Below are 179966 nucleotides of genomic sequence, written 5' to 3' on the forward strand. Positions count from 1 at the left end.
TTTGATAAGCCCTTGTCGGACTAGATGTCGACAGGGGCTTTTCTTATTTATTGAGAGGTAATTTAGATAGATGGTATTAATAGAGTCACAGCCTGTTATTTCTAATAATAAATCCTTCTGTTTATGAGGGAAGCTATACGAGTAATTTATAGTAGAGTCATTCGTAGAAGCATGCATAGAAGCAGGAGGGGTAGGAATATGGACCAAACCAATAAAACAGGCTTGAAGAGCAGAGAAACATTTCTGGAAACGGAACGTCTTCAATTCTCCATCTGGAGCGAGGAGGACCGACCCTTGGCTTCTGCACTTTGGGGGGATCCCGAGGTGGCAAAGTGGATTAGCAGCAAGGGTTTTATGAGCGAGGATGAGATCGAAGCCAGACTCGCGCAGGAAATGGAACGGCAGCGGGAGATGGAGGTGCAGTACTGGCCACTTTTTGATAAGGAAACAGGTGTGTTCGTAGGGTGCTGCGGATTACGTCCTTATGCACCAGAGGAGAAAATCTATGAATTCGGTGTCCACCTGACCAGAGATCACTGGGGGAAAGGGTATGCACTCGAAGCGGGGAAGGCTGTTATCCGCTATGCATTTGAGCAATTGGGTGTTCATGCACTCTTCGCAGGACATCATCCAGAGAATGGTGTATCCAAACGGCTGCTACAGAAGCTGGGGTTTACTTATAAGAAAGATGAATTTTACGAGCTGACAGGCAAGATGCATCCGTCTTACTTATTGTCGGAATCAGACATGAAGTAGTTGTACCTATACGGCGTTGTTCTGTTTTTCATTGTTTTTTTATGCGATTTTCAGCTTCTATTAAGGTAGAGGGGGTAAGATATTTCTTGTAAACCCCTTCTCGTGTTAGATAGATGTGTGACTAGCCCTGCCGGAATCCGGCAGGGTATTTTTTTGTTGTGGTTTTATAATAGGCTAAATCAAATATAAACAAAAATAAATAAAGATTAAATGTGGTTTTTTTATTGACTGGTAAAGATAAACAAAGGTATAATGAATGTGAAAAAAGGAACTTACTATGTACGTGAATCGTATCGATCGACATTTTCCAAATAAGGAGAGAATGATCATGAACGTGACCCTTAGAAACGAAGCGACACAAGCACCGGGATGGAATATTCCCTTTATCCGTGAGATGGCAGAGATTACGCAGCATATGTGGAAAAATGGTTGGGATGAGCGCAACGGAGGGAATGTCAGTTATCTGCTGGAGGAAGAAGAAGTGGCAAGATACATTGATGTCCATCAGGTTATAAGGCGGATTAAACCCGCTTTTTCGGTACATGAACTGGCAGGCAAATATGTGATCGTAACCGCATCGGGCAAATATTTCAAAAATGTACTTGCGGATCCGGAGAGCAATCTGGGCTTGCTGCGTGTCTCGAATGATGGAGCAGAACTGGAAGTCCTCTGGGGATTGAAGAACGGGGCGAATCCAACGAGTGAGCTACCTACGCATTTTATGAGCCATATTGAGCGTCTGAAAGTGGACCCGAACCACCGGGTGGTCATGCATAACCATGCCACTAACGTGCTGGCGATGACGTTTATCCACGAACTGGATGAAGTGAAATTCACGAAAACCCTATGGCAGATGTGTACGGAATGTGTGGTCGTTTTCCCGGACGGCGTTGGCATCATCCCGTGGATGGTACCTGGATCGAATGAAATCGGCCGTGAGACGGCGGAGAAAATGAAGGAAGTTCATGCGGTCATCTGGCCACAGCACGGGATCTTCGGGACAGGAACAACCATCGATGAGGCCTTCGGTCTCATTGAGACGATTGAGAAAGCAGCTCAGGTTTACATGTTGGTTGCGGGCCATGAGATTCAGCAGCGAATTACGGACGAACAGCTGACCACGTTGGCTCAGGCGTTCGGGGTTACCCCGCGTGCAGGTATACTGAATTCAAAAATTAGCGGATAGACCAGGTGAGATTGCGATTCACATGGAAAGGACGGCTCTCAAGAAACACCTAAGAAGCTTCTAATTGGTGAGAAAAGTATTAGGAGAACATCTAAATTAATGCAATTGACAACCGTCCTAAATCTTGGTAAAGTTCTATAAAACCGCATAATGCATTCTGGGAATGTTACCGATATGGGCATAACCTGAGCTGGCTTGTTTACGCTATATGTGTAGACAGGCTGGTTCGGGTTTTTTTGTTGCCCTGGATCGGAGACGTGGTTGTAAATTACTTAATGGAATTGAAAGGAGAGTTCGGTATGAGCAATTTCAAATTTCCCGAAAACTTTTTGTGGGGTGGTGCCATTGCCGCCAATCAGGCCGAAGGGGCTTACTTAGAGGATGGCAAAGGGCTGAGCATCGTGGACCTCCTGCCTTCCGGAGAGAATCGCAGAAGCATCATGAAGGGGAACGTACCGGGATTTAAGCCACAGGAAGGAGAATTTTATCCTTCACATGAAGCAATTGATTTTTACCACCGTTATCCAGAGGATATCGCGCTATTTGCTGAAATGGGATTCAAGGCACTCCGGGTTTCCATTGCATGGGCACGCATTTTTCCGAGTGGGGAAGAGTCGACGGCAAACGAAGCTGGGTTGCGGTTTTACGACCATCTTTTTGATGAAATGCTTAAGCACGGAATTGAACCGGTTGTAACACTTGCCCACTTCGATGTACCGGTCAACCTGATTGAGAAGTACGGGAGCTGGAGAAACCGCAAGCTGGTGAATTTGTTCGAAACCTATGCCAAGACCGTATTTACGCGTTACAAGGATAAGGTTAAATATTGGATGACATTCAACGAAATCAACATGCTGTTGCATTTGCCGTTTCTGGGTGCCGGTTTGGCTTTCAAGGAAGGGGATAATGTAAAAGAAATTCAGTATCAAGCAGCTCATCATCAGCTGGTCGCAAGCGCATTAGCAGTTAAGGCCTGCCATGAAATCATTCCTGGGGCCATGATTGGCTGCATGCTTGCAGCGGGCAGCTTCTATCCGTATACCTGCAATCCAGACGATGTGTTCCAGGGTATGGAGAAGGACCGGGAGTCTTACTTCTTCATCGACGTGCAGTCGCGGGGAGCATATCCCGGCTATGCGAAACGCTTCTTTAAGGATCATGGTCTGAACATCGTGATGGAACCAGGGGATGCTGACATTCTGAGAAATCATACCGTAGATTATATCGGATTTAGCTATTATTCCAGCCGAACAACAAGTACTGATCCGGAAGTGGTCAAAAACATGACCAGCGGTAATGTATTCGGATCAGTCGCCAATCCTTATTTGGAGAAATCCGATTGGGGATGGACTATCGATCCGAAGGGATTCCGCATAACGGCCAATCAACTGCATGATCGCTATCAAAAACCACTCTTCGTGGTCGAAAATGGTCTTGGGGCCAACGACGAAGTTGCGCCAAATGGAGAAATTCACGATGACTATCGCATTGATTACCTGAAGCGGCATGTTGCCGAGATGGGTGAAGCGCTGCAGGATGGCGTTGAAATTATCGGTTACACTAGCTGGGGGCCAATCGATATCGTGAGCGCATCGTCCGGCGAGATGAAAAAGCGCTACGGTTATATCTACGTAGATCGCGACAACACAGGTCATGGTGAATTGAAGCGAATCAAGAAAAAAAGTTTTCATTGGTATAAGAAAGTAATTGCATCCGGAGGTACGGATTTGGAGGCTTAAGACAATAGCTTGTTAATTCGGAAGGTTCACCTCGGCTGGTGGATCTTCTGAGTATCAGGGTTCCTGTGAAAGCGTTGACATATATGTAAGTTCGCGATATACTTTACGCAATTATATCGTTTTGGGATTGTTACTACATATAATGTAGGCAAAACCTAAGCATGCAAAATTAGGCGTCGGTTTATTTGTCGTTCGTACCGGTTAGTTACGCTCTCAAGGGCGTTAACTGCCTTAGGCAAAAAGCTGTACGTCTTCCGAGAATAACGTTTCAGGACGTTTTTCCGTTTTGTGATGCTTCAGGTTTTTTTTGCATCTCCAAAACGCGATAGGTTGTAGTTACGAGTGGATCGTGAATGGGGGATGGAAGTGAAAATAGCCAAGGTCATTAACAACAATGTAATCAGCACATATCAGACAGACGGGGCTGAGCTTGTCGTGATGGGACGAGGAATTGCCTTCAAGAAGAAACCGGGAGATAAAGTAGACGAGACCCGCATCCAGAAGGTATTTGCCCTTAAGAATAAGCAGACTTCTGATAATTTCAAAATGCTGCTGCGTGAAGTTCCGATCGAACTGATCGAAATTGTCGAAGAGGTCATCACCCATGCTAAGGATAACATGGGGAGAAGCCTGAATGAAAATATTTACGTGTCCTTGACGGATCATATTCATTTTGCAATCGAACGATATCGCGAAGGTGTTGATATCAAAAATGTGATGCTATGGGAGATCAAGCAGCTCTATAAGTCTGAATTTATTCTAGGATTGAACACGCTGGAACAGATCAAATCCAGGCTTGGATACGAGCTTCCCGAAGATGAGGCTGCCTTCATCGCGCTGCATATCGTGAATGCAGAAATGAATGAAGAAGTTGTGACCACGATGAACATGACCAAATTCATTCAGCAAATCATCAACATTGCGAAATATCATTTCAAGATGGAATTTGACGAGGAATCCCTTAGCTATTTTCGGTTCATCACCCATCTGAAGTTCTTCTCGCAGCGGGTATTAAATGGAACGCACTATAACAACAACTATGACCATATCTACGACATGATTAAAGAGAAACATCAAGAAGCAGCGGCCTGCACGGAAAAAATCCAAATGTTTGTCAAAAAGGAATACGATCACGACCTGACAAACGAGGAAAAACTGTATCTGACGGTGCACATTGAAAGAGTAGTTAATCGTTAATAAATAAATGTTGACAAAAATGGTTTTATAAATATATTATGTGATTAACAGGAAGAACATATGATTTAACTGGGATTGTTACTGGTTATGCAGGCAAAACCTAAGCCATGAAAAGGATGCATCGATTGTGCACCTTTCTTCAAGGCTTAGGTTTTTTGTGTGCAAAAAATCAAAGACCTGTCGTCAAAAAACATGGGGGTGCAGAATATGAGTCATGAAAAGCTGGCTAAAGATATCGTTCAGCTGGTCGGTGGGGAGAAAAATGTCGTTTCCCTGGTGCATTGCGCAACGCGCTTGCGGTTTGTATTAAAAGACGACGCTAAAGCCGACAAGAGCAAGTTGGAAAAATTGGATGGTATCATTGCCGTAAAGGAGAACGGTGGACAGTTCCAGGTTGTCGTTGGCAACACGGTACCCGAGGTATACAGTGCTATCGGAAAAGTGAGCAACATTTTGGATGATTCCTCACCCAAGGAAAAACCGGGTAAATCCGTCAAAGGTATTGGCGGCATTATCGACGTGATTTCAAGCATCTTTGCTCCACTTTTGGGTGTTATGGCTGGAGCTGGTATTTTGAAGGGACTTCTGCTGATCGCCAGCAATGCAGGCTGGCTTGTAACAACGGACACAACCTATATTATCCTTTATGCTGCTGCAGATAGTCTGTTCTACTTCCTGCCGATGCTGTTAGCGGTTACAACCGCGCGAAAATTTCAGGGGAATATTTTCGTTGCGCTGACCATTGCGGGCGCATTAATATATCCGACCATTATTACGTTGAAAAATGAAGGTACACCAACCGATTTCTTTGGCATTCCGGTAATTATGATGAGTTATTCATCGACTGTTATTCCCATCATCATATCGGTTATCGTGATGAGTTTGTTGGAGAAATGGTTCAGTAAAGTTATCCACCAGAGCGTCAAGAATTTCATTACGCCGCTGTTGCTCTTAGTCATCATGGTTCCGCTGACACTAATTGCATTTGGACCATTCGGTGTATATGTAGGTAATGCCATCGCTTCAGCTCTGGTTGCCGCATTTGGCTTCAGTCCTTTGCTTGCGGGAGCCGTTATGGGTGCGGGCTGGCAATTGTTCGTCATTTTCGGGGTGCACTGGGGCTTGGTGCCAATCTTCATCAACAACGTCGCAGTGCACGGCCGTGATGGCATTAAGCCTGCCACAACAGCTTCGGTATTCGCTCAGACGGGAGCTGCATTTGGAGTCATGCTTAGAACGAAGAACAAAAAGCTGAGAACCCTTGCAGGGTCCTCCACGCTGACGGCTTTGTTCGGGATCACTGAACCGGCGATCTATGGGGTTACGCTTCCGCTGAAACGCCCATTTATCGCAGGTCTTATCGGAGGTGCGATCGGAGGCGCAATTATCGGCCAAGCGGGGACCCAGGCTTTCGCATCTGGTGCGCCGGGGTTGCTGACCCTGCCGATCTTCTACGGCCCAGGCGGTCAAGGTTTCCCGGGATTAATTATCGGAATTGTCGTTTCCTTTATCGTGTCGGCAGTATTAACATATATTATGGGCTTTGAAGATCCGGTGAGTGAAGAAGAGAAAAAGGACGGTACAGCCGAGAAAACCGTTCAATTGGCACCCTCGACGCAGGCAGCAGACCAACTGGTGCTTAGCCCGATCCAAGGCAAAATCGTTGATCTGACCGAAGTTCCGGACCCGGCCTTTTCCTCCGGGGCTATGGGTCAAGGCATTGCCATTGAGCCAAGTGTAGGAAGAGTGGTTGCTCCGTTTGATGGTACGGTTACTGTGGCCTTCAAGAAAAAACACGCACTGGCTGTCGTATCCGACAGCGGTGCGGAAATATTAGTTCATGTCGGTGTGGACACCGTCAAATTGGATGGGCAGCATTTTGTCTCGCATATCAAGGAAGGCGATCGGGTGAATGCTGGAGATCTGCTGCTAGAGTTCGACATTACCCAAATCAAGGCTGCCGGATATGCTACGGTAACACCGATTATTGTAACGAACTCTGCTAATTACCAGCAAGTGCTGCCGGTTAAAGCAGATGGAGAGGTTAATGCCCAAGATTCGCTGCTGAGCCTTCACGGTTCAAAGTAGACTGCAAAAAACTTCACTTTTCAAACCATTATTTTTAGTGAGGGACGGTTTTTGAATTTTGTATCCACTGCTGTAAGTTACTTCATAAATACATGCATTCAACTTCTATAAAATGAATGGCCTTTGGTTCTATGAACCGAGGGCCATTTCTTATTTTTCGGCTAACAAACGTCATTTTGGTTCAAAAAAGTTCAAAACACTGATAAAGAACTGCTTTGTTATCCATTATTGAATCGTAGGATGCATTATCACGCGCTGGCGATTTTCGGGTGAAATGACGTATTGTCAGGGAGCTTTGGATTTTGCATAATAACAATGCTTCACAGATGAGAGATGGAAGGAAGTAATGATCATGCTTGGCAAAATGAAGAGAATCTTAATCGGCAGACCGATGAAATCGGCTGAACTGGATGCAGAAAAGTTGGGGAAATGGAAGGCACTCGCCATCCTGTCCTCCGATGCGCTATCCTCTGTAGCCTATGGAACGGAACAGATTTTGCTGGTGCTCGTAGCGGCCGGATTTGCCGCGTTGTGGTATTCTGTGCCCATTTCCATCGCCGTACTCGGATTACTCGTCATTTTAATTTTTTCCTACCGTCAGACGATATTTGCTTATCCTACAGGTGGCGGTGCGTATATCGTAGCCAAGGATAATCTGGGGACAACATCCAGCCTGATTGCTGGAGGATCACTGCTGGTCGATTATATTTTAACGGTTGCTGTAAGTTCATCTGCAGGGACAGATGCCATCACATCGGCTTTTCCGGTACTTCATGATTACAGCGTAGTGATTGCATTAATAATGATTGTTTTTTTGACGATTATGAATTTGCGGGGGGTTACGGAATCGGCTTCCGTACTGGCCATTCCGATCTACCTGTTCATCTTTTCAATTGCGGTTTTGATTATATCGGGCGGCATTAAGTTTCTGACAGGCGGCATGGAAGCAGCCGCGCCTGAATTCGGAACAAGTCTGTCTCATGTGAGTATATTTCTGCTGCTGAAGGCATTCAGCTCCGGCTGTTCCGCTCTGACCGGTGTGGAGGCCGTCAGTAATGCCATTCCAAATTTCAAGCAGCCTGCTGAGAAAAATGCAGCTGGCACGCTGATGCTCATGGGATGTATTCTCGGGGTTATGTTTATCGGGATCACGTTGCTCGCCTTCGGTTACGGAGTGAAGCCGGATCCCCATGCTACGGTGATTTCACAGATTGCCGAAGCAACCTTCGGCAGAGGATGGATGTATTTTATCATTCAAGGTGTGACGGCACTCATCTTGTTCCTGGCAGCGAATACGGCGTATTCCGCATTCCCGCTGCTGTCCTTCATGATGGCCAAGGACAAATATATGCCTCATATGTTTATGGTTAGGGGAGACCGGCTGGGCTTCTCGAACGGTATTATTTTCCTGAGTGTCATGTCCGCCTTGCTTGTTGTTGGGTTCAAAGGGAATACGGAAAGCCTGATCCCGCTCTACGCGGTGGGTGTGTTTATCCCATTCACCCTGTCACAGCTAGGCATGATGATACGCTGGATCAAGGTTAAACCGTCCGGCTGGCAGATGAAGCTGCTGGTGAATACAATCGGTATGCTGACCACTCTGTCGATCACCTTGATCTTTATTTTCACCAAGTTCACGCAAACGTGGGTCATCTTTATCTTTTTGCCGCTCGTTGTATATGTCTTCATGCGTATTCACCGCCATTACTGCAATATCGCAGATGAGCTGCGCATTGATATTAAGCTTGATAAGCCAGCGCAAAAAGGCAATACGATTGTCATTCCGGTAGCTGGTATTACGCGGGTGGTCATGAACACGATCAGTTATGCGCAGACGATGTCGGATCATGTGGTGGCCTTGTATATCGGATTCGATGATGAGTCCATCCGCAAGATGGAGCAGAAGTGGGAGGAATGGAACCCGGGTGTGCGACTGGTTGTTATCAAATCGAGATACCGCAGCATTATGGGCCCGCTGAAGAAATTCATCGATACCGTGGAGTGGAAAACGGCTGAGACTGACCATATCACGATTTTGATTCCGCAATTCATCACCAAGCATTGGTGGCAAAATGTACTGCATAACCAAACCAGCTTCATGATCCGGGCCTATCTGATTAATTATAAAGACGTGATTGTGACGACGGTACCGTATCATCTTAATCGATAGAGCTGTGCCACTGCCTTTTGAGCAGTCGCGCCTTATCTGAATTCTACCGATTACTTAGCCTTTTCCATCCTATTGCTATTAGCCAATGATCTTAACTAAATCAACAAGTTCATTTGGACATATTGTAGATTATTGTAAAAAAAGGATGAGGATATTACGGCAACCCCGTTTATATTTCGTTTACACAATGAACCGCAGCAATATCCCGGAATGGGGATTGCTGCGGTTTTTTCGTTCGTTTATAAGCCTCCAACCTGTCTATCTGAATGTTCGCTCATATGGTAAAGTCCCTTGTCCACGATTAACGTGAAGTTGATTCTGAGTGAATCTTGCTGTGACATTAGACTTTTACACTAGATAACGTGGTGTTGATGAAGCATAAGTTACATTCACACACCTAATGCATAGACCAAGGGGGAAGAAAATCCGATGAGTGAGCTTGATAACCGGATCAGCTTGCCCGCCGCCAGACGGCGCGTATCCGATACCAAAGAGCGCCGGACAGCTTCGCTGCGAGTACAGCGGATGCGGGAAAATCTGCTGGCCTATGGTTTCCTGGCACCATCGCTGCTTTTGTTTGCAGTGTTTCTGTTTTACCCGATGTTCAAGTCTGTTTATCTGAGCTTGCACTCCACTGATCCAACCGGCCAAATCGCGGCTTACGTGGGACTGGACAACTTCAAGGCCGTGTTTCAGTCGGGGCTGTTTTTGCAGGGCATGAAAGTAACGCTGCTGTTTGTCCTGTTCACGGTACCAACCGGTATACTGGCTGCCCTGATTCTGGCCGCACTGACTCACAACCGTTTCAAGGGCATGCGCTTGTTCCAGTTTGTGTTCTCTCTGCCTGTTGTATTATCGGTTGGTTCATCGGCCGTCATTTGGAAGTTCCTGTTCCACCCGACTCTGGGCATGTTGAATTATTTGCTTAGCAAGGTGGGCGTCGATCCAATCCCCTGGCTGACCAGTCCGGATTGGGCGCTAGTCTCCATCTCCATCATGACGATCTGGATGAATCTCGGATTCAATTACATTATCTTGTCCAGCGGATTGCAGGGCATCCCGGATGAGATTTATGAAAGTGCGAAGATTGATGGTGCAGGACCTCTGCTTACATTTCGCAAAATCTCCATGCCACTGCTTTCACCGACCCTGTTTTTTGTCACAGTTGTATCGATCATCGGGGCTTTTCAGTCGTTTGGACAGATTAACATATTAACCCGTGGGGGCCCAATGGACAGTACCAATGTATTCGTCTATTCCATCTATCAGGAAGCCTTCGTGAATTTCCGCTTCGGAACGGGAAGTGCACAGGCACTCATCCTCTTCGCGGTCATTATGCTGCTAACCCTGATTCAGTTCAAGTGGGTGGAAAGGAAAGTGCATTACCAATGAAGACACCGTGGACGAAATCGCTATTGTATATATTGCTTACCATCTGTGCGGCGCTAGTGCTGTATCCGGTGCTGTATACCTTTTTCATGGCCGTCATGACGCCTGAGGATGCCAGTGCCTATCCGCCGCATATCATTCCGAAGTCGATTGATTTATCCAACTTCACCGAGGTATTTGATATCGTACCAATTGGCTCGTTCATCGGAAATACATTCCTGGTTGCAGGTCTGACGATGCTTGGACAGCTGATAACAGCGAGTATGGCTGCGTATGCTTTTGCCAAAATGCAGTTTAAAGGGAAGAACATCATTTTCAGCATGTTCGTCGCAACGATGATGATCCCGTGGGAGGTCACCATGATTCCCAATTATCTAACCATCCGCAGTTGGGGATGGCTGGATAGTTACCAAGGGCTCACCGTGCCATTTCTGGCCACGGCATTTGGCACATTCCTGTTAAGACAGTTCTTTATGCAGCTGCCGAAGGAGCTGTTCGAGGCGGCAAAGATCGATGGGTGCGGGCATATCCGCTATTTTGTATCACATGTTCTGCCGTTATCCCGTCCTGCATTAGGAACGCTTGCAATCTATTCATTCCTGAATATGTACAACTCCTATCTGTGGCCACTGCTTGTAACCAACACGCCAGAGATGAGAACGGTACAGATCGGGATTTCGATGCTGGAGTTCCAGGAATCCACGGCGTGGAACCTGGTATTTGCCGGAACGGCACTAGTTATCCTGCCTTCGCTGTTGCTGCTTGTTTTCGGGTTGAAACAGCTTGTCCGGGGTATGGCCGCAGGCGCACTGAAGGGCTAGTTAAGTTTTGTGAATTCAGGTTGGCGGGTTTTGTTACCCAGGAGCGAATAAATAAGGCGCACTCTTAAGATCATTTATTGAGAAACTGCGAAAGTAGTGGAGGGGACGAAGTCGATTCTGAAGAAGCGAAGCGTTTGCGTTTAGCACCGGATTAACCCTATAAAGAGTGGAATAAAAGAATCCGGGGATAACAGCAATCAGAAGAACGATTCGTGACCGCAACGGCCACCTTGCAGAATTCCCAAGATTGATTTTTGAAATGAGCCACAAAAAAAGGAGAGAGATTATGCGTTTGAAAAAAAGAGGCACATTTGCATTGATGTTGGCTGCACTCATGTTGATTATATCCGCCTGCGGCGGCAAAACAGAGACAAGCAGTCCGGTAAGTGGAGCTCAAGCGGATGCGGCAGCTGCTGAGCCGACTCAACTGACGTGGTGGCATTCCATGTCTGGAGCAGGGGAGAAAGCCATTAACCAGCTCGCTTCCGATTTCAATGCAAGTCATCCAGATATTCAGGTAAAAGCAATCTATCAAGGGAAATACGATGAGAGTTTAAACAAGCTGAAAGCATCCATGGGATCGGACAGCGGTCCGGACATCATCCAGGTATACGAGATCGGCAGCAAGTTTATGATCGATTCGGGCATGATCACACCAGTACAGAATTTTATCGACAAAGACAAGTTCGACCTGTCCCAACTGGAGCCGAATATCATCCGTTATTATACGATTGATGGCAAACTGAACGCCATGCCTTTTAACACCTCGAACCCGATTCTGTACTACAACAAGGATATGTTTAAGGCAGCAGGTCTTGATCCAGAGAATCCGCCGAAGACTTATGAAGAGTTTGAACAAGCAGCGAAAGCGCTGGCGAAAGACGGCAAGCCGGGTGCATCCATGGCGATCTACGGCTGGTTCATGGAGCAGTTCTTCGCAAACCAGAATGCAGATTATGTAAACAATGGTAACGGAAGAGATGGTGCTGCGACGGAATCTCTCTTGAATTCCGAAGCGGGTGTGAAGACGCTGACATGGTGGAAAAAGATGATTGATGAGAAGACACTCTCCAATCTGGGGCGCAGCACAGATGATACAACGGCGGCATTTACCGCAGAGCAAATCGGTATGACACTGGATTCTACTGCTGGATTACGCAAAATTGTAGAAGGTGCTGGTGGCAAGTTTGAACTGGGGACAGGCTTCCTGCCTCGTCCGGCAGATGCCAAAGAAGGCGGCGTGGTTGTAGGTGGCGCAAGCTTGTACATCATGAACAACAAGTCGGAAGCACAGCAGCAAGCTGCTTGGGAATTCATCAAGTACTTGGCGACACCTGAAGTACAAGCCAACTGGAGTGTTGCGACAGGATACTTCCCAATTACGACAGCAGCCTACGAACAGCAAGTATTAAAGGATAATATGGCGAAGTACCCGCAATTCCAGACAGCAGTCGACCAATTGCACGCTTCTGCTGATTCGACAGCAACATCCGGGGCTGTAATGGGCGTATTCCCGGAAGCTCGACAACTTGTCGAAGGAGCGATTGAGACCGTACTGAACGGACAAGGTACACCGCAAGAAGCACTCGATGCAGCTGCGAAACAAATTACAGACAAGATTGCCCAGTATAACAGTACAGTGAAGAAATAAGAAAAAGTGTAGTAATCGAACGGGATCATCCGTTAGGTACAGTATCGAAGTTTTATATAACAACACAGCGTATGCGGCGCTCTTGATGGAACGTCGCATCGTTTTGCTGTGTCTAAAAGCATGATCAAGATTCGGGTAAACACTTCTTTTTAAATTTAAATGTTATCAGTTTATGTCGAGAAAAATATTTGATTGAAACTGTATGTGATAATACCTAACTTAAAATAGTCAAATGCGCATGGTTTAATGATTATTTAGAGTCATAAAGTCACGTTTTTCATTAAAACGTGGTCCTATAATTGATTTTAAAACACTATTTATTAAATTTGTGTAAAGTATGTGTACTAATTTATATCAAACGACGAGAATATGGTTTACATCATAAAGGAGTTCAGTTATCTTATATTTGAACCAATGTACAAGCTCTTTGAACAAATGATTGCAAATTCGAAACATGGGGGTAGGAAAAGGATGCATAGTAAGCAAATAAGGAGTTGGCTCAGATTATTCTTAGCCATGGTGCTGCTGATCACAGGGGCTATTCCGGCTGGGTTATTTAACAGCAAGGCAGCTGCTGCGGACGAGCCATTGACAGTTGCCCAGGCACAGGCTAAAAATTCTGACAAATCAATAGCAACTGTTGAGGGGTATGTTGTTGGTTACTACAACAGTGGGTCTTCTATCCAGTTAAGTCCTCCGTTTACTTCAGACACTAATTTTGCATTGGCAGATCGCCCTGATGAAACGGATTTAAGCAAAATGATGCCAGTTCAAGTCCCAACCAATGCTCCTCGTAGCACTTTTGGTTTACAAAGTAATACTGCTTTGTATCATTCCAAAGTTCGTATCAATAGCGCTTCACTTGAAACCTATTTTACGGTTAATGGAATTAAAAGCACCTCTTCAACCACCTTCCAACTGATTGATGAGACGCCTGAAACCAAGGTGGCAAACGTCACCGCGAATCCCTCCTCTGGTAATGTTCCATCTGGAACAAAGGTTACTCTTGCCACCACTACTGTTGGTGCCGCAGTTTACTACAAGCAAAACGGCGACACCGACTATCTCCCATACACCGTACCCATTACAGTAAATGATGCAACTTATATTGAAACCTATGCAGCAAAAGACGGTCTGGAAAATAGTGATGTTACCAATTTCGAATATGCGATCGTGGATAATACTCCAATCTCCATCTCCAGTGCCCGGAACCAATCGGAGAACACCCCGGTTACCGTTCAAGGGATTGTGACCTACCGGGAAGAGTCTGGAGGCATGGCCAACCTGTATATTCAGGACGAGAATGCCGGAATCGTCGTTCGTGGAACGGATTCCACAGTAGAGCCAGGAGACCGTATTGAAGTGTATGGCCCACTCACTATTTATAACGGTTTGCTTCAGATAGAGAAAGACAAGGCCGGGTTCCCAGGCGGTTACATCAAAATTCTGGACAAAAATCAAGAAATTCCAGCTCCGATTACTCTGACATCCAAAGACTTCATGCCGGCTGAGGGCGGAGGCAAGGGTGCAGGCGGTATTTTTGAGGGGATGCTTGTCGAAGTGAATGAAGTCACAGTGACAAGAAGCAGCAGTTCTACCTTCTATGCGACAGATGCCGATGGTGCAGAGATCACGATCTATGCGAAGAATAGTCCAACGGCACTGGCAGCAGGCAAAACATACGAAAAAGTGACAGGCGTCATGACGTATCACACCAGCTATGGCCTTGAGCTGATTCCACGTACAGCAGCAGATGTTGTCGAAAATCTGCTCTCCGTAACAGCCAGTGCTCCGTCCGGTGGTATTGTCAAAGGGTCAACCGTGACCTTATCCTCACCAATAGCAGGAGCGGAAATTTATTATACAGTTGATGGCACAGATCCATCCCAAATGTCTACACTTTATAGTGGCGCGATTACAGTAAACGAAGATACGGTTGTTAAAGCGATCGCCGTGTCAGGCGGAAACACAAGTGATGTATATACCTTTACGTACACCGCTCTTCAGGAACTGGACAATCTGAGAATTCACGATATACAAGGAGCATCTCATAAGTCCCTGTATGATGGTCTGGCGGTCCAAAATGTTGAAGGTATCGTGACTCATGTTGTCAATGCAAGTTCGTTCTATATGCAGGAGATTCCTGGCATGGAAGATGACGACATCAAAACATCTGAGGGTATCCTTATTTATAAATCCACTCATGGCATGGCGGTAGGCAGCAAAGTCAGCGTATCCGGTCAAGTGAAGGAATATGCGACAGCAACGACCGAACTGGCGACAACCGAAATTGTGGCTACAACGATTACGATTGAAGGTGAAAATCAGACGCTGCCTGAACCGGTTTTCCTTGGGAAGAATGGCCGCATGATACCTACCGTAATTGATTCGGATCAGTTTGGTGAGTTTAATCCGGATGTGGATGCAATCGACTTTTACGAGAGTTTGGAAGGCATGAGAGTACAGCTTGATCAAGCCACGATTATCGGTCCGTATTCCAGTGAACCAGGACTGGCAGTCGTAGTAGATAATGGTGAAAACAATCCGTTACGAACGCCTGCAGGAGGCGTCATTCTGACTGGAGATGGGGAGGAACCATTCGAGAGCTCCCTGAATCCACAGCGGCTGTTTATCAATAAAAAGCCTTCTCAGGCCGTTAAAACGGGGGACAAGCTCGCGGATTCTGTCAAAGGTGTGATGACTTACGCTAATGGCAATTATAAGGTAGCTCCGGAAGGGAATTTGCCGGCAATTATTTCGAGTGACCTTAAACAGGCAACATCGGTAATTGAGCAAGCTGATGATAAACTGACAATTGCAACCTTCAACGTAGAGAATTTCAGTCAGAAGGATGCTGCAAGAGCAGTGGAAATCGGTAGTATTGTGGTCAACAACCTCAAGAATCCGGATATTATTGGCATCATGGAAGTACAGGATAACGATGGGGCAACCGACAGCGGAACCACTGCTGCGGATGCGAGCTTCCAGACATTAATTGATGCAATTGCTAGTAATGGTGGTCCTACTTATAAGTACACGGATATTGCTCCGATAAACAATCTGGATGGCGGGGCTCCGGGTGCCAACATTCGTGTAGGCTTCCTGTATAACGAGGCGCGTGTTTCCTTGAAACAAGGGACTAAGGGAGAGGCTACAACAGCAATCCAAGTGGAATCGGATGGAACGCTGTCCCTGAATCCAGGGCGTATTGATCCAACAAACGATGCATTTGCAAGCTCACGTAAACCTCTTGCAGCTGAGTTCGAATTTAATGGAGAACGAGTAGTCGTGATTGCGAATCATCTGAATTCCAAAGGTGGCGATCTGAAGCCTTATGGTAGTATTCAGCCTGCGACACGAAGCAGTGAAATTCAGCGTGCCAGACAGGCAACGGCAGTGAATGGTTTTGTGAAAGAACTCTTAGATAAAGATCCTGACGTAAATGTAGCTGTGCTTGGGGATTTTAATGACTTCCAGTTCTCCAAGACTTTGAATATTATCGAAGGCAATGAACTGGACAATCTGGTGAATAAGCTGCCAGAAAATAAACGCTATTCCTACATCTATGACGGTAATTCACAAACACTGGATCACATTTTGGTGAGCAAAAATCTGTCTGAAACGGCAGCCATTGAAGTGGTGCATGTGAATGCGGATTTTGAAACAGCTGATGGACGCGTCAGTGACCATGATCCACTGCTTGCACAATTGAGCATTGGCAGCAGTGAAGAAGAGGGCGACTTCAACCTTCGTGTATTGCACACCAACGACACGCATGCGCACTTGGATAACATTCCGCGCCGGGTAACAGCTATCAAAGAAACACGCAACGATAACACCTTGGTGCTGGATGCAGGGGACGTATTTTCTGGAACCTTGTATTTCAATCTCTTCAATGGTCAAGCGGATCTGGAATTCATGAACATGATCGGATACGACGCAATGACCTTTGGTAACCATGAGTTCGATAAAGGCACAGGCGTGCTCAAGGAATTCATTGAGAAAGCAGAGTTCCCATTCGTAAGTGCCAATATCGACTTTACGAAGGATACCAACCTGGGCAGCTTATACAAAGATACCATCGGACAACCAGCTGAGAATGCTGAGATCTATCCGGCTATCATTACGGAAGTGGACGGCGAGAAGGTTGGAATCTTCGGCTTAACGACTACAGATACCGTATCCCTGTCCTCACCGGGAGATGATCTGAAGTTCGAGAATTACATTGCAAGTGCACAAGCGACAGTTGCCATGCTGGAGCAAGAGGGCATTAACAAAATTATCGGATTGACTCACCTGGGATACTCGGAAGACCTGAAGCTGGCAGAAGCCGTGGAAGGCATCGACATTGTAGTGGGTGGTCACTCCCATACGATTCTAAGCGAGCCAGTTGTGGTCGAAGCTCATGCTGAACCGATTCTGGTTGTCCAAACGGGAGAATATGATGTGTCCCTGGGCCAACTGGATGTCACGTTCGATGCAGAGGGTGTGTTAAAAACATGGAACGGCAAATTGCTGAGCCTCGATGCGAAAGATTCAACAGGTAACTATGTATACAAAGATGACCCGGCAGCAAAAGAAAAGCTGGCAGAATATGCACCACTGCTGGAAGATTTCAAGAAAGAAGTCATCGGTAAAACGAACGTATTCCTCGATGGAGAACGTGGTAAGGTACGTAAGCAGGAAACCAACCTGGGTAACCTGATGACAGATGGTATGCTGGAAAAAGTGAAATCCATCGTTAAGGAAAACGATGTGAAGGGATATGTGGCCATCCAAAACGGCGGCGGTATCCGGGCATCGTTCCAGGAAGGTGACATTACGTTGGGTGATCTGCTCACCGTTATGCCATTCGGTAACAATCTGTCTGCACTGAAAATGACAGGTGATGAAATTACAGCTGCTCTCGAAAATGGTGTGAGTGGTGTGGAAACAGGAGAAGGACGCTTCCCGCAAGTGTCGGGCATGCGCTTCTACTATGATTCCACCAAACCGGGCGAGAAAATTGATTCAACGACCAATACCGTGACGCAAGAAGGTCAACGTGTAGTGAAAGTGCAAATCAAGAATGCGGATGGTACGTACACGGATATCGATCCAAACGGATATTACATCGTGGCAACGAACTCCTTTATGGCGAATGGGGGAGACTTCTACCGCTCCATGAGGGTAGCGAAGGATGCCAACCGATTCTACGAACTCAACTTGGTAGACTATGAGGTCTTCCATGAGCATCTGGATCGAGTGGGTGTAGTCAATCAGACAACAGAAGGACGCAGTACGGATCTGAAAGGATCTCCGCTTCCTGGTGACGGAAATGGAAGCAATCCTGGGAATGGCGGTGGCAACAATGGCAGCAATCCGGGCAGTGGCAATAGTGGTGGAGGCACAACGACACCAACAACACCGGTAACGCCAACCAATCCGACCACTCCAACGACACCAACAACGCCATCCGTTCCGGGTAATGGAAATGGCGGAACGACAACACCGAATCCGGGCGTCATTCTGAAGGATATCGGTAATCACTGGGCAGCTGCTGCAATTGAGCAGGCCATTTCCCGGGGAATTGTAAACGGATATGCAGACGGTAGTTTCCGTCCTAATGCTTCGGCTACACGTGCTGAATTTGCAGTCATGCTTGCAAGAGCATTCGAGCTTCCAGCCAGCAGCAAGGCGTTAACGTTCAAGGATGCTGGACAAATCCCGGCATGGGCACAATCGTTTATAGCTCAGGCGGTTGAGCAAGGCATTATCAGTGGATACACCGATGAGACATTCCGTGCATCAGGCAAAGTATCACGTGTGGAAATGACAGTCATGCTGGTAAGAGCGCTGGGACTTCCGATCGAATCCAATGCAACGTTAAGCTTCACAGATGCAAATCAAGTTCCGGCATGGGCAGTTCCATACATTGCAGCAGCTTATGAAGCCGGATTGATTAAGGGCACAGGCAATAACAGGTTTAATCCGCTTGGGAATGCAACCCGTGCAGAAGTGGTGACGCTGCTGATGTCGGCAAGTGAGCTAAACTAGAATCTGTATTAAAGAAATGATGCATCGCAAGCAGAACAAGTCAGGTCAGGTCAGGTTTGTTCAAATCCCTACAAATCACAAAAGAGTTTAACTTCTAGCACTTGATTAAACGGCTTGCAGATCATAATCTGCAAGCCGTTTTTTACTATTTAATTACTGTTCATTTTCACCATCAGCGAGTATAGTAAACAGGATTATATTGGAAGGGGTGATGATATGGAGGATCAACCGATCTTGCTCGCATTGGTTGCCATAATCGCGGGGATTTTCAGCATGTTGGGCGGTATGAAAAATTGGGATTGGTTCATGAGTACCTTTCAGGCAGGACTTTTCGTGAAAACGATTGGACGACAGGCAGCAAGGGTAGTCTATGGCATTTTGGGTATAGTACTCATTACAATTGGTGTGTTATTGTTACTTATCGGATAAGGTAGTAGTTCAGTTCAAAGTATACCTACATAGCTCCATTAGAAGTACATCTCAAATGAGATCTAGCTTTAACGAAAACAGTTTGCTCGAATTCCAGAAAAAAGCAGCATATAAAAAAGACCACCGAAAAATTCGGTGGTCTTTTTTCCAAATTGAGGTTGATTCAACTCGATCTGGTTTAATTATCTTTTAAATCGTTAATGGAATTGATGTCCATGTAGGCTGGTACAACCAGACCTGTTTTGGCACCGTCCATATTCGGACCCAGATCATCGATCTGATCCTTATACTTGTTGTAATAATCTGATGAAGTAAGTGGCAACCATGCGGCTGGCGTAGCATCTACATCACCGTTGGCGATGCCCGTCCACATTGGACCGATTTCAACTTGAAGGGAAGTTACATTGTAACCGAGTTTTTCCTTCAGAACATACTCCAGCAAGTTGGTACTTGCAATTTCGGAGTCCCAGGCCACATAACTTAGTTTGATGGATTCGCCATTCACTGGAGTCAGACCTTTGGTCCACTCAGCCACTTGGTCACTATGCTTCTCTGCATAAGCAGCAGCAGCTTGCTGAGCGTCTTCTCCATTTTGAATAGCGATCATCATTTCACCCATCTCTTCAGTTGTCCAAGAGAAGCGATCCAGGAATTCATAAGCGACAGGTTTGTCTTCCTTTAACCCTTTACGGGCAATCGTATGAATCTGTTCGGCTTCACCGTAGACACCTTCCGGATCCTCCAGGTATTTCAGGTCGTATGCGTTGAACATCCAATGTGGTGTCCAGCCAGTAACGATAACCGGTTCCTTATTCTTAACAGCTTTATCCAGCGTAGCTGTCATTGCGGCTCCTGAACCTTCAACCAGTTTCCAGTTGGACAGACCGTATTTCTCAATGGCACTTGCTGTGGATCTCATAATGCCTGCACCTGGATCGATACCGATGATCTGATGGTTCACTTCATCGCCTACATTGGCATTAGCCGTTGGCGCGGAGGAAGCAGCACCGGTTTCCAGATCTTCAATCGAATTCACGTCCGTCATGTATGAAGGAACCACGAGACCGGTACGTACACCTGTCATGTTGGCTCCGAGATCATCCACCTGGTCTTTGTAACGTTCCCAGTAGTCAGCGTGCGTGAGTGGCAGCCAAGCTGCTGGAGAAGCATCTACGTCGCCTGAGGCAACACCCGTCCACATCGGTCCGGCTTCTACTTGCAGAGCATTAACTTTATAACCCAGTTTGTTTTCCATCACATATTTCAGCAGGTTGGTACTTGCGATTTCGGAATCCCAAGCCACATAGCTAAGTTTGAATGCATCACCGTTCACTGGAGTCAGACCTTTGGTCCACTCAGCAATCTGATCCGCATGTTTCTCAGCATATGCTTTAGCTGCTTCTTCCGGGGATGTGCCATCCTGAATAGCAGTCATCATTTCACCCATTTGATCCGACGTCCATTGGAAACGGGACAGGAATTCGTAAGCAACAGGGTGATCTTCTTTCAGACCTTTACGGGCGATGGTATGAATTTCTTCCGCATCACCGAAGGATTTCTCAGGGTCTTCCAGATATTTCAGATCATATTTGTTGAACATCCAGTGCGGTGTCCAACCTGTAATAATAATTGGTTCCTCATTTTTGATCGCTTTGTCCAGCGTAGCCGTCATGGCTGCACCAGAGCCTTCAATAAGAGTCCAGTCAGTCAGTTTATAGTCTTCGATCGCTTTGGCAGCAGATTTCATGATCCCTGCACCTGGGTCAATACCAATGATCTGGTAATTGACTTCTTCACCTACAGCATTGGCTGCTGTGTTGTTACCGCCGGCAGAAGTAGTCCCGCCCGTAAAGTATTGGGAGAAACCGGCAACCAGCACGACAAGTGTAGCTGCTGCGGTAATCCAAGCTTTCTGTTTAGAAGATACACGAGAGGTCTTTTTCCGACCAGGCATAAACAGATTTTGCGTGAAACGGTCGAGTACAATCGCGAGTACCACGACAGCAAGACCTGCTTCGAAACCTTTACCAATTTGAAGCTGTGTTACCGCACGATATACTTCCGCACCAATACCCTGTGCACCGATCATGGATGCAATGACAACCATGGACAGCGACAGCATAATCGTTTGGTTGATCCCCGACATCACGGTAGGCAAGGCGAGTGGAAGCTGTACCTTGAACAGCTTTTGCATGGATGTTGAACCAAACGCATCAGCAGCTTCAACCAGTTCGCCGGAAACCTGTTTGATCCCCAGATGAGTCAGGCGAATGGTTGGCGGAATCGCGAAGATAACTGATGCGATAACACCTGGAACGACACCGAGACTAAAGAAGGTTACGGCTGGCAGCAAGTAGACAAATGCAGGCATTGTCTGCATGAAGTCAAGCAGCGGTGTAATAATGCGTGCTGCAGTTTTGCTGTATGCCAGCCAGATTCCGACTGGAACACCAATCAGGATGGAGATCAATCCAGATGTAATAACCAGACCGAGTGTGTCCATAGATTGGGACCAGTATCCCAAGTTATCCACGAGCAAGAATCCGATAACCGTAAATAGTGTCAATGGGAGGCGACCCACGAGGAACGCTAGAACACCCAGTATCGCAATGAACAGGAGCGGATGGGGCAACATAAACAGCCCGGAGAAGAATCCGACTACTTCCTGAATAACAACAGAGATTACATTAAACAATCCGGAGAGCGAGGAACTCATCCAGTCAACGATGGATTCAATCCACGATGCTAGTGGTATTTTGGGAATCATTCACAAGTTCCTCCTTTACTGCAACTTCACCGCTAAGCGCACCCAGCAGGGCACCGCGGACGATAACACCTTGCAGACGGCCATTCTCACCAACAACTGCGAGAGGCACATGGGCTGAACTTACCATTTCGAACAATTCATGAATCAGGGTCTCAGGCGCCACAGTCGGCCCGTCCGTGATCAGAATGTCATTCAATACTTTATTTTCACGCATCGCACGGGTCGCATCTTCTGCTGTAATGACACCAAGCAATTTTTTCGAACGGTCAATGACAAACAGGTTGGAAATACCACGTTCGCGCATTAATTCGAGGGCAACACGAGGACCACGGTCAAGCGTAATTGTTTCAGGGCGCCTCATAACATGTGATGCGGTGAGGACTTTGGACAAATCCACGTCTTCGACGAAGCGGGCCACATAAGAGTTGGCCGGTTGAATCATAATTTCTTCCGGAGTACCGATCTGCACGACAGCGCCGTCCTTCATGAGGGCAATACGATCACCGATGCGCAGCGCTTCGTCCAAGTCATGGGTAATGAAAATAATCGTCTTTTTCATTTTATCCTGAAGCTCAATCAGTTCATCCTGCATATCCCGGCGGATCAGTGGATCTAGTGCACTGAACGCTTCATCCATTAAAAGTACTTCCGGGTCATTGGCAAGCGCACGAGCCAAGCCGACACGCTGCTGCATACCACCACTCAGTTCATCTGGCATCTTATCTTCCCAGCCTTTGAGACCGACCAGTTCAAGTGAGGTTTTCGCTTTTTCTCGTCGAACAGCTTTGTCCACCTTTTGGACTTCAAGTCCATACTCCACATTATCAAGAACGGTACGGTGCGGGAACAACGCAAATTTTTGGAATACCATGCTGATTGTTTTCCGGCGTACTTCGCGCAATTGTTCTTTGTTCATTTTACGTAGATCCTTGCCATGAACGAGAATTTCACCGGATGTTGGTTCAATCAGTCGATTGAACATTCGAACCAGTGTGGATTTACCACTTCCTGAAAGTCCCATGATGACAAAAATCTCACCTTGCTTAATTTCCATGTTGACCCGGTTGACACCAACCGTTATCTGTTTTTCTTTGGCCAACTTTTCTTTTCCCCAACCTTGCTCCAGTAATTGCAGACCTTGCTCGGTTTGGGGGCCAAACAGTTTACTTACATTTTTTACTTCAAGTATGGTCATGTTTTCACCCCTTCTGATGTGTTGTGCACTTCGAACGGCTTTCAGCATCCACAAGCCCATACACTTGTGCGCCCAGCCACGAAATCCGGTAATTGTTGCTTCGCTTCCCGTCTTTCTGGGTAACGTTTTGTATTGTATCAATACTTAACCAGTATATCAACTGAATAAACAGTACATAATGTTTGTACAGTAAAAACTGTACAAAGTTTTCCGTCCGAATGCTCTGTTTTACTCCTTATTCTGCCTAATGAGGCAGCTTTACATTTGATATTGCTTTTCCTACAATAGACAATGAGCTAATTTAAGCTGTTTTTTGGTTAAAGATAGTCGTAGGCAGATGCAACCTGGTAAGGTTCCATTTTTCATACATTGGGTGAACGAAAGCCCTCTGGCATATAGGATGTCCGGCCGGATGCTTTCCCATGTAAGCAGGATCTTGTATGGTTGCAATTATTTGTGCCAAGACTGGGAATGTTCAGAATGGAGGTTGCAAGCATGGGCTTGGACCATTTACAAGAAGAACAGCAGGCAACCGTTCTTAGAATCCGTAAACGCGTCATTGAAGCTATCGGACGTAATATGGATCTATACGGCGTTACGCTGTCCACGGGACACTTATATGGATTGCTTTTTTTTGCAGACAAACCAATGACCCTTGACGATATGGGCCGGGAAATGGAAATGAGCAAAACGAGCATGAGTACCGGCGTACGTACACTGCTGGATCTGAAGATGGTAAATAAGGTATGGAGCAAGGGCTCTCGGAAAGACCTATATGAAGTGGAGTATGACTGGCATCAGACGTTTACGGATTATTTTGCAATTAAATGGAGAAAAGCGGTGGAGAGTAACCTTCAGGTGCTGCGCAAGTCCGTTGAGGAGCTGAATCGTTTGATTAAAGACCTGGACGAGCAAGCAGATGCCGAACTTCTTCACATTCTAAAGGTAGACAAAAATAAAGTGTTGCAAGCGGAAGCATATTACAAATGGTTGGACCGACTGATCGACACCATGGAAGATGAAGAAATCTATAAGCTGGTTCCGCGGGAAGAGATTCAAGATAACTCTTAAGCAGAACCCAAAAGGCGCTCTCCTATTTGGAGGCGCCTTTTTGCTGTGTATTTATAATGAAGAAAAAAATCAGGTTTCGTTCCTAATGCATTAGAATTGCCCGATCAGTCCGGCATGAGAGAGGGCCGCATGCTGCTCTGCGATGTGTATAAGTTCATCCATAATCCGGTGACGTCCCGAAGGTGTCCAGCTCATCATCAGCCAACTTGAAATATCATGTACATTGCCACCAAGTACAGCAGGCGAACGATTCCATGAAGACGTCTGTTTTAACCGCCGCAGCAATTTTTCGCTGGCAGGATGCATGGAGAGACGATGGATGAACAAGTGATCCGTATCCAGCAAAGGGATGCGTTCAGCAGGGTAATCGACCCACTGGTGTTCTGGCGGAGCAATCTGTGCAGGTTGCAGCCCCAATTCGGTATACAACAAATGACTCAGGGGATGATTGATCGTACCCTGCAGCCTGATCATTGGAGGCTTAACCTCTACAAGTGTAACCCGTTCATGGTCAAAAAACTGTTGCAGACGTTTACCAACATCCAGCGTTCTAAATTCAAGCTGTTTGAAATGATCCAAGGCTTGTTTTTCCCGTCCAACCAGCTCGGCAATACGGGAATGAATTTGTTTCCAGTCCTGAACAGGCTCAAGGAGGACGGTTGGCGCAATACTTTTCAGTTTATCGTGATAGGGTTCATGGTGTGTGTCGGCAATAATCAGATCAGGCTTCGATTGGCGAAGCTTGTTGAATTGCAATGTGAGCTTATGCTGGTGTTCGTTCTCGCTCAGTTCCTGATCTGTGAATCCGTTTAGCGTCGCAATCGCTTCTAGCCCCAGGGAAAACAAGTTATGTTCCAGGCCCAGAACGGAAGCCGTTGCTATTCGTAATTGTTCTCTCTTCATATATATACTGGGTGAGATACCGACAGCTTGTTTAAATTTGCGATTAAAATAATACTCATTGCCATAACCTACAGATTCAGCGATATCCTTGATTGAACATCGATCCTGCTGCAATTGTTGTTTGGCTTCTTCAATCCGCAGTCGATTCAGGTAATCTGTTGGTGACATGTCCTTGGCCTTCTTGAAGCTGCGGGAGTATGAGCTCGGAGTCAGGCCAGCGATCTTGGCCAGCTGGTCCATACTTATGCCTTCACCCATGAATCGGTGCATATACATAATGCTTCGTTCCAGGGCAGGGTCAACCTTCTCATGATTGGCTTCTAGACGATTCTCAGAAATGTACTGCAACAACTCGTGGAGCTGAGTGTGTATATTAATAAAATGCTCCTGCTGAACGCCCTGATAGGCTGTATATAATTGTTCCATGCGCGCGACCATCTGCTGCTCATGACGAACAGGCATAGGACCCGTTGACCATTGGAAGGGGAGGCAGGGATTAGAAGTCATCTTCCATTCACCACGCACTTGCTTCAACTGGACTGTGTTCATCGATAGGAGAATGCATTCCGTAATACCGGAGCGGGAGGCAGCCTCAATCGTGGTCCCCTTTTCCAGTACAAATAGTTGATGGGCGCGGGCTTTATGTAATTGATCATTAAGAACCAGGACACCTTCTCCTTGCAAAACAAGACACAGCATAGGCCGGGAAACCGTCTTGCCATGCACACGGAAATTCTCCCCACGGCGTACACGGCACATGGAAGAGAGGAGTGGTAGAGTTGACGTTTCAGAAATGAAGGGAAGCTGTTCATTCATACGGACCATCCTTTTGTCTCATTTTCTTAATGATAACAATTATCATTCTCATATGGAAGACGTTTTTCAAAAATAGTTGTGAACATATAAAAAAGAGGATACCGGGAGCCGCAGGGCTGCAAGGTAATCCTCTTTATTTAATAAGAAATTTAGTTTGGTGTTACCAACAGAATGTCGTCCAGGAATACTTCACTTAACACTTTATTACCTGAGCCATTCGCCTGGATATGATACAAACGATAGAGGTCTTTCGCGTTAATGTAGAAGATGCCTGGTACGTCATCTCTGAAATGGAAGGTGTCCCATTCATCCCCGACCAGTTTGGTTACTTTGAGTGTCGAACTTACAGCGTAGAGGCCATTGTCGCCAGAAATGTAGGCAAGTGTTGCTGTGCCATTGGTCAGCTGATCCCCAACGTAATTGACGTTAGTCAAATTTAGATTGGTCGTTTTGGTGACCTTGCTGCCAGATACGGTTTTTGCGTACGCTTTTTTGTCTGCATCAACGATAACTGCCTTGTCTGTGCCAAGTGCACTTACTTCTCGGATGCTTTTGCTATGAAGCTGGAATGTCTTGCCTGAAGTTGTAAGGGCAAAAGCTTTGCCTGTTGCGTAGTTGTAATCCTTGCTGCTGTCCAGGCTGATTCCTTTGTTATACACGTAAAACGAGCTGCTCCAGCCCCCGGAATATACTGCATTTACGTCCAGCTTGGCTTTTGGATTCACAGCACTTGCCTTGCCTGTACTGTAGTTCACGGTATACATGACCACAGCATTGGTGGAGTAGTAGGTTTCATAAGGATTGGTGTTAACCATCAGTTGCAGTTTGTTTTTTGCCGAATTCATAAAATAAGTGCTTTCCACTGCGCCTTCGGCAATCCGTTGTACAGTTCCGCTGCCATTTGTAGCTTTGGAGACGATCCAGGTATTGCCGTTAACGAGCGCGTTGTAATAAACGCGGCCCTTAATGACAGCGAGCAGCGGGAATTCCGTATCTGCTTTGTCCGCGATCTTTTTAACGGAAGTTGGCTCACCATCACCACTCGCACGATAGATTGAACCTTTCGCATCCATGTAATAAATGAATCCGTTATCCGTATCGTAACGCAGAACGTCGGTTGCAAACGTCTCGGCGGTATCGCGCGATCCGTCATTGGGGACCCGAAGCAGTGTTGTGGAAGTTTCAGTTGAAGTGTAGAAGAGGTGAGAACCTGCCGCTACAAGGTCCACACCCTGAAAATCAAGTAAAACTTCTGTCGTATTGCTGCCATCCCCGGATACTTTGTACAATACACCGTCCGAATCGTAATACACAGTAGATTGATTAAGGGAAGCTGCCTGTGCTGCATTACCTCCACCCAATATTGCTGCAGTGATCAGTGTAAACAACAGAAAAGTACTGATCTTGCGCTGCATGCCTGTAAACCATTTGCTCATGTCTCCATCGACACCCTTCATCCATATGTATGTAGTTCGTTTCTTAATTTATATCGGTAAACTAGGGAAAAATTGTTATATCTGAGCTGCCCGATGCGCACAGTTTGAAATTGAATTTCACGCTATCCCAAGCCTTGAATCCATTTTCGAATGTTGCTGCCATTCCTTTTCCAAAGCATTCACCACGAGTCTGCTGCATGATAACATTGCGCTTAACCAAAGTAGAGGAGTGATTTCATATGTTGAAGATCGCTATTATTGGATTTGGAAATGCGGTAGTAAATTATCATCTGCCTTATCTGGAGAGAAGAGAGCAGATCCAGGTGAAGACAATCTACCGACGTGAGGAAGACCGGCTGGGTGACACGGAGCGAGAGGGCTACTACCCTGAAATTACGTTTACTACAGTCCTTAACGATATACTGCATGATCCAGATATCGAACTGATTGTTGTTGCGACTCATGTGGACAGTCATGTTGAATACGCCAAATTGGCATTGGAACATGGCAAACATGTTTTGGTCGAGAAGCCGTTTGCCTCAACTTCGGCTGAAGCCAAGGAGATTTTTGAACTGGCGGAACGTAAACATCTTATCGCGATGGCGAACCAGAACCGCAGGTATGATGGGGACTTTCTTACTTTGAAAAAAGTGATCGAGAGCGGCAAGCTGGGCAATATTGTGGAGATCCAGTCCCACTATGATTATTTTCATCCGCAGTACAGTCGCAAAGGGTTTGGGTTGCTGCATGGTTTGGCGGTGCATACCATTGATCAGTTAATATCGTTATACGGTGAAGCAGACCGGATTGATTATGATGTCCGAAGTCTGGTGGCGCCTGGGGAATCGGATGACTATATCGATATAGATTTCCGGTACGGCCGGATGAAAGCAACCATTAAGTGCAGCTTGCTTGTCAAGATCGAACATCCAAAATTTATCATACACGGAGACCGGGGCAGTTTTGTGAAGTACAGCAGTGGTCATCAATCGAAGAATGGAGCCGGACCAACATCCTTATCCTTTGATATTGAACCTGAAACGAATTGGGGGATACTGAGTTATGTGGACGAGAAAGGGGAGTCCCATACGGAGAACGTACCGTCTGAAGTGACGGACTATGGCATTTTATATGAGAAATTGTTTGAGGCTATCCGTCATCACGGTGAGAAGCCCGTCAAGGATCATGAGGTTTTATATGTACTGGATATTTTGCATGATGGAGTTGAAGCCGCGAAAAAGGCCAGATGATTGGATATAAAGAAGAGGAGCGAAACAACGATGAATATAGCTGCGATTGGGACAGGATTTATTGTGGATGCCATTTTATCGGCAATTGAAGAAGTGTATGGAGTGAAATGTACAGCCATTTACTCCCGGAAAAGGGAAACAGCAGAGCCGCTTGCAGACAAATATGGAGTGCAGACTATCTACACGAATCTGAACGAACTCTATACTGACCCAAATGTGGACTTTATTTACATCGCATCACCCAACAGCATGCATTATGAGCAGGCCTATCAGGCGCTTCAGCATGGTAAACATGTCGTCTGTGAGAAACCATTCACATCAACGGCATGGGAAGCCCAAACGCTGATTAAACTGGCCCGGGATAAAAATCTGTTTCTGTTTGAGGCGATCTCAAACATCCATCTCCCTAACTACAACAAGGTGGAGGAACAGCTTTCCAAACTGGGGAATATCCGGTTCATTCAGTGCAATTATAGCCAGTACTCGAGTAGATACAATCAGCTGCTTGCCGGGGAGACACCAAATGTATTTAACCCCGAATTCTCTGGTGGTGCGCTGATGGATATCAACATATACAACCTTCATTTTGTCATGAAAATGTTTGGCAGCCCGAAAACCGTATCCTATACGGCCAACCGACACATCAATGGAATTGATACATCAGGGGTGGTGGTTCTGAAGTATCCCGAGTTTATTGCGGAGTGTGTAGGATGTAAGGACACAACCAGCATGAATTTTGTCTTGATCCAGGGGGAGAAGGGATATATTCAAGTTGTAGGAGGAGCTAACGGGTGCCAGGAAATCAAGATCCAGATTGGGCAGGAACCCCTGGAGATGATCAACGTGCAGGCACAGTCAAACTGGCTTTATTACGAATGGGAAGCCTTTAGAAATATCTACATCAATAAGGATTACACGAAATGTTATGAGCTCCTGAGCCACAGTCAATCTGTGATGAACATATTGGCAGAAGCGCGCAAGGATGCGGGGATTGTATTTGCTGCCGATCGGGTTTAATAGCTGTCACGAATGCTGCTCATGTACAAGATATCGAAGATATAAAGTACAGAAACCATGGAGGACATCTTGGAAAGCCTCATTTGTTCATTGTAGCCATAGCTGAGCAGGGTTTCGGTAGATTGTCTGGACAAGCTGGAATGGTTATTACCCGTGATCGCAATGACGTTCATGTTTTTCCCGTTCAGAATTTTGGCGACATCAACCATCGACTGATTCTCCCCGGTATGTGAGATGACGAAGGAAAGTGTGGATACATTAGGGTTCATCGTGTTCAGATAATGCATATTTCCACTGTTGTGCGCGATAGCGGAGATGCCCAGTTCATTCCACTTGGTGCAGGCCTGCTGTGCAAGATAGTAGTTCATATCACTGCCGTAGATATCAATCCGGCCGGATTCCTTCACCCAATTTGCGATTCGCTGCAACACAGAAACGTTCAGCAGACGGCGTGTTTCCTCCAATGCCTGATGATAAAGGTAAGGTACGGAATCCATTGCGGAACGTACATCCTCCAGTTCGATAAAGGGATGATTCGCAGGTGGAAGCGTGGCAGGAGCACGCTGATAATCGAGGGCAAGCTTTAATTGAAAGTCTGGGTACCCATGGGTACCCAGCTTTTTGCATAAACGGACAATGGTTGATGAGCTTGTATAGGTGGCTTGAGCCAGTTCATAAGCCGTAGATTCAAAAACAACTTCAGGATTGTTCAGAATGTGGTCCACAATATGCTTCTCCTGTGCCGTTAATTGCTGTGCATATTTCATTTTCTGAAGCAGACTGTATTCCATCAGTCGTTCCATTCCTTTCTTCGGTCATCCCCAAGTGCATGTCTCACTATCATAACCTGTCGTTTTTGTTTTCTCAATCCTGCCGCCATCTGAATGGATACACTCTTGCTGTCATCATGATCAGATCTGACTCTCAGCCAGCTGCTGGCGACTATTCCAGAGGGAAACCAGACGAAGCAGGACCAGGCTGATGAGCAGAAGCGCAGCTCCAATCAGCAGCAGCAATACCGGGCTGATAAGCAGCATTCCGCTTGCCTGACCAGCAATTAGTGCAAGCAGAGGAATAACGATAAGTCCTCCCAGCTGATAAGCTTCCTGAAATCCACGAACTTTGGCCGAGATCAACACATTGAGCAGGATGACCATAAGACTGCATGACGGAACCACCCAAAGCACAAGAATGATCCAATTCCAGTTCGGGAACATCATGGCTCCGAACATGGGGTACATCAGAATATTGGCAATGATCCCATAGATGAGAAAGGTAATCCAGGACAGTATTATGGAAGGTATAAGAGCAGCCAGTACTTTGCCTTTAAACAGGGTATCCATGCTGATGGGTGTGAAGAGAAGTCCTTCGAGCGTCTTGCGTTCCTTCTCCCCCGCGAAGCTGTTCGCTGTCAGAATGCTTGAGGCCATCACCGGAATGATCAGAAACAGCGGTGCGAACATGTATAAGGCCAGATAATAGACAATGCGATGGTTGTCTGTAGCCATGGAGGCCAGTTCCGGAATCTGTCCTGAGCTGCTTAAGATATCGAGACTGTCGAGCAGGAATCCGAGATTTCCAATGGAACGAAGTTCAACTCGGGAAGCCACCCATATGAGTATGGCGGGCATGGTAACCCCGATAATGAGCGGAACGATAAGCATGGGGAGCCATAGCTGAATGCTGGCTGTGATGGCCCGAATATCTTTACGTACCAGTGCTTTTATCGCTTGACGATTATTCATGATGGTGTGCCTCCCTGATGGCAAAATAGATGCTTTCCAGATCACTGCCGATTAGGCGAGCCTGATAGACTTGTCCGTTCGTGGTTAAATGTTTGAGCAGCATGGGGATTTCCTCACGGGACTGGAGCTGGAAAATCGCCTTGTCCGCCGAGAGGATCTCCGGATTAAACTCAGCAGCCGCACTCCATCCATCAGCCAGGACGGCCTCTACCTCAAGCCGTGGCGCAGTGAGATAACGATGTATAATCTCCTGCTCCGAGCCTTCTTCAACCTTGCTTCCCTTTTCCATGAAAATATATCGATCACATACGGCTGAGAGTTGGGACAGGACGTGCGAAGAGACCAGAATGGTCATGTTCTCCTCACGGTTCATCCGGCGAATGATCCGGAGTACCATCTGAATCCCATCGGGGTCCAGACCATTTGTCGGCTCATCCAGAAATAGAATGGACGGGCGATGAAGCAGAACTCGGGCAAGGCCGAGCCGTTTCTTCATGCCTGTGCTGTAGGTGCCCACTTTGCGGTGCTGATACTCCTGTAATTCGAACAGCTCTACCAGCTCGTCAATTCGTTTGGATTGCTGCTGTACACCAAAGGCATCTGCGAAGAAAACGAGATTGTCGCGTCCGCTCATATTTTCATACAGTCCACTTTGTTCCGTGAGTGTGCCGCACATGGCCAGTACCTTCTCTGCATGGTTGGAGGGGTCCAATCCGTTAATCGTTACGGATCCGCTTGTTGCCCCAAGGACACCGTTCATAATGCGGATCAGGGTTGTTTTGCCCGAGCCGTTGGGGCCAATTAATCCGGTAACGCTGCCTTGTTCAATCGTGAAGCTTACATCACGCAGGGCCTGGTGCTCCACAAATTGTTTGGATATGCTGCGAACTTCAATCATATGCCTTCACCATCCGTTCTCTATTTGAAGATGATACGTCTATCAGGACAATATCGTTCAAATGGATTGTAAAAAATATTATTCGGTCCAAAGTCCCACGGAGAAAAGGGCATTTACGCCCTAAAGTCCGAAAAAATCGGGTCTCAGGTTTGTTTTCTCATTCTCTTGTTCATTGTATTGTGGTAAAAAGGATGCAATATCCCGTTTCATTGCCATCCATAATGAGGTAATAAAAGGGAAGGCCTTATACATATGATGTATGCCTGAATATTCATCTAACGCCGGTCTTGGTTACCACCAGGGCCGGCTTGGCGTGGTCGTTTGGCAGTTTCAGGTGTGAAATGCCAATGTCTTAGATTTACATATTTGAAAATTTATAATTCGTCTAACACATCGTATGTACACATATGAAGTCGAAATTGTGTGTGTGTTGGACCAGGAAGGTGAGCAAAAATGGCAGCATCCAATGAGTATCGTTTTCAGGTCAATCTGAGTGGCATGATTCAGATCTTATCGAATCATCTCTATAGCAGTCCCAAAGTTTTCTTGCGTGAGCTGATGCAGAACGCGACCGATGCCATTACAGCACGAAGTGAGGCAGAGCCCGGATTTCAAGGCGAAGTGCGCGTAGAGCTGACAGGCACAGGTGAGCAGTTAACGATGATGGTGGAGGATAACGGCATCGGCTTAACCGAAGCTGATATTCACGAATTTCTGGCGATGATCGGACAATCCTCGAAGCGTGGGCAGCAAGCCCTGCTGGATGGAGAGACTTCTTTTATCGGACGATTCGGGATCGGGCTGTTGTCCTGCTTCATGGTGAGCAATGAGATCGTCATGCTGACCCAATCCGCGAAGGGAGGACCTTCAATGGAATGGCGCGGCAAGCCGGATGGAACCTATACCATTCGCCAGCTTGAGACCCAATTATCTCCGGGAACCAAAGTGTATTTGCGCTGTACGCCGGATGCCGCCCAATATTTTGAACCGGAATATGTGAAGGAAGCTTTGTTCTATTATGGGGCCTTGTTACCTTATCCCGTGACGCTGCAGAGCGAAGGTGTACAGGACATCGTCAATGCCGATTCGCCTGTGTGGCTTACGCAGCCGGAACTTGCCAAAGGGCGCAAAGCGGAGGTGCTTGCATTTGGTGGGCGCCTGCTTGGAGAGACATTTGAAGATTTCATTCCACTGACGACAGCTTCCGGGCGTACCGGAGGGATTGCATTTGTGCTTCCACATGCCGTCAATCTGAATGCCAAGCGTTCTCACCGGGTGTATTTGAAGCGGATGCTGATCTCGGAGAAGGCAGAGAATATTTTGCCGGATTGGGCCTTCTTTGTGAAATGTCTGATCTGGACCGATGAGCTTCAACCAACGGCTTCGCGTGAACATTTTTATGAAAATGAAAAGCTGGAGGAAGTACGCTCCGAACTTGGCGATGCCCTTCGTCAAGGACTGTCCGATATGGCGGAGAACCAGACAGAGCGCCTGAAGAAGCTGATACGTCTGCATGCACTCTCCATGAAGGCACTGGCTGTGCAGGATCAGGATTTTTACGCAATGATCTATCGCTGGCTGCCATTTGAGAGCACACGGGGCCACCGGGAGCTGGGGGAGTTAATGGCTGAAGGAGAGACGTTATACTTCACAGCGACGGTGGATGAGTATCGCCAGATTCACCATGTCGCGTCTGCCCAATCCCTGCTCGTTATTAATGGCGGATACATCTATGACAACGAATTGATGGCGACACTGCCACTTGCGGTACCAAATGTGCATACAGAGCGACTGCAGCCGGATCAGGTTTCGCTTAGCTTCACGGATGTTCCTCCAGCCCAGCGCAATGATTATTATGATGCGCTGCGTCTGGCGGATTCGGCACTTCAGCGCTTTCGCTGCCGTGCCGAGGTGAAGGGGTTCAAACCGGAAGACCTGCCTGTACTGTTCACGCTATCGCAGGAATCTTCTACGCTTCGTGCATTGGAAAAGGCGAGTGAGGAGAGCACAGAACTGTTCTCTTCCGTACTGGGCTCGTTATCCGCTGGCATCAGCTCTGCTGGCTACTCCACCTTGTATCTGAATGTAAATAATCCAATCATTCAGCGCGTGTTAACGACACCAGATGCCCAAATGACGCCGATCGCCATTGAGATGCTCTATGTGAATGCGCTGATGATGGGCCACTATGCCATGAACCGGCAGGAGCTTGAGGTGCTGAATCAAGGCATCGTTCGTTTTATTGATTGGGGTTTACGCGCAAATACGGATCGTAAGGGGGATGTCTGATGAATACAGAGATGGATTTCGAGGAATTGATGGACGAGGCCTATGGCTTGCCTAACGGTACAGCGAAACTGGGTATGCTTGAAGAAGCAGCCCGAGTGGCCGACGTAAATGGCATGGAGGAAGAGGCATACGAAGCTCGATCCGAGATTGTGGAAACAGCCACGTTCTGTGGATATCCCATGAAAGCACTTATCGCTTTTTCCTGGCAGCTCGGCAAGTTTGATCAGCAGCCTGAGCGCTATGACGAAGAGACATTAATGTGGTCGTACAAATGGATCCTGGGCGAACTCTCCAGTTTCCCCGAGGTCTCTCGCGATAAGATGATGGAGCTGCTGGAGGACTTTGGGCGACGTTTCAAATCCTTTGGCTACAGTGAGCGTTCATACTGGTATTACCGTTTCCGCTTATTCATGGATCTTGGTGACCTGGAGGAAGCAGGAAGCAGTTATGCCAAGTTCAAAATAATGGACCGTGACTTTATGAGTGATTGTGAAGCTTGCGAACAGGATGAAATCATGCGTTACTGGATTCTAATGGGAGATGATGAGCAGGTTCTGGAGGCGGCCAAGCCGATCTTGAAGGGTCGTATGAGCTGCGCTGAAATTCCGCACCTGACGTTATCCGAAGTCCTGATGCCGCTATATCGTCTTGGACGGATTGAGGAAGCGAACAAGCATCAGCAGAAGGGTTACCGGATGATCAAGGGCCAAAATGATTTTGTACAGAGCTTCGCAGAACAAATGGATTATCTGGCACGAACCAACCCGTCGAAGGGCATTGATGTGTTGGAAGAAAGTCTGGTACTGGCCGCCCATCATGAAGATCCTTTTGCTAAAATGATGTTCTACGCCAGAGCAGCTCAGCTGCTGCGCCGCTGGGCAGAGGAATCGCCAGGGTACCGATTGCGCCTTCCTGCTTCTTTCCCGTATGAAGGAGACCCTGGAGACTTTGGCGCATTGGCTGATTATTTTGAGGGTTATGCTAAGGCTGCTGCTGAGAAATACGATCAACGGAATGGCAATCATCATGTCTCTTCGTTGCTCGCCAACGTGTAACATAACAGGGTAAAAAAACAGGCTTGTTCGAAGAAGGTTATCCTCCTTCCGAACAAGCCTGTTGGACGTGTCTGGAATTAAGTTACTACACTTTGGTCATTTAAGGTGTTTCCTCCGGATTGGCAGATGAAGGCTGATCCTCATCAGCCTCATCCACATTGGAGGCTTCTGGTTGAGGCTGTTGAGCCATAAGTTCAGCTACAATCTTATCCGTTGGTTGAGTAAACAATTGATACATAATGGCAGCCTCTTCTTGACGAATAAGCGGTTTGCGGGCAAGAACATCCACAGAACCATCCTTCAGTACCTTCACTTCCGGACCATGAATGCCGAGTTTAACCATCATCTGGATTGCGGGTACAGCCCACTCATCCGCATGTCCGGCAAGCTTCACATCCTGGAACAGCTCATTTGGATACTGCAGCTGCAGCGATCTCCAGATCATGACCATGGCTTCCTGACGGGTAATGACTTGATCCGGCTTGAATTGTTTGGAATCCGCACCCGTGATCATGCCGACTTCATAACCGAGCTGGATGTAGCCTGCTGCAGGGTGACTGGTCCAATCGCTATCCGCAGGCGGTGTTGTTTGGCTTGGTTTGAGACCGCTCATTTTTAGTACATTCTCTATGAATTCCGCACGTGTAACGGCCGACTTGGGCTGGAATGCTTCGGTTGCATCGTTGTCATAATGACCGAGCGACTGTAATCCATAGATGGCCTCGGCATAAGGGCTATCCGGACGAACGTCCCGGAATCCCTGAGGCTGCTGCCCTTTTTTCTCATATCCCAGCGGATTGAGGTAGGGCTCTTTCATATAGATTGTTCCATCTGCTTGTTCCTTAAAGGCTGTGAATTGACCCGTTAACTCATCCTTGAACAGATTCTCATCCACCTGAATCAGGGTACGTGGGCCCAGGAAGGCATCTGAAATGCTCAATTTACCGGGTTCTGTGCCACCGTTTTTGAGAGAACTGACAATCGTGCTAAGTCTTAGGTCAGCATAGAGTCCGGCGAAGCGTTCCAGTTCATTGGTGGATTGAGGCGTAAAGTCCTTGATTACGACCGGCTCCGCATATTGCGGGAAGAAGGTCTGGATGAAAGCCGGGTAGAACAGATTACGAAGAGCTCCCGACTGATTGTACGTAAGGAAGACGCCTGTATTTTGCTCCGGAATAAGGAAGAGATAAGAGCTGAAACCGATCAGGTCGCCTGCCTTGGTAATAATTGCGGGACTGCTTCCCGCACCAGGCAGCTGAAATGCTGCTTCAAATCCATACGTTGTGTCCGGGAGTACCGGATGAATGGAAGAGCGATACTGCTCCATGCTTTTGACGGTGGATTCCTTCAGTATACGCTCGTTATCTTTCACACCATCATTCAGAAAAGCAATCATGAAGTTCCCGATATCCTCGGCCGTTGACAACATGCCTCCTTGAGGCATCGGTGTTGGAGAGAGGGTGTACAGATCGAGCGGATTATGTACCGCATCATACGCTGTCGCGAGCTGATCCTTGAACTTGTCGTTCAACACGAAACTGCTGTTATCCATACCGAGTGGTTTGAAAATGTGCTGCTGCATGTACGTCTCAAATGGTTCACCGCTGACATTCTCCACAATCATGCCGAGCAGCAGGAATGAGAAGTTGTCGTACATATAGGCACTGCCAGGCTCTCTGACGACAGGAGGCATGTGCTGCTGTGCATAGTCCTCCATGGAGACTGTTTTGTCGAAGTCGGCGTGAATATCTTCCTGCTGCGGATCGCGAATCTCGAATCCGGTAGTGTGCGTAAGCAGGTTTTCCACAGTGACAGGTTTGTCAAAAGGGTTATCAAACTCAAGTCCCTTCACATACGTTTGAAAATCGGCTTGCAGATCTACCTTCCCCTGCTCCACCAATTGCATGACGGCTGCTGCCGTAAATGTTTTGGAGACGGAGGCTACGCGAAAAGCCGTACTTTTCGGATCGACAGGCGTTTTGCTCTCCTGATCGGCATAGCCGTAGCCTTTCTCTGCCAGGACTTTGCCATCCTTGACGACAACAACGGAAGCACCGACATATTGTGCCTTGGCTTCAGCCGAATCAAAAAACGTGTCCAGAAATGCCTCTGCTGATTCAGAGGTTAGAGCCTTGGTTTGTCCTTTTTCATTGACCTGAGGTGATGAGGTTTCCGCATGAACCGCTGGTGCCCAGAGACTTAACGACAGGACGAAAGCCATGAATGCACCCGTTAGCGAGGTGACTCTGAAGCGGCTCCTTCGATTGGATAAATGCATGTAAACACTCCCTTGCTCAAATTTTGGCAATAAAGCATGTTCACTGTGTATTACTTCCAATCGGCTCAATAGGTTTCATGATTAGTTAGATTACGAAACTTAAAAGGTTTCTTAACGGTAAGGAGCTTATGAGGCATCCGCACATCGCAGGGACTCGCTCAGTTCAGCTGACGGCCTGAGTGATTGGCGGAAAAATACAAGAGCAAAGGCCCCAATGATGACATACAGGCTGGCCATGGCATATGAAGGCAGCATTGCTCCGATCATTAGCCCCAAACTGCCCAGCAGGGCAGCGACATTATAACTCATGCCATCTGCAGCCATATATGCTGCTCGATTCGAATCGGGGATCATCCCGGCAAGAAGCACCTGACGAACTGGAGAATACATCAATTCGCCAATCGTCAGCAGGACGGCAGAGCCGATTAGGAGTAAGGCCCAGTTGCTAAATGCAAGTACAGCGAATCCGGCGGTGTAGAGACACATGCCAACCGTCATGATGGATCTGGATTGGAACCGTGCCATCCATTTGGAGAATGGGATAGCAATCAAGGCAACCAGGACCGTGTTGATCGCCAAGATTAGACTGAACATCTGCAGACCCGGAATGTTCCAGTGGAACAGCTGGGCACTGAACTCACTTTTCAGACGGACAGCAATGTATTTATCCAGTTGGAATTCGAGAGAGACGGCCAGAACCGAGGCGGTGAAGAAGACCATGAATTTTCTGTCCCTGAGTACACTTCCATAGGTCTTTAGCATATTTCTTCTGACTGGCGCGATGGTCTGAACCGAGCCCGTTTTTGCTGTTCTTTCCATGGTTTCCTGAATGAAAAACAACAAAATGAACAAGGTTACCAAGCTCTCCATGCACACCAGACTGAACAGAATGAATCGGAAGGAATCGAATAACAATCCGCCCATCAGTGCGCCAAATGTAATGGCTACATTGGTCGTCCAATACTGTAATCCATATACATAATGTCGTTCATGTTCACTGCTTACGTCCACGATCATCGCACCTGCGATTGGAACAGTGATACCGGAGCTTAGACTGCTAAGAAAAAACATGATGCAGGTCACTTCTACCGAGTTCAGCCAGGGCGAATTCGCTGCAGCCAGCCAGAACAAGGCGAATACTTGCACACATTGAGCGATGACCATCATTTTTTTGCGTCCAATTCGATCCGACCAGTATCCTGCGCCCAGACCAGCGATCATAGAGGATACAATGTTGACCGTAAGCAGCACACCAGCCCAGCCAGCTCCCATCTGGACACTCAGATAAATGGCCATGAACGGAATGATTGATTTCTGGGTCAAATCTGTAAAAAAGTCAGTGATGATACGAATTTTAATGTTGCGGTGCAAATCAGCATATTTCATCGGTTGCATTTCTTCCTTCCTGGATTGTCATGTAGATGTTACTGAGTATAATGGAGGAAAACCTGAAGAAAAACTGTAGAAGCGGATGAATGAATTTCGTATTTTAGCAGAGTGGGAAGGTAGGGAATGTCGTGGAAGTAGCTGACCATTATATTCAATTGCGTATGGCGTTTCCGAACGTTCAAGATGATGAAGAATGGCCAACGACGATTGGAGAGCTGGCACAGCATTTGTGCTGCACGATGCGTAACATGAATTTGATTATGAACAAGTTTATGGATAACGATTGGATTCATTGGAGCCCGAGGCGTGGTAGAGGGAAGAAGTCCTTGCTGGTCTTTCAGGCACCGCTGCTTGATGTAGCCCGTGAACGTTTTGATCGCCTGCTGCAGGGCAACAGGCTCGAAGAAGCCTATCAGCTGGCCGCGAGTCTGCCTTTTTCGTTACGGGAAATGTTAATGCAGGGTTTGCAGGAACAGTTTGGTCTTCGTTCAGACCAGGGTACCATGGGAAGGATGGATATCCTGCGGATCCCACAGAACTTTCCGTTTGAGACCTTGGATCCTACCCGGGCTGCCATGTGGGGAGAAGTGGGCATTGTCGCAGAGGTATTCGATCGCCTGGTACGCTATAATGCTGAGCGTCGCATCTGTGAGCCAAGTCTTGCCGTGGCGTGGGAGAGCAGCCTTGAAGGAACAGAATGGACGTTTTATCTGCACAAAGGTGTTCTATTTCATCATGGCCGAATCCTGGATGCAGAGGATGTGAAGTTCACATTTGAACGAATCCTTGAGGATACCGACAATCCCTGCCGGCTGCTGTTTGGCACCATTGCGAAGATCGAGACATTTGATGAGCTGACGGTACGTTTTGCGTTATCTAGTTCAAACTTCATGTTCCCGGATCTGATGAGCAGCATGTATGCGTCGATTTTGCCGCGGGATGTGGAGTTCGACCGAATGCATCCTGTTGGAACGGGCCCTTATCGTTTAACAAAGAATCACCCCAGACTGCTGGTTTTGGATGTATTCCCTTCCTATTTCAGAGGACGTGCCTACATTGATCGAGTTGAGGTGTGGCAGCTCCCGCAGTCCGCACTCGTAGAGTCGGTGATCAAGCAGGATTTGTTCCCGGATGGAGCGCCTCATGCGGTACAGCATGAAGTTCAGGGCGGAGTATATATGACGTTTAATATGCGAAAACAAGGTCCACAGCAGGATCTGTATTTCCGCCAGGCTGTACAGCAGCTGTTGAATCAACAGGAGATGATGGATGCGTTCCGGGATACGCGTAATCAGCCTGCATACAGCCTGGTTCGGGATAATGATGGGGATACGAGGGAAGTAGGGATGGGCAGCTTGCCTATACGAGAGAAACGAACGAGGGCACTGGATTTCATCACGGATTCCTCATTGGCCTTAGCGGAAGAACTGCTTAAGCGAAGCAGCTACGCGGGCCAGACGCTGCGGTTATGGGTAGAGGATGGGCAGAAAATGGAGACGGACATGCTCTGGTTTGTACAACGCTGTGAACGGATCGGACTGCATATCGATATCGTTCCAGGTGATCCCGTAAGTGCGGTGTACCATGATGAATTCAGGTCATGTGATCTCGTGTATACGGGGGAAGTGTTCGATGATCATGTCATGCTGAGCCTGTTCATCATGTTTACCTTTCAGAATACATTGTTCCTGGTTGCCATGGATGATGATCGGAAAAAGGAGTTAGACATGGAATGCAGGCGCATCGTAGGAATTCGGGAAGGTGGTGAACGAATGGCAGCGCTACTGGGGTTAGAGGCCAAACTGATCGAGGAGGCGCTGCTGCTACCCGCCTATCGTTTCAGGGAGGAGCATGCCCATCATGCCTCACTTCGTGATTACAATGTGGTAGGATATGGGATGCCTGATCTGCGCCGTCTGTGGGTGAAACGCAAACCGGGCGCTGATCATAAGGAAGCAAGTTATCCGGCTTACATCCCGCTGTGGTAAGTGATACACAGCGGGATGAGCCTTGTAGTGAGCAGCTATGCTTCGCTTTTCTTCATAAACTCAATAGGTTTCGCACCCGGTTCCATCAAGAAAGGAATGGAAATGGAACGGGCGTTATTTTCCTGATCGACCTGGAAAGTAAACGTGATTTTGAGTCCAAATAAAACAAGCAGGACGGAAAAGGTATCATTGCCTGTGTATTCCATGGGCATTTCAATCTCGTTGAATATCGCTTGTAAGCCGTCATCATTCATTTGAATGGACAATTCTCCGTATCCGGCATGAACATAGGTACCTGCGTAGGTAATTAGAGGTCGCTCAAGGGGCATAATTTTTGTATCATCTTGTGCATCATCCGTTTTTTCCTCAGCATCGTTCACTGGTGTTGCCGCGGGATCCAACGTTTCAGGCGCATCCGTAACTGCAGATTCCGCTGATTCCTCGCCACTCATCAATTTGGCCATCTTTTGGCTCCAATCCACAGGTTCCTTTTCTAGCAAACGGTCCATGATGTGAAATGTAATGGTATAGGGGATTATGCTTCCATGGGTATTGCAGAGCACTACGATCCCGATCTCTTCCTCTGGTAGAAAGGCAACCTGTGAACTAAAGCCATCAATGGCACCGCCATGATGGATCAGCTGATGGCCGCGATAAGGTTCGATGAACCAACCCAGTCCGTAAGTGCTGACAGGCATCTCTGGACCATGAAACGGAGAATCACATGGCATTTGCGGACTGTGCAATACTTCCATTTGTTCCTTGGAGACGAGTTGCTGTCCATCATGCTGCCCCTGATTCAATTGCAAGCGTAACCAGGCTATCATGTCTTCCAGATTGCTATTCATGGAGCCTGCCGGACCGATTGCATCAATGTTTCGATAAGGAATTCGTACATTTTTGCCGTCTTTTTCCATATATGGAACAGCGAAATCAGGCTGGAGCTGCATTTCCTCCACAGAGAACAAACTGGATGTCATCCCTAGCGGCTCAAACAGGTGATCCTGAACGAAGCTCTCCCAGGTTGTTTCCTTCAGCTTTCCGACGAGAAAGCCCGCAGTCATGTACATCAAGTTTTGATATTGCCACTTATTTCTGAAATCCTCATTCGGCTCAAGATACTGTATAGCATCTACGAGCTCTTCCCTGGTTCGTGAAGAGTTGTACCATACCATTTCATGCCTGGGGAGTCCGGAGCGATGACATAACATATCACGAATGGTCAGGCGTTCCGTAGCCACAGGGTCGAACATTTTAAAATCATCCATATATGTTTTAACAGGCGTATCCCAGTTCAGCAGTTCCTGATCGACTAACAGGGCAGCAGTTGTTGCCGTAAAAGCTTTTGTACTGGACCCGATGGCAAAGAGAGTGCTTGGTGTTACTTCGAGTTTGGATTCCAGGTCGCGATACCCATAGCCTTTTTGCCAAATGACCTCATTCTTGTGAATTACAGCGACCGCGGCGCCAACACCCTTCCAGGTTTGCAGCTGTTCAGCTACAAATTCATCCAGTCCGTCCAGTAATGAGCGATGTTTTGTGGTAGTCATTATGATCCCTCCAATAAAAATATGAAGTGAGTTCAAACCAAGAAATAAAAACTCGTATGTAGCTGTCAATTAAGAAGTTGTTCCTTATCAACTATGCCTTTTCTGGATAAAGTTAACATCGGACCCGAGACTGATTTACCTGAAATCACTTGTCCTAACAAGGGAATAGAAAGCTTGTCAAACCAGTCCGCATAAATCGAACAAGTCCCTCATAGACATGTACTAATCAAGTAGGGGTTCTGCTGTACGCACAATCCTGAAGTGAAAACATTGTGCTAAAGGGGATGATGTCATGCGCCGAATATCATGGATGCTTGCCATGGTATTGGTCTTATCGGCCTTACTTGCCGCCTGCGGGAAGAAGGATGCGGCAGCCGTGGTCAAAGATCTGAACGAAGTCGTAGGAGAGATGGAGAGTTACCAGGGAGCAGGTGTGATGACACTGCATACCGGAGATACGCCGCAGCAGTATAAGGTCGAGGTGTGGCATCAGAAGCCTTCATATTATCGAATTGCGCTTACCAATGCCAAAAAGGATGTCACCCAGATTGTACTCCGGAACGATGAGGGCGTATTCGTCCTGACGCCAAGCCAGAACAAAAGCTTCCGGTTCCAAAGCAACTGGCCGGATAACCAGGGTCAAGTTTATCTCTATGAGACACTGATTCGCAGCATCACAGGTGATACAACACGTCAGTTCGCAGATGAGAAGGAGAGCTACGTATTTGATGTAGCTGCCAATTATAATACGCACGCACTGGTCAGACAGAAGATTTGGCTGAACAAAAGTGATTATGCACCCAAACAGGTGGAGGTCTCAGACTCCAATGCAAACGTCGTCGTAGATGTTAAATTTGACAGCTTCAAGTTCGGTGCCGAATTCGGCAAAGATGCTTTTGATATGCAGCGCAACATGACAGCAGGCACAGAAGGAAATAGTGGAACAGACACAACGAATCCGGCCGAGCAGGCAGGAGAAAATGGCACCAAGGAGCCAGCAAGCTCCGAGACTGCTCCAGGTCAAGAACCGACTACAGGTTCTGCTGAAGGGGTCACCGATGGACAAACCGGTGTGAGCGAAAACCCGGAACAACAGGGAGCTCAGGACCCGGCGAGTGGTGAACCAGGCACAGAGGAGCCTACCATGACTGAACCGGAAGGAGCCGGCAGTTTTGGCGTGATCGAACCGACATACGCTCCGGAAGGCGTCAAGCTGAAGGATGATCAAATTGTGGAGGAATCCGGCGATTACTCGGTTATGCTCCGCTACGAAGGAACGTATAACTATACGATCTTCGAAGCCAGACCGCAGGATAGAGCTGTATCACTAGCACCATCTCGCGTAGTGGATCTTGGATTCACTTTGGGAATGATTAGTGGAGACGCATTACAGACGTTAACATGGATGACCGATGGAATTGAATACAGAATCACGAGCGCGGATCTGCCGGAGAGTGAAATGGTTCAGATTGCAACATCGATGCAGGAGCAGTCAGGTAAATGATGTAATAGGTATAGTCGTTAGGGCATTAGGAATGCTAAGGAGCATCGGGGACTTGTTCTCCGGTGCTTTTTGATGTACACAGTTAGGTTGCCGCAGCATATGATGGAGAGGAAAAGCAGGACGTTTCGTAATGGGTATTGCTTGAGAAATGAACAGTGAAATGGGCAGGTTGACCCAATAAATACAAAACACGCTTATATGCGGGATGAACCGGGTAAGTAATCGGTATAGGCAGAGAGAGATGGCGTGAGGCTGCATTTTGGACTCATGTCCGTATCGCTTATCAGCCTGTTTCTTCATCCGCTTCCGGCCTCGACATTATGCTGGGCACACTTTTTGAGTCGCCGTTCTTCTGCTCATTTGACAGTCACATGCTTGAGCATTACGATGGAGTCTGATATGTGAGCCGGATTAAGATGACTAGAGAAGGTGACAGAACGTGCAAGGACAATATCGGCCGACCCAAGCGGAGATCAACTTGGATCATTTGAGTAGCAACGTAGACGCTTTCCGCGCGGTTCTGCCCCAAGGCATGAAGTTTCTAGCTTGTGTCAAGGCGAACGCTTATGGACATGGAGCTGTGGAGACGGCCAGAGAACTGGAACGAATCGGAGTGGATTATCTGAGTGTCGCTTTTCTGGACGAAGCGCTTGAACTGCGACAAAACGGAATCAAGGCTCCGATCTTGGTATTGGGTTATACACCGCCTGAGGGTATTGCTATAGCCAGGGAACAAGATGTGACCATAACGCTGTTCAGCAGGGAAGTGCTTGAAGCGATTCGTGATCTGGATACAGGATCGTCTCAGAACCAATTGAAGGTTCACATCAAAATTGATAGTGGTATGGGACGCCTGGGTCTGCTGCCCGGCGATGAAGCTATTGCTTTCATCCAGGAAACAGCAGCAATGGAACAGGTCCTGCTCGAAGGCATGTTCACTCATTATGCCAAGGCGGATGAAGAAGACAAGACCTATACACTGGAGCAGTATCGACGGTTTCAAAGCGTGGTTGAAGCGCTGCGGGATCAGGGATGTGTCATCCCGATTATACATACGGCGAACAGTGCAGCTGCCATTGATACACCGGAATTATCCTACAATATGGTACGAGTGGGTATCAGTCTCTATGGGCTGTACCCTTCGGCCGAGGTGAATCATCAGGTAGTGAAACTGGTCCCGGTATTGACACTGAAGACGAAAGCGGTTCTGGTCAAAACGCTGCCGCCTCATTGGGGGGTCAGCTACGGAACCCGTTATGTGACACAAGGGAACGAACGAATTGCGACCCTGCCTATCGGCTATGCAGACGGATTTTCAAGAATGCTGACAGGTAAAGCTCAAGTGCTTGTACGTGGCCGCCGCGTTCCCGTCGTCGGTACGATCTGCATGGATCAGTGTATGGTGTCGCTGCAATCTTTCGCTGAAGAGGCGGAAGAAATTCAAGCCGGCGAAGAGGTTGTCCTCATCGGTCACCAATCTGATGGTGTGATTACCGCAGATGAAGTGGCCTCCCAGCTTGGTACGATTGCCTATGAGGTGATCTGCATGATGGCTCATCGGATTCCGCGAATCTATTTCCGGAACGGTGTCGAAGTCGCCAAGGTTAATCCTCTTTTGACATCCTGACTGGCAAACTGGACGCTATTACCAATAAACTTTTTTTCGGAACGGAAGGAAAAGTGTCGGAGCATCTCGAATGTTGTTATATTGACGAGGATGAAAAATCCTGAAAAGAGATGTTTGGTCTGTACGAATATTGCCCCCCATGTTTATAATGGAGTACAGCATACTTGATATACTCGGGGCATATATATTCCTTTGTATAAAAGTTCTGGAAAAACGTAATACTGGTTCACAATGGCGAAAGGTTTGTGGGGGTGGAAGATAGGTGGCCAACTTGCAGAACACCAAGCGGATTATGATCAGTTTGCCTGATCATCTCCTGCAGGAAGTGGATGGCATCGTAGCGCTGGAGAATTCCAACCGCAGCGAATTGATTAGGCAGGCCATGAAGCTGTATTTGACCGAACGGAAGAAACGTTACATCCGTGAGTCCATGCAGCGCGGGTACATGGAGATGGCAAAAATTAATCTGACCATGGCATCCGAGGCCTTTCACGCGGAGGAAGATGCGGACAGCACTCTGGACCGCTTAGTTAGCGGGGTGTAGACATTGATCGTAAAACGCGGTGACGTTTTTTTTGCGGATCTTTCTCCCGTTGTCGGTTCGGAGCAAGGTGGAGTCAGGCCGGTGCTGGTCATCCAGAATGACATCGGTAACCGGTTCAGTCCAACGTGTATCGTGGCGGCTATTACCGCCCAGATTCAGAAGGCAAAGCTGCCGACGCATGTCGAGATTGATGCTGCGGCTCATGGCTTTGACCGGGACTCTGTGATTTTGCTCGAACAAATACGGACGATTGACAAACAAAGACTGACTGACAAGATTACCCATCTGGACGAGGAGACCATGAAATTGGTCAATGAGGCGTTGCAGATCAGTCTAGGTTTGATCGATTTTTAGGTTGCATGGCACCGGGTTTGGGCTGCCAGCAATCCGCCCGTAGCGGGATGTTCCTTGCGGGGAACACACAATTACAGACAACATTTCAGAGGAGCGTATCGCGGCCCAAGGGCTGCGGTGCGCTCTTTTGTCTGAACAAAAATGAAAGCGTAGAACATTGGCGTGCTTTTCGCTATAATGGAACCTGAGAAACCGTTTACGTCAAAGATGTATATAGAGGTGGAGGAGACATATGAGCATTTATATCCATGAAGAGAAACTACAATTTCATTTACAAACTCGCAAGGCAAGTTACGTATTCCAGGTGCTTCCTTCGGGATATTTGGTACATCTGTATTATGGCAAAAAATTACGCAATTCAGATCTGAGCTGGCTCCATGTTCGGACGGAACGCGCTTCCTTCAGCCCGAATCCGGTACCTGAGGACCGGACGATCTCATTTGATACACTTCCATTGGAGCTGCCTGTTTATGGAACAAGTGATTTCCGTAACCCGGCCGTACAGCTTCAACTGGAGAATGGTTCAAGTGTCTCGGAATTCACGTATGTTGGTCATCGGTTGGAGAGAGGCAAACCTGCTCTTCAAGGGTTGCCAGCGACTTATGTAGAAGCTGCAGATGGAGCTGATACGCTCGTAATTGAAATGGAGGATCGCGTGGCAGGAGTCCGCATCGAGCTCTCCTACACAGCCTATTCGTCCTTTAATGCAATTACGCGCTCGATGCGTATCATTAATGAGAGCGCTACCTCGGTGAATGTGGCTCGTGCACTAAGCACATCTGTAGATTTCCCGCATGCTGATTATGAACTGCTGCAGCTGTCAGGTGCATGGACGCGGGAACGCGATATTGTTCGTCGCCCACTGGCTTCTGGCTTGCAGGGCGTGGAAAGCCGCCGTGGTTCAAGCAGCCATCAACAAAACCCGTTTATCGCGTTGATGACGCCAGGTACGGATGAAGATCAGGGAGAAGTGTACGGCTTCAGTCTCGTATACAGCGGAAGTTTCACAGCGCAAGCAGAAGTGGATCAGTTCCACACCACGCGTGTATCTCTCGGTATTAACCCGTTTGAGTTCAGCTGGAAGCTGGAATCCGGAGAAGCTTTCCAAACACCTGAGACGGTCATGGTCTATTCGGATGCAGGACTGGACGGCATGTCCCAGTCTTATCACGAACTTTATCGCGAACGACTTGCTCGCGGCAAATTCCGCAATGCAGAGCGTCCTGTATTGGTGAACAACTGGGAAGCGACGTATTTTGGTTTTAATGCAGACAAGATTGAACAGATTGCGCGTGCAGGGAAGCAGCTCGGCATCGAGCTGTTTGTATTGGATGACGGCTGGTTCGGACATCGTGACAGTGACAACTCCTCGCTGGGTGACTGGATTGTGGACAAGAACAAGCTGCCTCAAGGTCTGGATGACCTGGCGAACCGGGTAACTGCACTCGACATGCAGTTTGGATTGTGGTTCGAGCCAGAGATGATCTCGCCGGATAGTGAATTGTATCGCAAGCATCCGGACTGGTGCCTGCATGTCCCTGACCGTCGCCGGACAGAGGGCAGACAGCAGTTGGTGCTGGATTTCTCCCGCCAAGACGTTCGGGATGAAATCGTACGTATGCTGAGCGACGTATTGGGCTCTGCGCCGATTTCGTATGTGAAATGGGACATGAACCGGAATATGACGGAGATCGGCTCTGCACAGCTGCCTGCGGACAGACAGCGTGAGACAGCTCATCGCTATATGCTTGGATTGTATGAGGTGATGGAACGGATTACGTCTTCCTTCCCTAATATTTTGTTTGAAAGCTGCTCAGGTGGTGGCGGTCGTTTCGATCCGGGTATGCTGTATTACATGCCGCAAACGTGGACAAGCGACAACACGGATGCTGTATCCCGTCTGCGCATCCAATACGGAACAAGTCTCGTGTATCCGGTAAGTTCCATGGGATCACATATCTCGGCCGTACCGAATCATCAGGTTAACCGCATTACGTCGCTGGAGATTCGCGGGCATGTTGCCATGTCGGGCAACTTTGGCTACGAGCTTGACCTGACACGTTTCACCGAGGAAGAGAATGCGATTGTGAAGGCTCAAGTGGAGCTGTACAAGGAGATTCGGGGCACCATTCAGTATGGCACGTTCCGTCGTCTGCTCAGTCCGTTTGAGGGTAACGAAACGGCATGGATGTTTATCGCACCCGATGGAAGCGAAGCAGTAGTATTTTATTTCCGCGTGTTGTCCGAGCCCAATGCTCCTCTCCAACGTCTGAAGTTGAAGGGGTTGGATCCTGACGCCGATTACCGCCTGAAGGGCGGCACCGAGACGTACACGGGCGATGCATTGATGTATGGCGGAATTTCCGTAGGTCGTGCCACAGGAGATTATTTGAGCGAGATGTTCCGTTTCGAACGGGTATAGGTAATCCTGCGTTTAATGCAGTGCTTTTCGGGGAAGACCGGAATACGTCGGGGTGACGTTTTTCGGTCTTTTCTTATGAGTTACGCGAAGCGATGAACCATAAAAACTCACTGTAAGAACTTGTAACCGGTAGGAATGCTGGAAAACTGAACGGAATTTTGTGATAATATAGGGAAGAGCAATCTGCATGAGTGCAGATTCGATACTGTGATTACAGCAGCATAGCTGCCCTGAACATGCTTAATCTGAAACGATTCAGGAAGGAAAGAGGGATTTATTTGTCTGAACAGGGAACGGTTCTGGAACCCAATGAAGAAACAATAAAGGCGGAACGCCAGGAAAGAATCATCAAACAGGTAGCCAAGGAACTGTCACTGGCCTTGAAGCAGGTGCGCACGACGTCAGAGCTTCTGGAAGAAGGCAATACGATTCCATTTATCGCCCGCTACCGTAAAGAAATGACTGGAGAGCTGGATGAGAACCAGCTGCGACTGATTGAGGAACGTCTCGTATATCTGCGTAACCTTGAGGATCGCAAAGTGGAAGTCATCCGTATTATAGAAGAACAAGGTAAATTGACGGGAGAACTGAAAAAGTCCATTACCCAGGCTGTGAAGCTGCAGGAGGTCGAGGATCTGTATCGTCCTTATCGCCAGAAGCGCAAAACGCGTGCCAGCGTAGCCAAGGAAAAAGGTCTTGAACCCTTAGCTGTATGGATATGGAGTCAACCGAAACAGGGGAATGTGCTCGAAGAAGCTGCGCGTTACATCAATGCAGAGCTTGGAGTGGACGATGCAGAAGCAGCCCTTCAGGGAGCCAAAGACATTCTTGCCGAGAACATCGCTGATGATGCTGCCATTCGTGCGTGGATTCGTCGCTATACGCTGGATCATGGCATGTTGACTTCGGAAGCGAAGGATGCGGAGCAGGAATCGGTCTATGAGAACTACTATGATTATCGTGAATTGGCCAAAAAGATGCCTCCGCACCGGATTCTCGCCATTAACCGCGGAGAGCGCGAGAGCATTCTGAAAGTAGGTCTGGAGGTTCCGCCTGAACCGGCCCATCGTCATATGGAAGGTCAGATCATCAAGGGTGCATCTGCAGTGCAGGATGTATTGCGCGCTGTCATTGAAGATGCCTACAAACGTCTGATTGCACCTTCCATTGAGCGCGAAGTCCGGGCAGAACTGACGGAAAAGGGAGAGACCCAGGCAATCTCCGTGTTTTCCGCCAATCTACGTAACCTGCTGCTTCAGCCGCCGATTCATGGCAAACGTGTGCTTGGTGTCGACCCTGCTTATCGTACGGGCTGCAAACTGGCTGTAGTGGATGATACGGGCAAACTGCTGGAAGTCGCTGTTACGTACCCGACGCCACCTCACAACAAAAAGCGCGAAGCAGCCGAGGTATTCCACCGGATGATCAAGCAGTATGACATCGGACTGATCGTTATCGGTAATGGTACAGCTTCCCGTGAAACGGAACAGTTTGTAGCCGAGATCATTCAGGAAAATGGCGATGAGAGCCTTGTGTACCTCATCGTTAATGAAGCAGGAGCAAGTGTGTATTCCGCTTCCAAGCTGGCGCAGGAGGAATTCCCTGATCTGGACGTAGCCGAACGCAGTGCAGCTTCCATTGCCCGTCGTGTACAGGATCCACTGGCTGAACTGGTGAAAATTGATCCAAAGGCCATTGGTGTAGGGCAATACCAGCATGACGTTTCTCAAAAGATTCTGGAGGAAAGTCTGAAAGCGGTCGTGGAATCTGCGGTTAACCATGTAGGCGTGGATGTGAATACGGCTTCGCCATCGTTGCTGTCCTATGTGGCCGGCGTGAATGCGACGATTGCCAAAAACATTGTGAAGTACCGCGAGGAAAACGGACGCTTTACGAACCGTCGTCAACTGCAGAAGGTACCGCGTCTGGGTGCTAAAACCTATGAACAATGCGTAGGTTTCATGCGCATTGGTGAAGGTGAGAATCCACTGGATCGTACACCGATTCACCCGGAATCCTACAAGGTCGTCGATCAGTTGTTCAAAGAACTTCAGGTGGAGCTGGACAAGTTGGGCAGCAAGGAGTTGTCCGTGCTTCTATCCGAACAGCAGCCTGAACAACTGGCTGTGAAACTGGACGTGGGTGTGCCTACACTGCGCGACATTCTCGACAGCTTACAGCGTCCGGGACGTGACCCTCGGGAAGAAATGCCGCTCCCTATTTTCCGTACGGATGTCCTTAAAATTGAGGATCTGGTTGAAGGCATGGAACTCCAAGGTACCGTTCGCAACGTAATTGATTTTGGTGCCTTCGTCGATATCGGGATCAAGAGTGATGGACTTGTCCATATTTCACAGCTGAGCAATGGTTACGTCAAGCATCCGATGGATGTTGTTTCTGTCGGTGATAATGTAACGGTATGGGTGATGAATGTGGATACCAAAAAGGGCCGGGTCGGCCTGACCATGAAAAAGCCTGCTTCGAAGCAGACTTCCTAGTCCCAAGATCCGAGAACAGCCTTCCCAGTTGCGGGAAGGCTGTTTGTTGTCGGCTCGAATGGGGGTGTCGACCGTTCCATATTCTTCGAATGAGTTAATGTAGGAAGAGAGAATGGGCTGTATACATGAAGAGTGTGGTTAGATTCTAGAGTTCACGATCCGCGCTGCGCGGTGTGCCATTAGCAGGTTTATTCCGGTAAAAGAACCAGCATTCGTTCAGCAGCTTGATCTGTCTGCTGTCTTTCTTGTGAAATGCACGCATCAGTTGATTGCAAAGCCATTGAGGCAAAGGGATCTCCTCCTCTTGCATAATTCATCTGTACGTTAGCATATGTGGCAATAGCCTGGACTGTGCGAATTAAGCCGCGCGGAACGTGTAAAAAACAGTGTCTGGCTTGTCAACCGACCTGTCGATTCAGATAAAATAAAAAGCGCAAATCCGGTTACGGAAATGCGCTTACAGGTTAGGATGTGCACTTTTAGAAAACGATAAATGAATCAGAGTGTTTCCATTTCTTCTTCGTACCATTGTTCCAGCTGGGCTTGAAGGGCTCGAATTTCGGTGAGTAAGGAAATCAAGGGATAATGCGTCTCGCGCAGTTTGGCGAAACTATGCTCAAGCGCATTGATGTAATCCAGCCCTCCGGTGATACTGAGCTGCTCGTTCAGAAGATCAAGGTCGTCACATTCAGCGATGGCCCAGGGCAGTACAGGTACATCCGCTGCAGTAAGTTTATCAATCTCTTTGTGCAGACGCAGGTTGAGTGCACTGAGTTGATAGGCGTAATCAGCGGGCATTTCAACAAACTCTAATTGCTGTTCCTGCTGCAGGATGACATAACGCATTGTAGGCATAACGTGTAATAATCTCCCCTCATACATTCTACTTGACAGTGTAGCCTACGAAACGGTTAAAATTCAAGTATTATACCGAAAAAAGGAACGGTCCAAGGGGTGAGAAAGGAGGGGAAACCGGGTGGATAATGCTGAGCTGCAGCAGTGGATTGAGCAGGTATCGCTGGATCATTTCGGAGTTCCGTTTACCCACGAGGCCTTGTTTAATCGACGTCTGACGACAACCGGCGGCCGATATATGCTGAAGAGTCACCGAATTGAGATTAATCCACATCAGCTAGAGGCGTACGGGCGGGATGAGGTCGAGAAAATTATAAAGCACGAATTGTGCCACTACCATCTGCATATTCGCGGACGTGGCTATCGCCACAGGGACCCGGAATTCAAGGCTCTTCTGCAAAAGGTAGGCGGTTCGAGGTTCTGTCAGTCCCTTCCGGATGGCAAGGGCAGGAAGCCGCAGCCTTATCGGTACAAGCTGGTATGCAAGAGCTGTGGAACGGAATATCTGCGTAAACGAAAAATGGATCCCAAACGTTTCAGATGCGGCCGGTGCGCCGGTAAGTTGGCTCTTCAAACCATCTCTAACGAGTAGTGTTCATCCTAGTGGATATAACCGGCTTGAAGAGGGGATGCAATATACCTGTATGAGCTGTATTTTCTCCCTTTTTTACAGTTAGCAAGAAAGTATAGTTAAGATGTTGACTTGGCTTATTAATCATGATAAATTATGTTTATTCGAGATTATTCCCTGATAGCTCAGTTGGTAGAGCACTCGACTGTTAATCGAGTTGTCACAGGTTCGAGTCCTGTTCGGGGAGCCATTTCTTGGAGAGATACCCAAGTGGCTATAAGGGGACCCTCTGCTAAGGGGTTAGACTGCGTAAGCGGTGCGAGGGTTCGAATCCCTCTCTCTCCGTTTTGATTATACTTCTCCGCAAAGAGATTAGAACCTTAAAGGTTCGTCGGAGCATAGTCTTCGATAGCGATACGTCGCAGTCTCGAACGAAGTGAGAGTATCCCTCTCTCTCCGTATTGAATACACGAATAGAATCCCCTTCACATGAACCGTTGATCGGTTTGTTGTGAAGGGGATTTTTTGGTGTAGATCTTTCTTGGATGAGATCTGCAACGTAACCTGCCTACAGCGAGATTCCCAAAACCTCGTATAAACCCTTCTTGCCAGCATCGGTAACTTCAACAGAGCGGCTGCCAGGCTTCTTCCGGGTCCACTCGAGCTGCGAAAGTCTGCGTTCCAATTGTTCGCCCAGCAGTCCGGATATGTGGTGACGCCGTTCGCTCCAGTCCAGACATTTGCGGGCAATGGCACGTCTTGATCCCGGTTTAACCTGAAGATCAATTCCGAATGATGTAAACCATTGTCTTCCTTTCTCCGTAATGTGATAATCCTTGGCCTGATCTGCTTCCGGCTCCAGTAGATATTCCTCCCGCAACAATGCATCGCACAGTGCAATCCCAAGCTTACCAGCAAGGTGTCCGTAACAGGTACGAGCAAAGCTAAGATGCTGGAGCTGATTAGACTGTTTGAGCGATCTCACCTGAACAGGAGGGGCGATACTGCCCATCGTTTCAATCAGAAAGGCAATCTCCTGGCCAGCCAATCGGAAGTAGCGATGCCTTCCTTGCCGTTCTACAACTAGCAGCCCGCCGTCCACAAGTTTAGCAAGGTGGTTACTCGCAGTCTGGGGTGTTACACCAGCCATATAGGCAAGCTCGCCTGCAGGCAGGGCCTGTCCACCCAGTAGTGCTTCGAGAAAGACAGCGCGACTCGGATCGGCAATCAATGACGCGATAACAGATATATTTGGATATGCATTCATACTTCGATGATACTTGAACTGTTGGCGTATTACAATTGGGACAGGCCACCGCAGAGTTCAAACTTGTATTGAGGGGCCAAGTATGTGAGACAGGAGATGGAGCAAACCGATGAATTTCGAAAACGCGAGTAAACGATCTGCTGAGGAGGTAGTAACGGACCAGCATGAGACGATTAACCCAAGCATTTTATACTATGGCACACCCGTACTTCTCTTGAGCACCTTGAACGAGGATGGGTCAACGAACCTGTCGCCATTGTCCTCTTCCTGGGCGTTGGGGGATTGTCTTGTTCTTGGTTTGGGTATCCAGGGAAAAGCCTATGAGAACTTAAAAAGACATCCTGAATGTGTCGTGAATTTGCCGGATGCGTCCATGTGGAGAGCTGTCGAATCTCTGGGGCGTTATACGGGTACATATCCAGTTCCTGAGGAGAAAAGACAGATGGGTTATCAATTTTGTTCGGAGAAATTTGAAGCAGCCGGGTTAACCACTCAGGATTCGCTTCGGGTTAAACCTCAGAGAATAGCCGAGTGTCCGCTTCAGATTGAGGCATCTGTACAGCATATCCGCACGCCGGAGCATACGCCTTTTATGGCCGTAGTCGAAGTGAAATCGCTGGAGGTACATGCACATAAGAAGCTTATATCTGGACTGAATAAAATTAATCCGGCAAAGTGGAGCCCTTTAATCTATAATTTCCGCCATTATTACGGATTAGGAGAGCGAAAAGGGGAGAACTTCCGCGCTGAATAGGGATCGGTATAAACAGAAAGGATAGAAACAGACTATCTTTATAAGAGGGTTATACAGGAAAGTAAAGTGGAGGCCTTATAGGTCTCTTTTTTTGTGCCAACTGAAATAGAAGGAAGTTGCTGTATGGATTATTTATTGAACAGGGAATGGGTAAATAGTAAAGAAGGATACATGTAAGCATATACATAAGCGTATTGCATCAATCCAGTAAGTGGTGATCTATCTGCAAAATGCTGACATAAGAGAGGTGGCTTGAGAATGGAAATGGAATATTTGATGCGAGTTCTCATAGCAGGGATCTGCGGGGTCCTTATCGGGTATGAACGCAAAAACCGGATGAAAGAAGCGGGAATACGCACTCATTTTGTGGTCGCTGTTGGTGCAGCGTTAATGATGATTGTCTCAAAGTATGGATTTCAGGATCAGGCAGGCTGGGCTAATCTGTCGCTTGATCCTTCCCGGATTGCAGCACAGGTGGTTAGCGGTGTAGGGTTTATTGGGGCCGGAATGATCTTTACGCAGCGCCATACCGTCCGGGGATTGACGACAGCCGCTGGCATCTGGGCAACGGCAGGCATGGGACTGGCAGTGGGTGCTGGACTCTACTGGACGGGAGCAGGTGTAACCCTGCTAATCGTGCTCGCACAGATGCTGCTGCATCGGCCGACACGCTGGCTGGTTTCCGCGAGAACAGAAACGTTAACCATTCGTCTGGAGCAGGAAGCAGACAGCCTGAAAGCCATATTGGCACTGCTGGGGCAGGAGAAGATTTCGGTCATCGGATTCAGGACGGAACAACAAACAAGCACAGGCTCGGCTCAGGAGACTGTGCTTGAATTCACCGTTCAGATGCCCGGGTCCTTCCGGGGAGAACAGTTGATTGTACTGCTACAGGACGTGCCGCATGTTAGATCCGTCGAGTTAAAGTGAGAGCTCGTGCGATTTCCTGACAGGATCGAATTTATTGACCGCCTTCAGCAACGATTTCGGGCCGGGAGATCGGTTTGCCGTCCAGTACAGAGTGAATGGCATGGGCTACACCGTGTTCCACATTGGTCAATGTTATAGCTTTGGCAAGGGCTTGAATCTCCGGTTCACCATTGCCCATGGCGATGCCGAGTCCGGCCATTTTCAACATGGAAACATCATTGAAATTGTCGCCGATAGCTGCCGTATCTTCCATGGAGACATTGAGATGGGCTGCCAGTTTAGTGAGAGCATTGCCTTTGGACACATCGGGATGCTGCATTTCGAAATTGTGTTCAGAGGATACCACCATTGCGACATCCGATCTGGAGGCAAAGTAGGCTCTTCCTTTCTGCAATTGATCCGGGTCAAGTGAGAAAGCCATAATGTTGTAAATGTAAGCTTCTGCAGGAATCTCCTGATGGGATTGAACACGATGGTAGTCTTTCTTGTCATAATGCTTCTTAACGGCGCGAATCAGGCGTTCAACGTCCTCACCAGGACTTGTACCCAGGATTCGGTCCATCTCGGCAAGCATCGTATCATGGCTGCTGATTGGGGCGTATATTCCCTGCTGAGTGGAAGCTTCATAATAGCACTCATGATCTTCGAGCCACTCCATGACAGATGCTGCTGTCTCACGTTCAAGCGGAAGATGATACAGACGGTTCCCGTCAGCATCATGAATCGTGGCTCCATTGGACCCAATGACTGGAGTGTTAATCCCGCCTTCTTGGCAAATGCCGACAACGTCCGAATAGACGCGACCCGTTGCAATCGTAACTTTCAACCCTTCTTGCTGGGCCCGGTGAATGGCTGCTGCATTTTCCGGGCTAATCTGGCTGTCTCTGTTTAGAAGTGTTCCATCCAAATCCGTAGCAAATAATTTCATCACCTTACAACTCCTTATCTTCTGTTGGTTCAGGAATGAGAATCTCAACCTGTTGTTCATTCAAAAAGTTACGCCATTCGTCTGATGGCCATTGGTCGGTAATCAGTACATCAATCAGTGACCAGTCGGCAAAACGGTACCCGTAACGTTTATCAAATTTGGAATGATCTGCGAGCACCAAGACCTCTTTGGCCGCCTGCATCATTTTTTGCTTAATCTTGCCTTCTTCTTCGGAAGCGCTGAATCCATCCATCGTAATCCCGCCAATACCGATAAAGGCTTTATCCACGTAATAATGGGAGAGTGTTTCGATCACAGATGCGCCGTAAACATAACGTTGTTCCTTGTCGACTTTGCCGCCAAGTAAACGAATATGGACAGCCGAGTGATTGGAGAGAAGATCTGCGGAATGAATGGAATTGGTGATGACTGTACATGATTTTCCATTCAGATGCTCAGCACAAGCCTGCACCGTCGTGGAAGAATCCAGAATGATGTTTTCGCCTTGGCGGACCATGGCGGCAGCGAGTTTGCCTATAGCTCTTTTTTCTTCTGAAACATGGAGCAGGCGATCCTTGTATGAGATATATTCACGGGGAGGAGAGGGGAGGATGGCGCCGCCCCGTGTTCGGATAATGGCGTCCTGTTCTTCCAGCTTAATCAGATCCCTTCGAGCCGTGTCCCGCGAGACGTCAAAAAGGGTAACGATCTCGTCTGCCGAGATCCGGTTATGTTTGCGAAGATGTTCGATAATGAGCTGCATTCGTTCTTCCTGAAACAAGCATGCCGCCTCCTTGCTAATGAGTGACCATGATACTGATAACCTAATTATAAGTATTTGCAATTTAGTTTGCAATATTTTAAGTGAACATAAGTTTTTATAAGTGTTTTGATATTATTTTAACAGGATGTAAGGATTCTGATGACATTGATATGAAATTCCAATCTCTCAGATGGTATATACCAGTTAAACGAGCTTATTATCTTGAAAATGATCTTTAAAAAAGCGTTAGATAAAAAATAAAAAAGTGTTGCACTATTTTTATATGGTGTGGTATACTCATTCTTGTCGCCAAGAAAGACAACTTGTTAACAAGGCCCGTTGGTCAAGGGGTTAAGACACCTCCCTTTCACGGAGGTAACAGGGGTTCGAATCCCCTACGGGTCATATCTTCACCACCTTTTTAATAAGGAAACCTCGCAAGTCATTGTTCTTAAACCAAGAGATGATATGGCACATCGGTGAAGTTACAGCAAGAGCCATTAGCTCAGTTGGTAGAGCACCTGACTTTTAATCAGGGTGTCGAAGGTTCGAGCCCTTCATGGCTCACCATTTATACATTTGAATATGCGGTCGTGGTGGAATGGCAGACACGCTATCTTGAGGGGGTAGTGGGTGTATACCCGTGGAGGTTCGAGTCCTCTCGACCGCATTACATGTAAACGTTAGGGAAATAGACTCTCGTGGATATCCATGAGAGTCTATTTTTATTTTTTTCATATATCTATGTGAAAACTGCTCATGGATGAAGAAGGGCTGAGGATTGATATCTGTTGTGGTATAATTGTCTATATAATGTTGCCGGAGAATTACGTTATGGTGCAAGATATGGATTTTAGATATTATGGTTGGAAGGCGGTCCTGTATGCAGTCGATATATGAGCGAATTGAACACCTGATTGCCGAGCGAGGGATGACAAAGAAAGCATTCTGTCAACAACTGAAGATCAGCACCGGGAATCTGGGTGATTGGAAACGTGGAAAGTCAATTCCAAGCACGAATAAACTGATTGAGATCGCTGCGTTTTTTGATGTGAGTCTGGACTGGCTCATGATTGGACGTCCATCCAAGGAAGCGATGGTACGGGAAAACGGGAGGATTATTTTTTTGGCGTGTTGCGGCAATTGGATTGCCAGGAGAGTGAATTATCGACCGAAGAGCAGTCTTTTATCAGCGAATATATTGAATTTACCCGTTATCGCAAGTCCAAGGAAAGCAGAAATGCTGCTGACTTTCGTTATAAGGAAGATGATAAATCCGAAACGGATGAATCGATCTAATGCAAAACCTCTGAACCAACCCGGATGATTTCCGGAAATGTTCAGAGGTTTTTTTGTATTCATGTGAGATGGCTGTAGTCGTCTTCATCTTTGGCTTCATGAAATTATGATGTGCAGTTTATTTGCGGAACGTAAGATTCTCGTTGCCTAACAGCTGCGGTCGAATGGTGTTCCAAATGTGCAGGCATTGTTCCTGTAGTTCCCAGGCAGCCATGCCGAGCAAACGGACGCCGATCCCTCCGCTCGCGAGCAGGCTTGCACCAGCGAGCATTCGGCCATCCGGAGGCAATGCAGACCTGATGCTTTCCAGTTCCGCTGTCCCCAGCCCAGGAGCGATCATCCACAGGGCCGCAGTATGGGTGAAATCCAGCAATGCAGCTGATTTTTGCGGATCATCGCGTCCGGGTTCCATTCCGAATCGGTCCCACACAGCAAGCTGGTCCCCTTGCCATATTTCGGTTGAATTTCGATACTTGCTAAACTCAAAAGCCTCACCCCGGTGAATTCGTCCGGCTGACCAGACATCTGCATAAGCGAGAATTGCCTGTTCCTCCAGCTGGAAGGTGGCGGTAAGCGAAGAAGAACTGCCTTTGAATGGGATCACGCATTCCGGGAAGTATTCAAGCACAGCGCCTTTCCTGATCTGGAAGTGATGGTTGACCGACGAGGGAAGTGAAGGCGTAGGATGAAGTCGTGTCGCTGATGTACTGCTCAACATCACATGGGTGCCTTCGCCCAAATGCCACTCGGAATGATAATGATCGCCGTTAAGAACACCGGGAGAGACGTCAGAGGTGTAGAGGCATAACCCATTGCTGTTTCCCGCTGGGCGAAAGGAGCGACTGAACCGGAGAGGTGCGCTGTAATAACGATCCGTCATGATCGTACGTCCCTCTTGAAGGGCAAATGTAGCTCGAAGCTCGCTGCGTCGTATCACCGCTCCTTCAGCACGAATGCCCAACTTCGTTTCGGCTCCTTCCGATACGGGAGATGAATTAATGGCTGTGGGCTGAGCCGTGGTCATGGCTGTGTGAATGGAGATGCGCAGCGGCAGCATCGTCATCCATGTATTGGTGCTCAAGCCAGTGAATGATCTCGGATACACCTTCACCGCTCATGAGATTCGACATCACATATGGGCGACCTTCGCGTACCCGCTCGGTATCATTCTTCATCACCTGCAAACTTGCGCCAACATAAGGTGCAAGGTCTGTTTTGTTGATCAGCAGCAGGTCTGAGCGGGTAATACCTGGACCGCCTTTGCGAGGCAGTTTTTCCCCTTGGGCAACGTCAATGATGTAGATGAACACATCGGCAAGTTCCGGGCTGAATGCAGCAGAGAGGTTATCGCCGCCGCTTTCAATGAAGATTAATTGCAGATCAGGAAAACGCTCAACCAATTCGTCTACGGCTTCAAAATTCATTGAGGCATCTTCACGAATGGCTGTGTGCGGGCATCCGCCTGTCTCCACGCCAATAATGCGTTCAGGTGCAAGAGCGTTTTGGCGCAGCAGGATTTCGGCATCTTCCTTGGTATAAATATCGTTCGTGATGACGGCCAGACTATAGCGAGTACGCAGCGCCTTCGACAGCTTCTCCACAAGGGCAGTTTTGCCGGAGCCTACCGGCCCTCCAATACCAATTCGCATTGGTCTGCTGCGATCAAATGCCTTACGTTCCCACTCCGGATGATGCGTATGATTAGCTCCTCCACACATAACAAATTCCTCCTTGGATTATCGGCTTATTTTAAAAGTACGTCTTAGCTTATAAATAGGGTTATTATGACATGAACAGCCGGGCAGGCAAGCTTTCGTGCCGCATGGCGTAGATTTCCTGGGCAATACTGAAACTGTGCATATCTTCGGGGTCGTCATCCCGAATTCGAATCCATTCGGAGTCGATATCATCGAGCAGTTTCTGAATGAGCATCTGTGCCTCGGTTTGCCCGATCGGCAGGAGGCGCAGCGCACTGTTTACGTATGCATTAACTGAGGTATACAAATGACCGGTGACCGCTTCGTCCAGTCCGATTTCCAACTGATAATTGATATATCCGTGAATGGTCGTGATCCCGCAATAGGCACCATGCGCCTGCACAGCTTCATCAATAAGCGAGAAGTCCATCCAAGGATAGAGAGAACGGGCAAGTTTCAGCAGTCGCTTCCCCATCTTATGGCCGCTTTCCCTGATCTCCCGGGGGGTTCGCTGGGCGTGTACCCGCTTATCATAGAGAGCGAGTAGAGCGGAGTCTTGTTCCTCCATTGCTTGGTAAACGCCTTTGATAGCAAGTCCATCGAGCCGAATCAGGCTGGAATGAAGCTGGCTGCGAATGAATTGTTCGAGTTCGGTGATTGTTCGAATGGTGCCGTCATGCGTATATGCTTCCAGACCGAAAGAGTGGGAGAACCCGCCGATGGGCAGGGCCGAGTCGAGCAGCTGAACATATCGAAGCAGCTTCGTACCACTTTGCATCATGCCAAGCGTCCTTTCTTTGCTTCTGTCTTGTTTCCCTTCCAACCAAAATCTAAACTGAAAATAATTTAAGAATACAGGTTGGACATGATACTACACGATAACGAAGAGGGCAGTACGAACCTGAAGAAGTGAAACGCTCGCCTTTATCACAAGATGTCAAAACATGAAGTAGCGCTGCGCCATTGGCAGCTCATCCGCAGGTTCGCAGGTAAGCAGTACCCCATCGGCTCGAACCTCGTACGTCTCAGGGTCCACTTCAATGTGAGGTGTCACATCGTTGTGGATCATATCCTTTTTGCTCACCGAGCGGCAGCCTTTGACAGGTTCCACGCGTTTGTTTAATCCGAGTGTCTCCTTGATGCCTGCATCAGCAGCAGCTTGGGATACGAAAGTAATGGACCCTTTCGCGATAGCTCCACCGTATGACCCGAACATCGGTCTGCCGAACACGGGCTGAGGCGTCGGGATGGAGGCGTTCGGATCACCCATCTGAGCGAAGGTGATCATACCGCCTTTGATCACCATTTCGGGCTTGACCCCAAAATAGGCTGGATTCCAGACGATCAGATCCGCTAGCTTGCCCACTTCCACAGAACCGACGATATGGCTGATGCCATGAGCGATGGCAGGATTAATCGTATATTTGGCGACATATCTTTTGATGCGGTCATTGTCGGAAGGGGAATCAGATTTCAATTCCAGCTTGCCGCGCTGTTTTTTCATTTTGTCTGCAGTCTGCCAGGTGCGGATAATGACTTCGCCAACCCGGCCCATGGCCTGGGAGTCGGAGCTGATAATGCTGAACACACCAAGATCGTGCAGAATGTCTTCTGCTGCAATGGTCTCTGGGCGAATCCGGGAATCGGCAAAAGCAACATCCTCCGGAATTGCCGGATCCAAATGATGGCATACCATCAACATGTCAAGATGTTCTTCAACTGTATTACGTGTATAAGGACGCGTGGGATTGGTTGAAGAAGGAATCACATACGATTCACCGGCAGCACGGATAATGTCTGGTGCGTGTCCGCCGCCTGCACCTTCCGTATGATACGTGTGAATCGTGCGGCCGTTAATGGCGGCAAGGGTATTCTCCAGAAAACCAGTCTCATTCAGGGTATCGGTATGAATGGCCACCTGAATATCATGCTCTCCGGCAGCAGTCAGGCACGCGTCAATGGCACTTGGGGTTGTCCCCCAATCCTCGTGCAATTTCAAGCCGATGACACCAGCTTCGATCTGTTCAATGAGTGGAGCAGCGGTTGAACTATTGCCCTTACCCAGATAACCAATATTCATAGGAAAGGCTTCAGCGGACTCCAGCATGCGATGAATATGCCAGGCTCCAGGTGTGCAGGTGGTTGCTTTGGTACCTGTCGCTGGTCCTGTACCTCCACCGATCATGGTAGTTACTCCGGAAGACAGGGCAGTTTGAATCTGCTGAGGACAAATGAAATGAATGTGTGTATCGATTCCGCCTGCAGTGACAATCATGCCTTCGCCGGCGATGATCTCGGTGGAAGCGCCAATCACAAGGAGTGGATCGACTCCGTCCATCGTATCCGGATTACCGGATTTGCCAATCGCACAGATGATTCCGTCACGGATACCAATATCTGCTTTTACAATTCCCCAATGATCGATAATGATTGCGTTCGTAATAACGGTATCCGGCGTGCCGTGGCTGCGAAGAGCGGTAGCAGACTGGCCCATGCCGTCCCGAATGACTTTCCCGCCTCCGAATTTGCTCTCATCCCCGTATACTGCGTAATCATGCTCGATTTCTGCCCAGAGCTCCGTATCTGCCAGTCTTACGGCATCCCCGGTTGTTGGGCCGAACATGGAAGCGTATTGTTCACGAGACATGCGTTTCATGCTGGATCTCCTCCATCCTGTGATGGCGTGGGGGCGAAAGCCTTCAGGAAGGCTTCGAGCTTCTGCGGGTCTGGAGGCTGGTCTGCCGATCCTTCCGTTAATCCGTTAAATCCATAAATCTGCCGTTTGCCGCCAAAAGTGGTGAGTTCAACCGGCTTTTCTTCCCCGGGTTCGAAACGAACGGCGGTGCCCGCAGGGATGTGCAAACGATGTCCGAACGCTGCGGTGCGGTCGAAGTCCAGAGCGGCATTTACTTCATAGAAGTGAACATGAGAACCGACCTGCACGGGGCGATCACCGCGGTTCAAGACAATTAATCGTATCGTTTGGCGATCGGGATGACAGACAATCTCATCCGGTTTCAATTGATATTCGCCTGGAATCATGGCATTCTCCTGCCTTTCTCAGCGTATGGGTTCATGCACGGTAACCAACTTGGTCCCGTCAGGGAATGTAGCTTCCACCTGTACCTCGGGAATCATGTCGGGGACTCCCTCCATACAATCATCCCGTGTAAGGATTGTACCGCCATATCTCATCAAATCCGCTACGCTCATTCCATCCCGCGCTCGTTCCATGAGCTCGGAGGTTAACAAAGCGATGGCTTCGGGAACATTTAGCTTCAATCCGCGTCCTCTGCGTTCGCGGGCGAGATTGGCGGCTACGGTAATCAGCAGTTTTTCTTTTTCCTGCTCCGTCCAGTGCAAGGGCCATCCGACCTTTCCCATAAAAGTATATATCTTCATGAATCATATTATATGTTAAATATACTCACACAGGGTGACCCTTTGTCAATAAGGTTTGAAACATATTAGCAGCATGCATGAAACAAGTAGGCGTAAAATAAAATTATGTAAGCATTATTGACATGAAGAGTTGGAGCCTCCATAATTTGGATCAACGAACATTTCGGAGTTAAATGACCTTAATGTTCGTCAATAGACTAAAAAAAGGGAGTGTAGGCTATTGAAGAAGAGGTCGGTCAGATTATGGGGAATTTTGCTTGGGGCGGTCATTGCTTTGACGGGGTGTGTGGAAGGTGGAACGCCACCTGAAACTTCGAATTCCGGTGGAACAGGGGAAGTTGCTGCGTCCGATGAGACGATCAAGGTAGGCATTCTTCATTCCTTGAGTGGCACGATGGCAATAAGCGAGGTGTCTGTCAAGGATGCCGAGATGCTTGCGATTGAAGAGATCAATGCAGCTGGTGGTGTCCTTGGCAAACAGATTGAGCCTGTCATTGAAGATGGGGCCTCGGATTGGCCGACTTTTGCGGAAAAGGCCGGAAAGCTGCTTCAGCAGGATAAGGTGGCCGCTGTTTTTGGCGGATGGACCTCGGCGAGTCGAAAGGCGATGCTCCCAGTGTTCGAGCAGAATAAAGGGCTTTTATTTTATCCGGTGCAGTATGAAGGACTGGAGTCATCTCCCAACATTTTTTATACAGGTGCAACAACGAACCAACAAATTGTTCCTTCCGTAACCTGGTTGCTGGAGAATAGGGGCAAAACATTTTATCTCCTTGGTTCGGACTATGTTTTCCCGAAAACGGCCAATCAGGTGATCAAGGCTCAATTGGCAGCTGAAGGCGGAGAAGTGGTTGGCGAGGAGTACACACCGCTGGGCCATACCGATTACAGTACAATTATAAGCAAAATCAAAGCTGCGAAGCCGGATGTGGTGTATAACACGCTTAACGGGGACAGTAATGTAGCCTTTTTCAAGCAGCTGAAGGATGCTGGCATCACCTCGGAACAGATGACGACGCTGTCGGTCAGTGTGGCGGAAGAGGAAATTCGGGGCATTGGTGCAGATGTGCTGAAAGGGCACCTGGCTTCTTGGAACTATTATCAGACAACAGATACTCCAGAGAACAAGACATTTGTTGAGAAATATAAAGAAAAATATGGTGCTGACCGGGTGACGGCTGACCCGATTGAGGCGGGTTACGTAGCAGTGTACCTCTGGAAGGCAGCTGTTGAAAAAGCGGGATCAACCGATGTAGAGAAGGTCAGAGAAGCGGCAAAAGGATTGGAATTTGATGCTCCCGAGGGGAAAGTAACCGTGGACGGAGAGAATCAGCATATTTACAAAACCGTCCGGATCGGAGAAGTGCAGGAAGATGGTCAATTTAAGGAATTGTGGAACTCCGGTTCTCCTGTCAAGCCTGATCCTTATTTGAAAACCTACGAATGGGGAGCTTCTCTAAGCAATCAATAAGCAAGTCCTTCATGTCCAAACTTCTGAGATTACGGATGAGGGTGGGACAGCGCACCCTCGTACAATATTACGATAAAGCGTTGATGCGTAGTCTTGGTGACGTGTTTGAATCGGAAAGAGGCTTTTAGCATGTGAAAGGGTGATCGGGATGGATATGTTTGTTTTGCAAATGTTCAATGGCCTTAGCATCAGCTCGATCCTGTTATTGATTGCGCTGGGGCTCGCAGTAACGTTTGGTCTCATGAATGTCATCAACATGGCTCACGGTGAGCTGATTATGATTGGTGCATATGCAACGTATGTGACTCAAAATCTGTTCATTTCATATGCTCCGGCAGCGTGGTTCGAAGTTTATTTTATCGTAGCATTGCCGATCGCGTTTGGTGTAGCGGCACTTATCGGCTGGCTGCTTGAAGTAATTTTGATCCGGCATTTATACGGTAGACCCCTGGACAGTTTGCTGGCTACATGGGGAGTTGGAATGATGCTGCAGCAGCTGGCGCGTACCATTTTCGGGGCGCCGAATGTGGGTGTATCCAGTCCGTCTTGGCTTAATGGAGGTCTTGCGATCTCTGACGGTATCGTATTTCCGTATAAACGGATTTTTATCATCGCACTTGTCGCGGTTGTTCTACTGTGTATGTATCTGTACATATACCGCACTTCTTCCGGACGACGGATGCGCGCTGTTATGCAGAATCGGAGCATGGCGGGCTGTCTCGGGATTTCCACCAGACGGGTAGATGGCATGACCTTTGCCATTGGTTCAGGAATCGCGGGTATCGCGGGTTGTGCTCTGACACTCATTGGGCCGATTGGCCCTTCGCTGGGAACCTATTATATTGTAGATGCATTTATGGTTGTCGTTCTTGGCGGGGTTGGCAAACTGGTAGGAACGGTATGCGGAGCGCTCGGGATTGGCATGTTTAATACGTTGTTTGAAACCTACACATCTGCCTCCATCGGCAAAGTGCTGGTGTTCGTATGTATCGTTGCTTTTCTGCAGTGGAAGCCGCGGGGGCTGGTTGCCATGCGAACCCGCAGTCTCGACTAACACGAAGAAGGGGGTTATATGATGTCAGCACTTCTGAAGTCAGGCAGTTTAAAAACGAGAATCATCTGGGCGGTCGTACTCATCCTGATGTGTCTTGCTCCGCTAATCTCTACCGAGTTTCGGCTTAGCTTGCTCGCTAAGTTCCTGGCGCTGGCTATTCTGGCCATCGGACTGGATCTGATCTGGGGCTACGGCGGGGTTCTGAGTCTGGGGCATGGGGTGTTCTTTGGTCTGGGTGGTTACGCCATGGCCATGTATCTGAAACTGCAGGCGAGCGGCACATCCCTGCCTGATTTCATGGGGTGGAGCGGCTTGTCAGGTCTTCCGTGGTTTTGGGAACCATTTCGTTCATTTCCGGTGGCGTTAATTCTGGGTATTGCCCTTCCGGCTTTGCTGGCATTTGTACTGGGGTGGTTTACGTTTCGTAACCGGATTACCGGTGTGTATTTTACGATTTTAACGCAAGCTCTTGTGTTAATCACGGTTACCTTGTTTATCGGCAAACAGGAGTGGACCGGAGGGACTAATGGTATAACCGGTTATAACTCTATTTTTGGTTTCACGCTGCATTCTGCAGGAACAACAATTGTGCTCTACTATATTACACTTGCCATTTTGGTACTCACGTACCTGCTCTGCAGAAGAATGGTGAATAGTCGGTTTGGCCAAGTGCTTGAAGCTTCGCGGGATGGAGAAAACCGGGTGCGTTTCCTTGGTTATGATCCGGCGGGTTATAAAACGTTGACGTTTGCCCTTTCCGGGGCTCTTGCAGGAATAGCGGGTATGCTGTTTGTTCTTCAGGTCGGGATTATCTCGCCGTCCATGATGGGGATTGTTCCATCCATTGAAATGGTGTTATGGGTTGCATTAGGTGGTCGCGGCACGCTCATTGGGGCTGTGATCGGGGCAGTGGTTCTGAATGCGGCCAAAACCGGGATAAGTGAGGCGTACCCTGAAGGCTGGTTGTTCGTTCTCGGCGGACTGTTTGTAACGGTGGTGTTGTTCATGCCTCACGGGCTCGTTGGAGTCTATCAAAATGTCGTTCGATTGCTGAAGCGGAGAGGAGAGGTTGTGCATGTCCCTGTCAGTAAGGAAAAACCTGAAGTCTACTGAAGCTTCACCTGTATTGATCGCTGAGAGTATTACCGTAGCTTTTGGTGGTTTCGTTGCAGTTAATGGCATGAACCTGAAACTGCATGAGCATGATTTGCATTTTCTGATTGGCCCCAATGGTGCGGGGAAAACGACAATGCTGGATGTCATTTGCGGAAAAACCAAACCCCTCTCCGGCACGGTGCGGCTGGAAGATGGCACAGAGCTGACACGTCTGAAGGAGCATCAGATCGTCCGGAAGGGTGTAGGACGCAAATTCCAGGCTCCGTCCATCTTCGGAGGCCTTACCGTACAGGAGAATTTGGCCTTGGCGGCGGAAAATCAGCGTTCACCTCTTCGGACTCTTGGTATTCCGCGGTTTGGGAAAATCAACACAGCAATGGAACAGGTCATAGAGCAAATTGGACTGCAAGACCGCGTGTATACACGAGCAGGAGCGCTTTCTCACGGCGAGAAGCAGTGGCTGGAAATTGGCATGCTGCTGCTTCAGGAACCGCGCGTGTTGCTGCTGGACGAACCGGTTGCCGGGATGACGGACGAGGAAACGCATAAAACAGGCAGGTTGTTACAGGGGATAGGGCGTGAACGTTCGGTCGTGGTTGTGGAGCATGATATGGAGTTTGTCCGTGAGTACGCGGCGAAAGTGACCGTGATGCATGAAGGGAAGCTGTTGAAGGAAGGTACCATGGCTGAGGTGCAGGAAGATCCTAGGGTGGCCGAAGTCTACTTGGGAAAAAGGAGAGATGACCATGCTGTCGCTGCAACGAATTGAATCCGGCTACGGGGAAAGCAATGTGCTGCGTGGTGTTAATCTGGATGTCCTGCCTGGACAGGTGGTCTGCCTAATGGGCCGAAATGGTGTCGGCAAAACGACGCTGATGAAAACGTTGATGGGCCTGCTCAAAACGAGGAAGGGGGCCATCCACTGGAAAGGGCAGGATATATCCGCTATGGAACCTGCCAAACGTGCCAAGGCAGGCATTGGATATGTTCCTCAGGGTCGTGAGATTTTCCCCCAGCTCACGGTAAAGGAAAATCTGCTGCTCGGTCTGGAGACATCTGCGCCTGGGGTGAAGACGTTTCCTGAAGATGTACTCGCGATGTTTCCAGTCCTTGCGACCATGTATGGACGACAGGGCGGTGATCTGAGTGGTGGCCAGCAGCAGCAGCTTGCCTTCGCACGAGCGCTTGCCTCAAGGCCCGGACTATTGTTGTTGGATGAACCGACGGAAGGTATACAACCTTCCATTGTCGAGGATATTCGGCAGGTCATTCTGCAAATCAAGGCGAAGGGCGACATTTCGGTGCTGCTCGTCGAGCAGAGCATTGATTTTGTACGTGGGGCTGCGGATTTTATCTATGTCATGGACAAGGGAGCAATTGCGCTGCAGGGATCGCCGGAGGAATTGGATATGTCTCAATTTGAACACCACCTTTCCGTATAGGAGAGGTGGTTATTTTTTGCTTTTTTTACTTTGCTCAAGAGCGTTTATCCAAAATGTTGGAGTACTTCGGGTATAGTCTGCGGATACAGTCTGGACAGATGTCGTGTGTAAATTCTGCGTGGGTATGTCTCTCCAAATAACCTTCGACTGAATTCCAGACGTCCTGCTCGTCCTTAATCTGTTTGCAGACGGCGCAAATGGGAAGCAAGCCGCGTAGTGTCCGCACTTCGGATAGAGCAAGCTTCAATTGCTGTTCAATTCGCTTCTGTTCCGTAATGTCTGTATGCGAGATCAAAGCTAGTCCCATGGGAGAAGGAGGATCCGTCTGATTCAAGGGGGTAAGCTCCAGCTTGAACCATCGAAGGTCCAGGTTCGCAGACTCTACAGATATGTCATATGTATGGCAGTGAACAAAGGGATGTTGAATCTTCTCTAACTTCTGAATAATCGATGAATTCTCCGTTTCCTCTTCCTGGGCTGCCCATATCTGCAGCAACTGAAGATAATGAAACGTTTCGCAAGAAGATCGGTGGGCGTCAGTTTTTTTATATTTCGAGAGATGCAATCGCCCGAGTCCGTTCTGCCATGCGGTATTGCAGCTGCGGATTCTCCAGTCGCGGTCGACGATGATGAGTTGATGACGTAGGGATTGAAAGGATAACCTTTCAAGGTCAGTTGTAAAGAAGCTCATGAATAGGCCCTCCTTGGCAATCAGTTAAAAGATCGGGACGGCAAGGTAATGGCGGTGTCATCGTAGTTCATCCGAAATTTGCAAAATGTCTGCCACCTGGTTTCGGAAACGGGTGGCTTTTCGTGTGCCATGGATGAGATTGGATAAACGATACGGCGGGATGTCGTGCTTCTCGCAGAACGTTTTCTGGTCCATCTGTAGCTCCGTTAAGCGGCGTTTAATGGCCCATCCGAACGGAGTCACGGGTTTCTTTTTGTTCAAAAGGGTTCACCCCTCATAGAAGTATTTCAACCCGCCTTCGGCTGTGTATAATAGAGGGAGATGCGAGCTGTTCATTACATTATATACGTATTTACGTCATGTAACAATTATAAACGATGAAAAATAGTGTATTTATATTAAATAATGACGTAATAACGTGATGTTCTATAGGCATACGTGAAAAAGCACGTCAGCAAGGAGGTTGCTGCGTGCTTTTTCGTTTGGGGAAATATGAGGGGAGCTTGGAGGCGGTAAGATTAGGCGCGATAAGCATGCAGCCCTGCGCCAAGCATGTGGAAGCTGGGGAACAACGATTTCATGGACATTGAGGTTGGCTGTGCCGGTCCATCCGCAGCGGAGGCGCTAACGGTATTCCATTCATGCTCCAGGTCTGCGGCCAGGCGAACCAGCAATTCCTGGGTTGTTTCGTTATGCATGGGGAGGACTTTGGAAGCTTCGGTTATGCATGCATTCATGGCTGAGTGCAAGTAACCCATTACCGCTTCCTCGACGGGGATATCGAGGTAGTGGTTGATCCAGGCGTGAACAGTAGAGAGGCAGCCTACAGACTCGTATTTGGCAAGGGTGTGTTCGAGCTGGCTGAATTCTATCCAGGGGTGGAGAGCCCGGGCCAGCTTGATCAGTCTTTTGCCCATGGCAGCGGCTTGCTCCCTTTGATCAGAAGGAGTCCGCTGAACGTGAACCAACTTGTCAATGAGAGCTGTTCGCCATGTGTCATTATGATCCGTTGCGCTGTAGATACCTTTAATCGCCATGCCCTCAAGTCGAACGATACTGGGATGCAGCTGGCAGCGCATGAAGGATTCCAGATCATCGGCATTTCGGATGCTGCCTTCAGCAATGTGTACATCCATACCAAATGAATGGGTAAAACCTCCGACATGAATGGAGGAATCAAGCAGTTTGACATAATCGAGCAGCTTATTCCCACGGTTCACGGTCTTTCGCCTCCTATGTTCGTGAAATGTTATGTTATATAACATTAATATTGATTTCTGAATCCTTTTATGTTTAAAATCCGAATTATATGATATATATAATCACATAAACATCCGTATTTTGTCAATGATTTCTTATTTTAAGTTTCAATTATATTATAACGTTACATAATATGATTGATATAAGTTAGAAGTCCGAAAATTATGTTAGGTATATGATATGTTTGTTGTGAAGAGCTAAAATTAAAAATGAAGATGTATAAAAGAATTGAAATTTAATGTATGCAGCAGTTAAAAGATCATGACGATAAAAACCGATATTTGGAGGAAAAACACAGGTGCAAAGTAGTTTTAATAAAAGTGCTTTACTTTTATATTGAGATCCTGTATAATCAATTTTGTTGCCGATTATTTACGACATGCGGTCGTGGTGGAATGGCAGACACGCTATCTTGAGGGGGTAGTGGGCGTATGCCCGTGGAGGTTCGAGTCCTCTCGACCGCATCATATTGTACGACAAGAAGAGGTTTTCCGAATATGGAAAACCTCTTTTTTGCGTTTGGAGAAACATAAAAAAAGGCCATTCACACAGAACCGGACTTTCTGTGGTTCCCTGTTGATTATGGCCTCTCCATGTTGATCTATTTCAGCAGTTTCTCAATATCAGCCTCAATTTGGTCAGGAGTCGTTTTTGGAGCATAACGCTTCACGACCCGTCCGTTCTGATCAACAAGGAATTTGGTGAAGTTCCACTTGATGGCTTTGGATCCGAGCAGTCCCGGTGCCTCTGTTGTCAGGTGCTGGAATAGAGGGTGAGCGCTTGAACCATTAACATCAATTTTCTCAAACATAGGAAAGCTTACACCGTAATTCATCTGGCAGAACTCAGCAATATCGTCGGAAGATCCTTTTTCCTGAGCGAATTGGTTACTTGGGAAGCCCAGTACTTCAAACTGCCGGTCTTTGAATTTGTTATAGAGTTCCTGTAAGCCTTCAAATTGCGGGGTCAGACCACATTTGCTCGCCGTATTTACAATTAGCAGCACCTTGTTGCGATAATCGGACATCTCGACTTCCTGGCCCCGAAGGGTATTGACTTTGTAGTCATAAACGGACATGATCAGTCGCCTCCATATCGTATAATGGGTTAATGATTCCTATAGTTATATTATATTGCTTACAATTAGATAATGCAAAACTAATTAAATGAATTCCTATGTTTACTTACAGATATCTAAAATTACAACCGTTTTTCATAAGGACGAGAATTAGCGAGATTCACAGAGATGGATGGAGAATGGATCGGTTGTAAGCGATATCATTGATATGTAATGCCTTAAATTCGTCCATTCGGTGATCTGACCGGACTTTACACTAACATGTCGCGGGTGTATGATTCATATCGTAATTTCTAATTCAATTAAACTTAACATGAACAACGAAACAAACGATAATATCGCTCTGGTCAATACATGAAACAGGAACGATGTTTTAATCGCTGAGTTTCCATTCATTCATGGGTGGGAAACGGGGGAACCAATCGGATTGGCTGTCATTGCAGCTAATCCATGGGGTGAATTTTTCGGTGCAAGCCGGAAATAGGGCGACTCTCGCGCCCGAATCCGTCAGCTAACCTCGTAAGCGTTAAAGGGAGAGGCAACAAGCCGTACGCATATTCATGGCGTTTTCGTCATGGGTTATTCAAGAAGCGTTCGGGAGGCCTTGGTCCCCCACGCTTCTTTTTTGTTGTCTTTTCACGCCAAGGGAGGAACGAATGATGGATAATGAGATGATTTTAGTAACAGCACCGAATGAAGCAGGCCGCAAGTTTATCAAGCTGTTGATGTACAAAAAAATGCCGTTTGCCGTTCTGACCAACAGTGCAGGGGAAGAACGGAAGCTCCGCAGAATCGGAGTGGAGAACGTCATTCGCATGAATACAGCTGAAGCTCAGAAGTGGTTTCTACCGCAGTCGAGCGTAGGCAACGTTTTTATCTTCGAGAACAGTTTGAACCTGACCTGCCGCTATTTGCAGATCTGCCGTTCCTGGACCTCCAAATCACTATGTGTGATTACGGAACAGAGTCACCCCAAAGGCATTTACCGAGGGATGGGAGCTGACCGCATTGTGTATTCCCTTAATGGAGAAGTTGGCTTCTTGCTTAATGGTTAATGTGATAGCTGCCGATTGATCCGGTGTAAGGTGCCTGTTATAATTGAACTTGTGGAAAAACGGAATTCTGAGGAGACTCATGCATGATGGTGGGTCTTCTTTTTTATTTGAGCATTAATGTACATTGCTGATTTAGAGATTGCGTTCATGGCTAACAAGGAGGAATAGGCGTGCCGGATGTACGGGGGTTAAAATGGTTGTTCTTTGATGTAGGAGATACGCTGGTGGACGAATGGGAGCCGGTAGATGATATTATAGGGCAGTTTGTAAAAGAAGCCTGCTTGCTTGGATATCCGGTGAAAATAGAGGAAGTGCGAGAGATATTTGCCTCCTGTTACCGAAATTATGAGCAGTGGCCCATGAGGGTAGCCATTCGAACGCTAATCAGCGATGAACGTCACAGGGAGCAGATCCAGGAGAAGTTGAAGTTCCGGAAGGAACTGGAGAAGCCCTTCGCTTCTGCTGACGCGGTGTTGAAGGAATTGTCACACCATTATCGAATCGGGATCATCGCCAATCAGAGTCCAGGGACAGAGGGGCGTCTGGAGAGCTACGGTCTGCGGAGGTACGTGGATGTACTGGCTTGCTCGGCAGAAGAAGGCGTATCGAAGCCGGATCCGGAACTCTATGCGGTGGCTTTGAAGCAGGCGGGATGTGAACCCCAGGAAGCAGTCATGATTGGGGATCGGATTGATAACGATATCATTCCTGCCAAGAAGCTGGGGATGCGAACGATTCGGATTTTGCAGGGCTATGGACGATTTCAGCCTGAGCTTGAGGGCCAAGAGCGTGCAGACTGGACCATCGAAGCCTTGGAGCAGCTTATTCCACTGCTTGTGCCTTCAGAGGGTTAGTGGAAAAAATTTAAAAGAGATGACTTTCGCGTCATTAAATAAAGGACAAGGCAAGTGCACGGCAAGCTAAAAGGCTGATTCCCTTAAGTATAATACTTAAAGGAATCAGCCTTTTTTTAATGAATCTCTGGTAAGAGGAAAACTGCTTTACAGCATATCCAGATTAAAACAGCATGATGGTCTGGAAGATCAGATAGACGTTCAGAACCACAATTACGGCAGCGATGATCCAAGAGATGACTTTGAGCCACAGTTTGTTGGCGAATGCGCCCATGCTTTTCTTGTCACTCGTAAACATCACAAGTGGAATGACGGCAAAAGGCAGCTGCAAGGATAGAATCACCTGGCTCAAAATCAGCAGTTCTTCCGTTCCGTGTTCGCCGGCGATAGCCGTCACAATAACGGCAGGGATGATTGCAATTAATCGGGTCACGAGCCGGCGAAGCCAAGCCGGAATCCGAATGTTCAGGAAACCTTCCATGACAATCTGCCCGGACAGTGTACCTGTAAGTGTAGAGTTCTGGCCTGAGGCCAGCAGAGCGACACCAAACAGAATACTTGCAATGGTTGTGCCCAGCAGAGGTGTGAGCAAGTGATAAGCATCTGCAATCTCAGCGACCTGCGTCATGCCTGCGCTGTGGAATACAGCGGCTGACACAATGAGTATGGCAGCGTTGATAAACAGGGCCAGGGTCAAAGCGATAGTTGAATCCATGGTGGAGTAACGGATGGCTTCCCTTTTCCCCTGAGTTGTCTGTTCGATCTGCCGGGTCTGCACAATGGAAGAATGCAAGTACAGATTGTGCGGCATAACCGTTGCTCCAATGATTCCGATGGCAATATATAGCATCGCAGGATTCTGTAGTATCTCGGCACTTGGTACAAAGCCTGTGAGTACCCCGCCCATGTCCGGTTTGGCAAGAAACAGGTCAATCCCGAAGCAGAGGGCGATGGTTGCCATCAGCACGATGACCAGTGTTTCCAGAGCGCGGAAGCCTTTATTTTGCAGCAAAAGGATAATCAGAACATCCACAGCTGTAATAATGACGCCGTATAACATCGGGATGTTGAACAGAAGCTTCAGTGCAATGGCTGAACCGATAACCTCAGCCAGATCTGTTGCGGCAATGGCCAGTTCGCACAGAGCCCAGAGCATAATGACAACCGGCATACTGAACCGTTCGCGGCAAGCTTGGGCCAGATCCCGTCCGGTTACAATACCAAGCTTGCCTGCAAGTGACTGTAATACGACGGCCATCAGGTTTGAGATTAAAATAACGGATAATAGCGTATAACCGAACTGGGAACCCCCGGCGATATCTGTTGCCCAGTTACCCGGGTCCATATAGCCAACAGCGACCAGATAACCTGGGCCGACAAAGGCGAGGAATTTTTTCCACCAGGCGGCATTCTTCGGAACCTTCATGGAGCCGTGTGCTTCCCCGAGGGAGGGAGCCATGCCTGCTGCGGCTAATTGCTCAGCCGAAGGAGAGCTGAATGGATTTTTTTTACTCATAATGTTCACCTGACTTTTTATAATAATCGTATTGATGCTCCGTATGATGAAGACCTGGGTTATTCACTTTTATATGTCTGAAAATATATGTCGTTACTTACATTGTACTCATTCAATAATTTTTGTCTAGTGCAACTTTTATGTAGATGGACAAAACGAGAAGTGAATGGGACCTCGCCCTTAGTGTATTACCCAAATTCAGAAAATGTACCTTAATATCATAAATAGTGTTATGTGGATGGAGGGCTGATGCATGAAAATGACAAAGATGCAAAAGCTGATTAAGTAACCCAAATCCGTTTCAAAATAAGTCAGAAGTTTAAATTGAATTGTAGGCAGCAAAAATATTGATGTAAAAGGAGAGATTCTAATGGAAGCTTTATATACAGCAACTGCGACAGTCAAAGGTGGACGTACAGGTTCGGTAACTTCATCGGATGGAGTCCTTAAACATGATCTGAAAATGCCAAAAGAGCTGGGTGGATCCGGCGGTGAAGGTACGAACCCTGAGCAGCTCTTTGCAGCAGGATACGGTGCATGTTACGAAAGTGCTCTTGCCAACGTGGCACGTAAAGCCGGCGTTAAACTGGAAGATGTGACTGTAACGAGTAATGTATCCATTGGGAAAGACCCTGCGGATGACGGATTCCAGTTGTCGGTCCGGCTGGATGTAAGCATGCCGGGTGTGGATCATAGTCAGGCCGAGGATCTGGCTCGCAAAGCACATGATTTTTGCCCTTATTCCAAAGCGACTCGCGGGAATATTGATGTCGTACTGAACGTGGTATAAACCGAATCTTGCTGAAATAAAGGGAGAAATAAATGAAGCAGGCTATCCTGGATACCTGTTGTTTGGTACAAGCCCTGCTGGCTAACGGCAGGGTTTTGTATTTAAAATCATAAGACATGCAGGAGATTGAAGGTCAAATCGCGTACTCTTTTACATAATTATACTCTTGCTTCATGCCAGGCATCTGAAAAAGGGGGAATGCAAATGAGTATTGAAGAGATGATTGAGCGAAGGTTTGTATGTACGAAATGCCGGGGAACAGATTGCAACATCAAGGAAGTATCCATGTCCGGGGCTGGTCTTAGCAAAATGTTCGACATTCAGCATAATCACTATTTGTTCGTAGCCTGTTCCTCATGTGGTTATGTGGAAGTATTCGACCCCGATGTACTAAAAGGCAAAAAGCAGGGTCAGGTAGGCACGATATTGGATATTTTGTTCGGCGGATAGTGTGGCATAACTTGGTGGGTATGGAATCAATTCAAAATAAGCTGGGAGGTTCGTGCTCCCTGAGTTGACATCGAACTAAAATTTCTTTAATATGACTTAGTACTGAGAAGTGTCATGCAGGGAATATGCAGGAAACAAATTTGAATTGACAGGTGATATCCATGTCTTATAGACCAAGTATTGCAGAATTACAAGTAGCTAGTAAAAACGAAAAAGACGGATTGTATGAATTTACAATGAAGCTGGTAGATGGCACGCAATGCCGTGTATTCTACTCCAAATCTCCGGAATGGAAGATGACAGCGATCAGCCGTCTGCAGAAGACGCCTTGTCCCGTATGCCGCAAAGATTTCATTTGCAAATGCATGGACCAGTGGGCAGGAGATCTGCATCAACAAATGATTGAAGATCAGTGGATGGAAAGGGCAATTGCTGAGTAATTGCCCAAACAGATACGAGCGTAGGCTTTAGAGCCTGCGCTCTTTTTCTATTCTATTCCTTTGAGTCGTATAAATTTTGGGGATAGCCGAACGTGAAGGTGAAAAGTGGGTAAGTTAATCTAACAGCATAAATGAGGAGGCTTCAATTATGACATCAATTCGAGCGGATGAGCATGAGGGACACCCAATTGTACTCGTGGACGGGGTTTGTCACTTTTGCCAAGGATTAACCAAATGGATTATCAAACGTGATCCGGAAGGGAAATATCATTTTGCATCGCTCCAATCTGATGTAGCCAAGGACTTGCTGAAGAAAGGAAATCTTTCTACAGACAGCATGGATACGTTTGTACTTATCGAAGAGGGCCGTTACTATACACGTTCGACAGCTGCACTGCGGCTGGCCAAAGGTCTGAAATTTCCGTATCCATTATTATATGTCTTTATTATTGTGCCCAAATTCATTCGAAATGCCGTGTATAACTGGGTAGCCCGTAATCGTTACCGGTGGTTTGGCAAGGACGAAGCGTGTATGCTGCCGACACCTGAGATCAAGAATCGGTTTTTGTAAATCGTACTAGAGCAACGCATGTACCACAAACATGATTAATAAAGGAAACATTTGGGTAATGAATACGGATCACATCTATTTTGGGAGGACAAACAGTTGAAGAAGTGGACGACATTCATTATCGGGGCATTATTAGCAGTAAGCCTGACAGCATGCGGTGACGATGCGGATAACAGCACTGCAACGCCGCCGGCTGGCAACGAAGCGACAAACGAGGGGAATACACCTGCAAAGCAGGAAACACAGATCCCTACACTGGAAGAATTGATTACCAAAACGAATGAAGCAGCCAAGGAAATGAAAAGCTTCTCGAGCGATGCAACCATTGATCAGAATTTGAAGCTGGAGGCGGGCGAACAGTCACAGGATCAGCAGGTAAAAACAACAATGAAGATGGATATCATCAAGGATCCAATGATGATCTATCAAGAGATGAACATGGAAATGTCCGGGCAGGAAGCACAAAACGTGAAGCAGTACATTACTTCCGATGCCATCTATTCGCAGGTGGGAGATCAATGGGTTAAAATTCCTGATGATCAAACGAAGCAGCTGATTGAGCAAATGCAATCAAGCCTGAACCCCGAAGAAGAACTGGACCAATTCAATAAAATTGCGGAAGATACCAAGATCACCGAAGAGGGCGACAATTATGTCATTACTGCAGACGTATCGGGTGATAACGTGAAGGAATTGGCTCAATCCGTCATGGAGCAGAATGGAACGGACGCCCAGACACAAGCGATGCTTGAACAGATGAATATTACAAGTATGCAAATGAAATATATGGTGAACAAGGAGACGTATCTTCCGGTTGGTACCGACGTGAATATGGTGATGGAGATGGAGCAGGAAGGCCAGAAAATCACCATGGACATGAAGATGACCAGCACCTTCTCCAACCATAACCAGGTAGAAGAGATTGAGATTCCACAGGAAGCATTGGACAGCGCGAAGTAGGGAGAGATCAAGCTTGCTACAAGCAAAAACATCCCTTTTTGAATCCATGCAACGTGGTTCTATTTGAAAACATCTTTGATTCAAGTTTGTGTGAACCCAGAGAGGTTACCTGCTTGGATCGAAGGTGTTTTTCTCTTTTCTACAACTGGTCAGGAAGCACAAAGGTATAGTATAGTCGTGTAAAACGATTAAATTATGTTGATGTCTTATTAATTGGAAGGAGAATTACGCAATGATTGAATATGCTCATATACATCATGTTAGCCTGGCAGTGCGTGATCTGGATGTTGCCAAACAATTTTATACCGGACTGTTAGGTATGCAGGAAATTGAACGTCCGCCTTTCCGCTCTACAGGCACATGGTATGCGATTGGCAGTCAGCAGCTGCATCTGCTCCAGCATCCGGAAGGACATACACTGCGTGAGGCGGGAATTGATACGACGGATGGTCACTTTGCCATCTGGGTGAAAAGTCACAACGAAACGATAGCCTGGCTGGAAAAGCAGGGGATTGAGTATGAAGCAAGACCGGATAGTGTTGCAGGATTCGCACAGATCTTCATTCTTGACCCGGATCGTAACATTATTGAATTTGATGCACCTTATCAATCATAAGAATGGAAGCATCAGATTGTTAATTGTATAAATCTCTTGCTCGTCCAGAAATTGTATGCTATATTATCCATACATTCATAGCACGTGACGGAAGCACCGTCCATAATCTTGCATAATACATGCGGATCATGGTCGGTGTTTTTTTGTGCTTTTCTACAGGGAGGGAGGAGAAATTGATCGTGCTGAAGGCGGTACTTGCTTCAAAAGACAAGGAATATGTCAGTGCCTGGCTTGATTTTGTTCAGGGGAGTTCATTTGGTGCTGCAATGCGATTTACCGCCTTTTCACAGTGGGAATCGTTTCAGGAGTATATGCATGAACATGAAGGAAAGGAACTTCCAGATCTGGTTATTGCAGAACCTGAGTTTCTGAATCCCTGGCTGGAAAGTATGGGTGAAGGTCCGGGTGTGCCTTGGTTGCTTCTCAGTGAAGGTCATGAGGAGGTGGCGGAAGATAAGCGCTTAATGAAATATCAACCTCTGCCTGCATTGTTGGATACCGTTCTGAATACAAGTCGGCAGCCTCGTCGCAAAAAGGTGCACCGTCCAGGACAGCAAACCCTTTCCCTTGGAGTGGTGTCAGCTTCGGGAGGAAGCGGCAAGACAGCAGTGGCACTGCATATGGCAAAGCAGCTCGGACTGGCAGGCTACGCCGTGCTCTATCTTAATCTGGAGACGCTGGATAGCGTGCTGCCATTCCTGGAGAAGGGATTATCCCGAAGTGTACAGCGTGTTCCGGATGCCGAAACCGGGCTGTCCCGACTGCTGTATGATCTCAAGGTCGGGAGGAAGGAATCGGGCAAGCACGGGCAGGTGACTACGCAGGCTCCCTCCAAGGGAATAGATGGTTACGTGCTTCGTCATGATGGACTGAAGGCAGACGTGTTCTGGCCATTATCCAACCGGAAGGAACTGCTGCAGATGTCGTGTGAAGATACGACGGGGCTCGTTCATTATTTGTCTACTTCCGGGCAATATGACGTGCTGATTCTGGATGGAGACTCCGGTTGGGACGAACGCAGTCGAGGCATTTTGAAAGCGGCAGATGACTTGGTATGGCTGGTTGAAGATGACCTGTCTGCCATGCACCGCTGGGGCCAATGGCTGGCGCATGCTGAGCGGACTGAGCCTGACTTGGTTGAACGTGTACTGGATCGTGCCCGCTTTGTGGTAAACAAATACCGAGACAGCATAGTCAATGCCGTTCCACGACCTGAGCTGAAGCTGGATGCAGTGCTGCCGTATATCCCTTCCTGGAAGCAGCTTCACCAGGAGGAAGTACTGCTAAGCTCTCCCATATTTCAGCGTGAGGTAAAAAGGCTGTGTGCCATGCTTGTACAGGACGGAGAGGATGATCTGAAGCAGACGGGGCGCCTCCATAAGGGAGAGGGGTGGGCATGATGAGTGATGCATCCCATAGAGTTTTGGACCGGGAAGAACAATTTCAGAACATGCGCCGCGAAGTCAGGGCAGGCCTTGACTTAACGTCTTCAGCCGGGGACAAGGAACTGTGGCAGGGGATTGAGCGCAAGGTGTTATCTGATCCGGAACTGGATGACCTGACATCTGGAGAAAGACATGCGCTGGTGCAGAGGCTGTTTGATTCGTTTCGCGGGTTGGACATTCTTCAACCCCTGGTGGATCATCCTGACATTACGGAGATTATGATTAATAGTCACCGGGAGATCTTTGTCGAGCAGGAAGGGGAAGTTAGCCAAATTCAGCTCGAATTCGAATCCAGAGAACGGCTGGAGGATATTATCCAGATGATCGTCTCTGGGGTGAACCGGATCGTGAATGAGTCTTCTCCCATTGTGGATGCGCGGCTCAAGGACGGTTCGCGGGTCAATATTGTGCTGCCGCCGATTGCGCTAAAAGGTCCCACCATGACGATTCGGAAGTTCCCAAGTGAACCGATGACCATGCCGGACCTGATTGGAAAAGGTGCCTTGCATGAGGAAGCGGCAGAGCTGCTGCAGCAGTTGGTGCGCAGCAAATTCAATATCTTCATCGGGGGCGGGACCGGGTCAGGGAAAACGACCTTTCTGAATGCATTATCACAGTTTATTCCTCCGGATGAACGGATTATTACGATTGAAGATTCCGCCGAGCTGCAGATTGTCACGGTGCCGAATCTGGTGTCGCTGGAGACGCGGAACGCCAATACCGAGGGCAAGGGTGAAATCTCCATCCGGGATCTGATCAAGTCTTCACTACGGATGAGACCCAACCGGATTGTAATCGGAGAGGTGCGTGGGGCAGAGGCGCTTGATATGCTGCAGGCCATGAATACCGGTCATGACGGTTCGTTATCTACAGGGCATGCCAATAACATCTCGGACATGATCAGCAGATTGGAGACAATGGTACTCAGCGGGGCAGAGCTTCCTATTTCGGTTGTGCGGCAGCAGATCAGCTCAGCAATTGATATCTTCGTTCATCTATCACGGCTGAGAGACCGTTCAAGGCGAGTGACGGAAATCAGTGAAGTCATTGGCATGAAGGACGGGGAGGTACTGCTGAATCCGCTCTTTCGTTTCCAGGAGCGGGATGAAAGGGAAGGCAAGATCATTGGAGGGTTGGTACAGGTCGGAAAGTTGAAGCGGATTGAGAAAATCCAAATGGCCGGGCTTGGAGAGTGGCTGAGTGAATACATAGGTCGGTACCACAAGGAATTAGAAGATTCGGATAACAAGGTAAATTGAAGCGGTTAGAAGGTGATTAGGTTGGGTGAGTCCAGGCAGGTGTTAACGGATTATACCGTATACACGCTATCCGGTAGACAACGAACCGTCTGCATGTTGATTAGTGGACTGCTATTTTTCGGTGTCGGTATTTTGTTCTATCACCACTGGCTGGCAGGGGTGATCTTGGCTGCGGGATGCATATGGGTGCCAAAGCACTGGACAAAGGTACTGCTGGAACGAAGAAGAATGACACTGAGTTTACATTTTAAACAAGCGTTATACGCGTTATCCTCCGCACTGGCTGCGGGGAAATCCGTGGAAAATGGATTTAAGGAATCGGTAGAAGATCTGCGAATGCTCAATCCTGAAGCGGATACCGATCTCATTCGGGAGTTCACTATTTTGCGGACAAGAATGGAATATGGTCAACCGATTGAGGAGGCGCTGCAGGACTTTTCTGACCGGGCTGGCATCGAGGATATAACGAATTTCGCAGATGTATTCATCACGTGCAAGCGGACGGGTGGAGACCTGGTCGAGGTGGTTCGCCGAACCTCTGCTGTGATTGGCGAGAAGCTGGACATCCAGCAGGATATCATGGTCGCTGTGGCACAGAAAAGGTTTGAGTCCAAGGCAATGTTTGCCGCGCCTTTTATTTTTCTTATTTTTTTGAATTTGACGGCCAAGGATTTCATGGAACCACTGTATAGCGGTATGGGATATCTGATCTCCAGCGTGGCTTTGGTAGTGCTCGCCTGCTGTTATCTGTGGATTACACGCATTATGGATATCAAAGTATAAGGAGCTGATTCGATGCTGCTTCCCGTTATATTCGGAGGGGTGCTCGGAGCAGGCTGGCTGGTGCTGGATCGAACGCGAGGACATACCTACCGCCATCTGCGCAAACTTCATATGGAAGGCTTACGTCTGAAAAAACTGCATGGACCCTTTCTGTTTTTACTGGACAGATATGAGGTAGGCCGAAGATTGCCTGTGCTGATGTACCGCATGCAGCATGCCATCCAGAAAATGCACGGCATACAGCACAGCGGAGAGAAAACGATGCTTTATAGTGCTGAAATGCTGACGTATGCCTGGCTGATGCTACTTGTGGGCTGTCTGTTATCACTCGTTGGCGATATCGGAAATGGAGGTCTGTTAGGCGGGCTTGCCCTCGCGGTTGCACTGCCTTTTGCACTCTATAAAGATCTTCATACCAAGGTACAGCGAAGAGACCAGGATATTCTTATGGAGCTGCCCGAGCTGTTAAACCGGATTGTCCTGCTTGTAGGGGCAGGGGAAACCGTACAAAGGGCTATCGTTCACTGTGTTGCAAGTCAGGGAGAGCGAGACCATCCACTCTACAACGAGCTGCGGAAGACGGTCGGTGATTGGAATAATGGATACTCTTTTCAACAGTCGTTTGAACAGTTCAGCCGCCGCTGTGGTGTGCAGGAAGTTACGATTTTTACGACGACAGTCCTGCTGAATTTCCGCCGTGGGGGAGGTGACTTTGTACTCGCGCTGCGGGATCTGTCCCATGTGTTGTGGGAGAAACGCAAGGCTGTCAGTCGGGCGAAGGGAGAACAGGCATCTTCCAAACTGGTGTTTCCGATGGTTCTGATCTTTTTTACGATTGTGGTTATGATCGGAGCACCTGCTTTTATGATGATGAATATGTAGGAGGAATGGAAATGCAGGAGATATTGAAAAGCAAAGCAAGTACATTTTGGAACGAAGAGGACGGTCTGGGTACGCTGGAGCTAATTCTGATTATTGGCGTCATCATTATTATTGCCTTGATTTTCAAAGATCAAATTAAAACCTTGGTAACTCGTTTACTTGGTCAAGTTAGCAAAAAGAGTGATGAATTCTTTGAGTAAACGATTCAAAAGGGAAGATGGAAGCTTCACGATCGAGGCTTCCCTGGTCTTCCCGGTCGTGCTGTTTATTCTCGTGCTAATTCTGTTTTTCACGATGTACATGTATCAAAAAACCTTTTTGAACCAGCATGCCTATGCAGCATCGGAACGAGCCGCCTACAGTTGGGATAACAGTCACAAGCAGGCCATGACAGGTGAAGTAGCGGCAGGTGAGCATGACAATCTCTACTGGAGATTAACGGATGACCGATTGCTCGGAGCTCTGTTTGGCTGGGCTGGCGCGGATAACCAGATTAGTGTTCCCGTGCCTGCTAGTGAAGGCGGGAGTCTGACTGAACAGAAGCTATCCCAAGCCGTTCAGAACATGCCAGGTGGGATGCGTGGAACGATCGAGTATCAGAACTCCTTGATACAGCGAAAAGTTACGACCAAGCTGGAGCAGGTTATTTCTTTGCCTCTTCCTTCTTTTTTGTTTGATTCGGGTGACCGTGTTCTGACGCAAGGTTCATCAGCGGTTGTCGAGCCGGCGGAATTTATCCGAACGGTGGATCTGGTCCGTTATTATGCTGCCAAATTCAAAGGGAAAGGCGGCGAGGCAACCGGTACAGCAGCTGAAGCAGGACAGGTCCTGCAGCATTTTGGAAAAACCAAAAAGTAGAGAGAGGAGGAGAGCAGCGCTGTTCAGAAAAAAAGACGGTGAATCAGGTGCTGTGACCCTGTTCTTGATCTTAATCCTTGCGGGAATCTATATGTTTGTCGCGGTATTCATCGATTATGCCCGAATAGCCGCCTTCAAAGTTCAGTCAGAACGCATGGCTCATGCAGCGTTGAGATCGGTGATGTCTGCATACGACACTTCACTCCGGGGGTATGGCTTGTTTGGTTATGGAGATAGCAGTGGTGAAGCCATTATGGCTAAGGTACTGAATGATAGTGTGAAGCCATCGGCTGTGAAGGACGGATTCCCCATTCTGGATATACAGTGGGATACAAGCACCCTGAGCATGGAGCGGGAATTGGGCAGGTATGATATTTTCAATCGCCAGATTCAGGAGGATATGAAATATCGGGCTCCGGTTGATTTTACGTTAGAGGTGGTCAATCGCTTCAAGCCGATGTCGGAGGAAATGAAAGAAGCCGCGCATACCGTAGACTTGCTCAAGAAATTACAGAAGCTATATGACAAGCGTGAGGAATTGCTTGATGAGGCGATAGCCCATCAGACCGATTCGGCTAATAAAATGAAAGATCTCCCTGCTCTGATCATGAGTCCTCCTTCACCTGCCATTTACGATGAAATGATGGAAGAAACCCCGGAGACTGCTGCCGAGATCGCAGCACGTTATACAGATTATCTAAGCAAAAAACAAGCAGACGAAGGACAGCCATTCAACCAGCAGCAGTATATCCTGGAGCTGGCTCGTTATCGGACAGGTGTTGGTAATGTGGTTACCGGTATAAGTATGGTTCTGCAGCCGGCACAACAGGCGCATCAGATGAAGCTCGAGGCAGCCCAGACTCTAATTGATGAAGCGCGTAATCTTAACGAGGAAATGAAGCGGGTTATCGCTGAAGGGGAGAACCGTTCCCAGAATGCGAGTTATGAAAAAGTCGGGAATTCAAACCTCCCTGGGCAGAGTCCACCATCTACCGGATCAGGCAGCGAAGCCAAAGATACACGTTCACTTGCCTCTGAGTTGGTGAGAGCCGATTCATTGTTTGATAAGTTAAAAGAACATATCCGCTCCCAAACCTCAGACTTTAATCAGGTTAGAAAAGACAGCCTTGAGCTGAATACACAGCTTCGCAATGTGACGGGTCAGAGCGGTGTGCCTGTGAAGCCTGCTGTGAGACAGGCAAGTCAGGTCACAGAACGATACATGGACTCTTATGTACGAAGTGGTGCCTCCAATGTCATTCTTCAGAGCAAACAGCTGCTTGAGGAAGGTCGGGGATCTGATGCGCAGCGTAAGGCCAACGACAAGGAGTCCAAGGCAAAATTAAAGGACATAAAGCGCATATTGTCACAGATCGAAAATGGACATTCCGGATCAACGGAAGCATTCAAGCAGTTGGAGCAATATTATAATGCCAACATTGCATTTAACCAGGCTAGCCAGGAGGAGGCCAAAAAGGCGGAAATTGCAGGCGATCCTTACGATTCAGGCGGTGACGCCATGAATGGAATGGACAGTTTATTTGGCGGGATGTCTGGCCTGCTGGATAGTCTAGGGGATGAATTATTCCAGAATGAATACGCACTCGCTTATTTCAATTCGATGGATTTTGGACAGCTGCTCGATTGGACTGAGGGGAGCGGGGATTCGAGTGAGGTCTTCAAACTGGAGAATCAGGAGCTGGAATATATCATTTACGGGTTTCACAATTCTTCAGGCAACATTGCGGCTGCATATGCAGAAATATTTGGTATGCGTTTGGCGATTCGAACCGCAGAAGGATTAATTGAGAACAGTAAACTAGGTAATCCCCTTCTGGTGTTATCGGCTGCAATTTTATACGGGATTACTCACGCCATAGCGGATATGGTGAAGCTCTCCAAAGAGGGCAGTGTGGAGTTGTCCAAATATATCAAGGTTAAGCTTACATATAGGGACCATCTAAGACTATTCCTTTTAATGCACAGTAACAATGAACGTAAAATGTCCAGAATGCTGGCATTGATTCGGCTGAATACGGGCGTTAATCCCGATGAAAAACAAACGTATGCATCAGGGAACATACGCAGCAGTGTGAAGTTATGGTTTTTGCCAGGGGTGATCAAAAGTATAGGTGCAGTTATGGGGAATGCAGACCAGGTTGAAGATGGGCGATTATTCATAGACCGGAGGACGGATTATTCCTATTGAATCAAGCCGTACCTTTTCAGGTGGAGGGATTATGGAGAAGCAGGAGCTAGACCAAAAAGAATATGCGCGATGGCTGCTTCGATTAACACGGTTGCGCAGAATGGAACAATTGAAATCTCTGCCGAAGCAGGCAAGCTCCTCGAAAAAGGAACAGGGAAGCATTGTATTGGAAGCTTCGCTCGTTCTGCCTGTGTTTCTGTTCTTTGTCATGTTCCTTGTCTACATCGTACAAATGACACTGATCTCGACAGCCCTGCAAAGTACAGCGGGTGAAGCCGTAAAGCAGCTCTCCACCAAGATCTATCCAGTTTCGCTTGTCTTCACTCCATCGGATTCCGCTGGTGGTGGAGAGAAGGGAAGCGGTTGGGGCATACCAGAGTTGTCTTTAACGGAATGGGCTGAAGAGTATGCCTCGGCTCTGCCGGATCCGCTAAGCAATTGGGTGCGTGCGGCTGCAGCCAGTGGGGAGCAACCTTTGCAGGAGATTAAGACTTCGGTTATGGAGACTGTACTTGATCCAGCTGTAAAACCCTTGCTCCAACCTTTTATAGATCCGGAATTGCTGGATATGGAGCGTATACATGTTAACGGGATATCTGTGCCGGATCTCAAGAACAAAACAAATCCGTATTTCAGGCTGGAGCTCAGTTACGAACTGCCGATTAAAGTGCCTTTCCTCGGCAAACCATTACGGATTCAGGCTGCTGCCGCTGAGCGCGTATGGATCGGAGATACGGGAGAAGGTTCTAATAGTAATGAGGGCGATGGAGACGCTGCAAGTTCAATAACCGTGTTATCCAAGCCAGAGCCTGCTTACATAGGGAATAATGCAACAATCAAGGTTCAGGTGGAACCAGGGGCCACTGCAAACCTGACGATATTTTATAAGTCGGGAGAAAGTACAGCGAAACATATTGGCTGGGCTACACCGGATGAGAATGGCGTGATTGAGTGGAACTGGTTTGTAGGTACTCGAACGACGGAAGGGACCTGGACATTTGTAGTGGAAACTGCGGATGGCAGTAAGACAACAACTGAGTTTAATGTAGCATCGAGAAAATAGTGATATGGATAGAGGAGTGATGGGGGTGGAATGGTTCATTGCAGCCTGTGGCCTATACGTGGTGACTGCCTTTGTAACCGATGTGCGGTCCATGAAAATTCCGAATCTGCTGACCTTGCCTGTAACCGTTCTAGGTGTGCTGGCCCATGGGATATGGGATGGATGGGAAGGCTTGATCTTCTCTGCCGCGGGGTTCGCAGCCTGTTTTGGCATTTTGTTGGTGATGTACGCGATCGGAGCAGTAGGAGCTGGAGATGTAAAACTGTTTGGCGGGATTGGAGCATGGACGGGTATTTCTTTTGGAATTCACGTTGTTGTGTATTCCGTTCTATATGCCGGGGCAATTGGCTTAATTATTCTGTTGTTCCGAAGGGATTCAGCCAAACGGATTCGTAACATGGCCGGTGGGCTTGCAGGCTTTTTCATGCTCGGTTCACTCAAACTGGTCAGCAAGGAGAAAACGCTCAAGTTCCCGTTCATGCTGGCTGTATTGCCAGGCTTTATCAGTGCCTATGTTTATATGATTTCATAGATTGATACAAGAAAAGAAAGTAGAAGTTGAATTTACACCGGAAAGAGAGGATTGGCATGTATGGATTAACGAAAGATTTTATACGGAACGGCGGAGCATTTATGGTTCTGGAAAAAGCCGAAGGATTACGGATGGACGAATTAAGCCGTGTACAGACGGGGATGATGTCCGCCAATGATATTCCACGCCTGCTTCCGCTCCACATTCGTGAGATGGATCGCAACGTTACTCTTCAATATGATATTTCCGGGTACAAAATGTTATCCCAGTTCCTAAAGGCAGGCAAAATTAAACTGCGTGTGCTGTACGGTCTATTGTTTCAACTCGCAGACACCTTCACGGAATGCCGTCAATACATGCTCGAACCCCGTAAGCTGATGCTGCAGGAAGAGAGCATATTTGTAAAAGGTTCACTGGAACAAGGTGAGCTGGGCATGGTTTATGTACCGATTCAGGATTCTGTGGTTGTGGATCCGACTCCGGCGCAATTCCGTGAACTGGTCATCCGGCTGATGGCTCATGTGCAGGAGTTGCAGGGTGAAGGCATTCAGCGGGTTCTGCAGCTATGTGATGACGAACGGTGGGATGTTGGACAGCTGCGGGAATTGTTACTGGAACTCTACGCGGATGAACAAGCAGGGCCCGGTAGCTCAACATTTTTGTCTTCCCGTGTCAACGAACCTAGGGAGAATGGGACTGTGAACGAACGTTCTGCTTATGTTGAATCTGAACCTGAGTTTGCACAATTGCCACGTTTACATAGACAACATGCCCGATCGAAGCATGACCAAGACAAAATGCGGCCTGATACGTACTCCAATTCTCGTCAACAGCCGGATCAAGTATTGGAACAGGAAGGGTCGAACAGTAACAAGTTAAGTCCAAACTTCCTGAGCACACGTCCTTCTAGAGAAGGCTCATCTCCTTTTGCAGACAGGACCGATCCAGTGGTGAACAAATCTAACGAAATTACATTTGATGAGAACATGGAAATGGAACAAAAGACTGGAACGTCGAAAGTGACGTATATTATTCTTATTTGCATGGTCGGTATAGCCCTGGTATGGAGATTCGCTTATATGGAGCAGCCCGGGCAGACACCTATGATAATATCCATCGTTCTAAGTGTCGCCTTACTTGCGGTTGCAGGCTGGGCCTGGATTAGCAAAGGGAAATTCGGCATAACCAAAGCGGCAGGTCTCAGAAGGATTGATCAAGCTTCATTTCTTAATTTAGGTCATAAGCGAACTAAAAATGAAGAGGAAGCAGAGGAATTATATCAGGAGAGCTGGCGCTGGAACCAATCAGAGTCCAAGACTAACAATGACCCACCTGCACCGGGGTATGCCAGTATTGCCAGTACAACTCTGAATTCGCGCTTTCAACGATTACATACCGAACCAGAATCAGAACCAGAATCATCAATCATGATCCAACAGCAGTTCGATCATATTACTGCTCCAACGTCTGAGCTGATTCGGACTGAATCTGGAACGGAGGCAACAGTAAATCTGCAAAGTATGACTGGGGAACCAGCAAAGGGCGTCGGTCCAGTAACGCCATCCTTTTATCTGGAACGCCGATTAGGGGCAAGTAACCGGAATGAGCGGATGGATGTGCAGGGAGCTTCTTTTGTTATCGGCCGATCGGCAGAGATGGTTCAATGGGTGGATTCAACAACCGGTGTGTCCCGTGCTCATGTGGAATTGAGCAGGAACAAATCGGGCTATGTCATTAAGGATCTGGGTTCTGTGAATGGCACCTTACTGCAGGGTAAGCCTCTTGCACCCTACAAAGAATATCCACTGGAAGACGGGGATACCTTTATGCTGGCAGAATCCGTCTATACCTACCGTTCAGTCGGATAATCCGCGATGCTTCAAATCTTCCAGGGCATCGGTTAAGGTTGGGAATGTGAATTGGAACCCGTAATCCAGAGCCTTCTGCGGAATGACACGCTGCCCCTGGAGCAATACAACAGAGAGTTCTCCGACCACTGCTTTAATCAGGAAACCGGGGACCGGGAACCAATGAGGACGATGATAGACCTTGCCAACTGTGCGCCCAAACTCGTCATTGGTCACGGGATTCGGAGCGGATGCGTTCACCGGACCCGAGATTTCCTTATTATGTATCGTAAAATCAATAAGCCTTACAATATCCAATATGTGTATCCAGGTCGTCCACTGTTTGCCACTGCCAATTTTGCCGCCTACACCAAGCATATATGGCAGCTTCATTAACGGAAAGGCTCCTCTTTTATGACCAAGTACGAGGCTGACACGAATTTTGACAAGTCTCACATCTTGGATTGCATCTGCAGCAATCTCCCATTGTTCGGCAACCCGGGACGGAAAGTTCATTGATTTTTGCGGGGAACTTTCATCAAATGTCTCCGACAGAGAGGTTCCGTAAATAGCCATGGCGGATGCCTGCACGACAACTTCCGGTTTATGTTCAAGTTTAGACAGCAGCCGGGCTACCTTGGATACTGTCGTTACTCTCGATTCCACAATTTCCAGCTTGGCCTTGGTCGTCCAGCGCTGATTCAGCGTTTCCCCGGCAAGGTTAACCAGGGCATCCAAACCTTCCAGTAGATGAGGTCTTTCTTCAAGCTGTTCCCAAGATATATATGTAAGGCGTTCACCGGGATCATGAAGATCAGGCAGTTTGCGCGTGATAATCTGAACCTGATGACCTGCTTGCAGCCAGTAATCTACGAGTGCACTTCCCACAAATCCTGTTCCTCCACATATGGCAATTTTCATGCTTCAGCCCTCCTGTATTGTGAATTTCATATATGGCGGATCAACAAACAGCCCCGGCGGTAAGCAATGCCTGTCTGCGAATGACTTACCTGATGGAGCTTGTGTGTTGGAGATGAGTATGCGATTCCGTCCACAATGGAAACTTCTTTTATTTATTCATCAGATGTTTATAAGGCGAGTAATCAATTTGGTTTTTCTCCAAAAATTTGACCAAAAACTTATTATCACGCTTCGGTGTGGCTATAATGTATCCTTTAATGCAGTGATCTCGAGACACCTCGGTTGCCTTGTTTTCAACAGCAATTTTACCAATCTCTGCTGCAATGGAATGTTTGGCGATATCGCGAAACGGACCGGGCACAGGCTCTACGAGTTGATCCAGAAAAGCCTTGGCCTCATCCGTCCACAAGTGGCGGCTTGTTTCGACCCAATAATTTTGCCAATCCAGTTTGGATTTGCCGTCCGCTTTTGGGAGCACTTTCAAAAACTTGCGCATCATAAAAAATCCACCGATACACATGCTGCCAAGCAAAAGAAATGTCCAGAATGCGATCGTATTCATAAACCAATTGCTGGGGGAACTGCTGACTAACGTCATAGCGTAGGAGCCGAAAATCATTGCGGAGTCACCTCGGTTCATTGATTTTCACGGAAAGACGGATTCCGCCCACCATGTTCCAAATTAGCTGTAAAAAATAGCCTGTAACCCGAATTATAGCGCATTTCTAGATTTATTTCGATAATCGCGTTAGAATAAGGGATAATTCAGAAAAAGGGGGATCAATGATGCTGAAAATCGGCTCCCACGTGTCCTTTTCGGACAAGGGATTATTGAGTGCAACGAAGGAAGCGTCCTCGTACGGTTCCAGTTCGTTTATGATATATACGGGTGCACCGCAGAATACGCGCCGCAAGCCTATTGAGTCCATGTATATCGAGGAAGGCAAGCTTGCCATGCAAGAGGGCGGGATGGAAGATATTGTTGTCCATGCGCCATACATTATTAACCTTGGTTCCTACAAAGAAAACACGTATGAACTGGCTGTAAGCTTCCTTCAGGAAGAAATTCGCCGCACGCATGCCATTGGTGTCAAAAATATTGTGCTGCATCCCGGCGCCTTTACGGATAAGGATGCTCATTATGGTATTGGACGAATTGCCGAAGGGCTCAATGAAGTGCTCGACGGTGTCAAAGAGACCGATGTAAAGATTGCTCTAGAAACAATGGCTGGAAAAGGGACCGAAATGGGTCGCAGCTTCGAAGAGATCGCACAGATCATGGAGAAGGTTACGCACAACGAACGTCTCGCCGTATGTATGGATACATGCCATATTCATGATGCAGGCTATGATATCGTGAATGATCTGGATGGTGTGCTTGAGCAGTTTGATCGCACGGTAGGGCTTGACCGCATTACCGTAATGCATATTAATGATAGTAAGAATGCTGTAGGTGCACGTAAGGACCGTCATACACCGATTGGTTCCGGCTGGATTGGTTTTGAAGCGATTAACCGCATCGTTCATCACGAGGCGCTTCAAGGACGTCCGTTTATTCTGGAGACACCTTGGATCGGGAAGGAAGCCAAGACACAACGCCCAATGTACGAGGTGGAAATTGCATTGCTTCGTGGAGATGTGAGTGGCCGGTTTGGTCCGGAATTCTTGACAGAGGTGGAGCAGCTGCAGCACTTCTTCCAAGGGAAAGAGATTGACTCGCGTTCCTATATTCTCGACGTTTGGACGCTGCTCAAGAATGATGCAAAAGCCAAAAAGGCTGATCCGCGTGAACCGCTGGAGCGATTGTATGATCTGGTAGCGGAAGCAGCGTTGTTCCCGCATTTGAATGAAGAGCAACTGAATCATCGTTTGATCGCCTGGCTTGCAGGAAAAGAACTGCTGGTCACGGCTTAATTGAAGGAGGAAGAATAGCCCGATGGAGATTCATGCAAAACAAGCACGTCCTGATTCCAAAAACCGCGCCGATCGGGCGCGGATGCTTATTTCCTGTCCGGATGGTCCAGGAATTGTAGCTGCCGTATCGCATTTCCTGCACCAGCATGGTGCAAACATCGTTCAGTCTGACCAGTACACCATGGACCCGGCTGGCGGCATGTTTTTCATGCGTATTGAATTCGATCTTCCGGAACTGACAGCGAGTCTCGCCAAGCTGGAAGCTGATTTTGCGGAAGTGGCGGAGCGCTTCAAGATGGAATGGTCTCTCTCTGCGGTAAGCCGCAAGAAGAAACTCGCTATCTTTGTATCCAAGGAAGATCACTGTCTGGTTGAATTGCTGTGGCAATGGCAGGCCGGAGACCTTGATGCTGATATTGCTCTCGTGGTAAGCAATCATTTGGATATGAAGGATTACGTGGAATCATTCGGCATTCCTTATCATCATATACCGGTAACGGCTGATACGAAAAAAGAAGCAGAGCAGCGTCAGCTGGACGTCATCGGTAACGATATTGATGTCATTATTCTTGCGCGTTATATGCAGATTATCTCTCCAATGTTCATCGAACATTACCGCAACCGGATTATTAATATCCACCATTCCTTCCTTCCGGCATTTGTGGGTGGCAAACCGTATGCACAGGCGTACAATCGTGGTGTTAAAATTATCGGAGCAACAGCACATTATGTGACCGAAGAACTGGACGGCGGGCCGATTATCGAGCAGGACGTTCAGCGTGTAAGCCATGGAGATGACGTGACCGAATTGAAACGGATCGGACGTACCATTGAGCGCGTTGTACTTGCACGTGCGGTGAAATGGCATGTTGAAGACCGGATTCTGGTTCACGAAAACAAAACCGTTGTATTTTAGCTTGATGCTTTAATACTGTGCAAGGTTGATTCGGGACCATATGAATCGGCCTTGATAAGAAAGGCGACTTCCTATTTGTGAGCTGAATGGGAATCGCCTTTTTGTCGTTTCCATATCCGTCCGCAGACGCCAAGGAAAATACCAAATAGAAGGTGTCCGATGATCCAAAGCGATATGGCCTTGAAATCCGTTAAGCCTGGAACTCGTACAGATAACAGAGAGAGCGGAATGTACAGCAGGGAAGAGAATGCACCGAGCAAAACGCCTTTAACCAAGGGGAAATCGGAACGTTGAATCCACCAGAAGTAGAAGAGGCCGATGATTACAGAAACAAGAAGATGAAGCGTAAATTCGAACCATTCAGGCAAAATGGGCGGAAGCCAGGGCACAAAATCAACATTCAGCAGCAGGGTATACACCTTTTCACCCGTGTAAGCCTGAACCACTTTAAGGAAAAAACCAAGAAATAAACCGGTGATGATGCCTGTTAACGTCCCTGCAATCCAGGGTAATGGATAATTTGACGACTTTGGCTGTATATGTGGTCCTGGCATGCGGCAAGCCTCCTTTCTTTCTGAGAGTAACACAGCCCTAGGGATTTCGAATCAGAAACATGAATGATACCCTATGAAAAAAACTTAGGACTGTAAAAAGTGTATGGTTTTCCGGTTAAAGGTTATACTTCATCCGATGGATTAGCGAGGCTTGCCAAGCCGGACATGGGCTTAGATGCTCTACCCAACACCTTTTATTCTGCGCCGGAATAAACCCGCCTCACCCACAAACAACCGAATTTTCCGGAACTTCTAAAAGAAGGTTATGGAAAAGCTTCACGCCAAGTGATACAATACAAAAGTGAATAAGTCAAAATGAAACATTCAAGCGGATTCACTTATTGTTATATACGGTTTGCTTGTATGATGAGAGGGATTCGCTTGCGCACCCGACTTATCTAAAGACATGAGGAGGACAAACCATGACTGACAAGAACGAAGCGATTCAAAAGGATGAGAACAACACAATCGACAACCTGTCGATTACAACTGTACGTACTCTGGCAATTGATGCAATCGAGAAAGCAAAATCGGGACACCCAGGAATGCCTATGGGCTCCGCTCCAATGGGGTACCAACTTTTTGCAAAAACGATGACACATAACCCGGACCACCCAACTTGGGTTAACCGGGACCGTTTTGTGCTGTCTGCAGGACATGGTTCCATGTTGCTGTACAGTTTGCTGCACCTGAGCGGCTACGATCTTCCTATGGAAGAATTGAAACAATTCCGCCAATGGGGAAGCAAAACTCCGGGTCACCCGGAATTCGGACATACTGCAGGTGTTGATGCTACGACTGGACCACTGGGTCAAGGTATTGCAATGGCTGTAGGTATGGCTATGGCTGAAGCACAACTGGGCGCGACATACAACAAGGATAAATTCAATGTAATCGACCACTACACTTATGCAATTTGTGGTGACGGTGACCTCATGGAAGGCGTATCCCACGAAGCAGCTTCCCTTGCTGGACGTCTGCACCTGGGTAAACTGATCATGTTGTTCGATTCCAACGACATCACGCTTGATGGTGAGTTGAACCTGTCTTCTTCCGAAAGCATCGCAAAACGCTTCGAAGCTTATGGCTGGCAAGTGCTGCGCGTAGAAGATGGTAACGATCTGCCTGCAATCGAAAAAGCAATTCAAGAAGGACAAGCAGATACACTGCGTCCTACACTGATCGAAGTGAAAACTGTTATCGGTTATGGTAGCCCGAACAAACAAGGTAAAGGCGGCCACGGCGGTACTCACGGTTCCCCACTGGGTGCTGACGAAGCGAAACTGACCAAAGAATTTTACAAATGGGTTTACGAGGAAGATTTCCACGTACCAGCTGAAGTTCGCGATCACTTTGCTCAAGTCAAAGATCGTGGTATCTCCGCAAACAAAGCTTGGGACGAGAAATTCGCCGAGTACAAAAAAGCATTCCCTGAGCTGGCAGCTCAGTTCGAAACAGCAATCAACGGTGACCTTCCAGAAGGTTGGGACCGCGATCTGCCTAAATATGCTGCAACAGACAAAGCTCTTTCCACTCGTGTTGCTTCCGGTAACGCACTGAACGGTTTGGCGCATAACGTGCCTCATCTGACTGGTGGATCTGCTGACTTGGAAAGCTCCACAATGACACACCTGAACAACATTGCAAACTTTGCTCCAGAAGATTACTCTGGCCGCAACATCTACTTCGGTATCCGTGAATTCGGTATGGCTGGTGCAATGAATGGTATGGCACTGCACAGCGGTGTGAAAGTATTCGGTGGTACATTCTTCGTGTTCACTGACTACCTGCGTCCGGCTGTTCGTCTGGCGTCCCTGATGGGTCTGCCTGTGACATACGTCCTGACTCACGACAGTATCGCTGTTGGTGAAGATGGTCCTACACACGAACCAATTGAGCAACTCGCGTCCCTGCGTATCATTCCTAACCTGACGGTTATTCGTCCGGCTGACGGTAATGAGACATCTGCTGCATGGGCTTATGCGCTTGAGAACAAGAGCAACCCAGTTGCACTCGTACTCACTCGTCAAAACCTGCCGATCCTGGAAGGAACAGTAGAAGGTTCCCGTGAGAACGTTAAACGCGGCGCTTATGTTGTTTCCGATGCAAAAGACGGCAAAGCTGTAGCACAAATCATCGCTACAGGTTCCGAAGTGCAACTGGCTGTCAAAGCTCAAGCTGCACTGGCTGAACAAGGTATCCAAGTTCGTGTAATCAGCATGCCGAGCTGGGATCTGTTCGAGAAACAGGACAAAGCTTACAAAGAATCCGTCTTGCTTCCAGATGTAAAAGCTCGTTTGGCCATTGAAATGGCTTATCCAATGGGCTGGGAGAAATATGTTGGCGATCAAGGCGACATTCTCGGAATCAGCACATTCGGTGCTTCCGCGCCTGGCGACCGTGTTATCGAAGAGTATGGCTTCACAGTTGATAACGTGGTTAGCCGCGTAAAAGCATTGCTGTAATAGCTTGATAAACGCTGCTAAGAATCGAACAGACTCATTTGTTCGGTTCGTAGCAGTAAAGTTATTTCCGGCAGAGTAAGGATGAGAATTCATCCTGATCTGTTTTGCCTTTTGTTTTCATTAACTTCAGGGGGAGCGGGTACGCATGTCACAGTTTGATCAAGTCAGTGTAGTAAAAGAGGCCAACATTTATTATGATGGCCAGGTAACCAGCAGAACGGTTATTTTGGGGGATGGCAGCAAAGTGACTCTGGGCATCATGCTCCCAGGCAGCTATGAGTTCGGTACAGATTCCCGTGAAATCATGGAGATTCTGTCCGGCGATCTGAGAGTACTGCTTCCCGGAGAAGAAGATTGGCAAGAGATTCAAGGTCAAGCTACGTTCCACGTGCCTGCCGAATCCAAATTCAAACTGGAGATACGCAGCGTTACCGACTACTGCTGCTCGTACCCGGCGGAATAATACAAGAAGGGTAGCCAAAACCCGCAATCAGCGGGTTTGGTTTACCCTTTTTGCTTCTTGAATTTGAAGTGACAAAGTTCAAGCTGCAAGCTTGTCAGCCCCGTGGATTTGAAGTATCCTTATGCTAAGTTGTTTGAATGGAAAACGGAAAAATAAGCTACCGATATCAGGAGGTTTTTAGATCATGGCAAAAAAAGTGAAGTTTGATTACAGCACTGCCTTGCAATTTGTAAACCAGCATGAAGTGGACTATTTCGCTGAACCGATTCGTCTGGCTCACGAGCAGCTTCACAACGGAACAGGAACCGGATCCGATTACCTGGGCTGGATTGACCTGCCAACCGCTTACGACAAGGAAGAATTCTCCCGCATTCAAAAAGCGGCTGCCAAAATCCAAAGTGATTCCGAAGTACTGATTGTTATCGGTATCGGTGGTTCATACCTGGGTGCACGCGCAGCGATTGAGATGCTGACACACTCTTTCTATAACAACCTGCCAAAAGATAAACGCAAAACGCCTGAAATCTATTTCGCAGGAAACAATATCAGCTCCACCTATGTAACTCATTTGCTGGATCTGGTTGAAGGCAAAGACTTTTCCGTGAACGTTATCTCCAAATCCGGTACGACAACCGAGCCAGCCATTGCTTTCCGTATCTTCCGTGCAGCACTGGAGAAAAAATACGGTAAAGAAGAAGCACGCAAACGTATCTATGCTACAACAGACAAAGAGCGCGGCGCACTGAAAAAACTGGCGAACGAAGAAGGCTACGAGTCTTTCGTTATTCCGGATGATGTTGGTGGACGTTACTCGGTACTGACAGCAGTAGGCTTGCTGCCAATTGCTACAGCTGGCATTAACATCGAAGAAATGATGCAAGGTGCGGCTGACGCATCCAAAGAATACAGCAACCCGAATGTAGCTGAGAATGAAGCGTATCAATATGCTGCTGTTCGTAACGCACTGTACCGCAAAGGTAAAGGAACAGAAATCCTCGTAAACTACGAGCCATCCCTGCACTTTGTATCCGAGTGGTGGAAACAGCTTTATGGAGAGAGTGAAGGTAAAGATTACAAAGGAATCTATCCTGCATCTGTTGATTTCTCCACGGACTTGCACTCCATGGGTCAATTCATCCAGGAAGGAAGCCGGAACATTTTCGAAACCGTCATTCAGGTAGCTGAAGTATCCGAGCATATTTCGATCGAAGCTGATCCGGATGACCTCGATGGTCTGAACTTCCTTGAAGGCAAAACAATGGACTTCGTCAACAAAAAAGCGTTCCAAGGCACGCTGCTTGCACATACAGATGGCCAAGTTCCAAACCTGATTGTGAATATTCCGGATATGTCTCCATATTCTTTCGGATATCTGGTATACTTCTTTGAAAAAGCATGCGGCATCAGCGGATATCTGCTGGGCGTCAACCCGTTTGACCAACCAGGAGTAGAAGCTTACAAGAAAAATATGTTCGCATTGCTGGGCAAACCAGGCTTTGAAGAAGAGAAAGCAGCGCTTGAAGCGAGACTTTCTGAATAATTCATGGTTTGACTCATATAGTTAAATAAGGCATGTGTAATGACACCCGGGTTTCATTGTGAGGTAAAATGCAGTGATCCCCGGATGTTTAAACCAAGGCAGTTCATCCGCGTCCGCGCGGGGAACTGCTTTCTTGTAAAATGGATTAAATCGGAAAGTTGGATTGAAATGCTTGAACGTTATCGCACGGTTCGAGGACCGGGCAATCTGGAAATTGTCATCAAGAAGTCGCGTTTCATCGGTCATATTATGCCAGTTACAACGGAAGAAGAAGCAGTTGCTTTTATTGATGAAATCAAGAAGAAACACTGGAATGCCACTCATAACTGTTCCGCTTACATGATAGGGGAAAGAGATGAGATCCAGAAGCAATCCGATGACGGGGAACCAAGCGGAACTGCTGGGAAACCCATTCTTGAAGTCATCAAAAATCAGCAACTGAAAAATGTGGCTATTGTGGTTACACGGTATTTTGGGGGAATCATGCTTGGGGCTGGCGGTTTAATCCGTGCATATACGGATGGCGCTGTAGCGGCTATTGAAGCTGGAGAGGCTATAACCAAAGTGCTTCATCGTGAAGTGTTTGTGGAACTGGATTATACGTGGCTGGGAAAAGTGGAAAATGAATTAAGAAGCCGGGAAGTCCGTACGGGTGAAACTGGATTCACCGATAAGGTTACGTTGACTTGTCTTCCGCCGGATAGTGAAACCGAGGCATTTATCGCCTGGATCACGGATTTGACGCAAGGGCAATCCCGGATCACGGAGGGACAGCGGCTTTATTTTATTGAAGGGGAATAAAATATATGGCTAGAAGAGCAGTCGAACAAGAGTTGTCGAGGGAGCGGATCCTGGAGGCGGCGAGACATCTTTTTATTACCAAAGGATACCGCGCCATTTCGATGCGAAGCATCGGCCAGCATCTGGGCTATAGTCATGGGTCGCTGTATTATCATTTCAAGGAAAAGGCAGAATTGTTCTATGCCATTGTGGTAGAAGATTTCAATCATCTGGGACATTTGCTGCTGCAAGCCATGGTCAGGCCTGTCGTGGGCGGTATGAGCAAGGTAGAGCATATCATGCTCGAATTCATTCGTTTTGGTCTGGAGAATCCGTATCAGTACGAGATTATGTTCATGATTCGGGATGAGGAGCTGTTATCCTATTGTCGTACGGAGCAGGGAAGATGCTTCGAATTGTTTGCTTCCATTGTCAGGCAGTACATGAACGAGGAAGGCTGTACGGATGAGGATATCCAATGTGTGCCACGCACACTGTTTTTGTCCATGCACGGATTTATATCGTATTATATTCAGGATCGTGTAACGTTTGCTGAGATTGAATCGTCGGCATTATCTCATGTCAAAGTACTATGCCGCAATCTATAACACCAGCCTGGCGTCCTATAAAAGGCGCTATTGTCGCACTCCTATACTTCAGGGCGGTGAATTGTCATAACATTAATTCTTTATAACGTTGTCTCGCGAAAGTTTATTAGCGCGAAAGACCAAGACAGGCGGATCGTCAGCCCTAAATCAGGGTTGTCCGCCTGTTTGCGTTTGGCTGAATTAGCCTTCCATGATCTTGATAAAATATTCCCGCTCACGAGGGCCGTCGAATTCGCTGAAATAAATCCCCTGCCATCTGCCGAGTAATAATCGGCCTTCATGAATGATCACCGTTTGAGATGGACCGGTTGTGATTGATTTGAGGTGAGAAGCGGTATTCCCCTCAGCATGTCGATATTGAGGATGTTCCCAAGGATACACTTCGTTCAGACGAAGCAGCACATCATGTTTAACATCCGGGTCGGCATTTTCATTAATCGCAATACCTGCTGTGGTATGGGGACAATAGACAAGGACAGTTCCGTTTTGTACACCGCTATTACGGACAACCTGCTCTACTTCTCTTGTGATATCCTTGATTTCATCCCGTCTGGAGGTCGATATTTTTTTCGTATATAACATCTGGCAGCACTCCTTATCCTCGTAAATTCTCTTCTAGATTGTACCTTAACCACTCCAATTCAAACAAACCACATTTCACGGGTAAAATGGTTAACAAATCATCTGCTAAACGCCTAAATTATATACAATAAAAACATTGACGGTTAGCACTGCAAACTGGTAAAGTATCAGATAAGCAAAAAACCAAGTAGACTAATGGGAATAATGTTAAAGTGATATAATCCAACTTAGAAAAATGAATGTACCAAAGCAGGGAGACTGCCGACCGGATATGGAGCCGGAGGCTGGGAGGGAATGCAGCAATGAATACCGTTCTTCGTCACAAGGGATGGACTTGGGGATTCCGCAGTACTGTATTGCTATATTTTATTGTACTCATCGTTCTTCCAATTATCGGTGTGTACGTCAATTCCTTCTCTGAAGGATGGAGCAATTTCGCCGAGAGCATCATGGATCCAATCGCGTGGAAAGCCGTATTGCTGACCGTTCGACTGGCTGTTGTCGCCACACTGATTAACGTGGTACTGGGCACCATGATTGCCTGGGTACTCACGCGTTATCGTTTCTTTGGGAGATCGTTTCTCAACAGTCTCGTAGATCTGCCCTTTGCACTTCCTACTGCAGTTGGCGGATTAATGATTATGCTGCTGCTTGGACCGGTCAGTGCTGTAGGCAAGCTGGCTGAAACCATGGGAATTGAAATCGTGTTTCATCAGCCTGCGATCGTCATTGCGATGACCTTTGTTACGTTCCCATTCGTGATTCGTGCGGTGCAGCCGCTGCTGGAGGAGATCGACCCTTCTGAGGAAGAGGCCTCCTATACCATGGGTGCATCGAAGGCACGTACGTTCAGGCAGGTTATTCTGCCTTCTATGGCTCCAGGCATGATTAGCGGTGGTATGCTTGCTTTCTCCAGAGCACTTGCAGAGTTTGGAGCAGTTGTGCTGGTGGCGGGTAACATCCCGGGCAGAACACTGACGGCTTCCGTATTTATTTACGGCGAGATTGAAAGTGACAATCCTACGGGTGCAGCTGCTGTATCCGTGCTGCTCCTCACGCTCTCTTTCCTGATCCTCTGGCTGATTAATCTGGTGCAGATGCGGGGGAGAAGACGATGAGACGGCTATTAATCGGACTGACATTTGCGGTATTTATTGTGCTTCTGATAATTCCTTTGGGACGCATTTTGCTCGGAGCATTTGAAGACGGTGCAGGAGGCTTCCTGGATGGGCTGATGCGCCCTGAGGCGCTGCATGCCTTGATGATGACCGGGCTTGTGGTTCTGGTCGTCACGCTGTTAAATACATTGTTTGGCATTATGATGGCCATTTACCTCGTTCGCGCCGGATGGCTTAGTGATCGCATCAAAGGATTGCTGAACAGCATTGTAGACCTGCCTTATGCGGTGTCCCCCGTCATTGGCGGATTGATGATTGTATTGCTGCTCGGCCCGAACAGCATTATGGGTGGCTTTTTTGAAGGAATCGGCTTCAATGTAGTCTACGCCTTCCCGGGTATGGTCATTGCAACGCTGTTTGTCACATTCCCGCTGATGGTCAGGGAGGTCATGCCGGTCCTGCAGGAACTCGGTTCGCAGCAGGAAGAGGCGGCGTCAACGCTTGGCGCGTATGGGTGGAGAACGTTCTGGAGTGTCACCTGGCCTTCCATCCGCTGGGCTGTCGTATACGGGCTTGTACTTACCGTGGCACGATCGCTTGGAGAGTTCGGTGCAGTGCTGGTGGTGTCGGGCAATATTATGAACAAAACGCAGACGGCAACAACGCTAGTTTATCAGGATGTTGAGAATTTTAATGTCTCTGCCGCAAATGGTGTGGCATTGGTACTGGTTACCTTCTCCGTTGGGCTGCTGCTCATGATGGAATGGGCCAAGAAGCGAAAGGAAGTGCATTGATATGCATGTGGAAGTCCGTGATCTGAACAAACATTTCGGTCAATTTCATGCGGTAAAAGATGTCTCGTTCGATATTGCCAAAGGCCATCTGATCGGTCTGCTAGGGCCCAGTGGAGGAGGCAAAACGTCTATTCTGCGCATGCTCGCCGGTCTGGAAAACCCGGACTCCGGAGAGATTCGCTTTCACGGCAAGGTTGTGAATCATCTGCCTCCACAGGAGCGGGGAATCGGGTTCGTTTTTCAGAACTATGCCTTGTTCAAACACATGACGGTTTTTGATAATATCGCTTTTGGACTTAAGGTCAAAAAGACACCCAAAGCACAGATTCGCGATCGGGTCATGGAACTTGTTGAGCTGACCGGGCTAAAAGGTTTTGAACAGCGTTATCCGCATCAACTGTCCGGTGGACAGCGTCAGCGTGTCGCATTCGCCAGAGCTTTGGCTCCTGAGCCGCAGCTGCTGCTGCTGGATGAGCCTTTTGCCGCCATCGATGCCAAGATTCGCCAAGAGCTGCGTTCATGGTTGAGAGAGCTGATTGAGCGTGTCGGCATTACCTCGATATTTGTAACACATGACCAGGATGAAGCGATCGAAGTTGCAGATGAAATCATGATTATCAGTCAAGGCCGTTTAGAGCAAAAAGGAACACCGTGGGATATCTACAAAAATCCGCAGACTCCATTTGTGGCAACCTTTATTGGTGAATCCACCGTTGTGGAGGATGCCTCGCAGCTTAAAGGCTTCGAACATGCGGTAGAAGGAGATCAAACGCGTGCCTTAATCAGGCCTGAGTATATCGAGATTGGTCTGAAAAACGAATTCTCCATGCTGTCAGCTACAGAAAAGGGCACGGTGAAGCATCTTCACTTCCGCGGAAGTGAGTGGATGGTGGAAGTCGAGGTACAGGGCCACAAGCTGATCACCTATCGTTCACTTGAGAAAACGACACTGGAGATTGGTCAACAGATTCGTGTGCTTGTACACCGGGCTTATCTGTTTAATGATACGGATAGCTGGGTTGTCGAGAATCGTTTGAAGGAAGATCCAATGCCGGTCATGATCTAAAATGCACTCGAAAGAGAGGCTGCCCCATGCAGACGATGAAGAAGAAAAGAACCCCCTTATACGCTGCCCTTATGCTTCTGGTCGTCTGCATGACCGTAGGCTGCAGCAATCAGGAAGCGGAAGGCGAACAGAACGAACCCTCTGCAGCTGAACAATCCAATACGCTTGTCATTGGTGCATACAGTGTAGCCAAAGATGCTGTTGGAGAGCTGCTGCCCAAGTTCAAGGAGGAATGGAAAGCAAAAACCGGACAGACGGTCAATTTCCAGGAGTCCTATGAAGCCTCAGGCACTCAAGCAAGGGCCATTGTTGGCGGATTCGAGGCTGATGTGGCACTGCTCGCCATGGAAAGTGACATCGATAAACTGGTCAAAGCCGACCTCGTGACCTCCGATTGGAAACAAACGCCGAATGATGGCATGATTACACGTTCGATTGTTGTTCTTGGAACAAGGGATGGCAACCCACTGGGGATTCGTGATTTTGAGGATTTGACCAAGCCGGGAGTGAAGGTGCTGTACCCCAATCCCAAAACGTCAGGCGGAGCCCAGTGGGATATCAATGCGATCTACGGGGCTGGGCTGAAGATGTCGGAAGAAAAGGGCCAGAAGGACCCTGCCGCTGCCAAAGCGTTTCTGGAGAAGGTGCATGAAAATGTCGAGTCGCTGGATAAGAGCGGCCGATCTTCCATGGCAGCCTTTGAATATGGCGTCGGCGATGTCATCGTGACTTATGAGAATGAATTGCTTGCCCGAATAGCCCAGGGTGTTAAATACGATATCGTTGTACCGAAGAATACCATTCTGATTGAAAATCCGGCGGTAGTGGTGGATAAATATGCGGATAAACATGGGAATCGGGAGTTGGCAGAGGCCTTTGTGGACTACCTGCGAACTCCGGAGGCTCAGCGGATATTTGCCAAGCATGGTTTTCGTTCGGTAGATCCGAATGTATTTGCCGAGACTGAATCCTCGTTTCCAACTCCTGAAGGTCTGTTTGATATCCATTACCTTGGTGGCTGGGACGAAGTGCGCAGTACGCTATATTCCAAACGCGGAGTCTGGTATCAGGTGCTGGCAGGACTATAAAAGAACTACAAACAAAGACCTTCGATTTGCTGGAGTCAGCGAATTGGAGGTTTTTTGCATTGTTGGACAATAAAGCGATTTAAATAAAATCCGATAGGTTAAGTTGGAAAAAGTCATTGCTTTTTGTCGAATCCTTGCTATACTAGCTAACAGAAGATAAATTACAGCGAGGGGAAATATCATAATGAAATCTAAAAAAATGTGGCTGTCATTGATGCTGGTTCTGGTTGTTGCAATCATGAGTGCATGCGGCAGCAGTGGTGATGGAGCAAATACTTCTTCTAATAACGAGGAAAGTACTGCTTCGACAGATAATGGACAGCCGAAGGATGGCGGAAGCATTATTATTGCAGTACAGGATGATCCCAAAGTGATGAATCCGATCTACGCGGGAGACCGTGTAACGTTGACGATTGACCAGTCCTTATATGCTCCACTATTTAACGTGAATGATGGCAAAAAGACATATGTGCTCGCCGAAAGTGACAGCTTCTCGGATGATCACCTGACGTATACATTGAAGCTTAAGGATGGACTGAAATGGCATGACGGACAGCCGCTGACGGCGGATGATATCGTGTTTACCATGGACAGCATTCTCGATGAGAAGCAGCATAGCTCGTCTCGCAGCCAATATGTTTTTGATGGCAAACCGGTGAAAGTAACGAAAGTGGACGATCTCACCGTGGAATTCCAACTGCCGGAAGTATCAGCAGCTTTTGAAGGCGCACTGGTTTCCTTCTCCCCAATCCCGAAACACATTTTTGAAGGCGAATCGGATATTGAGAAAAGCGACAAAAACAACAACCCGATTGGTTCCGGTCCGTTCAAATTCAAGGAATACCGCCCAGGTGAATATGTGACACTGGAACGTTTTGACGATTACTTTGCAGGCAAAGCTCACTTGGATAGCGTGACTTACCGTGTAGCCAAAGACCCGAATGCAGCGAACCTGGCTCTGCAAAATGGCGAGATTCAAATGCGTATGGTCGATACACAGGATTACAACAAATTGAATGATACAGGCAAATTCAACATGCTGACTTATCCGGAAGGTCGCCTGCAGTACATGGTGTTCAACCTGAACGTACCTTCCATGCAAAAGAAAGAAGTGCGTCAAGCGATTGCTTATGCTTTGGATAAAAATGAATTGATCACAGCTTCGTATTCCTCGGCTGATTTTGCTGAACCGGCTGCGTCAATTTTGACACCGGACACGCTGTATCAAACCGACGATGTGGAGAAGTATGACTACAACCTCGAGAAAGCCAAGCAGCTGCTGGCCGATGCAGGCGTAAGCAATCTGAAATTGCGCCTGGCTTACACAAATACAAACAAACCACAAACAAGCCAAGCCTTGTACATTCAGCAAAAGCTGAAAGATGTGGGTATTGAAGTGGAATTGCTGCCGATGGACGGAACAGCTTACGGTAACCGTACGTTGGATATGAACAATACAGACTTTGAACTGTCCTTTGGCGGATACATCATGGGTTATGAGCCGGATGCTTACAAATCCCTCTTCCTGAGCGATGCAGCATATAACTACTCCCACTACAAAAACGCTGATTTCGACAAGCTGTGGAGTGATGCAGCGGTTGAGATTGATGAAGCAAAACGTGGAGAGCTGTACAAACAAATTCAACAAACCGTAGCAAACGAAATGACCGTGTATCCAATTGCATACACAAAAGCTGTGGTAGCAGTGGACAATACGTACGGCGGTGTTGAGGATGCCAATCCGAAACCGGTAGTTATGCTGGAAGACCTGTCCAAAATCTATAAAAAATAAGTAACAAGCCAATAACGCCGGCCGCGAGGCCGGCGTTGATTCGGAGGTGCCCGTGTGAATAACTATATTGTCCGAAGGATCGTACAGGCGATCCCGCTTTTGTTTGTTATCTCCATCGTTTCCTTTACCTTGATCAAGCTGGCGCCGGGCGATCCGGTGCTTTCCTTTGTTACTCCCAATATGGGAGCAGAGGATGTGGAACGTATTCGGCAAAATCTTGGACTGGACCAGCCCATGTATGTGCAATACGTGGTGTGGCTCAAAAATGTTCTGACAGGTGACCTCGGCTATTCACTGGTCAATCACCGCCCGGTTGCCGAATTAATTGTTGAACGTCTTCCCGCTACGTTTGGATTGATGGGAGCGTCGCTATTATTATCATTACTTATTTCGATTCCGCTGAGCATGATTGCGGGTTCGCGCCAGAACAGTTTGTTTGATCGTGGTCTCAGTCTTCTTTCCTACATTGGAATTTCCATTCCGAGCTTCTGGTTCGGCATGATGCTGATTTATTTCTTCGCCGTACAGCTGCACTGGCTGCCCAGCATGGGCATGCGGACCGTCGGAGTCGATTCGGCGTGGGATATTATCAAACACGGTATTCTGCCATGTACCGTACTGACCTTCATGAATGTGTCGGTGTACATGCGTTATATTCGCTCAAATACGATCAGTCAGCTGGAAGAGGACTACGTTCAGATTCAGTATGCTTATGGAGCTACCCGAGGGACGGTACTGCTTCGCCATGTGCTCAAAAATGTATTGCTTCCGGTCATTACCATTCTCGGGATGTCTTTGCCGGAGCTGATTGCCGGAGCGTTTATTACGGAATCTGTATTCTCGTGGCCAGGGATGGGTTCACTGGGAATCTCAGCCGTGCATGGTCTGGATTATCCGATTATTATGGGCATTACGATGATTTCCTCTGTGCTGCTGGTGGTCGGTAACCTGGTAGCCGATATTCTATATGGCGTGGTAGATCCACGAATTAAGACAACGGGGTGAGACAACATGAATTCAATGCGCTGGCGTAACTTACGGACGCAGTTCAGGCATCAGAAACTGGGCATTGCGGCTGTCATTATATTGGGCATATTTGTGCTCGCATCCCTGTTTGCGTTTTTATCCCCGCATGATCCCAATGAGATCGTGGTCATGGAGCGATTGCAGCAGCCGAGTGCGGATCACTGGTTCGGGACGGATGATTATGGACGAGATTATTTGGCTCGTGCGCTGTACGGAGGCCGTGTTTCTCTTGCGGTAGGTTTCTTGTCTATGGCCATCGCAGTTATTGTCGGTACACTCGTCGGCACGGTGAGTGGTTATTTTGGAGGCTGGGTGGATAACACGTTGATGCGTATTGTGGACGTACTAATGTCCATTCCGTCATTCTTCCTAATGTTGATCCTGAACGCATACCTCAAACCGGGAATTGGCACGATTATCGTCATTATTGGGGTGTTAAGCTGGATGAACATTGCCCGGATTGTGAGGGCGGAAGCCATGTCGGTGAAGCAGCGGGAGTATGTTCTGTATGCGCGGGTATCGGGGCAGAAGCCCTTCCGCATCATTATGAAACACATCATCCCCAACATTATGCCGACCATTATCGTAGCCGCAACCATTAATATTGCAGGAGCTATTCTTATGGAATCGTCCCTAAGCTTTCTCGGCCTGGGAGTCAAACAGCCGAATTCCTCCTGGGGCAGCATGCTGAATGATGCACAGGGCTTCATCAGTGAAGCGCCGTATATGGCCATTTTCCCTGGATTATTCATTTTGCTGACAGTACTATCCTTCAACTTTCTGGGTGATGTATTCCGTGTAGCCTTTGAACCTAAAGCAAACAAAAAATAGATAATATTAACAAAATATAGGTTAACTAAGCATTTTACACGAGAACGGAGAAGACAGAAATAACCTGAAGAAACGAAGTGTTCGCCTAAAAGCTTTCCGAAGGAAAGCTACACCGGAAGCATACGCTATCACTGGATTTTCCCTTTTCGAGAAGGGGACCAAAAAAATCTGGGGATAACAGCGATCGGAAGGTTGTTCTGTCTTAGGAGTGGTTAGTGTAATATTCTTTGGTTGAACTTACACAGCGGGGTGAATACAACAATGACAGATTTATTATCGGTCAAAGAACTGAAAACGTCCTTTGCCACCCGTGAAGGAGAGGTGCAATCCGTACGGGGGGTAAGCTTTACCCTAAATGAGGGCGAAGTAGTTGGACTCGTTGGTGAATCGGGCAGCGGCAAAAGTGTAACAGCCCGTTCACTGATCAGGCTCATCCAGTCGCCGGGGCGGATTACGGATGGACAGATTTTGTTTCGAGGAGAAGATCTGCTGAACAAATCGGACAGTGAGATGCGCAAAATTCGGGGCAACCGGATCTCCATGATATTTCAGGATCCGATGACCTCGCTTAATCCTGTAGTCCGTGTGGGCAAACAGATGATTGAAGTTATTCGCCGTCACCGGAAAATGGACAAGTCCGCGGCTCGCAAGGAAGCCATCGAGCTGCTGCGCCAGGTAGGTATTCCTTCACCAGAGGAACGCATCGACCAATATCCGCATGAATTCAGCGGCGGGATGCGCCAACGTGTGATGATTGCCATGGCTTTATCCTGCAAGCCCGAGCTGCTCATTGCCGATGAACCAACGACGGCACTTGATGTGACGATCCAGGCGCAAATTTTGCAGCTGATGCAGGAGCTGAAGGAATCCACACAGACATCTATTTTAATGATTACGCATGACCTTGGTGTCGTCGCGCAGGTCTGTACACGAGTGATCGTGATGTATGGTGGATTGATTATGGAAGAAGGGCCGGTGGAACGCATATTTGCCCATCCCCAGCACCCCTATACGCAGGGACTGCTACGTTCCATTCCGAAGCCGGGTGAAGAAGGGGGGCGACAACGGCTCGCCACGATTGAAGGCACACCGCCGAACCTGCTGCACCCGCCAACGGGATGTCCGTTTATGGAACGTTGTCCACATGCGATGGAAGTCTGCAAGCAGAGACCTGAGTATACTGAAACAGCACCGGGCCATCGCGCATCATGTTGGCTGCTGAATGACGAAGCTCGAGACCAACACCAGGCACAACTCGGAACACGTACAGAGGAGGTGGAGAAATGAGTTCAATAACAGATCAGCGTGAAGTGCTGCTGGACGTGCGTGGACTGAAAAAATATTTCCCCGTGCGTGGAAGAAACAAGGGCCAGGAAGTCGTTAAGGCTGTCGATAACGTTAGCTTCCATATTCATAAGGGGGAGACGTTCGGACTCGTGGGTGAGTCCGGCTGCGGCAAATCAACAACTGGACGCAGCATCGTAAGACTCTACGATGTGACGGATGGAAGTATTCTGTTTGGCGGACAGGACGTTGCCAAGATGAATGAAAGACAGCTGAAGCCGTTTCGCAAGCGGATGCAGACGATTTTTCAGGACCCGTATTCTTCCCTGAATCCAGGCATGAATGTCTTGCAGATCATCAGTGAACCAATGGAGATTCATAACTATGGTTCGAAAGCAGAAATGAAGGGGAGAGCGTATGACCTGATGAACCGCGTAGGCCTGAAGCCGGAACATGCCGAACGTTATCCGCATGAGTTCAGCGGTGGACAACGTCAGCGGATCAGCATTGCTCGGGCTCTGTCGGTCAATCCGGAGTTTATACTGTGTGATGAGCCGTTGTCTGCGCTGGATGTATCCGTTCAGGCACAGGTGGTCAACATGCTTGAAGACCTGCAGGCAGAGATGGGTCTGACCTATTTGTTCATTGCGCATGACTTGTCGATGGTACGTCACATCTCCAACCGGATCGGGGTAATGTACCGAGGGAAATTGGTTGAGGTGGCTCCAACCGAAGAATTGTACCGCAATCCGGTACATCCGTATACCCAAGCCTTGTTGGCCGCAATACCCGTTCCGGATCCAAGCGTTCGCAACGAGATGCCACCCATCTATAGCGGGGACACGGACCCATCAGCACGTCGCGGGGATGAAGAACCAGAATGGATGGAAGTGTCGCCGGGACACTTTGTATCCGGATATCGGGACAGGATATAATTGGGTTATAATTCTAGCATCCGAATGGATAAACAGGAAGGTGAGAGATGATGAGTACAGAGATCAAATTATCCCAAAGTACGGCCATTCGCCTGGAACAGGCCCGTGGCAAAGGCATGCCTGAGGACCAAATACTACAGGCTATCAAGGCCAAGGACGTGGCTGCTTTTGATGCGGTTTCCGAAGAGCACTACAGGTATGATGACTTTATCTCGTATGCAGATGAGCATGGTGAAAATTTGGTGGCAGCCGTTCAAGAGGGCTACCGGATGACATTTAATACCCGGGGCGGTCTGGGTATCTGGATCGAGAAGGCATTTGGTTTGCAGCCGGAGCGTGATTTCACGGTTGGTGAGGGCGTAGTAACCGGTCTGAAGTTGAAGCCGGAGCAGGCAGAAGTGCTGGCGAAGCGCCTTGCATCAAATTGGGTCATTACGGATTCGAGAGATGTGCCCGAGGGTCAGGAATTGACCTTGAAATTGCGTGCATTGGTCTAGGCGACAAGTAGGCCGAATAGAAGTTACATACGCTGACTACATGTAGTCAGAGAACTGGCTTTCCCTAGTGCAGGATTAGAACTGCATAGGGAGAGCTTTTTTTTGCAAAAGCAGGGGGCAAGGATATACAATTTAGGAAACAGAACTTCTTAGAAAGTACAGCATCGGATAGAGAGGGGATCACGGTATTGAATCAGCTAACATTTCTGGGAACCGGGGATGCTATGGGCGTACCGCGTGTATACTGTGATTGCGCAGTCTGCACGGAGGCCCGCCTGACCGGGATCAACCAGCGTAAACGTTCTTCTGTTCTGATCCATTCAGATGGCGCAGCCGAACCGTTTATGATTGACTGCGGACCAGACTGGAGATCACAGATGGAGGATCAGGGATTGCGTATGGTTCATACATTATTGGTGACACATGCGCATTTTGACCATATTGGAGGTTTGCCGGAATGGGCGGATGCCTGCCGCTGGCTGGGGGTTAAGGGCAGCTTGTACGCACCGCGCGAAGTAATCACAACCATTCAGGGGCAATTTCCTTGGCTAAGCCGGCACATGAACTTTCTGGAAACGGATGATGATATCCAGCTTGGCGGTTGGAACGTGCACTCTTGGAAGGTCTGCCATGGTAAAAACGGTTATTCCTACGCGTATCGGCTTGAGCGGGAAGGGTACAGCTGGGCGTATTGTTCGGATGCCATCGATCTGAAGGAAGCAGAGAAGAAGCCGCTGCACGGGCTGGATCTGCTGGTGCTCGGAACGAGCTTTGTCCATGAGCTTGCGGAATTCTCCACACGTTCCGTATACGATATGCGTGAGGCGCAGGAACTGCTGCGGGAACTGAAACCGGGGCGCACCTATTTTACCCATATGTCTCATGACGTGGATGTACAGCAAAACTACGATTTGAATCCAGGTATTACGCTGGCAGCTACAGGCATGAAGGTACCTTTGGGCAGCGTTTAAGTTAGAACCTAGTTGGCATATAAAAAAATAAATACAGAAGAGCGTATCCTTTACCGGAGGTTCTTCGTTTACATAGTGTAAGACCATAAGAGCAAGTCATCGAAAAGCATGACATGAAGCAAGATCAATCAGGAACCAACAAAGGGGGGCCCCAAACATGGCCTTTGTGAAGTCCGTGGATTGCAGAATCAACAGACCACATGATCATCGTAACCCATTCAAACCATATACCCAGACTGGTCATCAAGCTGAATACAGCGTGGGACAGATGATGGAAAGTATGCTGCCAGATCTGATGAGCAGTCTCTACGCATATTGTCTGTCTCTGACTGGTTCAACCTGGGAGGCCGAGGATCTGGTTCAGGATACCTGCGTGAAAATGCTGGCTTCTTCGGCTATGCAGTCCTGTGGTACAAAGCAAGAGATGAACTGGGAAGCCTATCTGATCCGGATTGCGCGCAACACATGGATTGACGTCATACGGAAGCGAGAGAAGCTCGCTTGTAAATTGGATAGCCTAAAACCATTTATGCAAGAATGTGCGGAAGAGGAGCGATTCGAAGAGATCGAGTCTGCTGTTCAGATCCTTGTCCATGAGCTGCCGCCATGGCAGCGAGCGATATATGTATTACGTGACTTAATGGGTTACACGACGGCAGAGACTGCGGAGATGCTGGATACATCGGAAGGAGCGGTCAAAGCCGCGCTGAATCGCGCCAGATCTGCTCTGGAACGCGTCAGACGAAGCCGCCTGGAAACAGAAGGCGAAGAAGCGAGTGGCGCAGATGAAGATTCAGTGAGCGCAGAGCAGCTGCGAAGCTATTTGATGGCTTTTCGCAGTGGAGATGCGGCGCGTCTGATTGATCTGTGCCTGAATCGTACGGATGATCCGGTGGCCGTGGCAGGAACGATTCTGCAGCAGTCTTTGCCGTCTTCATCAACGCAGCCAATGATGTGTGGGTATTCCAATTCCGGCATGACTTCAATGATGTATGGAGGAGGATACACCGGGCTTATGGTTGCGTAAACCGGGAGGCGACAGGCATGAACCATGTACCTTATGTAGTTGAACAGACAACCCGCGGTGAGCGGAGCTATGATATTTATTCACGTTTGCTGAAAGATCGAATCATTATGGTGTCCGGGGAGATTGAGGATCAGATGGCAAATGCCATTGTGGCCCAGCTTCTGTTTCTGACCGCAGAGGACCCCGAAAAGGATATCCAGATGTACATCAACAGTCCGGGTGGATCTGTTACAGCCGGATTTTCAATCTATGACACGATGCAATTTGTGAAGCCGGATATTTCAACGATCTGCACTGGCATGGCCGCGAGTTTCGGTACGATTCTGCTGGTAGGGGGAACCAAAGGAAAACGGCTCGCTCTGCCGAACAGTGAGATTATGATCCATCAACCCCATGGGGGTACGCGCGGGCAGGCATCGGATATGCTGATTCATGCCAATCGGATCATTCAGCACCGTCAGCGGCTCAACGAGCTGTTAGCGAACCATACAGGGCAACCGCTGGAGCGCATTGAGAAAGATTCGGATCGCGATTATTTCCTGACCGCAGCGGAAGCGGTGGAATATGGCCTGGTGGATAAAGTAATATCCAGAACGGATTAAGCAAGTAGCCCTATAATGTACACCTTAAAAACATCTCAAGAGCCTGGAAGGTCATTTGATCTTCCGGGCTCTTTGGTTCGTTTACTGTAATTCCATTGTGGATGTCAGTTAATCAGTGGAAACATACGGGAGCTAATTCATCCTTTTAACAAGTTCCATGAGTCGGTTCATCCCTTCGCGAATCTGCTGTTCGTGTGTATAGGAGAAGGACAAACGCAGCTTGCGACTGGCAGAAGCATCAGAAGGATCAAATACTGTTCCGGGGACAAAGGCGACGGAATGTTCCATGCACTGGTGAAGCAACCGTCCTGTATCGCTGCCTTCCGGAAGCTCCGCCCAGATGTTGAGCCCGCCCTCAGGCCGGGTCCAATTCCAATCTGTTTCTTGCAGACATTTTTCCATGACTTCCATCCGTAATTGTATGGCGGTGCGCAGCTTCGACAGGTGCTGATGCATGCGCGGAGATTGAAAGTAACGGAGAAACAGCTTCTGATTCAGAAGGGGAGTTCCGTTATCAGCCAATGCTTTCACCGCCTGCAGTCCTGGCATAAACCGGGGACGGCACATTATTGCCGCAATACGCAGACCCGGCGCGACATATTTGCTGTAGCTGCGAATGTAGAGCGTATGTCCTGTCGTATCGTACGTAAAAATTGGCGCAGGAGGCTTCTCCTTAAAATAAATATCGTACGTGCTGTCATCTTCAACGAGAAAACATCCATATTGTTCGGCAAGTTCGGGAAGCTGTTTCCGCTGTTCGGTTGGGATATTCATGCCGGTCGGATTCTGAAAGGTTGGCGTCATGTAAAAAACGCGGGGCTTCTCCGTCTTCATCAGATGCTCAATCTGTTCCAGATCATAACCCTCCGGGTGTATATCCGTGAAGATCAGGCGTGCACCCTGTTTGCGGAAAATTTCCATGGCAGGGCCGTAGGTCGGCCTTTCCATCAGGACACGGTCCCCCGGTCTGACCAGACTTCGGGAGATCAGATCAATGGCCTGCTGCGCTCCTGTGGTAATAAGTACTTCTTCTGCTGAGATATAAAATCGTTCTTTCAGTGTCAGATGGCTTGCCAGCGCACTACGCAGTTCCACATCACCCTGAATGGTTGAATATGTGCCGAGCAGCCGGGGATACTGATCCAGCAAATCCCGCATGAGTTCCCCCCAGTAACGGTTGGGCAGCAGGGCGGGATCAATCAGTGACTTGGAAAATTGATATTCCGCTTCAAGAGATTGCACGCGCGCGAGTGAGTCCCAGTGCAGCCAGGCGGATACAGCAGGGTCATCTGCCTGGTCCGCTACAGGCGAAGGATCAGCAGGGCTGACATAATAACCGGACTTGTCCTTAACGTACACATTCCCGCGTTCCTTCAGTTCCTGATAGGCTTTGAACACCGTAAGCCGATGTACACCGAGCTGCTCGGACAGGCTTCGCACCGAAGGGAGCTTTTCATGTTCGGCCCACTCTCCCGCCTCAATACGCACCACGAGATAATGAACCACCTGTTCATATAGTTTAAGGCTGTTATCTGTCATCAACATGGCTTTGCCCACCCGACTCACGCTCCTTTTGGACTCTATTGTAACAGGAAATGAGCGGATTCTGTTCTGTTTTCGTCATTCTGTTCTGTAGACAGTGCTATATGATGGAGAACAGATAAAGGAGGGGCTAGCATGGTTGCAGCAGCATTTACAGTAATGTGTCTTATTTTTGGAACAACGTTCCTGGCGATTAAAATTGGGGTCGAGGCAGGCATGCCGCCTTTTCTATCGGCCGGATTACGTTTTATCATTGCAGGTGCATTGATGTTTGCATGGATGTGGATGAAAGGGAAGGTAAGTCTGTCCCTGCTGTGGAGAAAAGAAATGCTCCTGACCGGAGCTGGGCTGACCTTTGGTACGTTTGCCACTTTATATTGGGCAGAGCAATATGTCAGCTCAGGCGTTGGGGCTATTTTATCAGCTACCGGGCCGTTGATGATTATGGTGATGCAAACTGCTCTGTTGCGGCAGAAAACCTCTGCTCGCATGATTGCAGGCTGCCTGATCGGTTTCGGGGGCGTTGTGCTTGTCGTTTTACCCGGTGTATCCATTGGCGGGAGTTCACTGTGGTTGTGGGGGTGTATCGCCGTACTTGTGGGAGAAGTATGCTATTCGGCAGGCGCACTGTACTCCAAGAAGGTGATCAACCAGTTCAAGGAAGCAAGTCCCGTAGCGATTAATGCCGTACAGATGATGTATGGAGGCTTGCTGTTATCCGGGCTCTCGGCGGTGACGGAATCGTGGAGCACTTCTGGACTGGTCTGGGCTCCGGCGATCTTGTCCCTGATCTACTTGACGGTGATTGGTTCAATGGTAGGGCATAGCCTGTTCTACTGGATCATGTCGCGTACCAACCCGCTGTTCCCGGCAACCTGGCTGTACATTTCTCCTCCGATTGCGGTCGGTCTTGGAGCGGTTGTCTATGGTGAACATGTAAGCTGGATCACCTGGATCGGTGTGGTGCTTGTGGTATCCGGCTTGCTGGCGATGAATGAGAACGTGATGAGCTGGCTGAAGAGAGGTAAACGAGCCAATTCATTGGTGCAAACTTCCAAACCTGTGGTAAAATAGGTGTTACCTTTTTTACAAGGAATGAGGTGATGAATCATGTTGAACAAACAAAGACTCGGTGCAATATTTCTGTTCGCGGGAATTATCCTTTATGGCATTATTCATATTGCGACCATTATGCATTTTCCATCCGTAACGGTCTGGACCAGCACGTGGGGGCATTATTTTGAAGCTTTGTCCGAAACGGGTGGTTGGGTTGGATTCGTTATGGCTCTGCTTTTGTTTGTTACAGGGCTCGTACTCCTGCTGACGGTTCTCATGGGTTCCTTTTCCAAAGGGAAAATGATGCAGGAGATCAGGGAACGTGACCGTAAGTTTGATGAGCAGTACGGAAGCAACATACGAGGTTCATATGACGGCCAAGATCGATAAAAGCAGGTAAAAGGGGAGAGTAGCATGATCAAATTTTACGCAACGATCTGTTCGGCATTTACTCTCTCGCTCCTTGCTAACTGGGTGGATCGCTATCCAATCCGGTGATACAACCAAAACAAAAACAGCCTCTGGTTCAGCGAGTTTATTCGCTGCCCAGGGCTGTTTTTTTTACCATATGATTAGCGTTATCGCATTACTAAGCGTTCAGCACAAATTTCTCAATGACCTGCTTCACGCCGTCTTCGTTGTTGCTTGCCGTAATGTAATCTGCCAGTTCTTTGAGAGCAGGGATCGCATTGCCCATAGCCACGCCAAGGCCGGCAACCTCCAGCATTTCATGGTCATTCCAGGAATCACCGATCGCAATGCATTCGCTCAATTGGTGACCAAAGTGATCCGCCAGGAATGTAAGGGCATGGCCTTTGGTACCTTCGCGATGCATGATCTCGAGGAAGTATGGTTTGGACTTGGTGATATGGACTTCTGGTCCAAGCAATTCACGCAGGTCAACGGCCACTTTATCCAGATAGTCTGGCTCATCGATGATAAGCAATTTTGGTGTTTGTTGTTCAATAACTTTGATGAAGTCCGGCTCGATATGGTACTGGGTACCATTCAGCTTCGCATAATCACGCAGTTTGTCGTTCTCTTCGCGAGCATACAGCTTGTCATCAATGTACGTTTGAAGATGGAGATTGTTCTCCAGGCAGTAGTCGTACAATTTGCGGGAAGCTTCTTGCGGTACATAGCGCTCATAGAGTACTTTCTCGTCCAGCAGGTTTTTGACCAAAGCGCCTTGATACGTAATGATTGGCACGTTTAATCCCGTTTGGCGAGCAAGTGCTTGTGCAGAAGCATAGGCACGTCCTGTTGCCAGGGTAACAACCACACCATGAGCAACCGCTTGCTCCAATGCCGATTGTGTTGCAGGGGTTACTTCCTTGTTGTCGTTGATGAGGGTATCATCGATGTCGATTGCCATCAGTTTGTAAGCCATTTGAGTTTCTCTCCTTTTATCTGTATCTATAATCACGAACGAATGGATCCATAATTACACCAGATCACTCCAAACGCAGAATCATCTTTCGATCACTGTTATCCCTAGATTTCTTTGAGTCCCTTATGTAAAGGGGAAAATCCAGGGATAAAGGCGAACGCTTTGCTTCTCCAGATTGATTCTGCTTTTTCCGTTAAAGTGTAATAAAGGAATTCGTTCTAAAACTATACTTACATCTAAATCTATTCTTCAAGGAAAACGAGGCCAATAAAGTCCTCCAGCTCCAGGTTACCGAAGTAGTGTTTCACATCAAGGCCTTCAAGTGCCGTACGTACCTCGGATTCCTCATAACGCTTGCCGCGCAGCATATTTTCGATATCAGCTACATCGCCTACACCGAAGAAGTCACCAAAGATTTTGATATCCTCGATTCGTCCATCCTTGATGTTCATGCGCAGATCGATAATGCCGACAGGGAATTTGCGGGTATGCTTCACATTGCTCTCCGGAGACAATCCATAGTTCCAGTCCCAGTTGCTGTAACGCTCAGCGGAGATTTCCTTGATCTTGTCCCAATCCTTCTCCGTGAGTTCATATTGGGGAACATCCTGCGGCTCCATACGGAAGATGTGGCGTAACAGCTCGTCCCGGAATTGTTCGATGGTCAGGTTGCTGTCAATCAGATCCCGAATGTTGGCGACCCGGCTGCGTACGGATTTGGTGCTCTTGGATTTGAATTTCTCGGGATTAACATTCAGGGATGCCTGAACATGATCCAGATTAAGGTCAAACATGAGCGTTCCGTGACTGAACATGCGTCCGCGGGTGGAGAATTGGGCATTACCCGAGATTTTCTTTTCCCCGACTTGCAGATCGTTGCGTCCGGTCAGCTCGGCATTCACACCAAGCTCCTGCAGAGCTTCCACGACAGGTTGGGTGAACTTGCGGAAATTGTGGAAGGATTGTCCGTCATCCTTGGTAATAAAACTGAAATTGAGGTTGCCCAAATCATGGTAGACTGCTCCGCCTCCGGAGAGACGACGTACAACCTGTACACCGTTATCCTGAACATATTCGATGTTGATCTCTTCGATGGTATTCTGGTGTTTTCCAATAATGATGGAAGGGCGGTTAATGTAAAACAGCAGATAGCTGTCATCCATCGGCAGATGCTTCAAAATGTACTCCTCAATCGCGAGGTTTACAGAAGGATCTGTAATGCCCTGGTTATCAACAAACAGCATGGTCATTCCTCCATTAATGTATGTGAGGGACGATGATCCCTTATGTAGTGTTGCGCCTGCGAATCAAAATTCCTCTTCTATTGTAATCGAATTGTCGATTGGACACAAAGGAATTGAAGCAGGGAATGGATGGTGTAGGCAAATCAGGATTGACCCGTGACAGTTACGCCATCCATAATAAAAATGACATGCAGAAAGGATGACGGACAAAAATGAGCGGTATCATTGAAGTTTTTGGACATGGTGGTGACGTGGAGACTGCTGCGTCAAGATTTGGCGGGAGTCCTGAGGATTTCCTTGATTTTAGTGCAAACATTAACCCTCTGGGTCCGCCCAAGGATGTTCTGAAGGCGTTGGAGCAAGGGATGCGGGCGATACTTCGTTATCCTGATCCTGCACATCGGACATTGAAATCCTTGCTTGGCGAGCGCCTTGGCCTGTCAGAGGAATATATATCTATAGGGAATGGAGCTGCGGAAAGCATGGCTCTGATCCTGCTCGGACTCTCTCCCCGGAAGGTGGGCACAGTGGAACCGGGGTTCTCGGAGTATCGTTCATTGTCCAAGCAATTTGGGGCAGAAATGCATCATGTTCTGGGGCAGGAGGAGCTCGAATGGCGAGCAGCTCCCGAAGATATCGAGAGGCTGATGGAACAGGTGGACTTGCTGTTTCTTGGACAGCCGAACAATCCCAATGGAGTACAGTATCCGGTTGAAGTATTGCAGCGGCTGGCCCGTCATGCCGAGAAGACAGATACTGTCCTGGTGATTGATGAGGCATTTATGGATTTCATTCCTGAAACGCAGCGACAATCCCTGGCTTCCCGATTACAGGATTACCCACAGGTGATCATCATTCGCTCGATGACCAAATTTTATGCCATTCCGGGTCTTCGGCTTGGCTATGCGATTGGACACCCGGATCTGATTCGTGCCATGACGGAGAAACAGGTAACCTGGAGTGTCAACGGACTGGCACTGATTGCAGGAGAAGCCTGTCTAGGCAGCGGGAAAGCTTTTGAACGGGAGACGTTGGAACAGGTGGCGCTTGAACGAGAGAAACTGGCATCCGGCCTGGAGGCCTGTGGATGCGAAGTAACACGCGGGGAAGCGAACTTCTTGCTGGCACGTGTGCCGCGGCCATGGACTGCGGCAACCATACAAGCGGCTCTGGGGGAGCGGGGAATTCTGATCCGAAGCTGCGCCATGTACCCTGGACTTGGGGAAAGACATATCCGACTGGCAGTGAAGGACGCGAAGTCGAATCTTCGTCTGGTGAACGAAATGAGAAGTGTGAGCGGACAAACGAATCCGGTGCCAACGGTCGGGGGGGCGGAGTAATGGCATTGCCATTCTTACAGTACTTTACCCATGCAATTGCAGAGCAAAATGAATATACTTCTTCTGCATGGCCCGGGTTAACCATCAGCGCACATGAACGCCATATTCGAGCATCGATCCCTAACCGGGTAAACGCCATTTCGAGTGCCGTGTACGGCGGGAGGATGATCGAGCTGGATCGCATATTCAATATTTACGTAGACAGGCATTATCGTTGTGACGACCCGCCGCGTGATATTGCAGACCTCCTGAGGGGGTGGGAGGAACGCACAACAGCATGTGCCGGATTGCTGACAGCGGTTAAGCTTGAGTACACATCGGTTCAGGAAGTTGTGGGCGATGAAGCAGGGATCTTGTGCTGTACGACAGCAGGTGTATCCAATGCTGCGCGTGCAGGCTCCGCAAGAACCGTGTTTGATGCTGCAGGGAACATAACTAGCCCAGAGGGAATAGCAGCAGAGTCACCCTACACTCCCGGTACAATTAATATCATGTTATGGATCAACGGCCGCATGACGCCCGGAGCCATGGTCAATGCCATTCAGACAGCAGTGGAAGCCAAAGCGGCAGCGCTCTCGGATTGCGGTGTAATGGATGCGGAAAATGGACTGACTGCAACGGGAACGACGACGGATGCCATTGTGCTGGCCACGAGTCAGGTGGAGGGGAAACCACTGATCTCTTACGCAGGTACAGCCACAGTGATTGGGGCAGGAATTGGACGTGTCGTCTATGATGCCGTTACCGAAAGTTTGCAAGCTGGACAGGCGTGGAAAGAGAGGAATAGCAAGCGATGATATCTCTGAGTAAGTGGGCGGACTGGCCCATCTGGGCAGGAATGACAGGGGCATGGATTATTTTAGCAGCATACATACTGGATCGCCTCATTGGAGATCCACGCTGGATCCCCCACCCGGTGATCGGCATGGGCAAAGGAATTTCTGCACTGGAGCGGACCATCAGAAAACGAGTGAGCAGCGATCAGGGGCTTAAACGGGCAGGGCTGCTTTTTCCGATAGTCATTGCGGGTGGTTCATTGGTGCTTACTTGGGGAGTGTTGTACATCCTTGGACTTGTTCACCCGGTGATTGCCGTTATCGCTGAAGTGGTACTGATTGCCACCACCATTGCTTCCAAAGGACTGAAGGATGCAGGCATGGAAGTGTATCGTCATCTGAGAGAGAGGGATTGGCCTGCGGCTAGACGTTCACTGGGCATGATCGTGGGGCGGGATACAGCGCATCTGGATGAACCGGAAGTGGTAAGGGGAACCGTGGAGACTGTAGCCGAAAACATCGTGGATGCCATCGTTTCCCCGCTGTTCTATGCCCTGATTGGCGGTGCCCCGCTTGCGATGGCCTATCGGGCCGTCAATACGCTGGATTCCATGGTTGGTTATAAAAATGAAAAATATTTGCATCTCGGCTGGGCCTCTGCTCGTCTCGATGATTGGGCGAACTGGATTCCGGCGCGGCTTACCGCCTTGCTGCTCATTACGGGTGCATGGTTCATGAGATTGAGCGCAAAAGGTGCTGCACGCATGGTTCGCCGGGATGCCAGATTGCACCCCAGCCCGAACAGCGGATTCCCGGAGTCGGCCGTTGCAGGAGCGCTGGGTATCAGGCTTGGCGGGCATAACGTCTACCATGGCGTGGCTTCTTTTCGAGCCTATATGGGCGATCAGACACGGCTGATGGAAGCAGAGGATATCGTGCGGACCACGCGTTTGATGTTCTGGTCGGCGGGAGCTTTTGTGCTGTTATGCTGGTTGGTAACGTTCGGCATTTGGACAGCAGGAGGTGCGTTGTTATGGAAGTAGAATCCGGGAAGCGTGGAACTGGAACGCGGGAGATCGTGTTTATCCGTCATGGGACAACTTCTTGGAATGTGGAAAAGAGATACCTCGGACATACCGATATCGGTCTCCTGCCGGATGCAGAGCGGGAACTGGCGCCGCTTCGCCAGTCCATTCGCGGGATCACATGGGATGCGCTGTATTGCAGTGATCTGCTGCGCTGCCGGCAGACCGTGGAACGAATTGCTCCGGTACAAGCAGGACAAGTACAGTATGATCCGCGCTTGCGTGAGATTGATTTTGGGCAATGGGAAGGGATGACTTACAATGAGCTCAAGGACAATCCGCTCTACCGGAATTGGATTGATGCACCGCAGGATGTGACGCCACCGGGCGGCGAGCCTTGGCAGGCATTTGCTGCGAGGATCGACTCCTTCGTGAAGGAGTGCCTTGTGTCCGGTTCGTCAGAGGAACATTCCGAAGAAAATCATGTTCCTGCGATTGCCGTAGTTACCCATGGCGGTGTCATTCGGTATGCTATGTCACGTCTCATACCGGAACTGGGATTCTGGGATACACAGGTCATTCCGGGGCAAGCAATTAAGGTTCGGCTTGAAAAAAGCGGAAATAGCTGGGTTTCAAGCAGGGTGTCTTTTCCGTGAATCGGGTTGTAAGGATGTGCAATATAACCTATAATCACAACAGAAGTGTGACTTCAGCATGAATACATATCTCGTTATGCGCTTAAGCGCTGATGGATAGGGCATGCTCACTTGAATGGTTACAATATCAGCGACCACGGGTCCCTTGTGCGAGCAAGAAGAGCTCATCGAGTTAATCAAACGATGAACGGCACAATGGGTGAAATAGGGAAGCCGGTGTGAATCCGGCACGGTCCCGCCACTGTAAATCAGGACGAGCAGTCCTGTAAGTCAGGTTACCTGCCCTGGACGTACAAACCGGTGTTCCTTCGAGGAAAGGACAGCGTTTCGGGCAATTCTATGTGCATGAACAGCGGGTACGCTGTAGATGTGCAGATCGCCATATGCGAGACGTCATCCCTGATCCTGACGTAAGGATCGGGGATTTTTTTGTTCATATAGGATGAACCTGTAAGCTTTACACTAGACCACTACGATTGCAGTACCATCTTCCGATCGCTGTTATCCCCAGATTTCTTTGATCCCCTTATCAAAAGGGGAAATCTGGTGATAAATGCGAACACTTCGTTTCTTCAGATCGGTTCTGCACTCTCCGTTAACGTGTAAACGCTGCAGTTCAAACCTTATATAGGAACACCAAAGTATGGGGAGTAGGAGTTTGAGCATGTTGCAAGAAATAGTACAAATAGAGAAGGGGAGAATGAACAGAATGAACATCAAGAATTGGAAAGGCATGGCGTCCCTGCTGACAGCAGCGATGCTTACACTGGCTTTGGCCGGATGTGGAAACACAACAACGAGCGAGGGAACAGGTACGTCTACGCAGCAGCCGGCACAGGAGCAATCCCAAGGCCAGGAGCAGACGGATCTCAAAACACAATATCCACTTATGGTAACTGATGCGACAGGTGAATCCTTCACGTTTGAGAAAGCGCCTGCCAAAATCGTATCCGTGTCTCCGGCAGAAACCGAGTCATTGTTCGCCCTTGGACTGGACGAGCAGATCGTAGGGGTATCCGACTATGATGATTATCCGGAAGCTGCAACAACCAAACCGAAAATGGGCGGTGTGTCGAAGCCCAATGAAGAATCAATCATCGCAGCTGAAGCAGACATCGTATTTACAGGGATCTCCATGAGCGAAGAAGCTGTGACCAAGCTGCGCGAACTGGGTATCACCATTTTCAAAACGGATCCAAAATCGATAGACGATGTCATGAACAACATCGAAACGTTCGGAAAAATCACGGATCATCAGGAGCAGGCACAGGAGCTCATCACGAAAATGAAACAGGACGTGGCGGACGTAACCGAAGCGGTTAAGGCTGTGAAGTCGGAAGATCAGAAAAAGGTATATGTTGAATTCTCCCCGGGTTGGACTGTGGGTAAAGGTGAATTCATGGATGAACTGATCACCGTAGCCGGTGGAATCAACGTTGCTTCCGACCTCGTGGGCTGGAATGAAATTAACGAAGAGAATATTATTGCTTCCAATCCGGATGTCATTCTGTACGCCAATGATGTTATTGATGAGAACTCCAAAACACTGGATCAGATCATCAAAGAGCGCAGCGGCTGGGATCAAATTACGGCGGTGAAAAACGATGCAGTCATTGGCCTGGATGCCAACCTGCTGAGCCGTCCGGGCCCACGTGTAACGGAAGGTTTGAAAGCTGTTGCCAAAGCGATCTATCCTGACCTGTTCCAATGAGTAAAAAGCTGGCAGTGTACGGAACAGCCGGAATTCTGCTGCTTGTGCTGACTGTGCTGATCTGTACGGGCATCGGTTCAGTGGCTCTGCCTGTCCGTGACATTGCAGGCATTCTGCTTCATCACATGCCATGGATCGGAGACTGGATCACGCCCGACTGGAGTACGGCAGCCGAGCAAATTATATGGAAGGTCAGGTTCCCGCGGGTGCTGCTTGCTGTACTCGTGGGTGCATCGCTGGCCATCGCCGGAGCGGGCTTCCAGGGGGTTCTTCGTAACCCGCTGGCAGATCCGTTTACGCTTGGCGTATCGTCTGGCGCATCGGTGGGCGCTGCTTTTCTGATCTTCTTCGGATTGCAGTATGCACTGATCGGAATCTGGACCTTGCCGCTCGTTGCGTTTCTGACGGGCGTGCTCACATTATGGTTTGTACTCGCCCTGGCTCGTGAAGGGCGCAAAATACCGACACACAGCCTGATTCTGGCTGGCGTGGTGATGCAAAGTTTTCTGGGAGCGGTGGTCTCCTTCCTGTCGACCATGTCGAAACAGACGATTAACGAAATTATATACTGGACGATGGGAAGTCTGGCTCTGCGTGGGTGGTCGTATACGGCCATCCTTTTCCCGTATTTTATACTGGGTCTGATTTTCCTCTGGAGCCGTGCCCGTTCCTTGAATGTTCTTGCACTGGGGGAACGGCAGGCTGCACATATCGGTGTCCAGGTGGATGGGTTGAAGCTATCCGTCCTTGCCGTAGGAACACTGCTCACCGCCGGGGCCGTCTCGGTTTCGGGTGTCATTGGATTCGTAGGTCTTGTCATCCCGCACATTCTTCGGCTGATCGTTGGGCCTGATTATCGTTTGCTGGTTCCTTTGTCCGCGATTGGCGGGGCCATCTTCATGGTATGGGCCGATACGATTGCACGCTCCCTGCTGGCCCCGACCGAAATTCCGCTTGGTGTGGTGACGGCCTTTGTCGGGGCACCTTTCTTCGCGTATCTGCTGCATCGGAATAAAAAGCTGCGAAAAGGGGTGATGCCATGAGTACAAGTATGAGTACAAACATGGGTACAAGCGTTACCCCAAACGATCCGCTGATTGAAGTTGCGGGGGCAGGCAAAATGTATGGAGAGCACCGGGCACTGCATAACGTGGACTGGCGTGTCACAGAAGGCGAATGGTGGGGTGTCGTCGGTCCAAACGGAAGCGGAAAATCAACGCTGCTCCAGCTCATTGCAGGAACCGAACAGCCTGGCGCAGGCAGCATTCGGATTGCAGGGCGGGAGATTACCTCATACACTCGCAAAGACCTGTCCCGCATGATTGCGGTATTGCAGCAAGATGGCCTGCCTGCCATCTCGTATCCTGTCCGGGATGTGGTGGAGATGGGACGTTATCCTTATCAGAATTGGTTAGGCAGGGAATCGGCGGATGGAGCGGCCGTGGTGGACCGGGTACTGGAAGAACTGGGTCTAACCGAAATGGCCGACAGGCCGCTCGATGCACTCAGTGGAGGGCAGAGGCAGCGGGTTGCGCTCGCCAAAGTCATGGCCCAGGAGCCCAAATTATTACTGCTGGATGAGCCAACCACCTTTCTTGATATCCGATATCAATTGCAATTCATGGAGCTACTATCTTCCTGGCGGCAAAAAAACAAGATTACCATTGTCGCTGTGCTGCACGATCTGAACCTCGCTGCGCAATTCTGCGATCAGATTCTCGCTCTGCGCGAGGGCATGTGCGTAAGCAGTGGAACACCACATTCGCTGATGACGGAAGAGAACATTCGGGATATCTTCCGGGTGAACCCGGCCATGGTGAATCATCCCGATACTGGATTGCCGCAATTGTTGCTGCGGCGAGAACACGAGTGAACGAAAAGCGGGGCGACCCTATATTTTGATGAAGGAAGTGCTGGCGGTATGAATAATGAACAGACGTTGGAACAGTTAATCGATCGGATCGTGGGTCCTAATGAAGAAGTGGCGGCAGAAGCCTCGGCACATGTGGATTCATTAACGAAACCGCCCGGCAGTCTGGGCAAACTGGAACAGCTGGTTATTCGACTTGCGGGGATAACCGGCGAGGCTCGGCCTTGTCTGGATCGCAGGGCCGTCATTGTTATGGCTGCCGATCACGGCGTCGTTGCCGAAGGAATCAGTGCGTTCCCGGCAGAGGTAACGCCGCAGATGGTTCATAATTTTCTGGCAGGAGGAGCGGCCGTCAACGTTCTGGCGCGTCATGCAGGGGCAGATGTCATCTGTGTGGACATTGGCGTGAATGCCGATCTGGAACACCCGGACCTGGTCTCCCGCAAAGTACGCAAAGGTACAGCCAACATGGCGCAGGGCCCAGCCATGAGCCGTGATGAAGCGATCCAGGCGATTCTTGTCGGAGCCGAGGTTGTGGCTGCTGAAGTCGCCAAGGGAACTCAATTATTTGTCACCGGTGAAATGGGTATCGGAAATACTACAGCGAGTGCCGCAGTCATGTGTGCTTTAACCGGAACAGCACCCGCATCTGCGGTTGGTCGGGGAACAGGGATGGATGACGCAGGTTTACAGCGCAAAGCTGCTGTAGTCAGCCGGGCGCTTAGTGTGAATGCACCGGATGCAGACGATGCCCTGGATGTGCTTGGCAAAGTGGGCGGATTGGAAATTGCCGGACTGACAGGTGTCATCCTCGCAGCGGCAGCTCATGGCTGTCCTGTTGTGGTGGATGGGTTTATCTCCACTGCAGCGGCACTGATTGCGAGACAGCTTGCCCCGGTCAGTGTGGAATATATGATTGCTTCGCATACATCGCATGAAAGTGGACATGCTGCGCTTCTGCACGAACTTGCCCTCAAACCGATGCTGGATCTGGACATGCGGCTGGGTGAGGGAACAGGTGGTGTGCTCAGTCTTCATCTAATCGATGCGGCTTGCCGTATTCTGAATGAGATGGCCACATTTGCAAGCGCTGGTGTATCGGGAAGCTCGAATGAGAATGAGCGCGCGGATGAGTCATCGACAGCTGCTTCGCCAGTTCGGGGAGAGGTATCTCCATGAGCGTACTTGTAACGGGCGGGGCAAGGAGCGGCAAAAGCTCCTTCGCCGAGCGTCTCTGCATGCAGCGTTCCTCCGAGGCCTGGTATGTCGCAACCGCACAGGCGTATGATGACGAGATGCGTGAACGGATACGTCTGCATCAGAATCAGCGGGATGAAGTTGGGTACCTGTGGCATACCGTGGAGGAACCCTTGGCATTGCCAGAACTCATCACAAAAATGGGAGAATCGCATACAGGAACGTCAGCTCCGACCATTTTGGTGGATTGCCTGACGCTCTGGTTGACCAACGTCCTGCTTACCCATGAGCAAGAGCCTGAGCAGGTTGTTCTGGATCATATGAATGCGCTGGTAACCGCTATCGAGTCCTATCCCGGGCTGCTAGTCCTGGTTACGAATGAAGTGGGGGACGGCATCGTACCGGAGTATGCGCTTGGCAGAAGATATCGGGATTTGGCGGGCATATTAAATCAGCGGGTCGCTGCCATCTGCCGCGAAGTATTTCTGGTAACGGTAGGGATTGCTATGGAGCTGAAGAGCAAGGAGTATCGCTTATGAGCCATGACGGTAACAACATCCAGCATAATGGTGAGGAAATGACCAGTGAAGACCACCTGAATCAGGTAAACGAGGGGCCGGCTCAGGGTGCGGAGTATGTAAACAGACTGGATCAAAAACATGCGGCTGCGGCCGCTTTTCAATTTTTGTCCCGTTTCCCCGTGAAAATGCAGATTGACTTCGTTCCGCCACTGCTGCGGGAAAGCGTAGTGTATTATCCGCTGGTCGGTGCGGCCATTGGTTTAAGTGTCTGGATTGGTGGCGCGCTTACAGGTGCACTGCTGCCATCGTTCCCAGCGGCTGTATTGACCCTGACCCTTTGGGTATGGCTTACGGGGGGACTCCATCTGGATGGCTGGATGGACACAGCGGATGGCCTGCTCAGCTATCGTACCCGTGAGCGAATGCTGGAAATTATGAAAGACAGCCGCGTTGGAGCCATGGGCGTGATTGCCTGCGTACTGCTGCTCATGATGAAAGCAGCCTTAATTGCTGATTTTATCGCACATGGAAACTGGCTGTATGGAGCGCTGCTGATTCTGCCCATGATCTGGAGCCGCTGGTTCATGGTGTATGCCATTTCGGCTTGGCCGAATGCCAGGGGAGACGATGGACTTGCTGTCCTGTTCAAGGGCCTTGGGGAACGGAAGGAAGTCCAGAGGGCACGAAGCGCTGCGGTTGGACTAACCATCCTGGCGGCTGTCATTACACTTGCCGCGGTGTGGATCTTTCAGCCTGGCAGCAGCATGGTAGAAATGCTGGCGATGGATAGGGGCCTTGGGACATTACCTTGGTGGCTATATCCTATTGCAGCTGCCATTTTGGTACCACTGGCGGCATATCTTATCGGCAAGTTCGTTGCCGGACGCATCAGTGAGAGGTTAGGCGGACTTACTGGAGATACATATGGTGCGATGAATGAGCTGCTGGAAGCCGCTCTGTTGACGGTGTTAAGTCTGCTGCAGGGATTATTTTTGATATAGGGAACGAACGGAAATGAGTAATGTGGAGCATAACGCGGAGAGCTGAGGTGATTGGAACGTGCAGAATACCCCTGTAGGACAAGCGGCGGTATTGATGCTGCAAGGTACGGCATCGGATGTGGGGAAGAGTGTTATTACAACGGCATTATGCCGGATATTCAAGCAGGATGGCTTCAGACCGGCCCCGTTTAAATCACAAAACATGGCGCTCAACTCCTATGTAACCGAAGATGGCAAGGAGATTGGCAGAGCCCAGGGAGCGCAGGCAGAAGCTTGCGGTATTGAAGCAACAACGGATATGAACCCGATATTGATCAAGCCCGTGCGGGATATGCACTCGCAGATCGTGGTGCACGGTGTACCTTTTGCCCAGATGAGTGCTTCGGATTATCGTCAGCATTTCCTGCCGGAAGCGAAGCAGACAGTCATGGATGCGCTGAATCGGCTGCGCGAAACCTATGATATTGTACTGATGGAAGGCGCAGGCAGTCCGGCCGAGATTAACTTGAAGGATCGGGACATTGTCAATATGAATCTGGCAGGCTGGGCGGATTCGCCAGTCATTCTGATCTCGGACATTGATCGCGGAGGCGTGTTTGCTTCCATTGTAGGTACACTTGAGCTGTTGGAGCCGCATGAGGTCCAGCGTGTAAAAGGATTTATCATTAACAAATTCCGGGGGGATCTGTCCCTGCTGCAGCCTGGACTCGACTGGCTCGAAGAGCGGACGGGCATTCCGGTATTGGGCGTACTGCCTTACATAAGAGATATACAGATTGAAGCTGAGGATTCCGTGGTGCTGGACTCCATGCGTCATGGCAAATCAGGGGAACGGGAGCTGGATCTTGCCGTTATTCGTTACCCGCGCATTTCCAACTTTACGGACTTTGACTCGCTGTCCCGTGAACCGGATGTCAATGTACGATATGTGACTTCCCCGGAAGAACTGGGCCAGCCGGATGCCATTTTGCTTCCTGGTACGAAGGATACGATTGGTGATCTGGCATTCCTGAGAGAATCGGGTCTCGAGCAAGCTATCGCGAGTCGGACTGAACGTGATCACGTACAGCTTGTGGGCATATGCGGTGGATATCAGATGCTGGGCCAGCATTTAAAAGATCCGTTTGCAGTGGAAGCGAATCAGATTCAGGAGGCACGGGGTCTGGGATGGCTACCGCTGTCGACCACTTTTCTGGAACATAAACAGACCGTTAGAGCTTCAGGGCGTGTGCTGCAGCGGCATCCGATTCGTCTATATGGGGATCAAGATTCAGTTGATTCCATGCCTGTGAATGGGTACGAGATTCATATGGGCGTGACCGAGTGCCATGATGCGAAGCAAGTGAGTGCGCTGTTTGAGATTGCTCATCCAGGTGGTCAGCCTTTTCAGGAAGGCTGGGGGAGCCCGGATGGCAAAGTATGGGGAACGTACTTGCATGGTTTGTTTGAAAGTGACCAGTTCCGCCGCTCCTGGCTTAATGGCCTTCGGCAAGGGAAAGGACTCACTCCGCTTCAGGAAACCTATAGTGCTCATGAACGCAAGGAGATGGAGTTCGACCGGGTAGCGGAATCTCTGCGCTCAGCCCTGGACATGAAACGTGTATACGAAATTATGGGAATCCAGTACCGAGATCCCGCTTCAAACGTTAAGGATTGAATAGCAAGCTGATGTATGATCAGCAATTTATAACCTATTCATAAAAAACACCCCCATGTGTATTGGCAGTACCCGGAAACGGGCTGCTGTTACGCATGGGGGTATTTGCGTGTCTGTGGTTTAATTGTGGTTCACGTAAGGGAATGATGGTTTAATGTTATACCTGGATTGTTATTTTAGTTAATTTTGAATTTCTTCATCGCAGACTGAAGTTCCATGGCCTGTTCATGCAGATGACGAACCGTACCCGAGTGGGAATCCATCTCACTGAGCTGATGCTCGGCGGTAGAAGCAATCTGCTGCATGCTCTCGCGTGATCTGGATGTAATCTGTGCTGTCTCTTCAACGGATGCACTAACTTCCTCTGCGCCTGCGGAGACTTCCTCTGTGGAAGCAGAGACGGTCTGGATGGTCAGGTTGACGTTCTGGATCAGTTCGTTCAGCTGCTGGAAGGCCGTTCCCGCTTGTTGAACGACATGGGTTCCAGACCCGATTTCCTGGGTTACCCGGTTCATGGCACTCACCGAACGTTCCGCATCCTCGCGAATGGTTCCGAGATAATCGGCGATTTCCTCCGTGGCTGTTTTGGACTGTTCCGCCAGCTTGCGGACTTCACCTGCTACGACAGCGAATCCCCGGCCATGCTCTCCGGCACGTGCTGCTTCAATGGAAGCATTAAGGGATAACATGTTGATCTGTTTCGTAATTTCAAAAATGGATGTAACAATCGTGCCGATCGCTACGGAACGTTCATTCATCGTCTCCACGTAACGCAGTGACTCGTTTGCCGTCTGGCCGACACGTTCCATTTGCTGCACAGCATCCTGTGCGAGACGGTTACCGTTGACGGCTTCATTTGCAGCTTCACCAATCTGCTCCGATACTTCAGCAGCAGAAGAGGCGATATGCATGATGCCCTGCGTAATTTCTTCCATGGCTCTCGCATTCTCGGCAGCGCTTGAAGCAATGGTCACACTGCCTTTTTCGGCATCTTCCGCAGAGCGGCTGGATTTTTTGACCATACCGGACATGGACTCCACCCGTCTTAACAGGTCATCGGAGCCCTGAACCACTTCATTGGAGGTAGACAGTGCACGGCTGATCATTTCCTTCAAATTGTGGGTCATCGTTTGGAAGCTTGCGGCGAGCTGAGCAATTTCATCTTTGCCCTTGATTTGCAGCTGGGCGGTAAGGTCACCTTGGGAAATTTGTTTGCTGTGTTGTACGAGCTGAATGATTGGTTTGGTTACTCTTTTGATCATGCTGGCTGAGATCAGCCAACCGAGCACGAAGACGAGTGCTGTGATACCCAGGCATAACCAGAAGATCTGAACGTTTTTATCCTGAATGAACTGGGCATCCATACTTACTGCCATGATCATATTGCTGCCCGCAATCGGAATAAAGGCTGCTTTATGTACGCCGAAGGAATCGGAATAAACGTCACTGATAACCATTTCTTTGCTTTCTACTGCCGTATTCATCGCGGATTGCACGCTGATTTCATCTCCGGCTTTCATTTCTGAGGCTGCGTTAGCAATGACAACCGATGCTTTGCCTTCCTGGATGGATACAACGTAGGATGCATCTAAGTTATGTTCTTTTGCTTTTTCAGCTAGATAGGATTCAACCGTCAGAGCGGCACCTTCAGAACCCGCACCGCCACTCTGCACCTGCAAAATCTTGGAGGAGGAGACGTTCTTATATATATCCTGGATGGACGTGTTCAGGACCTTGTCGAACTGTGGAAGCACATAGCTCTGCATAATATTCATGGATACAGCATAGAAACTGATACTAAACAACAGGGAAGCGACCAGTAGAACGAGGAACAGCGTGCCTCTAATTTTGCCGGCAACCGTACGATTACGAAACATAGGATCATCCTTTCACGTCATGTTCATTAACATTTGTCGCTTTTCCGTATCGTAAGACTATATACCAACGAAAAAAGGCCTAATTTTCACGTTGAGAAAACTTGGGAATAAGCGGATATACCTATATTACAAAATTAACCGGGGGTTGAATAGAAGAATTTTCATTAAACGGTGAATTTTTTTCAGAAATTCTTGAATGTATTACATGCATATTACATAATATCAATTAATACCTACCAGAATAGTTTGATATATGATATATTGTTCAATGTCGCATAAAGCGAATAGAAAAAAACCGTTCAATCGGTATGCACATTCTGAGGAGGATTTACAAGATGGATACTTTTCTAGTCATTCTGAACGTAGTGATTATGCTCGTTCTTCTAGGCGTCCTGTATTGGATGCAAAAGAAACATATTTCCTTTACCAAGCGTGTATTCGCGGGTTTGGGAATCGGGGTTGTGTATGGCGTCATTCTTCAACTGATATACTCGTCTAATTCTGACATTGTTACCAAGTCTGTTGACTGGTTTAATCTTGTCGGTTCAGGATATGTTAAATTGCTGCAGATGGTCGTGATTCCTCTCATCATGGTTTCCATTATTTCGGCCATCATGAATTTGAAAGGCAAGCAAAACCTCGGCAAAATGAGCTTCTCGATCATTGCGATTCTGCTCATTACGACGGCTATTGCGGCAAGTGTAAGTATCGTAACAAGTCTGAGCTTCAACCTGACTTCCATTGAAATTGAAGGCGGGGACAGAGAGCTCGCGCAGGGGCAGAAGATGGAGGAACGTCTTGTTGATGTACAGGATCAAACGATTCCGCAGCAGGTTCTGGAATTCATTCCTTCCAATCCATTTGCAGATATGACCGGTGAACGCCGCACATCTACTCTTGCTGTTGTTATCTTCTCGGCATTTATCGGTGTGGCAGTACTTGGACTGGATCGCAAGAAACCACAGCAGGCGGAAACGTTCCGAGGCATGGTGAATGCGGTATATGCTGTAGTCATGCGGATCGTAACGCTGGTGCTCAGGCTGACTCCATACGGGATTCTAGCGCTCATTACGAAAGTAACGGCCACCACGAATCCGGATGAAATCCTGAAACTCATCAAATTCGTCATTGCTTCCTACGTTGCCTTGATTGTGATGTTTATCATCCACCTGATTATTATCGCGCTGTTCGGCTTCAATCCGTTGACGTATGTGAAAAAGGTTCTGCCAACCCTGGTATTTGCCTTCACATCCCGTTCAAGTGCAGCTGCAATCCCGCTTAACGTGGAGACACAGACGAAGAAATTGGGCGTATCCGAAGGTATTGCGAATCTCTCGGCAAGCTTCGGGGCTACCATTGGTCAAAACGGCTGCGCCGGAATCTATCCGGCCATGCTGGCGGTGATGATTGCTCCTACGGTCGGTATCGACCCGATGAGCTGGGACTTCATCATTACGCTGATCCTGGTTGTCGTGATCAGTTCATTCGGCGTAGCCGGTGTAGGCGGCGGGGCAACCTTCGCTTCCCTGATCGTATTGTCCACGATGAATCTGCCAGTCGCACTCGCAGGCTTGCTGATCTCGGTTGAGCCGCTGATCGACATGGGTCGTACGGCACTGAACGTGAACGATTCAATGACCGCAGGTCTTGTATCCAGTAAAATTCTGAAAGAGAATGATCAGGATACCTTCAATGATCAAAGCCGTGATCTGGATTCCGCTGTTCAAGCTTAATCCGGACTCCATAACTTGGATGGCTTATGCGCAGCAATAAGTCAAAATTAGCCGTTCTACGGGTTACCCGTAGGGCGGCTTTTTTACATAATCGCAGATTGTCGTTATTTAGTGCTGTTCAATGGATGGGAAATGTGATAGAGTATTCATGTTTTGGCCCAGGCCAGACCGCGGTTCGTAACCATCCCGCGTAATCAAAACTAGGAAGGCAGTGTATGTATTTATGTTTAATTTGGGTTGGGGAGCACTTTTTGTTCTCGTAACATATGGTTTTTTCCTATTGTGTTACCGTCTGTTCGGTAAAAAGGGCCTGTATGCCTGGATTGGTGTGGCTACGGTTATAGCCAATATTCAGGTGACCAAAACGATAGATATTATGGGAATTGTACTGACGCTTGGCAATACGATGTATGTCAGCATGTACCTGACCAGTGACCTTCTCAATGAGAAGTATGGATCGGGTGAAGCGCGGAAGGCTGTATGGTTCGGATTCTTCACGTTAATCATGACGACGGTACTGATGCAGATGGTCATCTTCTTCGAACCGGCACCGACGGACTTTGCGCAAGAGTCGATGGAAACCTTGTTTGGTCTGCTGCCACGTCTGGCACTCGGAAGTCTGACAGCGTATTTCATCAGCCAGTTCCTGGACGTGCGGCTGTTCAGTATGCTGCGCAAGGTTGCACCTGGACGCAATCAGTTGTGGATTCGTACAAACGGCAGCTCGATCGTCAGTTCCTTTGTGGATACACTGGTATTCTGCACGATTGCATTTGCGTTTATCTATCCATGGGATGTCTGGCTCGAAATCTTCCTGACAACGTACATTATCAAATTCGTGTTGACCGCGGTAGGTACGCCGTTTATATATGCAGCGCGTAATTTTAAAATTAAGGATGAAGTCTAATCCGATCTCGTCTACATCCATATTCATTCGAGTATGGTTGTTAGCAACGTAACAAGTCTTATAACGAGAATAACCCGCAAGCCATATGGATATGGTTTCGCGGGTTATTTTTAATTGCATATCTTAGAGGTTAGTCTGTCAGGATCTGCAGTTCTTTTGGATAGGAAGTCAGCACTTCAACTCCGGTATCTGTGACAAGAACATCGTCCTCAATTCGTACTCCGCCTGCAGGGGTATAGATGCCTGGTTCAATCGTGAATACGGTGCCTTCCTGCAGAAGATCCATATTCTGTCCATGCAGGGAAGGATACTCGTGCACATCAATTCCCAGACCGTGTCCAACACGGTGCATAAATCGTTCGCCGTATCCGGCATCTTCCGTCACCTGACGTGCTGCACGGTCGATATCGGCACAGGCCACGCCTGGCTTAACTGCAAGAATGGCAGCTTCGTTTGCGGCAAGCACGGTATTGTAGATGGTTTTCAGTTCAGGAGAAATGTCACCAAAAGCAAATGTACGCGTAATATCAGATGCATACCCTGCAGCGTATACGCCCATATCAAACATCAGCAAGTCGCCATGCTGCAGCTTGCGTTCACCCGGTGTACCATGCGGCAGACCTGTCTTGGGTCCGGTAAGCACCATGGTATCGAAGGAGGGACCATCTGCACCCAGTTTCTTCATCTGATATTCCATTTCAGCGACCAGTTCAATCTCAGTTACGCCTGAGCGTACATGGGACAGTCCCAGGCGCAGGGTTTCTTCAATAAGATGAATGGCATGACGGATGCGGGCAACTTCGTCCGGTGTCTTCTTGACGCGCAGTGTACGGAGCAGAGGACCGACATCCTCGAACTTGACTGCACCAAGGGCAGCGGTCAGCTGCTCGTAACGCGCAACGGTGACGTATTCTTTTTCAAGGCCCATCCGGCCGAGGCGTCCCTGATAACGTTCGAATAATGCATAGGGATTATCGGTATCGGTATGAGTTGCGATATGGGTTACCGAGGAGGCAGCTGCAGCAGCTTCAGCGTCCAGGGCAGGCACAATCAGTAAAGGTTCCTCGCCACGGGCGAGAACAAGACCGAGAAAACGTTCATGCGGGTTGCTTGCAAAACCAGTTAAATAGTAGATATGTTTCGGATCTGTAATCAGCATGGCGTCCAATCCTTGTGCAGACAGATCAGCTTCCAGACGGGATAAAGGGCTTTGGTTCATATGTGTATAGCTCCACCTTTCAGTTCTTTCTATCCTTCTATTATAGAAGAATAATGAAAAATGCCAAAGGGGAGTGACTGAAGGGCCTTATTTATTATGGTCAATTTTCCGTTTAGGCGAACAGAGAGAGGGGTAAATACAGGGCGAAACGACGTTGAGGATGGTTGACTGCTAACGGTACAAATAACGGTACAAATACAGATACCGGTAGAGATACCGATTGAGGACAGAGATAGAGGATAGTGATAGAGGACAGATACGGAGAATAAATATCCTTGAACATATCGCAGCAGCATTTGGTAGATTCGAACTACACTAATTCAATAGAAGGAGATGAGATGATGAATAACCGAGTAAGTGTTCCACTATACGCTTCGCTGTTAAGTATGGCCCTGCTGACGGCCTGTGCTTCAGGCGATCCTTCCACAGAATCGCAGCAGGTGTCTCAAGGTCAAGGCACAGGTCAGGGAGAGACAGCAAATGGAGGCAATGACAAGGCGAGTACCGGGGAAGAAGGAACACAGGAGAATACGGTTATCCCATATCAGGCTTCGGTCCTGGCCACTGGACTAAACGCACCATGGGAATTGGTAAGCGTGCCAGACGGACGAATGTTTGTTACGGAGCGTCCTGGAACGATACGGGTCATTAAGGATGGAGAATTGCAAACCGAACCACTTATTGCGTTTGAGGCTCCGTTCAATGAAGAGGGAGAAGGGGGCTTGCTCGGTCTGGCTGCAGATCCGGACTTTGAGAATAACGGTTATCTCTACGCCTACCATTCCTACCTTGAAGGGGACGAGATCGCAAATCGGGTATTGCGCTTGAAGGTGAATGGAGATCAAGCCGTGATCGACAAGGAACTGCTGGGTAACATCCCTGGCGGGGCCAATCATAATGGAGGCCGCATTAAGATTGGTCCGGACAACATGCTCTACATTACAACCGGTGAACGTTATGAACCGGAACTCGCACAGGACCAGAACAGCTTGGGTGGCAAAATATTGCGGATTGGTCTCGACGGATCGATCCCTGCAGATAACCCGTGGCCGAATTCCCCTGTATACAGCATGGGACACCGCAATGCCCAGGGTCTTGCATGGAATCCGGATAATAAGTACCTCTATGCTACCGAGCACGGTCAGCGTAACTACGATGAGATTAACCGGATTGAAGCAGGGGAGAACTATGGCTGGCCTGAAGTTGAAGGCGATGAGGATGACAATGGTACCTACCGGGCTCCGCTCACTCATAGTGGTGACGATACATGGGCACCATCGGGTATTGCTTTTATAGAGGAAGGACCGTGGGCGGGTTCACTGCTTGCGGCTAACCTGAGAGGCGAGCAATTGCTGCATATTACCCTGTCCGAGGATGGTACACAAGTGGAGAAGGTGGAGCCCATTTTTGAAGATGAGTGGGGACGCATTCGTAACGTGACTGCCGGAGAAGACGGGAAGTTGTACATTCTGACGAACAATCGGGACGGAAGAGGAACTTCGAGGGATGGGGACGACCACATCATTGTACTAACACCGGAGAATTGAGCTCCTGAATCCGGGTTCCATTACTAGTATCGGAGCTCAAGCATGCTTCTAATAGAACCCGGTTCCTGTTCGTTAAAATAGAAAAAGGGGCGTCCCGCCAAGTTCATGACTTTGGGACAGCCCCTTGATTGCTTTATATATGGAAGCACATAGCAGATGGATACTGCCAATTAATCCGTGCTTTCTGCAAGTTTGGCGATATGCGCGCTTGGTTCATTTGTGTATTCGCCGCCATGGTAACAGAGCACTTTGTTCAGTTTCAGGCCGGTCAGTCTTTTCAAACTTCTCAGCGCTTCAGGCATGTCCGGTGTTGCAGGCGGTGCAGGTCCGACCAGTTCATCATCCACAACACGCAGTTCGTCGGCAGCCAGCAGGAATTCCGATTCACGGAAGTACAGGCAGATATGCCCCGGGGTATGTCCAGGTGTATGGATGACCTGAATTCCGCCTTGAAGCGGCAGCATGTCCCCATCTTCCAATACTCTGCTGATCTCGATCTCAGGCAGCTGGGAGAGAAGCTGATCGGCCTGGGCAAGCACAGGTGCGGGAAGCATGGCTCTACGTTCAGGTGTGAACTTGATCAACGGCTTTTCACCTTTAATATAGGGAACCTCATCTGCATGTGCCCAGACCTCAAGTCCGGGTATTGCATCCAGAAGAGCACCCAGATTACCGATATGGTCAATGTCCTGATGTGTCAAAATGATGCGTTTGACATCAGCCAGCTGTACGCCTTCCTGCTCCAGTGCAGACTCTAGACCTGCGAATTGGCCGATCATGCCGGTGTCCACGAGGGTGATGCCGTCCTCATCGCGCAGCATGACGGGGTAAATCGGGTTGTCTCCCGAAGGCGTGGGTATGCTGAGATGCAGCACGGTAAAATCTGTCTTTTGATTAGTCATAGGTATCCGGATCAAGTCCGGTCCACCTCCTTTTTGGATGTTATAGTTTGCGTTTATTCTGGACGAAGATATTTTAAGTGTTTTCTGTACTTCTGGATCGTATCCAGCATCGCTTCAAAGGTTTGTTCAGCCTGCATGCCTTCCTTGACGATGGAGTCAAAGGAGAAGTTCTCATGAATGAGCTTGTTCCTCGCTTGGAAGACCTGACTAAGAGCCTGTTCCATGTTTTCTTTCCCAGGTTTCAGGGCGATCTGTTGTTTATTTAATTCGGCCTGTATGATCTCCATATTGGACCGTGCACGGTAAGCAGGAGTTTTCATCAGCTCGGTCGAATTAAACTTTTTTTGATAGATGCTCTGATATAGCTGTTTTAACATGTGTTCAAGAATGGAGCAGCATTCAATGACAAGGGATGCATATCTTCGATGTTTACGTTGATCCCATTGCGGTGAATCGAGTTCCTGTCCCATATGATGATACTCTTGTTCCAGAACTGCGATTTCAAGCTTTGCTTCTTTTTTGATTTTTTTAAAATCGTCTTTGGTCAGCATACCTGTCCTCCCATGGAAACCAAGATGTGATAACTTCATTATCTCATATTGTTACTCGGAGTGCCTCTTTTCCGTGGGAGGCAGGATTCTATCCGTTCATCCAATCATTGAACCCCGGTTCAGAAGGGAATTATTCGATGTCCATGAAAACAGCCATTGTAACCGGAGCAAATTCCGGCATGGGGCTAGCAACCACCATTCAACTTGCAAAGCAAGGCTATAGGGTGATTATGGCCTGCCGCAGCGAGAAGCGCGGACAGCAGGCTCTGCAAGAGGCCTTGCGTGAGTCAGGCTCTACTGCGATTGAGCTAATCCTGTGTGATTTGGGTTCCACCCAGAGCATCCGCCATTTTGCCCGCTCCTTCCGCGAACGCTACAGTACGCTTGACGTTTTGGTGAATAACGCCGGCGTGGTCATGCTGAAAAGACAGGAGACCTCGGATGGTTTTGAGCAGAGCATCGGCATTAACCATCTGGGACATTTTCTGCTCACATTGCTCTTGATCCAGCCTTTGCAGGCTGCAGAGCAGGGACGAGTCGTGAATGTTTCTTCCGGTGCGTACAAAGCAGGCAAGATTCACTTCGACGATCCGCATCTGCTGAAGGGCTATAACCCGATTAAGAGCTATGCCCAGTCCAAGCTGGCCAACGTACTGTTCACCCGTGCGCTGTCCCGCAAAGTGGCGAATAGCCGAGTCACGGTGAATTGTCTGCATCCGGGTGCAGTTGGAACAAGCATCGGCGTGGATCGTAATACCGGTTTTGGTACACGTATCATGGCCTTTATCGGCAAGCTTCCCTTTTTCCTGTCTCCCGAGGAGGGGGCACAAACGGCGATTTATTTGGCCACCAGCCCGGAAGTAGCAGAAATTACAGGACGCTACTTCTATCAAAAGAAAGAGCAGAAGCTCAAAGCACATGCCGTCGATGATGCTGTGACTGAACGTTTCTGGACATGGAGCGAACAGCAGGTCGGGCTGAAGCCTAATGAAAAATGGTGATGAGTCCAAGCTGAGGTGCAGAACCGGTTCTTCATCTCAGTAAATGATCAAAGGTGATCATAGTACACTCATCTGTTTATATCATCTGCGTTAACTCGCTATGATAGACATTTTAGGCTTTTGCTTGCACAGCTTGCTGTACTTCCTGGATGAATGCTTCAATGCTCTGAACGCCTTGATCTCCCTGACCGTATGCGCGGACAGAGGCAGACAGGGCGTTTTTCTCATTTTCCCCCAGCACCAGCGAGTAAGGCACTTTTTCCATCTGAGCTTCACGAATTTTGTACCCCAGCTTCTCGCTGCGCAGATCCGTTTCAACCCGAATGCCTGCTGCTCGCAATTGACTCTGTACCTGCAGCGCATAATCCGCATAGTGATCGGATACCGGGAGCAGCTTCACCTGAACCGGAGCGAGCCATAGTGGAAACGCACCCGCATAATGCTCAGTCAGAATACCAATGAAGCGATCAATGGAGCCATAAATGGCACGATGGATCACGACCGGACGGTGTTTCAGGCTGTCTTCGCCAACATAAGTGAGGTCGAATTTCTCCGGCATTTGAAAATCAAGCTGAATTGTTCCGCACTGCCAGCTGCGTTTCAGCGCATCGAGAATATGGAAGTCAATCTTCGGTCCATAAAAGGCTCCGTCTCCTTCATTGATGCGGTATTTCACGCCGCGCCGATCCAGTACATTTTGCAGCGCACGTTCTGCCTGATCCCATAGCTCTTCCGACCCCATCGAGTCTGCGGGACGAGTGGATAGCTCAATTGTGTATTCAAAACCAAAAATATCGTACATGCGTCCGATCAGGGATATCGCCTGGTTGATCTCTTCCTCAATCTGTTCCGGCATGACATAGAGATGGGCATCATCCTGACAAAATGTCCGTACCCGCATCATGCCGTTCAGTGCACCCGAGAATTCATGACGGTGAACCTGGCCGAATTCCATCATGCGAATGGGAAGCTCGCGATAGGAATGAAGACTATTTTTGAAAATCAGCATATGCCCAGGGCAGTTCATCGGCTTCAGTGCAAACGTAGCGTCATCCACTTCTGAGAAATACATATTGTCCTTATAGTGCTCCCAATGCCCTGATTGCTCCCACAGACGATTGTTCATCATCAGCGGAGTTCGAACCTCTTGATACCCTTCCTGCAGCTGCAGCTCACGTGAGAATTGCTCCAGCTCTGTACGGATCGTCATGCCTTTCGGGAGATAGAAGGGCATCCCCGGCGCTTCCTCCGAGAACATGAACAGACCCAGCTCTTTGCCGAGCTTGCGATGATCCCGCTTCTTGGCTTCCTCCAGTATGTGCAGGTGATCGTCCAGCTGGGCTTTGCTTGGAAAGGCAGTGCCGTAGATTCGCTGCAGCATTTTGTTGTTCGAATCGCCCCGCCAGTAAGCCCCTGCCACATTCAGCAGCTTGAAGGCTTTGATCCGGCCAGTGGACGGAAGATGCGGACCCCGGCACAGATCAAAAAATTCCCCTTGATCATAGATTGAAAGCTCCGCATCCTGCGGCAAATCATGGATCAGTTCAAGCTTATACGGATCCTGAATCTCTTCGAACAACAGAAGGGCTTCCTCACGGCCAACCACCCGCCGGCTGATCTTCTCATTCTCCTGTACAATCTTGTTCATTTCCCGCTCAATGGCAGCCAGATCACTGATGGACAAGGCATGTTCCAGATCCACATCGTAATAAAAGCCATCTTCAATGACGGGGCCAATCCCCAGTTTGACTTGTTCCGCACCGTAGATACGCTTGAGTGCCTGGGCGAGGACATGCGCAGTAGTATGACGATAACGATACAGTCCTTCCTCGCTGTCCAGTGTAACAATGACGAGTTCGCAGTCCTGTTCAAGCTTCATGTTCAGATCGACGTTAACACCGTCCACAATGCCTCCGATGGCCTGTTTACCCAAGCTAGTACTGATGGACGAAGCTACTTCTCCGACACTTATGCCTGCCTCGTACGAACGAACTGCTCCACCTTGAAGGCGAATCTCAATGGGGTTTCCTTGTTGATTACTCATGCAAACCACTCTCCAATGTTTGAAATGGAAGCGCAAAAAACACCCGTCCCGGAAAAGGGACGAGTGCGCTCAGCTCGTGGTTCCACCCTAATTTGGTTATGATATCCCCTGCATCGGCCAGCCGCCGCAAAACAGGAAACATCATAACCCTCATTGGGATCCGTTATCGGGGATCAGGCGGTGAACTCTACTGACAACCGGACGGTACTTCCATCGAAAGTCCGCCAAGCTGAGGTTCGAGGCCACGGCTGCAGAGGGGTAATTCCGCTCCGTTCGCTGAAGAAGGTTTCACCAATCCCCTCTCTCTCTGGGCAGCACGCAAACGAAATCATGTCTCTGGTCATCGCCAATATGCAAAGTTATTGTCAGTTCATTTGAATTGAAATGAACTTGAAATCCATATCAATATATTGGAACAGGTGTTATTGAGTGTCGATTATATAGACTGAAAATCAAAAGGTCAAGCGGAGTTTTATTTCGCTTCATCCGAATGACGATCCCATATCAAACGTATGGTGGTTCCCTGATCCGGATGGGATTGAACCTCGATTCGGCCTTTCATGGCCTCAATCAGCCCTTTGGTTACCGCCATGCCGAGGCCTGATCCGACATCGGATGTCGCCGTATCCGTGCCGCGATAATATCGTTCGAACAGCCTCCATACCGTCTCCTGATCCATTCCACGGCCATCATCGGCAAATTGAATGAGGAAGTCACCGGTCTGCTCACCTGGCTCAACACGAACGGTCAGCTTCGTCTCTGGTGGATTGTGCAGCAGGGCGTTGGCGGTGAGATTATCGACAATTCGTTCGAAGGACGGGATATGTACATAACCCTGCACCGCGACTGTGGCAGGTTGGAATGTAATACGGCCTTCTCCATAAGCCGGGTTACGCTCGGCACGATGTATAAGATCCTGAAGTAGCGCATTTACGTCTGTTTGTTCAATAGGGGGTTGGTATCCACCGCTGCGCAGCCGGTATGTCATGGACAGGTCGTTCACCAGCCGGTCCATGTACATGGATTTATCCAGCATGATGCCTGCAAATTCCCGTATTTCTTCGGAGGTCCAGTTGTATTTCTCAGCTTCCAGCATGTGCGCATATCCCTGGATGGAGGACAGGGGTGTCTTCAGATCATGAGTTATCCCAGCAATCCACTCCTCGCGCAGAGAGTCGGTCTGTCTGCGGAGTTCTTCATCACGTTTCAGTGTGCTCGACAACGACTGGATAGAGTGCAGCACTTCCGCATATACCCGATATTTTTGACGCCATTTTCCGTTATGCTTCTGGCTGCGTGGCTTGCCCCGGGTGCCAGCCGGCTCTTCGTAGTGTCCACGTTCAAGCCGCTGCAGCCATTGAAGCATATGCAGCATGGGATAACCGAAGCGATTGGCATACCAGAATGCAAGCAGCACAAGCAGGATGATGATGGATACCAGAAGTGCAGCCAGGGCAGGACCAAAAATAAAACCGAAGGGATTCTCGTTCATGCCTGCCGGACTGCTCGCAAGAGGAACACTCAGCATCCAGGTCAATTGATCCTGTTCATCATAGATGGTTACCGTGGTTATTCCGTACCTGGTGGGGTATCGTGTGCGCAAAATCAGGTCCTGAATGCTGTAGCTGTCAGGTGTGCCAAGTGCAGGTTTGTTGAAAGAAGTAAGGACATGTCCCTGCTCATCCAAAATCTCAAGATAGGCATCCGCCGAGCGAAGGATGTCCTGCTGCTCGGAGGGCAGTACAAGCTTGCCGTTGGCATAACTTCCATCGGTGTAGACTTGATCCAAAATCGTTACCGCCTGATTGCTCTCCCCGTACAGCAGGGTGAAGTTGATCCCCTTTCTTTCCCGAATGAGCAGATAGAGCTGGTAGGGAAAGGGCTTTTTCCCCTCCCAATAGGATAGAAGTTGTCCGGGTTTATAGTGATTCGGGACATCGGAAGGGGTGTGAAAAGCATCCACCACACGGCCTTGCTCATCCAGAACCTGAAGCCAGCCGTTGTTCTCCTCCACACGCTTTAGCAGTGCGGGATCATATTGTACGGTACCGTCCGGCAAAATCTCTGCGGTACTGATCAGCTGTTCGAGCCCGACAGAGGCAAAATCGTCAACAAGGCTGGCTTCATTCAACTGTTGGATGACCCAATATGCGATACTGCCACCGAGAACCAGGATCAGAATTACAGCACCCGCAAGCAGGCCAATGAATCGTGTCATCAATCTGCGGCGTATGCTCATCTTCGGAGCTCCGCCTCGGGCTGAACGAGCTTATATCCCAAACCACGGACATTCACCAGCAGTTCAGGGCTGGAGGGATCGGCTTCAATACGCTCACGAATTCGGTGAATATGAACCATGACGGTGTTGTCATCACGGATGGCCTCCGAATCCCATACCCGCTCATACAATTCGGATTTGGTGAAGATTCGATTGGGATGTTTGCAGAAAAAGAGCAGCAGCTGATACACCAGAGCCGGACACCCTACCAGCTGACCTTCGACCCTGAGTTCACCGGCGTGCTCGTTCAACTGAAAGCGTCCGTAATCATATATCCCTTTCTGCGGGGAAGGGGATGATGGATTTGCGTCATAATTCGGAAGCAGCCTGCCTGATTCTGTCTGTCTGGGCAAATACCGCTTCAGCAGTGATTTCATCCGTGCGACCACTTCAAGTGGATTAAACGGTTTAACAACATAATCGTCTCCCCCAACCGCGAAGCCGGTCAACTTGTCATAATCGGTTGTTTTGGCGGTTAAAAAGAGAATCGGTGCATCGGTCAATTGGCGCAGAAAAGGACAAATTTCCAGCCCGCTTCTGCCTGGCAGCATGACGTCCAGCACGATACAGTGATAGGTCTTGTTCTCACATGCAGCAATAGCATCTTCACCTGTGGTTACCGTGTCAATATCCACGAATTGCTCCTTGAGCAGAACCGTTTTTAACATATGTAAAATCGCCTGTTCATCATCAACAAGCAGGATTGAAACGTTATCCATGACGTAAGAGATCCTCCTGATTTTTATGTATATATTAGTGGTTCCTTATGTTCATCTGCGTTGGTCTATCTAATCTATCATACCATTCATAAGGGCCGTGGAGCGTGTTTGTAACCTTAACAGAATCTTAATTATGAAGCAGCAGCCTGCCTCAAAGTTATGATAGACGTAAGAGGAGGTTAGACGGAGGATAAGATTGGTTTTGTACACTGGATTGGAAAGATATTGTTCTACAGAAGGGGTGCAGGGAAGTGAATAGAATTCATATGGGAAGCAAGCGGCGGGCTAAAATGTTCATTCAAAAGGAACGGATGAAAGCAGGTTATGATGTGCAAAAAGACTTACGGAGAAGTCATAAGAGCTGGAAGCTGCTTGCCGCAGCACTTGGTGCGTGTGTGCTCTTGTCAGCCTGCGGCACTACAGAATCATCTGACCAGAGGGAACGGCCATCAGCAGAACAGGCATCTAGTGATGCACCGGCAGCAGAAAACACCAATAAGGAAGAGACGAACTCAGCAAAGGAGGACGCGATGATTACGCCTGAACATTTCATAGATACATTGATGAACGGTTCGAAGGAGGACATTTATAATCAAATGAGCCCGGAACTTCAGGACACGATATCGCTGGAAGAGTTTAAGACGTCTGTGGACAGCTTCACGGAGGGGGTCACTTCCTGGGAACAGGTTACGAAAGTCAAAATGAACAACCTGATGGAGCATTCCTGGAAGGATCAGACGGGGACCAGAGGAATACAAGCCTATTTTGCCGAGGATTATCAGATTGACGGGCTGTTGATCCAGCCACTTGAAACGTATGAGGAGACGGACAAGGCATTTACCAAGACCGAATTTCAGTTTCCTATGAAGGGGGAATGGTTCGTGTTCTGGGGAGGAAATGATGTGATGTCCAATTATCATTATGCGCATGAAACGCAGCGTTACGCAGTGGACATTATTCGCACGAAGGAAGATTCAAGTTATCAAGGGGAGGCCGCTGTGAATGAAAACTATTATGCTTTTGGTGAGCCGCTCTATGCAGCTGCAGATGGGACGGTTGTTGAAGTCAAAAATGACATTCCGGATAACACGCCAGGCGTGATGAATGCTGAAGAGCCGGCAGGGAATGTTGTCGTCATCGATCATGGAAATGGGGAATACAGCGTCACTGCACATCTCAAGGAAGGGAGTGCAGCCGTAAAAATGGGGGATAAAGTCAAGCAGGGAGATCTCATCGGGCAGCTTGGTAATTCCGGTAACTCCAGTGAGGCGCATCTGCATTTTCAAGTCTCAGACGGACCTGATCTGTTCACTTCCCGTTCGATTCAGATCCGCTGGGCAGATCAGAGCCAGGTACTGACACGTGGGAACACGTTCCAGGGCCTTCCTGAATAAATGGGTGTATTTGTTAGTCGGAGAGGTGGAAGGGGTTCATCTCGATTAAAACGTGGAACATATATTATCGTAATTCTAGATTAAAACATAGAGCTATAATTTAAGTAGGCAGCCGGCTAATTCGCCGGCTGCCTTTACGTTAAGCTAAAGGGCAGAGTATCTTAAATCATTCTCTGGAATCCGATCGCAATTACTGTTGATACAAAGCATAGTAAACAATAGAAAACGGAAAACCATCCTCTTCATTCACTTATTTGTCGAAGGAGGTCATGGTATATATGAACGTTTACAGAGGTATTGTGTGGTTCGTTAATGGAGTATGCAATCGTTTTGACGACAATATGTGGAGATGCCAAGACTCATTCACATAGTTGTTGAATACCTTTAACCCACACAAATTTGATTGACAGGGTATCTGAAATATTAGTGGTAGGATCACCGTCTACGAGAATAATATCAGCTCGCGCACCTTCAATAATACGGCCACGATCGTGAAGACCAAAGCAGCGGGCTGGTTTTGCAGTAGCTGACTGAAGGGCTTCCACCGGACTGAACCCCGCCTTTACCAGCAATTGCATTTCATGATGGACACTGGCTCCATGTGCAAGACCACCAAGGTTGGGAACGGGAACCGGGGCGACATCTGTCCCTACAAGAATATCAACACCGGCATGGTGAAGATCCATCACATTCTTGAAGCTATTCTCCATATTGCCTTGCGGGAACGTATTAAAACTGGAGTTTAAAATATCGATCCAATCCGGACTTAATTTAGAATGAACACGCGGATCATTTGCCAATTCCGAAGCCGGATTTCCGAGGATCGATGAGTTCAACACCAAGCACGGCGTTACATAAGCGTTTGCATCTGCTATGGATTTCACTAACTCGGACGTATTCTCGGGTCTGTCGATAAACAAGTGACCTAAACCGTCGACTCCTAAATTGATGGCTTCTTGCGATGAATGAGCCGTCAAAACGTGGGCGATGACCAACTTATCAAACTTGTGGGCTTCTTTTACAGCTGTTCTTAGAATCTCATCGCTTAGTACAGGCAGGCCAGGTGCACCCATGACGGTTCCTTCTTCAATCATGATCTTAATATAGTCAGCACCATTCTCTACTTGGGTGTGCACATGTCTAATCGCTTCATTCAACGTTGTAACCTGCGGTATCTCTTCATGATCGTGAGCATATGCGGCCAACATTGCTTCTCGGTCTTCCTCCGATAACTTCTCTAATTCTTTTAATATGAATTCTGGAATTTCATCTCCACCTGGCAGCAATTCATCCGGGTGTCCACCAGGAGCAGTGATCGCTGTACCAGCAGAGCGGACGTCTGCGATGTCATTCAGATTTTTTAACTGAATTTCGCGCCCTCTTTGGGTAAAATCGCCGTTCATTTCAAGTTCTGTTGTCACGCCGAATTTTATGGCATCTCTTAGTCCGCCGATTGAGGTGTGCACATGTGCATCAATAAGACCAGGCATCAGAGTCGCATTCTCTCCATCAATAATCGTTGCATCGGAAGGAATGTCTCCTCCCACTGATATAATGGACTCTCCCTTAATGACAATATGTCTAGGTGTTATCAATTGATCTCCATCAAAGATACGTACATTTATAATCGCTATAAATTGTTCTAACACATTATCTTGAATGACCTTCTCCATGTGAGTCCCTCCAAATGTTTGTTGTTTAACAATTAGAATGTTAACTGTTAGTTTTCTAACTGTCAACAAACTAATTTTAATTTGACAAGAATATGGGATCACAGTATAGTTTGATTACTTACAATTAGATTCCTAACAATGGTAGGGAGGACAATTATGAAATCCCCAAAGGATACACCTTATCTGGATTTGTTCCAGATTATTGGTCTTAAGTTAAAGAAGAGAGCAGACGAAAGTATAAAAGAGCTGGGATTAAACGCTCAACAAGGGAAAGTAATCGACTATATTTATCAGAACCAAGATAATCATATTATTCAAAAGGACCTTGCAGATCGGTTCCATTTACGTGGGGCTAGCATTACTAGCATGCTTCAGGGTCTAGAGCAAAAAGGGTATATCGAGCGCAGAATTCCCGCCAATAATGAACGACAAAAAAATATATATGTCTTGCCCAAGTCAATTGAACTGATTGAAGACTTTCAAGATTCGTTCCAAAGAGTGGAGGAAGATATCGTTCAAGTTCTTACCGAGGAGGAAAAGCAAACCTTAAAGGAAATGCTGATCAAAATTAATGAACGCTTGTGATAGAAAGAGAAGTCTCATTGATGAAACTCTCAGAGAAATTCATAAGGGCAACAATGCAGTTCATTATCGTAGACCAACCTAAAAATCGTTACTCTATGAAATGATGATGTAACGGTTTTTTTTGTTGACAGAAGAGGACTTATAGTACCATACAAAGTCGCTAATTTAGCGGCTTTCTTGTCGTATCGGTACAAATTCATGTCCGAGTCGGGAGATAAATATATTCCGATTACCTAAATTTACAATTTTCAATTTCAAATACGAGTCAGATCTTTGAAAGGGCAAGTGAATTAGATTTGGAATTGTGCCCGCTAGAGCTGGGCCCTCACCTAAGACTAGCGTACCTAGATCAGCCTGAAGGTAACACGGGAAATCCTACACAGCAACATAGAGCTCCAGTAGGCTCGATCACAATAGCATCGGAGATACTAGCTGAAGACGAAGATTTTCCAAAAGGGTTTTATCTTAGACGAATTAACGGCGTATTGTGGTTACGTGGGTACTGCGCTGATCATCTACACGTTTGGAATCCGGATGATCATTTTATCTTTAGTCAAACCAACAAGACCTTCCAGGATTGAAGGTGTCCAAATCTATTCACAGTTATACTATTAAGCGAACAGGAAGAGAAACACAGCGAGCAGAAGTTGCCTGCGTTTATTGGTTGATTGGAAAAATAAGAGAAGGGTTGGGAAATAGAGATGACAGCAGTATTTTCACACAAGCCCGAAGGATACGAATGTCCATTTTGCTGCATTTGGGGTATCGAGCGACCTGATCAGGGAACAAAACAAAAAGATATCATCTATCAGAACGAAAAGGTAACGGCATTTATAGCGGGCAAATGGTGGCCAAACAATAAAGGACATGTTCTTGTGGTGCCCAATCAACATTTCGAGAACCTCTATGAACTGCCTGCAGAGTATGCCGTTGAGATTCACCGCGCGGCTCAGATTACAGCAATTGCGATGAAAAGTACATATGGATGTGATGGGATATCTACAAGGCAGCATAATGAACCAGCCGGCAATCAAGATGTGTGGCATTATCATCTCCATGTTTACCCTAGATATATGAATGATCAACTTTATTTGTCGAAGGGTTCACAGTCCGATCCAGAAGAGCGCTCTTTCTATGCTGACAAGTTGCGTTCTTGGATAAAGGAAAATATCTAAGTCAATTTGAACATTACTTTCATGAAGATGCCCACCAAAATGACAGGAGCAGTTCATGCAAAAGAACCTGAGAGGGACGAAGAGGTCTCGTACTCTCAGGCTCTTTTCTCTTAATATGGTCAGCATTCAATGGTTATGAATTGAGAACATCCGCGTATTCAGGGATGCGGTCGAAACGTCCCTTGGCAAACGGGCACAAAGGTAAAATCTTAATACCGTTTTCCCGCGCGTATTCCACCATAGCTTTGAGCAGCTTGTCGCCAAGCCCTTGTCCCCGGTAAGCATTTTCAACCAAAGTGTGATCAATAATGTACAGCTCCGGACTTGAGATTACATACGTCATTACCGCAGCAATGTCGCCATTATCTTGAATAATAAATCTTTTATTAGCAGGTTCATGTTCTACATGATGCATGTTCATCCCTCTTTCCTTGTTGAATATTCATCGTCCAGACGTTTATACGTCAGTGCTCCGCTTGGACATGTGTCAATATGCCGGGCAATGGCCTCTGAAGTATCGCCATCGGGATTAACCCAAGGACGTTTGCTCAAATCAAACACAGCAGGGAGGCCCTTTACGCAAATACCGGAATGAATGCAAACCTCAGAATCAAACATGACTTCGATATCTTTACCGTAGTACAACTTCTGTTTACTCATCGTTCATTCACATCTTTCACTTTTGAGTTTGTTTATAGACAAGATTCATACTACGAAAGCGAAGCTTCTGAACCGACATGCCATTGGCAACCGTGGCCAGCTGTTTGGCTTGGCTCTCGATGTCCGAATTATAATGAGGAAATATGGATAAGTCAACGTGACGAATCTCCTAATGTTTTGGTGCATTCGTGGTGATGGGTTGTTTTCATTCGTCTAACAGGCAGATAAAATGAACCCTTTCAGGAATATCCGTTTATACTTATGTAATATCCAGATTCATCGCACAAAACGATATAGAAAGTGGGAAACAACATTTATGATTCCATTAGTATATGACCAGATTAACCTTTGGGGAAAAGATGATGAATTTTTCCTTGCATTGCTAAAGAGATTGAAAGTGGAGTCTATAGCTGATTTAGGCTGTGGAACAGGAAGGTGGACTACACATCTTGCTCAAAACGGATATACAATCACAGCAATTGATCCCCATGAAGAAGCGATTAAACTGGCGAGAAGTAAGGATGATTCAGGACATGTGAACTGGATTGTAGGAGACAGCTCCAATTTACAAACCAATACGTATGACGCGGTTATTATGACAGCCAATGTTGCACAGGTATTTCTTACAGATGATAGTTGGAAACAAGTGATCTCAGACGTATTCCGATCCCTTAAAGTTGGCGGTCACTTTATTTTTGATACAAGAAATCCTCTGGTAAAAGTGTGGGAAGAGTGGGAGAAGGATATGAGTCCTGATGTAGCTAAAGACAGGCTAAGTGGAGACCCTCTTGAAATCTATACAGAATATGAGGGGTTTGAGCAAGATGTTTATACGTTCTATGAAACTGTGAAAAATACAAAAACAAATGAAGTCCTCGTTCATGAAAAAATGCAGATACGATTTCGAAAGCAAGAAGAATTGGATGAGTCACTGAAACAGGCCAGTTTTTCTAAAATTGAAACATATGGGGATTGGGAATTTAAATACGCAAATTCTGAAAGTCGATCTTTTATTTTTCATTGTGTAAAATAGAGTTATTGAAAAGCACAATAATAGTGATCGCTAAAAAAGGATAGCGCCTTTTATACGACAAAAGCAGCAGATCATCACGATCGGCTACTTTTGTCATTTTTACCATGTATGATCAAATTATAATTTAATGGTGATATGAATATTTTCTTCCTAATATTATACAATAAATGGTTCTAATTCTGATATAATGGATGCTTCATGATTTAGATGCTGAAAGCAATGAAAGATGAGCATGAGTAGGTGAAAAAAGGAGGGCAACGCAAAAATGGATTTAACATTTGGAAACGTTACGATACTTATTCCCCCTTTACACATCACGATTATTGTAGTAGTTATTATTTTCTTATTAGTAAGGTGGAGCAAACAATTAGAAACAAGACGTTTTACGGTATTCTTTTACTTTTTATTCAGTACTACCATTACTCCAATTTACTCTAGTTATACAGCAAAAGGTTCCTTTCAGCTATGGATTCCTATAGGATTTATAATCATGTTCCTTTATTTATTTGGCGGTAGAAGAAATCATCCAGCTAAAGTGAAAGCAAGCATTTTGGGGTTTTCGATAGCAATATACCAGCTTATTCTTAAATATGTCGGATAGATTCTGAACTCAATATTACCAAGAAGCTTTATGCTATCAACATGGAGTATCTCCCCAGCCCAGCAGCTATACTTAGTTACTCTAGCGCCTCGAAATCCGGACATTGCTCTTAGCGTAAATACGTCTTTCATTCAATTCGGTTTTGCACTGGGATCTGCTGTAGGTGGTCTCGTCATTCGAAGTACGTCTGTCCTGTATCTGAACTGGTTGGGGTTTGCCGCTGTCGGCACAGCTTTACTTTTGGCCATCGTACTGTTTAATAAAGAACGAAGCAGTAGTAAGGCTAAAATTCCAACGGAAAAACAGAAGATGAATATTCAGTAGGATTAAACGAACGTGATAATGTTAGCAATAAGAACAAGAAAGCAGCCAATCCATATGATTGGCTGCTTTTATTAAACTGACGGGCAGGTTGGCTAAACGACTGTGGGATTGATCTGATATGGTGTATTGGTGAGTATTTACTTCGCAGGAGGGTGTACATCAGTTGGAACGAGACAGATGTATTTTTCTCCACGGAGTCTTTCCTTGAGCTCACTTTTTGCCTTTTCAATGATTGAGGGATTTAGCATGGCTTCAATGGCGGTGGATGCCATTGTTTTTGCGGCAAGCAGCATTCCTTTATGTGCATAACTTGTTTTGCCTTGTGCGACGGTTAGCCACGTATGCTTTGGAGTTCCGAAAGCCAAAGTGGAGATCAGACATTGTGCAGTAGGAACATTCCAGCTTACATCCCCAACATCCGTTGATGAAGTGGTGAATCTCAAGTTTTCGCCGGAATAGGGGACAATGAACCCTGCAAGTGGCCGTTCAGCCAATATGCTTCCGAGTTGTGGGCCGACCAGGTAAGTGGATTCTTTTTTGGTTTGTTCCGGTATACATTGATAAAACGACTTGGCCATGCTAATTTCCTCTTCGTTATATTTGGGTACTCCCAATGCGGATAAATTTTGATGCATTAGAGATTCAAGTGTATTATTGGGAATGATATTGGCGCATGCGCCTTCAAATACGTATTCCATTTGTGTCCCGGTCATTAGCGCAGCACCTTCAGCAATGCGGACCAGTCTATTAAAAAGTTCTTGTACCTGTGTGATTTGAGGTGCTCGAACCAGATAGGTGACCTCAGCTTCTGCCTGTACGACATTGGGTGAAATCCCTCCGGCGTTGGTAATGGCATAATGAAGCCTGGCCTGGTCTACCATGTGCTCGCGCATGTAGTTAGCTCCAACGTTCATGAGTTCTACCGCATCCAGCGCGCTTCGTCCCAGATGGGGGAATGCACCAGCATGTGCACTGATTCCTTTAAAATTAAACGTTGCGTGTACGACTGCATTCGTGCTTCCGTGTGGAACCACATTTAAGATATGTGGGTGCCAGGATAGTGCGGCATCGACATCTCTGAAATATCCCTCCCGAACCAAAAAAGCTTTTCCATAACCGCTTTCCTCCGCTGGACAGCCAAAATAATGAACAGTTCCTTTCACTTCAGGATGACTTTGAAGATACTCTTTCACTGCTACGGCTGCCGCCAAAGAGCCAACACCGAGAAGGTTATGACCACAGCCATGTCCATTCTCCCCCTCAATAACAGGACTGTGTCCAAAAACCCCAGCTTCTTGGCTCAGTTCGGCCAAGGCGTCAAATTCGCCAAGGAAGGCGATAACCGGGTTACCTGAACCGAAGGATGCCATAAATCCTGTAGTGAGTCCTGCGATTCCGCTTTGAATAGAGAACCCTTCAGACTTTAGAGCGTTCATAAGGACCGCCGAAGATTGATTTTCATTAAAGCCGATTTCAGCGAAAGACCAGATCTGGTCGCTAAGAGATGTGTAAAGTTCACTTTTTTCTTCCACGGAATTTGATACAAATAAATTAATATCCATTACGAATCACACCTTTATATTAGTTTTTGTTTAATGTCGATGTTCACATTGTTGTTGTTGGTGTTGGTATGTTGGCTTCTTCCAATTTTGATGAAGTATTCGTCTTGGTAAACAAAAGAGTAATCGCACAGATAACTGCAAAAATGACAAGCGTACCAAAGGCTATAGTAAACGAGCCTCCGCTAGCGTCAACGATAAATCCGATGAGCATGGGGGTAATAAATCCAGCCAGCTGAGCTCCTGTATTGATAAATCCGTTTGCGGTAGCAATGATGGAGGTGGGTAACGTTTTAAGAGGTTTGGTCATGACTAACATAGCAATGTAACCTGCGAGGACGGTTACGATGGACACATGCGTAATAAATAAGGCAACACTACTTGCTGTGCTCATGAAATACAGGAATATAGCAACGAGGATAGCAAATACGAATGCAAATAACCGGTCTTTTCCTGCAGGAATGCGATCAATGATATATCCACTCACAAGCATTGAGACGATACCGACAATCGCTGGAATTGTGGCGATCATTCCCATCTCTACGATCTCTAATCCTCTGACTTGAACCATATACGTTGGCATCCACGACTTTAATCCCCAGTTGATGGCATAAATACAAAAGTTGCAGATGAACAGATTCCAAATCATAGGCATGCGAATAATCGTCTTTAATGAAGCTTTGGGTTTAGGGGCAGCAGCAGCACCTGGGGCATTGTGAGAGGGGATCTGGCCAGGCTCTTTCAAGAAGAAAAACATCAGGACGGTTACGAGGATTCCAACTGCACCAGTGATGTAAAAGAAGCTGCGCCAACCAATCGTCACAAGGGCAATTCCGGCAAGTACAGGCGTAATGATGCCCATGAATTTGGCTGCAGACAACATGATAGACATTGCCCGGGCTCTTTGAGTGACAGGAAAGTTTACAGCAATAGCTTTTGAACCCGAAGGGTAAAAGCTCCCTTCACCAATTCCGAATAAAAACCGGAATACAACTAGAGAGAGTAGGGACCAGGCACTGCCGGTAAAAAAGGTGAATACTGACCATGAGAATACTGCGATCAAAATAACTTTGCGATAGCCGAACCGGTCAGCCAATTTTCCTCCAGGGATCTGCATAAGCGCATATCCCAGAAAAAAGCTGCTGAGAATAATCCCTTGACTGGAAGCACTGAACCCCATATCTTGCCCTATGGCAACAATGGCATAGTTAATTGCGAATCGGTCCAAGTTACCCAGACACCAGCCTACAAACAATAATGCTAAAATGACATACCTGTACTTTTTCTCTTGCATCAGCTTGTTCAACGTGTTACCTTCTTTCTCATATAGTGTAATGACACTGTTAATAAATTTATGATACAAGAGTGATATTTCTACCTCAATGTGGATTTTTGTGTTTGTTTTATTGAAATAGTGTTAAAAGCTACATTGACTAAGGGGGTACTAGATTTGTTCAGTGTATTGAATGCGTCCTCCAGTGCTATCCTAGAGGGTTGTGAGTGTGAGGTATGGATAAGTGGAAATTGGTCGAAATGGGAGCTAATAGATTCAAGGGGGAATACACATGGCTTGGCTCCGATTTATAACAACAATGTTAGGCTAACTGAACCGATGTGTATGCAAGAATCAAAGAAGTCTGTGTTAGTATTTCTTCCATATGAGGAAGATGTGTGTGTGGCCTTGCGAATCTATAAGCCATTAATCGTTTCTCGGCAGGAAATGCTGCAGTTAGTCTCTATGTGCTACCCTTGTTATACAGAATATATTGCTTCCAAATATAAGCGGGCTATGGACCAAATGATGAATAGTATTCAGGATGTGACGCAGCAACTGAACTGGAACGTATTGATTGGCCGCATCTTGCAAAGCGCACTATCTGTTATCCCTTATGATTGTGTAGGCGTTTTGTGGAGATATGATCGGTATCTTGGGCAACTGGTATCCGAAGCCAGGACTGGCGAGATGGGTAAAGAAATTGTCAAAATGAGAATCAAGCCCGGTGAAGGCATTGTCGGCAATACGTTCTTGAGGGGGACCTCTAGATTATATAATTCGTGGTCCATCGTTCTTAGTGATACGAGTACAATGACACCCATGAACAAGCAATACCTACATGAGTCATTTAATTTCAGTGATATTCGTTCAATCATCTCCGTTCCCATCTTAATTAACGGGCAAGTAGAATGTGTCCTAATCGTTTACCAAAAGGGTCAGATTCCTCTTTTCACAGACTTCGATCTGAAGCTCCTGCAGAGTTTCGCTAACCAGGTATCCATCGTAATGAGCAATGTCAAACTCTATGAGGATTTGAGACATCAGTACGAACTGTTGAAGAAACGTGACGAAATTCATGCAGCACTGATGCATCACTTTCTACAGAACAAAGGTATATCCGTTATCGTGCGGGAACTGTCGCGCATTACGGGTGAGGGTGTTATTTTAGTTGATTTTATTGATAATCAGTGGACCCCTAAGGATGGAAAGGAGAAGGTAGGCTGGACTATTGAGCAGCTCCAGGAATTGTTTCACTCCTGCGGTACAACGAATTATATAACGCGTAGAGAGAAGAGTCACAATGATCATATTCAGTATCTGTATCCTGTTGTATCGTCGCACCAATGTTTGGGTTATCTAATTGTGCCTGGAACGAAAGGGCTCGCCCCTATCCAGTTGGTTGCGCTGGAGCAGGGTGTTTCCGTCTTGGCCTTAGAGCTGATGCGTAAGCAATCCATGGTAGAATCCAATTTTAATAAATCGCTTCAGTTCTTCAATGAGCTCAAGCATGAATTTAATACGAACACCTATAGGAGCAAACTCCAACAAATGGGCTTAAGTTTCGATACATCGTTAATGGTCGCCCTTTTGGAATTTACAGCATCTAAGAATCTTTACGCAGTTAACATATTAACCGTGCAGCTGGTTTCCTTACTGCGTGATGCACTATCCTCGAGTATTCTCCTTCTTGCTTTTGGGGACGACAATAGAGTCACTTTATTGCTGAATGTACCCCGACAGGGTGATGTAGTTGAAATCCAAGGAAAACTAAGAGAACGTATTAACAGATGGTGTTTGGCAAGTAAAACCGAACTTTTTGGGGGGATGGGTTCTGCGAGAACCGGCATAGATGCTATTAACCTAAGCTATCAGGAAGCGGAAAAAGCACTAATTTACCAAAAGAATCGAAGCGAAGCCAGCATCATTAGTTATACGGATATTGGAGTCAACCGACTATTCATTCAACAGCCCATTAATGAGCTTGAAGATTTTATATCAGAGGTATTCCGGCCCCTGAAAGTGTTACGCGGACAAGCTTCTAATCTGGAGGAAACGCTGGCTGTTTACATGAGATCCGGAATGTCGGCGAGTCGTGCTGCGGACAAGCTTCACATTCATATTAATACAATGTATCAGCGTTTAAGCAAAATAGAGGAGATATTGAATATATCGTTTGCCAATCATGAACATCTTCTGCAAATGCAGCTCGCATGTTATTTAAAGGAGTCTTTTCCCAGCATATCAATGGAACAAGATAAATTTGAATGAATGCTCAACAGAAGTGTGAGAATCATTGCAAAGGATATTTTTGCATTTGAATAAGGAAGATATTGAATTCATAGAAATCCATCGTATGAGGAAAGGAATCTATAAACGCCTTGGACCATCATTTGCGGCAATTTGGCCATGTAGTTTAATAGCGAAGTAAGTTAGAACATATAAAGAAGTGGATCACCCATCTGTAGGGTATCCACTTCTTTTTTGTATTCAACGACTTGCTCAGAGAACACCATCAGGCGCATTTCAACTCGACTAGGGTATTTCTCCATTTTATTTTTTTACAAGAGTCGGCTCGGCTGGCATGATTCCAGGTGTCGACTCCCTGATAATGGGGGCAGTCACAATATGCGAGACCTGATAAGGCTGTTCGGGGTTGTCGATTCGGGATAACAGCATTTCGGCAGCCTTAATCCCCATCTCGCTGCTGTAAATATGAACCGTCGTTAACGGAGGTTCAATAATTCTTGATTCAGGTGCGTTATCGAATCCACATACCACAATATCCTGTGGAACCGTTACCTCTCTTAATTTAAAAGCTCTGATTAGATCCACCGCAATGAAGTCATTGGCACACACATATGCGGAAGGAAATGACTCCAGTGCAGCAACTCGCTCCCTTATCCAACCAGGTTTGGAAAAGTACAGCTTATCATTGTCTGTAATGCAGTGGGATACATCGACCTGCAATCCCGATTCCAACATCGCCCGGTGATATCCAGTCCATCGTTCGTTGAAGCTTTTACAGTGATTGTAATCTCCTGCGAATCCGATACTTTTGTAGCCGCTATCAATTAATTTTTTGGTTAACTGATAAGTGCTATGTTCATTCTCCATAAGAAGCAGATCAGCATGAAAATCCGGATAACAGATGTTGGCTGCACAATCGATAAAGACCGTAGGAATTCCGAGCTCTGTGATGAGGCGGGTATATTCCAGGTTGAATAACTCGATGCAGATGATGCCGTCCACTTTGGAAATATCAAAATTGTTAGGTAGGGTAAGGGCTTCTTCATCAACTTCACGAACGATATGAATGGACAGATTATAGCCCTCGGCACTAATTCTTTTCTCCAAACCGCTAATTAGCAGCGATCCAAAATGAGACGTATTAGGCAGGTTCTCTGTTAACAGGGCGATATTGCCCGGCGTTCTGCTAAGAACATGCTCACTTTCCATATAAGCAAATTGTTTATATCTTAACTCGATGGCTTTCTTAATCACCCGACTCCGTGTTTCTTCCGGAATGTTTCCGCTATCATTTAGAGCTTTGGAAGCCGTATTTCGGGAGATACCCAAAGCATCTGCGATATCCTGTATCGTAACTTTCTCTTTTGCCATGTCGTGCCTCACCTCTATTGGTCAATTGATCGTCCCAAGTGTTTTCTAAGTCAAATGTATAATATATCGAAGTAAATAGCAATTGTAAATTTACAAATGCACAATTAATAATTTATTTTGTCAATTTCGAACTTCGCATTCTTAATTCATTCGTCATTTAAGTTTACATCTACATAGCCAATGCAGAATCTTTTGTTATAGGATGAAATCCGTTATATTACGGGCTTTTTTTGGATATTTATTCCGTTAAACGTACAATTAGAAAAGAGTTATGCATAAAAAAATGAAGCAAATGCACAACTATTTTTCACATTTTGTATTGACTAAATGATACTCATCCTGATAAATTGTAAAATATCAAATAAGCAATTGTAAATATTGAAAGCCCTTACTATGAGCAATTGTAAACTTTAATAATGAACGGGGGTCGTGTGTTGGATAACACAGTAAACACCAATAAGAGGATGGGGAAAGGCCTCAAAGAGAGGAGTTCCATTTTTCATCCGTTACAGCAGCTCAAAAAGAATTATTTCCTGTATGTATTGCTTGCGCCAGCTCTAATCCTGACACTGATCTTCAAATACATTCCGATGTATGGAGCCATCATCGCATTCAAAGATTTCAGTCCGATCAAGGGGATTATGGGCAGCGATTGGGTAGGATTGAAACATTTCGAGAAGTTTTTGGCTTCTCCCAATTTCGACATCATATTCATGAATACGCTTAAGCTCAGCTTTTTTGGATTGATATTCAGTTTCCCGGTGCCGATTTTGCTGGCACTCATGCTGAATCAGGTACGCAAAGCTGGAGTGAAAAAGAATATTCAATTGTTTCTGTATGCACCCAATTTCATATCGGTTGTCGTTGTTGTGGGCATGCTGTTCATTTTCTTATCCCCAACAGGGCCAGTGAACCAATTGGCCACATGGATTACTGGACAGCCGATCATGTTTATGTCCGAACCTGAATATTTCCGCTGGATCTACATCTTGTCCGATATTTGGACCGGAGCAGGCTGGGCCTCGATCATTTACGTTGCAGCTCTAGCCAATGTCGATCCAGAGCTTCACAATGCAGCCAATCTGGATGGAGCCAATCTTCTTCAGCGTATTCGCCACATCGACCTTCCGACCATTCGTCCGATTATGGCCATTGTGTTTATCCTTGCAGCTGGGGGAATTATGTCCATCGGATTCGAAAAGGCATACCTGATGCAAACATCCATGAACCTGCCGTCATCCGAGATTATTGCCACCTATGTTTACAAGGTCGGATTGCAGTCCGGCGATTACGCCTATTCTGCGGCCGTAGGATTGTTTAACTCTGTCATTAACGTCATCCTGCTCGTTACCGTGAATCTGATTGTGAAGAAATTAAACGAAGGCGAAGGCCTTTATTAGAAAGGAGTATCACTCATGACTATCAAACCGACGGGGCTGGATCGTCTGATCCTCGCACTGAACGCCATCTTTCTCACCTGTGCTGTACTGGTTGTGGTCGTTCCTCTCATTTATATTGTTATCGCTTCCTTTATGGATCCAACCGTACTGCTTAATCAGGGACTGTCCTTCAATGTATCCGACTGGAGTCTGGATGGTTATCAGATGATTCTGTCCAATCCGGCCATGATTCGAGGCTTCGCGAATGCAGTGCTATACTCGGTTTCGTTTACCTTTGTGACCGTGGCGGTTTCTATCTGTGCAGGTTATGCCTTGTCTGAGGAAAGGCTGGCGGGAAGAGGATTTTTCATGGTTCTGTTTATCATTACGATGTTCTTCGGTGGCGGCCTCATTCCGACTTATCTGCTTGTGCGTAATCTCGGCATGCTGGATACCATATGGGCGATCATCATTCCCGGAGCGGTTAACGTGTGGAACATCATTCTCTCCAGAACTTTTTTCAAAGGTGTACCACGGGAACTGAAAGAAGCTGCGAACGTGGACGGTGCTTCCGATATGAAGATTTTCTTTCAGATTGTCATTCCGCTATCCAAACCGATCATTTTTGTCCTTGCGTTGTACGCGTTCGTTGGGCAGTGGAATTCTTATTTTGATGCCATGATTTATTTGGATAATCCCAATCTTCATCCCTTACAGCTCGTTCTGCGTTCCATTCTGATCCAGAACCAGGCTGCACCGGGCATGATCAGTGATCAGCTTGCCATGGCGGAGCTCAAACGGTTATCCGAGATGATTAAGTATTCTGCCATCGTCATTTCAAGTCTACCGCTGATTATCATGTATCCGTTCTTTCAAAAGTACTTCGAAAAGGGTGTCATGGTAGGTTCACTCAAATAGTGAACAGCCTGAGATATCTTAAGCCAGATCCAACAATATAAAGTGGAGGTCACGTCATGAAAAAAGTGAAAAAGTCCAAAAGAGGCATTACATCGGTATCCCTTTCCATGTTGTCTGCTGTACTTCTGCTCACAGCCTGTGGTGGAGGAGGGGGCGGCGGCGCAGCCAGTGAAGCCCAGTCTCCCGACGGGAAAGTGACACTGAATTTTATCACACAGAGCTCGCCGCTGGCTCCGGCCGATCCGAACGAGAAACTGATTAACAAGCGACTTGAGGAAAAGACCAATGTGCATATCAACTGGAAGAACTACACGAGTGATGTGTTTGCCGAAAAAAGAAATCTGGCGGTAGCCAGCGGGGATTTACCCGATGCCATTTTTGACGCAGGTTACGGAGATTATGATCTCCTGAAACTGGCCAAGGATGGGGCTATCATTCCGCTCGAAGACTTGATCGAACAATACATGCCCAATCTACAAAAGGTGCTGGAGGAAGCTCCGGAATACAAGAGCATGATCACGGCACCGGATGGACATATTTACTCTTTCCCATGGATCGAGGAACTGGGAAGCGGCAAGCAGCGGATACAAGCGGTGGATAATCTGCCATGGATCAATGTGGAATGGCTGAATAAACTCGGACTGAAGATGCCGACGACGACCGAGGAATTGAAGGAAGTGCTAATCGCCTTCAAAACGCAAGATCCCAATGGAAATGGAAAAGCGGATGAAATTCCGTTGTCGTTCATTAACAAGCCGGGCGGAGAAGATCTGACATTTCTCTTTGCCGCATTCGGACTTGGGGAGAACTGGGACCATACCGTGGTAACGAACGAGGGTAAGGTCGTCTTTACGGCAGCGGATGAAGGTTATAAGGAAGCTGTGAAATATATCCATGAGCTTGTCCAGGAAGGTCTTGTGGATGTGGAAGCCTATCAGCAGGACTGGAATACGTATCTGGCCAAAGGCAAGGACCATAAGTACGGCATGTATTTCACTTGGGATAAGGCCAACATTACGGGAATGAATGACACGTATGATGTTTTGCCTCCGCTTGCCGGTCCGGATGGAGAGAGAAATGTTACGAGAACCAATGGGATCGGACTGGACAGAGGACGTATGGTTATCACGAGCAGCAATAAAAATCTGGAATCCACAGCGAAGTGGGTAGACCAGCTGTACGATCCGCTCCAATCGATCCAAAACAACTGGGGAACGTACGGGGATGAAACGCAGCAAAATATTTTTGGATTTGATGAAGCCAAGGGTATGCTGAAGCATCTGCCATTAGAAGGGGCTGCGCCTGTCGAACTTAGACAAAAAACGAGCATTGCCGGACCGCTGGCGATTCTCGACAGTTACTACGACAAATACACGACTAAACCAGAAGATGCTGCATGGCGCATGGAGCTTCTGGATCGGGTCATGGTTCCACATATGAAAGCGGAAAACGTCTATCCAAGCGTATTTTTCTCCATTGATGAGCTCGACCGACTGTCCACCATTGAAACCGACCTGTTCGCTTATGTACTGCGCATGCGCACGGAATGGTATCAAAACGGGAAAATCGAGCAGGAATGGGATGCCTATTTGAAAGAGCTGGATCGTCTTGGACTGCAGGAATGGCTTCAGATTAAACAAGCGGGATATGACCGCAATACGAAATAAAAAAACTATGTATTTCAAAGGAGAGAACCTACATGTCTACGATTTCAACAACCGATTACCGAGGTGCTTATCATTTCTCGCCGAACGAGAAGTGGATGAATGATCCCAATGGCATGGTATTTTTCAAAGGGGAGTATCACTTGTTCTATCAGCATCATCCGTTTGGCACAACATGGGGACCGATGCATTGGGGGCACGCCGTGACGAAGGATCTGTTCACCTGGGAAGAGCTTCCTGTGGCTATGGCGCCGGATGAACACGGCATGATCTTTTCAGGAAGTGCTGTAGTGGATTGGAATAATACTTCCGGCTTCTTTGATGAGGAACCAGGACTGGTGGCGATATTCACGCATCATCTGGAAGTGGCGAACGATCAACCGATTCAGCGGCAGAGCATTGCGTACAGCAAGGACAATGGCCGCACGTGGAACAAATATGAGGGGAATCCGGTACTGGAGCATGAGTCTTATGTCGATTTCCGTGATCCCAAGGTGTTCTGGCATGAGCAGAGCAAGGAATGGGTGATGATCATTGCCTGTGGTCAGACGGTATGCTTGTACCGTTCTCCCAATCTGAAAGATTGGACACTCGGCAGTGAATTCGGCACAGGCATCGGTTCACATGACGGCGTGTGGGAATGTCCTGATCTCTTCCCGCTGGCGGTGGATGGGGACCATGGGCATGAAAAATGGGTCATGCTTGTCAGTATCGGTGCAGATCCTGCGTTCAAGGAAGGCTCGCGAACGCAGTACTTTATCGGAGATTTTGATGGGTCGACGTTTGTTCCGGATGAAGCTTCCCACACCGTTCGCTGGCTTGACCATGGCCGGGACAACTACGCAGGAGTCAGTTGGTCCGACATTCCGGCTGAAGACGGCAGACGCCTGTTTATGGGCTGGATGAGCAACTGGATGTATGCCAACCAAACGCCAACCGAAGGTTATCGTGGCGCGATGACGATTGCTCGGGAGCTTACTTTGGAAACGATAGACGGTAAAGTCACATTGGTTCAGCGTCCGGCCCGTGAGATGGAGCAAGCCCGGAAACCGATATTGACCCTGCACAACGTTTCTGTCCAAGAGGCGAGGAAACATCTTAGCACGCTGCAGCTGGTGAGCTATGAAGTCGATGCGCAATGGGAATCGGAGCAATCCGTTCAATTTACCTTGAGAAGCAGCGCCAGTCATCAAACGCTCGTTGGTGTAGACGCGAATCAGCGTGAGGTGTACGTTGATCGCAGTCGATCAGGCATCGTTGATTTCCATGAACATTTCCTGGGACGTCACACAGCAAGTGTTCAGGGCGGGGTTCAACATTTGCGTATCTATGTGGATTCTTCTTCGGTTGAGGTATTTGCGAGTAACGGTCAGGCCGTTATTACTGACCTGATCTATCCGGATGTAGATGCTGCGCGAATTACGGTTGATGCCGATCAGGAAGACATGGTCTTCTCTGCTCTTCATATCTACGAATTGTCTCCCGTTAAGGTGGAAGCCCATGAGAAATAAAGAGAAGGAGGGCAGGTAGATGCGTATAGGTGCCATTGAAGCGGGCGGAACGAAGTTTGTATGCGGAATAGGCAACGAACAAGGACATATGGAGGAATGGTGCAGTTTTCCGACGGAGCATCCCGAGATTACACTCGCCAAGGTGAGTGACTATTTCAGAGATAAAGGGGTGGTGGCTATCGGCATTGGTTCCTTTGGTCCGATCGATCTGAAGCCGGATAGCCCTACTTATGGTTGCATTACCACAACTCCGAAGTCCGAATGGGAAAACTGCAATGTGGTGGGAATCTTGAAGCGTGAATTCCCTGTTCCCTTCGGGTGGGATACGGATGTGAATGCTGCTGCTCTGGGGGAAGTCACATGGGGAGCTGCGCAGGGCTTGGACAACTGTGTGTATTATACGATTGGCACAGGTGTTGGCGTTGGACTTATTGCTGGAGGAAAAAGAGTACACGGATTGCTGCATCCAGAGGGTGGACACATCCGAACGAGGCGGCATCCGCAGGATCACTTTGCCGGCTTATGCAAGTATCATGGGGATTGCCTGGAGGGACTGGCTGCAGGGCCAGCCATCGAAGCCCGCTGGCAGAGACCTGGCAGCGAGCTACCGACGGACCACCTGGCATGGGAGATCGAATCCTTTTATATTGCGGAATCGATTACGACGTCCATCCTGCTGCATTCACCACAGAAGATCATTTTGGGCGGTGGAGTCATGCAGCAAATGCATCTGTTTCCCATGATTCGGGAACAGGTTGTACACAATCTCCATGGTTATGTGAACGTGTCTGAATTGCTGCAGCACATCGACCAATATATTGTTCCACCAGGATTGGGACAACACGCGGGTTTATACGGTGCACTTGCCTTGGGCATTGAAGCACTTAACCAAGTCAAGACTGATTCATCGGTATCATTGTAATCCACATGTTCGGGAAAGGACGGAGCAAATCGCTTAAAAGACTGATTCAGTTGTTTAAGGGAATGCACTGTCCTTTCTTTTTTTCTATATCACGCAGAGAAATGAGGGATGTTCATGAGATTCATTTTAAGGTCCATTAGCTGCGTCTTGTTATCTTGTGTCCTTGGTTTCACTTCTGTGGAAGCGCATTCAATGACTTCCCATCTGGATAAGGTGACGATGAAGCAGAGTACGGCATCATCCAAGAGTCCAGAATCTCAAACTCAACATACGGAGGCGGTTCCGATGAAAATGGACGTGTCCAGGGCAGCAACGAATTTGTCCGGTTGGACATTGCATGGTAAAGGCAATTTTGAAGATACAAATGAAGGACTTCATTTGATTTCCGAAGAGAAGGAGAATGTGACCGTATTATCGGACACGCGGGCCGATGATTTTATATATGAAGCGGATCTGTTAATCCAGGATATGAATGCAGATGCCAGCCTTGTTTTCCGTTCCAATGATACGGGGTGGTCTTCCTATATGCTGCAAGTGGTTCCTCAGGCTGGTCTGATCCGACTAAGAGATGCCAGTGGTAGGTCAGGTACATTATTGGAAGAGTACTCGGTATCCGTGGAGACTGGCGGAATTTATCATTTGAAAGTAAAAGCGGTTGGTGAGAGGCTGCAGGTGTATTGGGATGGCGGGTACGACCCGGTGATTGATGTGAAAGACAGTGCGTATGTATCAGGGAAACTGGGGCTCCATGTGTGGGACGGATCAGGCTTATTCCAAAATGTGAAGATCAGTACCATGGGTGGAAATCTAGGTAACCCCGTTCACCGTGAAGGAGAATGGCAGCCGGATCTACAGGGATATCGGGGCAAAGGAAATGCGCAAGAGGAAACGCGGATCATATACGAGAAAACAGCAGGGGATTTTGTATTTGAGGGAGATATATCTTTGGCCGATACGAGCTTCGCAGCTCTACTATTCAGGTCGAATGCAGACGGGACAAAGGGATACAAAGCAGCTCTTAGTAGAGAAGGGGAAGAGGTTCGGGTACAGCTGCAAAAGGTGGATGGAACGATTCTTGCGAATTCGGATCGTACATACCCAAGTCAACCGGCAGCAAAGCACCATATCGAAGTGGTTGCCTCCGGTCGCCTGATTCAGGTGTATGTGGATGGATATGCAGCACCGGCGGTGGAGGTCATGGATTCTAGTTATGCCGAGGGATATGCCGGACTTGAAGTCGAACAGGGTGTCGCCTATTTTCAAGATACGTACATCACGGAAAATTCGATGTATTATACGGAAAAATACCGTCCCCAATATCATTACTCTCCGATTCGAGGGTCCGCAAGTGATCCGAACGGATTGGTTTATTACGAGGGGGAGTATCATTTGTTTCACCAGGACGGAGGGACATGGGCCCATGCAGTCAGTACGGATCTTGTGAAATGGAAGCGTTTACCCATTGCGCTACCATGGAATGATCTGGGTCATGTATGGTCGGGATCAGCGATTGCGGATCTGAACAACGCATCCGGCCTGTTCTCGGATTCCGGTGGCAAAGGTCTGATTGCATACTATACGTCGTACCATCCAGGTAAGCCTGGTGGCAATCAGCGTATTGGTCTCGCATATAGTACGGATCAAGGCCGGAATTGGCAATACGCTGAAGACCATCCGATTGTGATCGAGAACCCTGGCCAAAATGGCGAAGACCCGGGGAGTTGGGACTTTAGGGATCCGAAGGTCGTTCGGGATGAAGAGCACAACCGCTGGATTATGGTGGTATCTGGAGGGGATCATATCCGGTTTTTTACCTCAACGAATCTGCTTGATTGGACATTAACCGATAACTTCGGATATGGGGAATACATTCGCGGAGGGGTATGGGAGTGTCCCGACCTGATTCAGCTGCCTGTAGAGGGGACGAATGAGCGTAAGTGGGTGCTTATGATCAGTACCGGAGCCAATACGAAGACGCAAGGATCGGATGCGGAATACTTTGTAGGCGAGCTGACAGCGGAGGGGGAATTCCTGAACGACCATCCGGCCGGGAAAGTGCTGAAGACGGACTTCGGCAAGGAATTCTATGCGTCGATGTCATTTGCGAATATGCCGGATCAGCGGAAAGTGATGCTTGCGTGGATGACGAACTGGGATTATCCATTTGATTTCCCGACGAACCCTTGGAAAGGGCAATTGACCATTCCGAGAGAAGTTTCTCTCCGAACAACAGATGAGGGTGTACGTCTGGTACAAAAGCCTGTTATCGAACTGGAGACACTCCGGCAAAACCTGTACAGTGCAGAGCAGGTGGTGGTCGGGCCACGATCGCAGAATGTGCTCAAAGGTCTGAGTGCAGGTGCATACGAGATTGAAGCAGAAGTGGAAATTCCGGCAGACAGTCCCGTTACTGAGTTTGGCTTTCACCTGCGTCAAAGGGAAGGACAAAAAACGACCGTGGGCTACAAGACGGAGAAAGAGACGATGTTCGTGGATCGCACCGCTTCGGGAGACGTGAGTTTCTCGGGCTTATTTACCAAAGTTCACGAAGCTGCGCTACAACCTGAGAACGGGAGGATCAAGCTGCGAATATTTGTCGATGAAGCTTCTGTTGAAGTGTTTGGCAATGATGGCAGAATGGTTTTCTCGGATGTAATCTTTCCGGATCCGGCTGGAAGGTCGATGGCGTTCTACAGCCTTGGTGGAGATGTGAAAGTGATCTCAATGAATGTATATGCCTTGGATAATATCTGGAGAAAAGGCATGTCCTCCCCTCCGAAGATTATTGCAGATACGCAGAGAAGAGTAACGAATGTGGGTCATACCGAAACCCTCTATGCCTCGACTGAGGGCGGACCAGGAAAAGGTGCCCAACCGCTGAAATGGACCGTGAGTAACCCTAAAGTGGTGAAAATCGTTGATTCTGGCAAAACACATGCTGCGATTCGTGCTGTAGGCAAGGGGGAAGCTTGGGTGACAGCTTCCATGGCTAACGGCAAAGCTTCTGCCAAAATCCCGATTACGGTAACGGATGGCGTATTCCACACGAATTTATCCGGCTGGCAAAAGGATCGACCGTCTGCGCAGTGGTTTGTTTCGGACCATGGCATACAGGGCAGTGACCGCAGTGATTCACAGTATATCGCGCAAGAGACTGCGGGAGACTTCCGATATGAGGCTGACTTGCAGCTGGATGCTGATGGAGGAGCGGGTTCCATTCTGTTTCGGGTAAGCGAGGATGGACGAAGTGGTTATTATCTGAATGTTGATCCCAACCTGAAGGCGATTCGCCTGTTTTATAAAGTGGATGGAAAGTTCGAGAATCGGCAGGTACTTGCCCGCATTCCAAAATTCATTTGGGGTGATCAGTCTTACCATATCCAGATTCAGGCGAAGGGAACTCGTATTCAGGTGGATCTGGACGGTGAACGGATCATGGATGTTCAGGATGGCACGTTTGCCGAGGGACATTTCGGTGTTCATACGTTTGGAGGCAGTGCGTCTTTCCAGCATGTGAATGCATATGACATGAAAAAAGCAGTTCTGGAGACCGTGATCATTCGCAGTGCAGAACTTCCTGTGGCCCTACAAGCGATGCAATCCCAAGCAGGTGAGGTTGTGAATGTTGGTACCGAAAAGGATGGTGAAGAATCAAGTTATACTTGGATACTTGTGCCTACCGGTGATGATTCCGGTTCTTACTCCATCCGTACCGTCAGCGGGGTGTCATTGGATTGGGATGTCGGTCAGAATCGTATTCAACTCTATCCATATCTCGGGTATCCCAATCAACGCTGGAACTTTTCAAAAAAAGATGATGGGACGGTAACCATCACAAGTGTGCACAACGGTAATGCACTCCGTATATCGGAAGATGGAACCAAGCTGGTGATGGATCAAGTCAATCCTGAAGATGAATATCAAAAATGGACTTTGGAAAACAAAGTGCAATAACCGTTGAATTATGAAAGAGGACTACACGTGAAGTGTGGTCCTCTAACTGATTTTTTCAATACTCACAACTGTTCTAATAGGTGGCGAGGATTCTTGTTGGTTAAAGTCAGCAGTGATTTTTACTCTTTCCCCTACTTCAATTGATTCATAGTTTTCTTTATCTACAAAATAATACGAAGCTTCCTGGTCTTGTGCTAGTTCTATAAAATCCTCAAGAGTACCATTCTTCAAATCTTCCTTACGTATATTTTGAAGAACAAGAAATTTGTACTTGTCATTTTCGTCTGTTTTAAATACTACAGTACCTTCATAAATTGGATAATTCTCTTTCTCGTCCCGGTCAGAACAGCCGGGAAGTACAAGCAAACTAATTAAGATGAACAGTATTATTCTTTTCATAATGAACCTCCCATGTACACTATTTTTTGGGTTGGCTGCTCATCAAGCAAAGTACAGAGCGTTTTGGTTGAGATTCTACAATCTATAAGTCTTCTAACCCACTTTGAATACAAATCAACACTAATATGATTTAGGACAAATAACGAGGCGATAAATACACGATAATCCCTCCCCTTGGTTTCCAGTGTTAAAGTTCATGTTAGCATGGAATCTAACACTGATAATTAAGGCTTTTTGATATGCTTCCAAAGAAAGGTCAACATTTTAAATCGGATAAGAACTTGTACGGATAAACGTAAAGGATTAGAACATGATTCGAATGCTGATTAATTGTATATTTAATCTAGTTCGCTAGCTAGTTCATTAAGCTGATGGCAGGATGGTTTAATAAATACATGTTATAATCTGGATATTCAAATGTTTAAGAATACAACAATTCATTTGTAAATCCCCAGGGAAAGGGAATGGGCAGCAACGAAATGAATGATAACAAACATCCTGTTCAAGATTTTCGATTTATTTTAACCTTGCTAGTGGTTACGTTATGTTGTTTAGGTGTTGCGATGTATTTACGTATCAAATCAGATACGAATATGTATCAATTCTTAACCTGGGATATGTTCCTGGCATGGATACCATATATCATCTCATCATGCATTAGATACATATTCAATAAGAAATTAACGAAAATGAGTCTGATCTGGATGGTGCCGATGAGTGCGGGTTGGCTATTTTTTTTGCCTAATTCGGCATACCTTTTTACTGAAATCCTGCATTCATTCAGATATTTCAATGCTCAAGAAGGAACACAATTTTGGAGCAATATTGATTTTTGGTATAACCTCACCCTAACGTTTGCCGTAGCCATACTAGGCTTACTTCTCTCGACCTGCTCGATCATTCAAATACATGGTGTGTTAAACAAGTTATTTAATAAGTACATTAACATGATGGTTATAGGCGTTATTTTACTGTTGAGTAGTTTGGGTGTATACATTGGGAGATTTAATCGGTGGAATTCATGGGATGTATTGTCCAGGCCTTGGCAAATTGTTATGGATATAGTGCATGATCTTGTTGCAAGGAACAACATGATTATTGAATTTGTGGCCATTGTATTTTTAATACAAATATTTGCATACGTTATTGTATCCTTGTTGACTGCAAGGTCTAGGAAAGAATGAATATTGCAGGAACAGTTTGTCTTTTGGCAACTGCTCTTTTTCTTTAAGCTAACAGGCAGTATATATTAAATATATGGTAGTATGACATCGAAAATTAGTTGTCTTGGGTGTCACCTTTATGTCAAGAGAGGAGTCCTGTTATGGATAGCAAGGAAATAAGGGATATAATCGAAAATTATCTTGAAGCATACAATTCATATGAAATTGAAAGAATGGTTGAACTTTTGCATAAGGACATAATATTCAGAAATATTTCCAATGGAGAAACGACAATAGAAACCAGAGGAATACAAGCATTTAGGGAGTTGGCAGAACAGTCGGCAACGATGTTCTCTAGACGTCGCCAGACAATTACCGATTACAATGTTATAAGGGTTGACAACGTAGAGGTTGAAATCCATTACGAGGGTATCTTAGCTGTCGATTTACCAAATGGATTAAAGAGTGGGGATAAGCTGGAGTTAAAAGGTAACTCAACGTTTAAGATGAGGGAAGGAAAGCTCTCGTTAATTGAAGATTACAGTTGAGCCACGTTCATTAAGCTAACGGGCAGGTCAGTTGAATTTAACAAGGGCATAATATTAAAATCACCTCAGGATCATTGGGTATAACTCGGAAGCTTTTCAGGTAGGGTATGAATGTGGATCAACTCGCGAATTCTTACTGTCTATCCCATGGCAGCATGAAGAAGATTGTTTATAAAACGCAGGCATAACAAAAGGCTCGTGTTGGATAAAACCAACACGGGCCTTTTGTTATGTAAAAAATGAATATATAAATACTCTGCCTATAAAGGATGCGATATTCACCTTATACTGATGCTAGGAAAGAATTATGGTATCAGTACTATCGTTGATTGAGAGTATCGGAATCGGAGGAGTTGCAAAATGGATTGCGTTAATCATGAATTAAATAAGTTAAATGTTACCGCTAGACTATGCGGTATGGAGGAGAAGTTCATTATCAATAATATTTATCCTCTTTATCTGCATGATTTGTCTGAAGTATGGGAACACAAAGTCAATCGTTATGGGGTGTTTGAGAATGATGATACCCGAACTTTGATTGAACAGAATCGCGTGTTTGATATTTGGTGGGAACACCCGAACATATTATTCCCTTATCTTATCACAGTGGATGATATACCTGCGGGGCTTGCTTTTGTGGCTACTTCCCCTTTCATACCATGTCCTCACTATATCGATTATTACATGAATGAGTTCTTCCTATTACGTAATTATCGAGGAAAGGGTGTTGGAGAAGAAGCGGTGCGACAAATTATTGGAAAGATGCCAGGGCAATGGGAATTGCAAACAAATCCCACCGAACGAAACGAACGTGCGAAACGTTTCTGGCGTAGAACACTTTACACATGTACCAACGGGAAATACTCCGAAGAACTTGGTCATCATCCTGAAGATGGAGAAAAGCTAGTCTTTCGCTTCAGCACGAGTTCTGAAAAAGTGAGTAATTAGAGAGGTTGTTCCTTTAGGTTTAGTAATAAACAAGGTTATTCGATATTCGTTGAACTAAAGGGTAGATTACACATATTTTTGAGTAGGCAACCACAGCCTGCTCTTTCTATTGAACTAACGGAAAAACGTTAAAGTAATAGAACTAAGAAAGCAGCCGGTCAAAGTGATCAGCTGCTTTTGTTCAACTAACGGGCAGGTTAGCAGAAAGGCATGATAAAATAAAGTTTGAAGATATTTACAACTAAGGGGTGAATGTATGACGCTAGTTCGTTTGGCCACATTGGAGGATATACCGCAGCTTGTTCAAATGCGTTGGGACTTTTCAGAAGAGGAACGTATGGATACTGCGGTTACATTTGAGGAATTTAATCAGGTTTGTACTGAGTTCTTAGTGAAAGCAATTAAAAGCGGAGATTGGTATATTTGGATTGCAGAAATTGAAGGGATGCTTGTCTCACATATGTATCTTCAATTAATACATAAAGTTCCGCGGCCAGGGAAATCTCCAGATCCTTATTACGGCTACGTTACAAATGTTTATACTCGCCCTGTTTTCAGGAACCAAGGTATTGGTTCAAAAATTCATAAAGCTATGGAAAAATGGTCAAAAGAGAATGAGGTGGAGTTTCTTATACTTTGGCCAAGTAGCGACAGCGTAAATTTTTATTCAAGAAGTGGCTTTTCTCGATGTGAAGAAGCTATGGAAAAGCACTGGGATTGAACGATAGGTAAGGATTAACCTTTAAAACTAACGGGAAACGTTAGCGTAATAAAACTAATAAAGCAGCCGGTCAAAGTGATCAGCTGCTTTTGTTCAATTAACGGGCAGATTAGTATAAAAGATTATCTTAACGTTCAGGATTACCTGTAATAAGTACATCTTTGTGCTATATAATTAATTTTTAAAATCGACTTGAATTCTCCAAGGAAACTTAATTGTGCACAAATTGTTGCGATATGAAAATGTAGTGAAACTATACTTCTGTTATGAGGAGGGATCAGATGGATTGGCTGATGAGGATGAATCGAGCATTGGATTACATTGAATTGAATCTAACTGGAAAGATCGAATTGAAGGAAGTTGCTAAATGTGCTTGTTGTTCTTCACATCAGTTCCAGAGAATGTTCTCATTCATTACAGATGTGTCTCTTGCGGAATATATAAGGAGAAGAAGGCTTACTCTCGCTGCAATTGAATTGCAGAATAGTGATCTGAGAGTAGTTGATATTGCGATAAAGTATGGTTATGAGTCTCCAGTTTCATTCGCAAGGGCTTTTCAATTATTACATGGTGTTAATCCAGCAATGGCCCGAGAAGAAGGGACCTCCCTCAAAGCCTTTCCTCGACTTTCCTTCCTTATTTCAATTAAAGGGGAAAAGGCTATGAACTATCGTATTGAGACAAAAGAATCCTTTCAAGTGTTCGGTATTGAAAAAGTATTTCAACAAAACGGAGCAGATACTCCAGCAGAATTTTGGAAGCAATGCCATGCTAACGGCGAGGTTGAAAGGCTGGCGGACAATGCTGGAGACCTACCAACCTTTTTAAATCAGAACTATCATAAAATACATGCTGTTTGTAGCTACAAAAAAACAGATGAGGATCATTTTCCTTATATGCTGTCCGCATTCAAAGGGGATTCAAGTAAAACTGAGGGTTACACGAGTATAACCATACCAGCTCAAACCTGGGCGATTTTTTCCTCTGATCCGTTCACATGGGATAAATTTGATGAAACAATTGAGACATTATATAAACGGTTCTTCTCCGAATGGCTTCCTACTGCTGGATACGAACAGGTCGATGGGTTGGAATTTGAAATTACAGGAGCTAAAGACGGGCTTAATTTTGTTGAGCTATGGTTTGCGGTAAGAAAAATACATGAGTTGTGATTGTTTCAGAAAGCTTCCTCTTTGAATATAGTTAAAACAGATAGAGCAGTTTGCAATTGGCAACTGCTCTATTCCTCGTTAAACTAACGGGAAACGTTAGCTTTAAAAAAGAATTAATGTGATCAACTGCGGTTTACATCTAGGGGATGATGATAGGGATCGCTGCAGAAATGCTAACGATCCTTTTTTGTATACCTTTATGGAGTGAAATTCTTTTATTAGATCCTCATAACTTAACAGCAACTTTTAGCGTTCTCTATTTGAGAATTACAGAGGTAAAAATAGGTTAACGGCAAGAATTGAGCCGCAGGTAGATACGTTATAATGGTTTCAAAAGCACCACTCGGCAGAAGAAAACGAACAACCGGCTCCTGCAAATCCCAAAAAATCAAAAGTAGAGGTGGGCGGGATGAAGTTATATTTCCGGTTATAATTTTGGAGGTATTCAGATGAATAAAGCAATCAAACGTATTTTTGCTACTTCAATTACTGCTGCAAGTATCTTTGGTGTGGCATCTTCCGCATTTGCTAAAGAAGTATATTTATCAACACCATCACCAGTGTTGATCAAGCAACCTGGAAATGAAACAGGGGTTCCTTACGCTTCTGATAAGCCATGGTCCATAAATTTTGATGGGAGTAGAACAAGTGATTCAAAAATGCTTGTAATTTCAGATGATATACCTTGGCTTAAAGTGAAAATGAAAAATTCAGGAACAACAAAAATGATAGTTACTATCACACAACACTCTCCTCAGGGAAAAGTATGGGGAAGTATTACTATTGCCCCTGGAGAATCTGATAACCTATGGGGTAAGATGCCTTTCGCAAGCACATTTTATGTTAACTTCACATCGACGGGCACTTTAAAAGGTGCATCATCTACCCGAATTGCTTCTACGTATGAGGAATTAGGTCTTTAATGTACCATACCTAAAAGGCACTCTGATAAAAAACAGATTCTTTATTACGGCAATTACTTTGTAAAAACCGATTCTTAGAAAATTCATCAAAGATAGTAGTCTGTCTGCATACTAGGCCTCTTTCTTTCTATACAACAATAGTAAAAAAATTACTATAGGCTTTATAAATATGATTGGAGTCTGTCTCTAAAGAGCTGTACTTAGCAGACAGACAAAAAAAGATATAAAGTTATACATTTTAGGGCAGTAGCGAACGGAAAAATTATATTAGACTGTGACCTCGTTAAGCTAACGGGCAGGTTAGTTTAACTCAATAATTGTTTGTGTTGTATTATCTAGGTAAGGAGAGGACGATTTGAAGGTTTTTAAGCTAATTAAACATCCTAAGGTTAAATTGTTGGCAGCGGTGGAAGAGGAATCTCATCCAATAAATAGTTCATTTGAAGGTGGATCAAAATTAGAAGGTTGGACAAAAATTGATGTAGAGACTCTTTATAAAAGAGTTTATAGCGATTTCCCTCATTATGTTATTGGTCAACCCGTTGTTTCAGAGCGAGTTAAGCTTATGATGGAGAAAGATCGCATACTGCTAAACAAAGTAGAGTTTCTGCCATTATGTAATGAAGATAAAAATATATTTATGATAAATGTTACGAATGTACTGGATTGTGTGGATTATCATCGTTCAGATATTCGTAGATTTAAAGATGGATCGTGGATGAGTTTCGAAAATTTGGTGTTTGATAAAGCTAAAATACCTGAAAATACATATATTTTTAAAATTAAGGAAACAGCTGCCGTGGAAGTATTTATTACAGATAAGTTTAAAGACTGGGTGGAGAAAAATAAGCTGAAAGGATTGGATTTTTCAGTAGTATATGATCTCGAGAAGACAGAGGGAGAAGAGCTGAAACAACGAATAGCATATGAATCTGTCTTGGAACAAATTGAGCAGAATAAGGAAGAAGAATTTAGCTACGATGAAGCTCGCGAACTGATAAGCAAAGGTTATTCTATGGCAAGTGGTGCTTACAAAATGCAGTTGGATGACCAGGGGCGATTCTGGTTGGGGGATTTAACCAAAGCGTTAATGTACCAGTGGATCATGCCTGTGTATATCCCTCCAGTGTTACTTTTGCAGAAGTGGCACAAGATAGAACCCTCTAATATTGAAGAGTAATAGAAATCAGCAGCTGATTTATGAGATCGGCTGCTTTTTTCAACTAACGGGCAGGTTAGTTGAATTGAAGTCTACGTATAGGCTCACTTGGAAGTAACGTAAAGAAACAAGGGGCAGACTGCCTTGTCGGCAGCTGCCCCTTGTCTCTTTACCTTTTGCTAATTCCAAATCTAACGATGGCTTTTCGGTGTTCCTTGTGCTCCGTTCGAAACAGTTTCCCATGTCTCCCAAGTGGCTAAACGATCTGCATAGACTCCGCGTACCAAAGGCAAGACACCAGCGCCGACAGCAAAGCGCAGAGGTGGCTCCTCGGCGTCAATGATTCGAAGAATCGCATCGGCCGTCGCATTCGGATCGCCTCGTTCCTCTGTCGATAAACGAAGGGACACCCTATCTCGAAGTTCAGCGTAGACCTCCAATCCCTGTGATGTCTTCATGGAAAGGGGGCTTCCAAAGTCAGTTGCAAAGGCGCCCGGCTCGAGCAACGTGACCTTAATGCCGAAGCTTTTAACCTCCTGAGCCAGGCTATCGTGCAATGCTTCGACTGCCCATTTGGACGCGCAATAGAAGCCAATGAGCGGCGCCGCAACAATCCCCATGGCACTTGAGACACCGAGAATGTGCCCGCTGCCCTGTAGTCGAAGCAGAGGCAGGACAGCTTGGATCACACGAAGCGTACCAAAGTAATTGGTGTCAAATAGTTCGCGGACGTCGGATTCGTCAGCCTCTTCAGTCGTACCAACCAGGGTGTAACCGGCGTTGTTTAGGACGACGTCCAGCCTGCCGAAGTGCTCATGAGCCTGCTGAACGACATGCTCGACCTGCTGGGAATCTGTTACGTCGAGTGCTAGGGGGAGAACAGCGTCTCCAAAACGTTCCTTAAGTTCGGCGATGTTTTCGGGTGTTCGAGCAGTCGCGGCAACCTTATCCCCGCGAGAGAGTGCAGCCTCCGCCCAAATGCGCCCTAATCCGCGAGAGGCTCCTGTAATGAACCAGACTTTGTTTTCCATAGTATTATCCTCCAATACAGTTCTTGTGTGTAGTATTTTTAAAGCTTCTGTTTTCTCTTTCGTTCTTCTATAATGTTACGGTTTAGCAGGTTGATACGGAATTTCAAATAAGTTAGCATGGTATTAACTTATGGTTTATGCAAAAGGGAGGAGCCTGCCTGAATGATTGAGCAATTAAAGACGTTTGTTCAAGTGGCGGAGTCCGGAAGTTTTTCTAAGGCAGCCGAAAAGCTTTTTATCTCTTCAACCGCTGTGATGAAACAAATGAATTTGTTGGAAAAGCAAACCGGAGTCCCACTTTTTATCCGTACCAACCACGGTGTTAGCCTCACAAAGGCAGGAACAGCTTTTATCAAAGATGCGGAACATATGCTGCAGTATTTTCAAGAATCTCTTATTCGCATGCATCACTCTGCACGGGTCGATCGGCATGTTGTTCGGGTGGGTACTTCTATGCTTAATCCCTGTAAGGTTTTAATTGATTTGTGGAATGGGATTAGCGACCGATACCCTCAATTCGGTATAAACATCGTTCATTTCGAAGATGACGCACATACACTCCCAACCACTTACCGCATGATTGGCCAATCACTCGATATCATTGCGGGGCCATTTCTTACAGATAATTTGAAAGATTACTACCGTGTACTTGAACTGGGGAGTTACCGCGTTTGCTTTGCCGTATCTCGGCAACATAAGCTGGCTTTAAGAAAAACACTTTCTGTCAAAGATTTGTATGGGGAAAGATTGGCTGTAGTGAATGGTGGGAATAGTGCCGTCATTCATGACCTACGTGATTTCCTGAAAACGGAACATCCTCAAATACAAATAAAAGATGTTCCGCGTCTCTATGATCTTGATGTGTTTAATCGCTGTGAGGAAAGTAATACAGTTATGTTAACGTTGGAGGCGTGGGCAGATATTCATCCATCCTTGGTGACGATCCCTAGTGATTTAGATTTCGCAGTTCCATATGGTTTAATATATCCATTACATCCATCCAAGGAATTGGGTCAATTCTTAGAAATCATAAACGAGATAGAAGGAATAAAAAGAAACTCACTATTGATAAATGACAAACCTTTTGACCAGTATTTTATGTCTAAATTATTATAGGGTTTGTTAAGCTAACGGGAAACGATAGTTCAACAAACCTGACAGTTCAGAACTTTATTTTCACGTTCTGGACTGTCATTTTCTTTTTCATGGTCCTTAAGCTCCAATGAAATGATATGATGTTTTGAATAATTCCCATCACCTATTGTCACACGAAAATTAAAAATTTTCTGTCCAGGCTGTAACGAAATTCGGCCTCCGTAGTCATATAGTCGTAAGGACGTGAGAATGTGCCC

At 47.5% G+C, this 179966-nt stretch carries 156 protein-coding genes, 6 tRNA genes, 3 pseudogenes and 2 riboswitches; of the genes and pseudogenes, 115 read left to right on the forward strand and 50 right to left on the reverse strand.

Annotated elements, in window-relative coordinates:
• Positions 1-198: 198 nt before the first annotated feature.
• From PIL01S_RS14885 to PIL01S_RS14935, 11 genes are all read left to right on the forward strand, one after another.
• Positions 199-756 carry a GNAT family N-acetyltransferase gene (locus tag PIL01S_RS14885; RefSeq protein WP_127538167.1) on the forward strand — a complete coding sequence of 186 codons (558 nt, stop codon included), beginning with the start codon at positions 199-201 and terminating at the stop codon, positions 754-756.
• A gap of 328 nt (positions 757-1084) precedes the next feature.
• Positions 1085-1942 carry a rhamnulose-1-phosphate aldolase gene (rhaD, locus tag PIL01S_RS14890; RefSeq protein WP_127538168.1) on the forward strand — a complete coding sequence of 286 codons (858 nt, stop codon included), beginning with the start codon at positions 1085-1087 and terminating at the stop codon, positions 1940-1942.
• Between the two features lie 299 nt (positions 1943-2241).
• Positions 2242-3681, forward strand: coding sequence for a 6-phospho-beta-glucosidase (locus PIL01S_RS14895; protein WP_127538169.1), 1440 nt, complete (start codon positions 2242-2244; stop codon positions 3679-3681).
• A gap of 366 nt (positions 3682-4047) precedes the next feature.
• A complete protein-coding gene (gene licT, locus PIL01S_RS14900; protein WP_127538299.1) occupies positions 4048-4878 on the forward strand; it encodes a BglG family transcription antiterminator LicT in 831 nt (276 codons plus the stop codon).
• A gap of 207 nt (positions 4879-5085) precedes the next feature.
• Complete coding sequence (locus PIL01S_RS14905) at positions 5086-6966, forward strand: beta-glucoside-specific PTS transporter subunit IIABC (RefSeq protein ID WP_127538170.1); 1881 nt, start codon at positions 5086-5088, stop codon at positions 6964-6966.
• Between the two features lie 352 nt (positions 6967-7318).
• On the forward strand, positions 7319-9136 hold the full coding sequence (locus PIL01S_RS14910) for an APC family permease (protein WP_127538171.1): 1818 nt from the start codon (positions 7319-7321) through the stop codon (positions 9134-9136).
• A 429-nt stretch (positions 9137-9565) separates the two neighbouring features.
• The gene (locus tag PIL01S_RS14915; protein WP_127538172.1) at positions 9566-10528 is read left to right on the forward strand and encodes a carbohydrate ABC transporter permease; all 963 of its coding nucleotides are present in this window, start codon (positions 9566-9568) and stop codon (positions 10526-10528) included.
• Positions 10525-11346, forward strand: a complete 822-nt coding sequence (locus PIL01S_RS14920) for a carbohydrate ABC transporter permease (RefSeq protein WP_127538173.1) — start codon at positions 10525-10527, stop codon at positions 11344-11346. Before PIL01S_RS14915 ends, PIL01S_RS14920 begins: the two co-directional genes overlap by 4 nt.
• Positions 11347-11632: 286 nt before the next feature.
• Positions 11633-12997 (forward strand): ABC transporter substrate-binding protein, encoded by a 1365-nt coding sequence (locus tag PIL01S_RS14925; protein ID WP_127538174.1) that lies wholly within the window; start codon positions 11633-11635, stop codon positions 12995-12997.
• Between the two features lie 471 nt (positions 12998-13468).
• Positions 13469-19033 (forward strand): S-layer homology domain-containing protein, encoded by a 5565-nt coding sequence (locus tag PIL01S_RS14930; protein ID WP_164764241.1) that lies wholly within the window; start codon positions 13469-13471, stop codon positions 19031-19033.
• 216 nt (positions 19034-19249) lie between these two features.
• On the forward strand, positions 19250-19462 hold the full coding sequence (locus PIL01S_RS14935; RefSeq protein WP_127538176.1) for an immunity 17 family protein: 213 nt from the start codon (positions 19250-19252) through the stop codon (positions 19460-19462).
• Positions 19463-19640: 178 nt separating this feature from the next.
• On the opposite strand, the gene PIL01S_RS14940 is transcribed toward PIL01S_RS14935, so the two are convergent.
• The gene (locus PIL01S_RS14940; RefSeq protein WP_127538177.1) at positions 19641-22229 is read right to left on the reverse strand and encodes a glycine betaine ABC transporter substrate-binding protein; all 2589 of its coding nucleotides are present in this window, start codon (positions 22227-22229) and stop codon (positions 19641-19643) included.
• Complete coding sequence (locus PIL01S_RS14945) at positions 22195-23424, reverse strand: quaternary amine ABC transporter ATP-binding protein (RefSeq protein ID WP_127538178.1); 1230 nt, start codon at positions 23422-23424, stop codon at positions 22195-22197. Before PIL01S_RS14945 ends, PIL01S_RS14940 begins: the two co-directional genes overlap by 35 nt.
• 495 nt (positions 23425-23919) lie before the next feature.
• Between PIL01S_RS14945 and PIL01S_RS14950 the strand changes: the two genes are divergently transcribed.
• Complete coding sequence (locus PIL01S_RS14950) at positions 23920-24495, forward strand: GbsR/MarR family transcriptional regulator (protein WP_095289047.1); 576 nt, start codon at positions 23920-23922, stop codon at positions 24493-24495.
• A gap of 90 nt (positions 24496-24585) precedes the next feature.
• Here PIL01S_RS14950 and PIL01S_RS14955 read toward each other — a convergent pair whose 3' ends face one another.
• Positions 24586-26214: a helix-turn-helix domain-containing protein gene (locus tag PIL01S_RS14955; RefSeq protein WP_164764242.1), complete on the reverse strand. Its 1629-nt coding sequence runs from the start codon at positions 26212-26214 to the stop codon at positions 24586-24588.
• 149 nt (positions 26215-26363) lie between these two features.
• Positions 26364-27650, reverse strand: a complete 1287-nt coding sequence (locus PIL01S_RS14960; protein ID WP_127538180.1) for a DUF5050 domain-containing protein — start codon at positions 27648-27650, stop codon at positions 26364-26366.
• A gap of 239 nt (positions 27651-27889) precedes the next feature.
• Between PIL01S_RS14960 and PIL01S_RS14965 the strand changes: the two genes are divergently transcribed.
• Positions 27890-28900, forward strand: coding sequence for a Gfo/Idh/MocA family oxidoreductase (locus PIL01S_RS14965; RefSeq protein ID WP_127538181.1), 1011 nt, complete (start codon positions 27890-27892; stop codon positions 28898-28900).
• A gap of 30 nt (positions 28901-28930) precedes the next feature.
• Complete coding sequence (locus tag PIL01S_RS14970) at positions 28931-29917, forward strand: Gfo/Idh/MocA family protein (protein ID WP_127538182.1); 987 nt, start codon at positions 28931-28933, stop codon at positions 29915-29917.
• Here the strand turns inward: PIL01S_RS14970 and PIL01S_RS14975 are convergent.
• From PIL01S_RS14975 to PIL01S_RS14985, 3 genes are all read right to left on the reverse strand, one after another.
• Entirely contained in the window at positions 29914-30720 is an 807-nt protein-coding gene (locus PIL01S_RS14975; protein ID WP_246058293.1) for a MurR/RpiR family transcriptional regulator, read from the reverse strand. The genes PIL01S_RS14970 and PIL01S_RS14975 overlap by 4 nt on opposite strands.
• A 108-nt stretch (positions 30721-30828) precedes the next feature.
• The gene (locus PIL01S_RS14980) at positions 30829-31662 is read right to left on the reverse strand and encodes an ABC transporter permease subunit (protein ID WP_127538183.1); all 834 of its coding nucleotides are present in this window, start codon (positions 31660-31662) and stop codon (positions 30829-30831) included.
• Positions 31655-32560 carry an ABC transporter ATP-binding protein gene (locus PIL01S_RS14985; protein ID WP_127538184.1) on the reverse strand — a complete coding sequence of 302 codons (906 nt, stop codon included), beginning with the start codon at positions 32558-32560 and terminating at the stop codon, positions 31655-31657. The genes PIL01S_RS14980 and PIL01S_RS14985 overlap by 8 nt, the downstream gene beginning before the upstream one ends.
• Positions 32561-33013: 453 nt before the next feature.
• Here PIL01S_RS14985 and PIL01S_RS14990 point away from each other — a divergent pair, with 453 nt between their 5' ends.
• Positions 33014-34849, forward strand: coding sequence for an HSP90 family protein (locus PIL01S_RS14990; RefSeq protein WP_127538185.1), 1836 nt, complete (start codon positions 33014-33016; stop codon positions 34847-34849).
• Complete coding sequence (locus PIL01S_RS14995; protein ID WP_127538186.1) at positions 34849-35904, forward strand: hypothetical protein; 1056 nt, start codon at positions 34849-34851, stop codon at positions 35902-35904. The genes PIL01S_RS14990 and PIL01S_RS14995 overlap by 1 nt, the downstream gene beginning before the upstream one ends.
• Positions 35905-36004: 100 nt before the next feature.
• Here the strand turns inward: PIL01S_RS14995 and PIL01S_RS15000 are convergent, their stop codons facing one another.
• Positions 36005-38182 (reverse strand): serine hydrolase, encoded by a 2178-nt coding sequence (locus PIL01S_RS15000; RefSeq protein ID WP_127538187.1) that lies wholly within the window; start codon positions 38180-38182, stop codon positions 36005-36007.
• Between the two features lie 126 nt (positions 38183-38308).
• On the reverse strand, positions 38309-39577 hold the full coding sequence (locus tag PIL01S_RS15005) for an MDR family MFS transporter (protein WP_127538188.1): 1269 nt from the start codon (positions 39575-39577) through the stop codon (positions 38309-38311).
• A 122-nt stretch (positions 39578-39699) separates the two neighbouring features.
• Between PIL01S_RS15005 and PIL01S_RS15010 the strand changes: the two genes are divergently transcribed.
• Positions 39700-41559, forward strand: coding sequence for an ABC transporter substrate-binding protein (locus tag PIL01S_RS15010; RefSeq protein ID WP_127538189.1), 1860 nt, complete (start codon positions 39700-39702; stop codon positions 41557-41559).
• 35 nt (positions 41560-41594) lie between these two features.
• On the opposite strand, the gene PIL01S_RS15015 is transcribed toward PIL01S_RS15010, so the two are convergent.
• Complete coding sequence (locus tag PIL01S_RS15015) at positions 41595-43109, reverse strand: serine hydrolase (RefSeq protein ID WP_127538190.1); 1515 nt, start codon at positions 43107-43109, stop codon at positions 41595-41597.
• A gap of 292 nt (positions 43110-43401) precedes the next feature.
• Here PIL01S_RS15015 and PIL01S_RS15020 point away from each other — a divergent pair, with 292 nt between their 5' ends.
• From PIL01S_RS15020 to PIL01S_RS15045, 6 genes are all read left to right on the forward strand, one after another.
• Positions 43402-44613 (forward strand): outer membrane lipoprotein-sorting protein, encoded by a 1212-nt coding sequence (locus tag PIL01S_RS15020; protein ID WP_127538191.1) that lies wholly within the window; start codon positions 43402-43404, stop codon positions 44611-44613.
• A gap of 439 nt (positions 44614-45052) precedes the next feature.
• The gene (alr, locus tag PIL01S_RS15025) at positions 45053-46240 is read left to right on the forward strand and encodes an alanine racemase (RefSeq protein WP_127538192.1); all 1188 of its coding nucleotides are present in this window, start codon (positions 45053-45055) and stop codon (positions 46238-46240) included.
• A 262-nt stretch (positions 46241-46502) separates the two neighbouring features.
• Positions 46503-46784, forward strand: coding sequence for a CopG family ribbon-helix-helix protein (locus tag PIL01S_RS15030; RefSeq protein WP_056699650.1), 282 nt, complete (start codon positions 46503-46505; stop codon positions 46782-46784).
• A gap of 3 nt (positions 46785-46787) precedes the next feature.
• Positions 46788-47138 (forward strand): type II toxin-antitoxin system PemK/MazF family toxin, encoded by a 351-nt coding sequence (locus PIL01S_RS15035; RefSeq protein WP_024630714.1) that lies wholly within the window; start codon positions 46788-46790, stop codon positions 47136-47138.
• 232 nt (positions 47139-47370) lie between these two features.
• Positions 47371-49560: an alpha-galactosidase gene (locus tag PIL01S_RS15040; protein WP_127538193.1), complete on the forward strand. Its 2190-nt coding sequence runs from the start codon at positions 47371-47373 to the stop codon at positions 49558-49560.
• A 278-nt stretch (positions 49561-49838) separates the two neighbouring features.
• On the forward strand, positions 49839-52058 hold the full coding sequence (locus PIL01S_RS15045; RefSeq protein ID WP_127538194.1) for a Tex family protein: 2220 nt from the start codon (positions 49839-49841) through the stop codon (positions 52056-52058).
• A 145-nt stretch (positions 52059-52203) separates the two neighbouring features.
• Here the strand turns inward: PIL01S_RS15045 and cmpA are convergent, their stop codons facing one another.
• Positions 52204-52347, reverse strand: a complete 144-nt coding sequence (cmpA, locus tag PIL01S_RS15050) for a cortex morphogenetic protein CmpA (protein WP_095289070.1) — start codon at positions 52345-52347, stop codon at positions 52204-52206.
• Positions 52348-52556: 209 nt separating this feature from the next.
• Positions 52557-52913, reverse strand: a complete 357-nt coding sequence (locus PIL01S_RS15055; protein WP_110821371.1) for a hydrolase/acyltransferase — start codon at positions 52911-52913, stop codon at positions 52557-52559.
• A gap of 121 nt (positions 52914-53034) precedes the next feature.
• On the opposite strand from PIL01S_RS15055, the gene PIL01S_RS15060 reads away from it, so the two are divergent.
• From PIL01S_RS15060 to PIL01S_RS15070, 3 genes are all read left to right on the forward strand, one after another.
• Positions 53035-53505 carry a SprT family protein gene (locus PIL01S_RS15060; protein ID WP_127538195.1) on the forward strand — a complete coding sequence of 157 codons (471 nt, stop codon included), beginning with the start codon at positions 53035-53037 and terminating at the stop codon, positions 53503-53505.
• Between the two features lie 153 nt (positions 53506-53658).
• Positions 53659-53734, forward strand: a tRNA-Asn gene (locus tag PIL01S_RS15065).
• Between the two features lie 6 nt (positions 53735-53740).
• Positions 53741-53829, forward strand: a tRNA-Ser gene (locus tag PIL01S_RS15070).
• Positions 53830-54052: 223 nt separating this feature from the next.
• Here PIL01S_RS15070 and PIL01S_RS15075 read toward each other — a convergent pair.
• Positions 54053-54751 carry an ArsR/SmtB family transcription factor gene (locus tag PIL01S_RS15075; RefSeq protein WP_127538196.1) on the reverse strand — a complete coding sequence of 233 codons (699 nt, stop codon included), beginning with the start codon at positions 54749-54751 and terminating at the stop codon, positions 54053-54055.
• Between the two features lie 109 nt (positions 54752-54860).
• On the opposite strand from PIL01S_RS15075, the gene PIL01S_RS15080 reads away from it, so the two are divergent.
• Both PIL01S_RS15080 and PIL01S_RS15085 read left to right on the forward strand, forming a co-directional pair.
• Entirely contained in the window at positions 54861-55505 is a 645-nt protein-coding gene (locus PIL01S_RS15080) for a flavin reductase family protein (protein ID WP_127538197.1), read from the forward strand.
• 258 nt (positions 55506-55763) lie between these two features.
• Positions 55764-56435 carry an MgtC/SapB family protein gene (locus PIL01S_RS15085; protein WP_110821368.1) on the forward strand — a complete coding sequence of 224 codons (672 nt, stop codon included), beginning with the start codon at positions 55764-55766 and terminating at the stop codon, positions 56433-56435.
• Positions 56436-56466: 31 nt separating this feature from the next.
• On the opposite strand, the gene PIL01S_RS15090 is transcribed toward PIL01S_RS15085, so the two are convergent.
• Together PIL01S_RS15090 and PIL01S_RS15095 are read right to left on the reverse strand one after the other, a co-directional pair.
• Complete coding sequence (locus PIL01S_RS15090; RefSeq protein WP_127538198.1) at positions 56467-57363, reverse strand: Cof-type HAD-IIB family hydrolase; 897 nt, start codon at positions 57361-57363, stop codon at positions 56467-56469.
• A gap of 4 nt (positions 57364-57367) precedes the next feature.
• On the reverse strand, positions 57368-58144 hold the full coding sequence (locus PIL01S_RS15095; protein WP_127538199.1) for a DeoR/GlpR family DNA-binding transcription regulator: 777 nt from the start codon (positions 58142-58144) through the stop codon (positions 57368-57370).
• A 315-nt stretch (positions 58145-58459) separates the two neighbouring features.
• Between PIL01S_RS15095 and PIL01S_RS15100 the strand changes: the two genes are divergently transcribed.
• The 4 genes and pseudogenes from PIL01S_RS15100 to PIL01S_RS15115 all read left to right on the forward strand — a co-directional run bounded on the left by PIL01S_RS15100 (position 58460) and on the right by PIL01S_RS15115 (position 59425).
• A tRNA-Glu gene (locus tag PIL01S_RS15100) sits at positions 58460-58531 on the forward strand.
• Positions 58532-58620: 89 nt separating this feature from the next.
• Positions 58621-58696, forward strand: a tRNA-Lys gene (locus PIL01S_RS15105).
• Between the two features lie 17 nt (positions 58697-58713).
• Positions 58714-58796, forward strand: a tRNA-Leu gene (locus tag PIL01S_RS15110).
• Positions 58797-59009: 213 nt separating this feature from the next.
• A pseudogene (locus tag PIL01S_RS15115) lies at positions 59010-59425 on the forward strand (helix-turn-helix domain-containing protein).
• Between the two features lie 118 nt (positions 59426-59543).
• Here the strand turns inward: PIL01S_RS15115 and PIL01S_RS15120 are convergent.
• The 6 genes from PIL01S_RS15120 to PIL01S_RS15145 all read right to left on the reverse strand — a co-directional run bounded on the left by PIL01S_RS15120 (position 59544) and on the right by PIL01S_RS15145 (position 64506).
• Complete coding sequence (locus PIL01S_RS15120; protein WP_164764243.1) at positions 59544-60530, reverse strand: urease accessory protein UreD; 987 nt, start codon at positions 60528-60530, stop codon at positions 59544-59546.
• Positions 60421-61143 carry an urease accessory protein UreG gene (gene ureG / locus PIL01S_RS15125; RefSeq protein ID WP_127538201.1) on the reverse strand — a complete coding sequence of 241 codons (723 nt, stop codon included), beginning with the start codon at positions 61141-61143 and terminating at the stop codon, positions 60421-60423. The genes PIL01S_RS15120 and ureG overlap by 110 nt, the downstream gene beginning before the upstream one ends.
• Before the next feature lie 64 nt (positions 61144-61207).
• On the reverse strand, positions 61208-61903 hold the full coding sequence (locus PIL01S_RS15130) for an urease accessory protein UreF (RefSeq protein ID WP_127538202.1): 696 nt from the start codon (positions 61901-61903) through the stop codon (positions 61208-61210).
• A 156-nt stretch (positions 61904-62059) separates the two neighbouring features.
• On the reverse strand, positions 62060-63778 hold the full coding sequence (gene ureC, locus PIL01S_RS15135; RefSeq protein WP_127538203.1) for an urease subunit alpha: 1719 nt from the start codon (positions 63776-63778) through the stop codon (positions 62060-62062).
• Complete coding sequence (locus tag PIL01S_RS15140; RefSeq protein WP_127538204.1) at positions 63775-64164, reverse strand: urease subunit beta; 390 nt, start codon at positions 64162-64164, stop codon at positions 63775-63777. Before PIL01S_RS15140 ends, ureC begins: the two co-directional genes overlap by 4 nt.
• Positions 64165-64182: 18 nt before the next feature.
• Entirely contained in the window at positions 64183-64506 is a 324-nt protein-coding gene (locus tag PIL01S_RS15145) for an urease subunit gamma (RefSeq protein WP_371859961.1), read from the reverse strand.
• Between the two features lie 238 nt (positions 64507-64744).
• Here PIL01S_RS15145 and urtA point away from each other — a divergent pair, with 238 nt between their 5' ends.
• From urtA to urtE, 5 genes are all read left to right on the forward strand, one after another.
• Entirely contained in the window at positions 64745-65995 is a 1251-nt protein-coding gene (gene urtA / locus PIL01S_RS15150) for an urea ABC transporter substrate-binding protein (RefSeq protein ID WP_095360630.1), read from the forward strand.
• A gap of 148 nt (positions 65996-66143) precedes the next feature.
• Complete coding sequence (gene urtB, locus PIL01S_RS15155) at positions 66144-67049, forward strand: urea ABC transporter permease subunit UrtB (RefSeq protein ID WP_095289165.1); 906 nt, start codon at positions 66144-66146, stop codon at positions 67047-67049.
• 21 nt (positions 67050-67070) lie between these two features.
• Entirely contained in the window at positions 67071-68162 is a 1092-nt protein-coding gene (urtC, locus tag PIL01S_RS15160) for an urea ABC transporter permease subunit UrtC (RefSeq protein WP_371859962.1), read from the forward strand.
• Positions 68125-68934 carry an urea ABC transporter ATP-binding protein UrtD gene (urtD, locus tag PIL01S_RS15165; RefSeq protein ID WP_127538206.1) on the forward strand — a complete coding sequence of 270 codons (810 nt, stop codon included), beginning with the start codon at positions 68125-68127 and terminating at the stop codon, positions 68932-68934. The genes urtC and urtD overlap by 38 nt, the downstream gene beginning before the upstream one ends.
• Positions 68912-69607, forward strand: a complete 696-nt coding sequence (urtE, locus tag PIL01S_RS15170) for an urea ABC transporter ATP-binding subunit UrtE (RefSeq protein ID WP_127538207.1) — start codon at positions 68912-68914, stop codon at positions 69605-69607. Before urtD ends, urtE begins: the two co-directional genes overlap by 23 nt.
• A 34-nt stretch (positions 69608-69641) precedes the next feature.
• Here the strand turns inward: urtE and PIL01S_RS15175 are convergent, their stop codons facing one another.
• The 3 genes from PIL01S_RS15175 to PIL01S_RS15185 all read right to left on the reverse strand — a co-directional run bounded on the left by PIL01S_RS15175 (position 69642) and on the right by PIL01S_RS15185 (position 71518).
• A complete protein-coding gene (locus tag PIL01S_RS15175; RefSeq protein WP_127538208.1) occupies positions 69642-70298 on the reverse strand; it encodes a nitrogen regulation protein NR(II) in 657 nt (218 codons plus the stop codon).
• Positions 70299-70355: 57 nt separating this feature from the next.
• Entirely contained in the window at positions 70356-70559 is a 204-nt protein-coding gene (locus PIL01S_RS15180; RefSeq protein WP_095289174.1) for a Rha family transcriptional regulator, read from the reverse strand.
• Between the two features lie 257 nt (positions 70560-70816).
• Positions 70817-71518: an urease accessory protein UreF gene (locus tag PIL01S_RS15185; protein ID WP_164764244.1), complete on the reverse strand. Its 702-nt coding sequence runs from the start codon at positions 71516-71518 to the stop codon at positions 70817-70819.
• A gap of 421 nt (positions 71519-71939) precedes the next feature.
• Between PIL01S_RS15185 and PIL01S_RS15190 the strand changes: the two genes are divergently transcribed.
• Positions 71940-72022 (forward strand) — tRNA-Leu (locus PIL01S_RS15190).
• Between the two features lie 137 nt (positions 72023-72159).
• Here the strand turns inward: PIL01S_RS15190 and PIL01S_RS15195 are convergent.
• Positions 72160-72636 carry a glutathione peroxidase gene (locus PIL01S_RS15195; RefSeq protein WP_095289177.1) on the reverse strand — a complete coding sequence of 159 codons (477 nt, stop codon included), beginning with the start codon at positions 72634-72636 and terminating at the stop codon, positions 72160-72162.
• Positions 72637-73004: 368 nt separating this feature from the next.
• Positions 73005-73177, forward strand: a riboswitch (cyclic di-AMP (ydaO/yuaA leader).
• A gap of 118 nt (positions 73178-73295) precedes the next feature.
• Between PIL01S_RS15195 and PIL01S_RS15200 the strand changes: the two genes are divergently transcribed.
• Complete coding sequence (locus PIL01S_RS15200) at positions 73296-73691, forward strand: hypothetical protein (protein ID WP_095289178.1); 396 nt, start codon at positions 73296-73298, stop codon at positions 73689-73691.
• A 170-nt stretch (positions 73692-73861) separates the two neighbouring features.
• The gene (locus PIL01S_RS15205) at positions 73862-74545 is read left to right on the forward strand and encodes an HAD family hydrolase (RefSeq protein WP_164764245.1); all 684 of its coding nucleotides are present in this window, start codon (positions 73862-73864) and stop codon (positions 74543-74545) included.
• A gap of 163 nt (positions 74546-74708) precedes the next feature.
• On the opposite strand, the gene PIL01S_RS15210 is transcribed toward PIL01S_RS15205, so the two are convergent.
• Positions 74709-76004, reverse strand: a complete 1296-nt coding sequence (locus tag PIL01S_RS15210) for an Nramp family divalent metal transporter (protein WP_127538301.1) — start codon at positions 76002-76004, stop codon at positions 74709-74711.
• A 427-nt stretch (positions 76005-76431) separates the two neighbouring features.
• Here PIL01S_RS15210 and PIL01S_RS15215 point away from each other — a divergent pair, with 427 nt between their 5' ends.
• The 16 genes from PIL01S_RS15215 to PIL01S_RS15290 all read left to right on the forward strand — a co-directional run bounded on the left by PIL01S_RS15215 (position 76432) and on the right by PIL01S_RS15290 (position 90787).
• Positions 76432-76851 (forward strand): organic hydroperoxide resistance protein, encoded by a 420-nt coding sequence (locus PIL01S_RS15215; RefSeq protein WP_095289181.1) that lies wholly within the window; start codon positions 76432-76434, stop codon positions 76849-76851.
• A 204-nt stretch (positions 76852-77055) separates the two neighbouring features.
• Positions 77056-77301, forward strand: a complete 246-nt coding sequence (locus PIL01S_RS15220; protein ID WP_024629326.1) for a zinc ribbon domain-containing protein — start codon at positions 77056-77058, stop codon at positions 77299-77301.
• Between the two features lie 161 nt (positions 77302-77462).
• The gene (locus PIL01S_RS15225) at positions 77463-77741 is read left to right on the forward strand and encodes a hypothetical protein (RefSeq protein ID WP_127538211.1); all 279 of its coding nucleotides are present in this window, start codon (positions 77463-77465) and stop codon (positions 77739-77741) included.
• 148 nt (positions 77742-77889) lie between these two features.
• Entirely contained in the window at positions 77890-78312 is a 423-nt protein-coding gene (locus PIL01S_RS15230; protein WP_127538212.1) for a thiol-disulfide oxidoreductase DCC family protein, read from the forward strand.
• A 96-nt stretch (positions 78313-78408) separates the two neighbouring features.
• Complete coding sequence (locus PIL01S_RS15235; protein ID WP_127538213.1) at positions 78409-79272, forward strand: DUF6612 family protein; 864 nt, start codon at positions 78409-78411, stop codon at positions 79270-79272.
• A gap of 232 nt (positions 79273-79504) precedes the next feature.
• Positions 79505-79888 carry a VOC family protein gene (locus PIL01S_RS15240; protein ID WP_127538214.1) on the forward strand — a complete coding sequence of 128 codons (384 nt, stop codon included), beginning with the start codon at positions 79505-79507 and terminating at the stop codon, positions 79886-79888.
• 179 nt (positions 79889-80067) lie between these two features.
• Entirely contained in the window at positions 80068-81288 is a 1221-nt protein-coding gene (locus PIL01S_RS15245) for a nucleotide-binding protein (RefSeq protein ID WP_164764246.1), read from the forward strand.
• Positions 81288-82592, forward strand: coding sequence for a CpaF family protein (locus PIL01S_RS15250; protein ID WP_127538302.1), 1305 nt, complete (start codon positions 81288-81290; stop codon positions 82590-82592). Before PIL01S_RS15245 ends, PIL01S_RS15250 begins: the two co-directional genes overlap by 1 nt.
• Positions 82593-82613: 21 nt before the next feature.
• Positions 82614-83375, forward strand: coding sequence for a type II secretion system F family protein (locus tag PIL01S_RS15255; RefSeq protein WP_127538216.1), 762 nt, complete (start codon positions 82614-82616; stop codon positions 83373-83375).
• A 12-nt stretch (positions 83376-83387) separates the two neighbouring features.
• Positions 83388-84257, forward strand: a complete 870-nt coding sequence (locus PIL01S_RS15260; protein ID WP_127538217.1) for a type II secretion system F family protein — start codon at positions 83388-83390, stop codon at positions 84255-84257.
• Between the two features lie 11 nt (positions 84258-84268).
• The gene (locus tag PIL01S_RS15265) at positions 84269-84457 is read left to right on the forward strand and encodes a Flp1 family type IVb pilin (protein ID WP_095289191.1); all 189 of its coding nucleotides are present in this window, start codon (positions 84269-84271) and stop codon (positions 84455-84457) included.
• Positions 84441-85115, forward strand: coding sequence for a TadE/TadG family type IV pilus assembly protein (locus PIL01S_RS15270; protein WP_127538218.1), 675 nt, complete (start codon positions 84441-84443; stop codon positions 85113-85115). Before PIL01S_RS15265 ends, PIL01S_RS15270 begins: the two co-directional genes overlap by 17 nt.
• Positions 85096-87324, forward strand: coding sequence for a hypothetical protein (locus tag PIL01S_RS15275; RefSeq protein ID WP_127538219.1), 2229 nt, complete (start codon positions 85096-85098; stop codon positions 87322-87324). The genes PIL01S_RS15270 and PIL01S_RS15275 overlap by 20 nt, the downstream gene beginning before the upstream one ends.
• A gap of 31 nt (positions 87325-87355) precedes the next feature.
• The gene (locus PIL01S_RS15280) at positions 87356-88387 is read left to right on the forward strand and encodes a TadE/TadG family type IV pilus assembly protein (RefSeq protein WP_127538220.1); all 1032 of its coding nucleotides are present in this window, start codon (positions 87356-87358) and stop codon (positions 88385-88387) included.
• A 19-nt stretch (positions 88388-88406) separates the two neighbouring features.
• Positions 88407-88919 carry an A24 family peptidase gene (locus PIL01S_RS15285; protein WP_127538303.1) on the forward strand — a complete coding sequence of 171 codons (513 nt, stop codon included), beginning with the start codon at positions 88407-88409 and terminating at the stop codon, positions 88917-88919.
• 56 nt (positions 88920-88975) lie between these two features.
• Positions 88976-90787 (forward strand): DUF6382 domain-containing protein, encoded by a 1812-nt coding sequence (locus tag PIL01S_RS15290; protein WP_127538221.1) that lies wholly within the window; start codon positions 88976-88978, stop codon positions 90785-90787.
• Here PIL01S_RS15290 and PIL01S_RS15295 read toward each other — a convergent pair.
• Both PIL01S_RS15295 and PIL01S_RS15300 read right to left on the reverse strand, forming a co-directional pair.
• Positions 90776-91687, reverse strand: a complete 912-nt coding sequence (locus tag PIL01S_RS15295; RefSeq protein ID WP_127538222.1) for a TIGR01777 family oxidoreductase — start codon at positions 91685-91687, stop codon at positions 90776-90778. The two genes, PIL01S_RS15290 and PIL01S_RS15295, sit on opposite strands and share 12 nt — an antisense overlap.
• 148 nt (positions 91688-91835) lie before the next feature.
• Positions 91836-92306: a DUF2621 domain-containing protein gene (locus PIL01S_RS15300; RefSeq protein ID WP_095360610.1), complete on the reverse strand. Its 471-nt coding sequence runs from the start codon at positions 92304-92306 to the stop codon at positions 91836-91838.
• Positions 92307-92473: 167 nt separating this feature from the next.
• On the opposite strand from PIL01S_RS15300, the gene PIL01S_RS15305 reads away from it, so the two are divergent.
• Positions 92474-93601, forward strand: coding sequence for a deoxyribonuclease IV (locus PIL01S_RS15305; RefSeq protein WP_110821347.1), 1128 nt, complete (start codon positions 92474-92476; stop codon positions 93599-93601).
• Between the two features lie 22 nt (positions 93602-93623).
• Positions 93624-94517, forward strand: coding sequence for a formyltetrahydrofolate deformylase (gene purU / locus PIL01S_RS15310; RefSeq protein ID WP_127538223.1), 894 nt, complete (start codon positions 93624-93626; stop codon positions 94515-94517).
• Between the two features lie 71 nt (positions 94518-94588).
• Here purU and PIL01S_RS15315 read toward each other — a convergent pair whose 3' ends face one another.
• Positions 94589-95071: a hypothetical protein gene (locus PIL01S_RS15315; RefSeq protein ID WP_127538224.1), complete on the reverse strand. Its 483-nt coding sequence runs from the start codon at positions 95069-95071 to the stop codon at positions 94589-94591.
• Positions 95072-95493: 422 nt separating this feature from the next.
• On the opposite strand from PIL01S_RS15315, the gene tkt reads away from it, so the two are divergent.
• The 5 genes from tkt to PIL01S_RS15340 all read left to right on the forward strand — a co-directional run bounded on the left by tkt (position 95494) and on the right by PIL01S_RS15340 (position 100927).
• Positions 95494-97536: a transketolase gene (gene tkt, locus PIL01S_RS15320; RefSeq protein ID WP_127538225.1), complete on the forward strand. Its 2043-nt coding sequence runs from the start codon at positions 95494-95496 to the stop codon at positions 97534-97536.
• 145 nt (positions 97537-97681) lie between these two features.
• On the forward strand, positions 97682-97999 hold the full coding sequence (gene ppnP, locus PIL01S_RS15325; protein WP_095289203.1) for a pyrimidine/purine nucleoside phosphorylase: 318 nt from the start codon (positions 97682-97684) through the stop codon (positions 97997-97999).
• A 184-nt stretch (positions 98000-98183) separates the two neighbouring features.
• The gene (locus PIL01S_RS15330) at positions 98184-99539 is read left to right on the forward strand and encodes a glucose-6-phosphate isomerase (protein ID WP_095289204.1); all 1356 of its coding nucleotides are present in this window, start codon (positions 98184-98186) and stop codon (positions 99537-99539) included.
• Between the two features lie 168 nt (positions 99540-99707).
• Positions 99708-100340, forward strand: coding sequence for a YigZ family protein (locus tag PIL01S_RS15335; RefSeq protein ID WP_095289361.1), 633 nt, complete (start codon positions 99708-99710; stop codon positions 100338-100340).
• A 5-nt stretch (positions 100341-100345) separates the two neighbouring features.
• Complete coding sequence (locus PIL01S_RS15340; protein ID WP_095289205.1) at positions 100346-100927, forward strand: TetR/AcrR family transcriptional regulator; 582 nt, start codon at positions 100346-100348, stop codon at positions 100925-100927.
• 180 nt (positions 100928-101107) lie between these two features.
• Here PIL01S_RS15340 and PIL01S_RS15345 read toward each other — a convergent pair whose 3' ends face one another.
• Positions 101108-101509 (reverse strand): secondary thiamine-phosphate synthase enzyme YjbQ, encoded by a 402-nt coding sequence (locus PIL01S_RS15345; RefSeq protein WP_127538226.1) that lies wholly within the window; start codon positions 101507-101509, stop codon positions 101108-101110.
• A gap of 302 nt (positions 101510-101811) precedes the next feature.
• Between PIL01S_RS15345 and cysT the strand changes: the two genes are divergently transcribed.
• The 13 genes from cysT to clpP all read left to right on the forward strand — a co-directional run bounded on the left by cysT (position 101812) and on the right by clpP (position 114540).
• Entirely contained in the window at positions 101812-102627 is an 816-nt protein-coding gene (gene cysT / locus PIL01S_RS15350; RefSeq protein WP_127538227.1) for a sulfate ABC transporter permease subunit CysT, read from the forward strand.
• The gene (locus PIL01S_RS15355; protein ID WP_127538228.1) at positions 102624-103421 is read left to right on the forward strand and encodes a sulfate ABC transporter permease subunit; all 798 of its coding nucleotides are present in this window, start codon (positions 102624-102626) and stop codon (positions 103419-103421) included. The genes cysT and PIL01S_RS15355 overlap by 4 nt, the downstream gene beginning before the upstream one ends.
• A gap of 1 nt (position 103422) precedes the next feature.
• A complete protein-coding gene (locus PIL01S_RS15360; RefSeq protein ID WP_127538229.1) occupies positions 103423-104487 on the forward strand; it encodes a sulfate/molybdate ABC transporter ATP-binding protein in 1065 nt (354 codons plus the stop codon).
• Between the two features lie 26 nt (positions 104488-104513).
• Positions 104514-105575 carry a sulfate ABC transporter substrate-binding protein gene (locus PIL01S_RS15365; protein WP_127538230.1) on the forward strand — a complete coding sequence of 354 codons (1062 nt, stop codon included), beginning with the start codon at positions 104514-104516 and terminating at the stop codon, positions 105573-105575.
• Positions 105576-105759: 184 nt separating this feature from the next.
• Entirely contained in the window at positions 105760-107367 is a 1608-nt protein-coding gene (locus PIL01S_RS15370) for an ABC transporter substrate-binding protein (protein ID WP_127538231.1), read from the forward strand.
• A gap of 54 nt (positions 107368-107421) precedes the next feature.
• Complete coding sequence (locus PIL01S_RS15375) at positions 107422-108372, forward strand: ABC transporter permease (protein WP_127538232.1); 951 nt, start codon at positions 107422-107424, stop codon at positions 108370-108372.
• A gap of 6 nt (positions 108373-108378) precedes the next feature.
• Positions 108379-109224 carry an ABC transporter permease gene (locus PIL01S_RS15380; RefSeq protein ID WP_127538233.1) on the forward strand — a complete coding sequence of 282 codons (846 nt, stop codon included), beginning with the start codon at positions 108379-108381 and terminating at the stop codon, positions 109222-109224.
• 261 nt (positions 109225-109485) lie between these two features.
• A complete protein-coding gene (locus PIL01S_RS15385) occupies positions 109486-110511 on the forward strand; it encodes an ABC transporter ATP-binding protein (RefSeq protein WP_127538234.1) in 1026 nt (341 codons plus the stop codon).
• On the forward strand, positions 110508-111443 hold the full coding sequence (locus tag PIL01S_RS15390; protein ID WP_127538235.1) for an ABC transporter ATP-binding protein: 936 nt from the start codon (positions 110508-110510) through the stop codon (positions 111441-111443). The genes PIL01S_RS15385 and PIL01S_RS15390 overlap by 4 nt, the downstream gene beginning before the upstream one ends.
• Positions 111444-111490: 47 nt before the next feature.
• A complete protein-coding gene (locus PIL01S_RS15395; protein ID WP_246058295.1) occupies positions 111491-111940 on the forward strand; it encodes a hypothetical protein in 450 nt (149 codons plus the stop codon).
• Between the two features lie 188 nt (positions 111941-112128).
• On the forward strand, positions 112129-112911 hold the full coding sequence (locus PIL01S_RS15400) for an MBL fold metallo-hydrolase (RefSeq protein WP_127538237.1): 783 nt from the start codon (positions 112129-112131) through the stop codon (positions 112909-112911).
• 157 nt (positions 112912-113068) lie between these two features.
• Positions 113069-113938 carry an RNA polymerase sigma factor gene (locus PIL01S_RS15405; RefSeq protein WP_127538238.1) on the forward strand — a complete coding sequence of 290 codons (870 nt, stop codon included), beginning with the start codon at positions 113069-113071 and terminating at the stop codon, positions 113936-113938.
• Positions 113939-113955: 17 nt separating this feature from the next.
• Entirely contained in the window at positions 113956-114540 is a 585-nt protein-coding gene (gene clpP / locus PIL01S_RS15410; RefSeq protein ID WP_127538239.1) for an ATP-dependent Clp endopeptidase proteolytic subunit ClpP, read from the forward strand.
• A gap of 132 nt (positions 114541-114672) precedes the next feature.
• Here clpP and PIL01S_RS15415 read toward each other — a convergent pair whose 3' ends face one another.
• Positions 114673-116097 carry an aminotransferase-like domain-containing protein gene (locus tag PIL01S_RS15415; protein WP_246058296.1) on the reverse strand — a complete coding sequence of 475 codons (1425 nt, stop codon included), beginning with the start codon at positions 116095-116097 and terminating at the stop codon, positions 114673-114675.
• 120 nt (positions 116098-116217) lie between these two features.
• Here PIL01S_RS15415 and PIL01S_RS15420 point away from each other — a divergent pair, with 120 nt between their 5' ends.
• Complete coding sequence (locus tag PIL01S_RS15420; RefSeq protein ID WP_127538240.1) at positions 116218-117156, forward strand: DMT family transporter; 939 nt, start codon at positions 116218-116220, stop codon at positions 117154-117156.
• A 36-nt stretch (positions 117157-117192) separates the two neighbouring features.
• On the forward strand, positions 117193-117528 hold the full coding sequence (locus PIL01S_RS15425; protein WP_127538241.1) for a hypothetical protein: 336 nt from the start codon (positions 117193-117195) through the stop codon (positions 117526-117528).
• Positions 117529-117727: 199 nt separating this feature from the next.
• On the opposite strand, the gene PIL01S_RS15430 is transcribed toward PIL01S_RS15425, so the two are convergent.
• Together PIL01S_RS15430 and PIL01S_RS15435 are read right to left on the reverse strand one after the other, a co-directional pair.
• The gene (locus PIL01S_RS15430; RefSeq protein ID WP_127538242.1) at positions 117728-118528 is read right to left on the reverse strand and encodes a Cof-type HAD-IIB family hydrolase; all 801 of its coding nucleotides are present in this window, start codon (positions 118526-118528) and stop codon (positions 117728-117730) included.
• A gap of 242 nt (positions 118529-118770) precedes the next feature.
• On the reverse strand, positions 118771-119772 hold the full coding sequence (locus tag PIL01S_RS15435) for a lipoate--protein ligase (RefSeq protein ID WP_127538243.1): 1002 nt from the start codon (positions 119770-119772) through the stop codon (positions 118771-118773).
• A gap of 212 nt (positions 119773-119984) precedes the next feature.
• Here PIL01S_RS15435 and cobD point away from each other — a divergent pair, with 212 nt between their 5' ends.
• From cobD to PIL01S_RS15490, 11 genes are all read left to right on the forward strand, one after another.
• Positions 119985-121112, forward strand: a complete 1128-nt coding sequence (cobD, locus tag PIL01S_RS15440; RefSeq protein ID WP_127538244.1) for a threonine-phosphate decarboxylase CobD — start codon at positions 119985-119987, stop codon at positions 121110-121112.
• A complete protein-coding gene (locus tag PIL01S_RS15445) occupies positions 121112-121909 on the forward strand; it encodes an adenosylcobinamide amidohydrolase (RefSeq protein ID WP_127538245.1) in 798 nt (265 codons plus the stop codon). The genes cobD and PIL01S_RS15445 overlap by 1 nt, the downstream gene beginning before the upstream one ends.
• A 41-nt stretch (positions 121910-121950) precedes the next feature.
• Complete coding sequence (cbiB, locus tag PIL01S_RS15450) at positions 121951-122931, forward strand: adenosylcobinamide-phosphate synthase CbiB (RefSeq protein WP_127538305.1); 981 nt, start codon at positions 121951-121953, stop codon at positions 122929-122931.
• The gene (locus PIL01S_RS15455) at positions 122922-123569 is read left to right on the forward strand and encodes a histidine phosphatase family protein (RefSeq protein ID WP_127538246.1); all 648 of its coding nucleotides are present in this window, start codon (positions 122922-122924) and stop codon (positions 123567-123569) included. Before cbiB ends, PIL01S_RS15455 begins: the two co-directional genes overlap by 10 nt.
• 171 nt (positions 123570-123740) lie before the next feature.
• Positions 123741-123869: riboswitch (cobalamin riboswitch) on the forward strand.
• Positions 123870-124278: 409 nt separating this feature from the next.
• Positions 124279-125280: an ABC transporter substrate-binding protein gene (locus tag PIL01S_RS15460; protein WP_371859963.1), complete on the forward strand. Its 1002-nt coding sequence runs from the start codon at positions 124279-124281 to the stop codon at positions 125278-125280.
• Positions 125277-126323 (forward strand): FecCD family ABC transporter permease, encoded by a 1047-nt coding sequence (locus PIL01S_RS15465; protein WP_095360590.1) that lies wholly within the window; start codon positions 125277-125279, stop codon positions 126321-126323. Before PIL01S_RS15460 ends, PIL01S_RS15465 begins: the two co-directional genes overlap by 4 nt.
• Complete coding sequence (locus PIL01S_RS15470; RefSeq protein WP_246058298.1) at positions 126320-127153, forward strand: ABC transporter ATP-binding protein; 834 nt, start codon at positions 126320-126322, stop codon at positions 127151-127153. The genes PIL01S_RS15465 and PIL01S_RS15470 overlap by 4 nt, the downstream gene beginning before the upstream one ends.
• A 48-nt stretch (positions 127154-127201) precedes the next feature.
• The gene (gene cobT / locus PIL01S_RS15475; protein ID WP_127538248.1) at positions 127202-128329 is read left to right on the forward strand and encodes a nicotinate-nucleotide--dimethylbenzimidazole phosphoribosyltransferase; all 1128 of its coding nucleotides are present in this window, start codon (positions 127202-127204) and stop codon (positions 128327-128329) included.
• The gene (cobU, locus tag PIL01S_RS15480) at positions 128326-128886 is read left to right on the forward strand and encodes a bifunctional adenosylcobinamide kinase/adenosylcobinamide-phosphate guanylyltransferase (protein WP_127538249.1); all 561 of its coding nucleotides are present in this window, start codon (positions 128326-128328) and stop codon (positions 128884-128886) included. The genes cobT and cobU overlap by 4 nt, the downstream gene beginning before the upstream one ends.
• Complete coding sequence (gene cobS / locus PIL01S_RS15485) at positions 128883-129869, forward strand: adenosylcobinamide-GDP ribazoletransferase (protein ID WP_281280801.1); 987 nt, start codon at positions 128883-128885, stop codon at positions 129867-129869. The genes cobU and cobS overlap by 4 nt, the downstream gene beginning before the upstream one ends.
• Before the next feature lie 94 nt (positions 129870-129963).
• On the forward strand, positions 129964-131526 hold the full coding sequence (locus tag PIL01S_RS15490; protein WP_127538308.1) for a cobyric acid synthase: 1563 nt from the start codon (positions 129964-129966) through the stop codon (positions 131524-131526).
• Positions 131527-131702: 176 nt separating this feature from the next.
• On the opposite strand, the gene PIL01S_RS15495 is transcribed toward PIL01S_RS15490, so the two are convergent.
• Entirely contained in the window at positions 131703-133403 is a 1701-nt protein-coding gene (locus PIL01S_RS15495; protein ID WP_127538250.1) for a methyl-accepting chemotaxis protein, read from the reverse strand.
• 335 nt (positions 133404-133738) lie between these two features.
• Between PIL01S_RS15495 and PIL01S_RS15500 the strand changes: the two genes are divergently transcribed.
• Positions 133739-135136, forward strand: a complete 1398-nt coding sequence (locus tag PIL01S_RS15500; RefSeq protein WP_127538251.1) for an L-cystine transporter — start codon at positions 133739-133741, stop codon at positions 135134-135136.
• Between the two features lie 223 nt (positions 135137-135359).
• Positions 135360-136043 carry a queuosine precursor transporter gene (locus tag PIL01S_RS15505; RefSeq protein ID WP_127538252.1) on the forward strand — a complete coding sequence of 228 codons (684 nt, stop codon included), beginning with the start codon at positions 135360-135362 and terminating at the stop codon, positions 136041-136043.
• A gap of 130 nt (positions 136044-136173) precedes the next feature.
• Here PIL01S_RS15505 and PIL01S_RS15510 read toward each other — a convergent pair whose 3' ends face one another.
• A complete protein-coding gene (locus tag PIL01S_RS15510) occupies positions 136174-137262 on the reverse strand; it encodes a M24 family metallopeptidase (protein WP_127538253.1) in 1089 nt (362 codons plus the stop codon).
• Positions 137263-137603: 341 nt separating this feature from the next.
• Between PIL01S_RS15510 and PIL01S_RS15515 the strand changes: the two genes are divergently transcribed.
• Entirely contained in the window at positions 137604-138809 is a 1206-nt protein-coding gene (locus PIL01S_RS15515) for a PQQ-dependent sugar dehydrogenase (protein ID WP_127538254.1), read from the forward strand.
• 170 nt (positions 138810-138979) lie between these two features.
• Here the strand turns inward: PIL01S_RS15515 and PIL01S_RS15520 are convergent, their stop codons facing one another.
• Positions 138980-139726, reverse strand: coding sequence for an MBL fold metallo-hydrolase (locus PIL01S_RS15520; protein ID WP_246058300.1), 747 nt, complete (start codon positions 139724-139726; stop codon positions 138980-138982).
• 38 nt (positions 139727-139764) lie between these two features.
• A complete protein-coding gene (locus tag PIL01S_RS15525; protein ID WP_127538255.1) occupies positions 139765-140262 on the reverse strand; it encodes a hypothetical protein in 498 nt (165 codons plus the stop codon).
• Between the two features lie 137 nt (positions 140263-140399).
• On the opposite strand from PIL01S_RS15525, the gene PIL01S_RS15530 reads away from it, so the two are divergent.
• Complete coding sequence (locus PIL01S_RS15530; protein WP_127538256.1) at positions 140400-141263, forward strand: SDR family oxidoreductase; 864 nt, start codon at positions 140400-140402, stop codon at positions 141261-141263.
• 112 nt (positions 141264-141375) lie between these two features.
• Here the strand turns inward: PIL01S_RS15530 and thrS are convergent, their stop codons facing one another.
• The 4 genes from thrS to PIL01S_RS15545 all read right to left on the reverse strand — a co-directional run bounded on the left by thrS (position 141376) and on the right by PIL01S_RS15545 (position 146304).
• The gene (gene thrS / locus PIL01S_RS15535) at positions 141376-143307 is read right to left on the reverse strand and encodes a threonine--tRNA ligase (protein ID WP_127538257.1); all 1932 of its coding nucleotides are present in this window, start codon (positions 143305-143307) and stop codon (positions 141376-141378) included.
• Positions 143300-143449, reverse strand: a complete 150-nt coding sequence (locus PIL01S_RS29510; protein ID WP_164764247.1) for a hypothetical protein — start codon at positions 143447-143449, stop codon at positions 143300-143302. Before PIL01S_RS29510 ends, thrS begins: the two co-directional genes overlap by 8 nt.
• Positions 143450-143779: 330 nt before the next feature.
• Positions 143780-145546 carry a sensor histidine kinase gene (locus tag PIL01S_RS15540; RefSeq protein WP_127538258.1) on the reverse strand — a complete coding sequence of 589 codons (1767 nt, stop codon included), beginning with the start codon at positions 145544-145546 and terminating at the stop codon, positions 143780-143782.
• Positions 145543-146304: a response regulator transcription factor gene (locus PIL01S_RS15545; protein WP_127538259.1), complete on the reverse strand. Its 762-nt coding sequence runs from the start codon at positions 146302-146304 to the stop codon at positions 145543-145545. The genes PIL01S_RS15540 and PIL01S_RS15545 overlap by 4 nt, the downstream gene beginning before the upstream one ends.
• Before the next feature lie 251 nt (positions 146305-146555).
• Between PIL01S_RS15545 and PIL01S_RS15550 the strand changes: the two genes are divergently transcribed.
• Positions 146556-147698, forward strand: a complete 1143-nt coding sequence (locus tag PIL01S_RS15550; RefSeq protein WP_127538260.1) for a M23 family metallopeptidase — start codon at positions 146556-146558, stop codon at positions 147696-147698.
• Between the two features lie 359 nt (positions 147699-148057).
• Here PIL01S_RS15550 and PIL01S_RS15555 read toward each other — a convergent pair whose 3' ends face one another.
• Positions 148058-149371: an amidohydrolase family protein gene (locus PIL01S_RS15555; RefSeq protein WP_127538261.1), complete on the reverse strand. Its 1314-nt coding sequence runs from the start codon at positions 149369-149371 to the stop codon at positions 148058-148060.
• Positions 149372-149527: 156 nt separating this feature from the next.
• On the opposite strand from PIL01S_RS15555, the gene PIL01S_RS15560 reads away from it, so the two are divergent.
• The 3 genes and pseudogenes from PIL01S_RS15560 (at position 149528) to PIL01S_RS15570 (ending at position 151131) form a co-directional block, all read left to right on the forward strand.
• Positions 149528-149956: a MarR family winged helix-turn-helix transcriptional regulator gene (locus PIL01S_RS15560; protein WP_127538262.1), complete on the forward strand. Its 429-nt coding sequence runs from the start codon at positions 149528-149530 to the stop codon at positions 149954-149956.
• A 254-nt stretch (positions 149957-150210) separates the two neighbouring features.
• Positions 150211-150537, forward strand: a pseudogene (locus tag PIL01S_RS29860) (helicase); the annotation flags it as partial.
• 120 nt (positions 150538-150657) lie between these two features.
• Entirely contained in the window at positions 150658-151131 is a 474-nt protein-coding gene (locus PIL01S_RS15570) for an HIT family protein (protein WP_127538263.1), read from the forward strand.
• 133 nt (positions 151132-151264) lie between these two features.
• Here PIL01S_RS15570 and PIL01S_RS15575 read toward each other — a convergent pair whose 3' ends face one another.
• Both PIL01S_RS15575 and PIL01S_RS15580 read right to left on the reverse strand, forming a co-directional pair.
• Positions 151265-151546 carry a GNAT family N-acetyltransferase gene (locus tag PIL01S_RS15575; RefSeq protein WP_127538264.1) on the reverse strand — a complete coding sequence of 94 codons (282 nt, stop codon included), beginning with the start codon at positions 151544-151546 and terminating at the stop codon, positions 151265-151267.
• Between the two features lie 2 nt (positions 151547-151548).
• The gene (locus tag PIL01S_RS15580; protein ID WP_095289244.1) at positions 151549-151791 is read right to left on the reverse strand and encodes a (4Fe-4S)-binding protein; all 243 of its coding nucleotides are present in this window, start codon (positions 151789-151791) and stop codon (positions 151549-151551) included.
• 316 nt (positions 151792-152107) lie between these two features.
• On the opposite strand from PIL01S_RS15580, the gene PIL01S_RS15585 reads away from it, so the two are divergent.
• From PIL01S_RS15585 to PIL01S_RS15595, 3 genes and pseudogenes are all read left to right on the forward strand, one after another.
• Positions 152108-152824 carry a class I SAM-dependent methyltransferase gene (locus PIL01S_RS15585; RefSeq protein ID WP_127538265.1) on the forward strand — a complete coding sequence of 239 codons (717 nt, stop codon included), beginning with the start codon at positions 152108-152110 and terminating at the stop codon, positions 152822-152824.
• A 265-nt stretch (positions 152825-153089) separates the two neighbouring features.
• Complete coding sequence (locus PIL01S_RS15590) at positions 153090-153425, forward strand: hypothetical protein (RefSeq protein ID WP_127538266.1); 336 nt, start codon at positions 153090-153092, stop codon at positions 153423-153425.
• 27 nt (positions 153426-153452) lie between these two features.
• Positions 153453-153749 (forward strand): annotated as a pseudogene (locus tag PIL01S_RS15595) (MFS transporter); the annotation flags it as partial.
• Positions 153750-153886: 137 nt separating this feature from the next.
• On the opposite strand, the gene PIL01S_RS15600 reads toward PIL01S_RS15595, so the two are convergent.
• Complete coding sequence (locus tag PIL01S_RS15600) at positions 153887-155311, reverse strand: M20 family metallopeptidase (protein WP_127538267.1); 1425 nt, start codon at positions 155309-155311, stop codon at positions 153887-153889.
• Positions 155312-155354: 43 nt separating this feature from the next.
• The gene (locus PIL01S_RS15605; protein ID WP_246058302.1) at positions 155355-156671 is read right to left on the reverse strand and encodes an MFS transporter; all 1317 of its coding nucleotides are present in this window, start codon (positions 156669-156671) and stop codon (positions 155355-155357) included.
• A 207-nt stretch (positions 156672-156878) separates the two neighbouring features.
• Between PIL01S_RS15605 and PIL01S_RS15610 the strand changes: the two genes are divergently transcribed.
• A complete protein-coding gene (locus tag PIL01S_RS15610; protein ID WP_127538268.1) occupies positions 156879-158852 on the forward strand; it encodes a helix-turn-helix domain-containing protein in 1974 nt (657 codons plus the stop codon).
• A 282-nt stretch (positions 158853-159134) separates the two neighbouring features.
• On the opposite strand, the gene PIL01S_RS15615 is transcribed toward PIL01S_RS15610, so the two are convergent.
• The gene (locus tag PIL01S_RS15615) at positions 159135-160202 is read right to left on the reverse strand and encodes a LacI family DNA-binding transcriptional regulator (protein WP_127538269.1); all 1068 of its coding nucleotides are present in this window, start codon (positions 160200-160202) and stop codon (positions 159135-159137) included.
• A gap of 464 nt (positions 160203-160666) precedes the next feature.
• Here PIL01S_RS15615 and PIL01S_RS15620 point away from each other — a divergent pair, with 464 nt between their 5' ends.
• The 6 genes from PIL01S_RS15620 (at position 160667) to PIL01S_RS15645 (ending at position 170550) form a co-directional block, all read left to right on the forward strand.
• Positions 160667-161602, forward strand: a complete 936-nt coding sequence (locus PIL01S_RS15620) for an ABC transporter permease (RefSeq protein WP_174818704.1) — start codon at positions 160667-160669, stop codon at positions 161600-161602.
• 15 nt (positions 161603-161617) lie between these two features.
• Positions 161618-162499 carry a carbohydrate ABC transporter permease gene (locus tag PIL01S_RS15625; protein ID WP_127538271.1) on the forward strand — a complete coding sequence of 294 codons (882 nt, stop codon included), beginning with the start codon at positions 161618-161620 and terminating at the stop codon, positions 162497-162499.
• Positions 162500-162555: 56 nt separating this feature from the next.
• Positions 162556-164166: an ABC transporter substrate-binding protein gene (locus PIL01S_RS15630; RefSeq protein WP_127538272.1), complete on the forward strand. Its 1611-nt coding sequence runs from the start codon at positions 162556-162558 to the stop codon at positions 164164-164166.
• 32 nt (positions 164167-164198) lie between these two features.
• Positions 164199-165674, forward strand: coding sequence for a glycoside hydrolase family 32 protein (locus PIL01S_RS15635; protein ID WP_127538273.1), 1476 nt, complete (start codon positions 164199-164201; stop codon positions 165672-165674).
• 19 nt (positions 165675-165693) lie between these two features.
• Positions 165694-166596 carry an ROK family protein gene (locus tag PIL01S_RS15640; protein ID WP_127538274.1) on the forward strand — a complete coding sequence of 301 codons (903 nt, stop codon included), beginning with the start codon at positions 165694-165696 and terminating at the stop codon, positions 166594-166596.
• A gap of 114 nt (positions 166597-166710) precedes the next feature.
• Positions 166711-170550, forward strand: coding sequence for a GH32 C-terminal domain-containing protein (locus PIL01S_RS15645; protein ID WP_307720991.1), 3840 nt, complete (start codon positions 166711-166713; stop codon positions 170548-170550).
• Between the two features lie 42 nt (positions 170551-170592).
• Here the strand turns inward: PIL01S_RS15645 and PIL01S_RS15650 are convergent, their stop codons facing one another.
• Positions 170593-170949 (reverse strand): DUF3221 domain-containing protein, encoded by a 357-nt coding sequence (locus PIL01S_RS15650; RefSeq protein ID WP_127538275.1) that lies wholly within the window; start codon positions 170947-170949, stop codon positions 170593-170595.
• Positions 170950-171566: 617 nt separating this feature from the next.
• Here PIL01S_RS15650 and PIL01S_RS30185 point away from each other — a divergent pair.
• From PIL01S_RS30185 to PIL01S_RS15685, 7 genes are all read left to right on the forward strand, one after another.
• Positions 171567-172133, forward strand: a complete 567-nt coding sequence (locus tag PIL01S_RS30185; protein ID WP_371859965.1) for a DUF1361 domain-containing protein — start codon at positions 171567-171569, stop codon at positions 172131-172133.
• Between the two features lie 140 nt (positions 172134-172273).
• Positions 172274-172660 carry a nuclear transport factor 2 family protein gene (locus tag PIL01S_RS15660; RefSeq protein ID WP_127538277.1) on the forward strand — a complete coding sequence of 129 codons (387 nt, stop codon included), beginning with the start codon at positions 172274-172276 and terminating at the stop codon, positions 172658-172660.
• A 360-nt stretch (positions 172661-173020) separates the two neighbouring features.
• Positions 173021-173608, forward strand: coding sequence for a GNAT family N-acetyltransferase (locus tag PIL01S_RS15665; RefSeq protein WP_127538278.1), 588 nt, complete (start codon positions 173021-173023; stop codon positions 173606-173608).
• 256 nt (positions 173609-173864) lie between these two features.
• On the forward strand, positions 173865-174329 hold the full coding sequence (locus PIL01S_RS15670) for a GNAT family N-acetyltransferase (RefSeq protein WP_127538279.1): 465 nt from the start codon (positions 173865-173867) through the stop codon (positions 174327-174329).
• Positions 174330-174610: 281 nt separating this feature from the next.
• Complete coding sequence (locus PIL01S_RS15675; protein ID WP_127538280.1) at positions 174611-175501, forward strand: AraC family transcriptional regulator; 891 nt, start codon at positions 174611-174613, stop codon at positions 175499-175501.
• A gap of 449 nt (positions 175502-175950) precedes the next feature.
• On the forward strand, positions 175951-176424 hold the full coding sequence (locus PIL01S_RS15680; RefSeq protein ID WP_127538281.1) for a hypothetical protein: 474 nt from the start codon (positions 175951-175953) through the stop codon (positions 176422-176424).
• 355 nt (positions 176425-176779) lie between these two features.
• Positions 176780-177604 (forward strand): imm11 family protein, encoded by an 825-nt coding sequence (locus tag PIL01S_RS15685; RefSeq protein WP_127538282.1) that lies wholly within the window; start codon positions 176780-176782, stop codon positions 177602-177604.
• 170 nt (positions 177605-177774) lie between these two features.
• On the opposite strand, the gene PIL01S_RS15690 is transcribed toward PIL01S_RS15685, so the two are convergent.
• Complete coding sequence (locus PIL01S_RS15690; protein ID WP_246058313.1) at positions 177775-178629, reverse strand: SDR family NAD(P)-dependent oxidoreductase; 855 nt, start codon at positions 178627-178629, stop codon at positions 177775-177777.
• Between the two features lie 147 nt (positions 178630-178776).
• On the opposite strand from PIL01S_RS15690, the gene PIL01S_RS15695 reads away from it, so the two are divergent.
• Positions 178777-179730: a LysR family transcriptional regulator gene (locus tag PIL01S_RS15695; RefSeq protein ID WP_246058321.1), complete on the forward strand. Its 954-nt coding sequence runs from the start codon at positions 178777-178779 to the stop codon at positions 179728-179730.
• A gap of 29 nt (positions 179731-179759) precedes the next feature.
• Here PIL01S_RS15695 and PIL01S_RS29765 read toward each other — a convergent pair.
• Positions 179760-179966 (reverse strand): hypothetical protein (locus tag PIL01S_RS29765; protein ID WP_218029826.1); only part of this gene is annotated, 207 nt, incomplete at its 5' end.

The sequence above is a fragment of the Paenibacillus illinoisensis NBRC 15959 genome, from assembly GCF_004000925.1.
GTDB classification, from domain to species: Bacteria; Bacillota; Bacilli; order Paenibacillales; family Paenibacillaceae; genus Paenibacillus; species Paenibacillus illinoisensis.

Bases quoted from the DNA above. Each gene is read 5' to 3' on its own strand.
- PIL01S_RS14885 (WP_127538167.1), top strand. From the start codon at position 199: ATGGACCAAACCAATAAAACAGGCTTGAAGAGCAGAGAAACATTTCTG.
- rhaD (WP_127538168.1), top strand. From the start codon at position 1,085: ATGAACGTGACCCTTAGAAACGAAGCGACACAAGCACCGGGATGGAAT.
- PIL01S_RS14895 (WP_127538169.1), top strand. From the start codon at position 2,242: ATGAGCAATTTCAAATTTCCCGAAAACTTTTTGTGGGGTGGTGCCATT.
- PIL01S_RS14905 (WP_127538170.1), top strand. From the start codon at position 5,086: ATGAGTCATGAAAAGCTGGCTAAAGATATCGTTCAGCTGGTCGGTGGG.
- PIL01S_RS14910 (WP_127538171.1), top strand. From the start codon at position 7,319: ATGCTTGGCAAAATGAAGAGAATCTTAATCGGCAGACCGATGAAATCG.
- PIL01S_RS14915 (WP_127538172.1), top strand. From the start codon at position 9,566: ATGAGTGAGCTTGATAACCGGATCAGCTTGCCCGCCGCCAGACGGCGC.
- PIL01S_RS14920 (WP_127538173.1), top strand. From the start codon at position 10,525: ATGAAGACACCGTGGACGAAATCGCTATTGTATATATTGCTTACCATC.
- PIL01S_RS14925 (WP_127538174.1), top strand. From the start codon at position 11,633: ATGCGTTTGAAAAAAAGAGGCACATTTGCATTGATGTTGGCTGCACTC.
- PIL01S_RS14930 (WP_164764241.1), top strand. From the start codon at position 13,469: ATGCATAGTAAGCAAATAAGGAGTTGGCTCAGATTATTCTTAGCCATG.
- PIL01S_RS14935 (WP_127538176.1), top strand. From the start codon at position 19,250: ATGGAGGATCAACCGATCTTGCTCGCATTGGTTGCCATAATCGCGGGG.
- PIL01S_RS14940 (WP_127538177.1), bottom strand. From the start codon at position 22,229: ATGATTCCCAAAATACCACTAGCATCGTGGATTGAATCCATCGTTGAC.
- PIL01S_RS14945 (WP_127538178.1), bottom strand. From the start codon at position 23,424: ATGACCATACTTGAAGTAAAAAATGTAAGTAAACTGTTTGGCCCCCAA.
- PIL01S_RS14950 (WP_095289047.1), top strand. From the start codon at position 23,920: ATGGGCTTGGACCATTTACAAGAAGAACAGCAGGCAACCGTTCTTAGA.
- PIL01S_RS14955 (WP_164764242.1), bottom strand. From the start codon at position 26,214: ATGAATGAACAGCTTCCCTTCATTTCTGAAACGTCAACTCTACCACTC.
- PIL01S_RS14960 (WP_127538180.1), bottom strand. From the start codon at position 27,650: ATGAGCAAATGGTTTACAGGCATGCAGCGCAAGATCAGTACTTTTCTG.
- PIL01S_RS14965 (WP_127538181.1), top strand. From the start codon at position 27,890: ATGTTGAAGATCGCTATTATTGGATTTGGAAATGCGGTAGTAAATTAT.
- PIL01S_RS14970 (WP_127538182.1), top strand. From the start codon at position 28,931: ATGAATATAGCTGCGATTGGGACAGGATTTATTGTGGATGCCATTTTA.
- PIL01S_RS14975 (WP_246058293.1), bottom strand. From the start codon at position 30,720: ATGGAACGACTGATGGAATACAGTCTGCTTCAGAAAATGAAATATGCA.
- PIL01S_RS14980 (WP_127538183.1), bottom strand. From the start codon at position 31,662: ATGAATAATCGTCAAGCGATAAAAGCACTGGTACGTAAAGATATTCGG.
- PIL01S_RS14985 (WP_127538184.1), bottom strand. From the start codon at position 32,560: ATGATTGAAGTTCGCAGCATATCCAAACAATTTGTGGAGCACCAGGCC.
- PIL01S_RS14990 (WP_127538185.1), top strand. From the start codon at position 33,014: ATGGCAGCATCCAATGAGTATCGTTTTCAGGTCAATCTGAGTGGCATG.
- PIL01S_RS14995 (WP_127538186.1), top strand. From the start codon at position 34,849: ATGAATACAGAGATGGATTTCGAGGAATTGATGGACGAGGCCTATGGC.
- PIL01S_RS15000 (WP_127538187.1), bottom strand. From the start codon at position 38,182: ATGCATTTATCCAATCGAAGGAGCCGCTTCAGAGTCACCTCGCTAACG.
- PIL01S_RS15005 (WP_127538188.1), bottom strand. From the start codon at position 39,577: ATGCAACCGATGAAATATGCTGATTTGCACCGCAACATTAAAATTCGT.
- PIL01S_RS15015 (WP_127538190.1), bottom strand. From the start codon at position 43,109: ATGACTACCACAAAACATCGCTCATTACTGGACGGACTGGATGAATTT.
- PIL01S_RS15020 (WP_127538191.1), top strand. From the start codon at position 43,402: ATGCGCCGAATATCATGGATGCTTGCCATGGTATTGGTCTTATCGGCC.
- PIL01S_RS15040 (WP_127538193.1), top strand. From the start codon at position 47,371: ATGAGCATTTATATCCATGAAGAGAAACTACAATTTCATTTACAAACT.
- PIL01S_RS15055 (WP_110821371.1), bottom strand. From the start codon at position 52,913: ATGCCTACAATGCGTTATGTCATCCTGCAGCAGGAACAGCAATTAGAG.
- PIL01S_RS15075 (WP_127538196.1), bottom strand. From the start codon at position 54,751: ATGAATGCATATCCAAATATATCTGTTATCGCGTCATTGATTGCCGAT.
- PIL01S_RS15080 (WP_127538197.1), top strand. From the start codon at position 54,861: ATGAATTTCGAAAACGCGAGTAAACGATCTGCTGAGGAGGTAGTAACG.
- PIL01S_RS15085 (WP_110821368.1), top strand. From the start codon at position 55,764: ATGGAAATGGAATATTTGATGCGAGTTCTCATAGCAGGGATCTGCGGG.
- PIL01S_RS15090 (WP_127538198.1), bottom strand. From the start codon at position 57,363: ATGAAATTATTTGCTACGGATTTGGATGGAACACTTCTAAACAGAGAC.
- ureG (WP_127538201.1), bottom strand. From the start codon at position 61,143: ATGTGTGGAGGAGCTAATCATACGCATCATCCGGAGTGGGAACGTAAG.
- PIL01S_RS15130 (WP_127538202.1), bottom strand. From the start codon at position 61,903: ATGATGCAAAGTGGTACGAAGCTGCTTCGATATGTTCAGCTGCTCGAC.
- ureC (WP_127538203.1), bottom strand. From the start codon at position 63,778: ATGAAACGCATGTCTCGTGAACAATACGCTTCCATGTTCGGCCCAACA.
- PIL01S_RS15140 (WP_127538204.1), bottom strand. From the start codon at position 64,164: ATGATTCCAGGCGAATATCAATTGAAACCGGATGAGATTGTCTGTCAT.
- PIL01S_RS15145 (WP_371859961.1), bottom strand. From the start codon at position 64,506: ATGGGAAAGGTCGGATGGCCCTTGCACTGGACGGAGCAGGAAAAAGAA.
- urtB (WP_095289165.1), top strand. From the start codon at position 66,144: ATGGATATGTTTGTTTTGCAAATGTTCAATGGCCTTAGCATCAGCTCG.
- urtC (WP_371859962.1), top strand. From the start codon at position 67,071: ATGTCAGCACTTCTGAAGTCAGGCAGTTTAAAAACGAGAATCATCTGG.
- urtD (WP_127538206.1), top strand. From the start codon at position 68,125: ATGTCCCTGTCAGTAAGGAAAAACCTGAAGTCTACTGAAGCTTCACCT.
- urtE (WP_127538207.1), top strand. From the start codon at position 68,912: ATGCTGTCGCTGCAACGAATTGAATCCGGCTACGGGGAAAGCAATGTG.
- PIL01S_RS15175 (WP_127538208.1), bottom strand. From the start codon at position 70,298: ATGAGCTTCTTTACAACTGACCTTGAAAGGTTATCCTTTCAATCCCTA.
- PIL01S_RS15195 (WP_095289177.1), bottom strand. From the start codon at position 72,636: ATGTCCGTTTATGACTACAAAGTCAATACCCTTCGGGGCCAGGAAGTC.
- PIL01S_RS15200 (WP_095289178.1), top strand. From the start codon at position 73,296: ATGGATAATGAGATGATTTTAGTAACAGCACCGAATGAAGCAGGCCGC.
- PIL01S_RS15210 (WP_127538301.1), bottom strand. From the start codon at position 76,004: ATGGCTCCCTCCCTCGGGGAAGCACACGGCTCCATGAAGGTTCCGAAG.
- PIL01S_RS15215 (WP_095289181.1), top strand. From the start codon at position 76,432: ATGGAAGCTTTATATACAGCAACTGCGACAGTCAAAGGTGGACGTACA.
- PIL01S_RS15220 (WP_024629326.1), top strand. From the start codon at position 77,056: ATGAGTATTGAAGAGATGATTGAGCGAAGGTTTGTATGTACGAAATGC.
- PIL01S_RS15225 (WP_127538211.1), top strand. From the start codon at position 77,463: ATGTCTTATAGACCAAGTATTGCAGAATTACAAGTAGCTAGTAAAAAC.
- PIL01S_RS15230 (WP_127538212.1), top strand. From the start codon at position 77,890: ATGACATCAATTCGAGCGGATGAGCATGAGGGACACCCAATTGTACTC.
- PIL01S_RS15240 (WP_127538214.1), top strand. From the start codon at position 79,505: ATGATTGAATATGCTCATATACATCATGTTAGCCTGGCAGTGCGTGAT.
- PIL01S_RS15250 (WP_127538302.1), top strand. From the start codon at position 81,288: ATGAGTGATGCATCCCATAGAGTTTTGGACCGGGAAGAACAATTTCAG.
- PIL01S_RS15260 (WP_127538217.1), top strand. From the start codon at position 83,388: ATGCTGCTTCCCGTTATATTCGGAGGGGTGCTCGGAGCAGGCTGGCTG.
- PIL01S_RS15265 (WP_095289191.1), top strand. From the start codon at position 84,269: ATGCAGGAGATATTGAAAAGCAAAGCAAGTACATTTTGGAACGAAGAG.
- PIL01S_RS15270 (WP_127538218.1), top strand. From the start codon at position 84,441: ATGAATTCTTTGAGTAAACGATTCAAAAGGGAAGATGGAAGCTTCACG.
- PIL01S_RS15280 (WP_127538220.1), top strand. From the start codon at position 87,356: ATGGAGAAGCAGGAGCTAGACCAAAAAGAATATGCGCGATGGCTGCTT.
- PIL01S_RS15285 (WP_127538303.1), top strand. From the start codon at position 88,407: ATGGGGGTGGAATGGTTCATTGCAGCCTGTGGCCTATACGTGGTGACT.
- PIL01S_RS15290 (WP_127538221.1), top strand. From the start codon at position 88,976: ATGTATGGATTAACGAAAGATTTTATACGGAACGGCGGAGCATTTATG.
- PIL01S_RS15295 (WP_127538222.1), bottom strand. From the start codon at position 91,687: ATGAAAATTGCCATATGTGGAGGAACAGGATTTGTGGGAAGTGCACTC.
- PIL01S_RS15300 (WP_095360610.1), bottom strand. From the start codon at position 92,306: ATGATTTTCGGCTCCTACGCTATGACGTTAGTCAGCAGTTCCCCCAGC.
- PIL01S_RS15305 (WP_110821347.1), top strand. From the start codon at position 92,474: ATGCTGAAAATCGGCTCCCACGTGTCCTTTTCGGACAAGGGATTATTG.
- purU (WP_127538223.1), top strand. From the start codon at position 93,624: ATGGAGATTCATGCAAAACAAGCACGTCCTGATTCCAAAAACCGCGCC.
- PIL01S_RS15315 (WP_127538224.1), bottom strand. From the start codon at position 95,071: ATGCCAGGACCACATATACAGCCAAAGTCGTCAAATTATCCATTACCC.
- tkt (WP_127538225.1), top strand. From the start codon at position 95,494: ATGACTGACAAGAACGAAGCGATTCAAAAGGATGAGAACAACACAATC.
- ppnP (WP_095289203.1), top strand. From the start codon at position 97,682: ATGTCACAGTTTGATCAAGTCAGTGTAGTAAAAGAGGCCAACATTTAT.
- PIL01S_RS15330 (WP_095289204.1), top strand. From the start codon at position 98,184: ATGGCAAAAAAAGTGAAGTTTGATTACAGCACTGCCTTGCAATTTGTA.
- PIL01S_RS15335 (WP_095289361.1), top strand. From the start codon at position 99,708: ATGCTTGAACGTTATCGCACGGTTCGAGGACCGGGCAATCTGGAAATT.
- PIL01S_RS15340 (WP_095289205.1), top strand. From the start codon at position 100,346: ATGGCTAGAAGAGCAGTCGAACAAGAGTTGTCGAGGGAGCGGATCCTG.
- PIL01S_RS15345 (WP_127538226.1), bottom strand. From the start codon at position 101,509: ATGTTATATACGAAAAAAATATCGACCTCCAGACGGGATGAAATCAAG.
- cysT (WP_127538227.1), top strand. From the start codon at position 101,812: ATGAATACCGTTCTTCGTCACAAGGGATGGACTTGGGGATTCCGCAGT.
- PIL01S_RS15355 (WP_127538228.1), top strand. From the start codon at position 102,624: ATGAGACGGCTATTAATCGGACTGACATTTGCGGTATTTATTGTGCTT.
- PIL01S_RS15360 (WP_127538229.1), top strand. From the start codon at position 103,423: ATGCATGTGGAAGTCCGTGATCTGAACAAACATTTCGGTCAATTTCAT.
- PIL01S_RS15365 (WP_127538230.1), top strand. From the start codon at position 104,514: ATGCAGACGATGAAGAAGAAAAGAACCCCCTTATACGCTGCCCTTATG.
- PIL01S_RS15370 (WP_127538231.1), top strand. From the start codon at position 105,760: ATGAAATCTAAAAAAATGTGGCTGTCATTGATGCTGGTTCTGGTTGTT.
- PIL01S_RS15380 (WP_127538233.1), top strand. From the start codon at position 108,379: ATGAATTCAATGCGCTGGCGTAACTTACGGACGCAGTTCAGGCATCAG.
- PIL01S_RS15385 (WP_127538234.1), top strand. From the start codon at position 109,486: ATGACAGATTTATTATCGGTCAAAGAACTGAAAACGTCCTTTGCCACC.
- PIL01S_RS15390 (WP_127538235.1), top strand. From the start codon at position 110,508: ATGAGTTCAATAACAGATCAGCGTGAAGTGCTGCTGGACGTGCGTGGA.
- PIL01S_RS15395 (WP_246058295.1), top strand. From the start codon at position 111,491: ATGATGAGTACAGAGATCAAATTATCCCAAAGTACGGCCATTCGCCTG.
- PIL01S_RS15405 (WP_127538238.1), top strand. From the start codon at position 113,069: ATGGCCTTTGTGAAGTCCGTGGATTGCAGAATCAACAGACCACATGAT.
- clpP (WP_127538239.1), top strand. From the start codon at position 113,956: ATGAACCATGTACCTTATGTAGTTGAACAGACAACCCGCGGTGAGCGG.
- PIL01S_RS15420 (WP_127538240.1), top strand. From the start codon at position 116,218: ATGGTTGCAGCAGCATTTACAGTAATGTGTCTTATTTTTGGAACAACG.
- PIL01S_RS15425 (WP_127538241.1), top strand. From the start codon at position 117,193: ATGTTGAACAAACAAAGACTCGGTGCAATATTTCTGTTCGCGGGAATT.
- PIL01S_RS15430 (WP_127538242.1), bottom strand. From the start codon at position 118,528: ATGGCTTACAAACTGATGGCAATCGACATCGATGATACCCTCATCAAC.
- PIL01S_RS15435 (WP_127538243.1), bottom strand. From the start codon at position 119,772: ATGCTGTTTGTTGATAACCAGGGCATTACAGATCCTTCTGTAAACCTC.
- cobD (WP_127538244.1), top strand. From the start codon at position 119,985: ATGAGCGGTATCATTGAAGTTTTTGGACATGGTGGTGACGTGGAGACT.
- PIL01S_RS15445 (WP_127538245.1), top strand. From the start codon at position 121,112: ATGGCATTGCCATTCTTACAGTACTTTACCCATGCAATTGCAGAGCAA.
- cbiB (WP_127538305.1), top strand. From the start codon at position 121,951: ATGACAGGGGCATGGATTATTTTAGCAGCATACATACTGGATCGCCTC.
- PIL01S_RS15455 (WP_127538246.1), top strand. From the start codon at position 122,922: ATGGAAGTAGAATCCGGGAAGCGTGGAACTGGAACGCGGGAGATCGTG.
- PIL01S_RS15460 (WP_371859963.1), top strand. From the start codon at position 124,279: ATGAACATCAAGAATTGGAAAGGCATGGCGTCCCTGCTGACAGCAGCG.
- PIL01S_RS15465 (WP_095360590.1), top strand. From the start codon at position 125,277: ATGAGTAAAAAGCTGGCAGTGTACGGAACAGCCGGAATTCTGCTGCTT.
- PIL01S_RS15470 (WP_246058298.1), top strand. From the start codon at position 126,320: ATGAGTACAAGTATGAGTACAAACATGGGTACAAGCGTTACCCCAAAC.
- cobT (WP_127538248.1), top strand. From the start codon at position 127,202: ATGAATAATGAACAGACGTTGGAACAGTTAATCGATCGGATCGTGGGT.
- cobU (WP_127538249.1), top strand. From the start codon at position 128,326: ATGAGCGTACTTGTAACGGGCGGGGCAAGGAGCGGCAAAAGCTCCTTC.
- cobS (WP_281280801.1), top strand. From the start codon at position 128,883: ATGAGCCATGACGGTAACAACATCCAGCATAATGGTGAGGAAATGACC.
- PIL01S_RS15490 (WP_127538308.1), top strand. From the start codon at position 129,964: ATGCTGCAAGGTACGGCATCGGATGTGGGGAAGAGTGTTATTACAACG.
- PIL01S_RS15495 (WP_127538250.1), bottom strand. From the start codon at position 133,403: ATGTTTCGTAATCGTACGGTTGCCGGCAAAATTAGAGGCACGCTGTTC.
- PIL01S_RS15500 (WP_127538251.1), top strand. From the start codon at position 133,739: ATGGATACTTTTCTAGTCATTCTGAACGTAGTGATTATGCTCGTTCTT.
- PIL01S_RS15505 (WP_127538252.1), top strand. From the start codon at position 135,360: ATGTTTAATTTGGGTTGGGGAGCACTTTTTGTTCTCGTAACATATGGT.
- PIL01S_RS15510 (WP_127538253.1), bottom strand. From the start codon at position 137,262: ATGAACCAAAGCCCTTTATCCCGTCTGGAAGCTGATCTGTCTGCACAA.
- PIL01S_RS15515 (WP_127538254.1), top strand. From the start codon at position 137,604: ATGAATAACCGAGTAAGTGTTCCACTATACGCTTCGCTGTTAAGTATG.
- PIL01S_RS15525 (WP_127538255.1), bottom strand. From the start codon at position 140,262: ATGCTGACCAAAGACGATTTTAAAAAAATCAAAAAAGAAGCAAAGCTT.
- PIL01S_RS15530 (WP_127538256.1), top strand. From the start codon at position 140,400: ATGTCCATGAAAACAGCCATTGTAACCGGAGCAAATTCCGGCATGGGG.
- thrS (WP_127538257.1), bottom strand. From the start codon at position 143,307: ATGAGTAATCAACAAGGAAACCCCATTGAGATTCGCCTTCAAGGTGGA.
- PIL01S_RS29510 (WP_164764247.1), bottom strand. From the start codon at position 143,449: ATGTTTCCTGTTTTGCGGCGGCTGGCCGATGCAGGGGATATCATAACC.
- PIL01S_RS15540 (WP_127538258.1), bottom strand. From the start codon at position 145,546: ATGAGCATACGCCGCAGATTGATGACACGATTCATTGGCCTGCTTGCG.
- PIL01S_RS15545 (WP_127538259.1), bottom strand. From the start codon at position 146,304: ATGGATAACGTTTCAATCCTGCTTGTTGATGATGAACAGGCGATTTTA.
- PIL01S_RS15555 (WP_127538261.1), bottom strand. From the start codon at position 149,371: ATGGAGAAGGTCATTCAAGATAATGTGTTAGAACAATTTATAGCGATT.
- PIL01S_RS15560 (WP_127538262.1), top strand. From the start codon at position 149,528: ATGAAATCCCCAAAGGATACACCTTATCTGGATTTGTTCCAGATTATT.
- PIL01S_RS15570 (WP_127538263.1), top strand. From the start codon at position 150,658: ATGACAGCAGTATTTTCACACAAGCCCGAAGGATACGAATGTCCATTT.
- PIL01S_RS15575 (WP_127538264.1), bottom strand. From the start codon at position 151,546: ATGCATCATGTAGAACATGAACCTGCTAATAAAAGATTTATTATTCAA.
- PIL01S_RS15580 (WP_095289244.1), bottom strand. From the start codon at position 151,791: ATGAGTAAACAGAAGTTGTACTACGGTAAAGATATCGAAGTCATGTTT.
- PIL01S_RS15585 (WP_127538265.1), top strand. From the start codon at position 152,108: ATGATTCCATTAGTATATGACCAGATTAACCTTTGGGGAAAAGATGAT.
- PIL01S_RS15590 (WP_127538266.1), top strand. From the start codon at position 153,090: ATGGATTTAACATTTGGAAACGTTACGATACTTATTCCCCCTTTACAC.
- PIL01S_RS15600 (WP_127538267.1), bottom strand. From the start codon at position 155,311: ATGGATATTAATTTATTTGTATCAAATTCCGTGGAAGAAAAAAGTGAA.
- PIL01S_RS15615 (WP_127538269.1), bottom strand. From the start codon at position 160,202: ATGGCAAAAGAGAAAGTTACGATACAGGATATCGCAGATGCTTTGGGT.
- PIL01S_RS15620 (WP_174818704.1), top strand. From the start codon at position 160,667: ATGGGGAAAGGCCTCAAAGAGAGGAGTTCCATTTTTCATCCGTTACAG.
- PIL01S_RS15625 (WP_127538271.1), top strand. From the start codon at position 161,618: ATGACTATCAAACCGACGGGGCTGGATCGTCTGATCCTCGCACTGAAC.
- PIL01S_RS15630 (WP_127538272.1), top strand. From the start codon at position 162,556: ATGAAAAAAGTGAAAAAGTCCAAAAGAGGCATTACATCGGTATCCCTT.
- PIL01S_RS15635 (WP_127538273.1), top strand. From the start codon at position 164,199: ATGTCTACGATTTCAACAACCGATTACCGAGGTGCTTATCATTTCTCG.
- PIL01S_RS15640 (WP_127538274.1), top strand. From the start codon at position 165,694: ATGCGTATAGGTGCCATTGAAGCGGGCGGAACGAAGTTTGTATGCGGA.
- PIL01S_RS15645 (WP_307720991.1), top strand. From the start codon at position 166,711: ATGAGATTCATTTTAAGGTCCATTAGCTGCGTCTTGTTATCTTGTGTC.
- PIL01S_RS15650 (WP_127538275.1), bottom strand. From the start codon at position 170,949: ATGAAAAGAATAATACTGTTCATCTTAATTAGTTTGCTTGTACTTCCC.
- PIL01S_RS30185 (WP_371859965.1), top strand. From the start codon at position 171,567: ATGTTCCTGGCATGGATACCATATATCATCTCATCATGCATTAGATAC.
- PIL01S_RS15660 (WP_127538277.1), top strand. From the start codon at position 172,274: ATGGATAGCAAGGAAATAAGGGATATAATCGAAAATTATCTTGAAGCA.
- PIL01S_RS15665 (WP_127538278.1), top strand. From the start codon at position 173,021: ATGGATTGCGTTAATCATGAATTAAATAAGTTAAATGTTACCGCTAGA.
- PIL01S_RS15670 (WP_127538279.1), top strand. From the start codon at position 173,865: ATGACGCTAGTTCGTTTGGCCACATTGGAGGATATACCGCAGCTTGTT.
- PIL01S_RS15675 (WP_127538280.1), top strand. From the start codon at position 174,611: ATGGATTGGCTGATGAGGATGAATCGAGCATTGGATTACATTGAATTG.
- PIL01S_RS15680 (WP_127538281.1), top strand. From the start codon at position 175,951: ATGAATAAAGCAATCAAACGTATTTTTGCTACTTCAATTACTGCTGCA.
- PIL01S_RS15695 (WP_246058321.1), top strand. From the start codon at position 178,777: ATGATTGAGCAATTAAAGACGTTTGTTCAAGTGGCGGAGTCCGGAAGT.